Origin of the sequence: Paenibacillus mesotrionivorans (genome assembly GCF_046098205.1) — a bacterium.
In the GTDB taxonomy this organism is placed as follows: Bacteria; Bacillota; Bacilli; order Paenibacillales; family NBRC-103111; genus Paenibacillus_AR; species Paenibacillus_AR mesotrionivorans.
Genome location: NZ_JBJURJ010000002.1, coordinates 1 through 230686 on the forward strand (window position 1 = coordinate 1; position 230686 = coordinate 230686).

A 230686-nucleotide genomic window follows, 5' to 3' on the forward strand; every position below is an offset into this window, starting at 1 on the left:
TCCTGGCAGCCGTCCCCGTCCACATCCGCTGTGGACAACGCATGGGCGCCTTGTTTGGCGAAGCTGCCGAAGCCCGGATTGGAGCCATTGGGCTCATGGAGCGTATCCGCGAAGGGATTATTCATGGTGACCCAACCGCTGTCGGTATACCACAGCTCCGTGAGCTCCTTGCCATCCCAGTTGTAGGCGGCCATCGTCGCCCGTGTGTAATACCCGCGGGCAAACAGTGCCGAAGGGGTGCGTCCGTCCAGGTACGCCACCCCGGCCAGGAAACGGTCCACCCGATTGCCCGGTTCAATCCGGTTCCAGGAATAATCGCCCCACATCAGCCCGTCGTCATGGCGTCCCGGCTTGTAGCGTACGGTGGAGAGCTCTTCGCCAGTGTCGCCGCGGAACACGGTCAGGTATTCCGGGCCTTTCAGGATAAATCCTTCAAACTCCCGCAGCTTGTTCCGGGGACTCCGGCTGGGGGCGTATACGTCTACGAAATAGTCTGCCAGCTTCTCCGCATCCTCCCGGGACAGCGGATAGCTGTACTGAGGCGCGATGCCAAAGCAATCCTCCAGCGTAGCGGGCCAACGTCCAGCCACCACTTCTTCATGGGCATGCCAGCTCTGGAACATCTCTACAACATGGGCCACATAATCCGCGCCGCTCATCCGGTAATCGTCGGTGTGGCTGTACCCCGCCGCAGCATCCTCCGGGAGGAGGGTAATGAACGCCTCGGAGACCGGCTTGCCGTCCTCGTATCGGATCACCTTGGTACCCGGCGCGGTTTTGAACATAAGCTCGGCCTTGCCGTCGCCGTCGAAGTCATACACCAAAAATTGCGTATAATGCGCCCCCGCCCGGATATTGACTCCCAGGTCGATGCGGTACAAAAGCCGGCCATCCTGCTTGTAGCAGTCCAGGTAGACGTTGCCGGTATAACCCACATGGGAAACATCATGGGAGTTGGACGGATCCCACTTGACGATATATTCATACTCGCCGTCGCCATCCACATCGCCCACACTCATGTCGTTGGCGCTGTAGGTATAGGCTTGGCCTGCGGGGGTGACCCCGTCGGCAGGCTTCTGCAGCCGGATCTCCAGGTAAGGAGCTTCCCATGCCTTTACTTGGGCACTAGTCTCCTGCTCCACCCCGTTGACCACCGCCGCCACCGCATACACCGACTCTGCGCTGCCGGAGCGGTCCAGATAGTTGGTGCTGTCCGTCACGTCAGCCAGCTTCACGCCGTCACGGTACAGGCGGAAATCCGCCCCCGCCATGCCGCGTGTGGAAGCACCTGTTACTTCATTGCCCAACAGCCGCCAGTTGACGAATATTCCCTCGGGGGTGGGGACTGCCGCCAGCCCCCGGTTCAATTGCTCCATCTGTACACCCATTGCTTACCTCCTGCCCTGCTGGTTATCTACACACATGTGTCCAGTGTAGAGTACCTCCGCGTGCAGCTTCCGGCAATGGGACATTTTTGATAGGCGCGTTTCGCCAGCTAATATTATCTTGATGAGATTGCATTATCTTGCTGCGATAGGATAAAACCGTTTTCATTATATATATTACATATTATTACTTTTTTTATATATTAAGTAATATACAAATCACTATTATTCTATGAGTTTCCGCCATTATTGGCTGAATCCGCCTCAGCAGGAGCGCTAACGGAACTAAGAAGCCCTTAAACATCAAAATGTGCCGTCTGCATATTGTAACGGAACTCAGCAGCCCTTAGAGCATGAAAACAGGGCTAAAAACCCGACTTTTGTCCTCTAAGAGTTTCTCAGTTCCGTTGCAGCCGAAACAACCGGAATATGAGCCTCTAAGAGTCGCTGAGTTCCGTTAGCCGGTTAACGAAGCATAACGTGGCATTTACAGAAGGCGGATAATGGTGCTAGTTGGCGGATAATGGTGCTAGTTGGCGGTAATAGTGCTGGGAGGCGGGTAAGGGTGTTGGCAGGGACAGGATAGCAGCAGATGGAAAGGGTCGGTGAAGAGAGCATGAGTTGACGGTCGATTTGGAGGAACAAAGTAAGCTGTATCATAGAGCGAACCAATTGGCCATCGGTTTGGAGCAGCAAAAGGAGCTGTGTCATGGAGTGGACTAATTCGCTTTCGAAACAAACAAAAACTACCCTCCCAAGAGGAGGATAGTCTCTCTCACAAACAAGGCCGGGGAAGCCCCCTTGCCCTTACCCTTTCACCGCACCGATCATAACACCCTTGACGAAATACTTCTGCACGAAAGGGTACACCGCCAGAATCGGCACGGTCGCTACCATGATGGTGGCGTACTTGATGGTTTCGCCAATCTTGAATTGGTCCCCGGAGCTGGCTCCGGCCGTCATGCTGTCCGTGGAGTTGGCGATGAGGATTTCCCGCAGCACCAGCTGCAGCGGAAACAGGTTCCGGTCCTTCAGGAAGATGGACGCATAGAACCAGGCATTCCATTTTTCCACCGCATAATACAGAATCATAACCGCCACTACCGGCATGGACAGAGGCAGCACAATCCGGAACAGAATGGTCAGATGGTTGGCGCCGTCAATCTTGGCCGATTCCTCCAGACTCTCGGGTATAGCCTGGAAGGACGTGCGCATAATAATCAGGTTGAAGGTACTCACTGCAAACGGGATGATGGTGGCCCATAAGGAATCAATGAGGCCCGCCCCCTTGACCACCAGATACAACGGAACCAAACCGCCATGGAAAAACATCGTAAATACGATCAGAATCGTAAACAAGCTGTTCCACATAACCCCTCTGCGGGACAATACATAGGCCGCAATAGCGGTCAGAAGCAGGTTCAGCGATACGCCTGCCACCAGGATAAACAGCGTGTTGCCGTAGCCCTTTATGATTCCGGGGTTGTTAAATACACTTTTGTAGGCTTCCAGGCTGAAGCCCAAGGGCTTGTACATAAAGCCCCGGTGGGCGATAAGCTGGGACGAATCGCTGAAGGAGGCAAACGCTACATACAACAGCGGATACAAGGTGACGACCACCAGTGCGGAAAGCACCACGTAGATGGTGATAATGAAGGCTCTTTCTCCAGAGCCGGTTTTCGCGTACATATTATTCCTCCTCAAGGCTTTCTGTCAGAAAAGCCAGCTTCGTAAGCATATGCTTACCACAGACCGCTGTCGTTCACCTTGCGGCTGATATAGTTCGCCGAGATCAACAGCACCAGATTCACAATCGAATTAAACAGTCCCACTGCGGTACTGTAGCTCCAGCCGAATTCCAGAAGACCCTTCCGGTACACGAAGGAGGATATCACATCCGCCGTTTCATACGTAACCGGATTATACAAAAGGATAATCTTCTCGAAGCCGACGTTCAGCATATTGCCCATCCGGAGAATAAACATAATGGTGATGGTGGGCAGAATGCCGGGCAGCGTAATATAGAACATCTGCTTCAGCCGGCTGGCGCCGTCGATCCTGGCCGCTTCATATTGCTCCTGGTCAATACCCATCAGAGCCGCAATATAGATGATGGAGTCCCAACCGATCTTTTGCCATACTTCAGAGAAAATATAGATCGGGCGGAACAATCCGGGCTTCTGCAGCATCGCTGCCCCGTCATAGCCGAACCAGGAGAAGATTGTATTAATAATGCCGTTGCTATTGGTGAAGTCGGTAATCATGCCGCAAATAACGACCAGCGAAATAAAATACGGCATATACGAAACCGTCTGGACAACCCGTTTAAAGGCCTGGTTCTTCACTTCATTAATCAGCAAGGCGAGAATGATCGGAGCCGGGAACATAAAAATCAGGGAGTATACACTGATAACGATTGTGTTAATCAGAATCCGCCAAAAATAATAGCTGCCGAAGAAATCCTTGAAGTGGGCTAAACCGACCCATTCGCTGCCCATAATCCCTTTCATGGGGGAATAGTCCTTAAAGGCGATTACCGCCCCGTACATGGGGAAATAATGGAAAATAATGTAATATGCTAAAACGGGAATCATCATAAAATACAACAGCTTATTCAGCTTAAAGTCCCGTTTAAACCGGTGCTTGAAGCTGTTTCTGTCTATTACGGCCTCATGACCTTGAACCGCCGCCACCTTGGACATCTCCTGCCACTCCTCCTTCTCTATCAAAACCGGGAGAAGGGACAACCCGCTTCTCCCGGCACATCTGTTCTACGCTTACCGCTTGTTGTAACGCTCCAGTGCCGCCTTCTTAATTTCGATGGCACGGGACAGCTTGATGGAGTTCATCTTCTCTACATACTTCTCATATGCTTCCAGCGGCTCTGCGCCCAGAATAATCTTCAGCGTCATTTCATCCACCAGGGTATTCACGTCGGTCATGATCTTGGCAAACTCGGCGCTTTCCTCCGGAGTGGGGGTTACCAACGGCATCTGGTACTTGGCCATGTCTGTCTTCTGCCAGATGGATACCGCCTGCTGCTGTTCCGGCATGTTCAGATACTGCTCGGAATAACGTTTATCCTGAACGAAGGGGCCCATGGTATTGCCTCTGATGTAAAGGCTCATGGCTTGTGCCGGCGCCAGTTTGTCCGGGTTCTTCATGATCAGATCGGTATATTTCGGATAGCCGTTCTCCATCTTGTAGCTGGTGCCTTCGGTACCGAAGTTATGGAACAGCTGACCTTCTTGGCTGTAGCCGTAATCCAGCATTTTCACAGCAAGCTCGGCATTTTTGGATTTGGTCGAAATAGCCACCATACCTCCGGTGGAGAATGCATAGTCCCGTTGGCCGAATTTCGGCGTTTCGCCCTTCTTCAGAACCGGATACGGGGTTCCTACCACAGAAGCCTTAGCGTCCTTTTCCTTCAGCAGAGGCTGCCATTTGCCGATGCCGCCGCCGGCGTTGCCCCAGGTTGCGCCTGTTGCGCCGGAGGTAATGTTGGCGTCCAGCACCTTGGAATCCACAGTGGCCACATCCTTGTCCAGCAAGCCGTCCGCATACCATTGACGGAAGAGCGTCAGGAATTCCTTGTAGCCTTTTTCGGCAGGACCAAACTTGACGGCGCCGTTCTCCAGATAGAAGTCACGGGTTACACCGAAGGCTCCCACGAAGGCGCCGTTGCCCAATTCATTAAACACCCGCGGCTTGCCCACGAAGGAAATAGGGGCCTTGGCACCCTTTTTCTCCTTGAAGGCCTTCAAGGTAGTGGTCCAATCGTCAATGGTTTCCGGCACCGGCAGTCCCAGCTCATCCAGCCAGTCCTTACGGATAACAGGACCTTGGAAAATCAGGAGAGAATCATCGCCCCGGATGAACGGGAAGGAATAATAGCTGCCTTCATCCGTTTTGACCATCTTGTCGATTTCCGGATGCTCCTTCAGAAACTTCTTGTAATTCGGCGCATACTTGTCGATCAGGTCATTCAGCTTCATGATGTAGCCGTCTTTGATAGCTTTTTCCGGTCCGCCCGGGAAGTTAAAGAAGTTGTATTCCAGCATATCCGGCAATTCCCCGGAAGCCAGCATCACGTTGAAGGCTTCATTGGTCTGGTTGGCAGGCGGGGTGGTGAAATTCACCTTGATGCCTGTCCGCTTTTGCCATTCCTGATAGAAGGGAACCTCTTCATGCTTGGACTTGACGCCCACCAGGTTGTTGGGCAGAGCCCCCCAGTAGGTCAGGGTTTTGTCGGTTTGAATCGGATACGTAACCGCTGCTGCCGGAGCTGCAGAGGAACCTGCGGCAGGGGATGCCGCACCTTGGTCCCCGCTTTTGTCAGAGCAGCCTGCCAGCGCTCCACCTGCCATTGCGAATGCCATCAGAGCGGGCACTGTCTTTTTGAATGTATTCCGCACTCTTGTTAACCTCCTTTTTAATCGTCCGTAAAATGGGCTGTTATCCTGCGAGCTGCTCGCCGGCAGCTCATGCCTTTACTATAAAGTTTCCCCGCTTCCCTTGTATATCTTCAGTACATCCAAAGGAATTGAAAACGCTCTGCAGGGAATCGGCAATATCGCCAAACACATACGCATATGGTCCAAAAACCGCTTTTTCATTGCTCTTGGATAAGAAAAAAACCCGTCCGGCAGACCATACTCCGGATCAGGGCTTGAGGCAAACCGCCTTATTCGTCGTTTATTTCCTTGTACTTGCCGGGGGTGATTCCCTCTATTTTTTTGAAGGTACGGATAAAGGTGCCCACATCGTTAAAGCCGGATTTTTCGGCTGCTTCATTCACCGTTAACCGGCTCCCCGACATCAGCTGCTTGGCCCGTTCGATGCGCTTCCGGTTCACTGTCTCCAGGAGACCTTCCCCCGTCTGGTCCTTAAACAGCTTGGACAGATAAGTGGGCTTCATCTCGAACAGCTGCCCCAGCAGGGAAACATTCAGGCCGGGATCGGTATAATGCCCGTCAATATAGGCGGAAACTTCCCCGATCAAGCCGTCCAGAGCCCGCTGGCGGTTCAATTGGACATTTTGCATACGTTTGGCTTCGGCAAATTCACAGGCCTCCTGAAGCATGGAAACCAGCTGCTCCCGCATTTCGGCCAGCGTCTCCGAGGAAGACAGCCTGTCTATCCGCCTGGGGTTCTGGATCAGAATATTCTCCTGGGCTCCGCCTAATTCCCCGATGCTCTTGATGAGCGTGCCTACCAGATCCAGCATCAGACAGCGGGCTACCGGCACCGATACGGAATGCTTGGAGAAGTTCATCTCCAGAACCTCCTCCAATGCGCCCTTGGCAGCGGGGAAATCCCCCACCTTCACATAATTGATCAGCTGCTGCTCGCTTTGCAAAGGATAATAATACCCGGAATCCGACTCCGACCGGCTGGTGTAGCGTTCAATCTCCTCATAGGGGAGGATCTCCTGCTTGCCCATGACCAGCTTGTATTCCATCGAATACATCGCTTCCTGATAGGCCTGATGAGCCTGCTCCAGTCCGCTGTGCACGCTGCTGAGGGATACCGTGATATAGATGCTGTATTTTTCGGCCAAAAATTCCTGGGCTGTGCGGGCAACCTGGAGCAGATCCTGCATTTGCTCCTCCGGGGATTTCGCAGAAAGGCTGATCAGGCACGCCAGCGCATCATCCGCTTCCGTCATATAGCCGCGATGCTTACTGTTCGCCAGCTCCTCCACTACATTGGTGACGATGAAGTCCAGCAGCTTCAGCTTTTCTCCGGTGCTTTTGCCTTGAATGCGTTCCAGGAAAATATCATGGTCCTCCACGTAGAACAGCAGAACGGCAAATTCCTCCGACAGCAGCTCCATCTCATAAGCAGCCAAGGATTCCTCCAACGGCAGGCCGTTATCCGGTTTACCCTTCAAGAGCCGGGTGACAAAGTTGGAGCGCAGGGTGTAATGCTGCTTTTTCATCTCCAGCACCATATGATCCATTTCTGTCAGGGTCTGGTCCACCGCTTGCTGGATATATAGAAATTCATTGCCGTTATTCTCCCTGCCTGACGGCTTATTGCGGAATGCGTAAACCAGCCGTTGGACAGGGTTATAGTTTTTCCTCAGGAAGAAATAAGTCAGAAGGCCTCCGCCCAACAAGCTTACAGCAATGCTTGCCAGGGTCAAATTGCGGACCAGCTGGGCTTTTTTCCAATAGATCTCACTGGGGATGATGGAGATGTACTGGAGCTTGGAAACCGCGGAAGGGATATTGAATACCTCGTACTTATTCCCCCCCGATTTCCAAAAGAACATCCCTCCTCCCTCCGGAAGTTTGCCGAAGGGCAGCTCCGAGGAAAGGGTTGATTCGGAGCTGGAGATTAACACCTTGTTATCGGCGTCCGCAATCAGGACCTGGCCTTTGCTGAAGGCCTGAATATTGTTGATGGCCGTGAGAATCTTGGACTGGTCCACCATAATAACGTTGGCGCCGGCTGGTTTGCCGTCCTCGTAATCATAGGTGCTGATATAAGCCAATGCAGGCAAAGAGCCGCCTCTGTCCAGAAGCCGCTTCATGGGCACAAAGCCCTTGAACTTGTCCCTGCGGAGGAGGCTAATCCATTCCTCGTAGCTGAGCTCGGAGGACTGGTGGTGCTCGTTATAAGCGAACCGGGTATCGCGGTAAATGCCGGGCAGCATCACCGTATCCTGTTTGGCGATATAAACGTAGAATAAGTCCGCCTCGGAATACGCCGTTTGGTACAAAACCAGATCCTTGGTGGCACTGTGAAGATCATACAGATATTCTTCCGGATAAATATTGTATTTATGCTGGTCCACCAGCTCCCGGACCTTCGTATTCCAGTTCAGCTCGAAGTTGAGGCGCTCCATTGCCTCCACCTGCTTGTCCATCAGCTCCCGCAGCTGCTTCAGCAGCGAGTTGTTGGCCAGATGGATTTCATCGGTCAGCATTTTGCTGGACTGCATGTAAACCAAGGCGCTTAAAATAACCGGAAGCAGCAAAACAGCCAAATACGACAACGTCCACGTCATCAGCACACTGCGGCTGTTAAACCATTTTTTTCGTTGTTTCTCCATCCACATTCTCCCATCAGTTGGGTTTCCGGCATGAGTCCCCTCTATTGTACATGCAAGCCTAGCGCAAAACAATGTGGCAATTATCTGATGAAATCTTCTTGACTTCATACAAATAATCAAAATATAATAAACATATGAACAATTGCTCATATATTCATGAAGTTACATAAAGGAGGCGTATCTCTCATGACCACAATTCAATTAGCAGGATTACTCATTGTTTTAAGCTTTTATGGCAGTTACTTTGCTAAACAACGGCTGCAGCGCACCCTGGGCATTTCGACGGATAGACTGGGGCGCGGAAACAAACCCAAAAAAACCTTGGTTATTGAAGTCAGCTTAAAGATAACCACCTTCTCGATGGCCGGAGTACAGTTGGGCAGCATTGTAATGGACACCCGGTGGATATCGTTCATTTCCAGCAATGCCCTCCGGTATACCGGAATTGCAGCCGCACTGGCAGGTACGATGATTTTTATTGCAGCAATGGCCACCATGAAAAATAGTTGGCGTGCTGGCGTCGATGCGGCTCAAAAAACGGAGCTGGTGACCGATGGGCTTTACCGCTTCAGCCGGAACCCCGCTTTTTTAGGGTTTGATCTGTTTTACCTTGGAATCACACTGGCATTCTGCAATCCGGTGAGTCTTCTTTTCTTCGTTTTGTGTACAGCTCTTCTGCATCTTCAGATTGTGGAGGAAGAAAAATTCCTGATTTCTGCTTTTGGCGCGGAGTATGTAAAATACAGAAAAAACACCGGCAGATATGTTACGTTATTTCTAAAGCAGGCTTCTTCCCGGTGAGAATATGGAATGCGGTATTCTTCCCGGCATCCGTTCCGGTCCGGTTATACCCTTCCTGCACATAATGGAAAGGGTCCTTCATCAGTCCTTCCGCGGCCATGGACGCAAACCGGGTTGAGACTAGTACAGCATGGGGATGGGTTTGGCAAAGGGTTGTTTGGACAGCCATAATTTCCTGATACAGCTCGGGGTCATCCCGGTGGTTGCCGATGCGCACCAGATAACAGGTCTCCAAACCGGAGGAGATCATGGCATCGATCATGGAGGTGACCTTGGCTGTATACTCGCCGCCACTCATTCTTTTGTCCCCGTCGGTTTCCCCCTGGCACCAGACCATAAACTGGCGGTTGATGATGTATCCATTTTCCACGAGCCACTTCCTAGCAGCCTGGTACCGCGCGATGGCATCCTGCAAAAATCCCCCGCCCGGAAGCCATTGGTTGATGGAGGTGCCTCCGACGGAGCAAGACACACCTACAACCGGCCTGCCTACCGCCTGATGATAAGCCAGAACAAAGGAGGAGACCATCGAACCGGTTTTTTTGGATTCGCTTACACCACTCTCCGGATTATTCTCCTGGACCCCGAAGGGCTCCGCTAACGGATAGAGCCGGGTCGGATCGGAGATCGCCCGGAATTCATAGCCCACCTCCTCCGGCACAGCCGGGGCCTCCTCCACCGCTCCGCGGCCGGCCATGTTGGACTGGCCCATAAACATGATCAAATCCACTTTCATACTGCTGTCGACTCCCATTCCCTTCAACTCCGCGTTCAAATTTTCCAGCTGCCGGCAGTTCTATTCTTGTCCGAGGTTATCATATCGGACTGTATTCTGCCAGTCCCATTTTTAGCCGGAAATAGACTTCTGTCACTTCAAAAGGGAACCTTTCGGTTCGGACCTGTGTCTATATGGATGGAGATGGCCGCGTGGAGCACTTGAGGTTTGTAAGCGAGATGGATGAGGAAACATTTAAGAAGGTCATGCTGACATATGGCCAGGATGTATGGAATTATGCGTATTTTTTAACCGGGAAACGCGATTTGGCCGACGATATTTCCCAGGATGTGTTTCTTTCTGTATACCGGAATATCGGTTCCTATAGAGGAGAGTCTTCGTTGAGAACCTGGCTGTTTGCGATTACCCGCAACATCAGCCGGAATATCAAACGGAACGCGTTCTTCCGCAGAGTTATTTTGATGGAGTGGATTGAGGGAGAAAACACAGCTACCTCAGCGGAAACCGAGGCTATGGACGCGTATGTGTCCAACGAAATCTGGCAGGTTGTTCTACAGCTGCCCGTAAAGTTTCGGGAGGTCCTGATTCTGGATGCCAAATACGAAATGACAGCACCGGAGATAGCCGATTTGTTGGGTATCTCGGTTGGAACCGTCAAATCAAGGCTTTCGCGAGCAAGAAAAAAGGTATCCGCCATATGGGAGGGATTGATTCATGAAACCGTCTAAGCCTGAATGGTATGCCATGTTAAAACAAGAGCCATTTGTGATCCGCACCTTTGATTCGGAACAAGGTATGAAAGTTATGGCAAAGCTATCCGTAAAGGAAAAAAAACGTGATCTGAAAATATGGAGACACGTCAGTTTGTTAGCCGCGGTTATGTTATTTGTTCTGATCGTGGTTACGTTTCCTGAAAAGCGTCACACGGTGGTCCGCCCCCAGCCTATCCTTGATGAGAAAAACCAAATTCTATATCTCGATCCCAGTTGGCGGATTCCCAGAGAAGTGTTCGATGTGTATCAGTCAACAAATTCGTTAGCCCAAACCAGTGTATTGGCTGAGCTGCCTCCAACCGATATTTTTAAACTGTGGCTCTTGACCGTTCGATTTAATAATGAAGCATTCCCAAAGCAGCTTGTGGTTCAAGATTCTACAGAGATGATTCCAAGAGATAAAATCATCACGTCGTGGGAAAAATGGAAAAAAATTATTATATCACAGAGAAAATTCAAGGAAATTCCGCCGAACTTTCACTTACACCGGATTCAGCATCGAGTGAAGCATATCTGAAGGGCGGAGAAAGAAAAATACGGTTTATCAAAAGCGAATCGGGAATTTGGCAAATTGATCAAAAAGATGTCCGTGAGATATTGTCCTTAACCCCCTAATTACCTCGCCCCCCTCCTGAACTCGCTGGGGGTGACCGATAAGGCCTCCTTGAAGATTTTGCAGAAGTACATGGAGGAGTTAAAGCCGCAGGCATTGCCAATCTCCAGAATGGATCGGTCGGTGTTCACCAGCATGTGGCAAGCGTTTTGAATTTTTATGTTGTTGATATAATGCGTCAGCGTTACCCCTGTGGCTTCCTTGAAGATGCGGCACAAATAATATTTGGACATATAAAAATGGTCGGCAATTTCCTGGATATGGACAATTTTATTGTAATGCTGATGGATGTAGGACAGAATCGGCGTAAACTTGGGGTGAACCAGGGGCGGCTGCTCCATCCGGGGCACACTTTTATTTTCATTGAGAATATGAAGAACCTCCGCCAAATGGACGAATATCCGGTTGTCCGGGTTTGAGGGATCTTCCCTCTCCAATAGGAGCAGCAGCTTTTTGACACGGGGAAACGACTCCTTGGAAAGGGAAATGACCTCCCGGTCAAAACAGGCCAAAAGCGCTTTGGCTGCCCGCTCGGTAAAATACAGGCGCAGGAAACGGTCCGTAAAGTAGACGCAAGTCCGGGCACAAGCCTGGTTGCTGCGGCTTTTGTGGAACACATGGGGCTTGAACAGAGCCACGTCGTGCCGGGTTACGTCATAGACGGAATCATTCACCAGCATATGATGATAGCCTTCTTCAAGAATGTAGAGCTCGTAGGAATTATGGTAATGGAAGTTGGTCATCTGGTGGTTGGCATCATGCTTCATATATTCAATAAAAAAGAACGGGTCTGTCCGGAACAAATCAGGGTTTCGCATACCGCTCCAGCTCCTTGTTATACGGTTATAGCAATATAATACAACAATCAGCCAGAACGGCAAGATAATAAAAGATTATTGCCCCCATTGTCCGCTATAGTGGAGATAAGACTTCACCTCAAAAGGAGGCTGGCTTTGCGGATGGCTTCAACAGACAAACAATCAACCCTTGAAGTTTTTTCCAGGCATCAAACGGTTCATATCTATCTTTCTCCCTCTGAAAATGAGGCGGTTCAATTGGCAGCGGCCAATTTCCAACGGGACATCGGCTCGGTATGCGGCTGTTCCGCTGTTCTCTCCACAGATTTGGAGCAATGCCGCGTTGTAATCGGGACGGTCGGAGAACTGGAGTCCGTGATCGCCCAAAAGGGCTTGTCCTCGGACAAGCTGAAGCAGGAGGACGGCTCCTGGCGTTGGGAGGCTTACCTGCAGGAGGTTCGGGACGGGGTGCTCTACATTCTCGGAACGGACAGACGCGGCGCTATCTACGGGATGTATGACCTGTGTGAGGACATGGGCGTATCGCCTTGGTATTATTGGGCGGATGTGCCAGTCAAAACCAAGGAAACCTACTGCATCCCAGCTGACCTCTGCAAGGCGGATTGGCCCTCTGTCCAATACCGGGGCATCTTCATTAACGACGAGGAGGAGCTGGAGGATTGGGCCAAGCTCCATACGCCGGACGGCACCATCGGTCCGTATACGTATAGCCGGATTTTTGAGCTGCTGCTCCGCCTGAAGGCCAACTATATTTGGCCGGCTATGCACGTAAATTATTTTAACGGAAATCCGGAGAATGGCGCCCTTGCGGAGCGGATGGGGATTGTGGTGGGCACCTCCCACTGTGACATGCTGTTGCGCAGCAACCAGAATGAATGGAGTCCGTGGATCACAGCCAAAGGCTACACCGATGCCGTCTACGACTATTCCATTGAAGGCCGGAACCGGGAAATTCTGCAGGAATACTGGCGGGAGAGTGTGGAGACGAACCAGCATTATGAAGTGAGCTTCACCATGGGGATGCGGGGCATTCATGACAGCGGATTTGTGACTAAGGCGATTACAGAAGACCCTACTTTAACGGAGGCGGAAAAGGTGGAGGCCAAGGTCCGCCTGCTGGGGCAGGTGATCCGGGACCAGAAGCAGATCCTGACGGATGTGCTGGGGCAAAAGAAAGCAGACGATGCGCTGAAAACCTTCATCCCTTATAAAGAGGTGCTGAAGCTGTATGACCAAGGCCTGGAGCTGCCCGAGGACATGACTCTGGTCTGGGCCAACGATAATTTCGGGCATATGCGGCGCTATCCCAATGAGGCGGAACGGAGCCGCGAGGGAGGCAACGGCTTGTATTTCCACTGCTCCTACTGGGCCCATCCGGGCTCGGCCATGAGCTATCTGTTCATCAGCTCCATGCCCTTAGCCCACACGGGAAATGAGCTCAGGAAATCCTATGAGTCCGGTATCCGCAAGCTGTGGGTGCTGAATATCGGGGGTTTGAAGCCTGTTGAGCAGGACATGGAATATTTCCTGCGGTACGGCTGGGAAGCGGGCAAGGAAACGGGCATAACCAAGGATACGTTCCAGTTCACCAAACACTGGATCGACACCAACTTCACGGGGCAGCACGGAGCGGAGGCCGCGGTGCTTTATGAGATTTTTGCCCAAGCCACTGACGTTCGCAAGATCGAGCATATGAACTCGGACGTATTCTCCCAAACCGCCTACGGGGACGAAGCGGGCCGCAGAGCCCAGCGGCTGGAGGAGGTTTTCCGGCGGGGGAACGCCATTCTGGAGCGCCTGCCAACGGAGGAGCGGGATGCCTTCTTCCAGCTGTTCCTGATGAAAATCCATGCCTCCTATTATACCAATCTGGAATTCTATTATGCGGACCGGAGTGTGCTTTCGTATGAACGCGGAAACATGCAGGCGGCTGACAGATACTCGGAGCTCTCAGCCGGTATGTCGGATTGCAAACGGACCATGATCCATTTCTACAATAAAATCATGTCCGGCGGCAAATGGGACGGCATCATGACCCCGGAGAGCTTCCCGCCTCCGCCCACCGCCATGTTCCCCGCCCGGAAACCGGCCCTGCGCATTGAAGGAAGCGGGCTGCAGGTTTTGCTGTGGAATGAGGAGGATGCACTTTCCTTTTCCCCTTATGGCCGGAAGCAGAAGTGGATCGAGCTGGGCAACCAGGGCACAGGCAGCATTCCCTTCTCCATTACGGTGGAAGCCGGAGTGGAATGGATCACAGTTTCGGAAGCGGAAGGCGTTGTGCAGGCGGAAAAGCGGATTCTGGTGACGGTGCTTGATCCCGGCCAACACGTCGGGAAGGAAACGGCAATTACGGTGCATGACCATCGGAACGGCACGGCGATTCCGGTTCTGGTCCGGGTGGAGGAGGAGCTTGCCCTGCCGGAAGCCTTTGCCGATTATGTGGAGTCCGACAGCTCTGTCTCCATACCCGCTGCTGAGTTCTCCAAATCCGTGGACAAAAACGGAGCAGGCTGGGTACAGGTAGCCGGGCTCGGCAGATACGAAGGGGCCGCAGTGATAGCCTGGTCGCCGGACTTGCGTTCCCTGGAGGGCGAATCTTCCGGACAGCCGTATCTGGACTATGACTTTTACCTCCAGACCGGGGGAAACCATCTTCTGGAGATCCAGCGGAACCTCACCTTGAACTCCACCGGCCGGATCCGCTTCGGAATCGGGGTGGATAGCCAGGCACCTGAATGGGTGGAATCGGAAACCCGGGACGAATGGACAGGACAATGGAAGGAGAGCATCTTTAACAACGGGGAAAAGCTCTTTATCCGGTTGCCCCATCTGTCTGCGGGGACCCATTCCTTGCAGCTGTACATGGTGGATCCCTTCGTTACGGTCAGCAAGCTGGTGCTTTATACAGGGGTGCGGAAGGAAACCAGTCTCGGACCGGTGGCCAGCACTCTTGCGGGGATAGCTGCGGCGGAATATGGGCTGGAAAGCCCAACTTGGGATGAGGCCGGGCTCACGAGGCTGTGTGAGGAGCTGTACCGGACAAAAGCAGGGGACCTCCCGCTTCCGGACGCGTTGTATGTCTCCCCCGCCTACAATAAGATTAAGGACATCACCTTTATCCCGGTTGAAAAAGTGCCCCAGCAGCAGCCGGGTGCCCCGCGGTATGCGGAGCTCCGGAAATCCGATGGCCCCAAGGATATCCTCCGGGAATTCGGCTCCGGCACATTCGTGGAAGCCGGAGGTGTTCTGGCCATTGAAGCGGAATATGCCTTGGCAGACTCTGACGATGCCTTTTTGACCCCGGCCGGGGACGGCAGCGGATTGACCTGGAGCCACCTGCAGGCCGAAACCAACGGGCGGACGGGCTTGGCTATGCATGTGGCGCCTCCCGGTCTCCTCTGGGAGGATCCGGCCGCAGCACCTGGCCTGCATTACCGCGTGAATATCAGTACCGCTGGCCAATACCGGATTTGGCTGCACATGAGGCATTATAACAACCAGTCCGATTCCTGCTACCTGGCAGTGGACGGTACTGCCCGGCCCCTTGAGGAGCAGCCCCGGAAGGGCAATCACCATACGTATAACACGGCATATGTGTATTATTGGTGCTTCCTGTCCGAGCTGGAGCTGACTACGGGCGAGCATATCCTCTCCATTCTGGCGCGGAAATCCCAGCTCCGGGTGGACCGGATCTATCTGACACTGGGCGACGAGCTGCCACCGGTGGATGCGGATTGGAAGGATTCGCTGCGGACGAGCGCAGAGTAACCAGCAAAAAAACCGCTATTGTTGGCCCAATTTGGCCTGCATAGCGGCTTTTTCGTCTTAGTGCCAGTCTGTCCGATGACGCGAAGATGACATGCGACAGCCTAACGGAAGTGAGAGCCTCTATTTGGGCGAAAAATGGTGTTTGGAAAATCTAACGGAAGCCAGCGCTCTTATTGGAGCCCAATTAGCCTCAAACGGCCTGCTTTTGGCTAAATAGCGGCGCTGGCGTCCGTTAGAATTTGTGAAGGGCGGTTTTGGAGGAAATAAGGGCTGTGGTGTCCGTTAGCGGTTGTAGCTTCCGTAGCCGCGCCCCCCGCTCCCATTAACAGCCGTAGCTTCCGTTAGCCGCTCCCACTCCCTCACTGGACTGTTCCGCTTTGCCGCCGCGCAGCCGGAACCTCCACCTCCACCCGGTTGCGGCCCGCCGCTTTGGCCCGATACAACGCCGCATCGGCGAGGTTCACCAGCTCCTCCACACCCTTCACGGAAGGAGCCGCAGCAGCCAGACCCAAACTGACGGTTACGCGCACCATTCCTGCCCCGTCCACAGGAATATCCAGCATGCCGATTCCTTCCCGCAGCTTCTCCGCCAGCTGGCGGGCCACCTCCAGCTTCATCCCCGGCAGCAGGACAATAAATTCCTCGCCGCCATACCGTCCCGTTATCCCATTGGTATGAACCAGCTTCTTCAGTGTCCGCGCCACCTTCCGGATCACCTTGTCCCCCGCCATATGGCCATACCGGTCATTGATTTCCTTAAACCAATCAATGTCCAGCATCATGAGGGACATGGGCTCCCGCGCCTCCTGACACCTCCGAAAATCTGAAGCCGCCAGCTGCAGCACATAGGAACGGTTGAAGGCCCCTGTTAACCCGTCGGTGGTGGCCATACGGCTGATTTCCTGGAATAACCGCGCATTCTCAATGGAGATGCCCACCTGTCCGGCGTATTCCGCCAGGATGGCCAGCTCATTATCCGGCACCTGTACCGGGCGGCTGCTGAACAGAAGCACCTCGCCCAACTGGCGTCCTTGATGCCGGATGGGAATCTCCAGCCGGATGCGGGGCCCCTCCAACACATCCGCATGGTTATCCGTGTCCACCCCGGCAGTATGGGCACCTGTCCATGACCCGATATTCCCCCGGGCAGCCTTCACCGCAGCCCCTTCATCGGACTCCAGCACAATACAACCCGCCTCACAACCCGTCACTCTGACGAAACTCTCCACCGTGTAATCCAATAAACGGTCCAGATCATAGGTAGCCGTCAGGGTTTTGGACATCTCGTGAAGCTCACGAAGCAGCAGTCCTTGCCTCTCCTCCGATTGTTTCGCCTTTTTGAGGGTGTTGTACCGGTCAGCCAATGCCATGGACAATAGCATCGCCTCTCCACCCATCCCGATCCTCGGCGCATAAAGGGTGACGGCATTCAAGGGCAAAAGCTTGAATGCCGCCAGCATATTCACCAGTGCTCCTGCCAGCAGGAGCAGCCAGGCTGCGGCGTAATAACGGGAGGCACGGGTGCGGAACCGGACTCCGATGAAATTGGCCGCGGTCATAACCAGGCCGGCAGCTACCCCGTAAACGGCAGCCTGGGTGGCCAGACCACCCGGCGGCAGCAGAAGGAGCAGCAACAACAGCACCATCAGTCCGCCGGCAGCCAGCCGGTTCAATCTCCCGATGCGCGGAGCATATTCCGAAGCCGAGAGGAAGTGATGGGTAAACACAAGCGCAAGCAGCACTACGGTTACCAGCAAGGCCGGGTTGGACTTGGCTTCCCAGCCGGGCCATGCGGGCCACAGATATTGATAGGCGATACCGTCCCAAACGGCTTGCAGCAGGGCAAAAGCCGTAACAAACAGCACGTAATACAGGTACACCCGCTCCCGGATAACCAGGAACAAGAACAGATTAAACAAGGCGATTCCCAGCATAACGCCGTAAAAAATCCCCAACGCCAGGTTGGTTCCCTGCTCCTTCTCCGCAAACTCCTCCGCTGTCCACAGCTTCATGGGAAGCTGCAGGTAACTGTCTGTTACGATCCGCATATAGATCACCTGCCGGGAATCCGGAGCAAAGGAAACGGGGTAGATAAAATCCCGGTGCTGGACAAGCCTGTCCTTAAAGGGCAGGGCACGGCCTGCCTCTACTTCCTTCAGCAAACGTCCTGTGGTTCCTTCTATCCAATAGAAGGTTACCCGGCTCAGGTGCGGCTTCTCCAGCTCCAGAACCAGATCCCTCCGTTCCGCTTCCATATGAGCAAGCTCCAGCTTCACCCAAAAGGCGGATTCCGACTGGCTTCCGGCCAGCCCGCTGCCGGTATACGGACGGTACCTCCCGTCTCCCGCCGGATCAGCAGCAGTCTCCAGCGTCCAGGAGCGGTCCCGGTCCTCGGCAATCCGGAGCACAGAGGCCAGATCCAGCGGTCCTTCCTGCAGCTGCTCTGCCGTAATCTCCAGCACATCCTGCTCCCCGGCTGCCCTTGCGCATGCGGCTCCGCCGGCCAAAACCAGGAGAACCAGCAAAAGACCCAAGCTTTTAAGGGCCAGAGAAATCAAACCTGCCATTTTTTCCTCAGGAATGAAGATCGATCTCAATTTCGTCCTCCAGCTTCCCCTTCAACAGCCGAAGTCTGCCGTCCGTGGAGAAATCCTTAGGCATAAATCCGTTAATAACCGCCTTCGGATCCAACAGACCCAGCTTAATGTAGGACTCCGCCACAAGCTCCCCGCAGGTATAATTATCCAGCTTGGACCGGATCCGGAAAAACCGCCCCTCCACCACCTCGGCGATCATTTTCCATTCGCCCGGATTGGGAATGCCATGGAGTTCGGTGAACAGGGAGGTCAGAGCCTGGATCATTTCCGGGGTACGCTCCACATCCAGCGGGCGCACCGCATACCGGGGCGGAACATAGGGAGTTACATCGCTTCCGTAGGTAAGCAGCCTGCTCTTCAGATCCACCAGCTTGGGGCCGGTGGTCTGGTCATGAAACTGGACATCGGGCAAATTGGTTAAAGCGGTGGATTCCCACAGCAGCGGCGTGTCCCATTCCGGTAAACGCACCACCATGGCGGCATGCGACCACATGCTTCCCTCCAACCGCTCTACCATCTTGCTGATCGGGTATTGCCCGCTGAACAGGATCAAATCACCGGTTTGCATGGTTGGTTCAAGTTTGGAATACGGCTGCTTCATCATCATAAATTCCCTCCATCTATCTCGCGCTTACTACGAGATTCGACAGACTGGGACGATTTTCCTATCCAGCTCACCATGATTTTGTAAAATCCAGATAAAAATTAGGTAAAACTTCTGGGAATTCTCTATTGAGGCCAAATTAGGATGAACCATGTGTACGCCGAATGCAGCTAAAAAGCCAATGCATCCGGGGCTTACCCGCAGCTGCATTGGCCTATTAAAATTTTATTTCGCCACCGTCTTGTTATAGTTCCCGATCTTTTCTGTGATAGCCTTGGCCGCATCGTCCAGCGCTTGCTCAGGCGGCTTCTTGGCGGTAAGTGCCTCCTCGATGGCGCCCTCCACCAGCTGGCGCGCTTCCGGGAACACCCCCATGACGGCACCTTGGGTGGCTTTGCTCAACTTGGTGCCGTGGAGCTGGTCGACTGCGGTTTTAAATTGCGGGTATTTGGCCATGTTGTCCTTCACGATCTGCTCGTCGTAGGCTTTTTTGGTAATGGGGAAATAGCCGGTGCTGATATGCCATTGAGCCTGAATCTCCGGCTTGGCCAGATACTTCATGAATTCCCAAACTGCCTTCTGCTCCGCCTCCGGCTTGTTGTTCAGAATCCAGTTGGAGGCTCCGCCGACAACTACGCCGCCTTGGGCTGCCCCCTCGGGTTTGGGCAGGAAGCCCGTACCCACCTCAAACTTGCCCGCAGCTGCATCCACAATCCCCCGGAGAGAAGCGGTGGAATCCAGCGTCATCGCCACTTGTCCCGCAAGGAAGGCCTTCTTCGTGTCATCGGTTTTGCGGCCCAGGTTCACGGCGGACTTGGTATCAACCAGGTCCTTCCACCAGGAGAGGGTTTTAAGACCCGCTTCACTGTTCACAAGGGACTTGGTAGCCGGTGCGGTGCGGCCGTTACCGTTGTCTACATATTCGGCGCCCTGGTTGGCGAAGAACTGCTCGGCGAACCAGCCGTAGATGGCGAAGGAAGCGCCGGTTTTACCGTCCTTGGTCAAAGAGGCTGCGGCTTTTTTCACGTCTTCAAAGGTTTGCGGCGGCTTCTCGGGATCCAGCCCCGCTGCTTTAAACATGTCCTTATTGTAATAAAGGATCGGGTTGGAGGTGTTAAACGGCATGGAATACTGCTTGCCGTCGAAGGTATAATAGCCGAGTATATTTTCCTCCAGCTGGGACAAATCGTATTTTTCCTGGTCGATGAAGGTCTGGACGGGGGTAATGGCCTTGGAATCGATCATGAAGCGGGAGCCGATTTCGAATACCTGGATCATATTGGGGCCGCTTTTGGAATCCATGGAGGCCTTCATCTTATTCAGGCTCTCATCGTAGGTGCCTTGGTACACAACCTCCACCTTGATACCCGTTTGGGAGGCGTTGTAGTCTGTCACAACCTTGTCTATTGCCTTGCCCAGCTCGCCGCCCATGGAATGCCACCAAACAATCTTCACCGGCTCCTTTTTGTCAGCTGCGGCTGTGGAGGCAGCCGGTTTTTCGCTGTTGGCAGGCAAGGAGGCAGCGGAGCCGTTGCTTCCGGGCTCCGTGACCCCTCCGCAAGCGGCGGTGGCCATTAATGCTCCGGCAGCCAGGACCGCCGTAAGACCTTTTCGCATCATCGATTTCATGTTTGGTTTCTCTCTCCCTTAATGGTTGGTATGTATCCCTGTATATTGTGAACCGCCTGACGGCGGGGATCACCGGAATCACCCGAATCGCCGGGCCAGGCTTTCTTAGCCCTTGACCGCTCCCGCTGTGATACCGCGCACCAGCTGCTTCAGCCCCAGAACCAGCAGGAGCAGGGACGGCAAAAGAACGATGGCAACACCGGACAGCACCAGGCTCCAGGAGGTGAACTCCTCGAATTGCAGCATGCCGATTCCGATCTGGACCGTCCGCATCTCCGTGCTGTTGGTGATAAGCAAGGGCCACAGATACATGTTCCAGGATTGCAGAAATACATAAACGGACAAGGTGGCCAGCGCTGGGCGGGACAGGGGAAGCACAATCCTCAGAAAGTGCCGGATATGGCCGCAGCCGTCCATCCGCGCCGCCTCGAACAGCTCCCGGGGCAGCTGCAGGAAGAACTGGCGGAGCAGGAATACGCCGAAGGCCGATGCCAGAAAAGGAATCGTCAAACCCGGATAGGAGTCCAGCCAGCCCCATTTTTTGACCGTGAGATAGTTAGGAATGATGGTGACCTCCCACGGAATCATCATGGTGGACAGGAACAGAGCGAACCAGAAGGACTTGTACCGGAAGGGCACATACGCAAACGCGTATGCCGCCATAGCCCCTGTCACTACTTGTCCGAGGGTAATCAGCGCAGCAATAACGAAGCTGTTGGAGATGAACCGGGCAACCGGGATAATCTCCAGCACCTTCCGTATATTCTCCAGGTAAACACCGGATGGAAGCAGCTTGGGCGGATACACCATCGCCTCATCAGGTGTCATGAATGCCGCCAGGAAGGTATAAAGCAGCGGATAGATCATAACCGCTCCTGCAATGGTCAGGAGCACGTAATACAAGCTGTGGCCGGAAACACGCTTTAAGCTCATTGGTAATGCACCTTCCTCTCCAGCACCGTAAACTGGATCACCGTCAGAATGAGGATAATCACAAACAGCACAAGTGCCATGGCGCTGCCGGTGCCGAATTGGTAGTTCACGAAGGCTTCCTTATAAATCGAATAGACGAACACATCTGTGGAGCCGGCAGGCCCGCCTTTGGTCAAAATATGGATCTGGCCGAAGGCTTGAAACGCCTGGATAATGGACACGATGACCAGGAAGAACACAGTAGGTGTCAGCAAGGGGAAGATAATTTGCACGAAGGTGCGCATCGGGCCGGAGCCGTCGATCCTGGCGCTGTCGTAGATTTCCTCTGAGATTCCCTGAAGGCCGCTTAGCAGCACGATATAGTTAAAGCCTGAATGCATCCATACGGTCATGATGGCAATGGAAAAAAGCGCCATAGACGGGTCCGTCAGCCATTGGACGGCGGGCAGGCCGATAACGCTGAGCAGGTAGTTGAACATCCCCAGTGTCGGATGGTACAGCATCATCCAGATAATGGCTGTGGTGCTTACGGACAGTGCTAAGGGCAGTGAGAAGATGAACTGGAATACCCGCATGTACCGCAGCCTGGTGTGCGTCAAGGCGGCCAGCAGCAAACCCAGTACAATTCCCGTGGGAACCGTAAGCAGCGTAAACAGCCCGGTTACCTTCAGGGAGTTCCAGAAAACAGCTGAGGTGAGCAGGTTCGCGAAATTCTCCAGCCCCACAAAAGCGGCGATCCGCCCGCGCGGGTCCGTCAGATGCACGCTGAGATAAAGAGATTGCAGCAGCGGATAAAACAGAAAGATGCCAAATACAAGCAGGGATGGCGCCAAGAACAGGTACCCGATGGCGTTCTCCCTCCGCTTCAAACGGAGCAGCGATTGTGTTTTCCGGTCCGGCTTGACGGCAATGGCCGGCGCAAGGATGGTGAGTTCTCCCTCCATCGAATTCAAATCTACCCCACCTTTATTGGGAATTTGTTCCTAACCTAACTCCTATCCCAGTGTAAGGGGCTTGTATTTCCCCAATGTCAATGGAATGTAAGGAATTTATGGTAAATTCCTTAAGAAATTGTTAATTCCGCCGGTGACGAAACGGTAAACCAAAAAACCGTCCCATGCCTGATGGAATCGCTCCATCGGCAGAAACGGTTTGGCAAAATAACCTTTATTCCTTCTCCGTCTCCTCCCCAGGCACAGCTGACAGCCCGCCCCGCCTGTACTGATTGGGGGATACGCCCATGTGCTTCTTGAAGGAGGTGCTGAAATAATGCTGCGTCAAGTAGCCCACCTGGGACGCGATATCGTGGATGGTAAGATCGGTGGCATGTAATAGCTGAATGGCACGGTTTATCCGGATCCGGGAGAGGAAAGCCAAGAAGGAAACCCCCATCTCCTGCTTGAAAACCCGTCCGAAGTAAACCGGGGATACCTGCAGCCGGTCCGCCACCAGCTCCAGCGACAGCTCCGGGTTGGCATATTGCTCCTGAGCCAATTGTTTGCCCCGGCGTACGATGGGGGACATGGGAGTGTCCCGGTATACACCTTGCCGTGCCGCCTGGTAAGCTGCCGGAATACCCGCCAGCCCGTCTACCGAAACAAACCGCTGCACCGTGGTTATTTTCAAATATCGGGTAATGGACGCTTCCAGAAGCGCCACAGTTTCCTCAGCAAGAATATCCCATACAAACAGAACAATATGCCCGGAGCGGTCCCGGAAGATCACATGGCTGTGGCCGCCGAGGATTTCCCCGGTAATATTCTCAATGGCAAACAAAAACAGCTGCCGGTCGTTTTCCGTGGAGACGGGTCTGCCCAGAACCGTTTCCGACCAACGGATCAGGCCCAGGGTCAGCGGAGCGCAGGCGGGCAGCTTCAGGAAACGGAGCTGCTCAAGAAGCTGTCCTTCATCCCGCTCCCCCTCCAGCCATTCCAGGCAAAACCGCTCCCGGAGCAGGGTTACATTCTTGGCAATCTGCCGGTTGGCCATGTCAAAATGCTCCTGCAGCTGCCTGCGTTCCTCCAACTGCTTGCGCACCTGGGTCAGCACACCGGTCAGCTGCGCCACGTTAATGGGCTTTAGCACATAATCATCCACATTCAGCCTTATGGCCTCCTGGGCATAGGAAAACTCCTCATGGCCGGTCACGATAATCACCCGGCATTCCGGGAGCCGCTCCCGGAGCTCACGGATCAGCGCAATTCCGTTCATGATGGGCATGTTCAGATCCACCAGGATAATGTCTGCCTGCAGGTGAAGCGCAGCCAGCAGTGCCTCCTCTCCGTCCTCGGCCTCCCCGGCCACCTCCATCTGCAGCTGCTCCCAATCAATGGAGCCGCGTATGCCGTGGCGGATAATCGGCTCATCATCCGCCAGCAGAACCTTCCATTTTTCCATGCTCCGGCTCCTCCGTATCCCTTTTGATAATAGGGTGGGTAACAGTAACAACCGTGCCCTTCCCCCATTCACTGCTGATGCGAAGCCCAAATTCCCTGCCGAAGGTAAGCACCAGCCTGGAATGGACATTCAATAATCCGTAGCCGCTTCCGGAGATCATCCGCTCCACGGAGGCTGCCGCCTCTCCTCCCTCTGCTTGAGCGTAGCGGCTGTCCTCCGTTTCATGCAGCACGTTGTCCGCCACCCGGGCAAGACGCTCCAAGAGCTCCTGCAGCTTCTCCGGCTTTATGCCCATACCGTCATCCCGGACCTCAATCAACAGAAGGCTGCGCTCCAGTCTGGCGGAGATATGGATGGTGCCGGGACCGCGGCGCTCCTTGATGCCGTGGTAGATGGCATTCTCCACAAGAGGCTGGGTGATCAGCTTCAGCACATAAAGCCCCTCCGCTGCAGGATCAATGTGGAAGGCGTCGTTCAGCTTGCTTTGATAGCGGGTTTTCTGAATATTCATGTAGCTCCTTACATGCTCCATCTCCTGGTCCAGGCCAATTTTCTCCTGCCCCTTGCTCAGCCCGATCCGGAACAGCTTGGATAAGGACTCCACCATCTCGGAGGCCTCCGCCGCTCCGCGCTGATGGGCCAGCCAATGAATGGTATCCAGAGTGTTGTACAGAAAATGAGGTTTGATCTGGGCCTGCAGGCTGCGCAGCTCCGCCTCCCGCTTCTGCTTCTCCTTGCGGGACACCTCCTGCATCAGACTATGGATGCGGGCCATCATCGTATTAAAGGCACGGCCGAGAATGCCGATTTCGTCCTGATGCCGTCCTGTATAGCGGATGGTCAAATCCCCCAGCTCCGCCTTTTGCATCAGCTTCATCAGCATCCAGATCGGCCGGGTGATGGAATAGGAAAGGTAGGAGGAAGCGCCCAAGCCCACCATACACACGAAAAAGACAAAACAAACCAGATAAAACCGGATTTCCCGCATCTCGGCAACCGTTTCATGGCTGGGAAATACCCCCACTGTGGTCCATCCGGTAAACAGGGATTTTTCGTAGATGAGCTGAACATGGGTGTTGTCCACCGTCTGCGAGGTGACCCCGGACTGGCCCTTGGCAAACCACTCCATCCGCATAAACTCCGCCCAGGAATGAACCGGCGCGTAGATGGTATCTCCGCTCCCATCCAGCACCATCAGGTAACCGGATTTGCCCAGCCGCACATCCTTGATAGCCTCCGCAATCACCCTCAGCTTCAGATCGATCAGGACCACTCCCTTCACCTCCCGGGTGTCAGGATCGACAATCGCCCGTGCAGCGGAGATCAGCTCCGAATCCTTATAGTTGGAATGGTTGGCGACTCCCCAACTGCGGGGATGGCCCAGTAGCTTGAAAATCCCGTTGTTGGCCGCCGCTTCCATGTACCATGGCTCCCGGACCAGGTTGCCCGCCGATTTGGCGTACAGCTCATTGCTGATGTAGTCGCCCCGGTTATTGACCAGAAGAATGCCCGCGATCTCAGAGTGCAGGGTGGTAATCCCCTGCAGGAAGGCCCGGATGCGGTAGCGTCCGTCCGCCCCGATATCCCCCGCACCCTCCTGGGCGTTGTCGAGAAACTGGGATACGTAAGGATCAAAGCCGATAAGATAGGTATTATTTTGCATATCCGTAAAATAATTCTCGATCGTCTTATTCACCTTGTCTATCAGCTGCAGAGTATTGCCGTTCACCTGGTTCTCGATGATGTTGTTCACTGTCCAGTTGATCAGTCCTCCCAGCAGGAAGGTGGGTATGATGCTGGCCAGCAGGAAGATGGCAATCAGCTTGTAGCGGAAGGGCAGGTAGGCAATCTTGAACCGGCTGTTCACATGGATGAAGGGCCGCTGCCAGCCCCGTTTATTTGGCATAATAACCGTCCACATTGGCTTCCGTCACAATGGTAATGCCGGTATCCGTATTCACCGGCAGCGTGGAAACCGCCGCTCCCCGGGAGGCCGCTCCAGATTCCACCAGACCATGGTTCAGGTGAAACAGATACTGCATGGACCAATACCCCATGTTCCAGGTGCCTTGGGCCATGGTAGCGGAGATGGTGCCATTTTTGACCATATCCAGGGTCCCCTTGTCCGTATCAAAGCCGATTACCTTGACCGTTCCCTTCTTCCCCAGCTGAAGCAGAGCATTGCCGATCCCCACACCCCCGTTGGCCTGAGTCGCGAAAATCCCGGTCAAATCCGGATGCTCCTGCAGCAGCTTCACGGCGATCCGCTCCGTTTCCCGCTGGTCCCCCTTGCCGTCCTCAATGGCGATGACGCTCATACCGGGATAAGTTGCTTCTATCGCTTCCACAAACCCCTGCGTCCGTTCCTGGTGGTTGGACTGGTTAGGCTGGGTAATGATGGCGGTTTTGCCCTGCCGGTTCAACAGCTCCGCCATCTTATCCGCTGCGGTTGCCCCGGCGTTGTGATTGTTGGTGCCCAGGAAGGTTTTGACCCGGCTTGCCGTGATGCCCGAATCGAATAATACAACGGGAATACCCGCATCCACCGCTTTTTGGATGGTGGCCCCTAACGCCTCGGAATTGATGGCCGAAATGGCTATGCCGGAGGGCTTCCGGGCAATCACCTGCTCCAGCACGGTTTTTTCCTCATTGACGTCATATTGGGTCGCCCCCTTAAACTCCACCGAAACATTCAGCAGCTGGGCCGCATCCTCAAATCCCTTCAAACAATTTTTCCAATAATCAATGCCGGACTGGAAGGTAACCATCACATACTTCTCGCTGATGGACCCCCTCAGCCCCTCTTCGGCCTGCCCGTTCTGCATCCTGAAGGGAGCCCGGCTCTGGTACACATACCCCAGAAAAGCGATAATGAGCGCCAAATACACCACAAGCAGCTTCTTCATTCCTGTTCCTCCAAGCCCGGCCTGTTATACCCGGTGACATGTATTTCCATCATACTATTGTAACCGTTTTCTGTCTTTCGGAAAATCCTAACAATTTTATAAATTCCATACTTAAAAAAGGTTATTTTTTATAAAAAACGTTCGTTTTCCTCGAAAGACGGTCCGTTGGGCACGATGCTATATTCAGGTTGCGGCCGGAAAGGCCTGCACATATTCGGGAGAGGGGCAATAAAAATGAGGAAAGCTCTGGTCTTGTCCATTATATTCGCGATGATGTTTGCTGTGGCCGCCTGCGGCAGCTCCGGGGGCGCATCGTCTGAGGGAGCCGGTTCAACCAAAGCGCCGGCAGATGCAAAAGCCGGGTTTGTAGGTATCTCCATGCCGACCAAGTCCTCGGAGCGCTGGGTGCATGACGGGGAAAACATGGTGAAGGAATTCCAGAAAATCGGCTACAAAACCGACCTCCAATACGGGGAGGATGTGGTGGAAAACCAGGTGTCCCAGATCGAAAACATGATTACCAAGGGAGTCAATGTGCTGGTTATTGCCCCGATTGACGGCGAATCCATGACCGATGTGCTCAAAAAAGCCCATGACAAGAATATCTCCGTTATCGCCTATGACCGGTTGATCAAAAAAAGCGAGTATGTCAGCTATTATGCCACCTTTGACAACTTTAAGGTAGGAGTGCTGCAAGCCTCCTACATCGAGGACAAACTGGGGCTGAAGGACGGCAAAGGACCGTTTACCATCGAGCTGTTTGCCGGTTCGCCCGACGACAACAATGCCCACTTTTTCTTTGATGGCGCCATGTCCGTGCTGAAGCCCTATATGGACTCCGGCAAGCTTGTGGTCAAGAGTAAACAAACCAACTTCGATCAGGTAGCCACTCTCCGGTGGGACGGCGCCACCGCCCAATCCCGGATGGATAATCTGCTCAGCAAAAATTACTCCAGCGACAAGGTAAGCGCCGTGCTCTCCCCGTATGACGGCATCAGCATCGGCATTATCTCCTCTCTGAAGGGTGTGGGCTACGGGTCGGCAGGCAAGCCAATGCCTGTCATTACAGGGCAAGACGCGGAGCTTGCCTCCATCAAGTCCATTATTGCCGGTGAACAAACCTCCACGGTTTACAAGGATACCCGGGAGCTTGCCAAGAAGGCCGTCCAAATGGCGGATACCGTCCTGAAGGGCGGAACCGTCGAGGTAAATGATTCGAAAACCTACAACAACGGAGCCAAGGTTGTTCCGTCCTACCTGCTTCAGCCCGTGTCCGTGGATAAGTCCAATTACGAAAAGGTATTGGTGGAGGGCGGCTACTACACCAAGGAGCAGCTGTCCAAATAAGCTGCCGTTAACCGATAAGGGGTATGCTCCAGGCCTCGCCATGGCGGTGCCGGATCCTGGGGCTGCCCCCTTCGACTACAGAAAGGTACGGTGATCGTATGCCGGGAAATATATTGGAAATGCGCAGCATCACTAAGACATTCCCTGGAGTCAAGGCGCTTTCCGATGTCAACCTGCAGGTGAAGGAAGGGGAAATCCATGCCCTCATGGGTGAAAACGGCGCCGGAAAGTCCACTCTGATGAAGGTGCTCAGCGGTGTATATCCCCATGGCACGTACGAAGGGGACATTCTGTTTAAGGGCCAGGTTTGCGCCTTCCGGGACATCAAACAAAGCGAAGAGCTGGGTATTGTCATTATACACCAGGAGCTGGCGTTAATCCCTTATTTGTCCATAGCGGAGAATATCTTTCTGGGCAACGAGCAAGCCAAACACGGCATTGTCAACTGGCATGAGACTTCGGTCAGAACCAAGGAGCTTCTGAAAAAGGTCGGGCTGGACGAATCTCCGCAAACGCTGGTTACCGATATCGGGGTTGGCAAGCAGCAGCTGGTGGAGATCGCCAAGGCCCTGTCCAAGAAGGTCCAGCTGCTGATCCTGGACGAACCTACGGCAGCCCTAAACGAAGAGGACAGCGGGAACCTGCTGAACCTGCTGCTGGAATTCAAGAAGCAGGGCATCACGTCGATTATGATTTCGCACAAGCTGAATGAAATATCCCGGGTGGCCGACTCCATCACCATCATCCGCGACGGCCAAACCATCGAAACGCTGGATGTGAAGCTGGATCAGGTGAACGAGGACCGGATCATCAAGGGGATGGTTGGCCGGGATCTCACCCAGCGGTATCCCTCCCGGAGCTCCCCGATCGGTTCGGTTATGTTCGAGGTGAAGGACTGGAATGTGTATCATCCTCTCCACCCCGACCGGAAGGTCATCGACCAGGCTCATTTCCATATCAAAAAGGGCGAAGTTGTAGGCATTGCGGGGCTGATGGGCTCCGGCAGGACGGAGCTGGCCATGAGTATATTCGGCAGGTCCTACGGCAAAAAAATAACCGGCCAGGTGCTGAAGGACGGCAGAGAAATCCGGCTCAACAGTATTCCGGAGGCGATCAAACACGGCATTTCGTATGTAACGGAGGACCGGAAGCACTACGGGCTCATTCTGATCGACGATATCAAACGCAATATCACCCTCTCCAATCTGGGACGGATTTCCCGGCATACCGTTGTCAATGACAATGAGGAGATTGTGCAGGCGGAATCGTTCCGCCAGAAAATGAATATCAAATCCCCCTCCATTCTGCAGAAAACCGGGAACCTGAGCGGCGGCAACCAGCAGAAGGTGGTGCTGAGCAAATGGATGTTTGCCGAGCCGGACATTCTGATCCTGGACGAACCCACACGCGGCATCGATGTGGGCGCCAAATACGAAATTTATACCATCATTAATGATCTGGCCGCTCTAGGCAAGGGTGTGCTGATCATTTCATCCGAGCTTCCGGAGATCCTTGGCATGTGCGACCGGATTTATATTATGAGTGAAGGTGCCATTACTGGAGAACTGACCCGGGATGAGGCCTCCCAGGAAGCCATCGCCAAGCTTATGACGAAAACAAGGGGGAACTCCCGTGGCCATGCTGACCAAGCTGTTTAAGAATAATATCCGCCAATACGGCATGATTATCGCCCTGGTGCTGATTTCGGTGCTGTTCCAGATTCTGTCCGGCGGCACCCTCCTCAAGCCTCTGAATGTCACCAACCTGATTCTCCAGAACAGCTATATTCTGGTGCTGGCCATCGGGATGCTGCTGGTGATTATCACCGGCAATATCGATTTGTCCGTGGGCTCCGTGGCCGCCTTCGTAGGTGCCATCTCGGGGGTGCTGATGGTATCACAGAAGATTCCGTTCCTGCCCTCCGTGCTGATCTGTCTGTTGATCGGAGCGGCCGTCGGGGCTTGGCAGGGCTTTTGGGTGGCATATGTGCGGATCCCCGCCTTTATTGTCACCCTGGCCGGTATGCTGCTGTTCCGCGGGCTGACCATGATTGTGCTCAAGGGCATGTCTCTTGCCCCTTACCCCAAGACATTCCAAAAGATCAGCTCCGGTTTTATCCATGATCCCTTCGGCGGCCGTGTGCATCTGTTGACCCTGCTTATTGGGGCAGCCCTGTCGGTGCTTTACATTTATATGGAGATGCACAGCCGCCGCTCCAAGCTCCGGTACCAGTTCGATGTGCTGCCTCCGGCCTGGTTCGCCGTCCAGATGATTCTGGTCGTACTGGTAATTAATCTGTTCACCTGGGTGCTGGCGCAGTACAACGGCATCCCCAACATTCTCATCCTGCTGGCGGCCTTGGTGGCGGTGTATTCCTTCGTGATGAACAAAACGGTGATGGGGCGCCATATTTACGCTCTGGGCGGCAATGAAAAAGCCGCCAAGCTGTCCGGTGTCAAAACCAAAGCCGTCACCTTCTGGGTATTCGTGAACATGGGTGTGCTGGCGGCCATGTCCGGCCTTGTATTCGCCGCCCGGCTGAACGCGGCCACCCCCAAAGCGGGCACCAACTTCGAGCTGGATGCCATCGCGGCCTGCTTCATCGGCGGCGCCTCCGCTACAGGAGGGGTGGGCACCGTACTGGGCGCCATTATCGGCGGGCTGGTTATGGGCGTGATGAACAACGGCATGTCCCTGGTAGGGTTGGGCATCGACTGGCAGCAGGGCATCAAGGGACTGGTGCTGCTGTTCGCCGTGGGCTTCGATATCTACAATAAGTCGAAGGCATAGGGAATGCCGAAGTAGTAGGAGTAGCACGGAGGTAACGGGCATCAGCGGCGCTAAAGAATCTGAGCAGCGTTATTTGCCCGAATATGGGCATGTTTAAAATCTAACGAATCTCAACCCCGCTAATAGCGTGTGAGAGATTCGTTAGATTTTTGCAATGCCCGTTATTCATAGAATAGCGTGCGGGAGATTCGTTAGCCAAACCATGCAGCCAGTTTATTGCTTCCTCGTCGAACATCCGAATGTGGTTGGAACTGCGCTGGACGCTGGGCACCTGGTGCCGATGCTGTAACGGAACGATGCGACTCTTAGCTGGCACAATACGCCGGATTGGAAACGTAACGGAACTCCGCGACTCTTACAGCTCATTTTATCTGCTTTTCCCCCACTTCTATGCCTCTAAGGGTCGGAGAGTTCCGTTAAAAAACCGCAGCAGCCATTTTCGCCGTCTAAGCGCCGCTCCGTTCCGTTACAGCTTATGCTACTCTGCCGCTGAGGCAGCTTGTGCCTGCACGCATACGCCTGACTGCCAAACCGGACGCACCCATCACAAAAAAGCCGGGCGGAAACACATGCGTTTTTCCGCCCGGTCTTTTTTATTGGGGGCTGTTGGGACAGCCCCTTGGATTATATAGCCGTTAATCCGGCCACCTGCTTTTGCAGCGCCTTCAGCTGCCGCTGCATATCGGCTGCATCATTCTGCTGCTTCTTCACCACGCTGGTCAATACGCCGATAATATCCATCAGCACAACAGACTTGCCGTCTGCAGTCGTGAAGCTGTCCGGCACCTCTTCTGCAATAAAGCCGATATTCTCTCTTTTGGCGCTGTCCTTCAAGTATTGGAAGGTGACGGGTTTCAGCTTGCCCAACAGCTCCAATGCCCGCTTTGCAGGCAAGCCGGAGATATTCTCCTTGAAGCTCCGGGAGGAGGTCTGCGAGAAATTGGCTGCCCGCATATTGCCCTCTACATCCAGCTTGAAATCCTCCGACGCCTCCTTGCCGATCCCCACATTCTGGGCTGAATCCACGGTTATGGCGCCTGCCAGCTCCGCCAGCTTCTCATGGGAATGATCCTTGTAAGCGAAAGGCTTCAGCTCCCCTTCCACTCCCGCCAGCCATTCGCCTTCCGTCTCATCCCAAGCCAAACATGCTTTGGGATCCGACCCCCGCAGCGTTTCCAGCCCGTGGTTTACTGCCAAATGCCCGGTGATCACGGCATCCTTGGCAACCAAATCACCGCTGACTGCCGCGTTGGCCACAGACAGGCCGCCGCTAATTTCGGCATCCTGCACAATGAGAATACCGCTGATGGTGGCATCCTTGGCGGTGAAGGTTCCGTTGAAGGCGGCGTCCTTGGCGGTCAGCAGGCTGCTTACGAAAGCATCCTTCACTGTCAACACTGTGGCAACCGCCGCTTCCTGCACCGTCAGCTTGCCGCTGACCGCTGCATCCCCGCTGACGTCCAGCTTGACTGCAGGTGCGGAGGTGCCGATGCCCAGGTTGCCGTCCTTGATCTTCAAGGCCCCGCTCAAATCCGTCAGCTCCTGATGCGTATGACCGCTGTAGGATAGCTGGCGCAGACTGCCCTCCACACCGGCCTGCCATTCTCCCAAGGTCTCGTCCCACACAAATCTCGCCTTGGGTTTTGCTCCTCTGACCGTTGTGATGCCCTGACTGAAGGACGCACTTCCGCTGAAGGCGGCATCCTTGGCGGTCAGCAGGCTGCTTACGGAAGCATCCTTCACCGTCAATGCGGTGACAACCGCCACCTCATTCACCGTCAGCTTGCCGCTGACAGCTGCATTCCCGCTGACGTCCAGCTTGGCAGCAGGTGCGGAGGTGCCGATTCCAATGTTGCCATCCTTCACCTTTAGTGCGCCGCTAATGTCCGACAGCTCCTGGTGCGTATGGCCGCTGTACGAAAGCTGGCGCAGGCTGCCCTCCACACCAACCTGCCATTCCTCCACAGTCTCGTTCCACACGATTCTTGCCTTGGGTTTTGTTCCTCTGTCCGTGGTTATCCCCTGGCTGAAGACTGCGCTTCCGCCAAAGGCGGCATCCTTGGCGGTGAAGCTGCCGCTTACATTCGCACTCAGCGCAGTCAAGGAAGTGCTGAATATACCTTCCGCTGCTGTGACCTTTCCTGAAATACGGGCATCGCCGGATACATCCAGCTTGGCCGCCGGAGCAGGATTGCCGATCCCGATATTGCCCGCATCAATGCTGATGGCGGAGGTTAAACCGCTCAAACCCGTAAACTCGGGGTGGGTATGCCCCTTGAACTCAAGAGCCTGCAGATGATCCGACACCCCAGCCACCCATTGACGCCCGGCTTCACTCCAGACCATTTGCGCCGGGAGCTCCGTTCCGCCACGGTACACCTCAAGACCGCCGTCATTCTCAAGCGGTGTGGCACGCGGCTCGTACTTGTTCACCCTGATGATGTTATCCTCTACCTCGAGTGTGGTCGTATTGATGGTAACCACATCGCCGTTTACCGTCAGGTTGCCGGCCACTGTAAGATCCTTGGAGATAAGGGCGCTTCCGGCAGTTAATTGGCCTTCGACACTGGCCGACCCCTTCATTACAGCTGGGCCTTTAATTTCGGCTGTTCCCGTCTCCAGCTTGCCGTTCACACTTGCAGCACCTTGAACCTCCAGCTTGCCGCTTATACTTGCAGCTCCCTGAACATCCAGTCTGTTCTTGGGTGCGGCGGTGCCGATGCCCACATTTCCATCCTTCGTGACGCCCAATGCGACGGTATCCGCAGGTGTCCGGACATCCAGAAGCGCCAGCGGAGCAATCGTTCCTATTCCCACCTTGCCTTCCTTATCCGCACAAATGGCAATGGTGTCCGCCAGCTCATTGTAAAGCTTGTTTTGTCCGCCTCTGGGTGTCCCCAGCTCAGACCGCGTAACTCCATCGCCGTAGAACCAGACCCCTTTGTCGTTATCCCATTCAATCTTCGCTGTAGGCAATTCCTTACCCTTGTCATCCTGTCCCCGGGGAGCTTCGAAGCGGCTTGTTATCAGCCGGCCGGCAATGGTAAGCTTTTCGCTGACCGATACATCCGCTGCCTGCACCGTCTTATTGAAAGCTGCCGCACCGTTGAAGGTGGCTTCCTGTTGAGCCGTGACCGCACCGGAGAAGGTTGCCGCACCGGCCACCTCCGTCTCCGTACGGAACAGAGCCTTGCCCGCCACATCCAGCGCCTCGGTGGGATTATCCGTGCCGATGCCCATTCTGCCGCTGCGGGTCAGACTCAGCACCGTTTTGTCTGCTGTTCCCAGCTTCCAGCGGTCTTTGACCCACTTGATCTGAGCCTTCGTTTCCGTCCCCTGGGGAACCTCCAGGCCGTCTCCCACCGAGAGCGTTCCCGCAATGGCCGCACTGGCTGCCGAAACCGCTCCTTTAATGTCGGCTTTGGCTGCCTGCAACCCTCCCGCTGCCGTCACATTGCCATCCTTGTCCGCCATGAAAACTGCTAGTTTGTCCGCTGTCCCCATCTGCCACTGACCCTTGGCCTCATTCCATACCAGACGCGCCGCAGCCAGCCCCGTTCCGCGGTATACCTCGATACCGCCGCCGTCCGGCGAAGCGGCATTGCTGCCGTCCTTGTTCAGCGTCGCCAAGGGGCTGCCGATATGAAGCTCATCCGTATTCAGACTTGCCGTTGCTCCGCGCACATCCAGACTTCCGGTAACCGTCAGATTGCCGCCGACAGCCAGATCATGATGGACATCCACATCGCCCTCCGCATTGGCGCTTAGGGCCAGGACATCATTCTGCGGGTTATAAAGCTGGCTGTGGATATGAAGGGCATCCGCGTTGGTTCCCTGGATGAGTTTCTCCCAGGAGCTTCCGCTGGCGATGTTCTCCAGAGCGCCGCCGATGCCAAGCTTCCATTTCCGCTCTGTTTCATTCCAGATCAACCGGGCCTTGGGCTGGGATTCCCCCCGGTATACCTCCAGTCCGCTTTCACTTACAGGGGAGGTGTCCCCCTCGAACTTGTTAATTTCGATCATATTGGCGGCAACAACAAGATCTTCCTTCTCCACGGTGGTGGTTTTGCCCTTGACTGTCAGGTTGCCGTCGATGGTAAGCGAGCCGTCAACCGACACGCTCCCGGCTATATCCGCCCCGTTATTAACCGTGAGGGTGCCGAGAACCTCCGCATCCTCCGTAATCTCGATACCGCCGTTCCCCTTTACCGACAATGCCGTGTTTCCCGCGCTGTCATTCAGGAAGCTGTGGGTATGCAGTCCGTCCCCGGAGGAGGATACACCTCCGGTAAGCACGTCCCAGTTGCTGCCGTAGGCAATATTGGAGAGGCTTGTGCCAAGCCCCAGCTTCCATCGGCCGGAGGCCTCATCCCATACCAGACGGGCGCTGGGGCTTTTGCTGCCCCGGTATACCTCAATGCTGCCTTCCTTCAGAACGGCGCTGGTCTCACCTTCATATTTATTCAGCTCGATTTTGCTGCTGCGGACCACCATATCCGTCCGGTCAATAAAGGTGGTTTTGCCCTTCACCGTCAAGTCGCCGTCAATGGTGGCCGAACCGCCTACCTGAAGACCACCATGCATGGCGGCGCCTCCCGCAACATCCAACGCCCCCTTTACCACCGCATCACCGGAGGCTGTAACCTGGCCTTCCTCATTCACCGCAAACACGATTCCGCCGGAGGAGGTGCTAAGCGAGCTGTGCTTGTGGGCCTGCTCCGCAACCCCGCCGCTTGTCAAAGAGTCCCATTTGCTGCCGTAGGGGATATCCGCCAAGCTGCCCTCTACCCCGATTTTCCACTTCTTATCGGTCTCGTTCCATTCCAGACGGGCCTGGGGATCGGCGCTGCCCCGGTAAACATTTAATCCGCCCTTGGCTTCAACAGGGGCATCTCCGTCTCCTTTGTTTACCGTAAGGAAGCTGTCGGTTACCTCCTGCTCCACCTTCTTAACCAGCACCTCTTCTTCACGGACAATCAGCTTGTTCACGGTTAGGGTTTCCCCGACCATCAGCTCATGGGGAATATGGACATTGCCGTCAACGCCGATTTCAAGAGCCAGCTTGCTTCTGTCCTCATTGTGGAACTGTCTGTGGGTATGAAGCGCATCGGCGTTTTGATTGCCACCCGTCAGCTTCTCCCACTGCTCCCCGTCGGGAATATCCGTCATTTTGCCGTCTGCGGTGCCGGTTTGCCATTTCTTCGCCGCTTCGTTCCAGGCGATCCGGGCATTAGGCAGCGTATCTCCCCGCTTGATCTCCAGGCCGTTATTGCCTGCGATCAGGCTGCGGGCTATGGTCAGCGACTGTTCAATACGGACATCCCCCTGCTCATCCGCAGTCAGAACCGGGCTCCCGTCGGTCCGGTGAAGCCCGCTGTGCTGATGCAGCTTGTCTGCATTGGCCCCCTGGTGCAGCTTATCCCAATCCCCGCCGTAGGCTACCGTATGCATCCCGCTGGATAGGTCATCGGGATGGGCTTCCGTGCCGATCTTCCAGGCTTTATCCGTCTCATCCCACAAGAGCTTGGCGCTGGGCCGGTTTTCCCGGCAAACCTCCAGTCCCCCGCCGCTTTGGGCGCCGGGATTCTTATTCAGGGTGACGGTACTCCCGCTAATAATAACCTGGGGCACATCCAAAGTAGCCAATCCGCCGCTTACATCAATGCCGTTCTTGGCAGAGAGCGGCCCGGCAATGTCAGCGGAGCCGGTAATCTCCACATCCCCCGCCTGGTTGACCTTCAAGGCATGTTTGCTGCCTGCCGTAACGGTGAGCTCGCCTTTGATCTCCGCGTTCCCGTAGGTTTCCAGGGAGCCGCTGCGCACCGCACCTGTAAATTCTGTTGCCGGTGCATGCACGAACAGCTTGCTGCCCTCCTGCCCGCCTTCCTCCTCCGTATTGCTGAGATAGGGCAGGGTTACCTCCTCCTTGGAGCCGATGATCATTTTATCCGCCTTGACTGTACTGCCTACCGCTCTTGCCACAATGGGGGTTCCGTCCGTATCCTTATCGTAAATTCCGCCCACCGCCAAGGAGCCGTCCTGGTTATGCTTCAGGGTAACGCGGGCCAGGATAATATCCTTGCGCGGGTCCTCCGGCTTGGAGGAGCCGGCCTTAATCTCCGACATCTCCCAGATATGGATTTCGGCTCCGCCGCCCTTGGGCAGATCCTTGTCGGCAAGCACCTCCTTGTAGCGGACAGTAATATAAATCTGATCCGATGTACTGTACCCGGAAAGATCCACCAGACGGTCCGGATGAGTGTCGCTGATGAGGATTTCCTGGCTGATCTCCTCCTGATTCTCTTCATCATAGATCCGGTTGAGAGCAAGTCCGGGAGACACCTCCACCTTCAGCAGATCCGTGGAGGAAGGGGCCGCCTCCACCTTCAGGCCGGAAACCACACCCCAATTGTGAAAGTACCGGTTATGGAGGCGCTGCAGGCGCTTGTGATGCTGCTGGTCCAGAATCAAATCCTCTTGCTTCAGCAACAGGCCGTCGAAATAATTCATGCGTTTCATATCTTTTGGCACAATGTCATTCCTCCCGCTTCTTCGTACTATGGAGCTGTCAGGAAATTAGTACCCGCTTTTGTTGAGGAAATCTCCACGGTGTTGGGAGTTTTCTCAGCAAATTAGCGGTACTTTATTTCGTGACAGTCTCTAAGTGCTGCTCCCTGCCGGCTGTACCGGGGACTTATTGCGCGTCCTCTTCTCCACGGGCCAAAAGCTCCTCCAGAACCTGGATGGCGCCGGTGATGCGTGTAACCGTATAACCGAGATTATTGCGCTTCTCCTCCAGCTCCTGCAGCATTTGATGCCCGGTCTCCAGCTCCGCCTTCAGTTCCTCCATACGCGCTTGCAATTGTTGTTTCATGGTTGGTTCCTCCTATTAATCAGGCGCCCTGCAGGGCCGCGATTTGTTTTTGCATCCGGTTGAGTGCTTTTTGCTGGTCCTTCAGCACACTGGTGAGAACCGCAATGATGTCCATGGCGCCAACGGCACGCTGATCGGGATCAGCCAGCACCGCAGGAACCTCCTCCGCCACAAAACCCAGAGTGCGCTCCTTGGTGCTTTCCTTATATTTGAACGAGACCGGATTCAGCCCGTCCAGAAGCTGCTTCGCCTCCTTGACGGACAGATCCGCAATGTTATCCTTAATCTCACGGGAGGAGGACCAGTACATGCCGTTGGCGTAAACGCCGCCGCTGGCATGAATGTAGATGCGGTCGCCGCTGTCATTGGTGACGCCGATATCCAGAACGCAATTTTCGCCGCTGGTCGGGTAATATTTGATGTATGCGGAATCTCCCCATCCGCCGCCGGGATCGGACGGAAATATAATGCCGTTATTGCCGCTGCCTGCGCTGGGGGTAAGCGCCCCCCGGACCTCCAGGCCGCTGTGGACGGAGGCATACGACCAGTCGTTGCCATAGTTCAGCACCAGATGGCTCCCGTTGTCCACCAGGGCCCGGCCCGGGCTGCCTCTGCGGGTGGAATAGCCGATGCAGAAATCCGCGCACCGCACATCCGCCCTGAAGCTATCCGCCACGTCCAGCTTCTTGAAGCGTCCGTCGAAGTTCAGAACGGCCGCCTTGATGGTGCCGTTAATCTGCAGGTCACCGCTGATCAGCGCTCCTCCGTTGACCTTCAGGAACCCGTTCACATCCAGCTCATCCCAGACCGAGACCCTTCTCCTGCCGCCGGCGGAGGTATTGCCTACGATCATCAGAGACTTGTACACGCCATTGTCGTTGCTGATCTCCGCCTGGTTGGGCGCCTGGTCAGGAAAGCCCTGCCAGTTAGAGGTGAACCGGACCGGATTCTGGCCGGCTCCGGTGAGAATCCTTAACCCTCCTGCTACCTCCAGCTTATCCCGTGGAGTGAGTGTACTGATCCCCACATTGCCGGAGGCATTCAACGAGATATGGTCATTGGCGTCATTGGAGGTTCCGATCTCCAGCGTACAATCCTCCCCTGTACGGGGGAAGTACTTGATCCAGGCCAGGTCCCCGGAACCGCCACCGGGGTCTCCCGGGAAGAGGATGCCGTTATGCTCGCCCCGGCCCACACTGGGGATAATTTCCTGGGAGGCCTGCATTTTTCCGTTCACATACAAGAACCCGTTGACATCCAGCCGGTCCCACACTGCCACCTTGCGTCCTTGCCCGGCAGATTGGTTGCCCACCAGCATAAGCGCTTTGTGGTAGGAGGTGTCGTTGCAGATTTCGGCCCCATTGATCTTATCGTCCGGGAATGCGCTCCAAACGGAGGTGAAGCGCAGCGGATTCTTGCCGCTCAGAATCTTCAGGCTGCCGTCCACATCCAGATTATCCTCCAGAGGCTTACGGGGACCGATTCCCACATTCCCGGAGCTGCTCCAGGAGACCACCGCCTTATCCACCTGGACACCGTTGGCCAAATCCCGGGTACCCAGCACACCGCCCCCGCTTCCAAAAAGAACCGGCCCCTCCACCTCGGCATTGGCGAAGGCCTTGCCCTTGCCGAACCAGGCCAGCCCGTGCCGGCTGTCCACCGTAGTGCGGTTGGCCGCCTTCAGCCAAACTGTCTTGTCATCCTTGATGGCCAGATCGCTGTCGCTGTACAGCCTGCCGTCCTCATTAAACCCCAGGGAGCCCCCGTTCGTGCCGGACAGATTGCCGTGTTTGTGCAGAGAATCCGCTAAACCGCCTGCGATCAGACTGTCCCAGCCGTCACCGTAAGCAATTTTCTTCAAATCATTGCCAAGCCCGGCCTTGAAGCATTGCTCATTCTCCACCCATACGATTCTGGCGTCATTGGCGCCCCCATCTCCGCGGTATACCTCCAGCCCCCCGTCTTTGGGTCCGGAGAACTCACCATTCTCATCCGGGCTGTTGACCTCCACGAAGCTGTTCATGATCCGCAGCTCACTTTGGGATTTGTCCTTGCTTTGCATGTACAGCTCACCCATCAGCGTCACGTCCTGGGCGATATGGACATCCCCCGTAAAATAGGTGACTGGTGCATCAACCTGCAGGATTTGTCCGCCCTGCAGCGTATAAATGGAAGGCATAGAGCCAAGGGACTCTTCGTTTTGAGCCATATCCTCCATGGCATCATCGCTTTTGGCCTTCATCACCAGCCGCTCCGTCACCAGCTTCTTGCCGGCCGCGCCTGCATACACCCGCAGGGGAGTCCGTTTGGCGTCGATGCCGTAATCAAAGATGCAGTCACTGTCGATGACCGTGCTTGAACCGTCATTCCTCGGAACAATCCGGGCCAGCACAATATACCTGGAGGGCTCCTCCGGCAGCTGATTGCTGTGGCTTATGCGGCCCCGCTCCCAGATATGGATTTCCTCCCCCTGCCCCCGTTCGTTATTGCGGTCTGCCTTCACTTCCTCATAGCTGACCATGATGTAAATGGATTCATTGGCATTGTACTCGGACAGATCCACAGGATTGTCCGGATGCCCTTCGTAGATCAGGATTTCCTGGCTGACGCTTTCACTCTTTTTGGTTGCTGCATCCGTCAGCACCACCTGGTTCAGCGCAACTCCCTCCTGAACCTTCACCTTCATGCTCTCTCCCGCCACCGGCACCACCTTCAGGCCGCAGACAATCCCCCATGTGTGGAGATAACGGTTATGAAGCCGCTGCAGCCTCAGGTAAAAATCCTGATCCAGGCTGTAATCCTCCGCATTCAGGAAGAGCCCGTCAAAGTACCGCATTCTTGAAAGTTCTTTTCCCATGTCTTGCATCCTCCCGATATCTGACAGAATCTATTTCTCGGCCATACCGCCAAGCAGGGTTTCCATGCCGACACGCCCATAAACGCCAACGCGCATTTGCGGCACCTCAATGTTCAGGCTGAAATTGGTGTAGAAGGGGCTTTCCTTCCGGATAACCTCCCGGATGATCTGAGCCTTCCTGTTCAGCATGGTTCTCGTAGGGCTGGGAAGCAGCACATGCACCGAAAAATAGCTGGAATTCGCCGCCCCCACCATGGTGTTTATGCCGGCACGCCGGTTCATCCCACAGCGGATCGGTTCCTCATAGCTGCAAATTTCAATTTCCGCCTCCGGTCCTGCATACACCTGCACATAATCCTTCAGCCCCGCAAGTGTGCCCCGCTTCTTGTACAGCTGGACAGCCGTTCCGATCAAATGGCGGTTAACCGAGTCCCGGGCTTCTGGAAGAGGGAGAAGCTGCAGAGGAGCCAGCTCCTTCTCCCGCTTATCTGCCTCACCCTCATATTCCACCCCCTCCTCCAGCTCCAGACCCACCCAGCCTGCCAGCCAGTCCAGAAGCTGCGGCGGTGTATAATCCGGGTCCAAATAACCGTGGAACCCGTCCAGCAATGCCTCCACACCTGCGTTTTCCACGCCGGATGCCCCGTTGTTCCCGGAGAGCATCGCCTCGAAGGCCTGCAAAAACCGGCCGAGAAAAAAATCCTCGTCGGATTGGCCCGACTTTTGCTGATATATCCTTGGAAGGTATGCAACATAACCGGAATGATTGGATATACTCATGCTTCCACCTCAACCTTCAGCTCCTTCAGCCGGAACATCTGGTGCGGCAGCAGCTCCGGTGAATCCAGCGTAATACCCGTGACATGGTTAATTCCGTTAATGGCCTCTACCAGATGATACAGATCAGAGGAATAAAGCCTTCTTCCGGGCGGCCACCCCTTGCCCTCTCCGCCGCCTGACACGGGATCAAGAAAGGAGATAACGTTTTTTTCCACGGTGCTTGCAATTCCCTTATCCTGGGCGGATACGGTCATTTCAAGATGAACGTCCAGGTATTCGGGCTCCACAACATGGACTCGTGTTGTCACCAGCTTGCGGGCATCCAGATATGACTTCACCGCCTGCTTCATATCCGGCAGCTCCCGCATGAGCTCACGCTGGTTTTGTGTGTTCACCACAAGAATAACGGAAACATGTCCGAAAACCGTCTTCGTTTCGCCTGTGCTGTCCTCCATATCCGTATTGATCAGACAGATGGTCCGGTACGCCAGATCAGGATACTTGTTCTGTATACCGGGAAACCCCATGAGCGCCTGTCCGGCCAAAAGCTCATAATCGGCAGCCGTTACAGCTCTGGTGCATTCCGAGAACTGCTTCGCCCCCCGGTTCATGCCGGAGGCCAGCTCCTCCTCCTTGTCCAGGGTGATGCCCAAGAGCTTCAGAAACCGGAGCTGGTTCTCCTCCGTCACCTGGTCCACCCGGTAAAGCACCATTTCGCTAAACCAGGCCAACAGCTCTACCAGCGTAATGCCGGGGTCAGACGGATTATAGTTGGTCCATTCCGGATCATAGACCGGAATCAGAGCCTTGGCATCGGCCACCAGATCATGAAATCCAATGTCGTCCAGATCAGGTATCACCAGCGGCATTCTTCTCTCCCCCTTTTGACTCCCGTTTTTTGTTGATCAAGTGTGTGCCGCCGCAGACCAGCTCATTGTCCTCCAGGAAGATATTCTCCGACCGGACCTCATGGATCCGAAGCGGCGTCGTATTCACGTATTCATCGGGCCGGCTTAAGAAAACGATGTCCTTGGGCTTCAACAGAGCAACCTTCAAATAAACAGGGCCCGGACCCACAACAGCTTCATTCAGAATATAAGAACGGATGGTCAGATCGTCAGTTGCCTGATACTCCACATCGCTTCCCTGCGGATACAGTCCGGTTGTCTCTTCGCCGTCGGCCATGCTGCAAACCAGAATATCCCCATCAATTGAATCCACCCTCAGCTCAACAGGCTCATGACTCCGGTGCTTGAGGAGAAGGGTTTCCCCCTCCTTAAAGCCTTTTACCATCAGGGTTTTGATACCGCTCCCCGCCTCCACCCGCTCCGCCAGTCCGAAAACCATTGTGTTGTCGTCCGTGCGGACTGCGCTGTATTTGGGATAAGCTCCGGTCGGTTTGTAGGGCCCGTATTCCAGCGGATCGATCCGTAGGGTGAAGCACTGCACAGAGGCTTTGACCGCAATGCCGGAGACATAATCCACTCCCGGCGTTCCTTTGATCACGGCATACACCTCGGAAACGTACATATTCTGGCCCAGCTCCCAGCCTGCCCCTTTGTCGCCGCCGTACAAGGGATGGAAAAACCGCTTCAGGTTGTCTATAATCCGGCCTTCCGTCACCTTCCGCTGCTCCATGCTGGTAAATTCCACATCCGCCTCAATGCCGATGCGGACATAATCGGGGCCGGTCACCACAATCCCCGGCATAGCCGTATTCAATACAGCCGAAGTCCGTTCACACAGGAAGCCTTCGATTTCACTGAGCAGCTCCTGGCTGGGAGCGGGCTTCGAATCGTCCTTCTCCGGCACAACGATAACAGTTGCTTGGCCCGGCGCAAATGTAAGCTGGCGGTTCATGGTGCTTAAGCATTTGACCTTGGCAATCTGCGGCATCGCCTCCCGGACCAGCCATTCCATATCCTCCGACGTTACTCCCCGGTTCCAGCTTTTCAGTGTGTGCGGTCCCCGGATGCTAGTATCCTCCTGCTCCTCCTGGTCGAAGCCTCCGTCAGCGGCAACGGGGTTAACCGCCGATTCCAGCCAAGGGAGGCTGTCCCACACGTTGGTAATGGAGCCCGCCTCCACATTGCCCGCCTTACCGCCGCCATGCTTGTAGGCACATTTGATATTGTCCGTTCCCGTAGGCGGAATCATCCCGGCCTTCCCGTTGCCGAATACCACTACGCCGCTTTTCCTGTCCAGCGTATAATGACGGTCGGCGGCTCCGGATATGGAGAAGGTGTCCGTCTCCTCCCATGGCACCCACTGCTCCTGGCCCATTGCTTCCTTGACCCAAAGAATCTGTCCCGGCAGCACCGGAGTTTTGGAAAGCTGGAAGCGCTGGTCGGCTTCACCGTTGCTGGAGCCCAGAATTTCCCCCTGCACTGTGCTTGTATTGCGCGCCCAGACCACGTTGGGGAAGATGGCCTCCAGCCTGGGGAGAACCTCGAAGGAGCCGTCATCCAGCCTGGCACGGATCCAATAATGCTCCGTACCGAACAGCGGCTTTTTCTGCATATCGGAGGGAACGGCAAGCTGCAGGATTTCCCTTCTGGTGAAATGCCGGATCGCATCATCCACACTCAGTGTCATCCACTTCTCCCCGTCCCAATATTCCCAGGCCACAACAGGCTTGGACCCGGACTTTCCGGCCTGTTCACCAGCCAGCGGGAAAAAGAGGGATACAGGCAAACCGCTGATATCCTCGTCAAAGGCCAGATAAAAGATAGGGTCCGTTTCGGAGCAGGGGTAGAAGGGCTTAAAGTACACACCATCCTCCAGGCATGCGGCCGTCATCTCGTCAAAACAGAAATTATTTTCCGTCAGGACCGTTTCGGGATGACTCTCCAGCGTATAGCTGTAATCCACCGTCAGCCTGCGGATGGAAGGAGGCGCATAACTGGCGGGAGTAACCTGAAGCTGGGCGATGTTGACCGTCTCCGTTCCGATCTTGACCTCCGAGTCCTTGTACTCATATTTGGCCTCCTCCCCGTAATGGCCACCCGTCAGACGGACCCGGAGCCAGGTGTGCTCCTCTCCGTTGATCACCGAGGGTTTCATAGCGGGACAGGTAAAATAAACGGTGCCGCTCCGGGTGAAGGTTTCCGCACTTTGGACCCCCTCCTCCGTCCGGGACTCCTCCGGCGACTCCGGGGACGAAGCGTAGACGGCATTATGCAGCTCGCTGATTTCAGCCCACTCTGCCCCGTTCCAGTACTCCCAGCCCAGCTTAACATAGCGGGTATCCGGCAGCTTGCTGATTTGCGGATCGGACAGCTCCAACGTAACGGATACGGCTGCACCCGCCTTCGTAAAGGCCTCATCGCATGCAAAGTAGAAGGTATCGTTAATCCTCGGCTTTTCTCCAAACGGATAAAAATCCTTGCTCATATCCAGAGGGATGCCATTGTTTACCGCTGTCTGCGGAGCAAGCGGCGCCGGATTCCGGAGAAGGAGCTCCATCCCGATGGCCTCAATATCGGGCATGGTGCCGGCGGTGGTGATGGGCGTTTTCAGCTCGGCATACATCCACCTGTTGCTCCATTCCTGCCGTTGCTCCGCCTGGTTATAACCGGCTACGGCTGCAGACGCAAAGGCAGGAAGCGTATCAAACTGATAGGACGCCCGCCAGAAATCATCCGTATACTCCCGAACCAAGGAAGGCGTCAGCTGATGCCGGTTCCCTTCCGTGTCAAAATAAAACCAGTCCATGTCCACATGATGTCCGGCGGACTTCGAATGATTCTGTACCGGCTTGTTAAAGTGAACGGTCAGCTTGCTGCCCGGTTCATGGTAACCAAGCAGTCCGGCATGGCCCACATACAGCCGGTGCACAACCGTGGAGTCTCCATTGAAGATAACCGCCGTTTGCCCGGAGCTCTCCTCCGAAAAAAGAAAATCCTGGTTGCTCCACTTATCCTCATGGGGAACAAGACTTACGGCTCTCACCAGCTTGGGCCGGATGACCGTCAGCTCCTTCTCCGTTTCGAAGATAACCTCCTGCGCGCCGTCCGGCTGGGCGGATACCTTGCTTCCCGCTGGAACGAAGCTGTGCTTGTCCCAATCCGCCTTCCGGGTGAACAATAAGGGCGCTTTGGCGGCTCGTGGAGGTGTGGGCCCGATGCCTAGCATGGTCAGGAAGGTGATGAAATTTTTATCCGGCGCCTTATTCAAACGCTCCAGAAGCTTGCCCAGCATATTGGTGAAAATATGCACCAGCGCATCGGCTTTCCTGTCCGCTTCAAGAAGGGACAGGTGGGACCATTCCTTGGCGCAATACTTCAGGATCAAACGCCTTAGCTCCGGAACCAGCTCTTCCTCTGTCCTTCGGTCAATTTGGGGTATCATAGTCGGCATCACCTCCCTGCGCTTTCAAGAAAGAACGGATAGACCAGATTATACTTACTGTTGCTGGATTTAACGGTATAGCTGATGGCAACCTCCAGCAGAGGCTGATCCGAGCTGGGAGTTACCGTAATTTCCTCGACCTCAATACGCGGCTCCCACTCCCGGAGGGCCTCCTCCATGTAGCTTTTGATCAGGGTTGCCGTACTCATGTTATTGGGAGCGAAGACCAGCTCATTCAACCGGCTGCCGAATTCCGGCCGCATGACACGCTCACCTCTGGCGGTGGAGAGAATGAGCATAACGGATTCCTTGATGGAATCCTCCCCCTCCGACACAGCCATGGCGCTTCTCTGGACCGAAAACGGGAATTTTAAACCCCGCCCCAAAAAATCGATGACCTCCATACCTAACCTCCTATAAAGACCGTTCCCGCCGCTACCACCTTGCCGACAGGCAAATCGGCCGGATCATTACATGTCAACGCCGTATCGCCATTTCTGGCCGCCATTTTCCCGTTGATCCTGACCGTTGCGCTTCCTGCCAGGATCTTGCCCTTATTGGCGGGCGGCTTCTGGAACGGTCCGCCCTGGGGCACATGGGACGGGGTATTGGTAGCCGTGGAGTTCATTGTGGCGGCAGGCTGTCCCATAATCTTCACATTGCTGCTGAGCGCCCCGTCGATGATGCCGGTAAACGGATGGGGCAACAGTGTGGGAACCATGGCTGCTCCTGCGGGAATCATCACAATATGCGTATCCGTCGCAAGAATCCGGTCTCCCTTCTTGGCTGCAGGCTGACCCATGCTGCTCCCTCCTAGTTGAGATTGATGGCGGCACCCTTCAGGTTCATCGTGCCGGAGGCCTTCACGTCCATACCGGCCGAGGCTTCCAGCTTGGTTTCCGCCGAGGATTTCATTTCGATGCTCTTGGCGCTAAGGACAAGCTTGCCATTAGGCGCGGAAATCTCGATGTCCTTAGCGGAAATGATGGAGATTTTGTTATCCTTCGTGGCGATGACCAGCTTGTTTTTACCCGACTTGTCGATAAGCTGAATGGTTTCACTGCCGTTTTTGTCATCCAGGCGGAAAACATGGCCCTTGGCGGAGGTGATGGTCAGCTGCTCCTCACCCTGCTTGTCGCTGAAGGCCAACACATGCCCGCTCCGCGACTTCAAGAGGCGGGTATTGTTTTTGCCATCCTTGTTGGTTTCGGGCGGCATGTCCTTCCCGTTCCACAAGGCGCCGATCACATAAGGACGGTTCACATCCCCGTTCTCAAAAGCAACCAGCACCTCGTCATCAGGCTCGGGCAGGAAGAAGGCCCCCCGCTCCTTGCCGGCCATGAAGGATACCATCCGGGCCCAATTGGATTCCAACATGCCAAGCATCGGGATCTTCACCTTCACCCGCCCGGGACCCGGCTTCTCCGCATCGTTGGCGGAATCATTCTTGATGACAATGCCCGCCACCACTCCATAGATTCTGCCTTCATTCAAAAAGCTGTCCGCAGCATTGGAAATTCCGGCTCCATCCCTCATAGGCCTGCCCTCTTTACTTTAAAAGTAGTGGTATAGCCCTTCGTATCATATTTATGCACGGTAGAGACAATGTAATAGATGCCGCTGAAGCGGTCTCCCAGTCCAAGCAGCTTGACGGTTTTGCCCGACCGCAGAAGCGCGTTGCCCCAGCACATGCCTTCGCCGGCAATAAACTCCCGGAGCCGGCTGTTATAGGCGGCTTGCGCCAGAGTCTTGGCCTCGCTCAATTCCACCAAACTTTCGGCAGGCAGGGCAATGGGGGATTCCTCCAAGGCCCTCGCCGACAGCTCGAAGCCGGTTTCCTTGCCGCCCATCTTGGTGGCTTCATCCCCGGCCTTGGCCTCCGCCTCCACAGCCTTCTTCTCCTTCACGTCCCAGCCCCGTACCTTCACCTTGCTTCCCCGGGTCAGTGCCCTCAGCTCCAGATTAATTCTCTCAAAATCCTTCTTGAAGGTCATATCCGGAAGCACCGGCGCCTTGGACGCCCGCGACTTGACGAAGATCAGCTTCTGATCATCGGCATACAATTCATAGTCCAGCCGTGCCGCCCGCTCCAGCAGAAACTCATAGTTGCTTAGATTGTTTTGGAACAGGTAGGGATAGATGGTCTTGGTATCCTCCACAACAGGTGTAAGGCCGTGCTCCTTGGCAATTTCGGAGGCGATATCGCTGTCCTTTTTCTTCAGGAACACCTTGCTTCTTGTACCCATACGGAGTCTGTGAAGCATGTCATAACCGCGGATTTCCAGAATGGAATGCTCCGAGAAGGTCAGGTCCAAAGAGGTAATTTCCCCGCTTATTAAGGGTTCGACCTTATCCAGCCCCAGGGACACCTTGATTTTGTCACCCGGCTTCACCGTCTTCAGGTCGATGCCCCGCCACATGCCGGCACCGGAATTCACCATATTCAGCTTGATGCAGAACAAGGCGGGTATGTTTAGCTCATCCTCTACGGTAACTGCCTCCACCGCAGCATTCATCTCAGGAGGGAGCTTGCTTCCGTTGATCTCTATCTTGAAATTGGCAACGCTGGTGCTCATTGCGATTCCACCTTAATCCGGGATGACCAGGGTCCTCCCGACATCATTTTTTCCGGGGAAGCCGATTGCGTTGGCAATCTTGTTCAGCTCGGCAATTCTCCGCCATGCGCCCGGGTCCTTCAGCGCCTCGCCCGCAATCAGGTCCAAACGGTCCCCGCTTTTGACCACCCACAGCTTGCGGCAGGCGTTCAACCCCTTGTTATCCTCCACCACCTTGTCCGGCTCGTTGGTAATGAAGGTGACATCCAGGAGCGAACGAACAGGAACCCCGTTCTCCAGAAACATGGTAAATTTCTGTTCGATTCTGCTCAGCAGCCCCCGGTAGGTGAAGCCCCCCCAGACAAACATGCAGTCCGGGGGTTTCCTGGTATTCTTGCCGCTGACCTTGGGGTCCAGGAGAGAGGTGAGCTTAACGGTTTCCTTGCGGACATCCCTCCGCTGCTCGTACGTGTCATAGAACAAGGACACCTTAAATTCCGGCATTTCCGAAATTTGAAACTGCTTATTGTTTTGCTCCCCGGTGTATTTTCCTTCGAAGGAAACGGTATATTCATTGGGGTTGAACATCACCTCAATGGGACCGCCTCCCGTACCCACCGGGAAGATTTTCGCTTTTTCCGCCATTACCTCAACCCCCTGCGATCCTTTTGAATGCTCAGCCGTTTTTCCAGAACCTGAAAGACCTGCTCGGCCACCAGACGGATCTCATCGGCTTCCATAACAGTTTTCTGCTTGGGCGCCTGTGAAAATGCAGGCACAGCCGCCGGATAAACGGCGGTTTGGGGCTGCGTGTAAGACCCGCCCCGAGTAGGAGGGCACTCCCGCTGGGCTGCCGCTGCTTCGGGTCTGCGGTGAACCAGGCCGCTGTCCATGGGCAGCGCCGGAAGAGGCTCCTGCGGGACTGGTACCGCGCTTCGGTTCCGCTCATGCCGCAGCAGCAAGGATGGGGCTGCGGTGCGGTGACCTCCCGGTCCCTTGCGGGCAGGATACAGCATTTGGGGAGGAGGCTTGAATATGCTGCCTCCGTCCCCGGTTTCCTGCAGGCTTGGCTCGGCAGCCTGGAGATTACCGGTATACCCGGAATTAGTCCGGCCTCTACGCTTGCCCGGATGATAAGGGAATCCGGCGGTTTGCTGCGGCCGAGCGGACTGATCGGTTATGGGCCCCGTCTGTTCTCCGGCAGCGTTCACCACTGGACTCTTGCCGGGGGCGGGCCTGTGGACAGACATGGCAACCAACTGGCCGCCGCCCCAGAATTTCTCTGCTCCAGCCAGCATCTGGTTAAGTCCCTTGCCCACAACAAGCGTTAAGGGTAGGGACGGCTTGCCCACCCGAGCAGCAGCAGGATAAAAGGGATCTCCGGGAGGCACCGGATGGATTCTTGCGGGATTTCGGGTGCCGGAGCCGGAAGCTTGCCTTTTATCAGTTTCTGCAAGAACCGGTTCCCCCGGAGGCAGGGAGCTGCTAGTCCGCCCGTCCGGGGCAGACGCCCGTAATGCGGCCGACTGTGACTGTTTTAAACTGCCGACAGCCTGCATCTCCTCCCCATACCCGAAGGTCTGCAGCAAACGCATCTGATGATGAATCAAATGAAGGGGCTGCAGCATGTGCAGCTCCCGTAATGCTGCCATCCCCCCCGGATAGACAGGGGTCCCGGCTGCCTGCCCGGTCTGTCCTCTTCCGGAGGAGTCCGGTTCGGGCAGGCCGGAAAACCGCCGCCCCGGCTCGGGCTCATCCACATTCCGCATCACCGGGGTGCTATGCCCGTTTGCAGGAGGTCCGAAACCGGAACGCTCCCCTTGTCCAAACCAACCCGCCGTTGCGGCGGATGGCCCTTCAGCCTTGGAGGCAGGCTTATCCCCTTCCCTGCGACTTTCCTGTGGCATATATACCATGCTGCTGCGGTGCGTAATGGCAGCCGGACTGATCCGGTTCATCCGCACGATACGGTTGGTTATATACACCGGAGCAGACTGCTGTGTCAGCAGACGGGTTGTATAGACAGGATAATGGAGGTGAACCGCAGGGCCCGCCACTGCTCCCGCCTCCCGATGCTTTTCCTCGGGGGACGGCTCCTGAAACAGGAGCGGATTCAGCCGGAGTATCAAGGTGTGCAGGCGGCTCCGCCATCTGGCGATGCCGTATTTGCCCATGATTCTCCGGGCAAAATCCGGCTCCGGCCGGTAAACTTGAATCATCCGTATCATGTTATCTGTACCTGTAGAGCCCATTGTGGGTCAAAACCAGGCTTTGCACAGCAACAGCACTGCTGGATGCGCTGAAGGCCGGACCCTCCCACTTGATGGGGCATGCGTCGATAAAGTTCCACCACAGCTTGGGCGAGCCGCTGTGATCCAACAGACAGATGGAGCCGCTTCGCCGCCGGACCACGCCGTTTATCACATTTTGATACCAGTTCCACAAATAATCGTCGTTGGTCATGCCGTTCTTCAGCGTCAGATCCGAATATTTGGTTTGGGACAGGAATACAAACTCCTTGTGGTTCTCTCCGCCGAAGGTTTTCCGTTCCACCTGGGTTTCCACGCTTAAGCCGGAAACCTCGGAAAATCCGGCTACGGAGAGACCGTCAATCTCCACAATAAAATGATAAGCAAGATAGGGGTCCTCCCTGTAACCGGGAACCCAGTTCCGTTTCGCTGCGACATTCAGAATATTCTGCCCCATATTGTCCTCCTATGCCTCAAAAAAGCCCCTCTGGTCTTCCTCTCCATTGAGCTTTTGGTTAATCCTGCTGATTTCCTTGCACCAGCGCTCCCGTTCGGCATGCTCCAGATTCAGTACTGTCCGGTAATCCCAGTGCAGATAATAGGTTAAGAAGGCTACCTCCTCATAGAGGCGGTCGAGAGGGTAGCCGGCTATTCCCCCAGCGGCTCCATTTCAACGTCAAATTGCTGCTCGCACTTCGGGCACACGGCCTGGACCGCATTCACGCCGTTCTGGTTGATCCGGTTGTACATTTCCTGCAAATATGCAAAATCGGAGGTATACAGCTCCTCGATGACCCTGGGGGTAATCATCTTGAGCCCGCCCAGGCTGACCACCACCCGGGAGAGCAGAATCACCGTCAGATAGGCGGGGTTCTGCTGAACCCGGGAATCCCGGAGAGGCATAATCTCATCGGCTGCAGTAGCCAACCGCATGGTGCCTTGCTTGTGAAGCGTGCCCGTTTCATCCACATAACCCTTGGGCAGGGTAAAGCTGAATTCCGTTTGCAAAATATCCATATCCGCACCTCGCTCATACTCGCTTTTCATCGCTGGATCATACCCGCCATGCCGCAAACAACATCAAATTGAATGCGATAAACATACCCTTGTCTCATGTGCGGCGTATTTTATCCATTCAATTTGATGTTTGCTTGATGCTATGGAATGTTACTTCACCCGACGGACGCCTTCATGCACCAGCTCCATGGATTCCACGGAAACCTCATTGCCCTTGGCGCTAAGTGCGCTGACATCATATTTGATAGGCCAGGCTTCGAGAATGTCCCATTGGGCCTTGTCATTGCCTTCCTCATCCACCAGGATAATGGACAGACTCTTCCGGTTCTTAAGCGCACCCTTGTCCTCAATGGACTTGCGCCAATTGTACAGCTCCAGGGAATCGGTCAAGCCCTTCTTCAGGGTGATGTTGCCGAATTTGGTGAGGCCGGACAGCTTGCGGGAATGGGGAGCGTCAACACCCTCCCGGTAGTCAACTGCTTCTGTAGAGGTATCGGGAATGGTGGCATCCGCGAATGCGGCGGTTTGAATGCCGTCGATCACGACTCTGAAGCGGTAATTGCGGTAAGGATCCAATCTTTTGCCTGTTGCCATAGGATAGTTCTCCTCTCACTTCATTATTTGGACAGTGTTTTCTGGCTGACCCGGATCACGACGAACTCGGCAGGCTTCACCGGTGCTACTCCCACTTCAATGATCAATTGTCCTGCATCGCGGATGGCCGGAGGGTTGTTCTCCTCATCCACCTTCACGAAGAAGGCCTCCTCCTGGGTAGAGCCGTACAAAGCGCCGTCTCTCCAAACCCGGGTCAGGAATGCGGTCAGGTTGCGCTTGACCTTGCCCCAGAGGCTCGGATCGTTGGGCTCGAATACCACCCATTGGCTGCCTTCATCCAGGGATTCCTCGATGTACATCATGAGGCGCCGCACGTTGACATAGCTCCATTCGGAATCGGAGGACAGGGTTCTGGCTCCCCATACGCAGATGCCCTCCGGCAAGGAACGGATGACATTAATTCCGTGGGGATTCAGGAGCTCCTGCTCCGCCTTGGTCACAATCTTCTCGATGCCCACCACCGAATCCAGATAGCCGTCCGTTGTGCCGGCAGGCGCCTTGTGAACTCCGCGTACGGAATCGACGTAAGCGTAGGTTCCGGCGACGCCGCCGGAGGGAGGCACCAGCTTCTGCTTGCCGGTCAGCGGATCATTGATATACACCCATGGATAATACAGGGCGCCGTAAGAGGTATTGAAGGAGTTGCCCGCATAGCTGCCGGCTCCTTCCTTGAAGTCCTTTACCTCGGAGGGCGTTAAGCCGTGGGGCGGGTCCACCAGGAAGATGCAGTCTTTTCTTTGTTTGCAGTAGTTCAGCATATCCAGGATAGTGCCACGGCTGTATGCCATATCCGCAAGATCAGGTGCCGCCACAATATTGATGCCGTCGATGGTATCAAAGGCGTGAATACCGTCTCTGGTGGCAGCATCGCCAAGGAAATCCACCGGATTCATGCCGTTGACGCCGCCGCTGAGGGAAAGGGCGCTTTCGTTGAAGGCAGGTGTTTTTTCCATATTTTCCAGAATGGTCAGATCCACCAGAGGTGTAACCTTGACAAAGGCGGACACCTCATTGATCTTCTCCTCGAAGTTGATCAGCAGGAGATTATCGAATACCTCCACAATTTTGCCGTCCTCATCCCCGGCATATTCATCATCAAACTCGCTGTCCAGAAGATATTGGACCACCATCTTGAAGCCGAATTGCTGCTTGTTGGAGGAGGCGCTGAGCTTCACGGAGATCCGGTTGCCCCATTCCCCTTCGGAACGGGCGGAAACCTTGAACAGGTCGAAGCTGTCCGTATCCTTGATGACCAGTGCGGCCGGCTTAATATCCTTGGGCGCCGCTCTCACCACATAGCAGCTTGTGCCGCCTTCGGAGAAAAAATTATACACGGCATAAGCCAGATATCCGTTCGGGATAAATTGGCCGAATTCATTGATGAACTGGCTCCAGTTGGTCACCAGAACAGCCTTGCCGATGGTGCCCTTCTCCGCAATTCCGACGAATGCGCCTACCGATGTTCCCACACCGGCGATGGGCTTAATTCCACTGGATACTTCTTCCACATATACTCCCGGCGATAAATAGTTAGGCATCTCATATCCTCCTTGAAATAGCTGATTTTGTTGTCCCCCTCAAGCTTCCGGGGCGGTAATGCTGGACCAGGATGCTGCTTGGCATAAACAGAATATTTTGCATGAATCACTCCCTTCAAAAAAAAGGATGGCGGGGACCAGGGCGGGTTTGAAGACAGGCCCTAGATCGGACGGACTCCCAGCTCTCTGGCCAGAACCTTCGGGATGGTTATGGTCCTCTCGGCAGGCAGTCTCACCGGAGACACCAGATAGGACAGGCTTACCTTGGCCGGCTTTCCCGGGAAAACCTCCCACAGCTGCTTAATATCCTGAATGGTCAGGTTATTATAGGAAATGCGGATTTTGTCATTGCCGCACGCCGTCAGATTGCCCGCCAGGTCACTGCCGGATAACACCGGATGCTCATGAAACAGCTGGAAAATCCTTCCCAGGATCAGCTGCTCCGTCTCCCTGTCCTTGGCGTAGGGGGTCAAGAGGTAATACAGGTCCAGATAGGCCGGAGGGTAGCGGAATTCATCCGTTCCGCCAATCTCCTCCCGCTCGCTGTTGCGCATGCTGGGACTGTGACTCATGTAATACAGGCACATGGAGAGCCGCATGGTTGAGCTGTCAATATCGCTGGGGGAGCCGAAGCTGATATAGCTGTCGTCATTCAGCTCCGGAACATGGGCCTTCAAAAGCGCCTTCATGCTGTTGCTTACATCTCTTATTACCGTACCGGTATCTACAGCCACGGTTACACCTCCATTAGCTTGTCGTAAGGGTCATAATCCGTCTTCAAAAAGGTTTTGCCCTGCTTGATATATTCCCGCTTGGCCGCCAGCATGATATGCCTCATCCCGATGGGGGAGCCTTCATGAGCTGCGAAGAAGGCGGCATTCAGCGCTATATTTTTGATGCTGCCCCCTGCCAGATTCAGCTTGTCCGCCATAAAGGCATAATCCAGATTGGCGTCCAATGGCGCATCCTTGGGAAACATCCCCCGCCAGATGGCCTCCCGCTGCGGCTTTTCCGGGAACGGAAACTCGACTCGGGCATGCAATCTCCGGAGGAACGCCTCGTCCAGATTCTGGCTCAGATTCGTAGCCAGAATCACAATGCCGGTATATTCCTCCATCTTCTGCAGCAGGTAGCTGGTTTCCACGTTGGCATACCGGTCATGGGCATCCTTTACCTCCGTGCGTTTGCCGAACAGGGCATCCGCCTCATCAAAGAACAGAATGGCGTTGGAGGTTTCCGCCTCCTTGAAGATCCGGGACAGATTCTTCTCCGTTTCCCCGATGTACTTGCTGACAATCTGGGAAACATCGATCTTGTACAGCTCCAGACTCAGCTCACCGGCTATAACCTCTGCCGCCATGGTTTTCCCGACACCCGGCGGCCCGGCAAACATCACATTCATGCCCTTCCCCAACGACAGCCGCTTATCGAAGCCCCACCTGCCATATACCAGGGCGCGGTGCTTCATCTGCCGGCATATCTCCCGGAGCTGGTCTGTCTGATCAGTGGGAAGCACCAGCATGTCCCAGCTGTAGAAGGGCTTCACCTTGGTGGCCAGAGCTTGAAGGCTCCTGCCGGACTGGAGATAGCAGGACTCATAAAGCTCCTTTTCTCCGATGGGGGCAGGTGATCCGTCCAGGCTCTCTGCGGCGCCGCTTCCCTTCCACACCGCCAGATTTTCCCCGTTCCGCAATGCGGCGCGGATCTGCCCCGGTGTAAACCGGAACTTGTCCGTAAACTCCGTCAGGTCGATCTGGGGAAGAAGCGTATAATCCCGGCTGTAATGCTCCCACATGGTCAGGCGGTGTTGTTCATTGGGAGGCGTGAGGTCAATCTGGATGAAATTCATCTCCCGGTCGGGCAGCTGCTGGCTCCAGGAGGATTCCCCCACAATAAAAGCCAGCGGTGCACAGGAGCACAGCATCTCCAGCAGCGGCTTGATTCTTCGCCTGCTGCGATCACCTTCACCTTCGGCTGTCAGGGAATCAAAACCAACCAAGCATAATACAGTATCATCCAGAAGAGTATGCCGCCCAAGCAGGCCGAGCAGCTGGGTGTAATCGCCATCTAAGATCGGCAGGCTGTCCGTATTCACCATAAGGAGGGGACGCTCCAGGCTGATGCAGGCCGCCTTTATAGCATTTACGGCCTCCGCTCCGTCCGGGCCGCAGCAGTAAAACAGATGATGCGGGATGGTTTCCTTGGTGCTGTAATAGCGGACAAACCGGACGATGTCCTCTGCTGTACCGGCGAGTAAGGATGCGGCTGCAGGCTGAGGCTCCAGATGAGGGAAGCATAGTTCGGCAGCCTCTAGCAACCGTTCATCCAGCATCTGAAATCCGAGCAGATGATTGACCGTCCAGTTCTCCAGCTTCAACGGCTTGGCCAGGAGGGGAATCCGGCTGTCCTTCCACTCCCCTGCTGTATCCATCAGAACCCGCATCAGGGGAGAGGCTTTATCAAAAATCAGCCGCGCCGCCGCCCGTTCCTCCTCTGTTGACGTGAACAGCCGGAGCAGAATATCCACCGTTGGACTCCTGGAGGTGAGGTCATCCTGAAGATAGGCATACATGGCCTCGAACCTGCGGTCCAGCTCGGGAGCCAAACAAGCGATGAGGATGTCTTCCTCCAGCGGCTTCAGCTTCAGCTGCTGCGAGAGCCGGGGAAGGGGCAGCTTGATTCCCGATTGATGGCTTGCCTCCACTTTTTGCGCGATGCGCCTGGTGAGTCTGGCAAGCTCTTGGGAGAAATGACCGGCGTCCGTCTCCGGGGAAACTTCTGCCTCTCCCTCCGGGAAAGTCGGCAGATGTCCCTCAAGGAACGGCAGTGCCGGCAGCCCGTTTCCGGGAAAGGTTTTGTCCTCCAGCACCAGCTGAAGCCTTAGTCGAAGCTCCAGCCGCTCCAGCTCATCCGTCAGATGCTCCAGACTGGAGCGGTAACCCTCCACGGTTTCTGCCGCGGCAGGCACATTGCCCCCAACGAGGCTAAGCCTCGCGTTTCTTGCTGCTTTATCGTTTTTTTTCATGGCATCCGTCTTTCCTTGCCCTTCGTTTTTTCCTTCATCTATAAGTAAATGCTGGGGGGAGATGTACAACTGGGGGATGGGGAATGTTTGGGGGGAGGGGTTAGGGATGTAATTAGACATCGTAGTACAAGAAGAAGAAACTACGTACTGGTTTGGTTGATTGGCCATGGGACTTACGCAGAATGTAAAAGAGGCTGTCCGAAAAGCCCGTCCAAGTGAATACCGATTCAGCAGGAGCCACCAGGAGGGAGCTTCGGAATCGGTATGGATTCCATGTGACGGATTGGACAACCTTTGTTTGGCGTCAGAATTGATGTTCGAGCGCGTACGGACGGTATTGTGGGAGGTACTTTGAGCAAAATTGTGGGCGCATTGATGTAACGGAACTTAGCGGCTCTTAGCCGGAAAAATACGGCCCGTTTAGAATGTAACGGAACTCAGCCGCTCTTACAGCTCCATTTGTCTGCTTTTCTCCCACTCCTATGCCTCTAAGAGTCGGAGAGTTCCGTTAGAAAACTGCAGAGGGTAATTTTGCCGTTTAAGCGTCGCTGAGTTCCGTTAAACCTTCATTTGTTCCATACAATAAGGAAAAAGCTTCCTGTTTTGACATGATGCAGAATCACTGGATCGGCGTGAGGGAGATGTTGGACAAATGCGTTGAATACAGGGATGAGGCTGTCGACAAAACGTGTTTGAAGCTTCCAAGACAGACTTTTCCGGACGACTTCAAATGAAGTACGTTCAAAATCCTCAAGTTTCACAGAACCGTCTCGATTATCCACTACAACAATAAGTCCGTTGCCCTCAATTCCTAAGTGAATCCACTTCTTCGTCGAATGGTGTTTACTGACCTCAGTTACCAGATTGCTTGTTTCGATCATCTCTGACTTCGGCTTGGACTTGTCCGCAGTCTCTTCCGTGATATCTGGGCTTTTTCCTGCCAGCATAATATTCGCCCTTCATGGTTTTCCACAGCAGTTCGCTTCTCTTAGCACAAGCCCTACTTTTAACCTTTAACACAAAAAGGGCGCCCAGTAGTCAGTTTTCACTGGCCCTCCAGACAGCCCCATCTTATCTTGTATAGAAAAGTCTGCAAATATTATTTCTAAAATCACTTTAGGATAAACACTAGTCAACCCAGTAGCTAACTCCTTTATTTATCTCAGAGCCAATGGAACGTTGTTTTTCGTAATCATAATCGAGATAACCGTCGTGATCTAAAAAGTACACTCCACTTCTATAAAATTCAATAATTGTTTCAAAAAACTTTTGTGGAGAGCGACTATATTCAATTGGTTCGCCACTATCATTTGTTAGTACACAAATTGATTCCTCTCCTACAGCATTCTTAATGATGCAATAAAAATCACTAGAGTAATTAGTTAAAAAAGGAATAATATTATCTGATTCGTTTAGATAATCCTCAACTAGTATGTTTTTCACATTTTCTTTTTCCTTAGTGATTTCTGTTATATGGATTAATCGATATCCTGGTATAAAATCCATTAGCTCCTGTTGATTAATGTCTCTTCTCGTTCCAGAAACATGGTTATAAATTGATTTGAAAAATAATGGAATTTCATTTCCGGATCGTCCAAATGTTTCTTCCCAATTTTCTGCTCTCGTGCCTAAGGATTCTGAGTAGTTGGGTCTTAGTTTAGAAGATAAACTCAAACATTCCCTAAATAAACTTTCCAACATAGCATCACCTCATTATTTAATTTGCACATCAAAAGCATCAAGTTCTTTCATTTTATGTGCTCTGTAAAATGCTCCAAGAGCTCTGCCAGCAGCTTGGTTTTCTTCACTTTGTACAGGCTCGACATGAGCCCCTGCGCCTCCTTGCTTCGTGGATGCATATGGGAATTCATCATAATCGAAACCATCAGGAGGAGGACCCTTCAGCTTTCTTATTTCTTTTTGTGCATGATACCGATTTCTGTCAGCCTCATTCGGGCCACTTCCTTTTTGAAGATTTTTCAATGAGTGGCCTTTCTTTTGGGCATTATCTAACATCCTGGCATGGTTAGGATATTGAGCTCTTGAAATAACAAAAGCCGGTTTTTTAGTCTCATCTACATCTTTTAGATTTGTATAAATATCTGTGACCAGTTGTGCCGCCGTCTTTAATTCAGCATCACCCAATTTTCCATCTTTTTCAGACTCCAGATTTGAAATAATACTTTCCAATTTTTCCAACTTTTCTTTTATCATTTTTTTATTCTCTTCATCTTCTATATTCTCCACTTTAATCCAAAACCCTTTTATTTTTTTCCATAATTCTTCTTCATTACTCGCCATCATCACCACATTGCGGCTGCCCTTCTTTTCCACCCACAGCTTGTGGCTTTCGCTGCCGATGCTGAAGCGGACCATGAGACCGGAAACAGCTCCCTTGATCTTTTCCGCGCCTTTTAGGGCCAGCTCCTTGCCGGACTTCAGCAGATTCTTGCCGAAGGTAATGAGGCGGGTGTGGATGCCTCCCTTGACGGTGCCGACGAAGTCTCCTCCGCCCTTGGCATCTCCCTTCTTGCCGCCGCTGCCGGCGCCTGCCTTATTGCTCTTGCCTGCACCATCCTTGCCACTAGCAGCTCCGACACCTGCTAAACCTGCCAGGAGCTGAGTGCCGTTGCCCAGCACTGAGCCGGTTTGTTTCTCCGCATCGTCCACCAGACCTGAGGCTTCCTCTGTCACCTGATCGATGAGCCCACCTACCTTATTCACCGGCTGCTCCAGCGGCTTCATCAGGCTCTGGACGGGACTGGATTCCGCCACCTTGTTGATCAGCTTGTCGGCAAACGGAATATGCTTGCGCACCAGTTCCACAATGGAGGAGCCCGCTGCCGCTTCGATCCCCTTAAACACGGCCTTGATCAGCGCTGAGGGCGGGTGGGTGACGATAAAGTTCAGCACCATGTCTACCGCCTTGTTAGCCAAAAGCTTCATCAGCTGCGCCGGTTTGCCCAGGAGCATGACCTTCTCCTTGATGCTGCCCGCGGTTTCCGTTACTTTCCCCTTGATGCCCGAGAAGAAGCTGCCCGCCGCACTCTTCAGCTTTCCTGCCCCTTCATTCAGGGCCTCAGCCGGATTCTTCACGACCTCCATGGCTTGAACCGCTCCGGCGTAGATCATGGCAAAGGGGTTAAACCACGACTTGGTGGAGATGTTCATACCCGGCAAAGCCTTGTTGATGGCTCCGGCCACTTTGCCGTAGGTGCCCTTTAAGACCTTGAACACACCCTTCAGCAGCTGCAGAACCTTCATTAGCCCTTTTTCTTCCTTGCCGCCTGCCGATGCTTCCTTCTCCTTGTCTTCCTCCTCCTTGGCTGCGGGCAGAGACTTCAGCTCCCCGAACAGCCCCTTCACCAGATAACCGCCCATCCCCGCCGGACTCAGCAGCTGCTTCACATCCTGCACCTTCATGCTGCGCAGGGTGGTAACGAAGCTGAACACCGAACCTGCCTGACGGATCAGCTGCGGCAGGGTGGTGGCCAGCCACTTGATGATCTGCAGAAGGACACTGCCGCCTCCGGTAGCAAAAGCCAGCGCAATTTCCGCTGCGATTTGCGCTCCTTCCAGAAGTTTTCCAAAGATGGCCTTGAAATCGCCGTTTAGAAATTTGCTGATACCGTTTAAGACCTTGTTATACAGGGCTTGAACGCCGGCAAACAGCGTATCCAGCGACTTGGCCATAAAATTGAGTGCAGCGGTGACGCCCTTCTTGAGGGCTGCGGCCACCTTATTCACTGCTTGAACGGCCTTGTTGACCGTCTTGTCGATAAGCCCGGTTATTTTCTTGGCAATGCCCGGGAAACGGGCGAAAACCTTATTTACCAGCCCCTTCAGGACAGTGCCCAGCCCTTGAATGGCCTTGACGATCAGCTGGCGGCCCTTTTCGATAATACCCACGGCCAAAGCCTTGGCTTTATCGAAGATGCTCTTGACGGCCTTACGCAGCTGGGTAAAGAGGAAGTTCACGGCCTTCTTCAACCCGTCCAGAGCCTGCTGGGCCTTTTCCTTGGTCCAGTCCCATGCCTTCTGGAAGATATTCCGGTCCTTCTTCTCCCCGCCATCAGCGTCCTTCTGCTTCTTGTCGGCTTCCTTCTTGGTGGAGGTGTATTCCTTGTTGGCGTCCTTCTGGGCTTGGGAGAGGGTGGCCTTGACTTCCCCTTCCTTGTCCCGGCGGATGCCGTCGATATCCCGTTTCTTCTCCACTGCCGCCGCTTTGGATTCCCGGTCGAATTCCCCGGTGGACTGGTTGATCTCGCTTTGCCATTGTCCCCGGAGCCCCTTAACCTCCGACTTGGCCGCTTCCTGCTCTGTACGCTGGTTCTGTGCCGCCTCGGTTTTTAAGGTATTGATTTGGGAGGAGGTGTCATTCTTCGCCGACTCCACTCCGGCCTCGAAGGGCTCCTTGCCCTTCTGGTATTCGCCCTTGCGGTCGGCCATGAAGCTGCTTAGGGTGGAAGTTAGTGATGGGTTGATCCGGTCCGCCACCTCAGGCGGCAGGGCGGCTGCCCGCTTCATGGCAAAGGCGGGAGGTGTCACGGCCCGAATGGCCTTGTCGGCCCGAAGCACCGTCGGATCCGCCTTGGGCTGGATCTGGTTTTCACCGAAGTCCTGCTTGGTCTGATTCAGCTCGGTCTGCTTGGCGGCCTCCACATGGCGGGTAGCCTCGGACTGGAAGCCGTCGGCCTGAGACGGGTCTGCCTCTCCGGTCATGCTAATGCCGGGAGGGTTGGCTGCATAGCCCCGAGCCTGCTCCATAATTTGATCGGGATCCTCCTCAGCCTGAGAGCCTGTAGGGAAGTCCCGGAGCTGGCCAGTCTGCACGGCTCCGCCTTGCTTCTGGCTTTGGAAGCGGTCCATCCCCTTCGGCTGGGTCCGGGCTTGGATCGCAGCGGCGACTTTGGCGCTGAAACTTTGTCCGGCGGAATTGCCTGCAGGAAGTCCGGTGGGTGTAGGCACGGACGGGAGGACAGCCTGGGTTTTCTGGCGCTGCTTGTCCAGAGCACCCTTGGACACCGATACCGCCGAGCTAAAGGCGTTGACCATATCCGTAGGCGGCATCGTCCCGAGCTGCTGGAGAATGGCATCCGGGCTGTCCGCCTTAATGGCGATGGCCTTGGGCTTGGGTGGTTCCTTGCCCTTGGCTTCCGGTACCAAGCCGCTTGCTTCGGCTGCGGAACCGCCTGGTTTGGCGCTTTTGGCAGTTGCTGCAGGATCTGCTCCTGTCTGGGGCGCAGGCTGTGACCGGGCTTCTGCTGCTGCCCCGGCTGCCTCCTCCGCTTGAGCGGCATGCGGCACCTGCTCAGGGGCTTGTTCAGCCGCCCGTTCTGACGCAGGCGCAGGCTTGGCTGCTGCCTTATGCTCTGCTGCTGCCCTTGGCTCCGCTACTGCCTTAGGCTCTGCTTTATGCTCCAGTGCTGCCTTATGCTCCACTGCTGCCCGCTGATTCTGTGCGGCTGCCTTAGGCTCTGTTGACGCCTTTTCCGCCGCTGCCGGCTGCGGTTTCACCTGCAACGCCGGAGCCAGAGCCTTAACGGACTTTTGCAAACCCTTGGATGAAGCCGCTTTGTCTTCGGCCATCTCCTTCTTGGGCTGCTCCGCATTTGAAGGCTCCATCTGGCCAACAGCGGCCATTCCCTTCGATTGTTCCGCTTCCGGTGCATTCCCTAGAGGCGCCTGTTCAGACATACCGCCGGATGCAGCCTCCGGAGGAGCAGCGTCTTGCTTCTGCCCGGCCGTCTCCGGTTTCTCCTGCTCCTGCTCCTTCTTCTTGTCATCTTCCTGTACGGAGCGCTCCAGCTCCTTCAACTGCTCCTTCTTATCCGGCTGCTTCTGTTGTTTACTTTGGGCCAGCAGCATTTGTGTGCCTTGGTAGCCGATGGTTTTTATAAGCAGCGCATATTCCTCCCGGCTGACGTTCTCCGGGTTGGCTAATACACGGTCTGTCAGCTGCTTCAGCTCGGCCCGGGTTTTTACGGGCTCCTTTTGCGCCGTCTTCTTGGCCTGGGAGGCTTGAACAGAGCTGCTCTTGGCCGCAGAAGACGGCTCCGGTTGTTTGGCAACAGCCATCCTCGTTTGCATGTTTGATCACTCCCCTGTAAATAGACATTCACTATATAGGGTAAATACAGGGGGTAATTTACAGCCGGAATTGGGCGATTCCACAAAAAGAACATAGACCGCTATTCCTTCTCCCCGGCAAAAGAAAAACCACCCGAAGGTGGTTTAGACGGTTTGATTTGCACATAGCTACTCATGCTGCGGTTCCCGCCGCACCGCAGAACGATGTTTACTCATTCCTCCTCCGGCTGCCCGGAGGCTTTCCGCAGCTCCGTGGCCAGGCGGTGAAACTCGTCCTGCGCCTCGGCAATATCAACGGCGGCATAAGCCGCCTTGAGAAAACCAATGATCCTGTTGGCATCATCCTTCGCCAGCATATGCTCCTCCGGCTCCTCTCCGGCATCCCCGGCAGGGTGCGGGACAGCCGGCGGGTTTGTGCTCCACCAGCCCACATCGCCTTGCGCTTCATCCAGATCCACATTGATCCCGTGCATCGGTTTACCTAAGCCTGAAGGACCGTTGTCATACTGGTAAATATGAATGCCGCCGATCCTCCGTCCCTTGCTCCAGGCATAGGTTTGCCAAAAGCCGGAGCAGGCCTGTGCCGACATAACCGCTTCCACAATAGCCGCACTGCCGTACACGCCGGTCTGGTAATCCGGCGTTGCTTCGCTGGCCGCACGAATATATTCAACCACCGTTTTCATCTGGTCCGGCACCGCATCGAAATCCACTGCAAAGTAGATCCGGCTGCCCTTCGGCTGTCCCAACGACCGGGCGGTTTCGGCGGCGGTGACGCCGTCTGTCAGCCCGGCACTGCGGCCTCCAAGTGCGCGGCTGGCTGTTGTTTCATACACGGATACAATCTGCAGCCCCGCTGCAGTAACCGCCTCCGCCTCCTGCCTCGTCAGCCTCTTCCAGCCTGCAGGCACCACATACCGGCAAACAAATTCAAAGCCGTCCGCCCGGAAACGCTCCGCCACTGCTTGTGTCAAAGCTTGGGCACAATCAAATCCTTTTGCCATTTCCATCTGCCCTTTCTTTGTAGAGGCTTCTGCCCCTTACCCCAACATCACCTTCAGCAAAAGTCCGGCAGCTGCTATAAACAAACCCGCACTGCTAATGATCGTCCCAATCAGCCAACGCTGGCCTTCCGCCTGCTTGACTGCAAGCCTTGCCATTTCATCCCGGATCTCATCAATCCTCAGGTGGGCGGACTTACAGCTCTGCATCGACTCCAAAGCAATGTCCCGTGCGGAATTCATGATGTCCAGCTTGGTCTCTACGCGTGTCAAACGCTGCAATATTTCGTTCATTTCGTCTGGCATAAAGGCCCCCCAAAAATGGAGCTGGCTGTTACCGGCCACATTCTTCAGATGAGTTTCAAACGCTCTTTTGGGTTTAAAGATTAGATCCAAGCCACAGTGCCGGTCAGACAGCTGCGGCTTGGAATGGCCAATATTCCTAAGGCTCAATACCTGCAATCAACGTTCCGGAGGCATAAACGGTGATCTTATTCGTATCGGTATAGTCCGCTGCCGATACGTTATAGGAGTAATCATTCGTTTGAGTGTAATTGGACCAGCTGGTTTTCCAGAATCTGCTCTGAATCTGGACGGTTTCCCCGGGCTTCAGCTTACCTGCGCTGCTGGTGAAGCTGAATTCCAGGTAATAATCGCTGCCCGTTTTCACTGTTGTTTTCTGAAAGCTGCCTGTTACCAAGGTAGTAATATTCCGGTTCACCCCGGCTCCGGATACATTGGCATAATCAATGGCATATTCCTGACCTCTCTCCTCATCAATGGTGTAGTAATAACGGAGCTTGATAGCAGATAAGGAGATATCCTCGGTGCCAATGTTCTTCACGGATATTCGGGGTGCTATCGTATTTGTTGAAGCATACCGGTTGGAATTGTAGGACTGGACCTTTACAGCCTGAACAATCGTTACCTTCTGCACGGCTTTGGCCGAATTGCCGCTGGTATCTGTAGCGGTCCAGGTTACGTTTGTTACACCAACAGGGAACCCGTCCGCTGGAGCATCATTGGTTACGGTATACCCAAAGATATCCGTTACTACCGGTTGGCCAAGCGTCACCTTGGTTTTGGTGCCGGTGGCAGCAGCGGTTTTATCCGCAGGTGCGGTAATAACCGGCTTGGTCGTATCTACAACGGTAATATTCTGTACACCACTTGAACCATTGCCATTAGCGTCCGTAGCCGTCCAATTCACCTTTGTTAAGCCGAGAGGAAATACGGTTGGCGCATCATGGACTACCGTGACCGGGAAAATATCCGTGGCCGTGCTTTGGCCGATGGCAACAGGGGTTTTTACCGCTGTTGCTTCCACTGTTTTGTTGGCGGCAAGCGTAAGCACCGGCTTCGTCGTATCCACTACGGTAATGGTCTGCACACCTGTGGAAGCATTGCCGTTGACATCCACAGCCTGCCAGGTTACCTTGGTTTCGCCAAGAGAGAAAGCAGCAGGCGCATCGCTGCTCACCGTTACCGGGAAAATATCCGTGGCCGTGCTTTGGCCGATGGCAACAGGGGTTTTTACCGCTGTTGCTTCCACTGTTTTGTTGGCGGCAAGCGTAAGCACCGGCTTCGTCGTATCCACTACGGTAATAGTCTGCACACCTGTGGAAACATTGCCGTTGGCATCCACAGCCTTCCAGGTTACCTTGGTTTCGCCAAGGGAGAAAGCAGCGGGCGCATCACTTGTTACCGTTACCGGGAAAATATCCGTGGCCGTGCTTTGGCCGATGGCAACAGGGGTCTTCACCGCCGTTGCTTCCACTGTTTTGTTGGCGGCAAGCGTAAGCACCGGCTTCGTGGTATCCACTACGGTAATGGTTTGCACACCTGAGCTTTCATTGCCGTTGGCATCCACGGCCTTCCAGGTTACCTTGGTTTCGCCAAGGGAGAAGGCAGCAGGCGCATCACTGGTTACCGTTACCGGAAAAATATCTGTGGCGGTGGTTTGTCCAATGGCAACAGGGGTCTTCACTGCCGTTGCTTCCACTGTTTTGTTGGCGGCAAGCGTAAGCACAGGCTTCGTGGTATCCACTACGGTAATGGTTTGTACACCTGAGCTTTCATTGCCGTTTGCATCCACAGCCTTCCAGGTTACCTTGGTTTCCCCGAGCTTGTAAGCGGCCGGGGCATCGCTGGTCACCTTCACCTCATAAATATCTGTGGCGGTGGCCAATCCGATCTCTACCGGAGTATCCACTGCCGTTGCTTCTGCCGTTACATTCTCAGGCACAATCAGAACTGGAGCGGTGGTATCCACCACCGTAACCGTCTGCACACCTGTGCTTTCGTTGCCGTTGGCATCCACAGCCTTCCAGGTTACCTTGGTTTCACCCAGCTTGTAAACGGCCGGGGCATCGCTGGTCACCTTCACCTCATAAATATCCGTGGCCGTGGCCAGCCCGATTTCTACCGGGGTATCCACTGCTGTTGCTTCTGCCGTTACACTCTCGGGCACAGTCAGAACCGGAGCAGTGGTATCCACTACCGTAACCGTCTGCACACCTGTGCTTTCGTTGCCGTTGGCATCCACAGCCTTCCAGGTTACCTTGGTTTCACCCAGCTTGTAAACGGCCGGGGCATCGCTGGTCACCTTCACCTCATAAATATCCGTGGCCGTGGCTAATCCGATCTCTACCGGAGTATCCACTGCTGTTGCTTCTACTGTTTTGTTAGCAGGCAGTGTAAGTACCGGCTTCGTCGTATCCACAATGGTAATGGTCTGCACACCCGTAGATTCGTTGCCGTTTGCATCCACAGCCTTCCAGGTTACCTTGGTTTCACCCAGCCGATAAGCAGCCGGAGCATCACTGGTCACCGTCACCTCATAAATATCCGTGGCCGTGGCTAATCCAATCTCTACCGGAGTATCCACTGCTGTTGCTTCTACTGTTTTGTTAGCAGGCAGTGTAAGTACCGGCTTCGTCGTATCCACAATGGTAATGGTCTGCACACCCGTAGATTCGTTGCCGTTTGCATCCACAGCCTTCCAGGTTACCTTGGTTTCACCCAGCCGATAAGCAGCCGGAGCATCACTGGTCACCGTCACCTCATAAATATCCGTGGCCGTGGCCAATCCGATCTCTACCGGAGTATCCACTGCTGTTGCTTCTACTGTTTTGTTAGCAGGCACCGTCAGTACCGGTGCCGTCGTATCCACCACCGTCACCGTCTGCACGCCAGTGGAAACATTGCCGTTGGCATCCACGGCCTTCCACGTTACCTTCGTTTCCCCCAGCTTATAGGCGGCCGGGGCATCGCTGGTCACCTTCACCTCATAAATATCTGTGGCCGTGGCCAATCCGATTTCTACCGGAGTATCCAATGCCGCTGCTTCTGCGGTCACGTCTTCAGGCACCGTCAGAACCGGAGCCGTCGTATCCACCACCGTCACCGTCTGCACACCTGTAGAGACATTACCATTAGCGTCCACAGCCTTCCACGTTACCTTCGTTTCGCCCAACCGGAAAACAGCGGGAGCATCATGGGTCAATTCCACATGATAGATGTCCGCGGCACTGGCCTCACCAATCTCCACCGGAGTTTCCAGTGCTGTTGCCTCCACAGTTACAGGGTCCGGCAAGGTCAGTACCGGGGGAGTAGTATCCGTAATGGTGATGACCTGCACACCGGTGGTTACGTTGCCGTTCTCATCCTCCGCTGTCCAGGTTACTCTGGTTTCACCCAGGAGATACTTCTCCGGCGCATCATTCGTCACCGTAACCTCGAACAGATCTGTCGCTTCAGCCGAGCCAATGGAAACAGGGGTTTCCAGAGCGGCAGCCTCAACCACCATATCCTTCGGCAGCTTCAAGACGGGAGGAGTAGTGTCGACTACTGTAATATTTTGTTTATAGACAGAAGAATTGCGGTTTTCATCCGTAGCCGTCCAGGTGACGGCTGTTTGGCCCAGCGGGAAATCCGCCGGCGCATCGGAGATGACCCCAGTTACCCTGAAAATATCCGTGGCGGCAGGCGTTTCCAAACGGACAACCGTTCTCCGTCCTGCGGCTTCGACAGTCAGATCGGCGGGCTTCACAATGGCAGGAGCCGTCGTATCCACAACCGTTATGGTTTGCGTTTTGGTGGAGATATTGCCATTGGCGTCTGTGGCCTTCCAGGTGATAACCGTTTTGCCGAGAGGATAACGCTCTGGTGCGTTATTGGTTATTTTCACTTCAAAAATATCCGTGGCGGACGCCTTCCCGGTATCTACCACCGACATCACTGCCGTCGCCTCCGCTGTAATATCCTTCGGTACGGTTAATACTGGAGCGATCGTATCCTCTACCACTACCTTCTGCACCAGAATGGTCTTGTTGCCGTTGGCATCCAGCGCCGTCCACGTAACAGGAGTTGTGCCAACCGGGAAATCTGCAGGGGCATTATGGCTAAGCGTTACTGCAAAAATATCATCAGCTGTGGCTTCACCGATAATAACCGGCGTCCGGATGGCCGAAGCCTCCACTTTGACGTCTGCAGGAATATGAAGAACCGGAGCGGTTTTATCCGTTATCGTAACCTTCTGAATACCTAAGGCCACGTTCCCGCTGCTGTCCGTAACCAGCCACTTCACCTCTTTTGTTCCCACCGGGAAGTCATCCGGCGCATCATTGTCGATGGTTACCGGGAACAGGTCCGTTACCTTCGGCTGGCCAAGATCAACGGAGGTTCTTACAGCCGAAGCCTCCATTGTAATATCGGCCGGGACGGTCAAAACAGGCTTGGTGGTATCCACCACCTTCACGGTTTGGGTTCCGGAGGTGTGGTTGCCGTTGGCATCCACCGCCGTCCAGGTCACCAGCGTTTCTCCCAACGGGTAATCCGCCGGACCGTCATGGGTGAGGGTAACCGGGAAGATATCTGTGGCGACCGCATTCCCAAGCTCCACCTTGGTACGCAGAGCGGTTGCTTCCACCACCTTATTGCCCGGGAGCATCAGGAGAGGTTTGGTTGTGTCCATAATGGTCACATTCTGGATGCCCTCCGTTTTGTTGCCGTTCTCATCCAGAGCTGTCCAGGTAACCACCGTATTTCCTACAGGGAAACCATCCTTAGGCGCATTGCTGCTATAGGTGACCGGGAAGATATCCGATACCTCAACCTTGCCCAGATTGTCGATCCGGGTTTTGACAGCCGTTGCTTCCTGCCTGATATCCGCAGGTACAGTCAGAACCGGAGGGGTTTTATCCGTTACTTCAACGGTTTGGGTGGCGGCGGCCGTATTGCCGTTCTCATCTTCGGCCGTCCAGATAACCAATGTTTGGCCTACCGGAAAATCGGCGGGGGCATCATTGGACCATTCCACATCAAAAATATCCGTTGTCTCAGGCTCGCCAAGCTCAAGCTTCATTCTGCGGTCCGTGGCTTCCACCGTCATATTCTTGGGAATAACCAGGACGGGCGGTGTTGTATCTGTAACCGTAATGTGCTGAACCTCAATAATCTCATTACCGTTGGCATCCTGCGCCTTCCACTGTACGTCTGTTGTTCCTACCGGGAAGTCGGCGGGAGCATTATGGGTGACCGTCACCTCAAAAATATCATGGGCCTCCGCTTGTCCGATTTCCACCGGAGTTCTTCTTGCCGTTGCCTCCAGTGTAATTGCCTTCGGCACAATCAGCTTCGGCTTGGTGCTGTCGATAACCGTTACATTCTGTACGGCTGTAACCGAATTGCCGTTGGCATCCGTTGCCGTCCAGGTCACCGTTTTTTTGCCTATGGGGAAATCCTTGGGAGCATCATTAACCAAGATAACAGGGAAGATATCTGTTGCATTTGCTCCCGTCAAGACATAGGGTGTGCGAATGGCCGTCGCTTCCAGCACAATGTCGCCCTGCACCGTGATAACCGGCTTGGTGGTGTCCTTTACCGTAATTTTTTGAACCTGGGAGGACATGTTCCCAACCGGGTCCACCGCCTTCCATACGACAGAGGTTGTGCCGATGGGAAAGTCGGCCGGTGCGTCGTTGGTGATGACAACGTCCGGTACAGAGATGTCCTGAACCGTTGCGGTTCCAATGGTCACAGGGGTCCGTACTGCTGTTGCTTCAAGCGTGATATCCGCAGGAGCCTTCAGCACCGGCACCGTCTTGTCGATTTTCACCTGTTGAATTTGTTCAAGGGACCTATTCCCTGCCAGGTCTACCGCCCAAAAGGTGACAGGTGTAATCCCTTCCGCCTGTATGGCGAAGGAAGCCGCAGCTCCCGCTGCTATTTGCTCCTGCCCGTTCGTACCGATTTTATAATGGATTTCCTTCACTCCCGAGCTGGTGTCGGAAGCGGTTAACGTCACGGTTACATCCGTATTGTTCCAGCCCTTTTCATTAGCAACAGGACTTTGAGCAGCGGAAACGGCCGGACCGTTTTTATCTATTTTGACAGTCAAGGTTTGGGGAGCTTCCTCATTCCCGGTTTTGTCCACCGCCCAATAGGTAACAGCAGTGGTTCCTTCCGGAGTGACCTGGACGGCAGCAGCGCCGCCATGCACCTGGACACGCTCCTGCTCTCCAATCTTATAGAAGATGGTTTCCACACCCGACAAGGAATCCTCTGCATTCAATTGAAGGATAACCGTATCATGGTTCCAGCCGTCGGGGGCTGCACCTGCTGCGGCTGCCACTGTATGGGGGGGGCTCCTATCAATGTTAATGGGGCCGAAGGTAACCGTTGAGGAATGATTGGCATCATTGTCGCCGGATGCCGCACTGTCGATGGCCTTGCCCGTCGCCGTCTGTCCTGCCCCTTCCTGTTGAAACACCTGATCAGGCGTACAGAAACGAATAGCTGATAACGTATCTGCTGCCGTATAATGCACCGTTACCGGGCGGTTGGTCCAAGTGCCCGCAATATAGGGCGTCCCGTCATCACGTTGGGCACTGGCGGTTATGATCGGGGGGGTTGTGTCCAGTATATTCGCCCCTACCGATCCAACCTCCACCTGGAAGGTTACCGGCTGCAAACCCGCTACAGTGGCCGTTACATGCATGGTCTTGATCACACCGGTGCTTTTGGAGTAGACCTGATATCCCTCTCCTGCATAGCCAGCATAGGTGTTGGCCGCAGAGGCAATGCCGTTCGCATCTGTGGCTGTCGTAACATAAGTACTGTTCAGGCCTCTCATTACAGCGGTAATAATGCTGTCCTGGGATACCTGAAAGGTGACCGGAATGCCCGGAAGCGGGTTTCCGGCCGGATCCTTGACCGCTATGATTTGCGGAAGCATAAATCCGCGTCCTCCCGGCACGACTGCCGAAGCCTGGGACAGCTTGATCTGCTGGAGCAGCGGAGATACAGGCTGTATTGTCCCTTCCACCGGGCTCATGGCCATAAGCCCCCATTTGCCCGCTCCCCTTCCTACATTGTCCATAATCACTCCCAGCGTATCATCCCAGCCATACACAGAACCGGTCACACTTCCCTTAACTGGTTGAATAACCGGCTCCTGTCCATACACGGTACCGGTTACACTCCCGGCTTCCTCTGCAGCAGGACCTGCAGTGAATAACGGGGTGGAGCCGGAAGCGACTGCAACAGGAATCAGCAGCAAAATGACCAGGAATAAGCCTGTCCATTTCAGCCACCGCCCTTTACCGCTTCGCACTTGATCACGTGCTGAATAATCTTTCATTGGCATAAACCTCCTTTTATTATCAAAGGTAAAATCAGCCTCCGTTTTACAACTTCCCGTATTGCCCCTTTATTTGATCCGATTCACATAAAATTCGATCTTGCTATCAAGCCAGGCATCCACATCTTCATATACAAGCTTCAGCCCTTCCCTGGCCGCATTCCCGATGATTCCAGCCGCCAGCTCCTTCGCCATCCGGAAGGATTGAGCCATCGCCTCTTCATCGAAGGTGCCTTCCTTTTTTAACGCTTCAACAAAGGTTTGATTGACAGAAATAACAGCAGATTCAATGGCATTCTCGGCAAGGCTCAAATAGTTCCGGGCACGCTCTTGGCCTATATTTTGCTCCAGCTGTGCGATTCTGCGTTTCAACAGCGTAATTATGTATTTGGTTAATATACCAAATAAAGGAATAATTACAGCTGTAAGGATGGCCTCCATCCATTCAGGTGTCAGATAATCCTTCATGCTTTTCCTCCTTTCGAACCAAAAGAAATATGGATTATTTTAGGTCTTTTTGTCATTTTATCAATCTTTATCTCATTCTTTTGTTCATAATATATATATTAGCAATTTTACTTCCCTCCCTATCCATATGACTTCTATATAGAGATGGTGCTTTCCGCACGGTTTTCACAACTTTTTTCAATATGCTGGAAAAAATATTTAATATGTTTACTGGTTGTGTAATTTATGGCTATTTTTACTTTGTTTATAAGGGGATTAAAGGGTTATATTCACTATTTTTCCTTATATTTGGTTAAGCTCACCCATATAAGTTAATAGAAGCGATGCCGGGGGAGAATGTACGGGAGGGGGGAGTAATCTGTCGTGTATTTGTAACAGGATATGTTCATAACCGCTAAAACCGGCTTTACACATTTACAGCTCTTCAGACAATATTCCTTGCTCTTATCCCTTCTAGATGGAGGAATCCTAAATGATTACTTGCGATGAAACCCTTGATGCCGTATCCGTTGAAACGTGCAGGCAGCTTTTGAAGCGGGCAGCCTGGAGAATCCAGTACAAAACCCGCATGCAGCAGGTAAGGGAATGCAATCCTCTCTACGATAACCAGTTTTTTGATAACAGCTTTGAGAAGATGGTGTTATCGGAGATCTATGTGGAAGAGCTTCTTGATGTCATCCCTTGGGAAAAATGCAGATATATTGTCAAGCGAACCATTATCGAGGGAATATCGGAGCGGCATGTAGCGGCAGACTTAAATATGACCCAACAGGGGGTTAGCAAATGGAAGAAGAAGGGGTTAGAAATTCTGAAGCAGCACCTCATCCTTTCTATCAAACAGTAAAAAAAGCCCAGGGCGGAGACAAAAAATCCATGGAAGAGATCCTGGACCTGTTTGCCGATGATATCGAGTACTTATCCAAATTCATTATGCTGCCCAAGGAAGAAGCCGTTCAGACCCTAAAGACCGAGCTCATCCATATCGTTTACGAGCAGCTGTAAACCCAAATCAAAATAGGGCTGTCCGGCAGTCAGCATTTCCGCTGACTTTCCGGACAGCCCTTTCATAAGCTTGCACTTCCCTCCTCCCCCAAGTCAATCAGATGAAGGGGAACCAGCAGGGTTTTCACATTCCCCCAAGCTTCAATGTAGATATCCCCGGCCCGCAGGAGTCTGAGCGCATAATGATCCTGCCCGATGGAAAGCACCGTCCATTTATACTCCGCGCACATCACCAAACCGGGGCTCATTCTCCAAATAACGCTGCAGGTATTGCTCCACCGTATACCGTTCCTGATAACCTATTGCATCCCGGGATACATCCAATAAATCACGGCGGGATACGGAGTAAACAAACAGCCCGTCTGTAGATTGGGTGAGGAGAATAATCTTTATCCTGATGACAAAAACGCCCGCCCCCCTAAGGGAGCGGACGTTCCTGTGTTATCTTGCTTGCTTGTTAGTTAATAAAATTCAAGGCTTGCAAGGTGCGCTTCAGCATAACGGCAGCTTGCGCGCGCGTTGCGTTCTCTTGCGGTGCGAAGGTTGAATCGGTGATGCCCTGAATGATTCCAGCCGTCAAGGCTTGAGCCGCGACATCCTTGGACCAGCCCGAAATGCTCGAACGGTCCGCAAATTTCTCCAGCACCTGTACATCTGCTTGAATTTCTTTACCGCCCAGACTCATGGCACGAACAATCATCGCAGCCATCTGCTCACGGGAGATCGTGGCGTTAGGCCTGAAGCTTCCGTCTTCGAAGCCGTCAATCAGCCTTGCCTTCTGAGCGGCCCCAACGGCTCCGGAGAACCAGTCGGTGCCGGCTACATCGGTGAAGCCGGACGCTTCAACTTCATCGAGGCCTAACGCGCGAACCAGCAGCGCCGCGAATTCCGCCCGGGTGATGAATTGGTCCGGTGCATACTGGGATGCCGACATACCATTGACAATCAGCTTGCTGGCCAAGGTTTCAATCTCGGCTTTAGCCCAGTGTCCGGCAAGATCGGCGAACGTCTTCGGGTTCTCGAGAACAGTGTAGATGCTGTTGCCCGGACGCAGAATCTTCGCCTCCATACCGTTGAATACTGTCGGTACCGGAATAAAGGTCTGTGTTTGCAGATTGAACATCACGCCTGTTGCCGTCTGCGGATTAACCGCACGCGGGAGAGTGAATGAACGTTCCACATACGTACCGAATGAATGGATTTCCTGCGTCCTTCCGTCGCTTGCTCCGATGCTGACGGAGAACTCTACCGGTGCAGAGAGAACCGTTGCACCCAGCTTGACAGCCGCATCATTCGCGCTTTCTGCCATCGCCCCTTGAACCTTCCCTATCCGCACGCTGACCTGCAGATCCTTCCCGGAGACACCCCATTGTTTGGCGAAGGCTGCTGTGTCGATCAGGTTCACACGGAGACTGTATGATCCGATACCCGATTTAATTTGAAGAATAGCTTCGCTGTTCTTGCTTAACAGGGCAGCCAATACATCGGTGGAGAGTTTGGTTTGAATCACATCACCCTTGGTTTTGATGTTCACGGTAAATACATCCTCGTCCGTATCCATCTTGGCCAGCAGGCCGGTGATTCTCGCTGCATCGATCACAGCCGTGACCACGCCGTCCTTCGACTCTTCCTTCACCGCACTGTCCAAACCCTCTCCGGTCTGGGTTCCATCACCCGCCGGTGTGCCTACCGGTGTACCAACCGGGTCCGGATCGTTCCGGATTTCACGGCCGGTTCTCACTGTGACATAAAGAGCATCGGCGCTCAGGTTGCCGGCTGCATCCACAGCTTTGACAGCGAAGGTGTATTCGGTATCCTGGGTCAAACCGGTCACCTTGTACATCGTGACATTCCCCAGGGATACATGCTCCGAATACGTGCTGCCTGTTACGGTATAAACCTTATAGCCGGTCACTCCGTCCTTATCGGTTGCCACGGGCCAGGTTAAGGTCAACCCGGTTGGTGTCACCTGGGAAGCCGTCAGACTGCCGGGCAGCCAAACTGGCCCCTGTACATCCTCACCGGAAAGATTGTTATACACCGCTTTTTGCCATTGCACCGATGACATGGAAACTGCTCCGGCGCCGGCATATGGCAATACTTGGGTGTCCAATGATCTGGCATCATATACCTGATAGCTGTAAGGCAATGCGTTCTTAAATCCATCCACATCCATAACAAGTCCGGAATAGGTGCTGTCCGTTACAGTTAGCTCGGTCTCAATCCCGTTCATGTAGTAAACAGAATTCAAGGCACCGATATAGCCCGCCGGACTGGAGCCGTTCCCGCTGAGCAGGGCTTTGACGATTCCGCTGATACTGGAGTTCTCCACCAGAACGGAAGCCCCTTGGGTCGAAATCGCACCATTGCTTACTACCTTCGAAGATGCATATTCATCGGTTAACGAATTGCGAAGATCGTACAGCTCCGTCGCATCCATGATGGTGTTGTACACATGGGCGGAGCCCTGACGGACTCTCGGCATCCGGTCCATCGAATTTTTGTAGTAGTTATTGGCAAGGGTAATTCGCAAATTCGATGTGTTGGCTTCCGTATCGGAGGCCCCGATCAAATGTGTTTTCTTCTGCGCAGCGGAGTATTGGCGGATCTGCTCCTTACTCATGGCATGTGTGGTCAGCAGCTCCTGATAGAACGGATACTGCCCCGGATTAGCCTCCAGGAGCTCCATCATGTCATTGAAGAAGGAGCCTTCACTTGCCGGCAAGAATTTACTCCACGAGATCGTAACGTCTGAGGTATCGGTGCTAACCGCCTTCTTCACATCCACGATACCGTCGTATGCCTTATAGAAGGTACTGTGGTCAATCCATATCCCCGTGCTTCCATCCTGAATGGTGATATAATCCCAGTCATTGCGGTCATAATCGCCATGAGTGGCTTCATCCCACTCCCATAGCTCATCAAACATCAGATTCCGCAGGATCATATTGCTCGAATTGCGGATATCGATGGTGACATGAGTCAGCTTCGCGCCATTTTTTGAGAAAATGGTCAGATTGCTCATACCGGATAGCTGCAGAGTGGACACACCGGTTTGAATTAACGTCGGATGAAGCAGCGGCTGGTTGGAAGCCGGTTTAATGATACTCCCATATTGGGTAAGGGCAGCTCCAATCTCCTTGGAGCCCAGAGCAATATCAGCCGTAAGCTCAATGACACTCTGTTTTCCACTGGACTTAGCTTCTGCAACAGCCTTAAGGAATTCCTCGGCAGAGGCTACCTTCCAATAGCGGTTGGAGGTCTCAAGAAGCAATCCGCCTCCCGTCACGCCCCGGGCAGCTGCATAACCTTCAAGCGCATATTGGCGAACTTTACTATCCTGGGTAGAATTGGGGTCCGCCGGATCCGTGGTCTCCGGTGTGGGTGTCGGATTCTCCCCACCGCCGGTTGTAACCTCTTTCCCATCCACCAGCAGCTTGATGTCAGTGAAGGTAATGTCCGCATTCCGCGCCACAAACATGCCCACATAAACATGGTCCGGATCAATGGCCGTAAGCTTAAAATCAAAGCCTCCGGTTACCGCCGCTTCGTTGCCAAACTTAGCAGCATACCCGTCCGCATTGCCTTCAAGGCGGAGGTCAACCGAATCTCCTGCGGCAATGGGATTCACAGCTGTGCTGCCCTGGGTCAGGATTCCGCTCTTCCGGGCGAAGCTGTTCCAGTAGCCTCCGGCCGCAGCCTTAGTAAGCTTCAAAGGCGCGGCAGCAACATAATCGCCCATACCCGTGTTGATATACGAGTCGATATACATTTCATCCCTAGCCATTAAGCCGAAGGAGACTTGGTCATTCAGGCTGAAGCTATTGATTCTCGCTTTGGCCGTCAACGTGAAGGTGCTGTTGGCGGGCACCTTGTAGTAGTACATGGCCACCCCGTCCGTCGTACCGGATATTTTACCTTTATTATTCGCTACTGCAATATGCATGTTTCCATCACGGTCAGTTTCGAGGGTCTGATTAGCCGTACCCGGAGCGCCGCCAACATCACCGAATACGGTCCCCTTCCAAATCCCGTGATCCGCCCATAAAGCGCTCTGCGGCAACTCACCGGAATAAGGCGGTTCTGTGTAATTCGGATTAGGCGCTAACGTACTGGCCTTCGTCGGTGCATTAGCCTCCAGCACATGGTCTGCAAGCCCACTGACGCTTAATTCCTTAATCCCTTTCGATACCAGATAGGCATTGTACTTTCCGCCCCAAATATTGGTATGGGTATTATCTACACTAGCCGGCTTGGAGGAGGTCCATGCATGCAGATACAGTGTTTCCGCAGTTCCTAACTGGTCGTACAGCGCTTTGGTGGAGGCGGTCATATCCACCACCGGGATATGAAGCTCCGTTCCCACGTTTCGAATGGCCTGCGGATAATCCCCGCCGGCAAAAGCTCCGGACGCTGCTGTAATATGAAGATCCGCATTGCTCCATACACCTGTTGCGCTTCTTCGGGCTATAGGGGTGGTAAGGATGACCTGAACCCCTGCAGCTTGGGCCGGCTTAATATAGTGCTCATACAAGGAGTTGGCAAACGAACCCGAATCCAAATAAGTACCGTTAGGGTTGGTATAACGCTCCGCTTCTGCTTTTTCATCATTGTGACCGAAGCCCACCAGCAAATAATCCCCGCTCTTCATTCCGCTGAGCAGCTGCTGGTACTGGGGTTCCACAATGAAGCTCTTGGAGCTTCTGCCCGACAATGCGAGATTCTGGATCGTGAAGGCGCCATCGAGATACTGTCCAAGCTGAGTACCCCATCCATATCTGGGATAATAGTAGTTATCGGCAAACGCGCTTACCGTTGAATCCCCCACAATCCATATGGTGGAAGTGCCCGCAGGGGGTTTAGCTTGAATGGTAACCTTAACCGTCACACCTGCGGCATACCCGGCAATAGTCCCGTGAAGCTCTACCGTTCCGGCAGCTGCTGTATTCACCGGCTCCCAAGCAACCTTTACATTGCCCTGGGTCCCATTGCTGTATATCGCTGTTACTGTTGGTGGCAGTGCAACCGTGCCACCTTGCACGGCGGTTAGATCGGCCGGCTGTATGATGGAGGTAATCGACGGCTGTTCTGTGCCAGTAAAGAGACGATCTATAAGGCCCTGCGTCTCAGCGGTCCAATACGGATTCAGCTGTGTTGTATAAACACCGCCGGCATCCGGGGCATATACCCTGATTTTACTTTGGGCGTCCACTTCAAATTGTACGCTGTTCTTACTGTCCACGCCGCCCACTCTTACCGGAGGAATCACGTAGTTGGAGATATTATAGCCGCGTTCCTTAATGGCCTTGGCCAATAATCCCCCGTTGTAGAAGCCGCCGATTTTATTGTTATGGGTGGAATCTCCCGCAGCCATGATAGCCTTGGCAAAAGGTGAAGCAGAAGCGCTTGCGGCAGGGTCCTGTTTGTATGCCTTTTCATAGGAATCCTTGGTCAGCGTAAACATATCGATTACCTGAACACCCTGCTCCTCACCCAGCTGTTCAACGGCTCTCACATATGCATTGTTGGATGTGGTCACGGTTCCCGTTGTGGTATCCGTTGCATCATGATGCGTCCTTATGGTGCCGTCCGGGTTAAAATATTGCCTGGATATCGGGGTAGCCAAAATAGGTGTTGCCCCTGCTTGTTTGGCCACATCAATATACTGCTGCAGATACCACTTGAAGGTACCGGTTGTATACGGATAATACGACTCTCCGTACTGTCCGGCAAGAGAACCCGGGGTGGTTTCCTTCACGCCGGCTGTGGAGGGATAAATCCCGTTGGCATCCGGCTGCCCCATGGAAACGAATCTTTCCGCGAGATATCCTTGTTGATTGGCAGAATCATTATGTCCAAACTGGATCAGCAGGTAATCGCCGGTTTTAATGGTGGAGGCGATTTTGGCGAGGCTTCCTTCGTTAATGAAGCTTCTGGAGCTTCTGCCTCCGTTGGCATAATTGACAATATTGATTTTTTCCGAGTCGAAGAAGCTCTGCAGATATTCTCCCCAGCCGGCAGTATCCGAGGTTGGGCCATAGGTTTTCACCGTTGAATCCCCTGCTACATAAATATTGACGCGCTGTCCATCGGGAATTTCGTTGCCGCCGCCGGAGGAGCCCACCTGCACCAGGTTATCCAGCTGTATGGATGCGGGTATGCCCTTTAAGCCGTTTACGGTTTCGGGTGTAACCACAGCCTTGATATAATGGCCTGCGTCCGCACCGGTAATTTTGTAGGTTTTCGAAATATACGCCGTTGTGGCACGGATCAACGTTTCTGTTCCGTCCGGACTTACTCTGTACCACTGGATTAATGCGCTGTCGTTCAGGCTGTCGCTCGGTTGTTCATATTCATAGCCCAAGCTGATGGTGTTTCCTGTGTAAGGAATATTAATATCATCATCTGTGGTGAAGAAGGGTTGCATCTTGAAGACTTTGGCGGCACTGCTGTCGGCCGTATAAAAGGACGGCATCCAACCTCCGAAATAAGCGCCAACCTGGATGGCGGAGGCTTGTGCATCCGTGATAACCGGCCCTCTTCTTTGGGATGTATCCACTGCCGCACCGTTATACGTAGTGTTGTATTCGGCATAATTGGCCGTTTCCGGCTTATTGCCGGACATGTCATACCAGCCGCTGGGAGTTATGATCGAGCTGCTTTCAAGCTTGGTATTCAGGAAGGTTACCTTCGCTTTTGCTCCCCAGGGTCTGCCCAAATAACCGGCCGATTGCATATTTTTACTGTCGGCTGTGACCGTGGCGTTCCTAAAGAGGTAGCCGTAACCTGCCAAATCCTTGGCCGCGGTAATGTATCCGCCTACCGCCTGGTTGCTGTATCCGGCGAAATTCAGGGTAGCGTTATCAAACACGACGTTGCCGTCGCCGAAGATATAGTCCGTATTGCCCTCGATGAAGGAATCCTTAAAGTAGCTGCTGTTGGTGCCGCTTCCCCCGGTATAAAGGGTGTCCTGGCTGCCCAGAAAACTGCAGTTTAAGAATTCCGCATAGTTTCCTTCAATGAGCATCGCGGCAGCTCTTTCCGTAGCTGCTTTGGAAGTAACGTCGGTGAAGGATTTCCGTTCCACATTGATGGTACTCCCGCTTTCTGCGGCAGCCAGCTCCACCCCATCCAACAATTCCTCATCGGTCATATACTTATTGAAGGAATTTTCAAAAATGATATTTTGGGCTTTAAAGTAAGAAGCCTTGCTGGTGAGATAGACGGTACCGCCCCATTTGCTTGCGGTATTCTTGGTATATTTATCGAACGCTTTCTCTTCATCATAGAAACCGTTTGCACCGATGCTGTAATACTTATACCCGATGCCGTAATACCAGGTAATTTTCACCTGTGTGGCCGGATCACTGGTCGGATTCGGATGAGAGTTAACCAGCGTAATGTATGGTGTATCCACCACAAGCTGTGCCCGGTATACGCCGGGAGCAATGCGTATGGTAATCCGGTGGGCTTCATCTGCCGGGTTCATCCGGGCTGCGGCAGCAAGAGCAGCCTTCACTGAGCCGAAATTATGTTCCTTCGAGCTGTCGCCTACGTACAAATCGGGAACCCAGGGAAGAGCCTCAGGAGCCGTATTATTTACAAATAAAATATCCTTAGCGGTATTCTGCCCATTCAACACTACGTGCGTGCTTGTGCTGTAATTTTCTGTGTTGGCGGCGGAGATGCTGTATGATCCGTCCCGGAGAGTCACCTGATAACCTCCGCCGGCAACGGTCCCCGCATACGTATATCCGTCATCCACATTGGTAAAAGCAATGCTTGTCACTTGTGCTGCAGATGTTAATCCCAGGAATGTGCCTGTTGCCGCATATACCGCTTTTGGGGCAACGGTAATATCCGAAACCGTATCGGCACTCAACGTGATGCTGCCGCCACTCACAACCTCATAATCATTAACGCCGGACAGAACGGCCGTGTAAGGCACCCCATCCTGAACATCAGCGGTATAGGTCAATGCCGCCAAATCTACCGAAGCGGTGACCGGAGAGGCAAGACTTTCTTCCGGAGGCATCCATTGAAGCTGCATTTTGCTTATGTCATAACTGGCTTTAAAACCCTTCAGCTGGCCGCTTACAGTAACAAGCTGGTTGGCCACCACATCCAGGCTAACGAGTTTACCCGACTCCATATCGGATAGTGAAGTGCTGATCAGCTTCGTTTCATCGGAGAATCTGTAATCGGTTACATCTTGAATCGTCGCAATATATGAATAACCGGTTGCAAGAAGCGCATCGAATGTCAGGTCAGCCTTCACCCTCGCATCTGTGGTTTCCCCTGTTGTCTGATTCGTGAAATTAATGATATGGCCTGCTGCAATATTGCTGCCGTTTGCATTTACAGTGCCGCTTACCTTGACGCCCGGCGTCCTCATGACTCTGTGCACCCAAGGCTTTCCGCTTGCTCCTGCAGAGAAGTAAATTTGATAGGAGCCTGAATAGTGTGCCACCAGCTCAGCCTTCTGTGCTGTTGTGGTAAACGCAGCCGTACTGTCCTGCGGCTCCGTAGAACTGGGCGTTACGGTTACAGCCGTGCCGTTTAGGCTCACAGCTGCATGCACCAGGTGAACCGTTTCATTGGCATTGCTTGTCCCGCCATAAACGGTAATTTTGTCCCCGGCCACAACATTATCCAGTGTCAGATATCTTCTGCCGTTGCCTCCCGAACCATTGGCGTAATACACCCCGTTGGAGTTATATCCGTCCGCATAACTGATCTTTTGATTGCCCCAGGTACCATAGGAATTCACACCTAGAGTAGTCCCATCCGCCTTATAATAGTATAACCTGTCTTTTGCATCGGGGTTGGCCAGGGTCAGGTCTCCGAAGACCGTGGTAGCGAATGCCCCGGATTTAAGCGCCGGTTTGCTGTCCAGAAGTTCCGGTGTAATCTGATTGTTGTACAAGCTTCCGGATTCGGGGATACCTCCGAAATCCCAAACATCAATTTTCCGGCCGCCGCCGGCATCACTGGCCAATGCGATATTGCTGAATGCCAGAGTGAATAGCATTGCAACGGACAGTAATGTGCCGATCCCTTTCCTTAGTCTTCTTGAAATGCCCATGTATCAGTACCCCTTCAATTTAGTTTTGTGTTCGCACACAAGAGCTATTATGAAGGCTGACACAGTGTCAGAGTCAATAAAACGTTTACATTTCTTCTATGGGAACACCAATTAATATGTATTGCACTTCCTGGTTTTCTTCCATCACATTGGCTATCACCACGCCGATAATGTCCCCGTCCAATTTCAGGTTATGCTCCTGCATATACCGGAACGGTTCCTTTAATAACGTTTCGTTCGGGTTCTTCTCCCCGTTTACCGGAACCTTGGCCACACTGATCAGCGATTTCCGCTTTTCATATCTTTCCGTAAATTCATTTTCATAAATGCTGTACCGGTCCAGCAGAGCGGTTTTAATCGCCCAACCTGCATTTAGGAGCATATGGCCTTTTTCGGCATCTTCCTTTCGTATCAAATAAATCCGCTGCACTTCAGGAGACAAATGGATGTAGTCCTGTATGGTTTTCACCCGTTTGGGTTCGGTAAAAACTTTATCCCCGCTCTGATACAGCACATAGGAAAAAGGAACGCAGTCCCTTATATAGCAGGATGGTTCATACCCGTTGGCTTTTTTCATCAAAACCAGATCATCCTTCAGCCGGTGCCTCAGATTCGTCAAATAGCTGATTTGTTCATCGAATTGCTTCATCAGCTTCTCATAAACAGGGAGTAAACCCGGGATGTCACTGGTTTTCATTTGGCCGATTTCCGGATGGGTAAACCCGTATTTGCGCAATAAACGCACATGCATAATCGTGGACAGATCCTCTTCGCTGAAGTACCGGTAGTTGCTGTTTTCCGAACGTATGGACGCAATATAGCCCATCTTTTCATATCTTCTGATGGTATTGGTAGACACATTCAACAGGTTGGCCAACTCGCTGATTTTAAGTTTCATAGAAGCCTCCATACATAAACAGTATCTGTGAAGCAGGGAGCCGCCTACACTGGTTTAACTGACGCTTTGCTCGCCGCTATTATAGCATATCTGTAAGCTCCACCTCTTTCCTGTTGGGATCAAAATGAAAAATGACTGCCGAGAATGCCCTCGACAGTCCTTAAATCCAAATCTGGTTTGCGCGACGTAACAGCCGCCGGTTCTCCTCACCGCTTCACCTTATAAAACTCATGGTACAGCTTCATCAGCGCCCGCTTCTCGATCCGCGACACGTAGCTGCGGCTGATGCCCAGCTCCCGGGCGATCTCCCGTTGGGTGCGCTCATCTCCCCCCGTGTCCAGGCCGAACCGCCCCCGTATGACCTCCTGCTCCCGTTCATCCAAAATATCCAGATGGGCATAAATCTTTGACTTCTCGATTTTCATCTGCACCATTTCCGCCACATCGTCGGATTCACTGCCCAATATATCAATGAGCGTAATTTCGTTGCCCTCCTTGTCCGTCCCGATGGGGTCATGGAGGGAAACATCCTTCTTCGTTTTTTTGAGGGAACGCAGATGCATGAGGATTTCGTTTTCAATACACCGCGCAGCGAAGGTAGCCAGCTTCGTCCCCTTATCCGGCGAGAAGGATTCAATGGCCTTAATGAGTCCGATGGTGCCGATGGAGATCAAATCCTCCAGGTCCTCTCCGGTATTGTCAAACTTCTTGACGATATGGGCCACCAGACGCAGGTTATGCTCAATCAGCATATTGCGGGAATTGAGATCTCCCCCGGCCATCTGCTTCAGATGCTTCGCTTCCTCGCTTTCGGATAAGGGCTGCGGGAAGGCATTGTTCTTCACATACGAAACCAGTAAGGACAGCTCTTTAATGAATAAAGCAATCATGGCGAAAAATCCCGGCACGGCAGTCACCCCTTGTCAGCAATATGCACCATGCCCCGGTGAAGGAGTAGCATGAGCGTAAGCAAAGTAGTAACAGTCTATGTGGGTATCCGCCTACTTGTGCCTGTCCGGCGCCCAAAAAACAAAACCTTGGTTCATTCGATTCGCTTCGGGTAATTGGGTATAATAAACCATAATCCATTGGAATATCCTGCTTTTTTTGAGCAAACACCAAATAAGGGGGCTACGCGGCTATGGAAATGGAAATGCTGGCACAGGTAGAGGCATTGGCCCTCAAAAAGCAAAAAATTTACCGGCAAAGCGTGCTGCGCTATATTGCGCGGGCCATGCTGGCCAGTATGTTCATCGGCTTCGGGGTTATTGTGGCCTTCAAAACAGGCAATTACTTCTTTCTCGAGCATTCTCCCTTGACCTATCCCATGGCGGCCATCACCTTCGGCGCAGCCATTATCCTGATCTCGTACGGCGGCGGTGACCTGTTCACGGGAGATACCTTCTATTACAGCTATGCCGCCCTGCGCCGGAAAATGGAGTGGGTGGAGGTGGCGCGGATGTGGTGCGTCAGCTACTTGGGCAATATTCTGGGGGCAACGGCCTTTGCCCTGCTGATCTATCTCACCGGGCTGTTCAATTCCTCCAGTGTGAACCAGTTCCTGCTGGATGTAGTGGCCCATAAGATGGAGGCGCCCATCAGCCAATTGTTCTTCCGGGCGATTCTCTGTAACTGGCTGGTCTGTCTGGCCTTCTTCGTGCCTATGTCCATGAAAAGCGACGGCGCCAAAATGTTCGCCATGATGCTCTTCGTCTTCTGCTTCTTCATCTCCGGCTATGAGCACAGCATCGCCAACATGTGTACCTTCGCCATTGCTCTGGTGCTGCATCATCCGGGAACCATTTCCTGGTACGGTGTGTTCCACAATCTGATCCCCGTAACCATCGGCAATCTGATCGGCGGAGGCATTCTCATGGGGGTCATGTATTATTACGTCAACAAACCTTTTCTCGACGATTCCCATTAATTTGGTTAATCTGGCAACAAAAAAGCGCTAAACTGCGTCTACATACATAAAGAGAACAATAGGAGAGATCACATGCCCGTTACCACTGCACCCCCGTTGGAAAAACTGGGATGGAAGCGCCACGGGGCAATCCTGGGATATGCGCTTCTGATTGTAATTGTCAGCCGCCTTTTGCTTTACGGAATCGGTTATTTGGGATTAAACCTGTTTCCGGTATATACCATGCAGCCCACCTACAAAACCTTCGATCTGGGGGACGGACAAGTGCTGCAGGTTATGGACCTCCCGGAAAAGCTGTCGGATACCCAACTCCTCAAACCCGCCCATGTGTACAAGTTTGACGTGTTTTCCTATATGAGCATTGCCCGGGACGGGTACCATACATATCAGATTGACGAGCCTCATCCTCCGGCCAACTGGGTATTTTTCCCGCTGTACCCCATGATGGTCAAAGGATTGTCGTATGTTCTTCCCTGGAGCCTGCATACCATCGGCCTGGTGCTGTCCAATGTGCTTCTGGTTTTCGCTTTGTACTTCATCCACCTGACCGCATTGGCCCGGGGGGTTGCCAAGGAAGGCATCGGCTTTATTCTGTTTACTGTGGTGGTGTATCCGGCCTCCATTTATTTTTCGCTGATGTATACGGAAAGCCTGTTTCTCCTGCTGTGTGCGGCAACCCTGTATTTTGCCCATACGAAACGGTTTTTCTGGGCCATGCTGGCGGCAGGTCTGTCCACGGTGACCCGGGTTCCGGGTATAGCCAATCTGGTTTTTGCCGGAGGAGCCATTCTGGTTGAATTGATCCGGCGGCGCAAGCTGGTTTGGGCGGATGCCCGATTCCTGGGTTATGCGGTGATGGCGGTATTACCTATGCTCAGTTATCTGGCTTATATGAAGAACCTGACCGGGGATTTCCTGGCTCCGATGCACGAGCAGGATAATTGGGGCCGGGCAACCGCATTTCCCTTCGGCAATTATGTGCATTATTTCAGCAAACCTTACTTTATCCTGGGAGGAGGCGGCTGGGATAACGGCGTCATCTCCTTTGTGATGGCCACCTTCGCCCTGCTGGTGTTTTTCCTCTACGCGGTTAAACATTGGCGCAAGCTGTCCGGCAATTTAATGGAGCTGCTGTTTTTCGTGTACGGCTTCTTCCTGATTGCTATCCCCTTCAGCAGCTCGCCTGATCTCCTAACCAGCATTGTGCGGTATATGATGGTATCCATCCCCATGTACTTTTACCTGCATGATCTCACAGCCCGGTATCCGTTGGTCCGGAACGCCGCGGTGACCCTGCTGATTATGCTCAATACAGTGATTACCATCTGTTTTGTGACGGAATATTTCTTCGTGGTTTAAAAAAGATCTCCTCTATATCCAAATAGGCAGGGCAAGGAGCATCTCCACTGGGAGGTGGTTTCCTTGCTCTGTTTCATTTTTGAGGATTTCCTTTGTCCATGCGAAAGGGACAAGAAATATTTGTAAATTTACCCATAAATAAATACGCAGATGTACCATTCCAAATCTTTCATTTTCAATACAATATATTAACTGCCAACGAGAGTTGTCCTTCAAGCAAGCCTTATTGGTGCATCACTCTCCCGTCAGCCATCCCCTTTATCTGGACAAAAGTGGAATCTTTCTGTGTTTATTAAACGAAAATCGAGGTGATCATCTTGGCCATCCAATTAAACAACCGCATTGTGAATGGAAGCTTTGAAACGGGCTTGGCAAACTGGGTTTCCGTGAACACAACCGTCAGCTCCATATCCAAAGGAGGCTTTCAGAGCGCCCAACTGCTGAGCGGCCTGCCGAATGCTTCGTTGCAGCAAGCCGTGGGGGTAGCTCCTGGAGAAGGATTGTATGTGTCATTATCCTTGGCCTATCCCTTTGGCGGACAGAGCCCTGCGGTGGTCGTCACGGTAAACTTCTTCAATGGCGCTTTGCAATATCTGGGTGCAGGCTATACCCTCATTGTCCCTCCCGGTTTCTTTACCAACGCACAGTGGCAAGTTTTTGAGGGGGTTACTACCCCTGCGCCTGCCGGGGCTGTGTCCGCCCAGATTTCCATCAGTTTGGCTCCGCAGCCGGCTGCCAGCAGCATGCTGGTGGATGAAGTGATCTTGATGAATGCCCTTGATTTGAATACAAGTGGAGCAACAGGGCCAACCGGGGCCACGGGCAGCCCGGGCGCAACAGGAGCCACCGGGCCTACCGGTGGAGGATCAACAGGAGCTACCGGCGCGACCGGGGCGACTGGTACATCTGGCTCTATCGGAACCACTGGAGCGACGGGGACTACTGGCGCAACCGGAGGCGGAACGACTGGGGCGACGGGTGTGACCGGAGCGAGCGGTAGCACGGGCGCCACTGGCGGCACCGGCGCTACTGGCGACACCGGCGCCACTGGCGGCACCGGGGCCACTGGAGCCACTGGAGCGACTGGGTCCACCGGAGTCGGGACGACAGGGACTACCGGTGACACTGGCTTGCCTGGCGCTACCGGTGCTACTGGTGACATTGGCGCCACAGGCGCGACTGGGCCTACCGGAGTCGGGACGACAGGGGCTACCGGTGACACTGGCTTGCCTGGTGCTACCGGTGACACCGGGGTTTCTGGGGCTACCGGCGAAACCGGCTTACCTGGCGTTACCGGTGCTACTGGTGTTTCTGGGGCTACCGGTGAAACCGGCTTGCCTGGCGTTACCGGTGCCACCGGGGTTTCTGGGGCTACCGGCAGCACGGGCGCTATTGGCGTCACCGGTGACACTGGAGCAACCGGCAGCACGGGCGCTACTGGCGACACAGGCACTACTGGGCTTACTGGGCTCACCGGTGTGACTGGCGCCACCGGGCTCACTGGCGTTACCGGCGTTACTGGCGACACAGGCACTACTGGGCTTACTGGGCTCACCGGCGTGACCGGCGCCACCGGGCTCACTGGCGTTACTGGCGTTACTGGCGCCACCGGGCTCACCGGCGTTACCGGCGTTACTGGCGACACAGGCACTACTGGGCTTACTGGGCTCACCGGCGTTACCGGCGCCACCGGGCTCACCGGTGTGACCGGCGCCACTGGGCTCACTGGCGTTACCGGCGTTACTGGCGACACAGGCACTACTGGGCTTACTGGGCTCACCGGCGTTACTGGCGCTACCGGGCTCACCGGCGTTACTGGCGCCACCGGGCTCACTGGCGTTACTGGCGCCACCGGGGCGGCGGGATCCGTCGCCGTGATTCCTTTTGCCTCAGGAGCACCGGCAGTGTTAACCGGCTTGGTCGGCAATATCGTCGGTACCACCACCTTGGTAGGCTTCGGCAGCAGCTTCCCCGGCGTTTCCTTGACTGGCGGCAACATCAGCCTAGTGGGTGGAGCAGGAGTTGCCACCAACTATGCCTTTGTCGTACCGCGTGACGGAACCATTACCTCCATCTCCGCATTCTTCAGTGTAGTGGTGGGGCTTTCCCTGCTGGATACTCCAGATGTAACCGCACAGATCTACGCATCCACCGATCCGGACAGCAATACCTTCGCTCCCGTTCCCGGCGCGCTCGTTACTATGACCTTACCGGCCGTTACTGTGCTGGGCACTACCGTCTCCGGCACCACCAGCGGATTGTCTATTCCGGTTACCGAAGGGACCCGTTTGCTCATGGTATTCTCCGGAACCTCCACCTTGGTCATTACTCTTACCGGCTATGCAAGCGCAGGACTGGGCCTGAGCTAACCGGCCAATACAAGCATTCTGCAAAAAACTCCCGGCGGGCCCTAGAGCCGCCGGGAGCTAATTTCTAACGAATCTCACAACGCTTATTTCTCCTGAAAGCACCGGTTTGAAAATGTAACGAATCTGAGCCACGCTATTACTTACGCCCGGGCTCATTTCAGCTTCTTCTTACCAAATTAAGGTTCCACAAATTCGTTACAACCAGCAGACGGGCCAAAATGGTGAAATAACGTTGCTGAGATCCGTTAGAACGCCCTCACCCACACCTACGGCCCCTGCCCACCAGCCCCCCTTCGTCAGATGCAATCTTCGTTTAGCTCAATCGTTTCTTCTAGGCGCGATATTTTGTACTATCATTGTGAAGCACATACCGCTTCGATACGTGATGCTCTTTTGGGAGCAGACGTGTTGGGGCGGTTTTTTTCACAGTTGGTTCCCTGTTTTTATGAGTCTCCAGCAGTTGAATCCCGAATACGATCTGCTGGATTTTAACAACAGTTACCTGCATTGGTCAATAAACAACTGTTGGAGGTGGCCAACGGCAGGCTAAGTTAAAGCATCAATCAGCTTCAGGACTTTGGGGAGATTCTAACGAATCTCACAAAGCTTATTTCTCCTGAAAGCGCCGGTTTGCAAATGTAACGAATCTGAGCCACGCTATTGCTTGCGCCCGGGCTCGTTTTAGCGTCTTTTTGCCGGAATAAGGCGCCTCAGATTCGTTACAACCGAAAGACGGGCCAAACGGGCGAAATAGCGTGGCTGAGATTCGTTAGCCCCCCGCTGCTCACTGCCCGCCACCGTCACGCCCCCCACCGCCCCGCCGCTCACTGCCTGCCACCGTCACGCCCCCACCGCTCACTACCCGCGGACGCCCCCCTTCATCAGACTCCCTCGCCTCCAACGAGCTGAAGCCCTATCCGTTCCGGAAGTAAAAAATCGCCAGCTGGGTACGGTCCCGCAGCTCCAGCTTTTCCAGTATAATGCTGATATAATTGCGGACTGTACCCTCGCTCAAGAACAGCTCCTTGGCAATTTCCTTATTGGACAACCCGTTGGCCACCTGCACAATAATGTCCCATTCCTTCTCATTTAAGCCCAAACGGGCCCAATCCGCCTTCACGCCCTTGTTCAGCAAAGCCGGGATCCGGGTGATGATCTCGTCCCCGAATACACGCTGGCCTCCGTACACTGTGCGCAGAGACGGCACAATGCTTTCAAAATCCTGCTTCAATATGTATCCCTTGGCTCCCAGCCGGATCGCTTTCACTATGTATTCATCATCGGAAAAGGTAGTCAAAAACAGAATTTTCCGGGTTGGCTCCTCCCCCAGCAGCACCTCCGCGGCTTCAATGCCCGTCATCCCCTCCATGCGGATATCCATCAGGAGAATATCCGGCTCCAGACTCCGGAACAGTTCAACCCCCTCGCGTCCGCTGTTGCCGGTGCCTGCAACCGCAATATCCTCCTCCGCCTCCAGAATCGTCTTCAGCGAAGCCGTCACCAGCTTGTCGTCATCCACAACCACAACCTTCATTCCGCCGCAGCCTCCTCCACAGTCTTTTCCTTAGGGATAGAAATAAAAAGTGCAAAACCGTCCTTCGTATGTACGCGCATGATCCCCTCGAAGGCTTCCACGCGGCTTTCAATATTTTTGAGTCCAATGCCGCTGTCTGTATTGATGCTCTTGACCTGTCCGTTATCCCGGACCACCAGCTGATAAAAAGCCGGATGCTCCCGCAGGGTCACACTGGCCCAAGTGCCGTTCGAATGCCGGACAATATTGGACAAGGCTTCTTTCACGATAGAAATCAGCGCATACTTCAGGCGTTTATCCGGATTGCTTTGGATTTCATAGTCAAAATCCAAGGTGCAAAAGGTGAATTTATCCGCCAGCTCCTTAAGCTGGGCATACAGATCCACAGATTCATCATACAGATTATGCACACTCTGCCGTATGCTGTCCATAGCCTCCGAGAGAGTTGCCTTCAAGGTTAGAAGAGGCGGGCGGGCTTTTTCATCCTTCGTCACCGCAAGCATAGCCCCCATCTGCAGCAGCGAGCTGGACAACAGATGCCCCACATTATCATGGATTTCCCGGGCAATGCGGTTGCGCTCATTCAAGGTAGCCAGGCTGATCCGGTCATCCTGCTTCTCCATCAGCTCCTGATTCTGGCGTTTCAGAACAAGTGCCATTTCCCGGGAGGAATCCCTCAGCTCATAAAAGCTGGCCAGCAGCTTCAATTGTCCATCCGTCCTCCGTTTCAGAATGGCGGCGAATCCCAGCAGCAGCACCAGCACGGCCATCATCACATCGGAGCGTCCCCAGTGAATCGCAACCGGTACAAGTGCAGCAAGCCCAATCCACTGCCAAGGCCGGAAAACCAGGTCATATCCCACCAGCGGAAAAAAGAACAGCAGCCCCGGCATCGGAATACAGGCGACAATAAACACGGAGGCCAGCAGCAGGCTGGCATATTTGCTGTCGTAGTAGAACATCAAACAGCCGATGATCACGGCGGTCAGCACCGGCGCTATTTCCATACCGGCGGCAGGATCCAACAGATAAACCACCAGACATGAGGCAAACAAAATCACTTTATCGGTTAAATTCATCATCGTCGTATTCGTCCTCGCGGTACCGGCATCATTGCAGCTCTATTTTACCACATCCCCCAAGGGGGAAGAGGGACAAGTTCAAGCCGGAAATGACATTTGTCATGCAGCGCTCCTGACACAGCGCACTTATTTCCAGGGGCCAGACAGGTTAACATAGTGTTATAAAGACGAGAGGCGGAGGCCATATATGGTGATTAAAGTGAAAAACCTGGTGAAGCGGTACGAGGACCTGTTGGCATTGGATCATCTGTCCCTGGAGGTGCGGGAAGGGGAAATCTTCGGCCTGCTGGGGCCCAACGGCTCCGGCAAAACCACCATCATTAACTGCATCCTTTCGCTGCTGGAGTACGACAAGGGCGAGGTGGAGGTGTTCGGCAAACCCATGAGGCCGGACTCCTATGATATCAAGCGGGATATCGGCATCATCATGCAGAACGTGGCCGTTTTTGAAGAACTGACCGTTTATGAGAATATCAATTACTTCTGCGGCCTTTATATACCGGACAAAACAGAGCGCAAAAAGCTCGTCAAGGAAGCTATTGAATTCGTCGGGCTGGAGGATTTCACCAAGTATTATCCCAAGAAGCTCAGCGGCGGCCTCCTGCGGCGCCTGAACATTGCCTGCGGCATTGCCCACAAGCCCAAGCTGATCATTCTCGATGAGCCTACCGTGGCTGTCGACCCCCAAAGCCGGAATAAAATTCTGGAGGGCATTGTGCGGCTGAACGAACAAGGCGCCACGATTGTGTACACCTCCCACTACATGGAGGAGGTCGAGCAGATCTGCTCCCGCATCGTGATTATGGATAAGGGCAAGGTGATTGCCGCAGGCACCAAGGAGGAGCTGAAGGGAATGATCGCCACCGGTGAAAAAATAACTGTGGAAACCTTCGCTCCCGTCCAACTGGAGGCGCTGGCGGCGCTCCGGAAGCTGCCGGGCATCGAATCCGCGGAAGCCACCGATAAAACCCTGTCCATCAAATCAGGCAAGGGCCGTAATAATCTGGAGAATGTGCTGGAGTTTTTGAAAATGCGGGAGATCAGCTTCGGGCGCATCTATTCTGAGCTCCCCACGCTGAACGACGTGTTCCTGGAGATTACCGGCAAGGAATTACGGGACTAAATAGTCCTTGGGAGGTATGTTATGTTCTCACATATTTTTATTGTCCGCATGAAATGCCTGCTCCGCAACAAGGAGCTGATGTTCTGGACGCTGCTGTTTCCTCTTCTGATGGCCACCTTCTTTAATATGGCCTTCTCCGGTTTAAACAGCGCCGAAGCGTTTAAGCCCATCGAGGCCGCCGTGGTAAACGACGCGGGATATAAGCAAGATGTTTCCTTCCAGCAAACCCTGACAGCCGTTTCCGGCGGGGACAGCCGGATTTTCAATTTGAAGGAGGTTTCCAGCCGGGAGGAAGCAGATCAGTTGCTGGAATCAGGGAGTATTGAGGGCTACTTCAGCGTGGACGGGACGCTTGCGCTGACAGTCAAAAAATCCGGCTTAAATCAAAGCATCATGAAGAGCTTTGCCGACCAATACCAGCAGACAGCATCGGCGGTCGGGCAGATTCTCAAAACCAATCCCCAAGCGCTGCAAAACGGGCTGCTTCAAGATATGGGCCTCTCCCGCGAATATGTGACAGAGGTGGCTGCAGGCGGCTCCGCTCCCAACAATGTCCTTAACTATTTCTACAGCCTCATCGCCATGGCCTGTTTCTACGGCAGCTTCTTCGGCCTGCAGGAGGTAACGGACATTCAGGCGAACCTCTCAGCCCGGGCAGCCCGGATCAATATGTCCCCGGTCCATAAGCTTAAGGCTTTTGTAGCGGGACTTTCCGCAGCACTGGTAATCCAATTTGTGGAAATCCTGATTCTGCTGGCCTACCTGGCCTTTGCCCTCCATGTAGACTTCGGACCACGGATCGGCTATGTGCTGCTGACGGCTTTCGTCGGCTGTATTCTGGGATTGTCCTTCGGTTCCCTGATCAGCGCCGCCGTCAAAAAAAGCGAAGGGCTCAAAACCGCCATTCTGATCAGCGCCACCATGGTTGGCACCTTCATGGCGGGTATGATGATGCTCAATATGAAGTACATCATCTCCCAGAATGCGCCTATTCTGTCCTATCTCAACCCAATCAACCTGCTGACCGATGCCTTTTATTCCCTCTATTATTACGATACCCTGGACCGGTACCTGCTGAATTTGGGCCTGATGGGCGTCTTTGCCGTGGTCTTCTGCCTGGGAACCTATGCCATAATCAGGAGGCGGAAATATGCCAGTCTTTAAGCTGTGTTTGAAAATTATCCAGAAGAACCTGCCGGCCATCTCCATTTATGTCGTCATCTTTCTGGTCATCTCTACTCTGATTACCGTCTCCAATGTGAACCAGCAAACCAAGGGCTTCAATCAAACCAAGGCCAAAATTGCCTTTTTGGCAGAGGAAAGCACACCGCTTGTGGAGGGCTTCAAAAAAGAGCTGTCCCGGACAGCCCAGCTGGTGGAGCTTCCCGATGAAAAAGAAAAGCTGCAGGATGCCCTGTTTTTCCGCGATGTTACCTACATCCTGCGCATCCCGGCCGGATTTACAGAGTCCTTCCTGAAGGGTGACGGGCTTCAGCTTCAGAAAACCGTCGTGCCCGGTTCCGTGGAGAATGCCTATGTGGATCTGACCGTCAATCAATACTGGCGCTTAGCGGCATTGTACGCAAAGAACAATTCCGGCATCACCCAGCAGGATACAGCACAGCGGGTAGAACAGGATATGGCGGTAGACACGACAGTAAAGCTGTCCAATCCGGAAGGCAAGAAGGATATTTCCCAAAGCTTCTCCGTCTATTATTTCAACTTCCTGGCGTACACGCTGACCTCTGTGCTGATTCTGGGGGTATCCGCTATTATGATCGTGTTTACCAACAAGGATCTGAGCCGCCGGAATTTCTGCTCCCCCTTGCGGACGGGAAGCATCAACCTGCAGTTTTACCTGGCCAACCTGGTGTTTACCGGGGCAACCTGGCTGTTAATGACAGGCGCCTGCTTTATCTTCGATCCGAAGGATTCGTTCACGCCTAATATGATTTATTTGCTCCTAAATTCCCTGGTCTTTACCCTTTGTATTGCCAGTGCAAGCTTTCTTATCGGCAATCTGGTGAAAAGCCGCAACGCCATCAGCGCCATTGCTAACGTGGCTGCTCTGGGCCCTGCTTTTATCAGCGGCGTCTTCGTTCCCCAGGAATTTATCGCCGGTCCGGTGCTGCGTTTGGCCAGCTTCACCCCAACCTACTGGTACGTCCAGGCCAACAGCAAAATCGGCAGCCTCACGGACTTCTCCTGGTCCAGCCTCACTCCCGTCTTCAACAACATCCTCATCACCGCAGGCTTCGCCGTTGCTTTCTTCGCCATCTCCATGGTGGTGGCCAAACGGAACCGGTTGAGGGCGTAAGCGCAGCTTGATCGTCTTTATGGACGGATCCTGATCACGAGTAAACAACTGCCGGCAGCTTTTGCGTCGCGCATTTGGTCCATCCTGCACAACTGGTGGCCGCTTTGACTTTGCACGTTTGGCCCATCCTGCAAAAGTGCAGTTATTTCCAGAGGAACCCGCCCGTTGGCGCTGCTATCCTGCAAAAGTGCAGTTATTCCGGGCAAAATAATCTGCTTGGTAAGAAAAGCGGTAAAATAAATGCACTTTTGCATTTAGGAGGAGCGCGTTCGCACCATGTCGGTGAATTAATTGCACTTTTGCATTTTGCGAAAAGAAAGAGTTAGCGAATGGAAGAGTTACTGAATGGAGGAAAGTGGAACGTTGGGAAGGCGTTTGGGGAAACGACGGTACGAAAAATCTTCAGCGCCATGAGGGAAGCATCGCAAAATAAAAAAAGCCGGGGAGGAACTTAGACCTCCACCGGCTTTTCTCTATTTCGTTGCACTTGTACTCTCTTAACGGAACTGGGCATTATGCAAACGGCTGTAAATGCCGCCCTGCTCCAACAGCTCCTCGTGGGTGCCGTTTTCGGCGATGCCCTCCTCCGTCACCACCACAATCCGGTCTGCGTTCCGGATGGTCGCCAGACGGTGGGCAATCACCAGCGTGGTCCGCCCCTCCGACAGCTCCGCCAGAGACTGCTGGATGGCCGCTTCGGTTTCCGTATCCAAAGCCGAGGTAGCCTCATCCAGGATCAGAATCGGCGGATTCTTCAGGAACATCCGCGCGATGGCCAGACGCTGCTTTTGGCCGCCCGAAAGCTTCACGCCCCGTTCGCCGATAACCGTCTCCAGCCCTTCCGGCTGGGACTCGATCAGCTCCTCCAGCTTGGCGCGGCGGGCAGCCTCCCGGATATCCGCCTCAGAGGCATCCAGGCGCCCATAGGCGATATTCTCCCGGATGGTGCCGGAGAAGAGAAACACATCCTGCTGGACAATGCCAATCTGCCTGCGCAGAGAGTTCAGCGTGAGGGAACGGATATCTGTGCCGTCTACCGTAATGCGCCCCTCCTGTGCATCATAAAACCGCGGCAGCAGGCTGCACAGTGTGGTTTTACCCGCACCCGAAGGTCCCACAAACGCAATGGTCTCTCCGGCCCGGATATCCAGATCCACCCGGTTCAATATCGGCCGCTCCGGATCATAACCGAAGGTAACGCCCATAAAGCGGATATCGCCGCGCAGCGTTCCAGCCTCCCGGGCATCCGGCCGGTCTGCCACATCAGGCTCCGTCTCCAGAATTTCCATATACCGCTTGAAGCCGGCGATTCCCTTGGGATAGCTCTCGATGATGGTGTTAATCTTCTGGATAGGTCCCAGAAACACGTTGGTCAGCAGAATAAACGCCAGGAATTCCCCGTAGCTGATTTCCTTTTGCAGCACAAACCAGGTTCCGCACAGGAGCACGAACACAGTAACAAACCGCATGAGAATGTAGCTGACGGAAGTGTTCCAGGCCATAATTTTATAGGAGGTCAGCTTGGTTTTGCGGAAGCGGCCGTTGTTAACGGCGAACAGCTTCTTTTCGTGGGCTTCATTGGCAAACGCCTGCACCACACGGATGCCGCCGATGCTGTCTTCTACCCGGGAGTTCACTTCCGCCAGCTCCGACATCATGCTGCGGAAGGCGCCCATCATTTTTTTGTTGAAGTACAAGGTAAAGCTGAGCAGAAACGGCACCACCACGAAAGTCAGCAGCGCCAGCTTCCAGTTGATCCCGAGCATCAGGAAAAAGGCCCCGATAAGTGTCATCACTGCAATAAACAGATCCTCCGGGCCGTGATGGGCCATTTCGCCGATTTCCAGCAGGTCATTGGCGATCCGGGACATGAGGTTGCCTGTTTTGGTGTTGTCAAAGTACCGGAAGGAGAGCTTCTGCAGGTGATCGAACATCTTTTTGCGCATATCCGTTTCGATGTTGATCCCCAGCTTATGTCCCCAGTACGTCACGATGAAGTGCAGCACCATATTAATCAGGTAGATGCCCAGGAGCCCCAGGCAGGCCCATACGATCCATTTCCAATTTTCTGTAGGCAGAAGCTTGTCCACCACCTGGTTAACCGCCAGAGGGAACACCAGCTCCAGCAGAGCCACCACTACCGCACAGGTAAAGTCCAGGATAAACAGCTTTTTGTAAGGCCGGTAATAGGCAAAAAATTGACGCAGCAACACATTCCCTCCTGAGAACTTTGCCTTATAACGGCAAAGTTTACTTCGTAAAATTCGCTAAGCCTTGCCCGGGGGCAATGCCAAGGTCAAAGCTTCTTTCGTATGTATTCCCTGAGCTTTGCCGGGGTCAATACTTCCTCCGCTTGTTTTCACTGGACTTTGCCGGGAGGCAGTTCCCCGGTCCCAAATTCTAACGGCGGTCACAGCCGTTATTTGCCCCAAAAAAACGCAGCAAAAATTCTAACGGCGGCCAGAGCCGCTATTTCCATCAAATGGCCTTGTTTAAGCCCATTTCCGGGCGAATAACGGCGCTCACTTCCGTTAGGTTTCCCAACTCCCGCCTTTTAGCCAAATAGCGGCGGCTGCTTCCGTTAGAATTGTCTCTTCCGGCTACGCAGGTCGAAACAGGACCGTTTGGGCGCTGCCGCACGCGCAATCGCAGGGCAGCCGTCGCGGTCAGCCGCACCAGCCCACTCCGCCCGCACACACATGCTGCTCTACACCCGACAGCCCACTCCGCGCCCGCACACACATGCTGCTCCACACCCGCTCACGCCTCAGCTCTTGGCCTTGGCCAGCAGATACAGGAAATACGGCGCGCCGATCACCGCCACCACAATCCCGGCAGGCACCTCCGCCGGCTGCAGAATCACGCGGCCCAGCGTATCCGCCGTCAGCAGCAGCAGCGCACCACACAGCGCAGCCGCGGGAATCAGCTGCTGGTGGCGGGGCCCGACCAGCGAGCGGGCCAGATGGGGGCAGATCAGCCCTACGAAGCTGATGCCCCCGGACACCGCCACACACGCGCCGGCGATGCCAACCGCAGCGGACAGCAGCAGCACCCGCTGGCGTCCAGCCGCCACACCCAGACCGGTGGCGGTATCATCCCCCAGGCTGAGCATATTCAGCACAGGGGCTTTAAACAAGGCAAGCGGCACCAGTACCACCAGCCATGGCAGCAGCGTGCCCACAAACTTCCAGTTGCTGCCCCAGATGGTTCCGGCCATCCACGTAGCAGCAAATTGATATTTCGCCGGATCGATCCGCAAGGTCAGCACGATAATAGCCGCATTGAGGCCTGCAGCAACGGCAATGCCCGTCAAAATCAGGCGGGTGGCGGACAACCCCCTGCCCCGTTTATAGGACAACAGGAAGATGAGCGCCGCCGCCCCGCCCGCTCCCGCAAACGCCAGAAACGGCAGTAAAAACACCGGTGCCGCCGCCGCAGTCGAAAAAAACGCAACAAACACCAGCACAGCCAGGCTGGCTCCCGCATTCACCCCGACCAGACCGGGGTCGGCCAGCGGATTACGGAACACCGCTTGAAAAATACATCCGGCTACTGCAAGGCCTGCCCCCACCAATATGGCGATTACCATACGGGGCAAACGAAATTGAAACAGAATCAAGGCCTGCTTCTCCGTACCCTGGCCGAGAAGGGTTTTGAGCACATCCAGAGGAGGCATCCGGGTTTGCCCGGCATTCAGACTGATGGCGAAAACCACCAGCACCAATCCCGCCAAAATGCCGCTTACCGCCATAGCCCGTCCAAGGCGACGCCTTTGCCCTTCATATAAGGAAGCTGTTTTGCCTCCTCCGTCGTTCAACACCTTCATGCTATTCCCCTCCCGTCTCTACGGGTCAGGTACAGGAAGAAGGGCACACCCAGTAAGGCAATAATAGCCCCTACCGGTGTTTCCACCGGCGGGTTCACCATCCGTGCGGCCAAATCGGCAAGAGTCATAAGCAAACTCCCCAGCACCGCCGAACAGGGGATCACCCAGCGGTAATCCACCCCAACCAGCGCACGGGTTACATGGGGCACTATCAAACCGATGAAGCTTACCGCCCCCGCCACAGAGACGGATGCACCGGCCAGCACAATTACAATCACCGCAGCTGCCGCCTTCACCAACAGAGTCCGCTGGCCTAAGCCCGTCGCCACGTCATCGCCCAAGCTGAGCAGCGTGACGGACTTGGACAGCAGAAGAGCACCCACCAAGGCTGCCGCCATCCAAGGGAGCATGGTTTCCACCTGCAGCCACTTGATACCCGCAACCCCGCCTGCAAACCAGAAGGCCAGATCCTGCCCGATCCTATAATAGAGGGCAATGCCCTCGCTCAACGCAGCCAGAAGAGCGCTGACAGCGGCTCCTGCCAGCACCAGCCGGATGGGTGTCATACCGCCCCGCCCCGCTGAGCTTAGCCCAAAAACCGTGCCTGCACCCAGCCCCGCTCCCATAAAAGCATACAGGATCATGTACATAAAAGGAAGTCCCGGAAACATCGCCATACAAATGGCCATCGCCAGTCCGGCTCCCGCGTTCAGCCCCAGAAGACCCGAATCCGCCATGGGATTGCGGGTCACTCCCTGCATGATCGCCCCCGCCACCGCTAAGGATGCTCCCACCAATGCCGCACCCAACACACGGGGCAGACGGATTTCATGAATAATTTGATGCTGGGACAAATCAGGATTGTAATGCAATACCGCCTCCCAAACGGTGCGCCAGGCGATATCCGCCACGCCGAAGGAAATGGAGGCCCCCATTCCCAACAGCAGAACGGCAAGGCCTGCCGTCAAAATCAAAGAAGCGGCCCAAGGCCTTGACCGCAAGGCGGCAGCTGCGTTTGCCGGTTCATGGGCTGTGTTTCGTGCCACTGACATACTGGTCTTCCTTTCCAATAACTAATAATGAATATCATTATCATTATAATGGAAGGTTCCCGGAACACCAAGCGTAAATTCATTTCATCACAAAAACGCCGCCTGTCTCCCGGAGGAAACAAGCAGCGCGCTTATCTTCGTATTATGATTCCATAATCCAAGCCCTTAGGCCGTGACCTCTTCTTCACTCTCCACCGGAGCTTGCGGCACAGCCACATTCAGAATGGTCACCACTACCTCTTCAGGGGGCAGCAGCGTCTTCACGCCCTCCGGCATTTGAATATCCTCTACCAGCAAAGCCCGTCCCTGACGCAGCGGCTCCGGGTCTACCTGAAGCACCGCCGGAATCTGATCCGGCAGACACATAACCTCCAGCTCGTAATGAAGGAACTGCACCTCCAGCTCCTTATCCTCGGGGGTTACCATCAGCTCCAGCGGCACACTCACCCGGACCGGCTCATTGCGGGTCACCTGGTGGAAAGCCAAGGATAGGATCCTGCGGCTGAAGCTGTCCCGCTGGATTTCCCGGATAACGGCGGTATCTCGGAACTCCCCCTGAACCTCCAGCTCAATTAGAGTATTGGGGCGTGTGCTCAAAATCTGCTGTACCTCTTTTTCATTAACCGTAATCGGGGTGCCGGAAAATTTCTTGCCGTACACTACAGCGGGAACGCGGCCTGCCTTACGCAATTCGGATTTGGCCGATTTCGTGAACGTGCTGCGCGGTTCTGCCTGAAGCTTGACGAACATAAACTTGTCCTCCCGTCATACAAGATTCGCTGCCTCTTTTCCGTATAGCCACTTGGAAAAGTGCACCTGTTTTTATTATAACACCAGGCGGGGAATCAGAATCTCCGTTTAACCGGAGCTATTGGCGGATACCCGGGTCTGAGAGGGCTCTTGTCCCCTTAACCGGATGTACCGGGTAAATATGCCCGATTTCCTTCTGTTTCCACCCGGATCCTTCCTTTTTGCAAATTTTGGTGTCGCGGCAGCCGCATATCTCTAATATCAGCCACTTATCCGGCCTCCGGCTCCGATCAAGGGATGAAGGATTGAATCCGCTCTCCAAACCCGTTATGATTAGGTAAAATCCACTAACGAGGTAACGCGCATGTCCAACAACAGGTCCTCCTGGAGCAAGGCCCGGCTTGGGGGTACAGTGGCTCTGGCAGCCATTCTGGGATTTTTGCTGTTTTACCCGCTCCCCTATTTCGTGAAAACACCGGGGTCGGCGGAGGCGGTGAAAACCAGGGTCAGTGTGGAGGGCTCGGATTGGCAGGAAAAAGGGGATTTTCTCTTTACTACCGTCCTCCAGCATATTAAACCGAGCATTCTGGAATATGCCTTTGTCAGGGTGAAGGAGAAATATACGGAAACTGTTCCTGTGGAGCAGGCCATCGGGAACGTATCCGATGTTGACGCGTATAACCAATTAACGGAATGGATGCGCGTGGACTCAGAGGCCAGCGCCGTGATGGCGGCTTATGACTATTTGAACAAGCCTCTTCAAGTGGACGAAACCGGCGTTATCATCCGCTCTTTCCTGAAGGATACCCTGGCCTCGCGCAAGCTTCATGAAGGCGATATTGTAACAGGTATTGAGGGCAAGCCCATCCGCAATTCCGAGGAGCTGGCACTTCAACTGAAGAACCGCAAGCCGGGGGATGCAGTGAAGGTCCAGATTCAACGGGGCAAAAAAACGCTGGAGGAAACCGTGACTCTTGTGAAGTTGGATGACGGCGGCGGAGCCTCCCGGGCAGGCATCGGGTTTTATTTTTCTCCGGTAAGGAAAGCGCTCCCCGACATTCCCGTAAAATTCAAGCTGGATGACATCGGCGGCCCCTCCGCCGGTCTAATGCTGACGCTGGACATTGTGTCCAAGCTGGAGCAAAAGGATTATACCCGTGGGCTCAAAATTGCCGGCACGGGCACCATTGACGCCAAAGGCAATGTGGGGCAGATCGGGGGCATCCGTTACAAGCTGGTGGCCGCCAGCCGGGAAGGCGCAGCCTACTTCCTGTGCCCCAAGGATGTGCTGGCAAGCGACGGCAACCAAAAGGAGGCCGAGGCTTTTCTTCAAAGCTATTCCACCAAAATGAAGCTGGTCCCCGTGGCCACGCTGAAGGAAGCGGCTGCTTTCCTGGCCGGGCTGCCGGACCAAGGTTAATTACATGTCAGGAGGATCTAGAAGAGCATGATGGACACAAAAAAGGCGTACGCAACGCTGGGTTTGGATGAGAATGCCACAGACGAGGAAGTAGAAAAACGGTACACGGTGCTCCTGCTACGCAGCAAGAAGCAGACGGCAGGGCAAGATCCCGGTGCGCCTTCTATGGATGAGATTACCAAAGCGTATAACTTCATTAAAGGCATTGCCATTGAGGAAGAGATCCGCAAGAAGGAGCCGAAGAACAAAACCTTCGGGAAAATCGAGTATGTGTACGAATATTACCGTTGGCATATTATCGGAACCATCGCCGCGGTGCTTATCGTATTTTTCACCGCCTCCAGCATCATCCAGAACCGCAGTGAGGAAAAAAGAATCGAACGGGCGGATTTAAAGGTGACTTTTTTCACGGACTATCAGATCCAGGGGGAGCTGGACAGCTTTGAGGTGAAAACCCTGGAGCAGATGACCGACTGGAAGGATATCCATATCGTCAACCAATATTCGCCTACGGATCCCAAGGATGAATACGGCATGGCCATGATGCAAAAAGCGATTATCTCTATGGCCGCGGACAAGGCGGATATCTACATTATGGACAAAACCAATTACGCCAGGTTCAGCAAACAAGGGGCTTTCCTCCGATTAGATAATATCCCGTCCCTTGCCTCCGTTCCCCAGGAGAAACGCCGCACTGGCGAATCAGATACAGGTGAGACGGTCTGGTCAGGCATCGACGTCTCCAACCATCCGGCCATTAAAGAATTGAAGCTGCCCGATGTGGAGAAAATCGCCCTGATCCGGGTGAATGCCAACAAGAAGGACAATGCCGTCAAGGTGCTGGAGTGGCTTTCCCAATAAAAAACTGCATACAAACGATACCCTCCCCCGCTTTCATTTGCGGGGTTTTTGTATGAATGGGCGGAAGGTTTCCTGCACAGGCTAACGTGGAGGTGAATGTAATTGCGCACAGCCAGGTTGGTTCCATTAGCCCTTCTTGTTACGGCCTTGTGTTTATTGCTTATATGGAATGTTCCGTCCGCCCAAGCCGATCCTGTCCAGGATGCCGCCCGTTTGGAACAGATGACCCCAACGGCTCCCCGTGCCCCCATTGTGGGAGAGGAAGAGCTGTATCTGGCCATCCACAAAAAGAGGCATCAGCTTCAGGTTGTGATGAACGGTCAGGTGCTGTACACCTTCCCGGTTGCCACCGGACGCGGAGATCTCACACCGGAGGGGGAATTCCGGATCGTGACTAAGGTCCACAAGCCTTATTATATGCGCAAAAAAATCGCTGGCGGACATCCCGACAATCCGCTGGGTACCCGCTGGATGGGCTTAAGCATAGACGGCGGTTATAAATACGGCATTCACGGCACGAACCGGCCCTGGTCCATCGGTTTGTCCGCCAGCTCCGGGTGTATCCGCATGCGCAACAAGGATGTGGAATACCTGTACCGGCATATCCCGCTGAAAACCCGTGTTTTGATTACGGATGACTGAAAGGATTCGTGGTATGAAAAAGGGGTTTCTACAGCCGTGGAAACGGCTCTCTGTACATATTTCCATAGCGGCTGCACTTTTGGGAGTGCCGTCCCCGGCTACGGCCGCTCCCCAGCCCGGCGGAATTCCCGTGCCCGTCCAACCCGCCGTCTCGGAAAAGGCGCTTGCCCAAAGCGCTGATTTGATTGTGGAGGGGCATCTGGAGGACGGGCAGGAAAACTACCCTACCGGACAGGAAATCTCCGGCAGACGGATCGTCCATTATGTCCAGCGGATTCGTGTACATGCCGTGTGGAAAGGCTCCGCGGCTTCTCCCGTTAAGCTGCTAACCTCTGGTGTGGAGCCTCTGCCGGATGCCGCGGACCCTCTGAACAAAACCTATACCGGACCTCTGGAAGCAGGTGATTACGTCTTTTTCCTGCGGAAAGCCGGGGGCACGGATTATTATACCTTGAACGGCTTATGGCAGGGACTCTATCCGGTTTATAACGGAAAATCCGTAGCCCTGCTGGCCAACGGCGGCTTCTCCGCCTTCGACCAATTGAGCCTGCCGCAATTCCAAGGTAAGGTCAAAACCCTGTCCCAGCCTTAATCCTCCGGTTGATCCGGAGGCTTTTTTTTATCCTTTTTTCATCAAATATACATAGTCGCCAACAATCGAGCCGGATGGAAGACGCTATAATGGAAGAAGTATTCGATTGAGAAGGAGAGCCAACATGTACACGATACTTGAAAAGCGCAAGCTGAACGATGCTGTCGAGCTTCTGGTCGTGCATGCGCCGTATGTAGCGCGCAAATGCGAGCCGGGGCAATTTGTGATGGTCCGGGTGGAGGAAGGCGGAGAGCGTATTCCCCTCACCATCGCGGATTATGACCGGGAACGGCAATCGGTAACCATTATCTATCAAATCGTCGGCTATTCCACCACCCGATTGGCGGAGAAGGCCGTTGGCGAAGGCATCTCGGATTTCGCCGGACCGCTGGGACGCCCGGCAGATATCCATCCCGGCAAGAAGCGGATTCTCGGCATCGGCGGCGGTGTAGGTGCGGCGCCTCTGTACCCCCAGCTCCGCAAGTGGAAGGAAACCGGAGCCGAGGTGGACGTGATATTGGGAGGAAGAAGCAAGGATCTGATTATCCTGGAGCAGGAATTCGAGGCCTTCTGCGGCCAGCTTTATATGGCAACCAACGACGGCTCCTGCGGCATCCAGGGTTTTGTGACGGATATTCTGAAGCAGCTTTTACATAACGGCCACGTCTATGACGAGGTCATTGCCATCGGTCCTTTGCCCATGATGAAGGCGGTTGTGGACATTACCAAACCTTTGGGGATTCCCACCGGGGTATCCCTCAATCCCATCATGATCGACGGCACGGGCATGTGCGGCGGCTGCCGGGTCACTGTAGGTGAGGAAACCCGGTTTGCCTGTGTGGACGGTCCGGATTTTGACGGTCTTCTGGTGGACTTCGACGAATGTATACGCAGACAGGGCATGTACAAGGAAATGGAAGCCCATGCCTGCCGTATCGGAAGAGGAGCGTGAGGGAGAATGCCTAGAGCGAACATGAGCCCGGTGAAGGTAGCCATGCCTGAGCAGCCGCCTCTTGTGCGGGGGAGGAATTTCCTGGAGGTGGCCCTGGGTTATACGGCTGAACAGGCGATGGAAGAAGCAACCCGCTGCCTGCAATGCAAGAATAAGCCCTGTGTGAACGCCTGCCCGGTGAACGTGCCGATCCCGGATTTCATTGGCGAAATCGCCGCCGGAAATTTCGAAAGCGCCTACCGGATCATCAAACAGGAGAATAATCTGCCTGCCGTCTGCGGCCGGGTGTGCCCGCAGGAATCCCAATGTGAAGGAAGCTGCATCCGCGGCAAAAAGGCTGAACCTGTGGGTATCGGCCGCCTGGAGCGGTTCGCAGCAGACTACGGCATGGTCCACAAGCTGCCGGAGGAGCCTGCTATGCCTGCCAACGGCAGCAAGGTTGCGGTGGTAGGTGGCGGTCCCGCAGGTCTGACCTGCGCAGGCGATCTGGCCAAGCTGGGTTATGAGGTTACGCTGTTCGAGGCTCTCCATGCCTTGGGCGGTGTGCTGATGTACGGTATTCCCGAGTTCCGCCTGCCCAAGTCCCTGGTGGAGGAGGAAATCGAGAAGGTGGTCAGCCTCGGCGTCAAAATCGAGCGCAATGTGGTGGTAGGCCGCTCCATTACCGTAGATGAGCTGTTCGAGGACGGCTTCCAGGCTGTATTCGTGGGCAGCGGCGCAGGACTGCCACGGTTTATGCGCATTGACGGCGAAAACCTGAACGGCGTATATTCCGCCAATGAGTTTTTGACCCGGGTCAATCTGATGAAGGCCTATGACTTCCCCAACAGCCCCACACCGGTCCGCATCGGCAAAAAGGTGGCTGTGGTGGGCGGCGGCAATGTGGCCATGGATGCAGCGCGCACCGCTTTGCGCCTGGGTGCCGAGGAGGTTTCCATTGTGTACCGCAGAGGCATGGATGAACTTCCCGCCCGCCGGGAGGAAATCCATCATGCCCAAGAGGAAGGCATTCAGTTCAAGCTGTTGGTGAACCCGGTCCGGATCACAGGCGAAAACGGCTGGGTTACCGGTATGGAATGTGTGGAGATGGAGCTGGGCGAACCCGATGCCAGCGGACGCCGCAGCCCTGTGGAGAAGGCGGACAGCATCTTCGGTTTGGAGCTGGATACGGTGATCATCGCCATCGGCCAAAGCCCCAACCCGCTGATCCGTTCCACCACTCCGGGCCTCTCCACCCAACGCTGGGGCGGGATCATCGTGGAGGAAGCCACCATGGAAACCAGTAAACCCCGGGTGTATGCGGGCGGGGATGTGGTCACGGGTGCGGCAACGGTCATTCTCGCCATGGGCGCAGGCAAAAAAGCCGCCGCGGCCATCCACCAAACCCTTCAAGGGGCGTAAACAAAAAATTAATAATCTGAATTGATTAAATATTTTTACACGACCTATCCATTTGTGTTATAGTCAACTCAAAACGATAGCTCATGGAAAGGTCGTGACGCGTAATGATCGTTCTTGATGTAGTTGTGAATGGCGTGCGGATCGACACCGTAAGGCCTGCCAACCAGCGTCCCCGAGAGATGTACTGGATGATGGTGGATCTGCTCCAGACCCTCCGCAGCACTTACGGAGACAATGTGTCTCTGCACCGCAGGGTGGAGTACCTGGGCTGACCGCCCGCCTGTTTCAAACAACGTTTCCATTACGTACAAAATAGCGCCAAATAGCCTGTTCGCGGAAAAGTGTCTTTTCCGTAAACAGGCTTTTTCATGGTTATTACGGACTCGCCGATCCGTGCTGCTGGCGGTGCGCCTGCCCTAACGGAACTCAGAGCCCCTTAGACGCCCGACAGCAGCGTTTCTGAATTTTAACGGAACTGAGAAGCCGTTAGCTGCCCTATTGGCTTCACTTTCCGGCATTTTCTGCCTCTAACGGCCGCAGAGTTCCGTTACAATTGGGATTCTGCCGGTTTTTCTTTCTAAGGGTCGGAGAGTTCCGTTAGAGCGCCGCCGCAGAGCGGGGTCTATTGTCCCGGCGGAGCCTATTGGCCCTAGGCGAGTCTATTGTCCCGGCTGAACCCGAGACCGGCCGAGTTTAATCCTACCTCTGGCTCCGGCGTCTTAACCGGCGGGTCAGTACGGCGAAATACACAAAACCGGCCACAAAGCCGCCCAGATGGGCAAAGATGTTCACATTGGGGATAATCAAAGAGGTGATTCCCCCCATTACCACAATCGCAATTACCGTGGAACGGGTTCCTTCATCCAGCACATGCCGGTGAAAAATTGCCAAATACACATACGCGGCGTAAACCCCATAGATGGCGCCGGACGCCCCCGCAGCAATAAACGGGGGTTCGGTGAACAGCATACTGAAGGCATTGCCTACCAGGCCTGAAAGCAGGAAAAATCCCGCGTAATGGAATTTCCCCAGAAGCCGCTCCAAGGGAGGAGCGAAAACATAAAGGGCAAAGGCATTAAACAGCACATGGGAAAAACCGATGTGCAAAAACATGGAGTTTATGTATCTCCACCATTCATGGGTTTCACCGCTGTTGCTGTACATGGCGCCGAAATTCAGCAGTGTGATGGCATCAGTGGAGCTGCCCGTGATTTCCATAGCCGCGAACAGCACCGCGATAATTGCCAGAATGGCACTGGTTACCGGGTAAAGCTGCAGGTATTGCTTAAATGTCTCTCTACGGAGAAAAATCATCCGCTTTTGTCCCCTTCCTACAAATGCTCCAGAATAATTCCCGCCGTCTCTTCAATCGCCTTGTCCGAAACGTTGATGGTCAGACAGCCCAACTGCTCCATCAGCTTTTTGGCATAATTCAGCTCAAAGGTAATCCGCTCCATATTGGCGTATTTGGCTCCGGCAGTTAACCCCAGGGCCCGCAGGCGCTCCACACGGATCTTCAGCATCTTCTCCGGGTCCATGATCAGCCCGGCGATTTTGCCAGGGGGGATCTGGAACAGCTCCGCAGCAGGCTTCACCTCGGGAATCAAGGGCAGATTGGCCACCTTGTAGCCCTTATGGGCCAGAAACATGCTGAGCGGTGTTTTGGAGGTTCGCGATACGCCAATAAGCACGATGTCCGCGTTCAGCAGTGCCCTAGGATCGCGGCCGTCATCACAGCTGACGGTAAATTCAATGGCCTCCACCCGTCTGAAATAATCATCGTCCATCTGGTGCAGCATACCAGGCTTACGTGTTGGAGAACCGTCGAAGGATTCGATAAAGGCCTGCATCATCGGCCCCATCACATCCACCGTACGGACGCCAAGCCGCAGGCTCTCCTCCCGGATCAGCTCCCGCAGGTCCGGCTGCACCAGGGTATAGGCGATCATGCCGCCGTTTACGGCCACCTCGCCGACAATATCGCGGATTTCCGCTTCCGTCAGCACATGGCTGTACCGTTTGATTTTGGCATTGCGAAGGTCAAACTGGCGGATTGTGGCTTTCACCACCGCTTCGGCGGTTTCGCCCACAGAATCCGAACAGATCGTGATAATAGGCTGTTTGTTGAGTCCAGTCAAGGGCGCTACCTCCTTATCGCAGAATTCTACTCTATTTTCAAATGGTAACATATGTTGAGCGCAGTTTCCAACGGCCGCCCCGGTTGGCGGCAGACCAGCACGCCCCATATGAAAAATACCCCCTTGCGGCACAAGGGGGGGAGATGGCGCGACACAAGCTACTTTTCCCTGCAGCAGATATCCCGGGTTGGCTGCGGACAGCGCTTGCGGTATTCGGAGGGAGGCAGGCCGGTATATTTCTTGAATACGCTGCTGAAGTAAGCTAAATCCGCATACCCCAGCCGGTCGGAAATATCGGAGATGCGTAAGGAAGTCCGGGACAGCAGACGTTTGGCCTCCTCCAGTCTGGCCTCCGCCACATAATCGGAGAAGGCCTTGCCGGTATGGCGCTTAAACAGCTGGCTGAGGTAGCTGGGGTTCAAATGCACCTGCGCCGCAATGTCCTTCAGCGCCAAGGGCCCGGGCAGCCCTTCCCGGACGCAGCGGGCTACCCGCTCGAAGGTGGATTGCTCCTGGGCGTCCAGCTTGGGCATGCCCGCCTGTTCCGCCGCCTCCGCATTCCGCTCCAGCCACTTACCCAGGCATTTGCGCATATCGTCAGGCTCCACGGGCTTCAGGAGATAATCCATGGCGCCGAAGCGCATGGCCGTCTGGGCATAGCTGAAATCGTCATAGCCGCTGATAATCACCACATCCTGCCGGCCCCCGATCTGGCGGAGCTGCTCAATAAAAGCCAAGCCGTCCATGATGGGCATCCGGATATCGGCGAGGATCAGCTCCACGGATTCCTGCTTCAGCCAATCCAGAGCGGATAGGCCGTCAGCGCACTCATGGACCACCTGTACCGGGAGGCCGGTCAGCTCCACCACCCGTCTTAAGGATGTGCGCACCCAGCGCTCATCGTCCAGAATCAGAATGCGGTTCATTGACCCATCACCCTCCATCATTGGTTTTGGCAGCGGTATTGCCCTCCCCCAGCGGCAGCCGAAGGCGCACCCAGGTGCATTCGTCGGGCTTGCTGCCGATTTCTACCCCGTAGACTTCCCCGAACAAATGGGCAATCCGCCTGTGCACATTAATCAGCCCGATTTGCGAGCCCCCTTCACTGATGTCACGGATGCTGATATCATCCCGGATTTTCCGGAGTTTGAAAGGCTGGATACCCGGCCCCGTATCGGCGATTTCCAGCACGAAGCTTTCCCCATTCTCCCCGGTAAAAGCAGACACACGGATCATCACCGTGCCCAATGACGCTTCTATGCCGTGTATTACACAGTTTTCGATAATAGGCTGAAGGGAAAACTTGGGCACCTGCTTATCCTCCAGCCAGGCTGGAACATCGAAGCGGTACTCCAGCTTTTCCTCGAACCGGTACTTCTGTATTTTCAGATAGATTTCGCAGTTATCCAGCTCCTCCTTAAGCGTAACAATAGGGGAGGAATTCTTCAGATTGTACCGCAGCAGGCGGGCCAGAGAGGAAGCCATCACGGAGATGTCCTCCATTCCCCGGTCCAAGGCCATTCCGCGGATGGTCTCCAGAGAATTGTACAGAAAATGCGGGTTGATCTGGGATTCCAGCACCTTCAGCTCCGTCTCCCGCTGGTGCAGCATCATCCGGGTTTCCCTTAGCTTGGATTCATAAACCTCATCCAGCAGCTTCACCAGCTGGCCCACCATATCCGTCAGCCCCTGGGCCAGCAAGCCAATTTCATCCCGGGAATCCACCTGCAGCGTTCCGGTAAAATCCCCTTTGACCACCTTCTTCATGTACCGCTCCATCCGCCGGATAGGCACCACCAGACTGGAGGCGAAGGCAATCCCGATCCCGTAAGCAGCCAAAAGGGTAATCACAATCGCCCAAATGATGGTTTTGCCGATATAGCTGCGCCCCTGCATCAACTCTCCGTAAGGCACGGAGGTGACAAAATGCCAATTCAGCGCATACGACCGGCTGAAGGTCAGGAATTCTCGGGCTCCACCTTGACCCCTGGTCCGGAAGGTGCCTTCGTCGCTTTCCATAATGGAGGTCACGTTGTAATCAGCTTGTTTGCCAAGCTGGCTCAGATCGGGATGGTACACATAATGGCTGTTCAGGTCCAAAATGCTCATGTAGCCGGTCCGCCCTACCGTTACCTTGTCGGCGATTTCCTGGAGACGCTTGTAGTTGATGTCCACCACCAGCATCCCCACCGATTCCAGCGTGCGCGGGTTCACCAGGCGTCTTGCGATGGTCAGCACAGGTTCTTTTTTGTCGGGCCAGGCAATAATCCGGCTGATAATCAGGTCGCCTACCTGCGGCACCAGCGGATACCAGTATTCCCCGGGCATTCCGGCGGCGGGATAGACGCTTCTGACCTCCTCCGTGTCGAGAACGGCCACATTGTCCATGATCACCGTCACATGAGAAATATCGTTGCGGGAATAAGCCATATTGCGCATCAGCTGCAGCACCTCCCTACGGATGCCCGAATTGCGGACCTCCTCCGGCGTGCGCATGGATATCAGCGCTGTCATGGCCGGATGGTTCACCATGGACAGCATGTCGCTTTCCATATCCCGGACATAATATTCCACATGAGTTTTCACCTGCTCGATAATCTGCCAGCTGGCCTGGCTGGTTTCCTCCTCCAGCACCGTCGAGGATCGGTTGAAGGAGATGATACCCACCACCATCATGGGAATCACCACCAGCAGCGCGGAATAAACCAGCAGCTTCGCCACCAGCGGCCTGTCGCGGAGAAGCACCGCCTGATTCAGCATATTCGACAATATTACGGACCATCTGGTACGGATATGCTCCACTTCCTTTTGTCCCATACAAACGGAAACTGGAAGGCCCGGAAGGACCTTCCTTTCCCGATTATACCATGCCTGTTATTTCAATTTTTCCACAGCGGACAGAAAATCCTTGTATTCGGTGCGGTATTTTTCGATGACCGGCTTCACCGTATCCTGCCACGCCTTTTTGTCCTTCACCTCGGTAATGCTAACTCCACCTGCAGCCTTCACCTTCTCCGCCGACTCCTTCTCGAATTTGTCCCATTCCTGTCTTTGGAAGGTTACGGAATCCAGCGCAGCCTGCTTCACCAGCTTCTGGTCCTCCGCACCCAGCCGGTCCCAGACCACCTTGCTGATCAGGAGCACCTCGGGCACCATCTGGTGGCCGTCGAGAATCAGATGTTTGGCCTGCTGGTAATGGCTGGAGGTGTAATAGCTGGGGTAGTTATTTTCCGCCGCATCGATAACGCCCGTCTGCAGGGAGCTGAACACCTGCCCGTAGGGCATGGGAGTGGCGTTGGCGCCTAACGCCTCCATGAGGTCGATGTTCACCTTATTCTGCTGGACACGGATTTTCAGACCCTTCAGATCGGCAATGGATTTCAAAGGTTTGTTGGAATAGAAGTGGCGGGCTCCGGAGCTGTAGTATGCAAGCCCTTTCATACGGGAGCTCTCCAAACCGTCCAGCATTTTATTGCCCATATCGCTTTCGAGGAATTTCCACAGGTGAGCATCGTTCTCGAAAATATAAGGCAGGCTGAAGGCTTCGAAGTTTTTATTGAAGGCAGCCACCGTCCCCGAGCTGGTCCGGGTAAATTCGATAGCGCCCAGCTGCACCTGCTCCAGCACCGCTTTTTCCTCACCAAGCTGGGAGTTGGCGAACACATCGATCTTGATCCGGCCGTTGGAGCGTTCATTCACCAGGTCGGCAAACTTCTTGTCCCCCAGCGTAGTCGGGTAATCTGCCGGATGAGTCTCGGCTAAGCGGAACACGTATTTCGGCCCCGATTTTTGCTCCGCGCCTCCTTGGGTTTGTACGGCTTCCCCGCCGCAGCCCGCCAAAGCAGCCCCTGCCAGCACTACGGCCAGCAGTGCGCCTGTTCCCTTCATATGCTTTTTCATTGAATACATCCCCCTCATGGTTATCGTATCATCCGTCAGGAAGCCCCGAACATCCTGGGCAGCCACATAACAATTCCCGGTATATAGGTCAGAATCAGCAGAATGACGCACATGGTATAGAAAAATGGCATCATCGCCCTTGTGCCGCTGTCCACCGATATTTTACCGATGGCACAACCCACGAATAGAACCGTTCCCACAGGCGGGGTTAACAGCCCGATGCCCAGGTTCAGCATCATGATAATTCCGAAGTGGACGGGGTCCACACCTAGCGTAGTGACCACCGGCAGCAAAATCGGCGTCATGATCACGATCAGAGGAGCCATATCCATAGGTGCACCCAGGATCAACAGCAAAACGTTAATGATCAGCAGGATGATAATGGGATTATCCGAGATGCCCAGCATGAAGTCGGTTACAATCGCCGGCACCTTCAGGTAAGCGAGAATCCAGCCGAAGCTGGCGGAGGACGCAATCAAAAACAATACCATTGAAACAGTGCGCAATGTTCTTGTCAAGATAATCCACATACGGGAGATGGGGATATCCCGGTAGATGAAGAAGGTAAGGATAAAGGCGTACAGACATGCCATGGCACCGGCCTCGGTAGCCGTAAACCAGCCCGAGAAAATGCCGCCCAGAATGATGATGGCGGTGAGCATGGAGAGGAGGCCGTCGGCGATGATTTTGGGCGCCTGCTTTAAGGGAACCGGCTCGCTCCTCTGATATCCGCGTTTACGGGCAGTGAAATAAGCGGTCACCATCAGAGAGGTGCAGAGCATAATGCCGGGAACAATCCCCGCCAGGAACAGCGAGGCGATGGACACTCCGCCGCCTGCGGCCAGGGAATACAGCACCAGATTATGGCTGGGAGGGACAACCACCCCTTGAATGGCAGCAGAAACGGTAACGCCTACCGCATAATCGGTGTCATAGCCCTTTTTCTTCATCATGGGGATCATCACGGAGCCGATAGAGGACACGTCCGCCACCGCCGAGCCGGAGATATTGCCGAAGAACATACAGGCTACGCAGTTGACCATGGCCAAGCCGCCGCGTATGGTGCCTACGAATACCTGGGCCATATTAATCAGCCGGAGGGCCATTTTGCCCTCGCTCATAATCTGCCCGGCCAGGATGAAGAACGGGATAGCCAGAAGCGAATAGGAGTTGATGCCCTGAATCATGGTCTGTCCCACTGCCGCCAGCGGCACCTTCAGATACAGCACCGTCAGCAGGGTAGACCCTGCCAGGGCCAGCGAGATGGGAAACCGGATCAAAATAAGCAAGCAAAAGCTTACCGCCAGAATAGTGATGGCTATGGTGTTGCTGATCATTCCTCGCTGCCTCCCTCGTCAACATTTTTGTGTCTGATTGTATCGATTCCCAACAGTTGAAGAACGGCGTAGATGCAGATCATCAGACCTGAGATGGGCATAACCACATAGGTCAGGGAGTTGGGAAGCCCCGTAGCCGGCAGGGAGGATTCATGCATCAGGCGGGTGAAGTCCCAGCCGTAATACACCAGATAAATCCCGAAGGCCAGGATGCAAATCTGGATCAGGCGGTCAATGAGCCGGTCAATGGACTTGGGCAGCATATTGGTAAAGGTATCAATGCCCAGATGCAGGTTTTCCCGGAAGCCTAATGCGATGCCCATAAAGGAAAACCAGATCAGCAGCAGCAGGGTCGTTTCCTCCGACCAGAAGAACACGAAGTTGAATATCTTCCGGGTAAACACCTGGAGGGTAACAATGATGATCATGGACAGCAGTCCGATTTTGGCACAGGACTCAAAAAAAGTATCAATCTGCAAGGCAATTGCCTTTAGTGTTTTCATATACCATTTCACCTCCCGTTCCTCTTTGCGCATTCATGAACAACCTAATTGTATGCGCATTCAAAAACCGGTTGTACCCCCCTGCCATTGCCTCCTTTTGTGTTTTGATTAGATAAAAAAACATCCCGCCTGCAGCGGCCGGATGACCGTACTGGCGGGATGCGGTATGAGATTCAGGTTTCTTACAGCTTTTCGATTTTGGCGTCCTTCTTCAGGTTTTCCAGCCATTCGGCGCCTTTGGTTTGCACCTCTTCGCTGACCATGCTCTTCTTCACATCTTCCTTCTGCTTGTCGAAGTTGGCCTGAACCGCCTCCTTCTTGTCCATCACCTTAATGATATGGAAGCCGAAGGAGGATTGGACTACGCCGCTCATTTCACCCTTGTTCAGCTTAAACGCTGCATCCTCGAAGGCTTGATCCAATCCTTGTCCGCGGGAGATAAAGCTGCCCAGGGAGCCGCCGTTATCCTTGCTGCCCGGATCGGTGGACTTTTCCTTAGCCACTGCGGCAAAATCAGCTCCACCCTTCAGATCGGCAAGGATCTTATCGGCATCCTCCTGCTTCTCCACCAGGATATGGGAGATCATAAGCTGCTCCGGACTGTTATATTGCTCCACATTTTTGTCGAAGTATTCCTTCAGCTTGGCGTCGGACAGATCCATCTTGGATTCGAAGATCTTGCTGATCTCCTGGTTCTTGCGGATCTCGGCCTTGAGGGAATCCAGGGTGAAGCCGCTTTGCTCCATGGCGCTGTTGAACTGGGCCTCATCCGGGAATTGGGTCTTGATCTGAGCCAGCTCGGCCTCAATCGCCGCTTCATCCACCTTCACCTTGGCCTTGTCCACTTCCTGGGTAACCAGCTTCTCCGAAATCAGGCTGTCCAAAGTCGTCGCGCCGCCCTGCTTGTACATGGCGTCGTAGAGCTCCTGCTTGGTCACCTTCTCGCCGTTTACAGTAGCGGCTGAACCGCTGACACCGGCTTTGCCTGTTTGGCCCAGGTACAGCACCACTGCCAAAGCGGCCAAGGTGATGGCAAACAGAAACCAGGGCAAGGGATTGGCCTTGGCGGGAGCGGCTGCGGCAACAGCGGTTGCCTCGGCTCTCTCTTCAACGGCTTCATCCGCGAAGGCTTCCGGTCCGAATTCATCCCCTACGGTTGGGAATGCTTGTTCATGATCAGCCCGTTCGGAAGTTTGGTTCTCTTCCGGAGTGTTGCCGGCTTGATCGCCATCCTGCTCCAAACCGTCGTTTTTTTTGTTGTTGTCTTCCATTATTTTCGTGTCCCCCTATTGTCCCATTCATGAATCGCAGCGTTTTGCCGCACTTCTAGTACTATACCATTTTTCGACGGCGGAAACCATGCTTTATCCATCCACCCTGAAAAAAGATACCAATTTTTGCAGCTCATCCGCCATCTGGGAAAGCTGCTGCGCTCCGGCTGCAACCTCCTCCATGGAGGCGTTCTGCTCCTGGGCCGCCGCGGCCACATTCTGGGACTGGCCGGCCGCTTCTGCGGAGATGGCGGAGATTTGCTCCACCGCCGCAGCCAGTCCGTCCATGCGGATGGAAACGTCGGCGGAGGCGTCTGCGGCCGATCGGCAATGCTCTGCAGCAGCATCCACAGCCTCCAGAATATCCCGGAAGGAGCTGCTGGCAGCGGAGGCCAGCTCCATACCGGCCGTAACCGCTGCTACCTCCTCCCGGGTTGCAGCTGCAGCCTGGGCAATCTCTCCATTAATCTCGGCGATTAATGCGCCGATTTCCTCTGAAGCGCTGCCTGTCTGCAGCGCCAGCTTCTTCACCTCGGCGGCTACCACTGCGAAGCCCTTGCCCTGCTCTCCCGCCCTGGCGGCTTCAATCCCCGCATTCAAGGCGAGAATATTGGTCTGGGAAGCGATGGCAGTGATCAAACCGAGGATTTCGCCGATGGCGCCGGATTTTTCTTCCAGAAGCCTCACTGTTTTTTCGATGCCCATAATCTTGTCCTTGATCAGGGTCATATTATCCATGGTTTGCACCATAGCCCGGGTGCCTTGATCAGCTGTGGCGGCCGCTTGGGCAGAGGCTTGGGCAGCGGAATCTGAGCCTTGGCTGATTCTGGTTACACTGTCGTTGGCAGAGCGGGTCAGCTGGCTGATTTCGTCAATGATGCCGGATTGAAGCTGGGCTCCCTCCGCCACCTCCTGGATCGAGTGGGCGATATGCTCGGCGACCCGGCTGGTTTCCCCGCTGCCTGCCAAAAGCTCCTCCCCTGTGGCTGCGACCTGCAGAGAGGAAGAGGATACATGGCTGATCAATCCCCGGAGCTGCTCCTTCATAACGGAGAAATGCTCTGCCAGACGCCCCACCTCATCGCGGTTTTTGACCCGGAGCTCTGACAGCTGCAGGTTCCCGCCCGCCATCTCCTCCACCTGGCCGGTAATCTGCCTGATGGGCTTGGCAATATGCCAGGCATACCATGCTGCCGCTGCAGACCCAACCACGGTAAACAACGCCAGCACAATCAGCATCATGTCCCCGATTTTATTGGAGCCCGCATTAAAATCTATCAGATAAGAGCCTGCCGCCACAACCCAGCCCCAATGGGGCTCGCTTCTGGAATAGGTCACCTTCGGGGCAGCTTCTTCCTTGCCGGGAAGAGGGTTGCTGTAATAGGTAAACCCGCCTTCTCCTTCACCCGTGCGGATAATGTCCTGTATGTACAGAATGCCGTCGGAATCCTTGGAGTCCCACAGATTTTCTCCTTCCCGGTTGGGATGCATCACATCTATGCCTTTGGCATCTATGGCAAATGCGTAGCCGTGCTCGCCGATTTTATTGGCAATCTCCCGTGTTTTCCCGTCGTCCTTCTTGGGGCCTACTGTCCGGATGCGCACTTGCTCCTGGGCTTCCTCCAGTGTCAGCGCACCCTTGTCCACCATGCTTTGGTAGGCGTCGATCAGCTGGATGGTCATGTCCACATTTTGCTTCAAGGAGGCTTCGCCCAGCTTGTCCATCTCCGACTTGGCGGTATTGAAGCCGATATAACCGATGGTAAAACCAGGGGTCACCAAAAGCAGCACACAAACCAGAATGGTCTTCCATTGCAGACTGAAGCGGAAACGGCGTCCGCTGCGCCCGGACTTTCCCAGTATTTTCATAATAACCCTCCAACTCCAATTAAAAATCTATTTTAGACCATCATATCAGAAAAGAGTGAATTTTGTCATAAAATGTTCCTTCTCCTAAGCGGAGAAACGCAAAAAGCTCCTTATCCGGTTTGGTGGCGGATGGAGCTTAAGGAATGAGAATTCCGGAAGGATGTTTGCAGGCAGCTGAGGAGCTGGCGCGGTAGGGACGCGATAAGACGGAGTGCCGAGGAAGAATGGTTCAGAGTTACAGAGCAGTGAGGGCGAGAGGGCGGTTGGCGAAACGTCGGTTGGCGCATTTAGCGGAAGGATAGTTTCTTCTATTAGCCGGTGGATGGTGCGAACCTGCCAATAACGGAAGGGGGTTTTCCTCTATCTCTGTTGCAGCTGCTCCTTTACCATCAGAAGGAAGGCAATAGAGGAAATTAGACTTCCGCTACCCGGCATTATACCGCCTTCCGGCTTAAATAGCGGACACCCGGCTTTCGCTATCTCGAAGAAAACCGATCGTTATTCCCCTTTCCCAGCTCCTTGCGGTTCAAGGCTTCACTTCCAGCTGCCTGACCTCCGTCTGATGGGCGGTACTGGTAATCACATGGATGGACACCTCATAAAAACCCGCTTCCTTGAAGGTATACGAACCGGCGAAGCGGTTCTCCCCCTTGTTCTCTCCCTTGATTTCCAGCTCCAGCGTAGAATCCTTCTTCTTCAGGTCAAAATAGACCTCCGCCCGTTTCGAAAGCTTCTCCCGGCCGTTAACCTTCACCCCCAGCGTAACAGGGGAGCCGATGCGGGGAACCGACGGGTCTGCCGAAAAATCGATGGTGTACGGATTCAGATCCACTCCCGGAGCAGGTGCCGATGTAGTGCCGCACCCAGCCACAAGAGCCAGCAGCCCCCCAATCCCCGCCGCCAGCAACAGATGCATAAAAAGCCGTCCAAACCTCCACGTTTTCATGTGAGTCTCCCCCTCTGAATAACTTGGTCCATGCCGAAGGCCGGATAAGTTATGATAGCCTCGAAATCGGTACGGCCGATTTGAGGGCAGCCCTCTGAATAACTTGGTCCCTGCCTGCATTATTCAGCCCGCTTATCCAGCTCCCGCAGCGAATGGGCGAACGCCTTGGAGAGCCCGTTCTCGCCGAACCGGCTGCGGAACTCCTCCATGGGCCCCGCCATGCTGACTCTTCCCTCATGGAGGAGAATGGCATGGTCCGCCGTCCATTCCGCCGTTTCCAGCTGATGTGTGGAAAACACCACCGACTGCCCTTGGGCCTTGCGCCGGTTGATCAGCTCAGCCAAGGCCTGCAGCCAATAGGGGTCCAGTCCATTGGTAGGCTCATCCAGCACCAGGAGCTCCGGCTCCCCCAGCAGGGCTTGGCCAAACAGCAGCCGCTGCCGCATTCCTTTGGAGAAGGTAGACACCTTGGCATGGCGCACAGAGGCCAGCCCTACCTCCTCCAGCACTCCCTGCACCCGCTTCCGGGCGGCCGGTCCCCGCAGGGCGGCGTAAAACTCCAGCGTTTCGCCGGCAGTGAGCGCTTGGCCGAATTGGAAGTCATCCGGCATATACCCGATCAAGGCGGAGCAGCCCGGCCGGTCCTCCTTCCAGGTGCGGCCGGCCAGCCGCACGGTCCCGGCAGTAGGCTCCGTAATGCCGGCGATCATCCGCAGAACGGTGCTTTTGCCCGCACCGTTGCCGCCGCACAGCGCCAGCACCTGCCCGGCAGGCAGCTGGTATTCTACAGGCTGGACCACCGTCCGGTCGCGGATATCCTTTTTGACCCCGTCCAGCTCCAATACCGTCATTCGTACCGTCTCCTCTCCCAGACCACAGTGCCCGCCAGCAGCGTACAGGCGATCCACGCCAATCCGGCTCCGGCAAAACCTGCCAGACCCCCGGCCCCCTGCATCCATCCGATCCAGCCCGCGTACTCGGGACCGAAGCTTGCGCCACCGCCCATCCGAGTCACCATAAAAATCCGCACCATTTCCGCCGGGTTCAGGAAGGACATCACCTGCAAGGCCGGTTTAATAGCCGGGTACGGCAGAAAACCGAGTACGGCGATCAATAACGTCGGCCAAGCCAGCACCAGCACAAACCAGATGCCCACACTGATGGTCAGGGCATGCCAACGTCCCTTGGCAAGCGTGCCTGCAAATACGGCCACCCCCAAAAAGATAAACACCAGTGCCAGGGACGAAAAATAAAAGAACGCCAGCAAAGACAGTGAAAAATTCCTGCCCAGGATGCCTCCGATCAGACCGGACAACCCAAAGCCCGCACCTACCACAGTGAACATCACAAGACACAAACCAACATATTTCCCGAGCAATAATTGCCAGCCGGACAAGGAATACACGGATAACAGCCGCCACCCGCCCTCCTCCTTCTCCGCCGTCACCGCAAAAGATCCCAACAGCAGGGTCATCAGGGGTAACAAATACAAAATCAGATTCAGCAGGCTGCCCGTACCGTGGGTGTACCCCTCCAGCCCCGAATTGGACTGGATGAGGACAATCGCAAGCGTAAAGCAGGCGAACAGCACCATAAAGGAATATGCCCACGGATTGCGCATGCCCAGTTTGATCTCACGCAGGGCGATAATCAGCCATTTCATCTTTGTCGCACTTCCCTTGCCGTTGATCTTGTCAGAGCCTTCCCGGCTTACGGCTTACATGCTGCCGTGGCCGCCTCCCATGGAATGGGCCCAATCGTGGCTATCCAGCTCCTTGACCGTCATTTTCTTCCCTGCGCCCGCTTCTTTAATGAACTTGTCCGCATCCGCTTCCTTGGCAAAGGACACCACTCCGAAGCTCATAGGCGTTTTGATGCCTTTGTCATAGACAAATACCGCCTGGTCCAGATTGATCCACTCTTTAGTGTAATAATCCCGGACGAATGCAGCGCCTACCTTGTCCCGGCCGTTTTTGTTCAGCCATACGTACAAATCGCCTAAATCATCAAACTTCAGGGGCTTCTGATCCTTCAAAATAATCTGTGTAGCATATTGGTCATCCTTGATCAGCATCTGGCAAACCTCACATTTGTCTACACCCTCATTAATGGCAACAGCCTTATACTCCGTTTTGCCGCCACACGCGGCAAGTACTCCCAGGGCCAACACCAGGACCATCAGAACCAGTACCGTTTTTTTCTTCATTGTGCTTTTCCTCCTTTAATAAAAATCAATCCGCTGGCCGCCAGCAGCAGTGCCCCGCACAGAATGGAAGCCCATCTGCCGCCCGCCGCAGGTTCGGCCGTTTCAGCAGCGGCCCGCGGCTTCATAAGCGGCGCCTGGTCCACCAGATCCTCCCGGGTCCCCGAGCCGAACAGCCCTTCCAGAAACAGCATACCCGGCGCACCAAAAAACAGCTGGTAGGCAGGTGTTTCATCTGTCAGGCTGAGGAAAAAGGAGTTGCTCCGGTAAGGCAAATCGCTGATGCCGTCTCCTTGCAGATCCAAACCGCCAAAATCATCCCAAAAATTATGCTCGATGATGTTGCCCGCCTCCGCTACCGCCTGGGCCTGAATCACATTGGCCACAAAATCATTGCCGGTGAGCCGGTTGCCCTCCGCATCGGTCATTTGAATCCCCAAAAAATTGCGCATAAACCGGTTGTTCTTGATAGTGGTATCCCGCAGGGTTTGGGCATAGATGCCCAGGCGGTTGCCCTCCACCCGGTTATTTTCCACCAGCACCCGCTTCACGTCGAACAGCAGAATGCCCTGCGCGGTGGCGTTGGCGCTTTGTTTGGCAAAATCATTTCCCGTCACCTGCGCCCCTTCATCCGCCATAATCATGGCTCCGGTCACATTGCGGCTGCCCGTATTGCCGGTGATTGCCGTGTCCCGGCTGAACATCAGGTGGTAGCCGTACCGGGATTCAGTGACCATGTTGCCCTCAATCCGGTTGCCCGTTCCTTTTTCAATATAAATCCCGTCAAACATATTGCTGATCCGGTTATTCAGGATCTGATTGCGGTCTGATTCCAGGAGATCAATGCCATTCCCCCGTTCTACCGGCTCTTCATCCTGGGACAGGCCGGTTGCCTGGACCGTCGTTCCTTCGATATGTATGTGTTCCAAAATATTCTCGTGAGCTTGATAGAAACGGATGCCAAAGCCTTGTGTGGCAATAGTCAGGTTATTCAACCGGTTGCCGCTGCCAGCCACCTCCAAGGCCACGCTGTCCGGATCCTCACGGGTATCCTCAATCCCGATTCCCTTAAGCTCCGCACCGGAAGCCTCCAGCCGGATCACCGGCCCTTCGTCCCCGTTCACCACCTGAGCTTTACCGTCTCCCTGGATACGCAGCGGTTTTCGAATCACCACAGGCCCGACATACCGTCCCTCCGGAATCCGGAGCACAGTGCCTTCCTCCGCCGCATCGACCAGCGCCTGAAGAGAGGCGGGCTCTCCGGCCGCTTGAACCGGCCCGGCTGTCAGCCCAAGAACCGCTCCCGCCAGCACAAAACACAAAGGGAGCAGGAGGAGCCTGTCCCGTTTTTTCCGATCCGACGCTCTGACGTCCATGGGATCCCCGCTGCCTCCTTCATCTGTCCGGTAACCCGGACGCTTTATTTAGGGTGTATGAAAATTTGCTCCCCCCGGAGCTTTCAGACACCCCCTAGTATATCGGACCTGACATGGCTCCGTCATTTTTTTCGTTCTTTTTTTTCATAATCGGCCAAAACCTCCATCACCTGACGGAACAGCATCACCGCCTCGGAGCCGCTTGCCTTCTGCTTCAGTGAAACCACCGCAACGGCATACCGGGGAGTCTCCACCGGACCGTACCCGATAAACCATTGGTTGTACAGGTCAGCCCCTGCCTCCGGGACCTGGGCCGTTCCCGATTTGCCTGCCAGATGCCAGCTGGCTCCCTTCAGAGCCGTTCCCGTACCGTTGGCCACCACGTCCTGCATCCACTTGAGAAGGGTCTCTGAAGTCCCCTTGGATATACCATCCTCACCGGAGAGAAGCTTCGCCGGAAAATCCGCCAGCTTTCGGTCTGTCTGGTAACGCACCTCCTGCACCACCCGTACAGTCTGAAGCTTCCCGCCATTGAGGAGCGTCACCACCATATTGGCCGCCTGCAAAGGAGTCATACGCACATCGCGTTGCCCAATGGCCGTCTGCAGCCGGGCGCCCTCATCCTTTCGCGCCGCCTCATCCGTCCAGACTGTTCCACTGTCCTCCCGGTCCAGTTGGCGGAAGGCAGTGTCCTGCAGAAGCTTACCGCTCCAGCCCACCATGCCCCCAACACCCAGCTTCCGGGCGGCTTCCTCCACCTGCTCCGGTGTCAGCCGCTGCATAATTTGCCCGAACACAATATTGCAGGATTGGGCATAAGCCTGACGGAAGGTAAGCGTCCCATGCCCCTCCTTTTTCCAGCAGGTAAAATGGTATTTGCCCCAGGCCCCTTTGCATTCGAACCGTTCATCGGGACGGGCAACACCCGCCTCCAAGGCGGCGGCGGCGATTACAGTTTTGAAGATGGAGCCGGGTGTAGCCTCTAACAGCGCCTGGTTGGCCCAGCCCTTATCCAGCGGATTCACACTGTCCGGATCAAAGCGGGGACGGCTGACCATACCGGCAATATCTGCCGTCTGCGCATCCAGCACCACAATAGCCCCATTTTGCAAACCGGCCTGATCCGCCAGCTGTTCCAATCCGTTCTGGAGACCGGCATCCAGCGTGGTCATCACCTTCAGCGGATAGTAGGCATTCTCCGGCGCGTGAAGCCGGTAACCAATGTCCGCAATCGGCTCATTGCGGGAGTCCGTATACAACGAAAGGAAGGTGCCCCCCAACCCGTTCAGCAGGGGCTGAAAGGATTTTTCCAGACCGGCTGCGCCGATAAGGCTGTCCGAAGCCAGACGTCCCGCCTCCACCATGGGCATAAACTCCGCCTTCACCCGCTCCGGGTTCTGCCCGATGTAGCCGATTAATTGCGCCGCGTCATAAGGGGGAAGATAGCGCTGTTTGAAGGGCACCACCGCTACAGCAGCAGGCTGCAGCCTGCGGATGGTCTGGGCAGTGCCTGGGGAGAGGGGCAATGGCTTATTCCCGGCCGTACCTGTCCAGAACCGGGGAACCGTCAGCTCCCGGCGGAACCGGATCCAGGCCTCCGGCTCAATGCCCAGCACCCGGCCCATGGCATTCGCCTCCTCTTGGCTGACATACGCTGCCAATGACACAGGAAACACCAACAGAGCCGAGTAGGTTTCACCCGTTAAGGACACTCCGTTCCGGTCATAAAAATCCCCGCGCCCCGAATCCAGCAGCAGCCGCTGCTCCCGCTGCAGCACAGATTGGCGGACCAGATCCACTGGAGTGGATGCCCGCTCCACCTCCTGGACCGTCTGAAGCCAGAGAAGCCTTCCTGCCAGAGCCGCTATTGCTGTAACAAGCCCCAACAGAATGAAAAACAAGCGGCGCTTATCCATCCTCATCATCCTTTGTTTTCTCTTCCTCTCCAGTATGGGCAACATTTCCACGGCCAAAACAAAAACAGGCCCCCTCGGATAAAGGGGGCCTGCCTGCGTTTTGTTTTATACAGTAAACTTCTTCAGTTGATCCTGCAGCGATACGGACAGGGACTCCAGGCTTTCGGACAGCTTCACCAAACCTTCGCTGACACTCAGCTGCTCGTTGCTTAAGGAGGCCACCTCTTCGGAGGTCGCGGAGGATTCCTCGGACACAGCGCTGACATTGCTCATGGCATCGGTCAGGGTGGACTGGGATTCTTCCAATGAACCCAGAGAGTGGTTGACACCCTTCAGCCGTTCGCTTAATCCGTCCATTTGACTGCGGACCTGGCCGAAGATCAAATCCGCTTCCTTTACAGAAGTGATCTGCTGTTGGAAAACCGGGTAAGCATCCGACAAGGCGGTTACCGTTTCATCAATTTCACGCTGGATGGTATCTGTAATCTGGCCGACAATCTCGATGGATTGTTTGGACTGCTCCGCCAGCTTGCGGATTTCATCGGCGACTACCATGAAGCTTTTGCCTGCAGCGCCTGCACGGGCGGCTTCAATGGTTGCGTTCAAGGACAGGATATTGGTTTGTTTGGAGATATTGTTCAGCATCTCCAGGATCTTGCGGATGGAGGAGGTGCTTTCCTTCAGGTGATCCACCTTTTCCACCATATTGCGGGTCATTTGCTCGGTATCATTGGTCTTGGCAATCAAATCCGCCATATACACGGTGCCCCGTTCGCTGACCTGCTCCACCTGGATGGTGGCATGGTTCATTTCTTCATTGGCTTTTGCCATCTCGCGCATTTTGAGGCCAATTTCATAGGTAATGGTATTGCCCTTCTCCGCCTCTACCGCGAGACTGGACGCTCCATTGGCGATTTCCTCCGTGGCTACGGCAATCTCCTTGGCGGAGATGGCGGTTTGCTTGGAAACATTCAACAGCACATTGGAGTTGTTCAGCACCTCTTGGGCGGAATGGTTGGTCTGCTGGACCAGCTTGGTGATCTGCTCCATCATCTGGTTGAAGCTTTGACCTAATTGGCCGATCTCATCCCGGCTGGTAAAGCGTGTCCGTACGGTCAGATTGCCCTGCTCACCCTGCTGCATCAGATTGCGCAGATTAATCAGCGGCCGGCCTACCATCCAGGCTACGAAGAAGCCGGAAGCCACCGCAAAGGCCATAGCGACCAGGACCATAATAATCGTCAGGTCCCAAATTTTCTCGGCATCCTTCACCAGATCATCCACAGGAACGGCAGTAGCCACCGTCCAGGGGGACACAGACAGCTTCTTGAAGATGGTCAGCCTGTCGTCAATGGTGCGGTTGGCGGCGGATTCTACCCCCAGCTTCTGATCCTCGTCGCTGAGCGTCACATCAAAAGCCTTGCCCACCCGTGCCGGGTCAGGCGTACGGACCAGATTGCCGTTTTCATCGATAATGACAACCGGGGCTTCTCCCTCTTTGTTCAGGTTCTCAAGTCCCGCATGAAGCATCTTTTCCTTCAATTCAATCAAAAGCACATATTGCTTGTTGCCGGTTTGAATATCCTTCAACAGACGGCCCATGCCGAATACGCCCTTGATGTTGCCCCAATAGCTTTCGGGAATTGTCGGCAGCCATACTGCGGCACCGTCCCCTTCCACAACCTTCTTGAACCATTCCTGCTCCCTTACTTTCTCGCGGATGGTAACAGAGCTGCTGTCCGTGCCGAGATTCCTGCTGTCTTCACTGATGCCGATCAGCACGGCCGTGGAAACATCATTCTTGCCGGAGAAGAACGAGCCCAACCGGGTACTGGCGGTTTGCTGCGCCTGAAGCTGGTCGTAAGCGCTCAAGGTGGTATCGGAGATATTGCGCAGCGACTTCATGAAATCCTGGTCTGTCAGCATCTGCATGGTGATATCTTCGTACACCTTCAAGGCCTGCTCGGTATTGCTGCCGGCTAATGTAATTGTCTTTTCAGTAGCCTGGGCGACTTTGTCTTTAATAATCGCTTTGGACTGCATGTATGAAAAAAGACCCACCGCCAGCACCAGAAGCACAATACAGGAAAAGAAAATTAAAAATAGCTTGACGCTGACTGATCTTGCCGGGTTCATGGATATTTGAGTATTGGTGCCCGAGTAAGATTCCCCCACCCCATCCTTTGTAAGCGTTTTCCGTCCCTGCTTTATCCGATCGACAAGTCCTCTGGGGTCAGGCAGTTGAATTTTCATGAATCCACCATCCTATGTATTCTGTCTTATTCTTGTCTCACTACATTCTTCGACAAATCTATAGGAAATCCTTTATAGTTTTTTTACAAAAAATTAAAACCTCCAATTAAAAATAATTTGGAGGTTTTTACAATTGACTGGAATTGATCCCCACGTTTATGGAAATGACTCTCTTTACATCTTCCGTTTACGCATCATATCATAAGGCTTGACCGGCTGCTCCACCTTCAAACGAACATGCTGGAGCGGATGGCGAGCGGCATCCAGAGACATACCGTCCGTGTCCGCCAGAGCCTCCACCTTCTGGGTGAAAAATCTTCCCTCCGGCCCGAAAAACTCTACTTCCTGCCCGGGTTTAAAATGGTTCCGTTGCTCTACGACGGCGCTCCGGCTTTCAGGATCATAATCCACCACCAGTCCCGCAAAATCGTAGTCGATCATTTTTTCCTCGGGACCGTAGATATGGTCCTCATGGCCCGGCTCATCAAAGAAGAAACCCGTGTTCAGCGGCCGGTTGGCTGCCTTGTGGATTTCGTTCAGCCATTCCTGGCGCAGGGTATACCCGACGGGATCGGCCATAAAAGCATCAATAGCCTGACGGTAGGCATTCACCACCGTGGCGACATAATGGATGCTCTTCATCCGCCCTTCGATCTTGAAGCTGTCCACACCGGATTCCACCAGCTCCGGGATATGCCCGATCATACACAGATCCTTGGCTCCCATCGTAAACTGGTGTTCCTCCGGACCCGCCACCGCCACTCCGGAGCCTTCTTCTTCCGGACCGGCAAACAGATCGTACTTCCAGCGGCAGGACTGGCAGCAGCCCCCACGATTAGAGTCCCTGTCGGTAAAGTGGTTGGACAGCACGCAGCGTCCGGACCAGGAGCTGCACATGGCACCGTGGATAAACGCCTCGATCTCAATATCCACCTTTTGCTTGATCTCGAGAATTTCCTCCAGGCCGGCCTCGCGGGCCAGCACCACCCGGTCTACTCCTTCATCCTTCCAGAACTTCACCGTTCTCCAGTTCATGGTGGACTGCTGGGTAGACAGATGGAGCTCCAGCTTGGGGGCGGCTTTTTTGCAGGTTTCAATAATAGCCGGGTCGGCCACGATAATGGCAGCTACTCCGGCTTCCTGCAGATTGGCCAGATAGTCCTCCAAGCCGGGGATATCTTCGTTATGGGCAAAAATATTGGCGGCCACATAGATTTTGGCTCCATACCGGGAGGCAAAGTCCACCCCCTGGCGCATTTCCTCAAAGCTGAAATTGTCGGCGCCGGAACGCAGGCCGTATTTCTGCCCGCCGATGTATACCGCATCCGCTCCGTAGCGGACGGCAAACTTCAGCTTCTCCAGGCTGCCGGCAGGCGCCAGAAGCTCAGGCTTGGCCAGCTTGCGGGTATGCTGCTGTCTGACTATTGATGCTGTTTGTTCCATGCGGTTCTCGCCTGCCTTTATCATAGTATGGCGGTCCATATCAATAGACCTGCTCCTTAAAGTAAAAACCGTAGGTTAAGGGACGATCCGCAGGCTGCAGACGGAGCAGCGGCTCCATCCACTCCTCACGGTAGCTGTAGCCTGCCGGATCGGCCACATATGCGTCAATAGCCTGGCGGTATGCCTGCAATGCCGCCGCGTTGTATGCGGCAGGCTTCATGAGGCTCTCCACCTTTATGCTGTCGATGCCCGCAGCAAAAAGATCCTCCAGCGCATCCAGCATACACAGGTCATCCCCGCTCATGATATGGGTGCCCGCTTCATCCTCGTAGATAGGATAACGCTCGTCCTGGCGCTCCTCCTCGATGAGATAAAGCCCCCGTTCCATTCCGAAGCCGCCTGGGGCATCCCGTTCACCCCGGTGCTCCATGTAGCTTTGGACCATCAGGCGTTTGGAGTGGAAGATATTCGTTACCCCGTGCACCTGCACCTGAACATCCGCCTTGCAGTGCTTCTTAAATTCTAGCACCTGCTCCATATTCAGCTCCCGGGCCAGAACCGCCCGGACAGCTCCGCGGTCCGCCCAATAATTCGCCGTTTTATAATTGGTGGCGGTCATCTCGGGGTTCCAGTGGAGGGGGAGATGCGAAACCCCGGCCTCCTTGGCAGCGGACAAAAGAGAGGGATCGCCGAACACCACGGCATCCGCTCTCGCCTCTGCAACTTGTTCCAAATAACCGGGTAGGGCGTCCGCCCCTGCATTGTCAAAAATCCGGTTAGCCACCACGTAGACCTTCAATCCGCTGCCATGAGCGGTTTGGACAGCCTCCTTCAGCATTGCCGCGGGAATATTCCCGGGCAGTCTTGCGCCGAAGCGGTGCTCGCCGATCTGAACCGCATCCGCTCCGGCTTTGGCGTAAAGCCGGATATCCTCCAGGGAGCCGGCGGCTGTAAGCAGTTCCGTACGTTTCATCTCTTAAGCCCACTCCTTTTTGCGCGGCCGGCCGTTCTGTCTCTACTGTTTGCTGGCCGCGTTGTTTTTCTTATGCTCCTCGAAGGTTTCGGCAAACAGATGGCGTCCGCTTCCGTCCTTCTTGGTGACGTAGAACAGATATTTCGTTTCCTCCGGATACAGAGCCGCCTTAATGGATAATAACCCAGGGCTGGCAATGGGGCCTGGAGGAAGACCGGCATTCAAATACGTATTATACGGGCTTTGTGTCTGCAGGTCCTTCTCAAACAAACGCTCCTTTTGCTTATCGAAGAGGTACTGCACGGTGGCATCGATTTGCAGGGGCATCTTCTGCTTGAGCCTGTTGTAGATCACCCCGGCCACCAGAGCGCGTTCCTCATCAACCGCTACCTCACGCTCCACCAGGGAGGCGACTGTCAAGATGCCATGGAGATTCAATCCCAGCTTGTCCATCTGCGCTTCCCAGCCCTGCGGCAGAGACTTTTGCTTCCTGTCCCATTCGGAGAGCAGCCGGCCCAGAATAGCCTCCTCCGTGCTTTCCTTCTTCATTTCATAGGTTTCAGGAAACAGGTACCCCTCCAGCCTATGGCGGAGCTGGGCATTGTCCGGGATGCTTTTGACCCAGGGCTGTGTCCACCTGTCGGCATCAGCCGCTAAAGCGAGGAAGGCTTCCTTGTTGATGATCCCGTCGGCTGCCAGCTTGTCGGCAATCTGCAGCACCGTGTACCCCTCGGGAATGGTAAACCGGATCATTTCCTCCTTGATTACATCCCCGCGGTTCAGCTTGTCGGTTATCTCAGCCAGGGTCATGCCTGGTACCAGTTGGTAATCTCCGGCCTGGAAGCGGCCGCCTTCCTGCTTAACCTTCAGATAGGCGGAGAAAATCATGCCGCTTCGGATAATGCCGTGGTCCTCCAGCAGCTTAGCGATGCCGGCTGAACCCGTTCCGGAAGGGATTGACACCTCCACCGGCTCTCCTTGCGCCATAGGCTGAAGGGAGCGGTAAACATAATAACCGGCGCCGCCTGCGGCCACCGTACCCAACAGAAAGATAATCAGCAAAATGAGCAGGACGGTTTTCCATCCGCTTCTTTTTTTCGGGTTTTGTTCAAGTGCCTCAGCCATCAAAGCCCGGTTTCCTCCTCTATCTGGATCAGTTATCTACGAAAAAAAGAGCGACCAAAGAGCCGCTCCTTTTATCGTACCATACTTCGCTTCCGTGTTCCATTTTTCTTACTTACTCTTCAAACGAGACCGTCATTTCGTCATATAGTTCAAGGATGGTCTCCCATTCGTCATCATCCGGCACCTCTGCCAGCTGAAGCTCACCCTGCTCGTCGGTGATAATGTGATACAGGGCCGTTTCGTCTTCACGCTTCATCCGGTCGCTTTGGAGAATGGCGTAAGATACGCCGTTCACCTCAAATTCGGCCAGGATCCGCTGCGGCTCTGAAGCGCCCTCTCCATCCTCCAGAAGGACTTCTTCCCCGAAGGCTTCCTTCAGGACGGAGAGATGCTTCACATCATCCAAGGAAGGCGTTTTCATGGAGTAACCTCTTCATCCATTTCTTCCATTAAGGTGTTGAAGGTTTCCTCCACAATGTTCCATTCTTCTTCATCGTCAATGGTGAACAATTGCAGGTCGTCTCCCTCTTCCTCGTACCGGAAGGCATACACCTCGTCGCTTTCCTCTTCATCCTCAGAGGTAACCACAGGCACCAGCATCATGTACTTCTTGTCGCTGCCATCCACCTCAAAGCGCATGATGACTTCGAATTCCTCTTCATTGCCTTCCTCATCCGGAATGTAAATGATTTCCGGCTCTTCTTCTTGGACCGGCTTGTTCGCCATCCTGCTCACCCTTTCGATTTGGCATCCATGTAACCTTGCAAAATAAGCGCCGCGGCCATTTTGTCGATCACTTGCTTGCGCTTTTTCCTGCTGACGTCGGCGGACAGCAGCGTTCTCTCTGCTGCCACCGTAGTCAGCCGTTCATCCCACAGATATACGGGAAGCCCGAGTTTAGCACGAAGCTCTTCGGCAAAGGCCTGGCATAACTCACCGCGGGGACCAATCGAGCCGTTCATATTCTTCGGCAGGCCGACGACAATATCCGTCACGCCATTCTCGACAGCGATTATGCGGAGCTTTTCCATATCATCCTCAGGCTTGCGGCGCTCCAGTACCGAGTGACCCTGGGCGGTCCAGCCCAGCTCGTCACTTAAGGCCACACCGATTCGGCGGTCGCCGTAATCCAGTCCCATCCATCGCATGTGTTCGTCCGTTCTCCCTTGTCTTTACTCGGGCACGGGGTTACTTCTGGGAGACCTTGTGCTGGGCCAGGTACGCCCGCACCAGCTCCTCAATAAGCTCATCCCGCTCGCGCTTGCGGATCAGGCTCCGGGCATTGTTATGCCGGGGAATATAAGCCGGATCACCGGAAAGCAGATACCCGACGATTTGGTTGATGGGGTTATACCCCTTTTCCTGCAGCGCATCGTATACGGCCAGCAGGACTTCCTTAGGGGAAGTCTCCACTCCTTCAGGCACGACATCGAACTTCATCGTTTTGTCCATCGAATTCACAACCGGCACCTCCCGCTTGAGAAATAATTTCCGCCTATAAGGAGTATACGAAATCGCATGTTACTCTGGTTATATTCTCCAAAGGCTGTCGAAATACCTTTATTCGGAATAAGAAAAACTTGGATTTACACTCCTGCACCCTGTTTACCGGCCAAATCTGCCGCCAGCTCCAGCGCTTCAGCCAGCTTGGACGGGTCCTTGCCCCCTGCCTGAGCCATATCCGGACGTCCTCCGCCGCCACCGCCGCAGCGCGCAGCAGCTTCCTTCACCAGCTTGCCGGCATGGAGCCCCTTGGCTACCAGATCAGGTGTGACCGCCGCCACCAGATTTACCTTGTCCTCCTGTACGGAGCCCAGCACGATAACGGCGGAGCCCAGCTTGGCCTTGAGGCTGTCCACCATATTCCGCAAGGAATCCATATCCCCTGCATGCACCTGCTCGGCCAATACCGGAATACCGCCAATGGTGCGCAGCTTGTCGGTCAGGCTTCCCGCTTCAGCAAGGCTTGCTTTTGCCCGCAGGGATTCATTCTCCCGGGACAGCTCCTTCATTTGGCTGAGGGCCGCCTCCACCCGTTTCGGTAGATCCGCCACGTTGGTTTTGAGCAGTTGGGCCGCTTCCTTCAGAAGCTCCAGCTGGCCATCCAGATATTCATAAGCTTGCTTGCCGGTTACGGCCTCAATCCGGCGGACACCGGAGCCGATGCCGCTTTCGCTGACAATCTTGAACAGCCCGATCTGCGCCGTAGAGGATACGTGGCAGCCGCCACACAGCTCGATGCTGTAATCGCCAACCCGGACCACACGGACCACATCTCCGTATTTTTCTCCGAATAGAGCCATCGCCCCCAAAGCCTTGGCATCATCGATAGGCATGCTGGCAATATCCACTTCCGTGCCTTCCCAGATCTGGCGGTTCACCCGGATTTCAATATCCTGCAGCTCTTCGGCGCTGATGCTCCCGAAGTGGGAGAAGTCGAAGCGCAGACGGTCGGCGGATACCAGGGAGCCGGCCTGGTTGACGTGCTGGCCAAGCACTTCCTTTAACGCTTTGTGCAGCAAATGTGTTGCAGTATGGTTCTTGATAATGTGGCTTCTGTTGGCACGGTCCACCAATGCGGAGACAGTCGTACCGGCTTTCAATGCGCCTTCGCGCACCAGCACCGTATGCACATGCTGCCCGTGGGGAGCCTTGGATACCTCCCGGACATCCGCCACCACACCGGTTCCTTCCAGAATGCCGAAGTCGCTGACCTGGCCGCCGGATTCGGCATAGAAGGGGGTTCTGTCCAGAATGACCTGAGCGGTCGCACCGGCTGCCGCTTCCTGCACCAGCTCGCCGGACACTACCAAGGCAATGATCCGGGCTTCTGCTATCAGCCCAGTATATCCAATAAATTCACTTTTATCCGTAAATTCCGACAAAGGACCGCCCTGCACCTTCATGCTTTCCGTGGCATGTCGTCCTGAACGGGCGCGTTCCCGCTGCTCCTCCATCGCCTTGTCAAAGCCCTCCCGGTCTACGGTAAGGCCGTTCTCGGATGCGAAATCCTCCGTCAGGTCAAAAGGGAAGCCGTAGGTATCATACAGCTTAAAAGCGTCGGCTCCGGCCAATTCCTTGGCCCCTGCCGCTTTGGCCTTTTCAGCCAGGGTGTTCAGAATGGCCAAACCGTCGGAGAGGGTCTCGTGGAAGCGCTCCTCCTCCGTGCGGATGACCTTTTCGATGTATTCCCGCTTTTCCACCACTTCCGGATAGTACACGCCCATTATTTCGCCGACTACCGGAGTCAGCAGATACAGGAAGGGCTTATCCATGCCCAATACGGACTTTCCGTAACGCACGGCACGGCGCAGAAGACGGCGGATCACATAACCCCGGCCTTCGTTGGAAGGAAGCACTCCATCCCCTACGGAGAAGGCTACGGTGCGGATATGGTCAGCCACAACCTTCAAGGCTACGTCGGTGTCGTTGTCCTTTTTGTAGGTGACACCGGCAATGTCGCAGGTTTTCTGTATAAGCGGCTGGAAGAGGTCCGTGTCGAAGTTGGAGTCCACATCCTGCAGAATGGAAGCAAACCGCTCCAGACCTGCACCAGTATCGATATTTTTGTTGGGCAGCGGCGTGTAGCTGCCGTCCTTGTTGTGGTTGAACTGGGAGAATACCAGATTCCATACTTCCAGGAACCGTTCGTTCTCCCCGCCCGGCCAGCACTCGGGATCGTTCAGATCGCCGTACTTGTCGCCACGGTCGTAAAAAATTTCGGTGCAGGGGCCGCACGGGCCTTCGCCAATATCCCAGAAGTTGCTGTCCCGGTCCAGCTTGTAGATGCGGTTTTCGGGAATGCCGATTTTCTTGCTCCAGAGATCGAAGGCTTCCTGGTCTTCATTATAAACAGTCACGGACAAACGCTCCGGGTCAAAGCCGATCCACTGAGGGCCGGTCAGGAATTCCCATGCCCAGGTGATGGCCTCTTCCTTGAAATAATCGCCAATGGAGAAATTGCCCAGCATTTCGAAAAAGGTGTGATGGCGGCGGGTTTTGCCCACATTCTCAATATCATTGGTACGGATGCACTTCTGGGCATTGGTGATCCGCGGATTCTCCGGCTTCACCCGGCCGTCGAAATACGGCTTCAGGGGCGCCATACCGGCGTTGATCCAGAGGAGAGACGGGTCGTTGTGGGGCACCAGGGATGCGCTGGGCTCGATTTTGTGTCCTTTGCTGGCGAAAAACTCCAGCCATTTGCTTCTGATTTCACTGGCTTTCATGAATGGTTCTGCCTCCTCGAAGGGTATAGAAAAACAACATTCCACATATAAAAATAAAAAAACGCCCCTGAAACAGGGACGATTATATCGCGGTACCACCCTGGTTACTTTGTGCCCGAGGCCGCTGACTGCGGCAGGCTGCAAAAGTCTCCTTGAAGGAAGATAACGGTTCTTAGCCGGCGGAGTTCGCTCCGCGCTCAGGAAAGGGCTTCGGCCATTCTTCGCCGTAAAGGTTCTTGCAGCCGGCGGTGCTCCCCTGGGAGATTACCGGAACCTTCTCTCTAACACGGCGGGCTATGGACTACTCATTTCCTTCAATGCTTTACCATATACGTTGGTATATTATATCCAATCCGGCGAACCTTGTCAATTAGGCCGCCTGGAAACATGATCCTCCGGCAAATTCCGCAAGGCACGGATTTTGTGGGGAGAAAGACCTGTCGCTTTAATGACAGCCGCGTCATCCATTCCCATAGCAATTAGATTGCGGGCAGCCGTTTCGAGTCCTTGCTCCAGCCCTTTTTCCATTCCTTTTTCAATACCTTTTTCTATTCCCTGTTCAATTCCCTTTTCCAGCCCTTCTTCATAACCCCAACGCTTCCATGCCGGCATCAATTCCATGATCTTCCTCCCTCCCCGGAATCCCTCCGCCTGCAGTTGGCGGATTATGTCCTCGTCCTCCTGTGGAACGGGTTTATAATATAGATCCGCCACAGACATAATTAAGGCCAGCTTTGCGGCATCCAGCTTATCGCCCAGCCGCAGCAGCATCCTTAAATAGGCCGTTCTTAACTCTCTTGCTTCTTTCTTAGTATAACGCATTTTGGCCAATAAGGCAGCAGCCACCGGATTATCCGAATCCATAAAATCCCGCCAATTGTGGCTTTTCAGCTTCACCTGCAAAAACCGGAACTGCAAGATCTCATGCTCCCCCACATGCATGCGGATGCTGTCCCGTTCTTGACGCACTCCATCCATAGAAAATACGGCAATAGGGATAATCAGCTTAAATTCCTTGCGGTACAGCTCAAACAAACGGCTGAAGTAAATGAACATCCTTTCATGAAAATCCGCCTCACGGTAAGATTGCGGTTCGAAATGGACCAACACATAAGCATCCTTATCCCGGAAACGTGTAGCCAACAGCAAATCCAGCTCCCTCGATTCACCGCCTACCACATCCACCAGCAGCTCCTGCTGAAGGAAGCGTGTTTCCCGGTGATCCAGCTGCTCTGCTACCTCCGGCAGAAAAAGCTCTAAAAACTCGGCAAAAAAAGTCTGAAGAAGCTTTTTCAACGCCTCATCATGGGACGGAGGCCGGTTTTGCTTCATACTTTTCAACACCTTTCCAATGGAGATAAATAAAAAAGCCGACTGCCCCCTGTAGCAGGGAACAATCGGCGCATGCTTTGCGACCGTTTATTCTTTTATGAAACGCAAGAGTGAATGGCCCAAGTGGCAATCTCAGTGTACATACCGGAAGCGGCCTGCTCCCAGGGAAGCCAGTCCAATACATGATCCGGCTCGGATTTGCGCCCGTTGGGTCCACCCAGAACAGCCCGGTAGAAATACCCGATTATTTTTAGAGGTTCGCCCGTCACATGGGAAACTAAATATTGTACTGAACAACCGATGTAGGAGCCAAGCTCAATATCGTATCCCAGTTCCTCAATACATTCCCGTCTCAGGCATTCTTCACGGGCTTCACCCTCTTCTATTCCTCCTCCAGGCAAAAAAAAGCATGCCCCTCGAGCGGACCACCGCCACTTCATGCCGCTTATTCATGATCACGGCATATGCCGCAGGCCTCTCTTTATACTCCGTTGCCTCAAGCTTCATTCCAAATGAAATAACCTCCTGCTTTTCTACCACAGGCATCGGCCTCCTAGTATCCGTCCAAAAAGCTCACTCTTTCACTATATCAAACATATGTTCCCATGTAAATCCCTTACAAATGATTCCCGTAACCTTCACTGGTGGCCCGACACTTCCCCGAAAAAGACCGCATACTCTAAAAAATCAGAGAAAACTGATTTATTAAGAACCTTTTGCAGACAACCGCCTGCTGCTGGATAAAAAACAGGTATTGCCTAGAGGCTCTAAGTTCTTTATAATGACGCTAATCATTGCGTTATGTAGAAAGGGGAAAATCCGAATGTCTCGCAAGTTACGGGCAGGTATTGTCGGGGGCACCGGCATGGTAGGCCAACGCTTTATCAATCTCTTAGAAAATCATCCCTGGTTTGAAGTAACGGCAATCGCAGCCAGTGCCAGCTCCGCAGGCAAGGTGTATGAGGAAGCGGTAAAGGGCAGATGGAAGCTGGAGCAGCCCATGCCGGAGGCCGTGAAATCCATTACGGTTGAGGATGCGTCCAAAGTAGAGGAATTTGCCGCGCAGGTGGATCTGATCTTCTGTGCTGTGGATATGAAGAAGGACGAAATTAAAGCGCTGGAGGAGACTTACGCCAAAACCGGCACACCGGTTATCTCCAATAACTCGGCCCACCGCTGGACGCCTGACATTCCGATGGTGATTCCCGAGATCAACCCGGGCCATATTGCCGTCATTGAGCATCAGCGCAAGCGTTTGGGCACCACAACCGGCTTTATCGCCGTTAAGCCCAACTGCTCCATTCAAAGCTATGTGCCGGCCTTGAGCGCCCTTGCGGCCTTTAAGCCGACCGCTGTAGTGGCGACCACCTATCAGGCCATTTCCGGCGCGGGCAAAACCTTCAAGGAATGGCCGGAAATGATCGACAACGTTATTCCGTACATCGGCGGCGAGGAAGAAAAGAGCGAGCAGGAGCCTCTGCGCATCTGGGGCAGCATCGTAAACGGCGCCATCGTGAAGGCCGCCAGCCCGGCCATCACTACCCAATGCATCCGGGTGCCGGTAGCTGACGGACACTTGGCCGCGGTATTCGCCTCCTTCGAAAAGAAGCCCCCCAAGGACGAGATCATCGACCTGTGGAGAAGCTTCAAGGGCAGACCCCAGGAGCTCCAGCTCCCCAGCGCCCCGAAGCAGTTCATTACCTACTTCGAAGAAGAGAACCGTCCGCAAACCGGATTGGACCGGAACATCGAAAACGGCATGGGAGTCTCTGTCGGCAGACTTCGTGAGGATCTCCTGCACGATTACAAGTTCGTCAGCCTGTCCCACAACACCCTGCGTGGTGCCGCAGGCGGCGCGGTGCTGATCGCCGAGCTGCTGAAGGCGGAAGGGTATATTCAAGCCAAGTAAGCTGTCTGAGCGATTAAAGAAAGAGCTGTCCCGCAAGTTGGGCAGCTCTTTTTTGTGTTACCGGATACTCTTTTTCCGGTTCCTAAGTGGTCCGCCGCTGAATGAAGTATTGGGATACATGGGAAAACACCACCTTCAGCACTGCAAAAAACGGCACTGCCAAAATCAGTCCGGCCACCCCCGCCACTTGTCCGCCTACTAATAAGGCAAAAATGATGAGCAGCGGATGCATATGCAAGGACCGCCCCACCACTTGGGGGGATATAACATTGCCCTCCAGCAGCTGGCAGATCCAGTTGACCAACAGCACGTACAGTACCATTTTCCACGAGATGGAGGCTGCCATAAGCACTCCCGGCGCGGCACCCAGATACGGGCCCAGGTAAGGAATAATGTTGAATACCGCCACCACACAGGCCAGAAGCAGCGGATATTCCATTCCGATGAGCCAATACCCGATGTACGCCATTACTCCGATGATGATGCAGACCAGAAATTGCCCCCTTATGTAGCTGCCTAACGCCTCGTCGATTTCGAACAGGAGCCGGGTAATATGGCGGCGGTGTTTGCGCGGAACAACAGCCAGGACCGTTTTTTCGATGAGCTGGAAATCCTTCAGAATATAAAAGGCTACAAACGGTACAATCAACGCCACGAACAGCACATTCAGCTTGCTGCCGATCCCGTTGAGATAGTTGGCCACCCAATCGGAAACACCTTGCTCCAGCCGGAACAGAGAATTGTTGATGCCGCTGCGTATGCTGTCGGGCAGCATTTCGCTGTCGTTGAACTGGTCGATCATCCCCTGGGCCCGCATGGTGAATTCCGGCATATGCGCATTGAGCTCGGTGAGCTGGTTCATAAACATGGGAATGCCGTTCATGAGAATCACAGTGAGGGAACCGAGAAAAGTCACATATATCAAAAGCACCGCCACTGTCCGCGGCACTCTCCTGCGGTTCAGCAGCACTACCACGGGATTCAGCACATACGAAATGATCATAGCGATAATAAAAGGCGCCAGCACCGCCTTGGCAAAGCTGAAGATCCCCCCAAGAATAGGCCGGACGAGCCACAGCATGTACACGATCAGAAGCCCCAGCAGGGCATAAATCAGGACTCGAAACCGTTTGGTCGACCAGAATGGTTCCATCATAGTCCCCCCTTTGTCTTGGTATGTCCCTTCAGCCGGACAGACTCCTTTAGTGTAGTATATGTTGCCCAAGGGGAAATAAACCTTACAGGGACAAAACAGGAGAAACGTAAGCCCACGGGGGACAAACGCCAAAAAAGCCCAAACCGCCAAAAGGCGGGGGCTTTAGGAGCAAGCGGTGCAGACAGGTCAGTTGGCCTGAATTTGCTCCGCAATAAATTCGTCTTCGAAGAAGAGATCGTCCAGAGAGCTGAGTGTACCGTCCTCTTCTACTTGATAAACGGACATTTTGTCACCGTTTACCGTCAATTCAATGAAGCAGCCCCAGCAGTAAAACTGGTGGGAGCCAATTTTTCCGATATCCCGGGAATTGCAGTTGGGACATTGCATTGTCAAATCCATCACCCTGTTCCGTAAAATAAATTGCTTCTTTCATCCGCATGCATGTAAGCAGGTGTTCCTTCCCTACGGGCTGCCCACCGGCTGGCAGGTCCGCACCGTAATGGCGTCTTCGCCCCGCACAGCACCCGGCGGAACGGGAATCCTTCGCCTTCCCTCCTGCAAGTCTGTCAGAATTCCGTCCGACAGCTCCAGTCCTACTATAGAGTCTTCCATTTTTTCTGAAAAATAAACATCCTCCAAACGCCCCATCTGGATTCCTTCTACGGAAACCATCGGCAAACCCTTCAGCTTCTCCTTGCCCCATCCCAAAAGACTGGTATCAGGAAAGGATTTGAAGGGACGGACAGACGCCTTGCTGTTGATGATCACCGCGTCCTCCCCGATGGAAACCAGGGCATTCCATTCCACATAACGGGCGGAATTAAACCAGGATTTGTACTCCAGGACGATGCCGCGGAGCTTCCAGTCGCCGGTCACCAGCACATCCTTCACCGTGCCTATCCGTTTACCGGTGACGATATCCATCACAGGCAATCCCAACAAGTTGCACACGCTCCTCATGTACGATTCCTCCTTTGCCCAGGTCCGGCTGCTTGTCCACTCAAGCATAGGGTGCGGCAAAATTGAAGAATTATCCTAGGGCGTGTTTGCAAACTCCGAGGGGAGCAGATTATGGCGAATTTTCGTTCATAGCAAGGCACTTTCGTGAAGGCGTACCGGGGTACGTCAAGCGGAAGTAACGATGCAAGGGACGAAAAGGCGGTGAAAGATGCCCTCAAGCGGGTTTGCAAACACGGCCTAAGGTTAAAGCGCGGCATCTGTTTTTTGGCCGTCCTTTTTTAGGCAGCCGTTCCTCTATCTACGCAGACGTTCCACAATGGTTCCAACTTTTTCGCAGGTAAAATCAATTTCTTCAAAAGTTGTTTGCGGACCGAAGCTGAAGCGGACGGCGGAAGCGGCCACCTCCTGGGGGAGCCCCATAGCTGTAAGCACATGGGACAGCTCCAGCGATCCCGAGGTGCAGGCGGAGCCGCTGGCCGCAGCAATTCCCTCCAAATCAAGCCGCATCAGAAGAGTTTCTGTGGTGCAGCCCGGAAAGCTTACATGAAGGATGTGGGGCAGCCGGTCCTCAGAACGGGAGGGTCCGTTTATGACGAAGCCTTCTGTACCCAATCTGGCCTCCAGGCCGTGGAGCATACGGGTGCGCAGCTCCTCCATCCGGCGTTGCTTCGTCTCCATAGATTCCACAGAAAGGCGAAGGGCTTCAGCAAATCCAGCAGCAGCAGCCACATCCTCCGTACCTGCACGTTTCCTTCTTTCCTGTGCCCCTCCATAGATAAGCGGGGACAGGTGAATCCGCGAGGAGCAGTACAGGGCACCGATACCCTTAGGGCCGCCCAGCTTATGGGCCGAGAAGCTCATGAGATCTACCGGCAGTGTGGACAAATCAATAGGCACCAGCCCCGCCGCCTGGACGGCATCCACATGGAAGGGGATACCCCGGCTTCTGGCCAGGAGTCCGATAGCGGAAACAGGCTGAATGGACCCTACTTCATTGTTTCCGTACATGACGGAAATCAGCAGAGTCCTAGAGGTAATGGCCGCTTCCACGTCTTCCGTCGAAACCAATCCTGAACGGTCAGCAGGCAAATACGTGATCTCGTATCCGGCCTGCTCCAGCTTCTCACACGCATGAAGCACCGCGTGGTGTTCCACTGCCGATGTGATGATATGGTTTTTGGGACCGGCAGGCAGCGGAGCCAGCCCGAATAGGGCAGCATTGTCCGCTTCCGTGCCACCTCCGGTGAAAATCAGCTCCTTGGGTGCACAATGAAGCAGCCCGGCGATGGTTTCCCGTGCGCGGGACAGGACGGCCCGGGCATCCCGCCCAAAACGGTGAAGGCTGGAAGGATTGCCGTATTGCTCCCGGAGGAGCGGCAGCATCGCATCCAGCACTTCAGGCAATAACGGCGTTGCCGCCGCATGGTCCAGATAGATGAGGTTCATGAAATCCATACACCTTCTATTTTACATTTAAATGTAAAACATATAATTATCCATCTTGCCTTCATCATGGAATTCAATGAGGTTGGCCAAGGTGGTGGAATCCAGCACCTCTGCGATGGCATCCCGGATGCGGATCCACAGATCGCGCTTCGCCGGATCATCCTCCTCGGTGAAATCCACCGGGCTGATGGGTCCCTCCAGCACACGGATAATGTGGCCGGCGGTAATCTCCTCGGGATTCTTGGAAAGAATATATCCGCCGTACGCGCCGCGGATGCTCTTCACCAGCCCCGCATTACGCAGAGGGGCGATAAGCTGCTCCAGATAATGCTCAGAGAGACGGTGCTTTTCGGCAATACTTTTGAGGGAGGTTGGACCTTCCCCGTTCTTAGCTGCAAGTTCCATCATAATGGTAAGGCCGTAACGGCCTTTAGTTGATATTTTCAAGAGAACGCCACCTCAATCGACTGTTCTTGTTCCGCTCCAGTGGTCGAATCTGTCCCTTACCAGCATGTCCAGACAGTCCGGAATTCAAATCCGCTGATAACCGATTTTTTTATCCACATCGTTATTATGTTATCACAACCAAGAGGTTCTTGGGAACTCCAGTATGACAACTTCATGAAAAAAATGCTTCTGTTTTAGAAAAATGGTACAATAGGAGGTATTGCATATTTCCCAAATGAAAGGTCTGGCGAAAACATGATGAAAGCACCACAAGATACACGGGTTGTCCTGGGCATGTCCGGAGGCGTGGATTCCTCCGTAGCCGCCCTTCTCCTGAAGCAGCAGGGATATGACGTCATTGGCGTTTTCATGAAAAACTGGGATGATACCGACGAATTCGGCCATTGCACCGCGGAGGATGACGCCGAGGATGTGCGCCGGGTGGCGGAGCAAATCGGCATCCCCTACTATACCGTAAATTTCGAAAAGCAGTATTTCGATAAAGTTTTCGCCTATTTCCTGGAGGAATACCGCCGGGGGCGGACACCCAACCCGGATGTGATGTGCAACCGGGAGATCAAGTTCGGCGAATTCCTGCAGAAGGCGCTGGATCTGGGAGCCGATTATATTGCAACGGGCCATTATGCCCAGGTGGATCAGCAGGACGGGATTTACCGTCTCCTGCGGGGCAATGATCCAGGCAAGGATCAGACCTACTTCCTGAGCCCCTTAAACCAGTATCAGCTGAGCAAGGCCATGTTCCCCATCGGGCATCTGCCCAAGCCGGAGGTGCGCCGCATTGCTGAGGAAGCCGGACTGGCCACTGCCAAAAAGAAGGACAGCACCGGCGTTTGCTTTATCGGCGAACGCAACTTCAAGGAGTTCCTGAGCCAATACCTGCCCGCCCAGCCTGGAGAAATGCGTACGCTGTCCGGGGAGCTGAAGGGTCGGCATGAGGGCCTGATGTACTACACTCTGGGGCAGCGCCAGGGATTGGGTATCGGCGGCTCCGGCACAGGAGAACCATGGTTTGTGGTGGACAAGAACCTGGAGACGAACACTCTGATTGTCGCCCAGGGGGATGACTCCTACCTGTATTCGGTGGGCTTAACCGCTACGGGCTTCAATTGGATTCCGGGTGGAACTCCTCCGGCGGTACTGAAATGCACGGCCAAGTTCCGCTACCGCCAGCCCGACCAGCCGGTGACGGTTCATGTTTCACCGGAGGACGGCACCTGCCGGGTGGAATTCGCCGAGCCCCAGCGGGCGGTAACCCCGGGGCAGATCGTCGTCTTCTACGACGGCGAGGTCTGCCTGGGCGGCGCCACCATCGACAAGATCATCCGGAAGTAAACCGTTCAGCAACCCTATCTGCAGCCGACTGCCGCTCTAAGCCTCCACAGCTTAGGGAGGCAGTTTTTTGTGAGGCGGAGGATCCGGCTTCACTTTTGGGGGATGGTTGTCGGGGGCTCCCCCAAAAGTAATCGGAATAAGCTTCAGCGCTTGGCTTCACTTTTGGGGGAATGTATTATATTGTCCACTGGTTGCGGACCAGCCCCGTTAAATACCACGCGCCACCCTTCTCCTCGAAAACCAGAATCAAGCTGGCCCAGTCCATCCCCTGCACCTTCGGATCAAAGCCGCTGAAATAATACTCCACAAAATGGCTGCCGGGATATACTTCCTTGATGTTGTTGACGGTGTTCCCCTTGCCGATCGGCTCATCATAAGCAGACTTCTCCGGTTTGGCATAGTCATGGTTGTACAGGAATTTGTCGTAGAACTCGGCGAAGGTCAGCTTTATGGGCTCTCCGGAGCCATCATATGCCCCCCAAGTACGGACGGTTTTGTCATCCTGAAGCCGTTTAATCTCATCCCGGGTCAAAATCACGTCCTGCTTCATGTCCACATGGACGTAAGGAGACATCCGCACACCCTTATCCGGATGTGCGGCAAGGGCCAACCCGGCCCAGTCCCGTTCCTTCAGGGCGACGACGGCTTTGGCTGCGGCAGCCTCCACCTGCTGCCGGATCTCCCCGGCGGAGGCCGGGGCTGCCGACGCGGCAGTGGACGCTGCCGGGGAAGCGGTAGCCCCCGGGGCCTTGCTCTCCGCCGGAGCGGGAGTTGCAGGAGCAGCGGGTGGCGATACAGAGGCAGTGGCTGCAGAAGCCGGGATGGTGCCGGTAGCCACAGGTGCGGAGCTGTTTTGGCAGCCGGCAGCCAGTGTGAGCAGGAGCAGACTTGCGGCGATGGATTTCATGCTGATTCTCCTCTCCTTGGCTGCTTGCATAATGTATGGACGGCAAACAGCAGACGAAAGTTACAAGCTGATCATGATTTGGGCAAACAATCACTATGGATCAATACCCGCCGAACCCAGACAGAAGTGTTACGGACTGACGTTCCCTTATTTATCCAAATAAACCCTCTTTGGAACATTTCACGGACTCACAGGCCGTTATTTGCTTCGTATGCCGGTCTATTCCTTATTTTCGGAACCAATAGCGGAACGTCAGTCCGTATACAGAAGAAAATACAGGTTTTCCGCTGAATAAAGGAAGCTGGGTCCGTTAGCAGCCGCCGGGCAGGCTCCGTCCGCCCAAACGGATAACCATTACCCCATTTTTTACCCAACTACCCCCACTTATGCACACACAACATCATCCGTGAAGCATCATAAATCCCTTCCTGCCGCCATTGCCCCGGGAAGTACCGGCGAAAATATGGTAAAATAGACGAAGTGTGCCTTCGGGCCGCGACGCAAGTAACGTGTGTAAGGTGGCGAATGGAAATGGACTTATTTTCTTCAATGCAGCAGCCCAAGGACGAAAGCTTCAAGCCGCTGGCCGAGCGGATGCGTCCTTTGTCTTTAGACGAATATACCGGCCAGGAGCATCTGGTGGGCAAGGGAAAGTCTTTGCGTGTGCTGATCGAGACGGACCGGGTCCCCTCCATGATCCTCCAAGGGCCCCCCTCCTCCGGCAAAACTACATTGGCCACCATCATCAGCCAGATGACCAAGTCCAATTTCATCAAGCTGAATGCGGTCTCCCTGGCCATTGCCGAGCTGCGCAAAACCTTTGAAGAGGCCCGCGACCAGCTTCAGCTTTACGGTAACAAAACCATTGTAATGATCGACGAGATTCACGCCTTGAAGAGCAATATTCAGGAAGCTCTACTGCCCGTGGTGGAAAATGGAACCATCATCCTCATCGGCTGCACGACGGAGAGCATTCACCATGATATCATCCCGCCTCTGGTATCCAGATGCCGGGTATACAGATTGAATTCCTTCTCCACGGATAACATCCGGGATATGCTCAAAAGAGCCATGACGGACAAGAATCGTGGGCTGGGCGGCTCCGGCATCTCGCTGTCGGAGGAAGCATTGGACTATCTGGCAGATATCTCCAATGGGGATGTGCGCAATGCACTGAATGCCCTGGAGGCTGCCGCTTACTCCCTTCAAGGCACGGACACCCTTGAGCTGCGCCATGTTCAGGAGGCGTATTCATTCCGCTTGAACGGCATAACCACCAGCGACCGGTACAATCTGACCTCCGCCCTGTGCAAATCCATGCGTGGCGGCCAGACAGATGCGGCCATGTACTGGCTGGCGCGCCTTCTCTACAGCGGTGTGGATCCGGAATATATTGCCCGCCGGATTGTGGTCCACTCTACAGAGGATGTGGGTATGGGTAACCCGGTTGCCCTGCAGATGGCTCTGGCCGCCAAGGATGCCGTGCTGTTCGTAGGAATGCCGGAGGCGAGGATGGCGCTGGCCCAAGCGGTGATCTTCATCTGTGAAAGCCCTAAATCCAACAGCGCCTATAAAGCCATTAACGGCGCCTTGGAGCTGGTGGCCCGTTCCCCTGCTTATGAGGTTCCCGAGGATATCCGGGACGGCAGCAAGTCATACCGGAATCCCATCGACAACCCTGGTGCCTCCAACCATTATCTGCCGCCCGAGCTGGGCAAAACCCGTTTCTACAGACCGCACAACAGCGGTACGGAAGGGAAAATTTATGCACGGTACAAGGAGCAGGGAAGGCTGTAGGTGGGTCAGCTCCGGTTCAAGCGGATAAATGAAATAACACACCAATTTTTTCGGGGAGGAAAAAGAGTTGGCCATTATTCTTAGATTGGCGGGAATTGCAGCGGCACTTACGGGGATTATTGCCGGTATTGCCAAGGGGCGGGATATCCTGTACACCGTAACCGAAGCGGCCGGTTCACCCGTTAATCATTATGGCTTCCAATTCGGCGAAGCGGTGATATGGTGGATCGGCGGTATTGCTCTGGGACTGGGGCTTTATGCACAAGGCATCATTCTGGACCGGTTGGAGGAACTCCGGCGGTAGTAATATGAAGACCCTGCACCGCTACGTGCAGGGTCTTCTTCTTGGCCGTGTTTGCAACCCCGCTTGAGGGCTTCTTTCACCGCCTTTTCGTCCCTTGCATCGTTACTTCCGCTTGACGTACCCCCGGTACGCCTTCACGAAAGTGCCTTGCCTGGAACGAAAATTCAGCAAAATCTGCTCCCCTCGGAGTTTACAAACACGACCTAGCGGCTGCGGCCGAAATAATCCAGGCCCATGGCCTCCCGCACCTCGCCCATGGTTACAGCGGCAATGCGGCGGACCTCTGCGGTGCCCGCCTGCAGAATGTCGTCAATGTCACGCGGTCGTGCCGCATAATCAACCCGTCGCTCACGCATAGGGGCCAGCAGCCCCTCCAAGGCCAGCCGCAGCTTTTCTTTGCACGCCGAGCAGCCGATGGTCCCCGCTTCACAGTTTTCCCGGATCTCCACAGCTCCCTCCGGCCGGAAGGCTCCATGATAAGCATAGATAGGGCAAATGTCCGGATGTCCCGGATCATTTTTATGAATCCGAGCCGGATCGGTTTTGGCTTTGCGGAGCTTCAGCGCCAGCTCCTCCGCACTGCAGTCCAGCTCTATGGCGTTGCCCAGGCTTTTGCTCATTTTGGCCTCCCCATCCGTCCCGACCAGCCTCGGCACCTCACTGATCAGCGCCTGTGGCTCCACCAGCACCGGTTTGTACAGCTCGTTGAAGCGCCGCACTACCTTGCGGGCCAGCTCCAGGTGAGGCAGCTGATCCTCGCCAACCGGAATAAGCGTTGCCTTGCAAAAGGCAATATCCGCCGCCTGGCTCACCGGGTACCCCAAAAACCCGTAATACAGCTCATCCAAACCCGCGCCTTTGGACTCTGCCTTCACCGTGGGGTTATGGCGCAATGTATTTACCGTAACCAGCATGGAGAAAAACATGGTCAGCTCGGCAATCTCCGGTACCATGGATTGGATAAAAATAGAGGTTTTGTTGGGATCGATTCCTGCCGCCAGGTAATCCAGCGCCATCTCCTTCAGAGAGCAACTGATCAGCTCCGACCGTTCAAAATGAGTGGTTAACGCCTGCACATCCGCCAGCATCACAAAACATTCATGCTCCTCCTGCAGCGCCACCCGGTTCTTCAAGCTTCCGGCGTAATGGCCCAGATGCAGCTTGCCGGTGACCCGGTCCCCAGTTAATACACGATTTTTCATTGCTGTTTCCTCCTAAATTGGTATTTTGACTCGTATGTTTCCGGCACCAATCCCAGCCATCATCCATGGCCATCACCCCCTTTCATAAATCCCCCAAAAGTGAAGCAAATGCTTCGAAGCTTATTCCAACTACTTTTGGGGGTGCCCCCGGAATGATTCCCCCAAAAGTGAAGCAAATGCTTCGAAGCCTATTCCGACTACTTTCGGGGGTGCCCCCGTTTTTACCCAATAAAAAAAGCCCCGTCCTCTAAGGACGAAGCTTATCGTTGGCCACCTTAAATAACCTTCCTGCGCCTGTGCCAGGCGTTAAAGGTCCGCTGACAGTACGGGGTCACGTCGCTTCTTCACAGGAAGCCTGCCCGATACCGCTCCCTTGATAACGGCGGGAATCCCGGCTTTCCCTACTACGCCTCATCGAAGCGATTGGGCAAAGCAACTCCAAAGGCCATTCGAGCATAGGCCGGACACCGGTTCGCAGCAGCCACCGGCTCTCTGAGTCCATTTCCTTATGTCTACTTACCCTTTTTCCAGGTTGTTCAGATATGGCTGAATTCTACTCCAAATTGCACAATCAGTCAATAGGGTATGGTAAAAGCAAAATCACCCTCCCCTGCTTCTAAGCAAGAGAGAGCGATTTTGTGTTCAGCCGCTTATTGCGCAGCCTTCTTTTTCAACAGATCCTTAACCGCCGCACCGACCATAATCAAACCGGCCACCGGAGGCACAAACGCGTTGCTGGCAGGAGGGTTCTGGGCCTTGCGGATTTCCGGAGCATTCTCCGGTACGATCTTCTGGGTAATATCCTCACGAGGCAAAAGCGGCTCCTCAGTGGAGAATACCACCTTGACCCCCTTGTGGATCCCATCCTTACGCAGCTTCTGGCGGATGACCCGGGCAATGGGATCCACGGTGGTTTTGGAAATATCCGCCACTTGGAACCGGGAAGGATCCATTTTGTTGGCTGCCCCCATACAGGAAATGACGGGGATTTTGCGCTTCAGGCATTCCTTGATCAAGTGGATCTTGTAGCTGACCGTATCCGACGCATCCAGGACATAGTCCAGCGGATATTGGAACAGTTCTTCATAAGTTTCTTCCGTATAAAACATCTTGAGGGCAATGGCGTCGCATTCCGGATTGATATCGGCAATCCGGTTTTTCATCAGCTCCGCCTTAGGCTTACCCACCGTGGACAAGAGGGCGTGAATTTGCCGGTTGATGTTGGTGATATCCACCACATCCTTATCAATCATGATAATCCGGCCAACGCCGGAGCGGGCCAGGGCTTCAGCGGCAATGGAGCCTACACCGCCGATACCCAGCACCGCTACGGTGCTGTTCTTCAAGATATTCAGCCCTTCTTCTCCAACGGCAAGCTCCGTGCGGGAAAATTGATGCAGCATCGGGTAAATCCTCCTATATTTCAATCCGCGCGCTCCTCGCGGAGCGCCGCGGGTCTGACGTCTATCTTACTTGGCCGCGGGCTCCTTCACTGCCAATTTGATGGACAGCTCCTCCAGCTGCTCCTCGTCCACAGGGCTCGGCGCGCTCATCATGAGACAGGTGGCGCTGGCTGTTTTCGGGAAGGCAATAACCTCACGCAGGTTGGATTGTTTGGCGATCAGCATCACCAGACGGTCGAAGCCGTAAGCCATGCCGCCATGGGGCGGTGTGCCGTATTCGAAGGCGTCCAGCAGGTAGCCGAATTTCTCTCTGGCCAGCTCCGGGGAGAAGCCCAAAGCGTCGAACATTTTTTCCTGCACCTCGCGTTTGTATATCCGCATGGAGCCTCCGCCCACTTCGTAGCCGTTCAATACCAGGTCATAAGCTTGAGCCCGGATTTTGCCCGGATCGGTGTCGAAATAATGCAGGTCCTCCTCATGAGGACGGGTAAACGGATGATGCTCGGCCACATACCGTTTGGCTTCCTCATCATAACCCAATAGCGGGAAGTCGATAACCCACGCAAACTTATACTCGTTTTCGTTGATCAGTCCCAGGTCCTTGCCTACCTTCAGGCGCAGGTTGCCCAGCACATCGTTAACTACCTTGGCCTTGTCCGCGGAGAAAATCAGCACGTCTCCCTCTTGGGCGTCCAGACGTTCGGTAAGAGCAGCGATTTCCGCTTCGTTGAAGAACTTGACGATAGGCCCCTTCCATTCGCCGTCCTTGATTTGAATCCAGGCCAGGCCCTTGCCGCCGTAACGGGAAGCAAACGGAGCCAGATCATCCAGCTCCTTGCGGCTCCAGGATGCGCAGCCCTTGGCGTTCAGCGCCTTGACGATGCCGCCTCCGGCAACCACGGAAGCAAACACCTTCACGCCGCTTGTTGCCACAATGTCGGACACATCGCGCAGCTCCAAGCCAAACCGCAGGTCCGGCTTGTCGGAGCCGTATTTGCCCATAGCGTCAGCATAGGTCAGACGTTGGAAGGGACGGGGGATATCCATGTCCAGCGTGGCTTTGAAGAGCTTCACACACAGCTCCTCCATCATATCCAGGAGCTGGTCCCGGGAGAGGAAGGAGGTTTCAATGTCCACCTGGGTAAATTCCGGCTGCCGGTCCGCACGCAGGTCCTCGTCGCGGAAGCAGCGGGCGATCTGGTAATAACGCTCTACGCCGCCAACCATCAGAAGCTGCTTATACAGCTGCGGGGATTGGGGCAGGGCGAAGAATTCGCCCGGATGGACACGGCTCGGCACCAGATAATCCCGTGCGCCCTCCGGAGAGCTTTTGGTCAAAATCGGTGTTTCCACTTCCACAAAGCCGTTTTCGTCCAGATAATCCCGGAAAACCTTGGCGGCTTTGGAGCGCAGATACAGGGAACGCTGCATTTCCGGACGGCGCAGGTCCAGATAGCGGTACTTCAGGCGCACCTGCTCATCCACCTCCACACCATCCTCGATGAAGAAGGGAGGGGTTTTGGCAGCATTCATAATCTCGATTTCGGTAATCCGGACCTCGATTTCGCCGGTTTCCAGGTTGGGGTTTTTAGTGTCCGCACTGCGTTCCACTACCGTGCCGCTTACCGCCAGCACATATTCATTCCGCGCACGGTCGGCAATGGCCAGCGCTTCGCCGGAGAAATCAGGATTGAAAACCACTTGTACGATACCGCTGCGGTCACGCAGATCAATAAACAGCACTCCGCCCAAATCCCGGCGGCGCTGGACCCAGCCGTTCAGGGTAACTTTCGTGCCAACATCGGCCTTGGTCAGCAGACCGCATTGATGGGTTCTTAACATAGACATTTTCGTAACCTCCGTATATGTGGTAAATAAATTAGTGACTCTTGATCCAATCAGCTAATCCGGCTAATGGTACCCGTTCCTGATCTCCGGTTTCCATCCGCTTCACCGTTATTTCATCAGCCGCCAGCTCCTCGTCGCCGAGAATGGCCACAAAACGCGCCTGCACCCGGTCCGCCGACTTCATCCTGGCCTTCATCTTCCGGTTCTGGTAATCCTTCTCGCAGGCGATCCCTGCCCGGCGCAGCTGGTACAGGATCGCTGTGGTTTTGGCTTCCGCCGCATCCCCCATGCCGATCAGATACACCGCCAGCTCATTCTCCCGGGGAATGTCCACCCCTTGGGCCCCCAGCACCAAAGCCGTACGCTCCAGGCCGATGCCAAAGCCGATGCCCGGCTGGTCCTGGCCGCCGATTTGGCCGACCAGGCCGTTATACCGTCCACCGCCGCCGATGGTATCGATGGCACCGATTCCCTCCGCCTTGTATTCGAAGGCGGTCAGCGTGTAATAATCCAACCCCCGCACCAGCCGGGGATTGATGGAAAAGGAAATCCCCATGGCCGTCAGGTGGCTTTTTACCGCTTCGAAGTGGGTGAGGCATTCCTCATCCAGATAATCGATCAGCTCCGGCACCCCGACGAAATGTGCTTGATCCACTTTGCAGTCCAGTACCCGCAGCGGATTGCGGTCCATCCGGGATTGGCAATCCCGGCACAGCAGATGCCGTTTCGGTTCCAGGAAACCAAGGAGGGCTTCGCGGTAGGCGCCGCGGCTTTCTGCATTGCCCACGGAATTGATCTCCACCCGCACTCCCTTAAGCCCCAGCTCCTCATAAATAGTCAGCCCCAGGGCAATAACCTCAGCATCGATGGAAGGATCCGTAGCACCGAAGGCCTCTACGCCAAACTGGTGAAACTGCCGGAATCGTCCGGCCTGCGGCTGCTCATAACGGAACATCGGTCCGGTATAATACAGCTTGCATACATCAGGCTCGCCATACAGCTTGTTCTCCACATAAGCCCTTACTACTCCGGCTGTCCCCTCCGGCCGCAGGGAGATGGAGCGGTTGCCCTTGTCCAGGAAGGTGTACATTTCCTTCTCCACAATATCGGTGGTTTCACCCACACCCCGGGAGAACAGCTCCGTATGCTCAAAAATCGGCGTCCGGATTTCCTGGTAATGGAACCGGCGGCAAACATCCCTGGCGGTTTTCTCGATAAATTGCCATACCTCCACAGTTCCCGGCAGAAAATCCTGCGTCCCCTTGGGTCTTTGAATACTCAACGTCCGTCAGCCTCTCTTTCTTGAAATAATCCCCTGTCTATTGCCCTGTTTAAAACGCAAAAAATCCCCCATCCCCGGCTAATGAAAATCATGCCTGGGACGAGAGATTGGATGAACAATTTCCCGCGGTACCACCCGCTATTCGGAACATACCACGGCTTGAGCGCCAATGGATGAAGGTTCCGCACTTTAAGGGCGGGTAACGACCGCCATACGCAAATCCGTTACTGCACGTCCGGCGCTTGCTGCATAAGCATGCACCCCCGGGTTCACGGCTTGTTCTCGGGGAGGTCTTTCCTTCTCCTGCAACGGAAGCTTCCAGCCTTGGCTTCCTCTCTGAAGATGCGGGGAATGAAGTACTTTGTCCCTTCAACGAATCATAGGATGAATATTAGTTCAAATTGTAAACAAGCTGTCGGATAAAGTCAAGCGGCGAAAATCTATTCTCCCCTGCATAGGGGGCTAAAAAAGAAGAAACCTACCGCAAAGTGTAGGTTTAAGAGAAAATATATTTTAAAAAGGGGGTCGTAGATAATTGTATCTAAAGCCTGTTAAAGAATCATTAAGGGCTGATTACAAATATATTACAAATTATGAAACGCTTTATATAAAGCGCTTTAAAAATTATTTGCGCAGGCTAGTCTATGTTGTTGGGACAGACATATACATGAAATCAACAAGGAAAAACCTTGTGAAACGATAAAACGGAGGGAACAAACATGGCGGAGGAATTTCAATCAATCGAAGCTTTGGATGAGGCTGTAGAAGCAGAAATCGCTGTCGACGAGGCTGCTGAGGAAGTAACCGGGGAAGTTGTCGACGAAGCAACCGACGAAATTGCCGGCGAGGTGCAGGAAGTGGATACTCTGGAGGAGCTTTTCGAGGAGGAAGAAATCCTGGAAGTGGCTGAGTTGGATGAAGAAGCCACGGATGAGGAGCTGGAAGAAGCTGCTGAACTGGATGCAGCAGATGAAGACGAAGAAGACGAAGCCGAAGAAATCGAAGAAACCGAAGAAGAAGCATAAGTAGCCCTCCTTCCGCCGCGGCGCATTACCACACACATGCACACAAAAAGCCATCCTTTTGAGGTGTTCCCCCTCGCGAGAATGGCTTTTTTTGTTTTAGAAGCGCAGGTTCACCAGGTTCTCCAAAACATCCTTAATCAGCAGATAAGATTCTCCGTTGGTCAGCTTCCCCTTGTCGGCAATCAGCTTCAAGGTCTCCTCTTTCAGCAGCCGCTTGGCAAGAAGCTCCGCCTCCGCCTGCTCGGGCTTCAGCGTAAGCCCGGACGCACGGGCAATGGTGTATGCCGCCTGCTGCAGCGTCAGCGGATCGGTTTTGGCCTTGTCGGCATCCATACCGGCAATGGCATTGGAGGAGGTCCCCTTGAAGGATTGGGGATAGCGCTTTTTAAGTGTTGCAAATTGATTCACAAACCGCTGCGGATTGCTGGGTTTGTCCAATTCCTTGGGATCAAAGTTTGCGTTGCCGTAGGACCCGTTCACAAGGCCTGTATAGACTACGGCCTTCAAGCCCGGATAAGCCTTATGATCCTGATAAGCCTGCCTCGGAAGCGTGTAAGGCGCAAGCTCCAGCCCCTTCTTGACAGCAAGATCCTGCATTTGGGCCACCTGCTCCTTGGACTTGGACAGCTCGCGGAAGGTAACGTTATGATCAATAGAGACCTTAGCCGCTGCCGCCGCAGACTCCGCTACCGCCATTCCCAGAGGGATAACCCGGGCGCTCCCATGGGGCAGGGTGTCATAGCTGGCCGAACGGCTTACGACCAGAAGCCCGTCCACCTTCTGCGGTACAATGCTGCGGAACGGAACCGCATACTTGTGGGGCTCCATGGAAACTGCGCCGGGGTCGTTGGGACCGGTGCTTTGAATATCCACTGCATAAGAACCGAAGGCAATCCGGTCCCATTGATCGCGGTTTTCCAGTAAATCCAGTATAGAAAGCCGATACTCACCGTAAATATGGCGGGATTCCCGCACATACAGCTCCGGAGCCACACCGTCCAGCTCCAGCTTGGCGAATTCCGGATGTTTCTCCTTAATAAATTGGAGCACATGGGGCAGCTCCTGTTCGGCCACCGCAAACGCCTCTTTGATGGAGGCCGGATCAAAGGGATTTACCCCGAATAATTGCAGGGAGTTAATCAAGATGGTGTTATCATTATTGCGCCCGATGTTAAGCCCCCGCATTCTTGCCTTGGTGGGGTTCTGGGCCTTGTACTCCTTGATATCGCCATAGCCGAAGGCAGAGTACGTATCCGCTCCGGTATTGCTATCGTTATCGTTGTCCAGATATTTGCGGACTTCTTTCCAGAAGCTGTCGTCCGCATTTTTGAGGCGGAATACTGCTGTCACCGCCATCAGCGAGTCGGGATCATTCAGATCCTCCCGCCCCCGGCTGAAGGGAGCACCGGCCGCCGCTGCCACATCCGCATCCTGGGTGGCGTCAAGCACCGCTTTGGCCTTGACTGTGCGCTTCTCCCCGTTTTCCAGGGTAATGTCCAATCCGGTCACCAATTTGGCGCCTTCCTTGCCTTCCCCCAGGACAGGCGTTATGCTTTGAGTCTTCAGAAGAACATCGATATTCTTCTCCTTGGCCACCAGCCGGTTGAACACATTCGCCGCTGTGGTCACATCGAAGGAGGTTCCCTCTATACCATCATAGAACTCCTGAAAAATCCCCTTGTTCATCACATTGGGTTTAGGCGCCAGCCAGTCGTAGCTGGCCTGGTCATAGTTGTTGTCCAGGGAGTTCAGCCAGCCCAGAGTCATAAGCCCGCCCAGGATTTCCCGGCTGCGGCCATCCACCAATAAGGTCTTCAGCCCATGGCGGGAGGCGGCTACAGCACCGGCCACACCTTCCGGATCCGTGCCTACCACAATGACGTCATATGTATCCGAAGGAGCCTTGACTGTTTTGACAGCCTCCAGCTCCTGGGACTCCGCTGTACCGTTATGAAGCCCCCCTCCGTATTTTTCCTTCCATACGAGATAGGGTCCACCGATAGCCAACAAAAGCACAAACGTCATAGCGAGAATAAACCATTTATTGCGGAACAATTTTTCTCCTCCTTTTTATGTGAAAATGCGTGAGTAAACCGCATTTTTCATACGGGGGCCCTCCCGGGTTGGCAGGGAGCTCTCTATGAGACTCCGCCGCCTCCGGGGGATTGTTTCGTTGATTGCTGTGCTTCAACCCTTGGGAGCGGTGCCCAGCACCAAATCCATAAGGTCGAGCTTGCGCTTGGTATACTCCTGGTAGGCACTGTTGTAGACGGACGGCTCCTTGGGATTGGGAAAACGCTCCACCGCTCCGTCCGGTCCCATTATTTTGCTCACGGCGCCGCAGCCTAACCCGATGATGGTCTGGCGCTCCTCCATCATCAGAATGTTGTAGAGGCTTTCGTAGCCTGGAAGGGAGTAGCCGACGTTCTCCTGGTTGCCCAGAATATTTTTTTGCCGGTACATGTAGTAGGGATTATAGCCGTGGGCATTGGTCCACTCTACTGTCCTCGCCATCATTGCCTGGACCTCGTCCCGCTCCGCCAACTCGTAACGCTCCCGGTTCTGGGTCAGCCTTGACGCCCGCTTAAAGGACAGAGTATGCACCGTCAGCGATTCCGGCATAAGCCGCTCCAGCTGCTCCAGTGAGATCTCCAGCTCCCGCAAGCCCTCATTGGGCAAGCCCAAAATGAGGTCCATATTAATATTGTTCATCCCCAGCTCCCGGCACAGCAGGTATTTCTCTACCGTCTCCTTGACGGTATGATGTCTGCCGATGGTATCCAGGGTGGATTGGGTAAAGCTTTGGGGATTGATGCTGATCCGGTCCACCTTCCACCGCTTCATCACTGCAATTTTCTCGGGGGTAATGGTATCCGGACGACCCGCCTCCACCGTAAGCTCCCTGATCCCGGCCATACCGGGCACAGATTGGTGCAGCACCTGGAACAGCTCATCCATTTCCTCCGCCTCGATGCTGGTAGGGGTGCCTCCGCCCCAATACACCGTGGTGACAGACATGCCGGTTCTGGCAAGCCAGTCTCCCACCTGGCGGATTTCGTATTGCAGTCCCTTGAGAAAGGATTGGACGGAGCCGTTATTGCCCCGGATATCGTACGCCGGGAAGGTGCAGTAGGCACATTTGGTGGGGCAAAAGGGGATCCCGATATACAAGCTGACCTGGCGCTCCATCCGGAACAGGTCGGGTATGACCCGGAGCTGCCGTTCGCCTATCTCCGACAACAGCCGCACCTTCTCCGGAGAGAGAAGGTAATCCTCCCGCAGCACCTGCCGGCAGGTGTCCATGGATTCCTTCATCATGAAATTGTGCATCAGCTTCATGGGCCGCACACCGGTCAGAATCCCCCAGGGCTGCTCCATACCGGTAGACGTCTGCAGACACTTCAGCAGAGCCCTGCCCAGAGCGCGTTTACACTCCCGGCGGACCGCCTCGGAGCCGGCCGAAGGCAGGGCGCGGACATCCTCCTCTCGGCAGAGCAGGGCTCCGGCCGCATCATGGAGGGAAACCGCCGCAGTGGCGGAGGAGATATCTCCGGCATACTCAAGTGAAGTACGAATGGTCAGCTCGGCAGCCTCTCCACCGTCCTCCACCCATTCCACATCCGCAAAAAACAGCTTGCAAATATGGTAGATTTCATTCAGAAAATCATCAAACCCCGTACGAATCAGGGATATTCTCATCGGCACAGTTCCCCTTTCCGATACGTTTTTCGCCAAAATTCCCAACCTACTCAGTGTACCACATTGTCAGGGGCGAAGAAAATGGCGGGGCCGTCCTGCACCGCATGCTGACGGCGTTTCCGGTCGCTTGCGGGGGGCAGACCGAACAACCGGGTATACTCTCTGCTGAACTGGGAGGGGCTTTCATAGCCCACCCGGTAGGCCGCGCCGGCTGCATCCGACTGGTCCGACAGAAGCAGCCTTCTGGCCTCCTGGAGCCGGATTTGCTTCTGGTATTGCAGCGGGCTCATGCCGGTTATGGCTTTAAAATGACCATGCAGGGCGGAAGCGCTCATATTGGCCAGCTCTGCCAAATAGGCCACAGGCAGCGGCTTATCATAGTTGTCCCGGATATGCGCAATAACCTGGGCAATCCTCCGGGCAGGGCTGCCTCCCGCAGCAAAATCCCGCAGCAGTCGCCCTTGCGGGTCCTGAAGCAGCCGGTACATAATTTCCCGGTGGATGACCGGACCAAGAATGGGAATATCCTGCGGCCGCTCCAGGAGCCGGACATAACGCAGCACCGCATCCGCCAGCTCAAACTCCAGTTTGCCGATTGCCAGACCCCGGGCAGCCAACTCCCCACTGCCGGAAGCTTCCTCCCGCTGCAGACCTCTGCCGCGTACCTTATCGCCCCGGAAGCCCGTCTCCTCCAGCAGGCGCCAGATGTTTTCAGCCTGAAATTGGATTTTTACGCATAAATACGGCTTGTCCGGAGACGCCTCCACAATCTGCCCCTTGGTGGGTAAATGGACGGATACGATCAAAAAGGAGGAAGCGTCGTACCGGTAGTGCTCCTTCTCCAGGGCGACGGTTTTGGCCCCCTGAAGCACAAGACATAAGGAAGGCTCGTATACGGTGGACAAAGGCTGGGACACCTCCGTCTCCCGAATCAGAAAAAGAGCCGGGACCGCTGTAGCTTGAATGCCGTTGCCCACTGTATGTTTTTCCGCCAGCTCCTGCAGCTCCTGCCTCCGACCCGGCAAATAATCCGTTTCCGCGTATGTCCGCATCCTTCTCATCTCCCTGGGGCTGTTATTAAGTTCACCGGTGCTTTTAGTAGCATCTTAGCGTAACCTGGAGTTTTAGACAAGAACCGGCGAGGATCGTTCTACCGCCCGGCGGCCGGTCTGATTTATGCTGAACGTAACATGAACCTACAGGAGGAATGCAGTATGACCCAAACCAATCTATCCAGAGTAGCCATCGTCACCGGAGGCTCCAGAGGCATCGGCAGACAGGCAGCCGTAAGACTCGCCCGGGAGGGGCAGGCGGTTGTGATTGTTTATGCCAACAACCATGCAGAGGCTGACGCCGCCGTAGCTGAAATAGAAGCCGCAGGGGGACGCGCTGTGGCAGTGCAAGCCGATGTGGCGGAGCCGGAAGCGGTAGCGGCAGCCTTCACCCGGGCGGAGGAGGTGTTCGGAGGTGTGGACGTAGTCGTTCATTCCGCCGGACTGATGGTTCTGGATACGGTTGCGGATTTTGATTTGGATAAGCTGGACCGTATGCACCGCACCAATATCCGCGGTACCTTTGTAGTGAACCAGCAGGCGGCCCGTTGCGTGCGTGACGGCGGCGCCATCATCAACCTGTCCACCTCCGTCACCAAGCTGGCGCTGCCTACCTATGCCGCCTATTCTGCCAGCAAAGGCGCTGTGGACGCCATCAGCCCTGTCCTGGCCAAGGAGCTCCGCGGCCGGAACATCACCGTAAATGCGGTAGCCCCGGGACCCACAGCTACCGAGCTTTTTCTCGAGGGAAAGGATGAAGAGACCATCCGCCGGATGGCCGGTTTGAATCCCATAGGGCGTCTGGGCATGCCGGAGGATATTGCCGAGGTGATCGCCTTCTTGGCAGGCCCGGGGCGCTGGATTAACGGACAAACCGTCTATGTGAACGGCGGTATGGTGTAAGACGAGACAAGCACATAACCAAACAGGCGGCGCTCCTCCCACTAAGAGGAAACGCCGCCTGCTTTTTGTCTGATCCGACTGTCATCTCCCTGGCTTCAGCCACGGCTGCTGCCGCGGGCCGCCGGTGTTACCCGCCGGCGCTTCCTGCCTGCCGTCCGCCAGCATCAGGGATGCCGCTTCCGTCTGCCCGAAGGCTGCTTCCGCCTGCATCCCCAGGATAGCTGCCGCTTTCATGGATTGTCTCATGGGTGTCGGTCCTTTGGCTTTCAAGTTTCTTTCCTTCATCCACAGTTTTGCCAGAAAGCCGGCGCTTCATTCTTTGAAGCTCTCTTACTTGGTCTCGACGATTAATGTTACCGGGCCGTCATTCACCAGGCTGACGTCCATCATTGCACCGAACACACCGGTTTCCACCTGAAGCCCCAACTCCCGCAGAAGGGCATTGAAGCGCTCATACAGCGGCTCTGCCTGCTCCGGCCGGGCGGCTGCCATAAAGTTAGGGCGTCTACCCTTCCGGCAATCCCCGTACAAGGTAAATTGGGAAACCGACAAAATGGCTCCCCCCGTTTCCAGCACGGACAAGTTCATTTTGCCGCCGTCATCCTCAAAAATCCGCAGATTGGCGATTTTCTCCGCCGCAAACCGGGCGTCCTCCTCAGTGTCCTCATGGGTGATCCCCACCAGGAGCATCAGCCCAGGCCCTATGGCCCCGGTAACCCGCTCCTCCACCGTCACAGACGCTTCCTTGCATCTTTGCACCACAACTCTCACAATCTCCGCTTCCTTTCAATGGAAAAATGGAAAAGCCGTCCGGCCGACGGCGCATCACCGTTCCAACCGGACAGCCTTTTGATTAAGGAATTTAAGGTTTTGTAATTTGGGGGCTCCCCCAAAAGTAATCGGAATACGCTTCAGAGCTTCAGTTCACTTTTGGGGGGATTTATTATGACTGCATAATCCGCTGGACGGAGTACACATCCTTCAGGCGCTTAATTTTATCCACCACAGACTGCAAATGGTCGATGTTCCGGATCAGAATGGTCATCTGGATCAAGGCCATCTTGTTCTTGTCCGAACGGCCCGAAACGGCAGAAATAATGGTCTTGCTTTCGGAAACCACCTGCAGCACCTCATTGAGCAGGCCGCGGCGGTCATGGCCGGTAATCTCGATGTCCACGCTGTAGTTGGCCTCCACCGAATCCACCCATTCCACCTCGATGACCCGGTTGCCCTCATCCCCGTCTCCCGTGGGAATATTGGGGCAGTCGCTGCGGTGTACGGAAACCCCTCTGCCGCGGGTAATGTAGCCGATGATGCTGTCACCCGGCACCGGATTGCAGCAGCGGGCGAAACGAACCAGGACGTTATCCACGCCGATAACCCGGACACCGTGGGTAGGACGGCCCTTTTTCTCCGCAGGGGCGGTTTTGACCTCCTTGGCCGCCTCCTCCAGCTGCCGCTGGGTTTCCTCCTGCTCCTTCTCCTTGCGCAGCTTCTCCGTTAGCCGGGTGCAGATCTGCGCAGCCGTAATCCCGCCAAAACCAACAGCGGACATCATATCGTCGATATCATGGAAGTTGAACTTACCGGCAACCTCCATAAGCTTATCATCGGCCATCACTTGGGAGGGTTCGAAGCCGATACGGCGGATTTCCCGCTCGATGGCATCGCGGCCCTTCTCCACATTTTCTTCCCGCTTCTCTTTTTTGAAAAACTGCTTGATCTTGCTTTTAGTATGGGACGATTGAGCCAGCTTCAGCCAGTCCTGACTGGGTCCGTAGGAATGCTTGGAGGTGAGAATCTCCACAATATCCCCGGTTTTGAGCCGGTGGTCCAAGGGCACAATCCGCCCGTTAACCTTGGCTCCAATGGTCCGGTTGCCCACCTCCGTATGAATCCGGTAGGCAAAATCCAGGGGCACCGATCCAGCCGGCAGCTCAATAACCTCCCCTTTGGGGGTAAACACGAATACCAGGTCGGAGAAAAAATCCACCTTCAGAGATTCCATAAACTCTGACGCATCTCTGGCTTCCTGCTGCAGCTCCAGAATATCCGTAAACATATTCATCTTGTTGCCGGTGCCGAAGCTGGCGGTAATCGGCTGGGAGCCGTTTTCCTTATAGGCCCAGTGGGCGGCAATACCGAATTCCGCGGTTTTGTGCATTTCCCAGGTGCGGATCTGCACCTCCAGCGGTTCGCCCGTTGGACCAATCACCGTAGTATGCAGAGACTGGTACATGTTGGCCTTGGGCATGGCAATATAGTCCTTAAACCGGCCCGGCATAGGCTTGTATAAGGTATGGATAATGCCGAGAACGGCATAACAGTCCTTGATGTTGTCCACAATGACACGGATGGCAAGCAGGTCGTAGATTTCACTGAACTGCTTGCTCTTGACGGTCATCTTGTTGTAGATGCTGTAAATATGCTTGGGGCGTCCGGAGATATCGCTGTCAATCCCCATCTCGCTTACCTTTTCGTTAATCTTCTGAATAACATCAGCGATATATTGCTCCCGCTCCGCCCGCTTCTTCTGCATCAGATTGACGATGCGGTAATACTGCTGGGGGTTCAGGTAACGAAGGGCAATATCCTCCATTTCCCACTTGATGGCAGATATACCGAGCCGGTGGGCAATGGGACAGAAAATCTCCAGCGTTTCGTCAGCGATCCGCCGCTGGCTCTCCTCCGACTGGAATTTCAGGGTCCTCATATTATGAAGGCGGTCAGCCAGCTTAATCAGAATCACGCGGATGTCCTGGGCCATGGCCACGAACATCTTCCGGTAGTTCTCATTCTGCTGCTCTTCCTTAGTTTTGAACTTGATCCTCTCCAGCTTAGTCAGACCATCCACCAGCATGGCACAGGTATGACCGAACTGCTGCTCCACCACTTCCAGGGACACGGTTGTGTCCTCCACCACATCATGCAGAAGGGCGGCGATAATCGAGGTGGTGTCCATATTCATGCCGATCAGAATGTCTGCCACCGCAAGGGGATGAAGGATATAAGGCTCTCCCGATTTGCGCAGCTGCCCGGAATGGGCACGCTCAGCAAAATCATAAGCTTCCCTGATTCGCTTGAGGTCGCTTTCTTTCATGTATGCAGAGGCTTTCTCCAGGAGCTGCTCGATGCTCATTCGCGAGAGATCCTTTCCTTTTATGTCGATTTAATTCATTATGCCCTTGAAACCTACCGCCCGTCAAGAATACCTGACATAAACCTGATGCATTTTGTAAAATTATCATTAATTGTAGCACTTTATAGAGGCAAGTTCATTTCCTGCGGTACGAAGCGACAAACTCCATATCGGACGGATTTCCGGCCCCTTGTGAAAAATACCTGACATAGCGGAAGAAAGGCATATCCAATGCCAATGATTTCTGTTAATATGTTCGTTGGAGAAAAACTGAAAGATTTGTCGAAACGATTATTTTATCACGAATCAGGAGGAATTAGAACGTGCAGCGTGTTATCCAGGTAGACGAGCGCCCGTCGCTCGCAGAAAGCATTCCCTTAAGTATCCAGCATTTGTTCGCCATGTTCGGCTCAACTGTGCTGGTCCCGATTATCTTTGGCGTAAGCCCCGCCACCATACTGTTGATGAACGGTATCGGCACCCTCCTGTACATCCTGATCTGCCGCGGCAAAATCCCTGCCTATCTGGGTTCCAGCTTCGCTTTCTTATCCCCTGTCACTGCCGTCCTGAAAGAATATTCCGGCATTGAAGGCTATCATTATGCACTTGGTGCCTTTATTGTGGTCGGCTTCATCTTCTGTGTGGTCGCGCTTATTGTAAGACTTGCCGGCACTAGCTGGATTGACGTGGTTTTCCCTCCCGCAGCCATGGGCGCAATCGTAGCGGTTATCGGTTTGGAGCTTGTTCCGGTTGCAGCCGGACAAGCCGGTTTCATCAAGGCGGAGGATGTTCCCTTTGATAGTGCAGCCATTACTGTAGCCATTATTACGCTCGGTGTTGTTGTGATCGGTAACGTTATGTTCCGCGGCTTCTTCAAAATCATCCCGATCCTGATTGGCATTATCGTGGGATATCTGGTTGCTTGGCTGGGTTATGACATGATCGATTTCACAGCCGTAAAGGAAGCAGGCTGGTTTGAACTGCCCAAGCATTACGCCCCCAAATGGAGCTGGACGGCCATCGCCACCATTGCACCGGCAGCACTTGTTGTTGTCGCCGAGCATATCGGCCATCTGGTCGTAACCAGCAATATTGTCGGCAAGGATTTGGCCAAGGACCCGGGTCTGGACCGTTCACTTTTCGGTAACGGTATTTCCACTATTCTCTCCGGCTTCTTCGGCTCCACACCCAATACCACCTACGGCGAGAACATCGGAGTTATGGCCCTGACCAAGGTTTATTCCATCTGGGTCATCGGCGGAGCTGCTATCTTCGCCATTATCCTGTCCTTCTGCGGCAAGCTGGCCGCATTGATCCAATCGATTCCCAATCCGGTTATGGGCGGCGTGTCCCTGCTTTTGTTCGGTATCATCGCTGCTTCGGGTATCCGGATGCTTGTTGAATCCAAGGTCGACTATTCCAAACCGGTGAACATTATTCTGACCACCATCGTGCTGGTCATCGGCATCAGCGGCGCAAGCTTAACCTGGGGCACCTTCAGCATGAAGGGTATGGCTTTGGCCACCGTGATCGCCATTGTTATGAGCCTCTTCTTCAAAGCATTGGAAAAGCTCAACCTGATGAACGAATAGTTGATCGCATAGCACTACCCTTAACAGCCCGGTTCTGGAAGCAGAGCCGGGCTGGTTTTATTTGCTAATAATAATTCTAATAAAATGTGAAATAAATCACAATATAAGTGTCCTTCTTGTGGTAAGCTAAGCTCATACTAATTCGAGAGGACGTGGCTGTAATGCATCAACACGAAACCAAAACCACTCAAAGCCTGCTCCACTTCTGCTATACCTGTGAAGGCGCCCATTCCTGCGAAACCGAGGAAGCCAGCCATACCTGCTGGAGCGAAAAGGGCTTTCAGGTCGAAGCCTCCGACGAAAATGTGACTGCAGAGCTGTTCCGCCAATACGCATTCTAAGCAGTTATCCATACAATCCACATGACATCACGCCCGGGACTCCCGGGCTTTTTTGTTTCTGGGGGGGACCACGCTACCAAGTGTAACGGAACTGAGAAGCGCTTAGCCGCCAAAATATCTGTTTCAGGCAAGCTAAGGGAACTTAGACGCCCTTACACACAAACTCAGCACTCAATGGCAGCGATTTTGTCCGCTAAGGGTGTCTCAGTTTCGTTAGGTTTCATACGAAGTCGATTTTCTGCTTTAAGGGCTTCTTAGTTCCGTTACCAGGTTCATATTGCCCGGCAGCTACGACGTCCTGTGCCTCGCACTCGACAGCCTCAAAAAAAGAGACAGCCGAATCCGGCTGCCTCCTTTTTCTAACACTAGCTTAGTACGTCAACAGACTGAACACATCAATTCCATCCAGCTTGCCGCGGCCGTTCAGCTCCTCCAGCTCAATCAGGAAGGCCGCGCCCACAACATCGCCGCCTAGCTTGCGCACCAGGTTTACCGAGGTGGAGATGGTTCCGCCGGTAGCCAAGAGATCATCGGCAATCAGCACCTTCTGGCCGGGACGGATAGCATCGGCATGCATGGCCAGCTTGTCTTTGCCGTATTCCAGGGCATAGTCCTCCTCAATGGTTTCAGCAGGCAGCTTGCCGCTTTTGCGGATGGGGATAAAGCCTACTCCGAGGGAATACGCCAGCGGCGCTCCCACCACAAAACCTCTGGCTTCGGGTCCGGCAATCAGGTCGATTTCCTTCTCCTTAACCAATTCCCTCAGTGCTTCAATGGAAGCCCTGTAGGCCGGTCCATCCTGCAGCAGGGTGGTAATATCCTTGAAGCTGATGCCCGGCTGGGGAAAATCCGGGATCACCCGGATGTAATCTTTAAAGTTCATCGGTTCATCCTCCGTTTGCTTTCTAAAGTGGACTCTTCACCGTCGGAGCGGGCTTCCAGAATCAGCTCCCGCAGCTCGGCGGCGGTGGAGTAAATGTATAATTGCTCCATGCGGTCCTGGTTCATCATCCGCCTGTATAGGGCCGACTGGGTCAAATCCCGCTTCTGGACGGCTTCCGCCGCGTAATACCGCAAACCTTCCTTCCTGACAAAACCCAGCTCTTCAAATATGACCAGAAGCATCCGGGCTGCAGGCTCCTCCAAACCAAACCGCTTCTTCAAAGCAGGCCATACCCGGGCATCCCCGGCATTAAGCTCCTTTTCCCGGACGAGTAAGGCATAGAACTGCTTAAATACCTCTCTGTCCGGCAGCCTGGCTCCCCCGATACCGGAGGCATCGGCAAATACAGCATACACCCTGCGGAGCTTGTCCAGCAATGCCACGATTTTGTCGAGAGACTCCCTGCCCGAGGGCAGAGTATACAGCACTACATCCCGCAGGTCGCGGACGTCGGTTAGAAGGGCTGTCCGGTTCATGGGACGGGGGTCCTCCTCCATCCCTTCCTCAATCAGCCACAGCGGGAAATGCCGCCATTCCTCCGGTAACCCGTCTGCTGCGTTCCGGTAAAAGATCAGGATGCCGCTCCCCTCCGGAAGCTCCGGCGGACGCATTCCCTTCTTCGCAGCGGTTCCGCGCCAATCGAATACCTGAGGCTCGCTGACCCGCATATCGTGAATCAGGATCTGCGGTTTGCGGGAGCCGTTCCACACATTCACCGACAGCTCCCCGACCAGGTCCAAGGAGGACGCCATGGCCAGACGCTCTGCAGCCGTGCCGCAATTAAAGCTGACGGCCTCCACGCTGCAGGCTGGCGCCGCTTCAACGGGTTCCTCCAGCGTCAGCTTCAGGTGCTGTCTGTCCTTGCCCATCGTTCGTTTGCCGGCAATACGCAGCTTGTTGAAGACGAACCGTGGCGACGGGTTGCCGCTTCCGAAAGGGGCCAGCACACTGAGCTGCTCAATACAGGATAGTGTGGTCTCGGCCAAGGAGCATGAGAGGTCCGCCTGGATAATCGGGGTCAGATCCTCCTGCTGCAGCTCCTCCAATGCCAGCCGGGAGAGACGATCCTCCAGCTCGGGGATCAAGTCCGCCCGGAGTGTCAATCCTGCGGCCGCCTGATGGCCCCCGAAATGCTCCAGCAGACCGCTGCATTCCGTTAATGCATGATGAATATCGAATCCGGCGATGGAGCGGGCGGAGCCTTTGGCCACCCCGGTTTTCCCGTCGATGGCGAACACGATCACCGGCCGGTAGAACCGCTCCAATAGCTTGGAGGCTACAATGCCGGCCACACCCACGTTCCAGCCTTCCTTGGCTGCAATAATCACCCGCTGGCTGTCCATATCCCGCCCGTCCAGCAGGGCCATGGCCTCCTTCATCATGTCCTCTACGGTTTTCTGGCGTTCCTTGTTCAGCACATCCAGATCGTAGGCCAGATGGCTTGCCTCCTGCTCACTTTCGGTAGTCAGAAGGCGGACCGCCAGATTCGCATGCTGCATCCGGCCGCTGGCATTAATCCGCGGCGCCAGGGAGAAGCCGATGTGCCCCTCATTGACCGAACCCCGCTCGACTCCGGCTACGTCCAGAAGCGCCTTTAGCCCCAGATTGGCCGTATGACGCATCTGCTCCAGACCCAGCTTGACGATCAGCCGGTTCTCATCCACCAGAGGCATCAGATCCGCCACCGTACCGATAGCCGCAATTTCCAGCCACTCCCGGGGCAGCTCGCCCAACAGCGCATGGGCCAGCTTGAAGGCCACACCTACCCCCGCCAGCTCCTTGCACGGATACGGACAGTCCGGCTGCTTGGGATTCACCAGAGCAACAGCCTGATCCGGCAGCTCCGGAGGCGGTTCGTGGTGGTCGGTTACCACCACATCCATGCCCAGCCCGGCAGCATAAGCAATTTCTTTCTTGGCGCTGATGCCCGTATCTACAGTGACAATCAGCTTGACCCCTGCGGCTGCAGCCTGGTCCAGCGCTTCCCGGTTCAGGCCGTAGCCTTCATGAATCCGGTGGGGAATATATGTATCGTAACAGGCGCCCAGCCGTTTCATCAGAAAAATCATCAATGTGGTGCTGCTAATCCCGTCGGCATCGTAATCTCCGTAAATGCGGATTTTTTCGCCTTCCCGCAGGGAATGGCGGATACGGTTGACCGCTTCCGCCATTCCTTTGAGCAAAAAGGGATCATGGAAGAGCTCGGCGCCTCCGTACAGAAAACGCCGGGCATCCTCCGCCCGTGTCCAACCGCGCACGGCCAGGAGCCGGGCTACAAGAGGATGAAGCGATAGCTCTGCAGCCAGTCTGCCGGCTGTTTCCTCCGCCTCATCCTCTTTGTCTTCAGATATTCTCCATCTTGCTTTTGCTTCCAGCATGACTCACCTCAGCCTTAACACGTCAATGCAAGAGCGTAGGCATTTCATCCTGCTCGGGATCAACATTGTTTTTGTAGGGATAACCCGGGTCGTAGGGATTAACATGGACCAGTACATCCGATACATGAATAAACCGTTTCATAAGATGCTGTTTGGCCAGCTTGGCAATCTCATGGCCTTCCGCTACCGTAATTTTCGGATTGACACTGATTTTCACATCAACAATGACATAATGGCCATGCTCGCGCGCCCGGAGCCCGTCAACGGTAATGACCCCGTTGATCCGCTGTACCGTTTGGACCAGTTCGGCGGCATCCTCTTCGTGAAGAACATGGTCCATGGTATTGTGGACCGACTCCCGGATCATCTTGTAGCCGGTGCGCAGCACCAATAGTGAAACGAATATACCTGCCAGAGGGTCAAGCATATAAAGCCTGGGCTGGCCGAACAGATCCCCTGCCATGGCACCCAAGACACCTGCACCTGCCGCCATAGAGGCGAACACATCCGTCCGGTGGTCCCAAGCCCCGGCCAGCAGCGCTTGGCTGGAGAGCTTTTTGCCAAGCGAGTAATTATAACGGAACAACGCTTCCTTCACAAGAACGGAAATGGCCAACGCCACAAGCGCGATCCACTCGGGAGCCTGCTGTACTCCGCTCCGCAGCGAATCCAGGGAGGATTTGCAGATCTCAATGCCGATGACGATCATCAGCACCGACACAACAATTGCGGCGATGGGCTCAGCCTTGCCATGGCCATAAGGGTGATCCGCATCTGCGGGCCTTCTTGCGGCTTTAATCCCCACCAGCACAGCCACCGAACCGGCAACATCCGAGGCGGAGCTTACGGCATCCGCCATCAGTGCCTTACTGCCGGCGAAAAACCCGATGGTCCCCTTGACGGCGGCTAATGTCAAATTCCCGATGATGCCCATCCAAGCGGCCGTCTGCGCCTTTCCAAATCGTGTTTCCGACATTCCGCCACTCCTTATCCTGAAATAACATGAGCCATACCGAAGGCCGGATGGGTTCATTCCCTGTCTTATGAAAGAAAGGACCCACCGTCGGGCGAAGACGCTTCTTCCTCATACGTCCCCGCCGTTTCAAGTGGATCGTCCGGTGCTGCTTTGTTCAAGCTTGCAATGCGGTTACTATATTACGGGTTGGTAGTCAAAACAGGCTTTTGGGGCGCATGGATCTTCCGCTTGCGCAGAAGGTACCACAGCGGCGTAGCCAGACAGATGGACGAATACACACCGCTCACCAGGCCGAAAATTTTGGCCAATGCGAAAAGCTTAATAGCCTCACTGCCAAAAATGAACAAGCTTACTGCCGCAAACAATACAGTGATAACCGTGTTGATGGAGCGTCCCATGGTCTGCCAGATACTGTGGTTGACCACGTCTGCCAGATCTTCCTCGGTTTTGATTTTGGCAAAGCGCATGTTTTCGCGGATCCGGTCCAGAATAACGATTTTGTCGTTGATGGAGTAACCGATGGTGGTCAGCACCGCCGCCACGAAGGGAAGATCCACCTCAAACCGGAAGATGGAGAATATTGAAAGCACGAAGAAGGCATCGTACAAAATGGTAATAATCGCGGAAACGGCAAACCGCCATTCAAACCGGATCGTAACATACAGGCAGATGCAAAGGCTGGCAATGGCTACGGCCATAATGGCCTTCCGGCCCATTTCGGTAGCCATGTCCGGGCTGACGGCGCTAATCTCGGCGGAGACGCCGGAGCCGTAGGCTTGGGTGAACGCTCCGGTGACCTGCTTGACGGAGTCGTCGTTTAAGGTTTCGTCGAAACGGGCGGAGACACGGTCGTTATTGCCGCCGATGGTCAGTACGCTGGGACTGTGGCCCGCGTCCTGGAACAGCTTCTCCACCTCCGCTTTATCCACGGTTTTGCCGATGGTCAAATCGATGGTTGTACCGGCCTTGAAGTCAACGCCGTAATGCAGGAAGTCCACACTGGGGGAGATGGTGGCGATGACCAGCATCACCAGACCTACCAGAGTAATCAGAATGGAGCCGATAAAAAACAGGTTGCGGTTCTTGATAAAATCGTAATGGATTTTAGAGTGCACGGATTTCCGACTCCTTTACACCGTAATATGCCGGCTTTTTGAAAATGTTCGCCTTAACCAGAAGCTCAATCAGAATCCGGGAGAGAAATACGTTGGTCAGCATGCTCACAAGGATACTGATGATCAGCGTCAGGGCAAAGCCGCGGATGGCCCCATTCCCGATGTAATACAGCACGGCGCAAGAGATGATGTTGGTCACGTTGGCATCCAGAATGGTGCGGAAGGAATGCTTGGCCCCCGCCTTCAAAGCAGACAACATGCTCTTGCCTGTCCGGATTTCCTCTTTAATCCGTTCATAGGTGATGATATTGGCGTCAACCGCCATGCCGAGACCCAGAATTAACGCCGCAATGCCGGGCAGGGTAAGGGTTGCGTTCATCCAGTTGAAGATAACCAGCACGATAAACATATAGGTAATCAAGGTAATGGAAGCGACAATGCCAGGCAGCCTGTAGAAGAAGATCATAAACGCCAGAATGAGCACGGCACCGATAAGCCCGGCTTCCACCGTCTGCTTCAAGGATTGCTGGCCTAAGGTTGCGCCTACGCTTTGGGTGTATTTCTCCGTCAGGTTCAACGGCAGAGAGCCCAGATTGATGATATCCACCATTTCCTTGGCTTCATCATAGGTGTAACGCCCCGTAATGGAGGCGGTGTCCGAATTGATAACTTGATTAACCGTCGGGCTGGATTTCATTTCTTCGTCCAGATAGATGGAGAGGGTTTGTCCAACCAGCTTGCCGGTTACCTCACCGAACTTGGCCGCGTCCTTCAATTTAATGGCGACATACGGCTGATGGGCCTGGTCGAATTCCACCTTGGCGCCGCCTGCCACGAAATCGCTTCCGTTCAGCATAATGGTGCCGTCCGGCGCACGGAAGGTCAGGTTGGCGGGTTTTTTGAGGGTTTCCCGCACTTTGGCTTCATCCGTCACACCCGCAAGCTTCACGCGGATCCGGTCACTGCCTTCGGTAGTGATATCCGGCTCTGCAATACCCTGGGCGTCGATCCGCTTCTGCAGATTGCGTGCGGTTTCAATCAGGGCCGCTTTAGTTACCTTGCCGCCTTCCTCTACGGGAGTGGCCACGTACAGAATTTCAAATCCGCCCTTCAAGTCCAATCCAAGCCGCAGCCCCTTAATGACGTTCGGGCTGAAAATTGCCGTCAGGCTCAAACAAATGACCACGATGGCACAAAAAACAACTAACCTTTTGGCTTTCATGAGATGCTTTCCCCTTCCTTCTTCACTCCAATAGTCCCATTATAACCACCTGCAAACTTCGAGTCAATTTACGGAAATTCGCACTAAAAGCCCCTCCTGCCGCCCCCGGGCCGCCTCCGCTTTTGAACAGCAGAAAGAACCGGCACAGACGGGTCTGGCCATGGTAAAACCGGCATTTTTCCACAAAGAAAAAAAGCGCCGCTATTTTAACGGCCCCCTGTATACACTCAGCGTCATCCAGTTCATGAATTGGGTGGACTTAAGCGATAAGATGTCGTTTACCACTTTATGCAAGGCAGGATTGCCGTTCTTCTTGTACTTCTCGCTGATACAATCCCAAATATCCTCCCCCGTAACATGCTCATAGCCAATTTGCCGGAATTCCTTCGCCTTGCTGATGCACAGCTCCTCGATCATCGCGTTCAGCTTCGCTTCATCCGGAGCGAGTTCCTGCTCCACTTCCCGTCCTTCATCCCCCAACGGCTAAGCACCTGCCCTTCGCGGATTCAAGTAAATTGGCTCTAAGTTACTTCAAGAAGTATTTCGCCGCAGCTTCCCTTTTTCCTGCCTGTCCACCGGATTTTCATAAATTTAGCATCAGTCGCGGGACGGGCTGCATATCCATGTAAAGATAATGCTGTACGAGAAGAGGGATCGCATGTCGAAAAAGCGGACAACCATTAAAGGGATCACAAAACAATCCTTCATAGGCGGGACCTTAATTCTGGTAGCGGCCGGCATTCTGAACCGCCTCCTTGGTTTTGTGCCGCGCATTCTTCTGCCCCGGATTATCGGTGCGGAGGGGGTGGGCCTGTACCAGCTGGGTTACCCCTTCATGCTGATGATGATGACGGTGATAACGGGCGGGATTCCTCTGGCTGTGGCCAAGCTGGTGGCGGAGGCGGAATCGGCAGGCAATGAGGGAAAGGTCCGCAAGGTGATGAAGGTATCCCTGGTTCTGTCCATCGGTCTTGGCATTCTGTTTACGGGTATCTGCTATCTGGGTGCGGATTGGATCACGTCCCACCTGCTGACAGACAAAAGAGTGTTCACCACCTTCAAGGTGATGAGCCCCATTATTCTGATCGTATCCGTTTCCGCCGTCTATAGAGGCTACTTCCAGGGAAGGCGGAATATGATTCCCACCGCCCTCTCCCAAACCTGCGAAACTTTGGTGCGGATAGCCGGTATGCTGCTGTTGTCCTGGCTTATGCTGCCCTACGGGCTGGAATATGCCGCTGCCGGAGCTATGCTGGGGGTGCTGGCGGGTGAGCTGGGGGGGATGTTGGTGATGCTGCTCATGTATGCATGGACCCGGAAGGACTATCTTCTATATGATAAAGCCGTCATCGGCAAAAATCCGCAGCACATGGGCGGAATTGCCGCTCTTAAGCAAATGGTCAGGATCGCAGTCCCCGTCACCGCCAGCAAGCTTGTAGGCTCCGCTTCTTATTTGTTCGAATCCATTCTGACTGCCCAATCCCTGGCCAAAGCGGGTATCGCCACTGCCATTGCCACCGCTCAATACGGGGCGCTGCAGGGGATGGTTATCCCGATCCTTCTTTTGCCCAGCGCACTGACCTTCTCTTTATCCGTCTCGCTGGTTCCTTCCTTGTCGGAGGCTGCAGCCAGAGGGGACATGCGGACGATTCACATGCGGCTGCACCAATCCTTGCGTCTGGCGCTGGTAACCGGGGCTCCCTTTGCTGTGATGATGTATATTCTGGCGGATCCGCTGTGCCAATTTCTCTACGGACAAACTGAAATCGGCATCATGCTCAAAATGATGGCCCCCATCGCGTTGTTCATCTACTTCCAGGCTCCCCTGCAGGCTGCCCTTCAGGCTTTGGACAGGCCGGGGACGGCGCTGGTCAACACAACCGTTGGGACAACGGCTAAGCTGGCGCTGATTCTCCTCCTGGCCTCCAACCCCCGTATGGGCATTCTCGGCGCGGTAATGGCCATTAACCTGAATACCGTACTTGTCACCTTGATGCATTACCGCAGCGTATCCAAAATGCTCCGTTTTTCCATGAAGCCGGCGGAATTCCTGCGGACAGGCGCAGCCATGGCTCTGATGGGGCTTACCTGCTGGGCAGTTTACGGGATGGATTTCATCTCCTCCGGCCTGCTCCGTTTTTTCCTGGCGGCGGCCGCCGGGTTCACCATCTATCTTGCTGCTGCCGTCATACTGAAGCTGGTGGATAAAAGCGACTTCGGCCGGCTTCCCTTTTTTAAGAATAAGCAATAGGTTCTTACCGTTTCTTATCCAGAAACATGACCCCTCTGTGGTCCACCGAGCAGAAGAAAACCTCCTTGAAATCCTTCACCCCCCGCTCCTGGATCTTGCTTTTCAGCCAAAACCGGGTTTTGCCCAGCTTGGACAAATTCTGGTCCTGGACCTTGCCGTCCATAATCAGAGGCAGCGGCAGCCCCTCGTAACGGATCGTATCGAAGGGATCGGGGGGAACCTCCGCCTGGCGCTTCTCCTCGGGTTTTTCCACCACGGTGAGCTTGCCGGAGGTTTCCAGAATGGCAAACTCCACATCGGCCACATTCATGACCCGGTTCTGCCGGAGCTGCACCATCAGGTCGTCCAGATTGTAGCGCTGCCGCTTCATTTCGGACCGGTCCAGCTTGCCGTTTTTAATGAGATAGCTGGGGGTGCCTTCGATATATTCCCTTGCTTTTTGGCTGTGCAAAGAAAGCTTGGCCGTACCGATCTGGATCAGAACCAGGGTGGCGATAGGAACCAGACCATGAAGGATGGGCTTACGCAAATCATCGATGATAAAAACCGCGATTTCCGCGATGATGATGAAAATAACCAGATCAAACACGGACAGCTTGCCGATTTCCCGCTTGCCCATCAAACGCATGGTGAGAAAAACCACAACATAGACCAGCACCGTTCTTATAAAAAGCGGTATTATCTCCATGGTCTGCCCCTCCTGCCAGGTTTCGTGTCACCTGGTAGTTTGGCGCATCGCAAAATCACTCATACACGGTCCGGAGCCTCAATTATTCCCAACAGCAAGGACAAACCGGGCAGTCTTGTACTATTTGGCCTGCTTGTTCATAGAATGGAACAAAGAGATGTTCACAAGCAAATGCAATCCATAAGAAAGCCCTAAGGAGGAATGAAATATGAATTTCAAGCAAGTAGGACAAGTGGGGTCCGGGTCACCTATGCTGCGGGGATTGTTTTTTGCTTTTGCCGTGATGGCTCTGGGCGCTTTGGCCGCATCCGTGGCAGTGACGGCCGGTGATCAGGGAGAGGAGGTCCTGCCGGTTTATGCGTGGATCATTCACGGCTTATCTGTATTGGCCGGCAGCTTTGCCAGCGGACGCCGCTCCGGGGTGAAGGGCTGGTATCATGGCGGGCTGTTGGGTCTGTTGTACAGCATCATTGTCCTGATTATCGGTTTCTTGAGCTTCGACAAGGGGATGGACTGGAGTGTGGCCCTGTTTGCGGCAGCGGCCTTTATGGTAGGGGCCGTAGGCGGAATCTTCGGGGTCAACACCAAAAAGTAGGGTACAACGGTACAAAAGAGAGATGGCGGACTGTTGGGTCCCCCATCCCTCTTTTCGTTTACGGGTCATTCCGGGTATTCACTGTTCGGATTGTGAAGGAAACGGTGGTTCCCCTGCCGGGAACACTGGTTACGGATAAACCGCTGCCGTACCGTTTGCGCAGCCTCCGGTCCGTATTCACCAGCCCTACTCCCTTGCGCTCGGGCGTGGAGGAAGGCTGGAAAAGCGCCGCGCATTGCTCTGCATCCATCCCGACACCATTGTCCTCCACCGCCACCTCCACGTCCTCTCCGCTGCTGCGGATGCGGATGGTCACCCTGCCTCCTTTGGAGCGGGACAGAATTCCATGCTTCACCGCATTCTCCACCAAAGGCTGAATGGTGAACGGAGGCAGCAGGGTCTCCATCAGGTCCTCCCGTTCCGCCAGCTCCCACTCCACCAATAGCCTATCCCCGAAGCGTTCCCGTTCAATATACAGGTAAGCCTTAACCAGCTCCAGTTCAACATGAAGGGGAACGGCATCACGGGTATTCAGAAAATCAAAGCTGATCCGCAAATAGGAGCTGAAGGCATCGATCATCATCCGCATCCGCTCCACATCGATTTGGCCCAGGGCGGAGATGGAATTCATGGCATTGAACAAAAAATGAGGCTCAATCTGGGCCTGGAGGTATGCCCCCTCCAGTCTTAGCAGCTCGTCCATGGTCTGCTTCAGCCGGGTCAGGGCCAATACGCGGCTGCGAAGCTCCAGCGGATTCACTGGTTTGGCCACATAATCATTAGCTCCGGCATGGAAACCCGCTTGAATGTCCTCCGGCATGCTCCTGGCCGTCAGCAGCAGAACCGGAAGCTCCAAGAGAGAATACCGGGTACGTACAACGGACGCCAGCTCATAGCCGGACATACCCGGCATCATCACGTCGGTAATCAGCAAGTCCCATGAGCCCTCCCCGATTTTCTCCAAAGCCTCCCGGCCTCCTCCGGCTGTAACAATCCGGTAATGGTCAAGAGCCAGCACAGAGGTCAGCACCTTCAGGTTTACCGGATCATCGTCCACCATCAATATCCGGGGTCTGTCGGCTGGCTCTGTAGGCACAGGCGAATCTACAGCTTCCGCTTCACCGGTGCCAGCTGTTGCAGATGAAGCCACCTTCTTCGCCAGAGAACTGACGAACTCCGGAACACTGCCAGCCTGGTGCGCCAACGGCAGCCGGAATGAAAACACTGTCCCCTTTCCCGGAGCAGTTTCCAGCCCCAGCTCGCCGCCGTGCAATTCCACCAGCTTCCTGCTGATGGACAAGCCCAAACCGAAACCGCCCTCTGCAGCACCCCGGCCGGACTCCCCCTGTTCATAGGCCTCGAACACTCTTCGGGCAGTCACCTCATCCATACCGATGCCCGTGTCCCGAACTGCCAGTTCCGCCTCCTTGCCTACAAGCCGTGCCGTTACCGTTACCGAGCCTGCTTCCGTAGACTTCAGCGCATTATGGATCAGATTCACCAGAATCTGAATCAGCCGCATTTCATCGGCCAGCACTGGAGGGAAGTCGGGTGGAATGGATGCCGTAAGCCGCACCGGTTTATTCTCCGTGAGATAAACAAGCATGTCGGTAACGCCGGCCGTTACCGTCTGCAGGGAAACCGGGGCCAGCTGCAGGCTGACCCCTTTGTTCCGCAGCCGGGCCTGCTCCAGCAGATCATTCAGCATCAGCGTCATTCTGCCGCCGATCGTCAGAAGAAGCTCCAGGCTTCGTGCACTTTCCGCGCCGATAGTGTTCCGCTCCGTCTCCAGCACGTTCTGGGCAATGTTCATCATCCCATGCAGGGGATTGCGCAGCTCATGGGACGTATTGGCCAAAAACTCATCCTTGCGCCGGTCCTCCTGCTGAAGCCGCAACGCCAGCTCCTTGGCCTGCTCCACCTTCCGGAAATACTGCTTCAGGGCATAAGCGGCAAGGCTGAGGCAAAGCACCACAAGATCCACAGGATAAAAGCCCATATTCAGGGTGCTGTGGGTTTTGAAGCTGCTCCAGACCAAATTCGAGACCAGGCTTGAGCCAGCCAGCAGCAAATAGATGGTATCCTGCTTTCCTCTGCGCACGGCCAGCACCAGAACGGCGATAATCGCCAACAGGAAACCCATGTAGAGAATACGGTTCACCGGGTCCAGCAAAGCGACGATCCGGGCGGGCAGAAACGCCACCACCAGCATCCACACCGCAAAGGCGCCAGCAGCCAGCCTGTAAGTGCGATTAATCCGTTCGGGCATCAATAGCCTGACAATAAAATCAAAGCATGCCGCCGACATGGCCGGCAGCACCAGCCAAATCACCTTAATTAAAGCGCCGTAGGATAGTGGGAGCATGCCCATTCCCAGCCGGTCCTCGGAGATAAGCAGGGTTGCAACCCCAAAGCCCAGGCCGCAGAACAGGCTCAAGAGCATCCGGGAGCGGCTTCCCAGCAGATAGGTCAGCAGCACAACCAGCATAAGCAGCAGGAGCAGCAATATCACCGCTCCCTGCAGCATCAAGCTGATCGCCTTCTCCCGTTGGAGGGCGGTGGAGACGCCGAAGCTGAGGGATTTGGCAATTCCCCCTTTGTACATATAACTGGTATCTACCGCAACCTGGATCATGATCTCCAGCTCTTTGCCCCGCGGCTCAAAAAATGCCTGATAGGTCATAACACCGGAGACGAAGGACCCGGCATCCTCCGTAAGCACACCCGAGCCGCCCATGGGACGGCCATCCACGAATAGAGCGGAGCCATGTTTGATATCTTTCATGGAAAGGCCAAGGACTCCAAGGTCCCCATCAGGCAGAAGGATCCGGAGACGGTAGGTGCCGTATTGAAAGGTTTCGTGTGCGAGGCCCGCGGTTGCTTTATTCCATAAGCCGGGAACCTTGAGATAAGTGGGAGACGGGGCAGGCTGTGCGTCCGGCTCCACATGCTCCAGGAGGCGGGAAGGATAGAACTCCCACTCCCCGTCTAGATTCATTGTCCGGCTGCCCGGCAGGCCATACGGACGCAAATCCAGAATTCCTTTGACGGCGGCGGGATCATGAGGCTCCGTGCGGGCCACAAGCCAGACCAGCCTCACACCTGTTAGAGCCAGGATAAACAGCAGGGCGGGCAGCACCATTTTCCGATAAGGAATCATCAGCTGGCACTTTCCCTGGTACGGCCAATATACCACTGGAGCACCTTCAAGGACAGCTTGACACCCAGATCTCCCTCCACATTGCGCTTCAATTCCGCAAAGCAGGCCTCCGTTGCCGCACGATCCCCGATTTCATCGTACAGCTTCATTAGCGACAGGTACCCCTCTTCATAATAGGGATGCAGCTCCAGCGTGCGCTTCAATACGGTAACCGCATCCAGCAGAAGCCCGTCCTTCCGGTAGGAATCTGCCAGCTGTGAGGCCTGATGGAGCCGGATAACCCGCAGCCGCTCCCGTTCCCCCTCCGCCCACAGATAGTCCATTGGTCCAAGATATTCACCCCGGTACATGTCAAACAGCCTTTGATGAAGGGGGCGGTTGGCGGCATGAAACTCCTTCATGCTGCGGATGTTTTCTTCCCATTCCGCCGCATCCAGCTTCACCCTTCCCATATCCAGGGTATATCCATCCCCCCCGCTTGCATTCAGAATGCGGATTTCCAGGGAGGCCTGCTTTAAGCACTGCTTGATCTGATAGATGGTGGTATACAAATGGGTGGAGCTTTTTTTGAAATCAAAATCAGGCCATAAAAGCTGCAAAATCTCATCCTTGGTCACAAATCGGTTCCGGTGGTGGAGCAAATACAAAAACAGCTCCTGAGCCTTGGAGGTTCTCCACTTCAGGAGCTGTGGCGCAGAACTGTCGCTGGAAAAAGCCACCGGCCCCATTATATGTAAACACATGTGTTTCGCAGCCGGTACCTCCGGCGCATTCCGGCTGAACCGTTCCCCCAGACGGTGGACGGTTTTGGCCAGTCTGTCCTTGGAGATAGGCTTCAGGAGATAATCCAGTGCGTTAATATCGAAGGCATCCAGCGCATAATCCCCATGTGCCGTAACGAAAACAATATCCGTTCCCGGGCTTACCTGCTGGATCAGCTCAGCCGTCCGCAACCCGTTCATATCCGGCATATGGATATCCAAAAAAACCACATCCGGCTGGATGGACGAGGCCAGCTCCAGGATCATGGCAGGGTCCATGGCAGTTCCAGCCACTTTGATGTCGGGATAAGCGGCCAGCATATGTTCCATTTGAAAAAGCGCCAGTTGTTCATCATCGGCAAGCAAGGCCCGTATCATTCCAATCCTTCCCTTCTCTCCCGATTCTACCATGGAACCGCCAGGGCTGCGACAAGAATCATGCTTTTTTCACAATCAACAAAAAAAGGAGCCTCCCGGCTCCTTCTTGGGCAATTAGTCCTTAATCTCTCCGTCGGCCTTTTCTTTCTTCTCTTCCCTCTTCTCCAGAGTGGAAGGTGCGGCTTGAACCACATTGTTGATGGCCGAACGGTCAAAGGTCATCTTGGTGACATCATTGACACGGAGCACGATGGTATCGTCGGTCATCTCCAGAATGGTGCCGTGCAGTCCGCCAATGGTGGTGACCTTGTCACCCTTTTTGAGATTGGCCAACAGCAGGTTGCGGGACTTCTGGCGCTTTTGCTGCGGACGAATCATCAGGAAGTACATGATCGCAAAGATTGCGATGAATGGTACGAAGGTGACCAAAAGTCCGGCCCCTCCTGCTGCAGGTTCTGCTGCAAGGTTAAACACGCGGATTCCTCCTATTAAATAGTAGTGATGGTGCGGTTTATGTATGTGCTTCCATTAAACCCGATGCCTGAGGCCTGTCCTCCTCTTACCGGGGGCAGGCCGATATGATGTGCGGGGGTAAAGCTTAGAAACCCCGGCCGTTTTCATTCATGCCGTACATCTCAAAAAACTCGTCCCGGAAATCCAGCAGTCTGTCGTCCTGGATGGCCTGGCGGACATTGCGCATCAATTCCAGCAGGAAATGAAGGTTATGGTAGGTGGTTAACCGCAGGCCGAAGGTTTCGTCCGCTTTGATCAGGTGGCGGATATAGGCGCGGGAATAGTGGGTGCAGGTATAGCAGTTGCACTTGGGGTCCAGCGGACCGAAGTCCTCGGCAAACCGGGCGTTGCGCACCACTAATCGGCCTTCGCTGGTCATGCAGGTGCCGTTGCGGGCAATGCGGGTGGGTAGCACACAGTCGAACATATCCACACCCCGGATGGATCCTTCGATCAGCGCATCCGGTGAGCCGACGCCCATCAGATAACGCGGTTTGTTGGCCGGCAGCACGGGTGTGGTGTACTCCAGCACCTCGTACATCAGTTCCTTCGATTCACCGACACTGAGTCCTCCAATAGCATACCCCGGGAAATCCAGTGAAGTCAAATCGGCAGCGCTCTGCTTCCGCAGGTCCTCGTACATGCCTCCCTGCACAATGCCGAACAAGGCCTGGTTTTGGGTATTTTCATGCGCCTTCAGACAGCGCTCCGCCCAGCGGGTGGTCCGTTCCAGGGATTGTTTGGCATATTCGTGGGTGGCGGGATACGGCGGGCATTCGTCGAAGGCCATCATGATGTCGGACCCCAAAGCGTTCTGGATCTCCACTGCCTTCTCCGGAGACAAGAACAGCTTGTCTCCGTTCAAGTGGGAGCGGAAAGCCACGCCTTCCTCCGTGATTTTGCGCATGTCGCTTAAGCTGAATACCTGAAACCCCCCGCTGTCCGTCAGTATCGGACGGTCCCAGTTCATGAACTTGTGCAGACCGCCTGCCTGGCGGATGATTTCATGGCCGGGGCGCAGGAACAGGTGATACGTATTGCTGAGGATAATATGGGCATCCATGGCCTTCAATTCCTCGGGACTCATGGTCTTAACGGTGGCCAGGGTGCCGACCGGCATAAAGGCCGGTGTTTCAATCACCCCGTGGGGTGTGTGCACCCGGCCCAAACGCGCGCCGGATTGTTTGCAGGTTTTGATATGTTCGTATCTGACAGCCAATAGCCTCTTCCTCTCATCTCGGAATATCTAATAAATAAACATGGCGTCGCCGAAGCTGAAAAACCGATAGCGCTCCTCCACCGCCTGGCGGTACGCCTCCATAACAAACTCACGTCCGGCTATGGCGCTGACCAGCATCACCAGGGTGGACTTGGGCAGATGGAAGTTCGTCAGAAGAGCATCCACCGCCAGCACCGGAATGCCGGGATAGATGAAGATATCCGTCCATCCGGAGCAGGCCTCAAAACGGATGCTGTCCTGCCCTTCCTTCCGGAAGCGTCTAGCCGCGGTTTCCAGGGTTCGGGCAGAGGTAGTGCCCACCGCTACCACCCGGCCGCCTGCCGCTTTGGCAGCATTGATAGCTGCGGCGGTTTCCTCCGGCAGCTCATAATATTCGGCATGCATGGCATGGCTCTCCACCGTATCGGCGGAAACCGGGCGGAAGGTGCCCAGGCCTACATGCAGCGTGACGGTGGCAATGCGGACACCCTGCTGCTGCAGCCGACCCAGGAATTCCTTGGTAAAATGGAGCCCTGCTGTCGGCGCAGCCGCCGAGCCTTCGTGGCGGGCATACACGGTCTGGTAGCGGTCCCGGTCCTCCAATTGCTCCTTAATGTAAGGAGGGAGGGGCATTTCACCCAGCCGGTCCAGAATTTCATTAAAAATCCCCTTATAATGAAACCGGACGATTCTGGCCCCCATCTCGCCTTCATCCTCAATCACCGCGGTGAGCGGCGGCTCTCCGTTCTCCTCCTGGCCAAAATGAAGGACAGCGTCCTTCTTCAGCCGTTTGCCGGGTTTGGCCAACGCCTCCCAGCGGTCCTCACCCAGGGATTTCAGGAGCAGCAGCTCCGCCTTTGCCCCGGTGTCCGCTTTATGGCCGTACAGCCGGGCGGGTATAACCTTGGTGTCGTTCAGCACCAGAAGATCCCCCGGGCGCAAAAAATCAGCCATGTCCTCAAAGCGGCAATGGCCGATTTCCCCGGTCCGTTTATTCAACGCCAGAAGGCGGGAGCCCGTCCTCGCCAATAAGGGAGTCTGGGCAATCAGCTCTTCCGGCAAATCAAAATCAAATAAATTGACATCCATTCCGTTCATTCCTTCGTCAGGGTTACGCCATCGTAATAGTTGGCGAGAATTTGCTTATAGGTGTAGCCTTTTTCGGCCCAACCTCTTGCGCCCCATTGGGATAAACCCAGGCCGTGGCCGTTGCCTGTACCTTTAATGGTATACATAGCCGCCGCTCCGCCCGAATAACTGACCTTGCCTTCCCCGTTCAACACAAAATAGGAGGAGGCATTAACCGGTTGGGCCTGTCCGCTTGCGGTTAAGGCGTACAGAGGCGTTCCGTTGGCTGCAGAGAAAGATGCTCCCCCCGCTCCTTGTATAGTATACCCTCCGCTGCGTTCAATTTCAAACCGCGTGCTGGGCAGTCCCCCCAATACGGAACGATAGGCATCGGGGGACGAAACCGCCACCGGCTTGCCGTTGGCGGTGAGCTCCGTTACCCGGCCGGAAGGGCCGCGTTTGGTAATCTCCAGGCTGCCAAGAGAGCCGGCTATGGGCTGACTCAGGGTTTTGTTCATCAAGGCCAGCAGCTCACCGCTGTCATAAGGGCCGCGGAACCAGGAATAGGAATTGGATTCCCGCGCTCCGTCGAACACTATTACCTTATCCCCGATGTTCAGCTTGGCTACTGCAGGATTTTTGGTGTTGTCCACGTAAGGCTCTTTCCGTGCGTTAACCCCATTTTCGGTAATTTGGTAAACGGGCAAACCCGCCGTATTCCGCGTCCCCGTATCCTCCAGATAATCCGAATGGATATACGCCACCTGCCCGTCGGGCAGCACACCACGGTGCCACAGGGCCTTGGATTTCTCCGCGCCGTCGTCGGGACTTGGGCCTACGGACAAATACGATACTGTGTTGCCCCATACATCAGAGCCGTCGCTGGTCATTCCTCCGGCATTGGCGGAGAAAAGTGCCAGAATCGGCCCGTTTTTGTCCTTCAGCACCTCTCCTGCCGTAGCATTCACAGCGGCGATGGAATCGGCATCCTCATTGCCGTCGTACACCTGGTCCAAGGTGGTGTCCGACACATGGGCAATCTCGTATTTGATGCCGGAGGCCTTGGCATAGCTGCGGGCCGCCACCGCCTGGGCCTTCAATGCCTCGGCAGGCCAGCCCTTGCCCATTTCCCCGCTGACCACGGAATACAGATATTCCTCAAACGGCAGCTCATTGATCACAGCCAGCTTGTTATTGTGGTATGAAATCTCGGCTTTGCCCCGGTAGGTGCGGTTAGCCTTCTCGGCTACGGCAAATTCGCCTTTGATAGGCGCCACATCCAGCTTGGCGTTTTGTGCCGGGAACAGCAGCAGGGCGGCATTGGCCGCTCCGTTCTCGGAGGAGGTGGCATCCTGCCGTTTCACCGCATAAGGCTTGGACGTATCCGCCGCAGCCAGCTGGAGGGTGGGCTGGGATTTCAGCACGGCCAGCTTCAATGCGTTCAGGGCCTCGTTGTCCGTCTCCGCGCCGAGCCATACCTCATACGATGCGGCAGCGCCGGTTTTATTGGTCAACACCACTGCCGTTTCAAAGCCCTGATTGGCAAAAACCGCTCTGGCCTTATCCGCTTCCCCATGGCTGGCGTAGCTGCCTGCACTGAGCCGGAAGGGCCCCTGCACCTGCGGGGAGGAGGATAGCAAAGCCAATGCAGGCTGGAGCTTCAGGGTTGCCAGGGCGCTAGCGGCAGCCGCTTTGGTGGCGTAATCACCGGCCACCACCTGGTAGGCCGGCTTCCCGCTGCGGGTTTCCGCCAGCAGGAATACCGGCTGGACGGAAGCGGCCAGCTGGTCCTTCAAGGTTTTGGCTTGGGCAAAATCGGCGGTTTCCAGAAGCTTCAGCCGGAATTGGTCGCCGGATGCACGGACTGTATTTAAGGGAAGCGCATCGGCCGGAAACGGCACGGCGCCCGCTGCCGAACGAAAGGCTGCGGTTATTCCTCCCGGAGAGGATATCGTTACCGAGACGGCTGTGGACTTAAGTTTGCCGGACTCCAGCATAAGCGCAACCCGGATATTCTCCGCAGTAACAGTGCCCGCAGCAGCGTTAGCCGGTGTGACGGGAGCCAGCAGGGCGGGCAGTGTGGCGCTGAATGCTAGGAAGGCCGCGGTGGCAATGCCGATAACAGGCTTCATCATGATGCAGGTTCTCCTTTCACTGCTTATCCTCCGGGGGAGTGATGCCCAGATGGGCATAAGCCAGACGTGTGGCTGTTCTTCCCCGGGGCGTCCGCTGGATAAATCCCAGTTGGAGCAAATACGGTTCATAGACGTCCTCGATGGTCTGGCTTTCCTCGCCGATGGTGGCTGCGATGGTATCCAGGCCTACAGGACCGCCGTTAAACATACGGATAATGGATTCCAGCATTTTGTAGTCGATATGGTCCAAACCCCGGTCATCCACCTGGATCTGTTTCAGGGCCATCCGGGCCAGCTCCAGGGTAATGACGCCGTCACCTTTCACCTGGGCATAATCCCGGACCCGCTTTAATAGCCGGTTGGCGATCCGCGGGGTGCCGCGGGAGCGTTTGCCCACCTCCCGGGCTGCTTCACCGATAATCTGCGCTCCCAGAATATCCGCCGTCCGAGACACGATGAAGGTCAGCTCATCCTCGGTATAATATTCCAGACGGCTGACTACCCCGAAGCGGTCCCGCAGGGGAGCGGACAACAGCCCCGCCCGGGTGGTGGCGCCGATGAGGGTGAATTTCGGCAGATCCAGCCGCACGGAACGGGCGCTGGGGCCTTTGCCGATAATAATATCCAGCGCGAAATCCTCCATGGCCGGGTACAGCACTTCCTCCACCGTCCGGTGGAGCCGGTGGATCTCATCCACGAAGAGCACGTCGCCCTCCTGGAGATTGGTGAGAATGGCGGCCAGGTCTCCCGGCCGTTCTATAGCAGGACCGGAGGTGGTCCGGATGTTAACGCCCAATTCATTAGCGATAATGGTGGACAGGGTGGTTTTGCCCAGTCCCGGCGGACCGTAGAGAAGCACATGGTCCAGGGACTCCTTGCGTTGTTTGGCCGCTTCGATATATATCTTCAAATTTTCCTTAACCTGAGCCTGGCCGATATACTCCGCCAGATAACGGGGACGGAGGCTTAGCTCCATCACCTGATCTTCCATCATAAAATTGGCGGAGATGATCCGGTCCTCCATGCTTTCCCCTCCCAAACCTCAAACCGTTGTAGGCGTGTTAGCAAACACATCCCAGAGCGATGCTGTTGTTGTTTCTAATGTGAAATTGGGGATGGTTTTTATCCCCGGAACAGGGCCTGGAGCGCCAGCTTCACCATGGTTTCCGCCGAAGCGGCTTCTCCCGCCTTCTCCAGCACCTGCGGCCACACCCGGTCCGCCTCCGGCTCCGTATAACCAAGGGACAGAAGCGCCTCCTTGGCCTCCAGCCACTCCCGGGAGCCATGTCCGGCACCGGCGGGTTTGCCGGGTTTCGCCGACAATGCTCCGCCTGCCAGCGCGGCAGCGGATACAGCCATAGGCAGATCGGCCAGCTTATCCTTCAGGTCCAGAATGATCCGTTGGGCTGTTTTTTTGCCGATGCCGGGGAGCTTCATGAGGAAGCTCAGATTCTCCTGGTAGATGGCACCCACCACTTCATCGGGGCGCCCTGCCGACAGAATGCCCAAGGCCACCCTCGGGCCGATGCCGGATACCTCCAAGAGACGCCGGAATAAGGACTGCTCCTCCCGTGAGGTGAAGCCGTAAAGCTGGACCGCATCCTCCCGGACGTGATAGTGGATATACATCATCACTGTCTGGTTCTCCTGGGCGGAGACGGCGTAGGGATTGGCGCAGAACACCCGGTATCCCACCCCCTGCACATCCAGCACCACAAAATCCGTATCCGCAAACGCAAGTGTACCCCGCAAAAAGTCAATCATTTGTATGCTCCGTTCAATTTTTGAGTTAAGGTGCAGGAATGGGCGTGGCAAATGGCAACGGCTAGCGCGTCCGCCACATCGTCAGGTTTGGGTGCAGCCTGGAGCTTCAGGAAAATCCGCACCATCTCCTGCACCTGCTTCTTTTCGGCATTGCCGTAGCCCACCACCGCCTGCTTCACCTGAAGCGGCGTATATTCCGCCACTGGAATCCCTGCCTGGACGCCAGCCAGGATGATCACCCCTCTGGCCTGCCCAACGGTAAATGCCGTCGTCACGTTGCGGTTAAAAAACAGTTTTTCTACCGCCATCGCTTCCGGCTTGTATGTATCGATAAGCTGCACCGCAGCCTCGTATACCTGCTTAAGTCGCAGCCCCGGGTCAGTCCCCGCCTCCGTCTGGATGGAGCCGAACTGAACGGGTGTTATTTTGCTTCCTTCTTTGTCGATGAACCCGAAGCCCGCAATGGCGATACCCGGATCGATTCCCAGAATCCGCACGAGAGTCCTCCTGTCAAATCCGCCGGTTGCAGGCGAACATATGTATTCCTTCTTTGACATTATAGCAGATTATAAGAGGCTTGAGTACCTTCCGGAGAATCAATTCGGGGATAAAAAGACTGCGGTGCGGTCTTTACTTGCCAAACTCTAACGAATGCCAGAAGGCTTATTTCCGCAAAATCTGCATGTGTGAAAATGTAACGAATCTGAGCTGGCTGAATTGAGCCTGTTGAGGAGAAATAAGCGTCCTCAGATTCGTTAAAACAGGAAAAGGCTCTTTGGCAAAATAACGCCGTGATATTCGTTAGCATGCTCACGTGCCAAAAGAACCCCCGCCCAGCTGCCGGGGCGGGGGTTCCTTCGTCTGTCAGGAGGCCGTGTCTCCAGCCCCGTCACGCACCTCCAGCTCTGGCATAGCCCGGAGCATCCGGTCCTTGATCTTGCTCCACACAGCCTTGGGCTGGCTGTAAGACGTCCCGTCCAGGTCGCCCATCGGAATGACCCGGTAATTCCGCCAATTGATATAACGGGTGTACACGGGAGTAAAAGCAGGTTTCTCCAGCCGCAGCTCCACCCGGTCCCCCGTAACGGTTTTTACCGCCTCCACCTGGCCGATGCCGCCTACAAGCTGGATGGTTTTCTCCTGGGCCGACAGGAAATTTCCCAGGGAATACATAACCAGTGTCCTTCTCCCGTCGGCGGCGGTTACCCATTCGATGGTCTGCAGCACATGGGGATGGGTGCCGATGATCACATCCGCTCCCCAATCCGCCATTTTTTGCGCCAGCTCCCGCTGTGTGGTGTTAGCCTCCTCCTGGTACTCCGTGCCCCAGTGGACGGAAACAACGGTGAAATCAGCCCGGGATTTGCTGTCCCGGATTTCCTTCTCCATCAAAACCGGGTCCAGCAGATTCACCAGATAAGGCTTGCCCTCCGGGACGGGAATACCGTTGGTTCCATAGGTGTAAGCCAAAAACGCGAAGCTGATCCCGTTGCGCTCCAAAATACGGAGCTTCGCCTGATCCTCGGCGCTCCGGAATGCGCCGGTATAAGGCATGCCGATTTTATCCCAGTAGGCAGTGGCGGACAGCACCCCTTTTTCACGCTTATCCAAGGTATGGTTATTAGCCATAGTGACCATATCCACTCCGGCGTCGAGCAGTGCATCCCCGATCTGAAACGGGCTGTTAAATTGGGGATACGAGGACAAACCCAGCTCCTCCCCGCCGGTGATGCTCTCCTGGTTGGCTACCAACAGGTCCGGCTGGGCCAACAGCCCCTTAACCGGCTCCAGCATGGGTGTAAAATCAAAACCGCCGTCCTTGGTGCGGGCATCATTGTAGACGCTGTTATGAATCAATACATCCCCGATGGCAGCCAAACCCGCTTTATGCGTTACGGGAGATACAGGCATGGGAGTGGGTGTAGGGAGCGGTACAGACGAAACCTGCGGCAAGACAGAGCTTTCGCCGCCATAAGCAACAGGCGCCGATGCGCCCGGTGAAGGCGTTATCGTCTCCCCTCCCTTCACCGCATTCTGCTTGCGGCTTCCCTCGGCATCTCCGCAGGCTCCGCATGCCAAGAGAATAACCAGTCCTGCAATAATAGCGGTTTTACGGCCCATAAGACACCGCTCCTTTCCTGCGCTGCCGTAAGCAGTGCGTTTGTTCTAGCGTCCCCCTCGTAAACCGATAGGTCACGCCATTTTTATTGATAGTGTATGTATCGGATACCCGCACTTATCCTTTCAGACGCAGAAAGAGGAGGTTTTTGTTGCAGAGCTTGAAAAAAATGTCATCCCACGCCAAAAAGCTCCGTTATCCGGAGCTTTTTTTTCATAGGAGCTCTCACAAATTGTGACGGTTTACCCGCTATGCCAAAGCGTGGGCCAACTGCACCAGCTTTTCCAAACCGCGCTGGTCCGACTCTTTGCAGGTATCGATGAGGCTGCAGATTCCCTCCCGGATATCCCGCCGGGCCAGATTGCGCAGCTGCTTCTCTCCACGGCCCCAGCCGCCCAGAAGCTCTGCCATCTGGCAGGAGCCGGCAGCAACCGCCTCAAAATGCCCGGCGGCTTCCTTCAGTAGACTGCCGAACTCCGGATGAAGCTCTGCTTGCTTCCGCAGATAGCTTCCCGCACGGGCTCGCCCGTCCGCCAGCGTATCCATAGCATCTCCCTGGCACATCAGCCGCTCCACCAGGATAGGCAGCACCGCGTTAGCCGGAAACTGGGTGTCATCGGCTACCGCTTTTTTCCAGGGATCATAGGCACTAACGCCCTTGGCATATTTTCCGTGTGTTCTGCCGGTGAGAACCTCCACCGCATGGGCTGCCACTTCCCTGAGGCCAAACCCTTCGCCTTCCGCTTGACCCAGCGCCATCACCGCAAGGGTATCCGGATTTTCCCACCATTCGCTTGTGATGTAATACCCGCAAGGATCAAAGCTTACGCTTCCCCTGTATTCGGGGTTGTCCTGGAATACATTCCATCCCAACAGGACGTCTCCATTCTCCCTGTACCCGGTGACAACACAGGCCTCAGGGGGACCTATAATCCCCAAGGCAATACAAGGGCTGCCTTTATCAATCTCCTCCCGGATAAGCCCCGAGAAGTCCGCCTTGGCCGTTTCCCCGGAACGCTCCAGAAGGATCAGGCTCCTCCCCAGAAACGCAGCCCCTGTGCGGTATATCTTCATGGGATCGTCATACGTAAACAATACATCCACATTGCCGCCGTTCCACGAGGTGGTGTCCCAGGTCAGCCGGAAGGCCGCCCCGCTTCCGGCCATAACCGCATCGTATTCCACCGGCTGCCCCAGATAATTGGCGCAAGCCTTCAGGCAGATGGGATACGGCGTACATCCCTGGTAAGAACCGTACTCCACCTTGGGCACACCGTACAAAATGGTGCCGCCCTGCTCAACGATTTGCTGTTGACTCATACCTGTCACTCTCCCATTTTCTCGATAATGCCGACGCCGTAAACTCCGGCGCAAAGCTTGATCCGTCCTACGGCACAGCGCCGGTTGCGGAATTCCTGCGGAGCCAAACCGGTCACCCGCCGGAAGGCTCGGGTGAAGCTGTCCGGGTTGGGGAAGCCGTATTTAGCCCCGATATCCAGTGCCTTTTCCCGGGTGTGGATCAAATCGAAGGCCGCATGGGCAATCTGCCGGCAGCGCAAATAACGGGCCAGCGGCATACCCGTATGGCGGGCAAACACCTGCCGGATATGGACGGCGGAAAAACCGATTTCCGCCTCCAGCTTCCGGTAGTCCAACCGTTCCTCCAGCCTGTTTTCCACAAAAACAATGACCGAGCTGATCATCAGACTGTAATCCAAGGCAGCCCACCCTTTTCATACAAATTCTTCATGAATTGGCTTTAGTGTAGCATGGCGAAGCCCTCCAGGGCTCGACGTTTTTGATGATCATTCAGAGGAGGGCATCCGCAGACGCTTGATTTATCGAACCGGTTCGATAGGCTTAGAGCCTGATGATGGCCGTCTTTACAATTTATTTAGACCCCGTTAACGTTCCCCGCATAAAACCGGTTTACCATTTTCCTTGGAAGAGACATATAGGAGGTTATACGGGACTTGGCGACCATTGATGACGTTGCAAAAATTGCCGGAGTATCGAAAAGCACGGTGTCCAACGTGTTTTCCAAAAAGCGCCCCATCAGCAAGGATGTGGCGGACCGGGTGCTCCAGGCAGCGCAGGAGCTTTCTTACAAGCCCAATTATTGGGCCAAAAGCCTGGCCGGCGGCAAAACAAGGATTATCGGGATCAGCATGGAGGGGGAGCAAATCCAGTTCGGCGCCTTTCATATGGCACTGCTGAATGGAGTGTTGAAGGAATGCTACAGCCGGGGGTACCGGCTGTTGGTCAATACCCTCCCCAAAGCCTTCGCCAGCCAGACGGAAAATTGGGCCTCCAATCCGGTAGACGGAGAAATTGTGCTGGACCCCACCGTCCATGACGCCCGCCTCCGGGAGCGCCTGCAGGAGCAATTGCCCGTTGTGGTTATAGGCCGCCCTCCGGCCGCTTACGAAACCCGGGTCTCCTACGTGGACAATGACAATGTGGGGGCCGCCTTTCGGGTCACCGAATACCTGCTTGGCCTGGGCCACCGCCGGATTCTGTTCCTGAACGCCCCTGCCGACAGGACCGTGGCCCATGACAGGGAGGGCGGCTACCGGGAAGCTTTCCGGGCAAGCGGGATTCTTCCGGGAGGAGAACAGGTGGAGTACCGTCCCGCAGGAGCCGGAAGCTCCGTAGAGTTCGGCTACCGCGCCACCCTGGCGTGCCTTACACGTTCACCGGAGATTACCGCCGTCATCACGGATACCGACAAGGTGGCCCTTGGAGTATACCAGGCGGCGGATGAGCTGGGGCTGTCCGTGCCGGAGCAGCTGTCCGTCTTTTCCTTCAGCGTGGAGCCGGGATATGGAGCGGAATTCGCTCCCGCGTTAAGCTGTGTCCGGCTGGATGCAGAGGGCTTGGGCACCGAAGCAGCTAGGCTTCTGCTGGAGAGCTGCGAGCAGCCCTCTCCGGCGGTCCGGCGCTCCATCATTTCCTGTGAGCTCTTGATCCGGGAATCCTGCGTTCCCCCGAAAACAACCGAAACGGATGGATGCGGCCAGCCGCATCAACCAATACAACCTTAAAGGAGTGGAAGTTATGGGAAACAACAAAACAAAGCTGGGTTTAACAGCGGTTATGGCCGCTACACTGCTGGCCACTGCCGCCTGCGGCAGCCAAACGGAACAGAACAGCGGGGCCTCTCCCGATCCGTCGGCAAGCTCTTCTGCTGCCGCCTCTGCAGCACCAGGCGGCAGTCCGCAAGCCCAGAAGCATCTGCGCATGATGGTGGGTGTTATCGGCGGGAAAACCCCGGAGGAGCATGCCCTGTTCGAAAAAGAGGTGGAGCGGCTGACCGGCATCAAGGTGACCATGGAGAAACCCAGCGGCAGCATGAACGATAAGCTGCTGCCTGCCATTTCCGCAGGGGAAAAATACGATTTGATCCAGGTGGATAAACCCCTGATGGAAATCCTCTATGACCAAGGGGTGCTGATGCCCCTGGACGACAAAATCAAAGCCTCCACCGTCATCTCCGATTCCGCTGTGTTTCCCGCCAAGGAGTGGGATCAGGTGCGCCTGAAGGACGGCAAGGTTTACGGCATCTTCACCAAATTCCAGGGAGGCACCATGCCGGTGGTCCGCCAGGACTGGATGGACAAGCTCCAGCTTCAAGAGCCCAAAACTCTGGACGATTATTACAATGTTCTGAAGGCCTTTAAGGAAAAGGACCCGGACGGCAACGGCAAGGCGGACACCTACGGCCTGAGCACAGCGGGCCTCTATGAAATCCAAGGGTTTATGAGCGGGGCTGGGGTCAAGGCCGGTTATGTGACGAAGGATGGCAAACGGACCATTCCCTATGCCTCCGAAGCCGCCATTCCTGTATATGAATGGTTTGCCAAGCTGTACAAGGAAGGCATTCTTGATCCCAACTTCGCCACCAACGACGCCGGAAAAATGCGTGATCTGTTCCTGACCGACCGGGTGGGCATGGTCACCTATTGGGATGCCTGGGTGGGCATGTTCAACAATACCCGGCTGCAGAAGGACCCGGCTACTGCTTTCAAGGCCAAGGGGCTGCTGCCTGCCCAAGGACCTGACGGCAAGGTGATCATGCGCCGGGGCGACCCCAATGTCTGGATCATTCCGGTGAACTCCCCAGACCCGGCCACAGCCATGAAGTTCATCGAATTCTGGAGCACGGAAAAAGGCAATATTCTCGGCACTCTGGGCATTGAGGGCACCGACTATACCGTAAAGGACGGCAAATATGAACTGACCCAAACCGGAAAGGATCACAGTCAGGACCACGGCTCGCCGTTTATCTACAATACCAAGTGGCAGAATCCCTTCGGACTTTTGCCCGGTGTTAAGGATGCCCAGGAGCTGGTGCTGAAGCATGCCACCCTGGAAACCACCGGCTCCAGCTGGAAGGAAGTGGAGAAGATTCTGAACAACTATGCGCTTCAGGCCATGCAGGGGAAAATTCCGGCAGCCGATGCGGTGAAGAAAATGAATGACGAGTTGAAGGCTGCCAAGCAGATTGACTAGAGTCTCACGCATGAAAGGGCGGTGAACGCAACATGGCTGCGGATAACCAACTGGCAGTCCCTCATACCGGGAGCCCGGAGGCACAGGGCCCCGCTATCCGCCGGGGAAGCGGACGGCGCGCTGCCCGAAGTCTTTCCCTGCTGCGCAGGCTGTGGCCGCGGTACGGTATTTTCTATGTAATGATGATCCCGGTGGTAACCTACTTCCTGACGTTTTCCTACTATCCGCTGATGCGGGGGCTCGTTATCAGCTTCCAGAAATTCCGGGTTATCGGCGACCGCCCCTTCGTGGGGCTGGACAATTACCGGACGGTGCTAACGGACCCGGATTTCGGGAGGATGCTGGTGAATACCCTCATGATCGGCGGAGGTATCCTTGTCCTGGGTTTTGCCGCGCCGCTGGTGGTGGCCCTGTCCCTAAACGAGGTGGGAAAGGTCTGGTTCAAAAAGCTGACGCAGATGATTGTGTATCTGCCCCATCTGTTCTCTTGGATTGTGGTGGCGGGCATCTGGATTTTTATGCTGACGCCGGACGGCGGGTTAGTGAATGAGCTGCGGGAGTGGTTCGGCCTGCCTCCCATCCACTTTTTGGCGGAAAAGAATTACAGCCGGGCGGCCATGGTACTGGCGGCGGTCTGGAAGGATGCCGGGTATACCTGCATTATCTATCTGGCTGCGATTGTGGGGCTGAATCCCGCCTTATACGAGGCTGCCCGGATAGACGGTGCCAACCGCTGGCAGCTGGTCCGCCACATCACCCTGCCGCAGCTGGTGCCGGCCATGCAGGTGGTGCTGATGCTGTCCGTCATGGGTGTGCTGCGGATATTCGATCAGATTTTCGCCATGCGCAATCCGGCTATCGAACGGTATGTGGATGTTCTCATGATCTACACCTACGAAAAAGGTCTGGTGAAATTCGATATGGGCGTCGCCAACGCCGCAGGATGCCTGGTCATTGCAGCTACGGTGCTGCTGACCCTGGCCGTGCGCCGGTTGGCGGGAAATGGAGAGAGGTGATCACGTGAAGGCGGTGCAAACAACGGCAGATAACCGGGGATTACGGGGCGGCGCGGATTTTGCCGGGCCAGGCGGCAGGAGGCAGCCGGGGCGGCAGCGGTCCGGAGGCAGCTTAGGGGGCGCTGTTTTCGACATCCTCAACACCCTGTTCCTCCTGCTTCTGGTATCGACGATGGTGATCCCCTTGCTGAATACACTGGCCCTCTCCTTCTCCGATGGTCTTGCTTCCATGGAGCCCCGGATTATTCTCTGGCCGGAGGCCTTCAGCACGGAGGGCTATTCCACCGTGTGGAACAAAATCCAGCTGGGCCGTCCCTTCTGGAACAATACCCTCGTCACTCTGTGGGGAACTGTGGGCCATGTCTGTCTGTGCGCCCTGGCCGGGTACGTCCTGATCCAACGCGGGTTGCCGGGACGAAAGTTCTTGACGGGATTTATTATGCTGACGATGATGGTCCCCTTCGAAACCATCATGATCCCCGTGTACATTGTGAACAAGGAGCTGGGGCTGCTTAATTCTCTGTCGGCGCTGGTCATTAACGGCATTTTGTCAGGCTTCAGCATTCTTCTGATGCGCAGCTTCTTCGGGGCGGTGCCGTGGGAGCTGGGGGAATCCGCCAGGCTTGACGGGGCCGGAGAGCTGCGCATATTCTTAACCTTATATGTCCCCTTGTCCGCGGCGGGGCTGGCAACCATCACCCTGTTCGAATTTGTGGGCAAATGGAACCATTTCACACCGGCCGTGCTGTTTCTGAGCGATCCGGCCAAATATACGCTGCAGGTGGCCCTGAAGGCGTTGATCATTGACACCTCCTCCACCTCCAGCAATTTTCTGATCACCAAAAATGTGCGAATGGCAGGCATTGTGATTGCCTTATTGCCGTTAGTTATCATTTATCCGTTTGTCCAGCGGTTCTTTGTGCAGGGAATCATCGCGGGGGCAACCAAGGAATAGGAGGCGGGCCCATGCGGCTGGAGCTTATCCGGGACATCATGTCCCATGAGGAAAAAACATATATCGAGGTGCCCTTTACGGTGCCGGAGCATGTGGAGCGCCTTTCGGTATCCATGAAGGTGGAGTATTTGGCGGGTGATGCTCCTCCGAAAATCCGCAGCGCACCAGACACAAACGTTGTCTCTCCGGCAACGGCGGCTAAACCCTCGGCCAACAGGTTTGGCATCCGCCTTCCCTCCCCCAAAACCACCATTGTGGATTTAGGTATCCGGGATTCCGCCGGGATGAGAGGGTGGAGCGGCGGCGCCCGCAGCTTCTTCGAAATCGGGCCGGAGGAGGCGACACCGGGTTATTTGCCGGGAGAGGTGACTGCAGGCGAATGGAAGGTCCTGCTGGGTGCTTACCGGATTCCCGCCGCCGGCTGCCGCGTCATTCTTGAGGTGCAGCTTGCCGAAGCGCCAGGCCGCTGGCTGAAGGGCGAGCTGCATGCCCATACCAACCATAGCGACGGGCACTATTCCCTGCCGGAGGCCATTAAGCTGGCGGAGCAGGCAGGACTGGATTTTCTCGCCTTAACGGACCACAATACCGCAAGTCAGAATCTGGCCCGCCACCGGCTAGAAACGGATCTGACCCTGATCCCGGCTATGGAGCTGACCACCCTCTCCGGGCATTGCAACCTCTATGGGCTGGAAGCTCCTATCAGCGATTTCCGTTCTCTTCACCCGGAGGATACGATCCAATTGTTGACCTCCGCTAAAGAACGCGGCGCTTATATTTCGCTGAATCATCCCCATTGCAGCAATTGCGGATGGACGTGGGGCTTTGATGTGCCCCATGACTGGGTGGAGGTTTGGAACGGCCCGTGGCGGGAGGATAACCTCAGGACGCTGGTGTGGTGGCAGGAGCAACTGGAAGCTGGACGGAGACTTACCGCTGTCGGCGGCAGCGATTTTCACCGGCCCCACCCGTATATCCGCCATGGATCTCCGTGCAATTGGATTTTTGCCCACGGGCGTTCGGTTGATGCCATACTCCGCGCAGTAGACCGCGGGCGGGTTACCCTGTCCCATTCCCCGGAGGGGCCGCGGTTGACCATCTCCATCGGGCAATGGGGAATGGGTGACGTGGTCCCTGCCGCTCTTGCAGAGGGGATGTGGCTGGATGTACAGGCTTCGGGCGGACTCCTCCGCGGCGATGTGCTGCGGGTTTACTCCGCCAATGGCTTGGAGGAGGAACGGATACTGGACGGCGGGGCTGGGGACGGCAATGGAGATGGAAATGGAGCATCCGATTGGATCAGAACCGGACCTGGCAAAGGATCCGGTGATGTGGCCGGCCTAGGCGGGAACAATGGCACCCTGCTGAAGCTGGTTTCCCATAACCGCCTGTTTTACCGGGCGGAGCTGTGGCGGTATGCGGAGGAAGCCGGCGGACTGTCGATGATTGCCATGACCAACCCGATCTACCTTTCAGCCCAATAGCATATGCTTCCGCAGGCCAAAAAGGCCGGTCCTGGATTCTTCACCAGAGCCGGCCTTTCATATGGCTTTTTTCATCATTCCGCTTCAGCTGACCTCCGCTTCCTGTTCCACGGGCATAACCCGGTTCCATAATACTGCGGGCTCACAGACCACAGCCTTGGCGGCATGAAGCCTGTCTAAGAGCTCCGGAAGTTCCAGCTGATCCAGAGAAGCCAGCCGCTCATGGCAGGGGCCGAACTTCATCACAGCGGTTGTGGCGTTGGGGACAACAACCGTGTACAAACCGGCTTGCATGGCTGCCTCCGCTCCTGCCGGAGAGTCCTCGATGGCCGCCGTCTGCCGGGGTCGTACCCCCAGCATCCGCAAGGCTTGCTGGTACAGCTCCGGGTCCGGAGCCACCCGGGTGGCGTCATCCACGGTCCGGATACAGTCAAAATAAGAGGCAATCCCCCACTTCTGGAGGTGGGGATCGATCTCCCGCCGCGGTGCGGCGGACACCAGGCCGATCTTAAGACCCATGGCTTTGGCGCGCACCAGGGCATCCATTACCCCTGGCCGGAGCTCTTCTTGTTCCGTGAGTTCGGCACACCGGCTGCGGATCGACTCCCGGAAGGCATTCAACTGCACCGGGAGTTGCATCCGGCCAAGTAAATCCTCGTAAGGGTTGAAGCTTTGGAAGCCTGTGCCGATGCACTGCGCATACAAGGACCAGTCCAGCTCCGCACCCTGCTCGCGGTAAGCTTCCAGGAAGCTTTCGTAACGGGGGGTTTCCGTATCCAGAACAGTCCCTCCAAAGTTAAATATGACCGCTTTGATCATCGTCTCTCCTCCCTTCCTGCTTCAATTGATTCACACCTTCGCATCAACAGGCCTGCCTCCGGCATGATGGGGGAGCGGGATAGATCCGTCAGGAACAAACATGGTAAGCCAGCTGGAATTCGGGCATTGGAAAAACAACAAAAAGAGCCCTTCAAACAAGGGCCCGACTCTACTTGTATAAGCAAAGTAATGACCCATCTCCATGCTGACGAGGTTAGCTGACGGACTCGGGCAGATGGCATCCCTACACGCAATAACTGCATGATTCGCCCCAAAAGAATGGTTCCCCCGCTTTCCGGTATGTTACCCCGGAAATTAAGCGTAGTTTTATGCTACTTCAAAAAAACTGAAAAGTCAAATATTTTATTGCCTGGATTGCCGCGGATCCCGGTGGGCGGATTGTACTCGGTTTTTCATATACGATTGGTCACTTGGGCCTCTGTTCAGCCATTTGTACTCGGTTTTTCATATACGATTGGTCGTTAGAGCCTCAACCCGGCCAATTGCATGTAAAACCGCGCCAACACTAGCTGGCGCGGTTCTCATCATCCTTATGAGAGTTTACTTGTTGTACAGCCTGTAGAGGATAACCGCGGCTTCTGCTCTGGTTGTGTTTCCAGTCGGATTGACTTTGTTATCGCCGCCTTCGATCAGCCCTTCCTTAATCATGGCCGCTACGCTGCTCACCGCATAGGAAGCCACCTCGGACTTGTCGGCGAATTTCTCCAGATCCGCTGCTGCCCCCTGCTGATTCAGCTTCTTCTCCAGCTTCAAGGCTCTTTCTGTCAATACCATCATGTCCTGCCGGGTGATCTTGATATCGCTGCCGAATTTGTCGTTGTCAATGCCGTTCGTAATGCCTAGCGCTTTGGCAATGGCAACCTCTTGATAATAATAAGCATTTTCCTGAACATCGCTGAAATTGCCGTTTGTCTTTGCAGTCAATCCAAGTGCCCGAACAAGGGAATACAGGAAGTCCGCCCTGGTGATATCGGCTGCCGGATGGAATACACTCCCCTCTGTCTTGAGAATATCCTTGGACGCAAGCACTTCGACCGCACTCTTAGCCCATGCCACCGTCCCGAGATCTGTGAATGTCTTGGACACGTATGCTACCGCGTAGCCGTTGAAATGAGTGGTTTTGAAGGTTACCATACCAGTTTTGGAGTCGTAGCGTCCGCTCGGTATTGTAGTCACATTTCCGTTTCCGTCCATGCTCCAAACCACAATCATTTCCGGATTCTTCAATTCATCCGCAGTTGGCTTGTAAGGCACGGATACAGTTACAGGTGCGCTTGGGTTGCTCCAGGCCGTCTCTTTTCCGTCCACCGCAAGGGTAAGCTGTATGACCGGTCTATCGCCAAGGGCAGCCTTCACTTCCGGCGCGAGCTTGGACTTGTCGCCTTTGCCAATTTTCAGTGCCACTTCCTTGCCGCTGCTTGCCGTTGTGCCGGCCAGCAGGTTACCAGGGATGACAACCTTGCCCAACTCCGTGGACAGCGTGAGCTTGTGTTCCTTGGTTCCACTTATCAGCGCCGCAGCAGGCAACCCTACGGCGTAGGCATTCACTCCTTGGGCTGCAGGGATCTCCAATGTCACATTCTTCGCCAGGAACTCCTTTACTTTTTCCAAATCAGGTGCCGCAACAGATACGATTCCATTCTCCACAGTCGTCTTCACAGTTACCTTCTGCCCTGAAACAACCGAAGCGGCAGGCGTAGGTGTTGGTGAAGACGATGTTTCACTGTCGGAAGAGGAAGGAGAATCTGTTTTGCCGTTTGTTACTTTTATGGTGTATATCTTTACCGTACCGTCCTCAGCGGTTACCTCTACCTTAACATCCGTTGCTGCACCCGGTGTCAGAGATATGGTGCCGGAGGCTGTGCTACTGGGGACAACCGTGCCGTCCATTTTAATGGTTGCCTTGTTATCTGCGGCTGTGGCAGTCACCTTCACGCCCGTCGAATCCTGCAGGGAAACACTATACTGGATGGTTGCTGCGGCAAATGCCGGATCAAGTGTCCCAGCGCTCAGCGTCAACCCGCTGAGATTCGCGTTAGAGGATTTTACCGGTGCGGGCGTTTTGGTGTTGGTCACCTTGATCGTATAAATCTTCTCCGTACTCCCGTTCTGCGCAGTGACTTTGACTGTAATCAAGGTCTCACCTGCCGGTGTGTCTATGACGGCGGAGGCCGTTCCGCTTTCCACTGCCGTACCGTTTATCTTTATGGTTGCCTTGCTGTTTTTTGCCTCCGGTGTTACTTGAATGCTGGCAGCATCCTTCAATGCTACCTCATACTCGGTGGTCGCCGCATCGAATGCCGGATCAAGTGTGCCCGCACTCAGTGTCAAGCCGCTGAGATCCGCAATTGTATTAGCGGGTGTATAGATTCCAAGATCGCCAAGATCAATCCCATAGCTGTTCTGGAGCTTCCCGTATTCACCCTCGAAGAAGCTATCCAGGTAGGAATGCCCCTGAATGAACCGGTCCGGGTCCATGGCGCCATAGTAACCGGCATTGGCATTGTTCTGACCGTCAAACAGCACATAGCTTCCTTGCCACCCTGAACCGGCTACGCCCCAACTGATGATATGGTCGATATACGGGGCGAATTTGGTGAACAGTTTGTACAATAACGCGTACTCATAACCAAGGGCGTCAGACTGTTTGACATTAAGCACTGCGGGAGCAGTGGCGCCGCCGCCGGGAGCGTCCGTCGGAATCTTAAGGTCAAGCTCGGAGTAGGAAATGCCGGACAGAAGGCCCCGGTCAACGAGAGAGGCATAGAGGGCCATAGCATATTGGTTATCGCTGGCAAGAGTTTTTCCAACCGCATCATGCCCCTGGATACCGATGTCTTCGATAAGAGGCCTTCCGTCATACAGCGGATCGGAGAGCCATGCGGTGTTCAGTTCGAGAACCATGTTGTATACGGTTCTCGCTTTGCTGCGGGACGCCAGCCCGTAATCGTTGTAGGTCAGCTTCGGAGGAGTGTCAACGATATAAGCGTCAATGCTGCCGTCCGTGTCATGCCCATCGAGCTTCATATACTCGGGAAGGTTCTCGTAGTTGGCTTTGTAAGCCGCCGCCATCCGGGCATTGGGGGCCGCAATGTGGGCATTTTTGAAGAGCAGGTAAATGTAATGGTCCTTGACATCGCCATCAATCCGGTTATCTGACATGGCAGCAAGCCAGTTGGTGTGTTTAAGGCTGTTTCTCCAGTTGTTTGCATCCGTAGGAATGAGCTCGCTGTGGCGGCTTTCGTGAACCTCTTCATTAAGCACGTCCCAGGAATTGAAGGGAATGATTCCGCGGGATACGCTGGAGCCATACTTTGCATCTGTGGTCAAGAAATGCCGCATCACATACATCGTATGGTTAAACTGGACTCTTCTGGCCATTTCCTTGTCTACCTTAACCGTGGTTGTCACGCCATTGCCAAGTCCGTAGAATTTGGTTGTGCCGGTATACCCGGAGGGAAGGTTCGCGGGAATAATTTGCGTCATCCATCCTGGAGCCTGGTTGTACCATGCCAATACATGACCATGGGACTTGTACTGTCCCGGCGTTCCGGAATCTCTGATTGCCTGATAAGAGCCGGTCGGGAAGCTGTATTCAGCTAAACCCGGGGTGGTGGCTGCGCCGTTCATAGGTTCACCGGCAGCATTCTTCAGCCAGCTTGGGCCGCGGGGATGGGTTCCATCGGCCTTGAGATTGTTGCCGTCAACAAAGATTTCGTAATGGTTGGCTCTGGCGCCCGTTACGGTGCCGGTTCCGATGGCGCCGACCATAAACAGGCCGTTTTCCCTGTTATATAGGCTCTTTAAGGGGGCTACCGCACTCTGGTTTTCCTTGTTGACTACGTTGGGAAGCGGAATACCGTTGGGATCGGGTGTCGAGATTTGGATATTGGCCACAAGAAGCATGCCTGTTTCCACGGGGCGGGCGTTCTCGCCGTGAAGCTCGAGAACGAAGCTGGAGGAACTGCCGGTTGAGGCGGTGATGCTGTGGTGCGCCTTCAACCAGGTTTCGCTGTTATAGCTTCCTACCCAGTCCGGGTTAAGGTTGTTGTATTGATAATCCCTCAGATAGGCATCAACGGTAGAGCTGCCGGCTCTGATTCTCCACCTCATAAATTTGCCTTGCGCACTTTTGGGATAGTACACGTCAAACTCAATTGTTGAACCCGCCGGGATATTTACAGCCGGGGATAACGGAGATTCGAGACTTATTCCGCCAAACGTGCTCTTTCCGTTATGGGCGTAATTGATCTGGAGTACGTCCCCCTTGCCTTTGGAATCTGCAAAAGGATACGGGATCATTTTGAAGGTGCCGCCGGCAAAATCGGCGGGAACACGGTTGTCCAGCGGGGTTCTCGCGGCCCAGACATTGGTGGGTTCGGTAACCTTTACAGGCATTTGGCCAGGACCCGGGTCCAGCCGGAAATAAGGATCCTCTTCGGCATACACAGCAGCATATACCGATGTAGACACAGAGTTGTACACAGCTTGAGTCACACTGGATCCGCCGTCAGTTTGGCCAGCCTGGGACGCTGAGGCCGGAACAGGGGCAAATGCCAATAAGGAGAACAGCATGATAACGGCAAGCATACGGGAGACGTTGGTTAGAAGTTTTTCACTGTTCATCTTCGGCTTACTCCTTCTCGATTCGGAATTTTGTACAACTGCACCGACAATGATGTTGTTTTAATCCCCCCCTTTGATGTTTTACGACAAATTCCGAAAGCGCATTCAAATTAGATAAACGAATATAAGCCCTCGACTTAGCTCAGCAGTTTGTCACAGACGGTGGAGACCGATCTTCCTCTCTCTGCCACTCTGACAATCTCTTTGCTGCAAGCGATTGGCTATTGATAACAATATATATAATCCTTATAATAAGCTCCATGGATAGATAATAAGTCCTTTGTATTTTTTTCGAAAACGGAGACTTTTATGGACTACAAGGAGATCAATCCGCAAATCGAATATTTCATCAACAGGCACTCTACTCCCACCTGGATTATCGAGGATGCCACAACGAACTTTATTGATTTATCCTATTTCTCCAGCGGCAGAGCCTTTTACAAGGTGAATGGCGAACAGTACGAAGTCAATCAGGGCGATCTCATTTGTATACCCCAAGGCAGCCGGCGCAGCGCAACGACGGATGCGGACAATCCCATGGAGAGTTTTGCTGTAAATTTCCAATTGTACGATATTCGCGGGAATTTTGTTGAGCTTCCTTTTCCGTTGGTCTCCCATATCGGCATCTCGGAAGAACTATTATCTTTATATAATGAGCTGACACTGGTGTGGCTGAAAAAAAGTCCGGGGTTCGAAATCAAAGCCCGCGCGCTGCTATTGATGATTCTTCACTATTATTTTAAGCGCTTCCATTACAAAGTGAACGTGCAAAGCATAGACAGCAGAATCCAGAAAAGCATCCGGTATATCCTCGGCAATCTCCACAATCCTATCGAGGTGGAGGAGCTTGCCAGAATGTCCGGCGTAACCACCGCTTATTTCGGAACCCTTTTCAAAAAAAATACCGGCTCTTCCGTAAAAGAATATATCAATAAAATGAAAATCAGCAATGCGGAGAATATTCTGCTAAGCGGTGAATTTTCCGTCAAGGATGCAGCCTACAAATGCGGCTTTGAAGATATCTTCTATTTCAGCAAGCTGTTTAAACGGATTAAGGGATATCCTCCCTCCAAAATTCTGTCGGACAAAAAGATGACCGAATTGGCAGTGCAAAAAGGCCCCTGACAGGGGCCTTTTTGCGTACATTAACATAACCATGCCCGCCGTCTTATTGGCCCTGGGCATTGCCCCCTACAGGCGCGGAGGGCGAAGAAGCATATTCGCTGAAGGTGGACAACACCGAGTTGTAATCCTCCATATCGGATACGCGGATTCCGCTGTACAGCTGGTTGACCGCATCACCGGGCAGGCTGCTCTTCATATGCTGGACATCCAGCTGGAAGAAGGTGCGGATGACCTTTTCCTGCTCAGGTATGCCTTCGAACAAACTGAGGTTGCCGTTCTTATCCATGCCGAAGTAGGCATTCTCCCGGCAATGGGGCGACAGATCCTCCACCGGCTCCACCATTTGCACCCGGCCGCTATCCTCCACACTCACTAGGGTGCCGGGATGCTCCTTGTAGAAGCTTAGAATTTCCTGCGGAGTCATGGTCATGCTTTCAGCGGTTTCCTCTCCGCATACATACTGCTTATGGAGGACCACTTCCCGCATGCCTTTGCCGTTTCTGATGCTTTCCAGTACCCCGGCGCTGACTGCTTCCGCTTCCTGCTCTATGCTGATATCCTTCGGATTTAATGCAGTTGCTGCCGCCTGATGGTCCGGCTTTGGCTCCTCCGCCCCCTGATGCAGCCACAAAACTGTAACGGCGGAGCCGGCCAAAAGCAGGTAGGCTCCCAGCGACAGCCAGCGCTTTTTCATCTTCAGCCGACGTTTCAACTGTTTGTACAGGTTGGAGTAAGTCACTTCATTCCCCTTCTTCCGGAGTTTTTTTCTAGCTTTCCCACTCCGGAGGGGAATTATACAAGTTTAGAAATTAATCCAAGGCTGGCTGCCCTTCGGTTCGGGATCAGAAGCAGCCGCTTTGGCGTTGCCGTAGGATTTGGATTGCTGCGGTCTTTTGGCAATTGTTTTTTTGAGGGTTGGTTTGGTCCGCCCTGCCACAGGAGCGCCCTTGATCGCTTGAGCTGCCGGCTCCACGGCAATGGCTTCCGTATGGGGGGCAGCATTTACAGGCAGATTGGACGCACTGTCAACGGCAAAAGCATACGGATTGGCATAAGGAGTAGCCACAGTGGGCAGGGAATGGACGGCTGCTTCATGACCGGGATAAAAGCCTGCGGGCTGCATGGCCCACGGGGCATTGTTCATGCCCGGCTGCTCCATCCAAGGGGCATTGGCTGCCGCCGGCTGTACGGCCCACGGGTTTACCGGCTCCGGACAGGGCTGCTGCCACCCATACGGCTGCATCGCCCACGGATTCACTGGCTCAGGGCAAGGCTGCTGCGGCCATCCATAACCGGCCATCGGCTGCATGCCCCACGGCCCCTGTGCCGCCGGGAATTCGGGCCATACAGGGCCGGGTACTCCGACACTTGCCCACGGGGATACCGCCCCGGGGTTCCCCCAAGGCTGGACTGACGGGCCCCAGTCCGGTCCGGCTGCCGGGTCCTGAATGGCGTAGGGCAATCCGGGGATGGTGCCCCCTCCGCAGCCGCAGTCATCCTGGCCCCAGGGCAGTGTTTGCGCCAGCGGCGATACGGCAGGTGGCGCATTGTTGCCCAGCCCCGGATACGGCTGATTGGCCCAATCGGCAGTCGGATCGCAAGGCTCCTGTCCGGGAGGATACATAGCCATAGCCTCTACCGCAGGAACAGGCATCTGCCAGAAGGGATGCTGCAGATCCTGGGCGCCTGCCGTTGCTTGGGGGAAAACAGGCAGCGGCGGCATCGGGTAACCTCCGTACGGCTGCTCCGGCCAAGGCGGACACGGTGCATGTTTGGCCGTTTGTGCCGCTTCCACCACCGGCATAAACGGATTTACGTTGCTGGAAATGGGCTGGTTCACGGCAGGCTGCTCCGGCTTCTGGGCCGCCAGGGGAAGCACATTCTCGGGCGCCACATTACCGATGGTATACGGCGACTGGAATTGGGGCGTAGAAGACTTCTCCGTTACGGGAGATATGGCATTGGGGAATGCGGGTTTTTCCGCAGCCTTCTCCACTGCTTTTTCTGCAACCTTCTCCGCTACTTTTTCGGCCACCTTCTCGGCAGCCTTTTCCACTGGCTTTTCCACGGGCTTTTCAACCGGCTTTTCCACGGGCTTTTCGACCGGCTTCTCGACAGGCTTTTCGATGGGCTTTTCCACCGGCTTTTCTACCGGCTTCTCCACCACCGGCGGTGCAGGGGCAGGCTGCGGCGCTTCCACCACCGGCTTTTGCTCCGTTGCCTTCGGCTTCAGCAGCTCCGCTTTGGGGGAGGTAGCGGCTTTTTTGCCGATGGAGGCGGACCAGCCGGCATGCCCTCCCTGGAATCCGCTGCCGGAATCCTTGGGAATGTAAACCGTATCCCCCGACAGCAGCACACTGGGGTTTTTCAGGTGGGGATTGGCATTAATCAGCGCCTGCAGCGGCACCTCCCATGCCTTGGAGATCTTCCACAAGGTGTCGCCCTGGGCCACGGTGTGCTTGTGCTTGTACTCGACCGGCGGCGTAGGGGCAGAACCGGAAGCTGCGGGAATTTTCACCTTTTGCCCCACCGCTATCTGATCCGGATCAGCAATCTGGGGGTTGGCTGCCTTCAGCTGCTCCAGGCTGACGCCGTACTTCTTGGCTATTTCGAACAGAGTATCTCCTTGCTTGACAATATGAATCTTCAATCGGATAACCTCCCGTACATAAATTTGCGGTTTTACCGCATTGGATTGCACATACCCGCTCTCCAATAACTCCCTTCATCATATGCAGCCTCTAGGCGAATGACATCCCCCATTTAGGGACTATCTAAAAACTCTTCCGGATTTCTAAGACAGCCCCTGTCCAGAATTGCGAAAAAACCCTCCATACACCATATGGTGAGGAGGGTTTGTCTTATAACGGGAAAAGCATGGCTTGGGAAAAAAATGGTCCGGGACCGACAGGCTCCTAGATCTTGTAGCCGTCAAGCTCCACGATGCCGCGGAACTCCTTCAACAGACGGGTGGTGACAGGGCCGGCCTTGCCTTCGCCGATAGTGCGTCCATCCACCTCGCGGACAGCGATAACCTCTGCCGCGGTGCCGGTGAAGAACACCTCATCCGCCACATACACATCATGCAGGGTGAAGGGCTCTTCCTTCAGCGGAATGCCATGTTTGGCGCACAGCTCGATAATGGCCAGACGGGTAATCCCCTCCAGCGCGCCGCAATAACAGGGGGGAGTAAACACAACGCCGCGTTTTATGATAAAAATATTGTCTGACGAGCCCTCTGCTACATACCCCTGGGAGTTTAGCATAATCGCTTCGCCGACTCCGGCCAGGTTGGACTGGATTTTCACCAGAATATTGTTCAGATAATTCAAGGATTTGATCTTGGGGTTCAACGCGTCCGGCAAATTCCGGCGGGGGGAAACGGAGATGGTCTTCAGACCGTTCACATAGGCTTCCTCCGGATAAATGGCCAGCTGCTCCGCAATGATAATCACATTGGCTTTGGGGGAACGGCGGGGGTCAAGACCCAGATCGCCGGGGCCGCGGGATACGACCAAACGGATATAGCCGTTTTTGAGATTATTCTTGCGGAGGGTTTCGGCTACCGCCTCCTGCATCTCCTCATAGGACAAGGGGATCTCCAGCATGATGGACTTGGCCGAATCGTACAGACGGTCCAGATGCTCTCTTAGTTTAAAGATATTCCCGTTATACAGCCGGATACCCTCGAAAATCCCGTCTCCATACAAAAATCCGTGGTCATACACGGAAACCTTGGCATTTTCCTTCGTGACAAACTCTCCGTTGAGATAAATCCATTGCTCCGACATTACGCCTGAACCTCCTTCAGAATTTCGTAGGGATAGCTGGGATAGGAGCCCAGTACGCGGACCATACAGCCCAGAGCTTCAATTTCCTCCAGAGCGGCAGGCAATAGTACCGATTCCGTCGTTCCTTCCACATCGATATAGAAATAATAGCTGCCAAGCTTCAGCTTGGTAGGACGGGATTCAATTTTGGTCAGGTTGATCCGGCGCCAGGCAAAGGCGGACAGCACCTGATGCAGAGCACCGGGAAAATCCTCCGGCAGGGTCACCAGAATGGTGGTTTTCCAGTTGTCCGAAGGCTGCAGCTCCGGCTTGTCCCGGCCGATGAGGACGAACCGGGTATAGTTATTGTGATGGTCGGTAATATTCTCCGCCAACAGGGCCAGATCATACATACGGCTGCCATGCTTTGTGCCGATGGCCGCCCAGCCCTTGCCCGGATTCTCCTTCACCAGACGGATGCCATGGGCCGTGCTGTTCACATATTCGAATTCCACATCGGGCATATGCGCGTTCAGGAACCGGTGGCATTGGGCAATGGCCACATCCTTGGAGAAGATCTTGCGGATGCGGGCATAATCGGGTCCGCCGCCGTTCTTCAGCAGCAGCTCGTCCCCGTGGCCGATGAGATTCTGCCTGGAGGGATAGGTCCACTCCGCCCGGATCGGCGGGCTGTCCTCCTGAACCAGGGAATCCACATGCATACGGACAGAACCCTCGATGGTGTTCTCGATGGGAACAACTCCATAATCAATGGAGCCGTCCACCGCAGCGGCAAAAATATCCGCCACCAGCTTAAACGGGAAGAAGGCATGCTGTTCCCCCTGGAAAAATAATGCCGCCGACTCATGGGAAACCGTCCCCTCAGGGCCTAAATAACCAATGCGCTTCACTCCCGAACCTCTCCTTATCGTCACTGCAGCGAAATAAGCACCGCTAGATTTCATCACAGCTCCTTGATGTTTTCGATAAATGTACCTGAAGGAGATTCCGGTGTCAAGAGTGTGAGCTGCGGGCCTTCGCGGTCAGGCATCAGCCACAGGGTATCCGCTTCGATTCCGGCGGCTCCGAAGCTCTTGTGCAGGAACTGCTCCAGCTCCTCCTTGCGGCCCGATTCCCGGTCAACCAAAGCAAACATCGTGGGACCTGCACCGGACAGAGCGATCCCCAACGCTCCATGCTCGGGGGCATCCCGGAGAATCTCCGCCATGCCCGGCACCAGTGAGGCACGGTAGGGTTGGTGAAGCGCATCCTGCATGGCGTGGCGGATCATCTCCAGCCGGCCTGTGCACAAGGCCGCCACCAGCACATTGGAATGGCCTACATTGAATACGGCGTCCTTCATGGACAGCTCCTTGGGCAGCACATTCCGGGCCTTTTCCGTGGAGAGCTGGAACCTGGGGATGGCTACCAGGGCCTCCAGCCGCGGGTGGGGCTCCACCTTGATGCATTCCGCCCGTTCCCCGTCCCAGAAGGCTACGGCTAACCCTCCAAAAAGAGAAGCCCCCACATTGTCCGGATGCTTCTCCATGGCGCTGGCCATCTGGAACAAATCATCAGTTGACAAGGGTGAGCCGATCAAGGCGTTGGCCGCTGTCAGAGCACCTACAATCGTAGAAGCGCTGCTCCCCAGCCCCCGGGTCAAGGGAACGTCGCTGTACATGGAAACCTCTAGCTCCGGTACATTCACACCCGCTTTGCGGAACACCTGCTGGGCCACCTTGTACACCAGATTGGTTTTGTCCGTGGGCAGCCCTTTATCCGCCAACTGCTCCCCATAATAATGAAACTCCGTCCGATCCTTGGCAGCACGCATTTCAATCCAGGTATATAAGGAAAGTGCCAGGCCAAGAGAATCGAAGCCCGGTCCCAGATTGGCCGTGCTGGCCGGAACCCGGACCCGGACTCCTTCGATATGCTTCGACATGTTCGTTTCTCCTTTAGCCTTCCACACGGTAGACGCTTTTGATTTCCTGCACCACATCCAGCTTGTTGAAGGCGTCCAGCACCTGGTTCATGGCCGCCTGGTTGGCGGTGTGGGTAATGATGATAATTTCAGCCATGGGGTTAACAGGATTGGGCTGCTGGTTCACGGACTCCAGACTGACCTCATTGTCGGCGAACACCTGGGTAATCCGGGCCAGAACCCCTGCCTTATCTGCTACGTGCAAAAGAATATAAAATTTCGAGCAGATTTGGGAGTCCGGCCTCAGCTTCTTTTCCTTGTAAGCCAAGGTAGCCGTCCGGCCGTTAACGCCCATACGCAGGTTCTTCACCACATTCACCAGGTCAGACACGATGGATGTCGCCGTAGGCAGCTCGCCTGCACCTGGTCCGTAAAACATGGTTTCCCCCACCGATTCCCCATACACATATACGGCGTTGAACACACCGTTGACGGAGGCCAGCGGGTGGGTGGTTTTCACCATGGTGGGCTGCACGCTGACGCTGATTTCGTCCTGTTGGCATTCGGCGATGCCCAGCAGCTTGATTTCGTAGCCCAGCCGTTTGCCGTAGGCAATGTCCTCCTTGCTCACCTTGCGGATGCCCTCCACCTTCACATCGGTCAAATCTACATTGGTACGGAAGGCCAAGGTAGCCAGAATGGTCATCTTGCGGGCAGCATCCAGGCCGTCCACATCCGAGCTGGGATTGGCTTCGGCATAACCCAACTGCTGGGCTTCCCTCAGCACATCCTCATAGGCGGCGCCTTTTTTGCTCATTTTGGTCAAAATATAGTTGGTGGTGCCGTTCACGATTCCCATCACCTTGGTGATCCGGTCAGAGGAAAAACTCTCCGTCAGCGTCCGGATAATGGGAATGCCGCCGGCTACACTGGCTTCATAGAAAACATCGCAGCCATGGGCTGCGGCTTCGGTCATGATTTCCTCCCCGTGCAGAGCCATCAGGTCCTTGTTGGCGGTGACAATATGCTTGCCCCGGGAAATTGCCTCCAGCACATAGCTTTTGGCGGGTTCGATACCGCCCATCACCTCAATGACCACATCTATATCGGGATTGGCAATAATGTCCGCAGGTTTGTCGGTTAATACCCCGTCCCCAAAAGCAACAGGCCGGGCTTTGGATACATCCTGAACCAGCACCTTCTCAATATGGATTCCCAGACCCGTCTGTCTTTGCAGGTCCTCCTGATGTCCCTCTACGATTCGCACAACCCCGGTCCCTACCGTACCCAGGCCGAGCAAACCCACTTTGATGGTCACAGTGATTCCTCCTGTTCTCTCTCTTTCTATTGTAAGGCGCAGACGCTCCGTTATGGCCTAACCCTGTCCGACAATGGACACTCGCTTCACCCCGTCATGGCCGCGCAGTGTTTCAATAAAGGTGACAAACTGCTCACCCATCAGGGAAGTATCCACGGAAATGACTACATTGGCCATTCCCTGAAGAGGGATGGATTGGTGAATGGTCAGTACATTGCCCTCCAGGCCGGCAATCAGCCCCAGCACCTTGGACAGGATGCCCGAACGGTTCTCCAAATCCATGGAGATGGTCACAATCCGTTCCCGCTCCAGCTTGCTCAGAGGAAAAATGCCGTCCTTGTATTTATAGAAAGCGCTGCGGGAAAGCCCTGCCTTATCCACGGCTTCATGAATGGTTCTGGCCTGGCCCTGCGCCAGCATTTCCTTAACTTGCATGGTCTTGACCAGCGCTTCCGGCAAAATGTCTTGGCGTACCAAGTAGTAGCGATCATTGATTTTCGTTTCCGACATTCCGGATTTCGTCCTCTCCAAAGAGACTTTTGTTTTCGTATTGTGGACATTATACCGGAAGGTATTGAATCCGGCAATAGGCCCCGCAATAATTGTACTTTTTATGACAAACGGGCTGTCATGTTATGGCATCTCCCACGTTATCATACAAAGAAAATTGAGGACAAGCAAGGCAGTAAACAGAACACACAGAACAGTTGGAGTGATGGCAAAGACAGCGGACCGCTGTTACAATGTAGCCATGCCGGATGTCAGAAACTACACCTAAGGAGAGGTCAGATATGTATTCCCTGAGATTGATTGCCGTAGCCATGCTGTTCCATGAAGACAGGCTCTTGATGATGAAGCGTTCCCCCAACCGTACCTTGTCTCCGGGACAATGGGCTGGTATAGGAGGGCATCTGGAGCCATACGAGATGGCGGCCCCCCTTGCTGCCTGTTTGCGGGAGGTAGAGGAGGAAACGGGACTTCTGTCTGAAGATATTGAGGGTCTGGAGCTGCGGTATATCGTCACCCGGCTCAGCGGCACCGATCTGCGGCAGCAGTTCGTGTTCGCAGGCCGCGCCAAAACAGATAAGCTCTCCCGCACGGATGAGGGAGAGCTGCATTGGATCCCCCGGGATGAAATTCTGAACCGGGATATCCCCTATGTGTATCGGAGCCTCTTGGAGCATTACCTGCAATTTGGCGCAGCCGGGGGACTGTGGGCGGGAACCGCCACCTTGTCGGGGCAAACCGAGGACGCAGACGGCGGGCATAAGCCCAACATGATCTGGGTGCCGCTTCATGACCCTCTTTTGCTGTAAACCTCCGTTGTTCACGCGCCTGCCGCCTCATTCTTCGACCGGGAACTCTCCGGCGTGTAACCAGCGGCCAGGTCCCGCCACTTTTTCAGGACTTTCCAAGCTTCCTTGCGGGCATACAGCTCCCGGGCCAGCTGGAAGCCCTCCTCGTAGGTGGAAACCTTCTCATTCCAGTACAGCCGCAAGCCCGCATTATAAATGACATGCTCCCGCTCGTTCATTATCTCCGGCGCATCATCCCCCTGGATGAGCCGCTCCAGCAGCTCCAGCTGGCGTCCGGGAGAAGCCGGCTCCAGCACATATCCGGAGAAGCCGAAGGTGGACGGCTCCAGAATAGCCGTTTCATCCGTATCAGCGGAAATAATCCGGATCGTGGAGCTTTTGGCGATGGAGAGATCCTCCGAACCTTCCATTCCCTGCACGATAAAAGCTTTTTTGATGCCTGCCTTGGGTAGAATCTCCACCAGGCTTTCCACGGAAAACCGTTGCCCTGCGCCGATGAGCATCTGGTGGGAATGGACCGGATTGAGAATCCGCTCCACCTGGCCCATGAAGGTGTCCAGCCCCACCTCCTCCTGGAACCGCCTGATGCCGCCTAGCGCCGGGCACATTCTGTCGGTTCGGATATAACCGATCTTCACAGCGGCAAAAACGGCTTCCCAATCGCTGGCCGCCAAATCCGTCTGTATCCCCAGCCCCTGCAGCAAACCGCCCAGTGTGGCTCCATGTCCGGTAACCGCTCCCCCGCTGCCGTGCAGCACCTGGGCGAAGCCGACAGATGCCATCAGAAGACTTACCGGCAGAGTAACCGGCAGAATTTGACGGGGCGCATAAGCACCTGCGCAGTTGAGGGACTCAGAGAAGGAGGCGTATGGAAGCGAATACCTCCGGAACACATCCACAAACGCAGTCACCTCCTCGGTCGTCTCCCCCTTCATCCGCACAGCCGTCAGAAACGCAGCCGTTTGCGCCTCTGTGGATTCTCCCCGTGCAATGGCATGAGCGGCGGCAACAGCCTCGTCATAGGTGAGGTTCCGGGCTTCCTTCTTGGTGGTGCCCACCGCTTTTATCCACTGTTTCATTTTGTAGCCTCCTTTAACCGGACATTCACGGGGACGGATACCCGTCCGACCATCCATACCGAGAAACCTTCATGGACCGGACATGAACATCTCCCTCCGAGCCTCTAATCCGTAAGATTATTTCTAATATTATCCATATATATGACATGATAGAAGAGATTAAATTACGAATTTCAGATATTCATTCATATACTCTTTATTATATGTGAGTATTCCTTACACTTCAAATATACAACGATGTCACAGAAAGTTCAACGTTCTTCCTCGGATTGTTGATGTTCCGCCATTCTTTTTGGGCGTTTATCCTGCTTTTGAGGAAAAGCTGGAGAAAAAGACGAATGGTTTCCCCCGCACCCGGGAGCAATATTCGCAGTCGCTCCGGCCACGTCTTCTTCCGGGATTAACAAAAAGACCCCCGGTTATCCTGCCCGGAGGTCTTCCATGGCTGTGCCGCAGGCAACACTGCCTTAAGCCTCAGCCCTTTTCGCTGAACTCAAATTCAAACTTGCCGATCCGGACCGTGTCCCCGTCCTTGGCTCCGCGGTCACGCAAGGCCTGGTCCACACCCATCTTCCGCAGCGTCCGGGCAAAACGGAGCACCGTATCGTCAGAAGCGAAGTTGAAACGGCGCATCATCGTTTCGATGTTATTGCTCTCCACGACAAACACGCCATCCTCGTCCACTTCGATGCTGAAGTCGTTGGGGTCCTTCTGCTTGGTGAAGGTATATACCACCCGTTCCTGAACCGGATTTTCTTCCTTCTCCTCATCCAGCTCCTCCGGAACCGTGGCCAGCATCTGGGTGATCCGGTAGATCAGCTCACGCACACCTTGGCGGGAAGCGGCCGAAATCGGAATAACCTCCGTAATCCCATGCTCCTCTTCCAGCTTGCGCTTGAAGATCTCCAGATGCTCCGCCGCTTCGGGGATGTCCATTTTATTGGCGACCACCAGCTGCGGGCGACGCTCCAGCTTCACATTATAAAGCTTAAGCTCGTCGTTGATCTTCACCCAATCCTCGTAAGGATCGCGACCTTCGCTGGCGGACATATCCACCACATGGACAATGACCCGGGTCCGTTCCACATGGCGCAGGAACTCGTGGCCAAGACCGATTCCGGTATGTGCGCCTTCGATCAAACCCGGCAGGTCGGCCATAACGAAGCTTTGGCCTTCCTCCACATCCACCACACCCAGATTGGGTGATAATGTGGTGAAATGATAAGCGCCGATTTTGGGCTGGGCTGCCGATACCATGGACAAAAGGGTGGATTTACCGACGCTGGGGAAACCCACAAGCCCTACGTCCGCCATGACCTTCAGCTCCAGCAGCACATAGCGCTCTTGCCCTTCCTCCCCCTTCTCCGCAATACCAGGAGCCGGGTTGTTGGCCGTAGCAAACCGGGCATTGCCCCGTCCGCCTCTGCCACCCTTGGCAATCACCACTTCCTGACCGTGCCGGGTCATATCGGCAATCACTTCTTTGGTGTCATCATCCACCAGGAGAGTCCCCGGCGGCACACGGACAATCATATCCTCCGCGCTGGCGCCGTGACGGGTTTTGGTTTGGCCCCGTTCGCCCTTGGGAGCCTTATAATGCCGCTGGTACCGGAAGTCCATCAAAGTCCGCAAACCTTCGTCCACACGGAAAATAACGTCTCCGCCGTTTCCGCCGTCCCCGCCTGCCGGCCCCCCGTTCGGGACATAGAGCTCCCGCCGGTAAGAGACGATGCCGTCTCCGCCGTCGCCCCCTTTAACAAATACTTTCGCTGTATCTACAAACATGAAGCCACACCCTTTTTTGTGAAAATGCATGATGCCCGTTGTGCTTACGGACAGTTTATTTATGTCGGAAACGGAAGCGCCAGGGCGATAACCGCCCGGTCTTCCCCATATTCTTCTTCCCTGATGCTCAGCTTATCCTTATATTTGCGCAGAAAGTCCGATACCACCGTACGGAGCCGGGCCCAATCCGCTTCCCCTTGGAATACAAAATCCACCAGAATCTCGGCTTCTTCCTCATCAAAACCGAGACTGAGCACCGACGGCTCACCCTGGGATGGAACGGCGTTGCGGATGAGACGTTCGGAAACACCTTCAATAAGCTGAAATACCTCTTTTTCGGACATAGCCAGCTTCTGCAGATTCATTTCTGTCTCCAGCTCAACCTCCACGCGGCAGGTGCCGCCGGATACGCGCTGCTCCATCAAATACACAGCCAAGGCGGGGTTTCCCAGCTTGCAGATCAGGCTGTCCTGCAGGGCAGACGTCCTTATTTTATCCATATATTCCGGCAATATATCATACTTCTTGAGACGGGTATAACCAAACAATACCTGCAGCTCATTCATCCAGTCATGTCTGTAATGGGTCAGAAGCCGGAGAATGGTTTCCCTCTCCCGGAGCTTGTGCCCGTCTACCACCGCAGCGCCCAGCACCCAGGCCGAACCACCTGCAATGACTGCCAATATCACCCTTATGACAAGGGGCATCGGCCATATAACAAGAGCCGCCAGCGCCAGAACGCTGACTGCGCCCGCCGCGGCCCGTAATCCACTCCCACGTGCCATCCCGTTTTCCCGCCTTCCGTTGACCTCTTGCGTTTTCCGCAGGTGCGAAAAACCGGCTTTCGAAAGCATCTGCACACCGTAACGGCTGCCGCGGCAAGATGCGGCTTCCCTTGTTTTCGGAGGCCTCTTACCAAAAAAACTCCGGCAGTCAATTCTGCCGGAGTTTTAGTCGCGAGTCCTTAAGCTTCAACTGTAGCAGCAACCGGTGCTGCTTCTACCGGGTAGACGCTGACCTTCTTACGGTCGCGACCCCAGCGCTCGAACTTGACGACTCCTTCTACTTTCGCGAACAGAGTATCGTCTTTGCCGAGACCGACATTGTTGCCAGGATGAATCTTCGTGCCGCGTTGGCGAAACAGGATACTGCCAGCAGTAACTGTTTGTCCGTCAGCACGTTTTGCGCCCAGACGCTTCGCTTTGCTGTCCCGACCGTTCTTGGTGGAGCCTACGCCCTTCTTGGAAGCGAACAGCTGCAAATTAAGCTTCAACATGGATGTCTACCTCCTTCTTGATTTGGTTGTATGTCCGTCCCGAATGGTGACGAATGCACCATAGGATTCTTGTATGGACTGTATCATCACCACCATCGCCTCCAGCAGAAGCTGGACACGCTCGGCTGTTTCACCAGGAGCAAGCTCCGGTACGGCAGCCTCCAGAAACCCTTCCTCCACCCGGCCGGCAAGCTCAAGGCCCGTCAGCTTCTCAATGGCGTTCAAGGTTCCCACGGTAACAGCGGATACTCCGGCGCAAACAATATCCTTGCCCGGATCATTATAACCTGCATGGCCCGTTACGGTGAAGGAAACGATGCTTCCCTTCGCGTTCCGGTCAATCCTCACCTTAATCATAGAAAGCCGCTCCCCTGCCGATTAAGCCTGGATGCTTTCGATGGTGATCTTGGTGTAAGGCTGACGGTGGCCTTGCTTCTTACGGTAGTTTTTCTTGGCCTTATATTTGAACACGATGATCTTCTTGTCTTTGCCATGTTTTTCAACCTTGGCAGAAACAGAAGCGCCGGCTACAAGGGGAGAGCCTACTACCAGCCCGTCTTCCTTGGAAAGCAGAAGAACACGGTCAAACTTGACCACGTCGCCTTCAGCAGCGTCAACCTTCTCGATGTAAATAACATCGCCTTGTTGAACCTTATATTGCTTACCGCCTGTTTCGATAACAGCGTACATTTCGTTGCACCTCCTCATGTTGAGACTCGCCGTGAGTCCAGGTGACCGGCTTGGCCGATGCTTCAGGAACCCGACCCGTGCGGTTGCAGCATGTTTTACAACATACCAAAACAGGATAACATATTATGCCCATGATAGCAAGGACGTATTTGGCAGAATCGCAGCAATCACATTATAAGGGCGTCCCCGCCGAGTCTGATGTATGCCGCCCCCACGCATTTTCTTGCCCATACACCTTAAGACCCTCTTCCCGGATGGCATTCAGCTCCTCCGCCGTCATTAAGCCCGACCGGTACAAATTGAGATACTCCTGGGAAACCGTCTGGTCAAAAATCAGCAGATCATCGGTGTTGATTGTAACCTTCACCCCATAATCGTACAGCCGCCGGATGGGATGGCTGCCGTAGTCCTCCGCCCTGCGCAGCATAATATTGCTGGTGGGACATACATGGAGTCGTACGCCCGCTTCCGCAAGCCGCCGCATCACCAACGGCGACTGAGCCGCTGCAATCCCGTGATGCACCTCGTCCAGCTCCAGCTCCTCCACCGCTTCCAGAACATCCTCCGCCGTCCCGAATTCCCCTGTATGGGCCCGCAGTACAACACCATAGTTCCTGGCCAGCCGGAATAAATCCTTGAAGCAGCGGACAGACTGCGCCAGTTCATTCCCGCAAATATCCACAGAGCGGAACCAGCCGCTTGCTAATGCCTCCTCAAAACGCGCTTTCACCTGATCGGGATTGCAGCCCCTGTCCAAAGCCAGCTCCGGCAAAAATACCGCCTCCGGCGCATAGCGGCTGTGCATCTCCTTCATTGTACGGATAAAAGGCCCCACTCCGCCCAACGACTGGATTTCATCCAGCCCGTAGTTTAGCGCCAGGACCCGGATCCCGTCCTCGGCAGCCTGTACAAACGAAGCCTGAACACGAAGGAGATAACCCTCCAGACCAGGGCAATAGGATTTCACATGAATAGTAAACCAATCGCCCATTTCCCCCAGGGTAGCAAACCGCCCGGACGGCGGCGCAAGCTTAGCCTTGGCCAATTGAGCCACATACCGGATATTGCCGCCCCGGCCTGCATGGCTGTGCAAATCACTTTTGGGAATGTGCGCGACCTCTGACAAGTCCTCTTGCTCCAATGCTTCCATAAACCGCTGCTTCATCGTATCCCCCCGTAACCATTATCCAATCGTTGGAAATAAACTACTACGCAGAAAATGGGATAAGGGTTCCAGGGAATGAGTATCAAAGATCATTGGAATACATACCCGCTTCCTATATAATCACCCTAACAGTTTGTTCACCCGAGTTTCCGAAAGGTGTGATCCCCCACATGCATGTAATGTTCCAAAAGCTTCTGCAGGGAATAGAGCTGACCGGCGATTTAAAAAGCGACGTCAGCGCGTTTCTTACCGGCAACGACTGTCCCGCCACTGCCCTCCATTCTATGGAGGTGGGCGAGGAAGCGCGCAGCACCGCTCTTCGCTTCGGCGGCGATCCGCAAGCAGCAGAGGCGGCCGGCTGGCTTCATGACATCAGCGCCGTGTTTCCCGCAGATACCCGGGTTGAGGTTGCGCGGATCCTGCAGGTAGAGGTGCTTCCCGAGGAAGAGCAATTCCCCATGATCATCCACCAGAAGCTGTCCCGGGTTATGGCCGAAGACATTTTTGGAATCCGCAACACAGAAATTCTTGATGCAGTTGGATGTCACACCACACTCCGGGCAGGATCAAGCCATTTGGACCGGATATTGTTTGTGGCGGACAAAATTGCCTGGGACCAAACAGGAACGCCGCCGTATCTGGACAGACTAAACGCAGAGCTGGAGCGTTCCTTGGAACACGGGGCGTACGCCTACCTTTCTTACCTGTGGGAGCGCCGGAATACGCTGCGCGTGATTCATCCCTGGCTGCGCGAGGCCCATGGGGAGCTGGAGCAGGCCCTCCGTTTGCCTGTAAAGCCCCGCTGCTCGGCTTTTGTTGTGCTGGATCTGGACGGCACCCTGCTCAACTCCCGCAAGGAGGTTTCCCCGCGCAACGCCAAGGCGGTGCTGGACTGTGGCCATGGGCAACGCTATACCTGAATTGAAGGAATTTGCAGCAGAGATTACCGTTTCCCATGACCGGGACGGCGTTGCATTGGTTTTGGAATCCCTGCTTCATGAATTGACCCGAAGCTGAATAAAGCCCGATGGTGACAGATGGAAAGCGGAATGGTAGTATATATAAATGGTATTGGCACCAACATCAGAAGGAAACAGGTGAATTGCGCCTATGGCGAAGCGTTTTTTTCGATTGCTGACAGAACTTTCCTCCCGTAAATCTATTTCTCGACTGACCGGCTCCTTCGCCAAATCCAGGGTTAGCCGCAGGCTGATCCCCTGGTTTGCCCGCACGTACGGAATCCGGGTGGAGGATGCGGAGAAGCATGTACGGGAATATGCGTCGCTGAACGATTTCTTCTCGCGGCGGCTGAAGCCCGGCTTGCGACCCATCGCCAAGGATGCGGATATTGCCGTCAGTCCCGTGGATTCCTTGATCACCGGCATTGGTCCCATCCGGGAGGGACAGCTTCTTCAGATTAAAGGCCAGGACTATACCCTGGAGGAGCTGCTGAACGAATCGCCCCGGCTTGTCAGCTATACAGAAGGATTCTTTATGGTGCTGTACTTAAGCCCTACCGATTACCACCGGATCCATTCTCCGGTCGCCGGCAAAATCCTGGAGAAGGAGCATATCCCCGGTAAGGTATATCCGGTGAACGATTTTGGGCTGGTCCACATGAAGCGTGTCCTGTCCCGCAACGAACGCCTGGTGACCTATATCCGCCATGATTACGGCGAGCTGGCGGTGGTGAAGGTAGGCGCCATGAATGTCAGCAGCATTCAATATGCAACTCCGCTGCCGAATTGTCTCACCCGCGGCTGCGATCTGGCCTATTTCGAATTCGGCTCCACGGTGGTGCTCCTCTTCGAGAACGGCACCTTCACTCCCCGGCCGGATCTGCAAACAGGAAAAAAGGTCAAAATGGGGGAAACCCTGGGTCTGCTTCACAACAAATAAACATTTATTCTTGTCAAAAAATCAGCCGGCTTCCCGCATCCCATGCGGCCGAGGCCGGTTTCCCTATTAGAGAGGAGAGAAAATCGTGTCCGTACCTGCATCACACTTAAAGGGAGGAGCCGCTCAAGGCTCCGGGCCCGCTTCAACCGGGAATAATGCTACCATCTACAGCATTTTATTCGCCATCAGTCTGGTCCATCTGCTCAATGACTCCATGCAATCGGTGATCCAGAGCATCCTGCCGATTCTGGAGGAGGGCATGAGCCTGACGTACCTTCAAGTGGGTTTCGTCATCTTCGGACTGAATGTCACCTCCTCCATTCTCCAGCCCGTCGTAGGTATGTATACCGATAAAAAACCGTCGCCCTGGCTGCTTCCCACCGGAATGGTGGCCAGCTTCTTCGGTATGCTGACTTTGGCCTTCGCCAATCAATATTGGCAGGTCATTGTGGCTGTGGTGCTTATCGGCCTGGGTTCGGCGGTATTCCACCCCGAGGGCTCCCGGGTGGCCAACATGGCGGCTTCTCCGCGCCAGCGGGGCTTGGCCCAATCCATTTTCCAGGTGGGCGGCAACGCAGGCCAATCTCTTGGTCCCATTATGACCGCGCTGATTTTCGTCACCGCCAAACAATTCGGCGCCATCTACTTCACCTTTGTCGCCGGGGCCGCCATATTGGTCCAATGGTTTGTAGCCAAGTGGTATAAGGCCTACATCACCGCCAACCCGCGGGCCGCCCGAGCATCAAGCGCCACAGTCTTCACTCCCGAACGCAAGCGCAAAGTCCGCAATGCCGTGGTCATGCTGGTGGTGCTGGTATTCGCCAGATCCTGGTACTCCGCCTGCATTTCCAACTATTACGCGTTTTATCTCCGGGATGTGCTGAATACCAGCATCGGCAACGCCCAATGGTACATCTTCACTTTCCTGGGCGCCGGAGCTGTAGGGACCTTCTTCGGGGGGCCGCTGGGAGACCGCTTCGGGCGGAAGAACATCCTGTTTTTTTCCATGCTGGGCAGCGCTCCGTTTGCACTCCTGCTGCCGTATGCCAACACGTTCTGGGCGCTGCCTCTTCTGGCAGTGATGGGCTTTATCCTGCTCTCCAGCTTTTCGGTGACTGTCGTATATGCCCAGGAGCTGGTTCCCGGCAAAATCGGAACCGTATCGGGTCTGATTACCGGTCTGGCCTTTGGCATGGGGGCATTGGGCTCCGTTGCCTTGGGGGCGATGGCCGACTTTACCAGCATCAGCTTTGTAATGAAAATATGCTCGGTGCTCCCGCTGCTGGGACTGCTGACGTTCCTGCTGCCCGCCGACACAACCGTCCGTTCCTGGTCAGGGGAGTAAGACTGAATTTACATTTCCTTTACATTTGATTCACAATTCGTTCAATCCTCGCTGGTACCATAAAGGTACAGGCGCTTGGGGCTACCCTTTAAGCCGGAGTATACCGGGCCACGGGGAAGCCGAAACACCTTCAGTCACAAGTCCAGCGGAGCCTGCCGATACGCGCAGGCTCCTTTTTTTCTGCCCTAAGCCATTTGACGAGGAAAGGTGTGAAATCATGAGACAAACCCGGCTTGCCCTCCGCAAGCTTCCTGCCCGCAAACGTCCTCCCCTTACGCTGTGGCAGTCCGTTTGCATATCGGCAATCCTGGGTCTGGCCGCCCTGGCCCTGTGCCTGGGTATGGAATGGATGACCAGAGGCTCCTTTACCGAGGTGCGCTCCTGGATGGAAGGAAGCCGCAGCATATTTTTCTTGAATGCCATGCTGACCTTTTTTCTGCTCCTGCTGTGTTATGGCGTTATCGGTTCTCTTCTGCCTGCCATGGCCACGGCTGCGCTGTTATTGTCAGTGGGATCGTTGATCAGCTACTTCAAGACCAGGCTCATCGGCGAGCCCTTTTTCCCTTGGGACATCCTGTTAAACCAGGAGGGAATGAACATCGCGCCCTTGGTAACCGGCTCCAACGCATATATCCGGATCGGCGTCATCATTCTGGTGGTGGCGGGCCTGGTCCTTCTGCGGGTAAAGCTGGGGCGTTTTGCTCCCTCCTGGTGGGGCCGCCTGGGCCTGGTTCTGGTAGCTGCGGCGGGGTTGGTCTCCTTCGCCTTCCAGAGCACGTGGGCCAACCGGATGCTGAATCAGGCAGGTGTTGCCCAGATTATCTGGAACCAGCAGGAGAACTACGGCAACAACGGTTTTGCCTTGGCTTTTACTTTAAACGTGAAAAATTCCATTATCACCAAACCAACCGGATACGGGGAGCAGGCCATTGACAGCATTGCCGCCAAGCTCACCTCCTCCCGGGGAGGAATGGCCACAGCTGCAGCAGATACGGCGGAGCCTGCAGGAAAGCTGCCCCATGTGATTTTCGTAATGAGCGAGGCCTTCTGGGACCCAACACTGCTGCCGGGTGTGACCTTCAGCGAGGATCCGCTGCCCACCATCCACCGCCTCCAGGAGCGCTACGGAGCCAGCACCATGCTTACCCCCCAGTTCGGCGGAGGCACCAGCAACGTGGAGTTTGAGGTGCTGACGGGGTTTTCCACCAGCTTTTTACCCAGCGGCTCCGTGCCTTACCAGCAATATATCAGCCAGCCTATCCCCAGCCTGGCCAGTTTTTTTGAAAGCCGCGGCTACCGCAGTTTGGCTGTCCATTCCTACGAGGGGTGGTTCTGGAACCGGAACAATGTTTACAAATGGATGGGGTTTGAGGGCTTCAAAAGCCTGAGCCACTTTACGGAGCCGGAGTACAAGGGTGCCTTCATTGCGGACAGCGAGGTCTCCCGCAGCATTATCCGGGAGGTGGAGAAGTCGGAGGAGCCGGTATTTATTTACGCCGTTACCATGCAGAACCACGGGCCTTACAACGATGACCGGTACGGCCAGACAGACATTGCCATCGACGGGGATATGACGGATGAGGCCAAACAGATCATCAACACCTATACCCAGGGGGCCAAGGATGCAGACGCCAGCCTGAAGATGCTGATTGATTATTTTGAGGAAAAGGAAGAGCCAGCCTATATTGTCTTCTACGGCGACCATCTGCCCATGCTGGGGTATGATTACGATGTTTACCGGCAAACTGGCTTTATCGGCTCCCCTCTGACGGAGGAATGGAGTTTGGAGGAGCTGCGCAGCATGCGCTCCGTCCCCTTGGTCACCTGGACCAACGTTCCGGTGAAGGCGGAGCTGCCTGCCACCATCAGCTCGTCCTTCCTGGGATCCTTTGCGCTGAAGGCGCTGGGGATTGAACCCGTCGGGCAGTTCGCCTTGAATGCGGAGCTGTATCCATCCCTGCCGGGTCTCCTGCGCAATCTGACCATTGACAGTGGTGATACCCTGTCCGGGATCGTACCGGAGGAGGCAAGTGCATTGGTGGAGGATTACCGGCTGCTCCAATACGATATGCTGTTCGGCAATCAATATCTGGCGGGCAAAATGGATGAGGACTTCCTCGGCCGCCTGGCCCTGCCCGCCTACAACGTTATGGATGCGGAGCAGCCGGCGCTCCGTTAGTTTGCCGGCTCGCCAAAAAGCCCGATGGAGAAAATCCTGTCTGCAGGATTCTCCATCGGGCTTCTTTGGGGCGATGCCGCTTCTTGCTCAGGGCGTGTTTGCAACACACCCTACCGCATCTCCGAAGGGCTTTTGCCTGTGTAATGCTTGAACTGGCGGCTGAAGAAAAACACATCCCGGTACCCCAGCTCATGGGCCACCTCGGACACGGACAGCCCGGCATACCGGAGCAGATGCTCCGCCCGCTCGATGCGGGAGCGGATGATGTAGGACTGCACCGACTGGCCGATCATCACCCGGAATTTGGTGGAAAAATACTTGGGGGATAGATTGGCCCGGGCCGCCAGATCCTCCAGCTTGTGATGGCGGGCTGCATGAAGACGGATGTAATTGGCCACCTCGTGGATGGCCTCGGTCAGTTGGACGCTGTCACCGCCGCCCTCCGGCTCCTCCACCCGGTCCTCCCGGAGCAGATGTATCATCAGCTGCTTCAGCACCAGCCGCGCCTCCACCTCCGCTCCGAAGGTTTTCTCCACAAGAAACAGCCGCACATAACTGGAAAGCAGACGTTCGAAATCCACATTTTCCTTGACGACCCTGTACGGCTCCGGCACCAGCTCGGGTATCCGGTTAAGATCAAAGTGAATATAAGTAAGGGTCAGCGGCTTCTGGGGATTATGCACCGCATAGGTATCATCGCCGGGACGAAATAGAAAGCAGCTCCCCCGGCTGATCCGGTATTGCACCCCGTTCAGGTGCACCTCCCCTTCCCCGCTCCACACATAGAATAAATCGTAATTGGGCAGCCTTTCCTCCCTGCGGTGCCATTTCCAGCCGGGCTCACAGAGGATTTTGGCAAAAGAGGGCTTCAAAATAAAATCATCCGGCGAAATCTCCAGCATCGGCCTACGCTTCCTTCCGTCACATCCTGTTCTTATGCTTATTGTAACGAAAGTGGCCTAACGCTGCCAATGAAAATCATTCTTACCCCTTTTTTATCCGCGTCTTTTATAGCGCATCCGCCAATAGGCCAGCATCCATAGTCCGGCTGTAAGCACTATGGTAACGAACACATTCCAATACCAATGAACAGGCAAAGCACCAGCGGTGACGGTTATAACCGCCTTTTGGCTTAAACCGCTAGGCAGAAGCACCGCCAGCCGCGGATCGGGAATATTCGCCAGTATCAGCAGAATTGCCGGTATAAGAATCGTAAGCCCTGCCGCCTGAATTTGAGTATTGGCGATTGCACTAGCCGTCACACCCAGAGAAATCAGGAACAGGAACCAAAAGCTGTAGAGCAGCATGGCCTGGAGGTACAAGACCGTATCAACGGGACTGTAGTAAATATTCGTATAATAAACACCCGCCCATGAGCCGACAAAACAGCTGAACCACAAAAGTGCCATACTGGACATGTATTTGCTAGCCAGATATTGGCCGGTACGGATCGGCTTGGAGAAAAGAATATCCAATATTCCGCTTTTTTCTTCCTTTACAATACAACCCATTAAGGTGAGGGCAATCATCATAATGCCAAGTTGGTTCAACTGGCCGAAAACTCCCGAAAAAATTTCGTTGCCAGTGGGGATTGGCGCATTCGGGTCGAGGATCAGACCGCTGGTTTCCCCGATCATAAGGGGCAATAACTTCATCGTTACAGGCTGCAGTATCCCGATGGCTATGAATACCAGCGGAAGCCAAAGCAGCTTATATTCCCGCAGCGCCTCCGTCCACTCTTTTTTCAACAGGATGATGACTTGATTATTCATCTTTCCCACCCACTAACTGGATAAAATAGTCTTCCAGCGACAGCTTGCCCGCTTCTATTTTGCTAAACTCCACGTTATACTCCAGCAGGCTGGACAAAATTCTCCGGACCCACGCCTCATCCGGCTCAAGGGCTTCCAATTGGACAGCATTGTCCCGGACATAGACACGGGCCATTTTTTGGACATGGTTGATCCAGGCTTGGTTTACCAGCCGGCATTCTATAAAGAGTGCATTGGTCTGTTTACTTTTTGTCCAATCGGAATAATAGAAATCCTCCAGCTTCTGGCCCATTCTCATGATGCAGAAACGGTTGCATATTTCCTGTGCGTCACCCAGAATGTGGGTGGAGAAAATAACCGTGGCCGATTGTTTAATTCCCCCGATGAGGTCCAGTACCTCCCGGCGGCCAATGGGGTCAAGGGCGGAAACCGGTTCATCCAAAATCACAAATTCCGGCCTGTGAATTATCGCTTGGGCAATTCCCAGCCGCTGCTTCATGCCGCCCGAAAAACCGCCAACCTTCCGTTTTCCGGATTCCGCTAATCCCACTGTGCCCAATACCTCCAGAACCCGGGCCTGGAGCGCCGTTTTCTTCCCCCCGGACAATTGTCCATAGAAGGACAATACTTCTTCCGCCGTCATCCAGTCGTGAAACTGCGGATATTGCGGCAAGTAGCCGATCAATGCCCGCTGCTGCTCGATCTTTTTCCCGTTTATGCTTACACTGCCGCGGCTTGCCTGGAGAATGCCGGATACCATTTTTAATAACGTGGTTTTCCCTGCACCGTTTGGACCAATCAGTCCGATGCAGTCTCCCCTCTGGATGGTTAATGTAAAATCCTCTACAGCCTTGCGGGTGCCAAAGGTTTTTGTTAACCGCTCCAGTTCTACAAACGGTGCGTTATATGCTTGTGTCATGTGGGCTTCTCCTGCCTAAGAGCAAATAAAGGACAGGTCCGATGGGAGTAATGAGCAGCGCTATCAAAATCCATAACAGCCTCTGTCTTCGTTCCTTCCAGTTTCTGACCATATCCAGAATCACAATACACACCAAAACCATCTGAATCACAAACAACGGTGCAATAACGGCTGCCAAATCGGGAGAAATAGAGAATAATTCCGCAAGCTTTTCCGTCATGTTTCCTTCTCCCTTCTCAATCCCTTTAATATTTAGGTATTTAATTAAATATCTAAATAAAGATGTGCAAAACTCTCCCTCCTTGTCTGCCCGCAGCCGCGGCACGGCTGCAGGTCTTCTGAGCAAAGGGGAGAGCGGACAGTGCTGCGGACTTATTCCGCCAGCTTCTTCACCCAATTAGCCACATCCTCAACCAGAGAAGCGGCCACATTGGAGGGCTGGCCGTATTCCATGCCCATGGATATGGAGCCATACTCGGACAGCAGATGGTTGACGGAGGGGTAAGAGGTGAAGGTTACATTGCTGCGTTCCTTCAGCGCTTCCTTCCAGCCCTCATATTGTTTCATGCTGACCTGCCAGTCATTCTCTCCTTGAGTGATGAACATGGGAGTGGACTGGGTTTTGGCCAGCTCCCCCGGCTGATATTCCCGCTGCTCAATCCACCAGTACGGGTCTCCCCAAGGAAATTGCTCCGGCAAATGATCCACGGAATAAACCGGGTCGTTGATGATGTCCACCATACGCTTATAAGCGGCTACCGCCCCCTCCTGCCGGGCGACCAATTCTGCAGGCTGGCCTGTTTCCTTCAGGAGCTGGAGAGCCACCTCCTGCTGCTCCACGAGGACCTCGTTCATATTTCCGCTGGGCGCAGACAGCAGCACCGCTCCCTTGACCGAAGCGCCTGCTGGCTTCTCCAGCATCAGCGGCAGCGCGTAACCGCCTTGGCTGTGTCCGGCGATGAAGATGTTGTCGGGGTCAATTTCCTTCAGGGTTTTGGCCAGCTCCACCGCCCGCAGGGCATCCGCCACGGTCTCGTCCTCCAGGGAGAACCGGGAACCGTCGGCCATTACCTTCAGGGAATGTTCGGCCGTAACCTTGTCGTACCGCAGCACGGCGATCCCTTGGGCTGCCAGCCCGGAGGCCAGATCCCGGAACGGCTTGGCGCCGCCGATGGTTTCATCCCGATCATTGGGGCCTGAGCCGTGAACCAGAATCACCATCGGGAAGGGGCCTTCCCCCTTGGGAAGAGTCAGTGCTCCCGGAAGGGCAAACTCCCCTTCCCCTACTACAATTTCACGTTCTGTGTACAAATTGGGGTTATCATAAGAAGCAGGCTGATGGGTGGAGGCCGCAGGGGCATTGGCAAGATCATCCACTCTCCCCTGTTTGTCAAAACGGAGCACCAGCGCAATCCGTCCCGGCGGAATATCCAGCTCATAATCCAATACCACATTGGAATGGACACCGTTTATTTCGGTTTTGGTACCCACCAGCTTGGGATGAGCGACGGCCAGACCCTGGAATTCGGCCAAAGTCCCTGCTACAGTTTTGGCACCGAGGGCCTTCATCAGCGCGGGGGAGGAGCCGGCCGCCAGTTGTTCCCTGTTACCGTTAAGAAGATGATAGACATAGGCGGTTGCCTTCAGTGTCAAATCATCCTGGGCCACAGGCAACTGCCCGCTCCCATCCAATGCCAGCCCGGCGAATTGCTCCAATGCAGCAACAGGAAGCACCGTTTGTTCATCCACCAAACGGACTGGTGCACCAAGATGGATTTTTGCGCCGCTTAGCTCCGCTTCCGCAGAGTCAATCCATACCTTCAATACCACGGAGCCCCTTGAGGCCGTGACACTACGCTCCTCCCCGTTCCATTCCACACGTGCGCCCAACAGCTCCGCCCCCTGACGCAGGGGAACCAATGCAGCTTGCTCCTGCGGGGAGGCGGAGACGGGAGCGGATTGGCTTTCTGCCGGTGAGAATGCAGGAGCATTAGCTGCGGCCATGGCACCTACAGGCATGGATAAGCTTGAGGTGACCAGCAGGGATAAGGATAAAAGTGCGGCTTGCTTTTTCAACCTTCATCAGTCCTTCCGGATTTTATAATTAGATAATTACCTAAATGTTTAATTAAACAATAATACGGATCCCCCCGTTTGTCAAACCGCCATGTGCTTTTTCCGGGAATTACCGGAGCGTACGGCGGTAGGTTTGCAGGCTGACAGCAATATGTGCAGCACCGAAGATCAGACCGGCGGCCAGCAGCGGAACCGCGTGAAGAAGAACCGATGCCAGAAGAAAATATACCGACGGGAACACGGCCAGCGGTACAGGTATCCCCCATAATGGAGTGAATAACCGGGCGAAATCTCTGCCGCACCGGTAATACACCATCCAGACTGCATAATACAGCAAGAGACATACAGCCATCCCCGCGAGAGCGGCGGCTTCGTACCCATGGCTGAGGCGGACCGGATAAAACAGAGGCAGCACAATCGTGCCCACCCGTCCGGCAGTCTCCGCAGCGGCTAAAACCGGGTGAACCCGGCTTCCGTCGGGGGCCGGAACATTCCGGGGAGACAAAAACATAAAACTCACACTGGGAAGCATAACCAAAACCGGTATAATGAAACTGGAGATATGAAGCATGTGTCTGCCTCCGCTTTAATCATGTTATCCATCCGGATCAAGGGGGTCTGCTCTTATGAGAAGAGAAGAATTTGATGTTCTAAGCCGTGAGGAAATCGACGCCTTTTTGACGGAGGCCTCCTTCGGCTTCCTCGGGGTAATGGGTTCCGACGGGTGGCCTCACATGAAGCCGTTGAATTATGCCTACACCTGCGGAGCCATCTATTTCCACGGTTCGGCCAAGGGGGAGAAAATGGACGACCTTGCCCGAACCCGCCAGGTCACCTTCGCGGTAGCCAAGGAGTATGCCATTATCCCGTCCACCTTCAGCGATTCGCCTGTGGCTTGCCCCGCAACCGCCTTCTTCAAGTCCGTCCATATTAAAGGATTGGCCGATGTGGTTACGGACCCCGCAGAGAAGGCTTCTGCCTTAACTGCCCTGATGCAAAAGCTGCAGCCGGAAGGCGGGTATGCCCCCATCGATCCCGAGGATGCCCGCTACAAGCAGATGCTGAAGGCGGTAGCAGTCGTGCGCGTATCCATAGAGGAGATCACCGCCAAATTCAAATTTGGCCAAAATCTCTCTGAAGCCCGCAGAGAGATCATCATCAGCCGCCTGGAGGAGCGGGGCAGGCCTGACGACGCTGCTACGGCCGGACTGATGCGAGCCTACGCTCCAAGCTCCGGAACGGAGGAATAGCCGCCAAAAAAAGCCCGAAGCGAATCAGGAGCTCCGTCAGACAGACCCCTTAAGCGCTTCGGGCTTTTAATTTTATTTCACATAAAGCCGCGCCCGTTCCTCCCAAATTTCCCCGGGCTCCAGCCCGAACAGGCCGATTTCCTCGGCAGGAAGGCCGGTGTTGGGCGCATTCACCAGATTAATCTGTGGTTCGGGACAGAAGAAGCCTTCCCGGGCTCCGTTGTTATAAAGCATCCATTGCTTGTAGGAGGTCCCTGCGTCGTACACCAGGGTGATGCCTTCTTTTTTGTCTGTCAGCTCCATGAAGTTGCGGCCATTCTGGGGTTTGACCGTATAGTGGTTGTCCAGCGGAATGGCAAAGGGGTTCACGCCTTCTCCCTGCAGAGCGGTTTCCTCCGCTGACAGGGGAAGCTTACCGCCTGTGGGCAGCGTGCGGCCGGACATTTCCCAGCGTTCGCCGATGGTGACCTTCACCAGATAATCTGCCGCTGCGCTATCCGGTGCAAAAGGCACACTCACTGCTGTATGGAAAGCCAGAAGACAAGGCATGGATACGTCCCCGTCATTGCGGATAAACAGATGCTGCGCCAAGCCGCCTTCCGCGCTGAGGGAATAAGTCAGCCGGATAGTGAAATCAAAGGGCAGATACTGGTGAACGGGATGGCCCTCACGCACCTGAACGGCTACCGTTACAACGCTTTCAGTGCCATGTACACCGATATGCTCCACTGTCCAGGGAATGGTATGGACAAAACCGTGGATATGGTTATTGTCTCTGGGGCTATTGACCGGAAGCTGATACGTCTTGCCGTTCCACGGGAACTTGCCGTCCTCGTAGCGGTTGGGCGGGAACAATACGGGAATCCCGTAAATGGCCGGATGGGCTTTGAAATCCTCCATGCCGCCTTCCGCCGGCTCATGCAGGAACCGGTACCCCTTCTCCACGTCCCGGAACGCCACCAGATTGCCGCCATATTCAGGCAGAATCGCCGCTTCATATTTGCCGGCCTTTAACCAGACCGCTGTTTCGCCTTGAAATTCGCCTGCCTTCGCTTCATAAACGGACATGTACAGGTCTCCTGTTCGTTTTGGATTGATACGCTTTCACATCTTTCTCCCAAAGGATACCATTCCGGTGCTCCAAGTCAAGGGGAAATCTGCTTCGTGGGCACCTATCGGCCAAATGCGATGATCAGCTTGCCGGGAGCTGCGGTGCTAATACAAGTTCAAGCTGTAACGGAACCAGGAGACTCTTAGCCGCTAAATTCGGCCCTTTCAAATCTCTAACGGAACTCACAAACCCTTAGAGTTCAAAATGTAACCGTAATCTCTCTTTAGGTGACGCTAAGAGCCGCATAGTTCCGTTACATTTCAATTTGAGCCAAAATTCCTGGCTAAGGTCCGCTCCGTTCCGTTACTCCGTCACACTCCCCAGTTACTTCTTCATACTCGTCCGTCCACACCTTCAAACCGATTCCCGTCGCAGCGCCCCAAAAACAAACAGAGCCCTGCAGCCACAAGGGCCGCGGAGCTCCGCAGATATAGCAGTTTATTTCCGATTACCGGATTTCGGTCATCGGTACGCCGTCCATGTCGTCGAACGCTTGGTTCTCGCCGGCCATGCCCCAGATGAAGGTATAAGCGGCAGTACCTACGCCGGAGTGGATGGACCAGCTCGGGGAGATAACCGCTTCTTGGTTGCGCATGATGATGTGGCGGGTTTCGGTCGGTTGTCCCATCATGTGGAACACAACGCCGTTTTCCGGCATATCGAAGTACAGGTAAACTTCCATGCGGCGCTCATGGGTATGGCAAGGCATGGTGTTCCACATGTTGCCCGGATCCAATTGAGTCAGGCCCATGACCAGCTGACAGCTTTGGATGCCCTTCTCGTGGATATATTGGTAGATAGTGCGCTCGTTGGAGGTTTCGATGGAGCCCAGGTGACGCGGGTTGGCATCCTTCTGAGCAGCCTTCACAGTCGGGTATTGCTTGTGGGCCGGAGTGGAGTTCAGGTAGAACTTGGCCGGATTAGCGGCATCCGCGCTTTCGAACAGCACTTCCTCTGCGCCAAGACCTACATACAGACAGTCCTTGTTGTCCAGCTCATATGCGGTGCCGTCCACCTTAACGGTGCCCTTGGCGCCGATATTGATGATGCCCAGCTCGCGGCGGGCCAGGAAGAAGGGAGCACCCATGTCCTTTGCGTCGGCTTCCAGCTTGATGGCTTCCTTAACAGGTACGGCAGAGCCGGTAATAAAGCGGTCATTATGGCTGTAAACCAGCTTCAGCTCGCCCGGTACAAACAGGCTTTGAATCAGAAAATGGTGGCGCAGCTCTTCAGTATCGTACTTTTTCACGTCTTGGGGATGATTGGAGTAGCGGATTTCCATAACAGCAATTCCTCCTTAGATATGGTCATTCAAAGGTCATACCGGTAAAACCGGCTGATAAACTTCATTCCGGTTTCAAACAGGTTCATTCATGTTCATTCAAACTTTCTATACGTTCATATGGTACCATATTACGAACGAAATTACCATATCACTTCATTTCTTCACATTTTCTTTAGGGTGACGGAAAGCGTAGGCTAGTGGTATAATATTTGTCAATGTGTATACCAATTTGAGGAAGGATGACCCCCATGCACCCTCTGGCCCAAAAGCTGAACGAAACCATTGAGAAGAACAGCCCGCATCTTCACGAAATGCTCTCCGATCTGGGCAAGCTCATTTATTTTCCCAAGGACGGAATCCTGAGCCAGTCCGCCGAAGCCAAAGCCAAGGCCAAAACATACAATGCCACCATCGGCACCGCTTTGGAAAATGGCCAACCGATGCATTTGAAGGTGATTCAGGACACCCTCTCCGCATACGCGCCCAAGGACCTCTACGAGTATGCTCCTCCCGCCGGCAAACCCGAGCTGCGTACCGCCTGGAGAAGCAAGCTCCTGGTGGAGAACCCGTCCCTCTCCGGCAAAAGCTACGGCAACCCCATCGTCACCAATGCGCTGACCCACGGTCTGTCCATTGTGGCCGACCTGTTCGCGGGTCCCGGCGATGCCGTGATTATCCCGGACAAGAACTGGGAGAACTACGAGCTGACCTTCTCTATCCGCCGCGGCGCGGAAATGGTATACTATCCCCTTTATAATGAGGATAGAAAGTTCAATGATGCGGGTCTGAAGGATGCCATTCTCGCCCAGAAGGAAAAGGGCAAGGCCATCGTGGTGCTGAACTTCCCCAACAACCCTACCGGCTACACCCCTGGCGCCGAGGAAGGCCGCAAGATTGTGGAAGCCGTCAAGGCAGGTGCGGAAGCCGGCATTAATGTGGTGGTGGTTACCGACGACGCTTACTTTGGACTGTTCTTCGAGGACTCCCTCCACGAGTCTCTGTTCGGCTCCCTGGCCGGTCTGCATCCCCGGGTGCTGGCCATCAAGGTGGACGGCGCCACCAAGGAAGAGTATGTGTGGGGCTTCCGTGTCGGCTTCATTACCTACTCCGACCCCAATGAAGCGGTTCTGGCCGCGCTGGAGCAAAAAACCATGGGCATCATCCGGGCGACCATCTCCAGCGGCCCGCATCCGTCCCAAACCTTCGTGCTGAAGGCTATCCAATCCCCGGACTTCGATCTCCAGCGGGCGGAGAAGTACCAGATCATGAAGGGCCGGGCCAACAAGGTCAAGGCTGTGCTGGATTCCGGCAAGTACGGAGAGGCATGGGATTATTATCCCTTCAACTCCGGGTACTTTATGTGTCTCAAGCTCAAAACCGTAACTGCCGAACAGCTCCGCCTGCATCTTCTGGACCAATACGGCGTAGGCACCATCGCATTGGGTGAAACCGACCTGCGTGTAGCCTTCTCTTGCATTGAGGAAGCCAATGTGGAGCATCTGTTTGACCTGATCCACAGCGGTGTGCAGGATTTGGAAAAGGTTTCCGCTAAGTAAGGGATTTACGAAGCAATAATGAAAGCCGTCCGAACCTTCGCATAAAGCGAGGCTCCGGACGGCTTTTTTTAACGAAAAACAACCTCCCTGAGGAGGCTGCTTTTAGAGGGTGGCCGGTTTGTCCGCCACCAATGTGAAC

184 protein-coding genes, 1 riboswitch and 1 other annotated feature (1 of these 186 cut by a window edge) are annotated in these 230686 nt (G+C 54.7%); of the genes, 46 read left to right on the top strand and 138 right to left on the bottom strand.

All coding sequences use genetic code 11. The features are described from left to right. The 5 genes from ACI1P1_RS02550 to ACI1P1_RS02570 all read right to left on the bottom strand — a co-directional run. The coding region (locus ACI1P1_RS02550; protein ID WP_463605673.1) for a rhamnogalacturonan lyase family protein at positions 1-1388 on the bottom strand (1388 nt) is incomplete at its 3' end. 804 nt (positions 1389-2192) lie between these two features. Then, on the bottom strand, positions 2193-3074 hold the full coding sequence (locus ACI1P1_RS02555) for a carbohydrate ABC transporter permease (protein ID WP_416214796.1): 882 nt from the start codon (positions 3072-3074) through the stop codon (positions 2193-2195). A gap of 53 nt (positions 3075-3127) precedes the next feature. Next, a complete protein-coding gene (locus tag ACI1P1_RS02560; protein WP_416214797.1) occupies positions 3128-4087 on the bottom strand; it encodes an ABC transporter permease in 960 nt (319 codons plus the stop codon). Positions 4088-4162: 75 nt separating this feature from the next. Further along, positions 4163-5764 (bottom strand): extracellular solute-binding protein, encoded by a 1602-nt coding sequence (locus ACI1P1_RS02565; protein WP_416215166.1) that lies wholly within the window; start codon positions 5762-5764, stop codon positions 4163-4165. A 305-nt stretch (positions 5765-6069) separates the two neighbouring features. Continuing rightward, positions 6070-8445: a helix-turn-helix domain-containing protein gene (locus tag ACI1P1_RS02570; RefSeq protein ID WP_416214798.1), complete on the bottom strand. Its 2376-nt coding sequence runs from the start codon at positions 8443-8445 to the stop codon at positions 6070-6072. A 186-nt stretch (positions 8446-8631) separates the two neighbouring features. On the opposite strand from ACI1P1_RS02570, the gene ACI1P1_RS02575 reads away from it, so the two are divergent. After that, the gene (locus ACI1P1_RS02575; protein ID WP_416214799.1) at positions 8632-9246 is read left to right on the top strand and encodes a methyltransferase family protein; all 615 of its coding nucleotides are present in this window, start codon (positions 8632-8634) and stop codon (positions 9244-9246) included. Here the strand turns inward: ACI1P1_RS02575 and ACI1P1_RS02580 are convergent. Then, positions 9212-9982 (bottom strand): sialate O-acetylesterase, encoded by a 771-nt coding sequence (locus ACI1P1_RS02580; protein ID WP_416214800.1) that lies wholly within the window; start codon positions 9980-9982, stop codon positions 9212-9214. The two genes, ACI1P1_RS02575 and ACI1P1_RS02580, sit on opposite strands and share 35 nt — an antisense overlap. Positions 9983-10173: 191 nt before the next feature. Here ACI1P1_RS02580 and ACI1P1_RS02585 point away from each other — a divergent pair, with 191 nt between their 5' ends. Beyond that, positions 10174-10710 (top strand): RNA polymerase sigma factor, encoded by a 537-nt coding sequence (locus ACI1P1_RS02585; RefSeq protein ID WP_416214801.1) that lies wholly within the window; start codon positions 10174-10176, stop codon positions 10708-10710. Then, complete coding sequence (locus tag ACI1P1_RS02590) at positions 10697-11272, top strand: hypothetical protein (protein WP_416214802.1); 576 nt, start codon at positions 10697-10699, stop codon at positions 11270-11272. Before ACI1P1_RS02585 ends, ACI1P1_RS02590 begins: the two co-directional genes overlap by 14 nt. Before the next feature lie 98 nt (positions 11273-11370). Here ACI1P1_RS02590 and ACI1P1_RS02595 read toward each other — a convergent pair whose 3' ends face one another. Further along, complete coding sequence (locus tag ACI1P1_RS02595; RefSeq protein ID WP_416214803.1) at positions 11371-12186, bottom strand: helix-turn-helix transcriptional regulator; 816 nt, start codon at positions 12184-12186, stop codon at positions 11371-11373. A 141-nt stretch (positions 12187-12327) separates the two neighbouring features. Between ACI1P1_RS02595 and ACI1P1_RS02600 the strand changes: the two genes are divergently transcribed. Next, positions 12328-15954, top strand: a complete 3627-nt coding sequence (locus tag ACI1P1_RS02600) for a glycosyl hydrolase 115 family protein (protein WP_416214804.1) — start codon at positions 12328-12330, stop codon at positions 15952-15954. A 359-nt stretch (positions 15955-16313) separates the two neighbouring features. Here ACI1P1_RS02600 and ACI1P1_RS02605 read toward each other — a convergent pair whose 3' ends face one another. The 8 genes from ACI1P1_RS02605 to ACI1P1_RS02640 form a co-directional block, all read right to left on the bottom strand. After that, the gene (locus tag ACI1P1_RS02605; protein WP_416214805.1) at positions 16314-18551 is read right to left on the bottom strand and encodes a diguanylate cyclase; all 2238 of its coding nucleotides are present in this window, start codon (positions 18549-18551) and stop codon (positions 16314-16316) included. Next, complete coding sequence (locus tag ACI1P1_RS02610) at positions 18529-19158, bottom strand: hypothetical protein (RefSeq protein ID WP_416214806.1); 630 nt, start codon at positions 19156-19158, stop codon at positions 18529-18531. Before ACI1P1_RS02610 ends, ACI1P1_RS02605 begins: the two co-directional genes overlap by 23 nt. A 222-nt stretch (positions 19159-19380) precedes the next feature. Beyond that, complete coding sequence (locus ACI1P1_RS02615; protein WP_416214807.1) at positions 19381-20784, bottom strand: ABC transporter substrate-binding protein; 1404 nt, start codon at positions 20782-20784, stop codon at positions 19381-19383. Between the two features lie 105 nt (positions 20785-20889). Next, positions 20890-21717, bottom strand: a complete 828-nt coding sequence (locus ACI1P1_RS02620; RefSeq protein WP_416214808.1) for a carbohydrate ABC transporter permease — start codon at positions 21715-21717, stop codon at positions 20890-20892. Continuing rightward, positions 21714-22661, bottom strand: a complete 948-nt coding sequence (locus ACI1P1_RS02625) for a carbohydrate ABC transporter permease (protein WP_416215167.1) — start codon at positions 22659-22661, stop codon at positions 21714-21716. Before ACI1P1_RS02625 ends, ACI1P1_RS02620 begins: the two co-directional genes overlap by 4 nt. A gap of 223 nt (positions 22662-22884) precedes the next feature. After that, positions 22885-24114 (bottom strand): response regulator transcription factor, encoded by a 1230-nt coding sequence (locus tag ACI1P1_RS02630; protein ID WP_416214809.1) that lies wholly within the window; start codon positions 24112-24114, stop codon positions 22885-22887. Further along, positions 24083-26020, bottom strand: a complete 1938-nt coding sequence (locus ACI1P1_RS02635; RefSeq protein ID WP_416214810.1) for a cache domain-containing sensor histidine kinase — start codon at positions 26018-26020, stop codon at positions 24083-24085. Before ACI1P1_RS02635 ends, ACI1P1_RS02630 begins: the two co-directional genes overlap by 32 nt. Continuing rightward, positions 26010-27020: a substrate-binding domain-containing protein gene (locus ACI1P1_RS02640; RefSeq protein ID WP_416214811.1), complete on the bottom strand. Its 1011-nt coding sequence runs from the start codon at positions 27018-27020 to the stop codon at positions 26010-26012. Before ACI1P1_RS02640 ends, ACI1P1_RS02635 begins: the two co-directional genes overlap by 11 nt. Before the next feature lie 234 nt (positions 27021-27254). Here ACI1P1_RS02640 and chvE point away from each other — a divergent pair, with 234 nt between their 5' ends. The 3 genes from chvE (at position 27255) to mmsB (ending at position 31157) form a co-directional block, all read left to right on the top strand. Continuing rightward, the gene (gene chvE / locus ACI1P1_RS02645; RefSeq protein WP_416214812.1) at positions 27255-28367 is read left to right on the top strand and encodes a multiple monosaccharide ABC transporter substrate-binding protein; all 1113 of its coding nucleotides are present in this window, start codon (positions 27255-27257) and stop codon (positions 28365-28367) included. A gap of 98 nt (positions 28368-28465) precedes the next feature. Next, the gene (mmsA, locus tag ACI1P1_RS02650) at positions 28466-30025 is read left to right on the top strand and encodes a multiple monosaccharide ABC transporter ATP-binding protein (RefSeq protein ID WP_416214813.1); all 1560 of its coding nucleotides are present in this window, start codon (positions 28466-28468) and stop codon (positions 30023-30025) included. Then, complete coding sequence (gene mmsB / locus ACI1P1_RS02655; RefSeq protein ID WP_416214814.1) at positions 30000-31157, top strand: multiple monosaccharide ABC transporter permease; 1158 nt, start codon at positions 30000-30002, stop codon at positions 31155-31157. Before mmsA ends, mmsB begins: the two co-directional genes overlap by 26 nt. 624 nt (positions 31158-31781) lie before the next feature. Here the strand turns inward: mmsB and ACI1P1_RS02660 are convergent. The 26 genes from ACI1P1_RS02660 to ACI1P1_RS02785 all read right to left on the bottom strand — a co-directional run bounded on the left by ACI1P1_RS02660 (position 31782) and on the right by ACI1P1_RS02785 (position 72218). Continuing rightward, positions 31782-37688, bottom strand: coding sequence for a tail fiber domain-containing protein (locus ACI1P1_RS02660; protein ID WP_416214815.1), 5907 nt, complete (start codon positions 37686-37688; stop codon positions 31782-31784). 163 nt (positions 37689-37851) lie between these two features. Next, positions 37852-38031: a hypothetical protein gene (locus ACI1P1_RS02665; protein WP_416214816.1), complete on the bottom strand. Its 180-nt coding sequence runs from the start codon at positions 38029-38031 to the stop codon at positions 37852-37854. Between the two features lie 19 nt (positions 38032-38050). After that, positions 38051-40888, bottom strand: a complete 2838-nt coding sequence (locus tag ACI1P1_RS02670) for a tail fiber domain-containing protein (protein ID WP_416214817.1) — start codon at positions 40886-40888, stop codon at positions 38051-38053. A gap of 30 nt (positions 40889-40918) precedes the next feature. Then, positions 40919-41668 (bottom strand): phage tail protein, encoded by a 750-nt coding sequence (locus ACI1P1_RS02675; protein ID WP_416214818.1) that lies wholly within the window; start codon positions 41666-41668, stop codon positions 40919-40921. Continuing rightward, positions 41665-42537 carry a baseplate J/gp47 family protein gene (locus tag ACI1P1_RS02680; protein ID WP_416214819.1) on the bottom strand — a complete coding sequence of 291 codons (873 nt, stop codon included), beginning with the start codon at positions 42535-42537 and terminating at the stop codon, positions 41665-41667. Before ACI1P1_RS02680 ends, ACI1P1_RS02675 begins: the two co-directional genes overlap by 4 nt. Further along, positions 42518-46018 (bottom strand): putative baseplate assembly protein, encoded by a 3501-nt coding sequence (locus ACI1P1_RS02685; protein WP_416214820.1) that lies wholly within the window; start codon positions 46016-46018, stop codon positions 42518-42520. Before ACI1P1_RS02685 ends, ACI1P1_RS02680 begins: the two co-directional genes overlap by 20 nt. Positions 46019-46026: 8 nt before the next feature. After that, positions 46027-46422, bottom strand: a complete 396-nt coding sequence (locus tag ACI1P1_RS02690; protein WP_416214821.1) for a GPW/gp25 family protein — start codon at positions 46420-46422, stop codon at positions 46027-46029. A gap of 2 nt (positions 46423-46424) precedes the next feature. After that, positions 46425-46820 carry a PAAR domain-containing protein gene (locus ACI1P1_RS02695; protein ID WP_416214822.1) on the bottom strand — a complete coding sequence of 132 codons (396 nt, stop codon included), beginning with the start codon at positions 46818-46820 and terminating at the stop codon, positions 46425-46427. Between the two features lie 11 nt (positions 46821-46831). After that, positions 46832-47554: a phage baseplate assembly protein V gene (locus ACI1P1_RS02700; RefSeq protein WP_416214823.1), complete on the bottom strand. Its 723-nt coding sequence runs from the start codon at positions 47552-47554 to the stop codon at positions 46832-46834. Then, positions 47551-48594, bottom strand: coding sequence for a phage late control D family protein (locus ACI1P1_RS02705; RefSeq protein WP_416214824.1), 1044 nt, complete (start codon positions 48592-48594; stop codon positions 47551-47553). The genes ACI1P1_RS02700 and ACI1P1_RS02705 overlap by 4 nt, the downstream gene beginning before the upstream one ends. Before the next feature lie 12 nt (positions 48595-48606). Further along, positions 48607-49218, bottom strand: a complete 612-nt coding sequence (locus tag ACI1P1_RS02710) for a CIS tube protein (RefSeq protein WP_416214825.1) — start codon at positions 49216-49218, stop codon at positions 48607-48609. Further along, positions 49218-50801, bottom strand: coding sequence for a hypothetical protein (locus ACI1P1_RS02715; RefSeq protein WP_416214826.1), 1584 nt, complete (start codon positions 50799-50801; stop codon positions 49218-49220). Before ACI1P1_RS02715 ends, ACI1P1_RS02710 begins: the two co-directional genes overlap by 1 nt. Position 50802: 1 nt before the next feature. Further along, positions 50803-51279: a phage tail protein gene (locus ACI1P1_RS02720; RefSeq protein ID WP_416214827.1), complete on the bottom strand. Its 477-nt coding sequence runs from the start codon at positions 51277-51279 to the stop codon at positions 50803-50805. Between the two features lie 9 nt (positions 51280-51288). Further along, a complete protein-coding gene (locus tag ACI1P1_RS02725; RefSeq protein ID WP_416215168.1) occupies positions 51289-51474 on the bottom strand; it encodes a DUF6760 family protein in 186 nt (61 codons plus the stop codon). After that, a complete protein-coding gene (locus tag ACI1P1_RS02730) occupies positions 51471-51839 on the bottom strand; it encodes a hypothetical protein (RefSeq protein ID WP_416214828.1) in 369 nt (122 codons plus the stop codon). The genes ACI1P1_RS02725 and ACI1P1_RS02730 overlap by 4 nt, the downstream gene beginning before the upstream one ends. A 150-nt stretch (positions 51840-51989) precedes the next feature. Beyond that, complete coding sequence (locus ACI1P1_RS02735; protein WP_416214829.1) at positions 51990-52433, bottom strand: phage tail protein; 444 nt, start codon at positions 52431-52433, stop codon at positions 51990-51992. Between the two features lie 23 nt (positions 52434-52456). Further along, a complete protein-coding gene (locus ACI1P1_RS02740) occupies positions 52457-53992 on the bottom strand; it encodes a phage tail sheath family protein (RefSeq protein WP_416214830.1) in 1536 nt (511 codons plus the stop codon). 161 nt (positions 53993-54153) lie between these two features. Beyond that, positions 54154-54726: a Pvc16 family protein gene (locus tag ACI1P1_RS02745; protein WP_416214831.1), complete on the bottom strand. Its 573-nt coding sequence runs from the start codon at positions 54724-54726 to the stop codon at positions 54154-54156. A gap of 2 nt (positions 54727-54728) precedes the next feature. Continuing rightward, entirely contained in the window at positions 54729-57017 is a 2289-nt protein-coding gene (locus ACI1P1_RS02750; RefSeq protein ID WP_416214832.1) for an AAA family ATPase, read from the bottom strand. Positions 57018-57583: 566 nt separating this feature from the next. Next, positions 57584-57964, bottom strand: coding sequence for a hypothetical protein (locus ACI1P1_RS02755; protein ID WP_416214833.1), 381 nt, complete (start codon positions 57962-57964; stop codon positions 57584-57586). Positions 57965-58145: 181 nt separating this feature from the next. Continuing rightward, positions 58146-58718, bottom strand: coding sequence for a hypothetical protein (locus ACI1P1_RS02760; RefSeq protein WP_416214834.1), 573 nt, complete (start codon positions 58716-58718; stop codon positions 58146-58148). Positions 58719-58730: 12 nt separating this feature from the next. Then, the gene (locus ACI1P1_RS02765) at positions 58731-63107 is read right to left on the bottom strand and encodes a NucA/NucB deoxyribonuclease domain-containing protein (RefSeq protein WP_416214835.1); all 4377 of its coding nucleotides are present in this window, start codon (positions 63105-63107) and stop codon (positions 58731-58733) included. A gap of 212 nt (positions 63108-63319) precedes the next feature. After that, positions 63320-64111 (bottom strand): DUF1906 domain-containing protein, encoded by a 792-nt coding sequence (locus ACI1P1_RS02770; RefSeq protein ID WP_416214836.1) that lies wholly within the window; start codon positions 64109-64111, stop codon positions 63320-63322. Between the two features lie 36 nt (positions 64112-64147). Further along, on the bottom strand, positions 64148-64414 hold the full coding sequence (locus ACI1P1_RS02775) for a hemolysin XhlA (RefSeq protein WP_416214837.1): 267 nt from the start codon (positions 64412-64414) through the stop codon (positions 64148-64150). A gap of 136 nt (positions 64415-64550) precedes the next feature. Next, complete coding sequence (locus ACI1P1_RS02780) at positions 64551-71750, bottom strand: HYR domain-containing protein (protein ID WP_416214838.1); 7200 nt, start codon at positions 71748-71750, stop codon at positions 64551-64553. A gap of 69 nt (positions 71751-71819) precedes the next feature. Next, the gene (locus ACI1P1_RS02785) at positions 71820-72218 is read right to left on the bottom strand and encodes a hypothetical protein (protein WP_416214839.1); all 399 of its coding nucleotides are present in this window, start codon (positions 72216-72218) and stop codon (positions 71820-71822) included. A 472-nt stretch (positions 72219-72690) separates the two neighbouring features. Between ACI1P1_RS02785 and ACI1P1_RS02790 the strand changes: the two genes are divergently transcribed. Continuing rightward, entirely contained in the window at positions 72691-73062 is a 372-nt protein-coding gene (locus ACI1P1_RS02790; RefSeq protein ID WP_416214840.1) for a sigma-70 RNA polymerase sigma factor region 4 domain-containing protein, read from the top strand. A 29-nt stretch (positions 73063-73091) separates the two neighbouring features. Beyond that, positions 73092-73220 (top strand): hypothetical protein, encoded by a 129-nt coding sequence (locus ACI1P1_RS02795; RefSeq protein ID WP_416214841.1) that lies wholly within the window; start codon positions 73092-73094, stop codon positions 73218-73220. 62 nt (positions 73221-73282) lie between these two features. On the opposite strand, the gene ACI1P1_RS02800 is transcribed toward ACI1P1_RS02795, so the two are convergent. From ACI1P1_RS02800 to sigK, 4 genes are all read right to left on the bottom strand, one after another. Next, complete coding sequence (locus ACI1P1_RS02800) at positions 73283-73468, bottom strand: hypothetical protein (RefSeq protein WP_416214842.1); 186 nt, start codon at positions 73466-73468, stop codon at positions 73283-73285. A 209-nt stretch (positions 73469-73677) separates the two neighbouring features. Continuing rightward, the gene (locus ACI1P1_RS02805; RefSeq protein WP_416214843.1) at positions 73678-82305 is read right to left on the bottom strand and encodes a pectinesterase family protein; all 8628 of its coding nucleotides are present in this window, start codon (positions 82303-82305) and stop codon (positions 73678-73680) included. Between the two features lie 85 nt (positions 82306-82390). After that, a complete protein-coding gene (locus tag ACI1P1_RS02810; RefSeq protein ID WP_416214844.1) occupies positions 82391-83203 on the bottom strand; it encodes a MerR family transcriptional regulator in 813 nt (270 codons plus the stop codon). 206 nt (positions 83204-83409) lie between these two features. Further along, positions 83410-84111 (bottom strand): RNA polymerase sporulation sigma factor SigK, encoded by a 702-nt coding sequence (sigK, locus tag ACI1P1_RS02815; RefSeq protein ID WP_416214845.1) that lies wholly within the window; start codon positions 84109-84111, stop codon positions 83410-83412. Positions 84112-84344: 233 nt separating this feature from the next. Between sigK and ACI1P1_RS02820 the strand changes: the two genes are divergently transcribed. The 3 genes from ACI1P1_RS02820 to ACI1P1_RS02830 all read left to right on the top strand — a co-directional run bounded on the left by ACI1P1_RS02820 (position 84345) and on the right by ACI1P1_RS02830 (position 88858). Continuing rightward, positions 84345-85130 (top strand): formate/nitrite transporter family protein, encoded by a 786-nt coding sequence (locus tag ACI1P1_RS02820; RefSeq protein WP_416214846.1) that lies wholly within the window; start codon positions 84345-84347, stop codon positions 85128-85130. Positions 85131-85202: 72 nt separating this feature from the next. After that, positions 85203-86489 (top strand): hypothetical protein, encoded by a 1287-nt coding sequence (locus ACI1P1_RS02825; RefSeq protein WP_416214847.1) that lies wholly within the window; start codon positions 85203-85205, stop codon positions 86487-86489. Positions 86490-86806: 317 nt separating this feature from the next. Beyond that, complete coding sequence (locus tag ACI1P1_RS02830) at positions 86807-88858, top strand: NTTRR-F1 domain (RefSeq protein ID WP_416214848.1); 2052 nt, start codon at positions 86807-86809, stop codon at positions 88856-88858. Between the two features lie 913 nt (positions 88859-89771). Here ACI1P1_RS02830 and ACI1P1_RS02835 read toward each other — a convergent pair. Both ACI1P1_RS02835 and ACI1P1_RS02840 read right to left on the bottom strand, forming a co-directional pair. Further along, positions 89772-90392 carry a response regulator gene (locus ACI1P1_RS02835; RefSeq protein ID WP_416214849.1) on the bottom strand — a complete coding sequence of 207 codons (621 nt, stop codon included), beginning with the start codon at positions 90390-90392 and terminating at the stop codon, positions 89772-89774. After that, complete coding sequence (locus ACI1P1_RS02840) at positions 90389-91474, bottom strand: sensor histidine kinase (protein WP_416214850.1); 1086 nt, start codon at positions 91472-91474, stop codon at positions 90389-90391. Before ACI1P1_RS02840 ends, ACI1P1_RS02835 begins: the two co-directional genes overlap by 4 nt. Positions 91475-91661: 187 nt before the next feature. On the opposite strand from ACI1P1_RS02840, the gene ACI1P1_RS02845 reads away from it, so the two are divergent. The 3 genes from ACI1P1_RS02845 to ACI1P1_RS02855 are packed head-to-tail and all read left to right on the top strand — an operon-like array spanning position 91662 to position 94914. Beyond that, a complete protein-coding gene (locus tag ACI1P1_RS02845) occupies positions 91662-92597 on the top strand; it encodes an ABC transporter ATP-binding protein (protein WP_416214851.1) in 936 nt (311 codons plus the stop codon). A gap of 21 nt (positions 92598-92618) precedes the next feature. After that, positions 92619-93761 (top strand): ABC transporter permease, encoded by a 1143-nt coding sequence (locus ACI1P1_RS02850; protein WP_416214852.1) that lies wholly within the window; start codon positions 92619-92621, stop codon positions 93759-93761. Continuing rightward, the gene (locus ACI1P1_RS02855; protein ID WP_416214853.1) at positions 93748-94914 is read left to right on the top strand and encodes an ABC transporter permease; all 1167 of its coding nucleotides are present in this window, start codon (positions 93748-93750) and stop codon (positions 94912-94914) included. The genes ACI1P1_RS02850 and ACI1P1_RS02855 overlap by 14 nt, the downstream gene beginning before the upstream one ends. A gap of 497 nt (positions 94915-95411) precedes the next feature. On the opposite strand, the gene ACI1P1_RS02860 is transcribed toward ACI1P1_RS02855, so the two are convergent. The 4 genes from ACI1P1_RS02860 to ACI1P1_RS02875 form a co-directional block, all read right to left on the bottom strand. After that, the gene (locus ACI1P1_RS02860) at positions 95412-97124 is read right to left on the bottom strand and encodes an ABC transporter ATP-binding protein (protein WP_416214854.1); all 1713 of its coding nucleotides are present in this window, start codon (positions 97122-97124) and stop codon (positions 95412-95414) included. 557 nt (positions 97125-97681) lie between these two features. After that, positions 97682-98740, bottom strand: a complete 1059-nt coding sequence (locus tag ACI1P1_RS02865; RefSeq protein ID WP_416214855.1) for a FecCD family ABC transporter permease — start codon at positions 98738-98740, stop codon at positions 97682-97684. After that, complete coding sequence (locus ACI1P1_RS02870) at positions 98737-99792, bottom strand: FecCD family ABC transporter permease (protein WP_416214856.1); 1056 nt, start codon at positions 99790-99792, stop codon at positions 98737-98739. The genes ACI1P1_RS02865 and ACI1P1_RS02870 overlap by 4 nt, the downstream gene beginning before the upstream one ends. Before the next feature lie 165 nt (positions 99793-99957). Beyond that, entirely contained in the window at positions 99958-100542 is a 585-nt protein-coding gene (locus ACI1P1_RS02875) for a 50S ribosomal protein L25 (RefSeq protein ID WP_416214857.1), read from the bottom strand. 364 nt (positions 100543-100906) lie between these two features. On the opposite strand from ACI1P1_RS02875, the gene ACI1P1_RS02880 reads away from it, so the two are divergent. The 7 genes from ACI1P1_RS02880 (at position 100907) to ACI1P1_RS02910 (ending at position 106682) form a co-directional block, all read left to right on the top strand. Then, entirely contained in the window at positions 100907-101962 is a 1056-nt protein-coding gene (locus ACI1P1_RS02880; protein ID WP_416214858.1) for a SepM family pheromone-processing serine protease, read from the top strand. Positions 101963-101989: 27 nt separating this feature from the next. Next, a complete protein-coding gene (locus tag ACI1P1_RS02885) occupies positions 101990-102823 on the top strand; it encodes a hypothetical protein (protein WP_416214859.1) in 834 nt (277 codons plus the stop codon). Between the two features lie 222 nt (positions 102824-103045). Further along, positions 103046-103465, top strand: coding sequence for a L,D-transpeptidase (locus tag ACI1P1_RS02890; RefSeq protein WP_416215169.1), 420 nt, complete (start codon positions 103046-103048; stop codon positions 103463-103465). A gap of 13 nt (positions 103466-103478) precedes the next feature. After that, on the top strand, positions 103479-104057 hold the full coding sequence (locus tag ACI1P1_RS02895) for a hypothetical protein (RefSeq protein WP_416214860.1): 579 nt from the start codon (positions 103479-103481) through the stop codon (positions 104055-104057). A gap of 124 nt (positions 104058-104181) precedes the next feature. After that, positions 104182-105009 (top strand): sulfide/dihydroorotate dehydrogenase-like FAD/NAD-binding protein, encoded by an 828-nt coding sequence (locus ACI1P1_RS02900; RefSeq protein WP_416214861.1) that lies wholly within the window; start codon positions 104182-104184, stop codon positions 105007-105009. A 6-nt stretch (positions 105010-105015) separates the two neighbouring features. After that, positions 105016-106410, top strand: coding sequence for an NADPH-dependent glutamate synthase (gene gltA, locus ACI1P1_RS02905; protein WP_416214862.1), 1395 nt, complete (start codon positions 105016-105018; stop codon positions 106408-106410). Between the two features lie 104 nt (positions 106411-106514). Continuing rightward, entirely contained in the window at positions 106515-106682 is a 168-nt protein-coding gene (locus ACI1P1_RS02910; protein ID WP_416214863.1) for a hypothetical protein, read from the top strand. Between the two features lie 427 nt (positions 106683-107109). Here the strand turns inward: ACI1P1_RS02910 and ACI1P1_RS02915 are convergent, their stop codons facing one another. The 27 genes from ACI1P1_RS02915 to ACI1P1_RS03045 form a co-directional block, all read right to left on the bottom strand. Continuing rightward, positions 107110-107724: a rhomboid family intramembrane serine protease gene (locus tag ACI1P1_RS02915; RefSeq protein ID WP_416214864.1), complete on the bottom strand. Its 615-nt coding sequence runs from the start codon at positions 107722-107724 to the stop codon at positions 107110-107112. A gap of 17 nt (positions 107725-107741) precedes the next feature. Next, the gene (locus ACI1P1_RS02920) at positions 107742-108548 is read right to left on the bottom strand and encodes a pyruvate, water dikinase regulatory protein (protein ID WP_416214865.1); all 807 of its coding nucleotides are present in this window, start codon (positions 108546-108548) and stop codon (positions 107742-107744) included. Positions 108549-108706: 158 nt separating this feature from the next. After that, complete coding sequence (locus ACI1P1_RS02925; protein WP_416214866.1) at positions 108707-109474, bottom strand: response regulator transcription factor; 768 nt, start codon at positions 109472-109474, stop codon at positions 108707-108709. A 7-nt stretch (positions 109475-109481) separates the two neighbouring features. After that, positions 109482-111308, bottom strand: coding sequence for a sensor histidine kinase (locus ACI1P1_RS02930; protein WP_416215170.1), 1827 nt, complete (start codon positions 111306-111308; stop codon positions 109482-109484). Positions 111309-111422: 114 nt separating this feature from the next. After that, positions 111423-112448 (bottom strand): TRAP transporter substrate-binding protein, encoded by a 1026-nt coding sequence (locus ACI1P1_RS02935; protein WP_416214867.1) that lies wholly within the window; start codon positions 112446-112448, stop codon positions 111423-111425. 35 nt (positions 112449-112483) lie between these two features. Further along, complete coding sequence (locus ACI1P1_RS02940) at positions 112484-113785, bottom strand: TRAP transporter large permease (RefSeq protein ID WP_416214868.1); 1302 nt, start codon at positions 113783-113785, stop codon at positions 112484-112486. After that, positions 113782-114288, bottom strand: a complete 507-nt coding sequence (locus ACI1P1_RS02945) for a TRAP transporter small permease (protein ID WP_416214869.1) — start codon at positions 114286-114288, stop codon at positions 113782-113784. The genes ACI1P1_RS02940 and ACI1P1_RS02945 overlap by 4 nt, the downstream gene beginning before the upstream one ends. A gap of 182 nt (positions 114289-114470) precedes the next feature. Beyond that, entirely contained in the window at positions 114471-115559 is a 1089-nt protein-coding gene (locus ACI1P1_RS02950; protein WP_416214870.1) for a peptidylprolyl isomerase, read from the bottom strand. A gap of 93 nt (positions 115560-115652) precedes the next feature. Next, positions 115653-117428 carry a methyl-accepting chemotaxis protein gene (locus tag ACI1P1_RS02955; RefSeq protein WP_416214871.1) on the bottom strand — a complete coding sequence of 592 codons (1776 nt, stop codon included), beginning with the start codon at positions 117426-117428 and terminating at the stop codon, positions 115653-115655. A gap of 526 nt (positions 117429-117954) precedes the next feature. Continuing rightward, a complete protein-coding gene (locus ACI1P1_RS02960; RefSeq protein WP_416214872.1) occupies positions 117955-118374 on the bottom strand; it encodes a hypothetical protein in 420 nt (139 codons plus the stop codon). A 119-nt stretch (positions 118375-118493) separates the two neighbouring features. Further along, on the bottom strand, positions 118494-119225 hold the full coding sequence (locus ACI1P1_RS02965) for an ABC transporter ATP-binding protein (protein WP_416214873.1): 732 nt from the start codon (positions 119223-119225) through the stop codon (positions 118494-118496). Next, positions 119222-120037 (bottom strand): ABC transporter permease, encoded by an 816-nt coding sequence (locus ACI1P1_RS02970; RefSeq protein ID WP_416214874.1) that lies wholly within the window; start codon positions 120035-120037, stop codon positions 119222-119224. Before ACI1P1_RS02970 ends, ACI1P1_RS02965 begins: the two co-directional genes overlap by 4 nt. Positions 120038-120091: 54 nt before the next feature. Further along, complete coding sequence (locus ACI1P1_RS02975) at positions 120092-120580, bottom strand: nitrous oxide reductase accessory protein NosL (protein ID WP_416214875.1); 489 nt, start codon at positions 120578-120580, stop codon at positions 120092-120094. After that, the gene (locus ACI1P1_RS02980) at positions 120577-121953 is read right to left on the bottom strand and encodes a right-handed parallel beta-helix repeat-containing protein (RefSeq protein ID WP_416214876.1); all 1377 of its coding nucleotides are present in this window, start codon (positions 121951-121953) and stop codon (positions 120577-120579) included. The genes ACI1P1_RS02975 and ACI1P1_RS02980 overlap by 4 nt, the downstream gene beginning before the upstream one ends. Before the next feature lie 122 nt (positions 121954-122075). After that, complete coding sequence (locus tag ACI1P1_RS02985) at positions 122076-123869, bottom strand: peptidoglycan D,D-transpeptidase FtsI family protein (protein WP_416214877.1); 1794 nt, start codon at positions 123867-123869, stop codon at positions 122076-122078. Positions 123870-123974: 105 nt separating this feature from the next. Further along, a complete protein-coding gene (locus ACI1P1_RS02990; protein ID WP_416214878.1) occupies positions 123975-126122 on the bottom strand; it encodes a methyl-accepting chemotaxis protein in 2148 nt (715 codons plus the stop codon). Between the two features lie 174 nt (positions 126123-126296). Beyond that, positions 126297-127565, bottom strand: coding sequence for a peptidase U32 family protein (locus ACI1P1_RS02995; protein WP_416214879.1), 1269 nt, complete (start codon positions 127563-127565; stop codon positions 126297-126299). A gap of 40 nt (positions 127566-127605) precedes the next feature. After that, entirely contained in the window at positions 127606-128538 is a 933-nt protein-coding gene (locus ACI1P1_RS03000; RefSeq protein WP_416214880.1) for a peptidase U32 family protein, read from the bottom strand. A 42-nt stretch (positions 128539-128580) separates the two neighbouring features. Then, positions 128581-129663 carry an endolytic transglycosylase MltG gene (mltG, locus tag ACI1P1_RS03005; protein ID WP_416214881.1) on the bottom strand — a complete coding sequence of 361 codons (1083 nt, stop codon included), beginning with the start codon at positions 129661-129663 and terminating at the stop codon, positions 128581-128583. 112 nt (positions 129664-129775) lie between these two features. Further along, the gene (locus ACI1P1_RS03010; protein ID WP_416214882.1) at positions 129776-130084 is read right to left on the bottom strand and encodes a DUF1292 domain-containing protein; all 309 of its coding nucleotides are present in this window, start codon (positions 130082-130084) and stop codon (positions 129776-129778) included. Beyond that, on the bottom strand, positions 130081-130389 hold the full coding sequence (locus tag ACI1P1_RS03015) for a DUF1292 domain-containing protein (RefSeq protein ID WP_416214883.1): 309 nt from the start codon (positions 130387-130389) through the stop codon (positions 130081-130083). The genes ACI1P1_RS03010 and ACI1P1_RS03015 overlap by 4 nt, the downstream gene beginning before the upstream one ends. Before the next feature lie 5 nt (positions 130390-130394). Then, on the bottom strand, positions 130395-130811 hold the full coding sequence (gene ruvX / locus ACI1P1_RS03020) for a Holliday junction resolvase RuvX (RefSeq protein ID WP_416214884.1): 417 nt from the start codon (positions 130809-130811) through the stop codon (positions 130395-130397). Between the two features lie 40 nt (positions 130812-130851). Further along, the gene (locus ACI1P1_RS03025; RefSeq protein WP_416214885.1) at positions 130852-131124 is read right to left on the bottom strand and encodes an IreB family regulatory phosphoprotein; all 273 of its coding nucleotides are present in this window, start codon (positions 131122-131124) and stop codon (positions 130852-130854) included. Between the two features lie 125 nt (positions 131125-131249). Next, the gene (gene alaS, locus ACI1P1_RS03030; protein WP_416214886.1) at positions 131250-133892 is read right to left on the bottom strand and encodes an alanine--tRNA ligase; all 2643 of its coding nucleotides are present in this window, start codon (positions 133890-133892) and stop codon (positions 131250-131252) included. Between the two features lie 366 nt (positions 133893-134258). Beyond that, complete coding sequence (locus ACI1P1_RS03035) at positions 134259-135224, bottom strand: Rpn family recombination-promoting nuclease/putative transposase (RefSeq protein WP_416214887.1); 966 nt, start codon at positions 135222-135224, stop codon at positions 134259-134261. Between the two features lie 95 nt (positions 135225-135319). Beyond that, a complete protein-coding gene (locus ACI1P1_RS03040; RefSeq protein ID WP_416214888.1) occupies positions 135320-135664 on the bottom strand; it encodes an NUDIX domain-containing protein in 345 nt (114 codons plus the stop codon). Beyond that, positions 135597-135764 (bottom strand): NUDIX hydrolase, encoded by a 168-nt coding sequence (locus ACI1P1_RS03045; RefSeq protein WP_416215183.1) that lies wholly within the window; start codon positions 135762-135764, stop codon positions 135597-135599. The genes ACI1P1_RS03040 and ACI1P1_RS03045 overlap by 68 nt, the downstream gene beginning before the upstream one ends. A gap of 283 nt (positions 135765-136047) precedes the next feature. Here ACI1P1_RS03045 and asd (ACI1P1_RS03050) point away from each other — a divergent pair, with 283 nt between their 5' ends. Next, entirely contained in the window at positions 136048-137133 is a 1086-nt protein-coding gene (gene asd, locus ACI1P1_RS03050) for an aspartate-semialdehyde dehydrogenase (protein ID WP_416214889.1), read from the top strand. A gap of 82 nt (positions 137134-137215) precedes the next feature. Here the strand turns inward: asd (ACI1P1_RS03050) and ACI1P1_RS03055 are convergent, their stop codons facing one another. The 5 genes from ACI1P1_RS03055 to cymR form a co-directional block, all read right to left on the bottom strand. Next, the gene (locus ACI1P1_RS03055; protein ID WP_416215171.1) at positions 137216-138286 is read right to left on the bottom strand and encodes an AI-2E family transporter; all 1071 of its coding nucleotides are present in this window, start codon (positions 138284-138286) and stop codon (positions 137216-137218) included. 189 nt (positions 138287-138475) lie between these two features. Then, complete coding sequence (locus ACI1P1_RS03060) at positions 138476-138676, bottom strand: hypothetical protein (RefSeq protein WP_416215172.1); 201 nt, start codon at positions 138674-138676, stop codon at positions 138476-138478. Between the two features lie 75 nt (positions 138677-138751). After that, positions 138752-139249, bottom strand: a complete 498-nt coding sequence (locus tag ACI1P1_RS03065) for a PRC-barrel domain-containing protein (RefSeq protein WP_416214890.1) — start codon at positions 139247-139249, stop codon at positions 138752-138754. A gap of 294 nt (positions 139250-139543) precedes the next feature. After that, the gene (locus tag ACI1P1_RS03070; RefSeq protein ID WP_416214891.1) at positions 139544-140695 is read right to left on the bottom strand and encodes a cysteine desulfurase family protein; all 1152 of its coding nucleotides are present in this window, start codon (positions 140693-140695) and stop codon (positions 139544-139546) included. A 27-nt stretch (positions 140696-140722) separates the two neighbouring features. After that, entirely contained in the window at positions 140723-141142 is a 420-nt protein-coding gene (cymR, locus tag ACI1P1_RS03075) for a cysteine metabolism transcriptional regulator CymR (protein ID WP_416214892.1), read from the bottom strand. A 255-nt stretch (positions 141143-141397) separates the two neighbouring features. On the opposite strand from cymR, the gene mnmA reads away from it, so the two are divergent. Next, entirely contained in the window at positions 141398-142495 is a 1098-nt protein-coding gene (gene mnmA, locus ACI1P1_RS03080) for a tRNA 2-thiouridine(34) synthase MnmA (RefSeq protein ID WP_416214893.1), read from the top strand. 175 nt (positions 142496-142670) lie between these two features. Here mnmA and ACI1P1_RS03085 read toward each other — a convergent pair whose 3' ends face one another. Continuing rightward, a complete protein-coding gene (locus ACI1P1_RS03085) occupies positions 142671-143402 on the bottom strand; it encodes a hypothetical protein (RefSeq protein ID WP_416214894.1) in 732 nt (243 codons plus the stop codon). Positions 143403-143933: 531 nt separating this feature from the next. Here ACI1P1_RS03085 and ACI1P1_RS03090 point away from each other — a divergent pair. Together ACI1P1_RS03090 and ACI1P1_RS03095 are read left to right on the top strand one after the other, a co-directional pair. Further along, positions 143934-145199, top strand: a complete 1266-nt coding sequence (locus ACI1P1_RS03090; protein WP_416214895.1) for a replication-associated recombination protein A — start codon at positions 143934-143936, stop codon at positions 145197-145199. A 67-nt stretch (positions 145200-145266) separates the two neighbouring features. Next, positions 145267-145503: a hypothetical protein gene (locus ACI1P1_RS03095; protein WP_416214896.1), complete on the top strand. Its 237-nt coding sequence runs from the start codon at positions 145267-145269 to the stop codon at positions 145501-145503. A gap of 203 nt (positions 145504-145706) precedes the next feature. Here the strand turns inward: ACI1P1_RS03095 and trpS are convergent, their stop codons facing one another. From trpS to hisS, 4 genes are all read right to left on the bottom strand, one after another. Then, positions 145707-146705 carry a tryptophan--tRNA ligase gene (gene trpS / locus ACI1P1_RS03100; RefSeq protein ID WP_416214897.1) on the bottom strand — a complete coding sequence of 333 codons (999 nt, stop codon included), beginning with the start codon at positions 146703-146705 and terminating at the stop codon, positions 145707-145709. A 650-nt stretch (positions 146706-147355) separates the two neighbouring features. Further along, positions 147356-148108: a tRNA threonylcarbamoyladenosine dehydratase gene (locus tag ACI1P1_RS03105; RefSeq protein WP_416214898.1), complete on the bottom strand. Its 753-nt coding sequence runs from the start codon at positions 148106-148108 to the stop codon at positions 147356-147358. A 66-nt stretch (positions 148109-148174) separates the two neighbouring features. Next, positions 148175-149950, bottom strand: a complete 1776-nt coding sequence (gene aspS, locus ACI1P1_RS03110) for an aspartate--tRNA ligase (RefSeq protein WP_416215173.1) — start codon at positions 149948-149950, stop codon at positions 148175-148177. Positions 149951-149987: 37 nt separating this feature from the next. Beyond that, positions 149988-151238, bottom strand: coding sequence for a histidine--tRNA ligase (gene hisS, locus ACI1P1_RS03115; protein WP_416214899.1), 1251 nt, complete (start codon positions 151236-151238; stop codon positions 149988-149990). A gap of 719 nt (positions 151239-151957) precedes the next feature. Between hisS and ACI1P1_RS03120 the strand changes: the two genes are divergently transcribed. Further along, on the top strand, positions 151958-152263 hold the full coding sequence (locus tag ACI1P1_RS03120) for a hypothetical protein (protein WP_416214900.1): 306 nt from the start codon (positions 151958-151960) through the stop codon (positions 152261-152263). A 96-nt stretch (positions 152264-152359) separates the two neighbouring features. On the opposite strand, the gene ACI1P1_RS03125 is transcribed toward ACI1P1_RS03120, so the two are convergent. The 3 genes from ACI1P1_RS03125 to ACI1P1_RS03135 form a co-directional block, all read right to left on the bottom strand. Further along, on the bottom strand, positions 152360-154318 hold the full coding sequence (locus ACI1P1_RS03125) for an FAD-dependent oxidoreductase (protein WP_416214901.1): 1959 nt from the start codon (positions 154316-154318) through the stop codon (positions 152360-152362). A 132-nt stretch (positions 154319-154450) separates the two neighbouring features. Then, positions 154451-155962 carry a coproporphyrinogen III oxidase gene (locus tag ACI1P1_RS03130; protein ID WP_416214902.1) on the bottom strand — a complete coding sequence of 504 codons (1512 nt, stop codon included), beginning with the start codon at positions 155960-155962 and terminating at the stop codon, positions 154451-154453. A gap of 50 nt (positions 155963-156012) precedes the next feature. After that, the gene (locus ACI1P1_RS03135; protein WP_416214903.1) at positions 156013-157014 is read right to left on the bottom strand and encodes an AraC family transcriptional regulator; all 1002 of its coding nucleotides are present in this window, start codon (positions 157012-157014) and stop codon (positions 156013-156015) included. A gap of 162 nt (positions 157015-157176) precedes the next feature. Here ACI1P1_RS03135 and ACI1P1_RS03140 point away from each other — a divergent pair, with 162 nt between their 5' ends. Continuing rightward, positions 157177-157917, top strand: coding sequence for an SDR family oxidoreductase (locus tag ACI1P1_RS03140; protein ID WP_416214904.1), 741 nt, complete (start codon positions 157177-157179; stop codon positions 157915-157917). Between the two features lie 81 nt (positions 157918-157998). On the opposite strand, the gene ACI1P1_RS03145 is transcribed toward ACI1P1_RS03140, so the two are convergent. The 3 genes from ACI1P1_RS03145 to ACI1P1_RS03155 form a co-directional block, all read right to left on the bottom strand. Beyond that, positions 157999-158187: a hypothetical protein gene (locus ACI1P1_RS03145; protein WP_416214905.1), complete on the bottom strand. Its 189-nt coding sequence runs from the start codon at positions 158185-158187 to the stop codon at positions 157999-158001. A gap of 60 nt (positions 158188-158247) precedes the next feature. Further along, positions 158248-158688: a D-aminoacyl-tRNA deacylase gene (dtd, locus tag ACI1P1_RS03150; RefSeq protein ID WP_416214906.1), complete on the bottom strand. Its 441-nt coding sequence runs from the start codon at positions 158686-158688 to the stop codon at positions 158248-158250. Between the two features lie 172 nt (positions 158689-158860). After that, positions 158861-161056: a RelA/SpoT family protein gene (locus ACI1P1_RS03155; RefSeq protein WP_416214907.1), complete on the bottom strand. Its 2196-nt coding sequence runs from the start codon at positions 161054-161056 to the stop codon at positions 158861-158863. Between the two features lie 323 nt (positions 161057-161379). On the opposite strand from ACI1P1_RS03155, the gene uraA reads away from it, so the two are divergent. Together uraA and ACI1P1_RS03165 are read left to right on the top strand one after the other, a co-directional pair. Further along, positions 161380-162648, top strand: a complete 1269-nt coding sequence (gene uraA / locus ACI1P1_RS03160; protein ID WP_416214908.1) for a uracil permease — start codon at positions 161380-161382, stop codon at positions 162646-162648. Positions 162649-162809: 161 nt separating this feature from the next. Beyond that, the gene (locus ACI1P1_RS03165; RefSeq protein ID WP_416214909.1) at positions 162810-162989 is read left to right on the top strand and encodes a hypothetical protein; all 180 of its coding nucleotides are present in this window, start codon (positions 162810-162812) and stop codon (positions 162987-162989) included. Between the two features lie 370 nt (positions 162990-163359). Here ACI1P1_RS03165 and ACI1P1_RS03170 read toward each other — a convergent pair whose 3' ends face one another. The 6 genes from ACI1P1_RS03170 to ACI1P1_RS03195 all read right to left on the bottom strand — a co-directional run bounded on the left by ACI1P1_RS03170 (position 163360) and on the right by ACI1P1_RS03195 (position 170103). Then, on the bottom strand, positions 163360-163872 hold the full coding sequence (locus ACI1P1_RS03170) for an adenine phosphoribosyltransferase (protein WP_416214910.1): 513 nt from the start codon (positions 163870-163872) through the stop codon (positions 163360-163362). Next, a complete protein-coding gene (gene recJ / locus ACI1P1_RS03175) occupies positions 163869-166310 on the bottom strand; it encodes a single-stranded-DNA-specific exonuclease RecJ (protein WP_416214911.1) in 2442 nt (813 codons plus the stop codon). Before recJ ends, ACI1P1_RS03170 begins: the two co-directional genes overlap by 4 nt. Before the next feature lie 22 nt (positions 166311-166332). Then, entirely contained in the window at positions 166333-167286 is a 954-nt protein-coding gene (locus ACI1P1_RS03180; RefSeq protein ID WP_416214912.1) for a cation diffusion facilitator family transporter, read from the bottom strand. 179 nt (positions 167287-167465) lie between these two features. Further along, complete coding sequence (secF, locus tag ACI1P1_RS03185; RefSeq protein WP_416214913.1) at positions 167466-168401, bottom strand: protein translocase subunit SecF; 936 nt, start codon at positions 168399-168401, stop codon at positions 167466-167468. Beyond that, on the bottom strand, positions 168391-169623 hold the full coding sequence (gene secD, locus ACI1P1_RS03190) for a protein translocase subunit SecD (RefSeq protein WP_416214914.1): 1233 nt from the start codon (positions 169621-169623) through the stop codon (positions 168391-168393). The genes secF and secD overlap by 11 nt, the downstream gene beginning before the upstream one ends. Positions 169624-169824: 201 nt before the next feature. Further along, entirely contained in the window at positions 169825-170103 is a 279-nt protein-coding gene (locus ACI1P1_RS03195; protein ID WP_416214915.1) for a post-transcriptional regulator, read from the bottom strand. 178 nt (positions 170104-170281) lie between these two features. On the opposite strand from ACI1P1_RS03195, the gene spoVB reads away from it, so the two are divergent. Continuing rightward, the gene (spoVB, locus tag ACI1P1_RS03200; RefSeq protein WP_416214916.1) at positions 170282-171874 is read left to right on the top strand and encodes a stage V sporulation protein B; all 1593 of its coding nucleotides are present in this window, start codon (positions 170282-170284) and stop codon (positions 171872-171874) included. Between the two features lie 4 nt (positions 171875-171878). On the opposite strand, the gene ACI1P1_RS03205 is transcribed toward spoVB, so the two are convergent. After that, entirely contained in the window at positions 171879-172562 is a 684-nt protein-coding gene (locus ACI1P1_RS03205) for a DUF421 domain-containing protein (protein WP_416214917.1), read from the bottom strand. Between the two features lie 208 nt (positions 172563-172770). Between ACI1P1_RS03205 and ACI1P1_RS03210 the strand changes: the two genes are divergently transcribed. Further along, complete coding sequence (locus tag ACI1P1_RS03210; protein ID WP_416214918.1) at positions 172771-173157, top strand: TIGR04086 family membrane protein; 387 nt, start codon at positions 172771-172773, stop codon at positions 173155-173157. A 58-nt stretch (positions 173158-173215) separates the two neighbouring features. Here ACI1P1_RS03210 and ACI1P1_RS03215 read toward each other — a convergent pair whose 3' ends face one another. From ACI1P1_RS03215 to ACI1P1_RS03270, 12 genes are all read right to left on the bottom strand, one after another. Continuing rightward, positions 173216-176317, bottom strand: coding sequence for a hybrid sensor histidine kinase/response regulator (locus ACI1P1_RS03215; protein ID WP_416214919.1), 3102 nt, complete (start codon positions 176315-176317; stop codon positions 173216-173218). Then, entirely contained in the window at positions 176317-177456 is a 1140-nt protein-coding gene (locus ACI1P1_RS03220) for a response regulator (protein ID WP_416214920.1), read from the bottom strand. The genes ACI1P1_RS03215 and ACI1P1_RS03220 overlap by 1 nt, the downstream gene beginning before the upstream one ends. 114 nt (positions 177457-177570) lie before the next feature. Further along, positions 177571-177930 carry a preprotein translocase subunit YajC gene (gene yajC, locus ACI1P1_RS03225; RefSeq protein WP_416214921.1) on the bottom strand — a complete coding sequence of 120 codons (360 nt, stop codon included), beginning with the start codon at positions 177928-177930 and terminating at the stop codon, positions 177571-177573. A 124-nt stretch (positions 177931-178054) separates the two neighbouring features. Next, on the bottom strand, positions 178055-179188 hold the full coding sequence (gene tgt, locus ACI1P1_RS03230) for a tRNA guanosine(34) transglycosylase Tgt (RefSeq protein WP_416214922.1): 1134 nt from the start codon (positions 179186-179188) through the stop codon (positions 178055-178057). Between the two features lie 27 nt (positions 179189-179215). After that, positions 179216-180277, bottom strand: a complete 1062-nt coding sequence (gene queA, locus ACI1P1_RS03235) for a tRNA preQ1(34) S-adenosylmethionine ribosyltransferase-isomerase QueA (protein ID WP_416214923.1) — start codon at positions 180275-180277, stop codon at positions 179216-179218. Between the two features lie 5 nt (positions 180278-180282). After that, complete coding sequence (locus tag ACI1P1_RS03240) at positions 180283-182391, bottom strand: SpoIID/LytB domain-containing protein (protein ID WP_416214924.1); 2109 nt, start codon at positions 182389-182391, stop codon at positions 180283-180285. A 16-nt stretch (positions 182392-182407) separates the two neighbouring features. Beyond that, a complete protein-coding gene (gene ruvB, locus ACI1P1_RS03245; RefSeq protein ID WP_416214925.1) occupies positions 182408-183415 on the bottom strand; it encodes a Holliday junction branch migration DNA helicase RuvB in 1008 nt (335 codons plus the stop codon). A 98-nt stretch (positions 183416-183513) separates the two neighbouring features. Then, positions 183514-184155: a Holliday junction branch migration protein RuvA gene (ruvA, locus tag ACI1P1_RS03250; protein ID WP_416214926.1), complete on the bottom strand. Its 642-nt coding sequence runs from the start codon at positions 184153-184155 to the stop codon at positions 183514-183516. After that, the gene (gene ruvC, locus ACI1P1_RS03255) at positions 184152-184652 is read right to left on the bottom strand and encodes a crossover junction endodeoxyribonuclease RuvC (RefSeq protein WP_416214927.1); all 501 of its coding nucleotides are present in this window, start codon (positions 184650-184652) and stop codon (positions 184152-184154) included. Before ruvC ends, ruvA begins: the two co-directional genes overlap by 4 nt. A gap of 367 nt (positions 184653-185019) precedes the next feature. After that, a complete protein-coding gene (locus ACI1P1_RS03260) occupies positions 185020-186276 on the bottom strand; it encodes a CapA family protein (RefSeq protein WP_416214928.1) in 1257 nt (418 codons plus the stop codon). A gap of 247 nt (positions 186277-186523) precedes the next feature. After that, positions 186524-187594, bottom strand: coding sequence for a hypothetical protein (locus ACI1P1_RS03265; RefSeq protein WP_416214929.1), 1071 nt, complete (start codon positions 187592-187594; stop codon positions 186524-186526). Positions 187595-187599: 5 nt separating this feature from the next. Next, positions 187600-187992 carry a helix-turn-helix transcriptional regulator gene (locus tag ACI1P1_RS03270; RefSeq protein WP_416214930.1) on the bottom strand — a complete coding sequence of 131 codons (393 nt, stop codon included), beginning with the start codon at positions 187990-187992 and terminating at the stop codon, positions 187600-187602. 255 nt (positions 187993-188247) lie between these two features. Between ACI1P1_RS03270 and ACI1P1_RS03275 the strand changes: the two genes are divergently transcribed. The 5 genes from ACI1P1_RS03275 to ACI1P1_RS03295 are packed head-to-tail and all read left to right on the top strand — an operon-like array spanning position 188248 to position 194241. Continuing rightward, complete coding sequence (locus tag ACI1P1_RS03275) at positions 188248-189318, top strand: LacI family DNA-binding transcriptional regulator (protein WP_416214931.1); 1071 nt, start codon at positions 188248-188250, stop codon at positions 189316-189318. A 13-nt stretch (positions 189319-189331) separates the two neighbouring features. Then, positions 189332-190786, top strand: coding sequence for an extracellular solute-binding protein (locus ACI1P1_RS03280; protein WP_416214932.1), 1455 nt, complete (start codon positions 189332-189334; stop codon positions 190784-190786). Between the two features lie 32 nt (positions 190787-190818). After that, positions 190819-191802, top strand: coding sequence for an ABC transporter permease subunit (locus tag ACI1P1_RS03285; protein ID WP_416214933.1), 984 nt, complete (start codon positions 190819-190821; stop codon positions 191800-191802). Positions 191803-191806: 4 nt separating this feature from the next. Continuing rightward, positions 191807-192757, top strand: coding sequence for a carbohydrate ABC transporter permease (locus tag ACI1P1_RS03290; RefSeq protein ID WP_416214934.1), 951 nt, complete (start codon positions 191807-191809; stop codon positions 192755-192757). Between the two features lie 11 nt (positions 192758-192768). Continuing rightward, entirely contained in the window at positions 192769-194241 is a 1473-nt protein-coding gene (locus tag ACI1P1_RS03295) for a CehA/McbA family metallohydrolase (protein ID WP_416214935.1), read from the top strand. An 84-nt stretch (positions 194242-194325) separates the two neighbouring features. Here the strand turns inward: ACI1P1_RS03295 and ACI1P1_RS03300 are convergent, their stop codons facing one another. Then, positions 194326-195060, bottom strand: coding sequence for an HAD family hydrolase (locus ACI1P1_RS03300; RefSeq protein WP_416214936.1), 735 nt, complete (start codon positions 195058-195060; stop codon positions 194326-194328). A 189-nt stretch (positions 195061-195249) separates the two neighbouring features. Beyond that, a riboswitch (cyclic di-AMP (ydaO/yuaA leader) is annotated at positions 195250-195392 on the bottom strand. A gap of 229 nt (positions 195393-195621) precedes the next feature. Continuing rightward, entirely contained in the window at positions 195622-199707 is a 4086-nt protein-coding gene (locus ACI1P1_RS03305; protein ID WP_416214937.1) for a cadherin-like beta sandwich domain-containing protein, read from the bottom strand. A gap of 309 nt (positions 199708-200016) precedes the next feature. Between ACI1P1_RS03305 and ACI1P1_RS03310 the strand changes: the two genes are divergently transcribed. Further along, complete coding sequence (locus ACI1P1_RS03310) at positions 200017-200832, top strand: AraC family transcriptional regulator (RefSeq protein ID WP_416214938.1); 816 nt, start codon at positions 200017-200019, stop codon at positions 200830-200832. 43 nt (positions 200833-200875) lie between these two features. On the opposite strand, the gene ACI1P1_RS03315 is transcribed toward ACI1P1_RS03310, so the two are convergent. The 7 genes from ACI1P1_RS03315 to ACI1P1_RS03345 form a co-directional block, all read right to left on the bottom strand. Further along, positions 200876-201571 (bottom strand): BofC C-terminal domain-containing protein, encoded by a 696-nt coding sequence (locus tag ACI1P1_RS03315; RefSeq protein WP_416214939.1) that lies wholly within the window; start codon positions 201569-201571, stop codon positions 200876-200878. Positions 201572-201634: 63 nt separating this feature from the next. Then, a complete protein-coding gene (locus ACI1P1_RS03320) occupies positions 201635-203482 on the bottom strand; it encodes a LysM peptidoglycan-binding domain-containing protein (RefSeq protein ID WP_416214940.1) in 1848 nt (615 codons plus the stop codon). Between the two features lie 265 nt (positions 203483-203747). After that, positions 203748-204623, bottom strand: coding sequence for a branched-chain-amino-acid transaminase (gene ilvE, locus ACI1P1_RS03325; RefSeq protein ID WP_416214941.1), 876 nt, complete (start codon positions 204621-204623; stop codon positions 203748-203750). Further along, on the bottom strand, positions 204623-205513 hold the full coding sequence (gene pheA / locus ACI1P1_RS03330; protein ID WP_416214942.1) for a prephenate dehydratase: 891 nt from the start codon (positions 205511-205513) through the stop codon (positions 204623-204625). The genes ilvE and pheA overlap by 1 nt, the downstream gene beginning before the upstream one ends. 53 nt (positions 205514-205566) lie before the next feature. Then, positions 205567-206547: a homoserine kinase gene (thrB, locus tag ACI1P1_RS03335; protein ID WP_416214943.1), complete on the bottom strand. Its 981-nt coding sequence runs from the start codon at positions 206545-206547 to the stop codon at positions 205567-205569. 13 nt (positions 206548-206560) lie between these two features. After that, positions 206561-207844 carry a homoserine dehydrogenase gene (locus tag ACI1P1_RS03340; protein ID WP_416214944.1) on the bottom strand — a complete coding sequence of 428 codons (1284 nt, stop codon included), beginning with the start codon at positions 207842-207844 and terminating at the stop codon, positions 206561-206563. Positions 207845-207901: 57 nt separating this feature from the next. After that, the gene (locus tag ACI1P1_RS03345; RefSeq protein ID WP_416214945.1) at positions 207902-208354 is read right to left on the bottom strand and encodes an ACT domain-containing protein; all 453 of its coding nucleotides are present in this window, start codon (positions 208352-208354) and stop codon (positions 207902-207904) included. 281 nt (positions 208355-208635) lie between these two features. Here ACI1P1_RS03345 and ACI1P1_RS03350 point away from each other — a divergent pair, with 281 nt between their 5' ends. Continuing rightward, a complete protein-coding gene (locus tag ACI1P1_RS03350; protein WP_416214946.1) occupies positions 208636-209160 on the top strand; it encodes an NUDIX domain-containing protein in 525 nt (174 codons plus the stop codon). 11 nt (positions 209161-209171) lie between these two features. On the opposite strand, the gene ACI1P1_RS03355 is transcribed toward ACI1P1_RS03350, so the two are convergent. The 7 genes from ACI1P1_RS03355 to ACI1P1_RS03385 all read right to left on the bottom strand — a co-directional run bounded on the left by ACI1P1_RS03355 (position 209172) and on the right by ACI1P1_RS03385 (position 215155). After that, a complete protein-coding gene (locus ACI1P1_RS03355; protein WP_416214947.1) occupies positions 209172-210239 on the bottom strand; it encodes an anthranilate phosphoribosyltransferase in 1068 nt (355 codons plus the stop codon). A gap of 474 nt (positions 210240-210713) precedes the next feature. Next, positions 210714-212024, bottom strand: a complete 1311-nt coding sequence (obgE, locus tag ACI1P1_RS03360; RefSeq protein WP_416214948.1) for a GTPase ObgE — start codon at positions 212022-212024, stop codon at positions 210714-210716. A 59-nt stretch (positions 212025-212083) separates the two neighbouring features. After that, the gene (locus ACI1P1_RS03365; RefSeq protein WP_416214949.1) at positions 212084-212809 is read right to left on the bottom strand and encodes a Spo0B domain-containing protein; all 726 of its coding nucleotides are present in this window, start codon (positions 212807-212809) and stop codon (positions 212084-212086) included. 179 nt (positions 212810-212988) lie between these two features. Then, entirely contained in the window at positions 212989-213300 is a 312-nt protein-coding gene (rpmA, locus tag ACI1P1_RS03370) for a 50S ribosomal protein L27 (protein WP_416214950.1), read from the bottom strand. 6 nt (positions 213301-213306) lie between these two features. Then, on the bottom strand, positions 213307-213657 hold the full coding sequence (locus tag ACI1P1_RS03375) for a ribosomal-processing cysteine protease Prp (protein WP_416214951.1): 351 nt from the start codon (positions 213655-213657) through the stop codon (positions 213307-213309). Between the two features lie 21 nt (positions 213658-213678). Next, positions 213679-213990, bottom strand: coding sequence for a 50S ribosomal protein L21 (gene rplU, locus ACI1P1_RS03380; protein WP_416214952.1), 312 nt, complete (start codon positions 213988-213990; stop codon positions 213679-213681). Positions 213991-214002: 12 nt separating this feature from the next. Next, positions 214003-214085: a sequence feature (ribosomal protein L21 leader region), on the bottom strand. 77 nt (positions 214086-214162) lie between these two features. After that, positions 214163-215155 carry an amidohydrolase family protein gene (locus ACI1P1_RS03385; protein WP_416214953.1) on the bottom strand — a complete coding sequence of 331 codons (993 nt, stop codon included), beginning with the start codon at positions 215153-215155 and terminating at the stop codon, positions 214163-214165. A 170-nt stretch (positions 215156-215325) separates the two neighbouring features. Between ACI1P1_RS03385 and ACI1P1_RS03390 the strand changes: the two genes are divergently transcribed. The 5 genes from ACI1P1_RS03390 to ACI1P1_RS03410 all read left to right on the top strand — a co-directional run bounded on the left by ACI1P1_RS03390 (position 215326) and on the right by ACI1P1_RS03410 (position 220578). After that, on the top strand, positions 215326-216075 hold the full coding sequence (locus ACI1P1_RS03390; RefSeq protein WP_416214954.1) for an HD domain-containing protein: 750 nt from the start codon (positions 215326-215328) through the stop codon (positions 216073-216075). Then, entirely contained in the window at positions 216056-216172 is a 117-nt protein-coding gene (locus tag ACI1P1_RS03395; protein WP_416215174.1) for an HAD hydrolase family protein, read from the top strand. The genes ACI1P1_RS03390 and ACI1P1_RS03395 overlap by 20 nt, the downstream gene beginning before the upstream one ends. Before the next feature lie 93 nt (positions 216173-216265). Then, positions 216266-217054, top strand: a complete 789-nt coding sequence (asd, locus tag ACI1P1_RS03400) for an archaetidylserine decarboxylase (protein ID WP_416214955.1) — start codon at positions 216266-216268, stop codon at positions 217052-217054. An 85-nt stretch (positions 217055-217139) separates the two neighbouring features. Then, on the top strand, positions 217140-218399 hold the full coding sequence (locus tag ACI1P1_RS03405; protein ID WP_416214956.1) for an MFS transporter: 1260 nt from the start codon (positions 217140-217142) through the stop codon (positions 218397-218399). A 217-nt stretch (positions 218400-218616) separates the two neighbouring features. Continuing rightward, a complete protein-coding gene (locus ACI1P1_RS03410) occupies positions 218617-220578 on the top strand; it encodes an LTA synthase family protein (protein ID WP_416214957.1) in 1962 nt (653 codons plus the stop codon). Positions 220579-220688: 110 nt separating this feature from the next. On the opposite strand, the gene ACI1P1_RS03415 is transcribed toward ACI1P1_RS03410, so the two are convergent. From ACI1P1_RS03415 to ACI1P1_RS03440, 6 genes are all read right to left on the bottom strand, one after another. After that, a complete protein-coding gene (locus ACI1P1_RS03415) occupies positions 220689-221480 on the bottom strand; it encodes a helix-turn-helix domain-containing protein (RefSeq protein ID WP_416214958.1) in 792 nt (263 codons plus the stop codon). Positions 221481-221573: 93 nt separating this feature from the next. Beyond that, the gene (locus ACI1P1_RS03420; RefSeq protein ID WP_416214959.1) at positions 221574-222350 is read right to left on the bottom strand and encodes an ABC transporter permease; all 777 of its coding nucleotides are present in this window, start codon (positions 222348-222350) and stop codon (positions 221574-221576) included. Continuing rightward, positions 222343-223269, bottom strand: a complete 927-nt coding sequence (locus ACI1P1_RS03425; RefSeq protein WP_416214960.1) for an ABC transporter ATP-binding protein — start codon at positions 223267-223269, stop codon at positions 222343-222345. The genes ACI1P1_RS03420 and ACI1P1_RS03425 overlap by 8 nt, the downstream gene beginning before the upstream one ends. Next, complete coding sequence (locus ACI1P1_RS03430; RefSeq protein WP_416214961.1) at positions 223253-223666, bottom strand: PLDc N-terminal domain-containing protein; 414 nt, start codon at positions 223664-223666, stop codon at positions 223253-223255. Before ACI1P1_RS03430 ends, ACI1P1_RS03425 begins: the two co-directional genes overlap by 17 nt. Continuing rightward, positions 223642-225345 (bottom strand): alpha/beta hydrolase family protein, encoded by a 1704-nt coding sequence (locus ACI1P1_RS03435; RefSeq protein ID WP_416214962.1) that lies wholly within the window; start codon positions 225343-225345, stop codon positions 223642-223644. The genes ACI1P1_RS03430 and ACI1P1_RS03435 overlap by 25 nt, the downstream gene beginning before the upstream one ends. 109 nt (positions 225346-225454) lie before the next feature. Then, positions 225455-225916, bottom strand: coding sequence for a hypothetical protein (locus ACI1P1_RS03440; RefSeq protein WP_416214963.1), 462 nt, complete (start codon positions 225914-225916; stop codon positions 225455-225457). Between the two features lie 55 nt (positions 225917-225971). On the opposite strand from ACI1P1_RS03440, the gene ACI1P1_RS03445 reads away from it, so the two are divergent. Then, a complete protein-coding gene (locus ACI1P1_RS03445; RefSeq protein ID WP_416214964.1) occupies positions 225972-226595 on the top strand; it encodes a pyridoxamine 5'-phosphate oxidase family protein in 624 nt (207 codons plus the stop codon). A 72-nt stretch (positions 226596-226667) separates the two neighbouring features. On the opposite strand, the gene ACI1P1_RS03450 is transcribed toward ACI1P1_RS03445, so the two are convergent. After that, positions 226668-227663 (bottom strand): aldose 1-epimerase, encoded by a 996-nt coding sequence (locus ACI1P1_RS03450; protein ID WP_416214965.1) that lies wholly within the window; start codon positions 227661-227663, stop codon positions 226668-226670. A 491-nt stretch (positions 227664-228154) separates the two neighbouring features. Then, the gene (gene kduI / locus ACI1P1_RS03455; RefSeq protein WP_416214966.1) at positions 228155-228988 is read right to left on the bottom strand and encodes a 5-dehydro-4-deoxy-D-glucuronate isomerase; all 834 of its coding nucleotides are present in this window, start codon (positions 228986-228988) and stop codon (positions 228155-228157) included. A 251-nt stretch (positions 228989-229239) separates the two neighbouring features. Here kduI and ACI1P1_RS03460 point away from each other — a divergent pair, with 251 nt between their 5' ends. Beyond that, positions 229240-230547 (top strand): aminotransferase class I/II-fold pyridoxal phosphate-dependent enzyme, encoded by a 1308-nt coding sequence (locus ACI1P1_RS03460; protein WP_416214967.1) that lies wholly within the window; start codon positions 229240-229242, stop codon positions 230545-230547. A gap of 102 nt (positions 230548-230649) precedes the next feature. On the opposite strand, the gene ACI1P1_RS03465 is transcribed toward ACI1P1_RS03460, so the two are convergent. Beyond that, positions 230650-230686: the 3' portion of a class I SAM-dependent methyltransferase gene (locus ACI1P1_RS03465; protein WP_416214968.1), read on the bottom strand. The gene runs 770 nt beyond the window's last position; the window shows 37 of its 807 coding nt (coding positions 771-807); its start codon lies off the right edge, out of view; its stop codon occupies positions 230650-230652.

Bases quoted from the DNA above. Each gene is read 5' to 3' on its own strand.
- obgE (WP_416214948.1), bottom strand. From the start codon at position 212,024: ATGTTTGTAGATACAGCGAAAGTATTTGTTAAAGGGGGCGACGGCGGA.
- ACI1P1_RS02750 (WP_416214832.1), bottom strand. From the start codon at position 57,017: ATGAAAAAAAACGATAAAGCAGCAAGAAACGCGAGGCTTAGCCTCGTT.
- ACI1P1_RS02845 (WP_416214851.1), top strand. From the start codon at position 91,662: ATGGTGATTAAAGTGAAAAACCTGGTGAAGCGGTACGAGGACCTGTTG.
- rpmA (WP_416214950.1), bottom strand. From the start codon at position 213,300: ATGTTGAAGCTTAATTTGCAGCTGTTCGCTTCCAAGAAGGGCGTAGGC.
- ACI1P1_RS03415 (WP_416214958.1), bottom strand. From the start codon at position 221,480: ATGCTGGAGATTTCGCCGGATGATTTTATTTTGAAGCCCTCTTTTGCC.
- spoVB (WP_416214916.1), top strand. From the start codon at position 170,282: ATGTCGAAAAAGCGGACAACCATTAAAGGGATCACAAAACAATCCTTC.
- ACI1P1_RS03220 (WP_416214920.1), bottom strand. From the start codon at position 177,456: ATGATACGGGCCTTGCTTGCCGATGATGAACAACTGGCGCTTTTTCAA.
- ACI1P1_RS03180 (WP_416214912.1), bottom strand. From the start codon at position 167,286: ATGTCGGAAACACGATTTGGAAAGGCGCAGACGGCCGCTTGGATGGGC.
- ACI1P1_RS02930 (WP_416215170.1), bottom strand. From the start codon at position 111,308: ATGCTGAATCAGGCGGTGCTTCTCCGCGACAGGCCGCTGGTGGCGAAG.
- ACI1P1_RS02910 (WP_416214863.1), top strand. From the start codon at position 106,515: ATGATCGTTCTTGATGTAGTTGTGAATGGCGTGCGGATCGACACCGTA.
- ACI1P1_RS03345 (WP_416214945.1), bottom strand. From the start codon at position 208,354: ATGTCGGAAACGAAAATCAATGATCGCTACTACTTGGTACGCCAAGAC.
- ACI1P1_RS02775 (WP_416214837.1), bottom strand. From the start codon at position 64,414: ATGCCAGACGAAATGAACGAAATATTGCAGCGTTTGACACGCGTAGAG.
- ACI1P1_RS03265 (WP_416214929.1), bottom strand. From the start codon at position 187,594: ATGAGTCAACAGCAAATCGTTGAGCAGGGCGGCACCATTTTGTACGGT.
- ACI1P1_RS02850 (WP_416214852.1), top strand. From the start codon at position 92,619: ATGTTCTCACATATTTTTATTGTCCGCATGAAATGCCTGCTCCGCAAC.
- ACI1P1_RS02580 (WP_416214800.1), bottom strand. From the start codon at position 9,982: ATGAAAGTGGATTTGATCATGTTTATGGGCCAGTCCAACATGGCCGGC.
- ACI1P1_RS03425 (WP_416214960.1), bottom strand. From the start codon at position 223,269: ATGACACAAGCATATAACGCACCGTTTGTAGAACTGGAGCGGTTAACA.
- ACI1P1_RS03140 (WP_416214904.1), top strand. From the start codon at position 157,177: ATGACCCAAACCAATCTATCCAGAGTAGCCATCGTCACCGGAGGCTCC.
- ACI1P1_RS02925 (WP_416214866.1), bottom strand. From the start codon at position 109,474: ATGAACCGCATTCTGATTCTGGACGATGAGCGCTGGGTGCGCACATCC.
- ACI1P1_RS02935 (WP_416214867.1), bottom strand. From the start codon at position 112,448: ATGAAAAAGCATATGAAGGGAACAGGCGCACTGCTGGCCGTAGTGCTG.
- trpS (WP_416214897.1), bottom strand. From the start codon at position 146,705: ATGAAAAATCGTGTATTAACTGGGGACCGGGTCACCGGCAAGCTGCAT.
- ACI1P1_RS03440 (WP_416214963.1), bottom strand. From the start codon at position 225,916: ATGCTTCATATCTCCAGTTTCATTATACCGGTTTTGGTTATGCTTCCC.
- ACI1P1_RS03155 (WP_416214907.1), bottom strand. From the start codon at position 161,056: ATGAGCATCGAGCAGCTCCTGGAGAAAGCCTCTGCATACATGAAAGAA.
- asd (WP_416214955.1), top strand. From the start codon at position 216,266: ATGGCGAAGCGTTTTTTTCGATTGCTGACAGAACTTTCCTCCCGTAAA.
- ACI1P1_RS02950 (WP_416214870.1), bottom strand. From the start codon at position 115,559: ATGGAAGACAACAACAAAAAAAACGACGGTTTGGAGCAGGATGGCGAT.
- ACI1P1_RS02980 (WP_416214876.1), bottom strand. From the start codon at position 121,953: ATGGACGTCAGAGCGTCGGATCGGAAAAAACGGGACAGGCTCCTCCTG.
- ACI1P1_RS02970 (WP_416214874.1), bottom strand. From the start codon at position 120,037: ATGAAATGGCTGATTATCGCCCTGCGTGAGATCAAACTGGGCATGCGC.
- ACI1P1_RS03070 (WP_416214891.1), bottom strand. From the start codon at position 140,695: ATGAACCTCATCTATCTGGACCATGCGGCGGCAACGCCGTTATTGCCT.
- ACI1P1_RS03285 (WP_416214933.1), top strand. From the start codon at position 190,819: ATGGCTGCGGATAACCAACTGGCAGTCCCTCATACCGGGAGCCCGGAG.
- ACI1P1_RS02630 (WP_416214809.1), bottom strand. From the start codon at position 24,114: ATGGAAAAATGGAAGGTTCTGCTGGCGGATGATGAGCCGATTATCCGC.
- ACI1P1_RS03410 (WP_416214957.1), top strand. From the start codon at position 218,617: ATGAGACAAACCCGGCTTGCCCTCCGCAAGCTTCCTGCCCGCAAACGT.
- ACI1P1_RS03300 (WP_416214936.1), bottom strand. From the start codon at position 195,060: ATGATCAAAGCGGTCATATTTAACTTTGGAGGGACTGTTCTGGATACG.
- ruvX (WP_416214884.1), bottom strand. From the start codon at position 130,811: ATGCGATGGATGGGACTGGATTACGGCGACCGCCGAATCGGTGTGGCC.
- ACI1P1_RS02810 (WP_416214844.1), bottom strand. From the start codon at position 83,203: ATGAAACTTAAAATCAGCGAGTTGGCCAACCTGTTGAATGTGTCTACC.
- gltA (WP_416214862.1), top strand. From the start codon at position 105,016: ATGCCTAGAGCGAACATGAGCCCGGTGAAGGTAGCCATGCCTGAGCAG.
- ACI1P1_RS02720 (WP_416214827.1), bottom strand. From the start codon at position 51,279: ATGGGGCAGAATATTCTGAATGTCGCAGCGAAACGGAACTGGGTTCCC.
- ACI1P1_RS03085 (WP_416214894.1), bottom strand. From the start codon at position 143,402: ATGAAATCCATCGCCGCAAGTCTGCTCCTGCTCACACTGGCTGCCGGC.
- ACI1P1_RS02985 (WP_416214877.1), bottom strand. From the start codon at position 123,869: ATGGATAAGCGCCGCTTGTTTTTCATTCTGTTGGGGCTTGTTACAGCA.
- ACI1P1_RS02790 (WP_416214840.1), top strand. From the start codon at position 72,691: ATGATTACTTGCGATGAAACCCTTGATGCCGTATCCGTTGAAACGTGC.
- ACI1P1_RS03280 (WP_416214932.1), top strand. From the start codon at position 189,332: ATGGGAAACAACAAAACAAAGCTGGGTTTAACAGCGGTTATGGCCGCT.
- ACI1P1_RS02975 (WP_416214875.1), bottom strand. From the start codon at position 120,580: ATGAAGAAAAAAACGGTACTGGTTCTGATGGTCCTGGTGTTGGCCCTG.
- ACI1P1_RS03295 (WP_416214935.1), top strand. From the start codon at position 192,769: ATGCGGCTGGAGCTTATCCGGGACATCATGTCCCATGAGGAAAAAACA.
- ACI1P1_RS02670 (WP_416214817.1), bottom strand. From the start codon at position 40,888: ATGGGAAAAGAACTTTCAAGAATGCGGTACTTTGACGGGCTCTTCCTG.
- ACI1P1_RS03035 (WP_416214887.1), bottom strand. From the start codon at position 135,224: ATGAAGCAAAACCGGCCTCCGTCCCATGATGAGGCGTTGAAAAAGCTT.
- ACI1P1_RS02665 (WP_416214816.1), bottom strand. From the start codon at position 38,031: ATGAAACAACAATTGCAAGCGCGTATGGAGGAACTGAAGGCGGAGCTG.
- rplU (WP_416214952.1), bottom strand. From the start codon at position 213,990: ATGTACGCTGTTATCGAAACAGGCGGTAAGCAATATAAGGTTCAACAA.
- ACI1P1_RS03395 (WP_416215174.1), top strand. From the start codon at position 216,056: ATGGGCAACGCTATACCTGAATTGAAGGAATTTGCAGCAGAGATTACC.
- ACI1P1_RS02635 (WP_416214810.1), bottom strand. From the start codon at position 26,020: ATGCCAAATAAACGGGGCTGGCAGCGGCCCTTCATCCATGTGAACAGC.
- ACI1P1_RS02840 (WP_416214850.1), bottom strand. From the start codon at position 91,474: ATGATGAATTTAACCGATAAAGTGATTTTGTTTGCCTCATGTCTGGTG.
- ACI1P1_RS03040 (WP_416214888.1), bottom strand. From the start codon at position 135,664: ATGAAGTGGCGGTGGTCCGCTCGAGGGGCATGCTTTTTTTTGCCTGGA.
- ACI1P1_RS02640 (WP_416214811.1), bottom strand. From the start codon at position 27,020: ATGAAGAAGCTGCTTGTGGTGTATTTGGCGCTCATTATCGCTTTTCTG.
- ACI1P1_RS03055 (WP_416215171.1), bottom strand. From the start codon at position 138,286: ATGGAACCATTCTGGTCGACCAAACGGTTTCGAGTCCTGATTTATGCC.
- ACI1P1_RS03310 (WP_416214938.1), top strand. From the start codon at position 200,017: ATGGACTACAAGGAGATCAATCCGCAAATCGAATATTTCATCAACAGG.
- ACI1P1_RS02795 (WP_416214841.1), top strand. From the start codon at position 73,092: ATGGAAGAGATCCTGGACCTGTTTGCCGATGATATCGAGTACTTATCC.
- ACI1P1_RS02760 (WP_416214834.1), bottom strand. From the start codon at position 58,718: ATGTTGGAAAGTTTATTTAGGGAATGTTTGAGTTTATCTTCTAAACTA.
- ACI1P1_RS02570 (WP_416214798.1), bottom strand. From the start codon at position 8,445: ATGGAGAAACAACGAAAAAAATGGTTTAACAGCCGCAGTGTGCTGATG.
- ACI1P1_RS03420 (WP_416214959.1), bottom strand. From the start codon at position 222,350: ATGAATAATCAAGTCATCATCCTGTTGAAAAAAGAGTGGACGGAGGCG.
- ACI1P1_RS02765 (WP_416214835.1), bottom strand. From the start codon at position 63,107: ATGCAAACGAGGATGGCTGTTGCCAAACAACCGGAGCCGTCTTCTGCG.
- ACI1P1_RS02945 (WP_416214869.1), bottom strand. From the start codon at position 114,288: ATGAAAACACTAAAGGCAATTGCCTTGCAGATTGATACTTTTTTTGAG.
- ACI1P1_RS03090 (WP_416214895.1), top strand. From the start codon at position 143,934: ATGGACTTATTTTCTTCAATGCAGCAGCCCAAGGACGAAAGCTTCAAG.
- ACI1P1_RS03240 (WP_416214924.1), bottom strand. From the start codon at position 182,391: ATGATGAAGCCTGTTATCGGCATTGCCACCGCGGCCTTCCTAGCATTC.
- ACI1P1_RS03350 (WP_416214946.1), top strand. From the start codon at position 208,636: ATGTATTCCCTGAGATTGATTGCCGTAGCCATGCTGTTCCATGAAGAC.
- ACI1P1_RS02990 (WP_416214878.1), bottom strand. From the start codon at position 126,122: ATGAAAATTCAACTGCCTGACCCCAGAGGACTTGTCGATCGGATAAAG.
- ruvA (WP_416214926.1), bottom strand. From the start codon at position 184,155: ATGATTGACTTTTTGCGGGGTACACTTGCGTTTGCGGATACGGATTTT.
- ACI1P1_RS03305 (WP_416214937.1), bottom strand. From the start codon at position 199,707: ATGAACAGTGAAAAACTTCTAACCAACGTCTCCCGTATGCTTGCCGTT.
- ACI1P1_RS03260 (WP_416214928.1), bottom strand. From the start codon at position 186,276: ATGGGCCGTAAAACCGCTATTATTGCAGGACTGGTTATTCTCTTGGCA.
- ACI1P1_RS02885 (WP_416214859.1), top strand. From the start codon at position 101,990: ATGATGGACACAAAAAAGGCGTACGCAACGCTGGGTTTGGATGAGAAT.
- ACI1P1_RS02895 (WP_416214860.1), top strand. From the start codon at position 103,479: ATGAAAAAGGGGTTTCTACAGCCGTGGAAACGGCTCTCTGTACATATT.
- ACI1P1_RS02955 (WP_416214871.1), bottom strand. From the start codon at position 117,428: ATGAAAATACTGGGAAAGTCCGGGCGCAGCGGACGCCGTTTCCGCTTC.
- chvE (WP_416214812.1), top strand. From the start codon at position 27,255: ATGAGGAAAGCTCTGGTCTTGTCCATTATATTCGCGATGATGTTTGCT.
- ACI1P1_RS03205 (WP_416214917.1), bottom strand. From the start codon at position 172,562: ATGGAGATAATACCGCTTTTTATAAGAACGGTGCTGGTCTATGTTGTG.
- ACI1P1_RS03390 (WP_416214954.1), top strand. From the start codon at position 215,326: ATGCATGTAATGTTCCAAAAGCTTCTGCAGGGAATAGAGCTGACCGGC.
- ACI1P1_RS02590 (WP_416214802.1), top strand. From the start codon at position 10,697: ATGAAACCGTCTAAGCCTGAATGGTATGCCATGTTAAAACAAGAGCCA.
- ACI1P1_RS02595 (WP_416214803.1), bottom strand. From the start codon at position 12,186: ATGCGAAACCCTGATTTGTTCCGGACAGACCCGTTCTTTTTTATTGAA.
- ACI1P1_RS03165 (WP_416214909.1), top strand. From the start codon at position 162,810: ATGCATCAACACGAAACCAAAACCACTCAAAGCCTGCTCCACTTCTGC.
- ACI1P1_RS02700 (WP_416214823.1), bottom strand. From the start codon at position 47,554: ATGAGGGATGGAGCCGGAATTTCCAATGCTGCGGACAGCTTTTTGAAT.
- ACI1P1_RS02870 (WP_416214856.1), bottom strand. From the start codon at position 99,792: ATGTCAGTGGCACGAAACACAGCCCATGAACCGGCAAACGCAGCTGCC.
- ACI1P1_RS02730 (WP_416214828.1), bottom strand. From the start codon at position 51,839: ATGGATATTTTGCAAACGGAATTCAGCTTTACCCTGCCCAAGGGTTAT.
- ACI1P1_RS02610 (WP_416214806.1), bottom strand. From the start codon at position 19,158: ATGATGATGAAGCAGCCGTATTCCAAACTTGAACCAACCATGCAAACC.
- ACI1P1_RS02690 (WP_416214821.1), bottom strand. From the start codon at position 46,422: ATGGAGGTCATCGATTTTTTGGGGCGGGGTTTAAAATTCCCGTTTTCG.
- ACI1P1_RS03000 (WP_416214880.1), bottom strand. From the start codon at position 128,538: ATGAAACGTACGGAACTGCTTACAGCCGCCGGCTCCCTGGAGGATATC.
- ACI1P1_RS02800 (WP_416214842.1), bottom strand. From the start codon at position 73,468: ATGAGCCCCGGTTTGGTGATGTGCGCGGAGTATAAATGGACGGTGCTT.
- ACI1P1_RS02680 (WP_416214819.1), bottom strand. From the start codon at position 42,537: ATGCCGCTGGTGATACCTGATCTGGACGACATTGGATTTCATGATCTG.
- ACI1P1_RS02755 (WP_416214833.1), bottom strand. From the start codon at position 57,964: ATGCTGGCAGGAAAAAGCCCAGATATCACGGAAGAGACTGCGGACAAG.
- ACI1P1_RS03130 (WP_416214902.1), bottom strand. From the start codon at position 155,962: ATGAGAATATCCCTGATTCGTACGGGGTTTGATGATTTTCTGAATGAA.
- alaS (WP_416214886.1), bottom strand. From the start codon at position 133,892: ATGAAAGCCAGTGAAATCAGAAGCAAATGGCTGGAGTTTTTCGCCAGC.
- ACI1P1_RS02835 (WP_416214849.1), bottom strand. From the start codon at position 90,392: ATGAAGGTTGTGGTTGTGGATGACGACAAGCTGGTGACGGCTTCGCTG.
- ACI1P1_RS03120 (WP_416214900.1), top strand. From the start codon at position 151,958: ATGGCGGAGGAATTTCAATCAATCGAAGCTTTGGATGAGGCTGTAGAA.
- ACI1P1_RS02865 (WP_416214855.1), bottom strand. From the start codon at position 98,740: ATGAAGGTGTTGAACGACGGAGGAGGCAAAACAGCTTCCTTATATGAA.
- ACI1P1_RS03015 (WP_416214883.1), bottom strand. From the start codon at position 130,389: ATGGCGAACAAGCCGGTCCAAGAAGAAGAGCCGGAAATCATTTACATT.
- ACI1P1_RS03385 (WP_416214953.1), bottom strand. From the start codon at position 215,155: ATGAAGCAGCGGTTTATGGAAGCATTGGAGCAAGAGGACTTGTCAGAG.
- ACI1P1_RS02960 (WP_416214872.1), bottom strand. From the start codon at position 118,374: ATGAAAACGTGGAGGTTTGGACGGCTTTTTATGCATCTGTTGCTGGCG.
- ACI1P1_RS03065 (WP_416214890.1), bottom strand. From the start codon at position 139,249: ATGAGGAGCGTGTGCAACTTGTTGGGATTGCCTGTGATGGATATCGTC.
- ruvB (WP_416214925.1), bottom strand. From the start codon at position 183,415: ATGGAGGACCGGATCATCTCCGCCAATTTTATGATGGAAGATCAGGTG.
- ACI1P1_RS03010 (WP_416214882.1), bottom strand. From the start codon at position 130,084: ATGAAAACGCCTTCCTTGGATGATGTGAAGCATCTCTCCGTCCTGAAG.
- mltG (WP_416214881.1), bottom strand. From the start codon at position 129,663: ATGGCTGAGGCACTTGAACAAAACCCGAAAAAAAGAAGCGGATGGAAA.
- ACI1P1_RS02995 (WP_416214879.1), bottom strand. From the start codon at position 127,565: ATGGAACAAACAGCATCAATAGTCAGACAGCAGCATACCCGCAAGCTG.
- ACI1P1_RS02780 (WP_416214838.1), bottom strand. From the start codon at position 71,750: ATGAAAGATTATTCAGCACGTGATCAAGTGCGAAGCGGTAAAGGGCGG.
- kduI (WP_416214966.1), bottom strand. From the start codon at position 228,988: ATGGAAATCCGCTACTCCAATCATCCCCAAGACGTGAAAAAGTACGAT.
- ACI1P1_RS03450 (WP_416214965.1), bottom strand. From the start codon at position 227,663: ATGTCCGTTTATGAAGCGAAGGCAGGCGAATTTCAAGGCGAAACAGCG.
- ACI1P1_RS02965 (WP_416214873.1), bottom strand. From the start codon at position 119,225: ATGACGGTATTGGAGCTGGACGGGGTCAAAAAGGATATCCGCGACCGG.
- ACI1P1_RS03210 (WP_416214918.1), top strand. From the start codon at position 172,771: ATGAATTTCAAGCAAGTAGGACAAGTGGGGTCCGGGTCACCTATGCTG.
- ACI1P1_RS02675 (WP_416214818.1), bottom strand. From the start codon at position 41,668: ATGAGTATATCCAATCATTCCGGTTATGTTGCATACCTTCCAAGGATA.
- ACI1P1_RS02625 (WP_416215167.1), bottom strand. From the start codon at position 22,661: ATGGAGGGAGAACTCACCATCCTTGCGCCGGCCATTGCCGTCAAGCCG.
- ACI1P1_RS02880 (WP_416214858.1), top strand. From the start codon at position 100,907: ATGTCCAACAACAGGTCCTCCTGGAGCAAGGCCCGGCTTGGGGGTACA.
- ACI1P1_RS02915 (WP_416214864.1), bottom strand. From the start codon at position 107,724: ATGATTTTTCTCCGTAGAGAGACATTTAAGCAATACCTGCAGCTTTAC.
- queA (WP_416214923.1), bottom strand. From the start codon at position 180,277: ATGGATGTCAATTTATTTGATTTTGATTTGCCGGAAGAGCTGATTGCC.
- mmsA (WP_416214813.1), top strand. From the start codon at position 28,466: ATGCCGGGAAATATATTGGAAATGCGCAGCATCACTAAGACATTCCCT.
- ACI1P1_RS03215 (WP_416214919.1), bottom strand. From the start codon at position 176,317: ATGATTCCTTATCGGAAAATGGTGCTGCCCGCCCTGCTGTTTATCCTG.
- ACI1P1_RS02715 (WP_416214826.1), bottom strand. From the start codon at position 50,801: ATGATACGGATGATTCAAGTTTACCGGCCGGAGCCGGATTTTGCCCGG.
- ACI1P1_RS02875 (WP_416214857.1), bottom strand. From the start codon at position 100,542: ATGTTCGTCAAGCTTCAGGCAGAACCGCGCAGCACGTTCACGAAATCG.
- ACI1P1_RS02600 (WP_416214804.1), top strand. From the start codon at position 12,328: ATGGCTTCAACAGACAAACAATCAACCCTTGAAGTTTTTTCCAGGCAT.
- ACI1P1_RS02825 (WP_416214847.1), top strand. From the start codon at position 85,203: ATGCCCGTTACCACTGCACCCCCGTTGGAAAAACTGGGATGGAAGCGC.
- secD (WP_416214914.1), bottom strand. From the start codon at position 169,623: ATGAAAGCCAAAAGGTTAGTTGTTTTTTGTGCCATCGTGGTCATTTGT.
- ACI1P1_RS02855 (WP_416214853.1), top strand. From the start codon at position 93,748: ATGCCAGTCTTTAAGCTGTGTTTGAAAATTATCCAGAAGAACCTGCCG.
- ACI1P1_RS02575 (WP_416214799.1), top strand. From the start codon at position 8,632: ATGACCACAATTCAATTAGCAGGATTACTCATTGTTTTAAGCTTTTAT.
- ACI1P1_RS02900 (WP_416214861.1), top strand. From the start codon at position 104,182: ATGTACACGATACTTGAAAAGCGCAAGCTGAACGATGCTGTCGAGCTT.
- ACI1P1_RS02820 (WP_416214846.1), top strand. From the start codon at position 84,345: ATGGAAATGGAAATGCTGGCACAGGTAGAGGCATTGGCCCTCAAAAAG.
- ACI1P1_RS03170 (WP_416214910.1), bottom strand. From the start codon at position 163,872: ATGAACTTTAAAGATTACATCCGGGTGATCCCGGATTTTCCCCAGCCG.
- ACI1P1_RS03445 (WP_416214964.1), top strand. From the start codon at position 225,972: ATGAGAAGAGAAGAATTTGATGTTCTAAGCCGTGAGGAAATCGACGCC.
- ACI1P1_RS02555 (WP_416214796.1), bottom strand. From the start codon at position 3,074: ATGTACGCGAAAACCGGCTCTGGAGAAAGAGCCTTCATTATCACCATC.
- ACI1P1_RS03105 (WP_416214898.1), bottom strand. From the start codon at position 148,108: ATGCTGCATCAATTTTCCCGCACGGAGCTTGCCGTTGGAGAAGAAGGG.
- asd (WP_416214889.1), top strand. From the start codon at position 136,048: ATGTCTCGCAAGTTACGGGCAGGTATTGTCGGGGGCACCGGCATGGTA.
- thrB (WP_416214943.1), bottom strand. From the start codon at position 206,547: ATGTCGAAGCATATCGAAGGAGTCCGGGTCCGGGTTCCGGCCAGCACG.
- ACI1P1_RS03355 (WP_416214947.1), bottom strand. From the start codon at position 210,239: ATGAAACAGTGGATAAAAGCGGTGGGCACCACCAAGAAGGAAGCCCGG.
- ACI1P1_RS02785 (WP_416214839.1), bottom strand. From the start codon at position 72,218: ATGAAGGATTATCTGACACCTGAATGGATGGAGGCCATCCTTACAGCT.
- ACI1P1_RS02770 (WP_416214836.1), bottom strand. From the start codon at position 64,111: ATGGCAAAAGGATTTGATTGTGCCCAAGCTTTGACACAAGCAGTGGCG.
- ACI1P1_RS02560 (WP_416214797.1), bottom strand. From the start codon at position 4,087: ATGTCCAAGGTGGCGGCGGTTCAAGGTCATGAGGCCGTAATAGACAGA.
- ACI1P1_RS03365 (WP_416214949.1), bottom strand. From the start codon at position 212,809: ATGGCACGTGGGAGTGGATTACGGGCCGCGGCGGGCGCAGTCAGCGTT.
- ACI1P1_RS02620 (WP_416214808.1), bottom strand. From the start codon at position 21,717: ATGAGCTTAAAGCGTGTTTCCGGCCACAGCTTGTATTACGTGCTCCTG.
- ACI1P1_RS02940 (WP_416214868.1), bottom strand. From the start codon at position 113,785: ATGATCAGCAACACCATAGCCATCACTATTCTGGCGGTAAGCTTTTGC.
- ACI1P1_RS03135 (WP_416214903.1), bottom strand. From the start codon at position 157,014: ATGCGGACATACGCGGAAACGGATTATTTGCCGGGTCGGAGGCAGGAG.
- ACI1P1_RS03060 (WP_416215172.1), bottom strand. From the start codon at position 138,676: ATGCAATGTCCCAACTGCAATTCCCGGGATATCGGAAAAATTGGCTCC.
- aspS (WP_416215173.1), bottom strand. From the start codon at position 149,950: ATGTTAAGAACCCATCAATGCGGTCTGCTGACCAAGGCCGATGTTGGC.
- ACI1P1_RS02735 (WP_416214829.1), bottom strand. From the start codon at position 52,433: ATGGCAACAGGCAAAAGATTGGATCCTTACCGCAATTACCGCTTCAGA.
- ilvE (WP_416214941.1), bottom strand. From the start codon at position 204,623: ATGTCGGAGCAATGGATTTATCTCAACGGAGAGTTTGTCACGAAGGAA.
- ACI1P1_RS02740 (WP_416214830.1), bottom strand. From the start codon at position 53,992: ATGCCTAACTATTTATCGCCGGGAGTATATGTGGAAGAAGTATCCAGT.
- recJ (WP_416214911.1), bottom strand. From the start codon at position 166,310: ATGCTGGAAGCAAAAGCAAGATGGAGAATATCTGAAGACAAAGAGGAT.
- ACI1P1_RS03460 (WP_416214967.1), top strand. From the start codon at position 229,240: ATGCACCCTCTGGCCCAAAAGCTGAACGAAACCATTGAGAAGAACAGC.
- ACI1P1_RS02710 (WP_416214825.1), bottom strand. From the start codon at position 49,218: ATGGCGGAAAAAGCGAAAATCTTCCCGGTGGGTACGGGAGGCGGTCCC.
- ACI1P1_RS02615 (WP_416214807.1), bottom strand. From the start codon at position 20,784: ATGAAATCGATGATGCGAAAAGGTCTTACGGCGGTCCTGGCTGCCGGA.
- ACI1P1_RS02890 (WP_416215169.1), top strand. From the start codon at position 103,046: ATGACCCCAACGGCTCCCCGTGCCCCCATTGTGGGAGAGGAAGAGCTG.
- ACI1P1_RS02685 (WP_416214820.1), bottom strand. From the start codon at position 46,018: ATGATACCCCAAATTGACCGAAGGACAGAGGAAGAGCTGGTTCCGGAG.
- ACI1P1_RS03375 (WP_416214951.1), bottom strand. From the start codon at position 213,657: ATGATTAAGGTGAGGATTGACCGGAACGCGAAGGGAAGCATCGTTTCC.
- ACI1P1_RS02565 (WP_416215166.1), bottom strand. From the start codon at position 5,764: ATGGCATTCGCAATGGCAGGTGGAGCGCTGGCAGGCTGCTCTGACAAA.
- mnmA (WP_416214893.1), top strand. From the start codon at position 141,398: ATGATGAAAGCACCACAAGATACACGGGTTGTCCTGGGCATGTCCGGA.
- ACI1P1_RS02805 (WP_416214843.1), bottom strand. From the start codon at position 82,305: ATGGGCATTTCAAGAAGACTAAGGAAAGGGATCGGCACATTACTGTCC.
- ACI1P1_RS02695 (WP_416214822.1), bottom strand. From the start codon at position 46,820: ATGGGTCAGCCTGCAGCCAAGAAGGGAGACCGGATTCTTGCGACGGAT.
- ACI1P1_RS02705 (WP_416214824.1), bottom strand. From the start codon at position 48,594: ATGAGCACCAGCGTTGCCAATTTCAAGATAGAGATCAACGGAAGCAAG.